This window comes from Streptomyces sp. NPDC107538 (assembly GCF_055657445.1).
In genome coordinates this window covers 1-224,318 of the sequence record NZ_JBVKAY010000013.1, presented here as the reverse complement: position 1 = coordinate 224,318, position 224,318 = coordinate 1, and the positions used below count along the sequence as shown (strand labels likewise).

The window sequence follows — 224,318 nt, the reverse complement described above, 5'->3', positions numbered from 1 at the left end:
TGCAGAACGCGTAGAAACAGCCCGCCACTGGGGGGCAGAAGAGACGGAGGGGGAGGGCTGCCAAAGGTTTCTTTATTGGATTAAGGAGACCACCGGGCGCGGCCCCCGCGGCGCGGCGGCCCAGGCCGCCGCTGGCTCCCTGTCTCCGCCACCGCCCGCAGCGGCCCCGCCCGCTCGCGCCGCAGCCCGAGGAGCAGTCAGCCGGAACCGCGAAGAACCCTGTCAGTCACCCCAAGGTGCGCACGGTCGACAGGAGCGTGGCGCTCGCCAAGTCGGCACATATCACTGCGAATGGCTGTCAGCCACTTGCGGCGGGCGGCCAGCCTCAGCGCCGCAGACAGAAGCCATCCTTCAGCCGCAACCGACGGAGCGCCGGGGCCGGTGTGATGCGGAGGCTCGTGACGTTCGAAGAAGCGTGGCTGATGCCGGTGGGTGGTTGCTGGAGACACACGTGACGGGTGCGCGTTCGGCGCACCCGTCGCCGTGGCTGACTTTCGATGGTTCAGGTCAGGACCCCTCTCCAACTCGATGACAGAAAGCCCCGGTTGAGCAGGACCCCCTGTCAGAGCACGCCAACCGCCCCGGTGCCATCCGCACCGGGGTCCTGACCGAGAACCGGGGATTCCGAGACCGGACCACCCGGATTGCTGTCCAGCCTGAGGGGTGGTCCGGCTTTCAGCTGTTGGCGCTCCCTCGGAGGAAGCCGCACCGCCCTCGGGGGCGAGGACCGTACGACGGGACTACAGGGGAAGCAGTTCGATTTCGATGGCGAGCGCTCCGAGTGCTTCCTTCTCCGCGGAATAGATCTCGCGGATGTTGGCGAGCTGCTGCTCGCGGGAGGACGCCGGGTTGACGTTCGCCGGGCCCTCCCCGTCGAGGAGTTCCTCGAACGTCTTGTACTCCGTCACCCGATTCACGTGGACGTCGCACGTCTCGTCCGTGCCCTTGATCCGGAAGCGGATGACGTCTCCGGCGGCCAGGTCTTCGAGGTGCGGGTACTTCACCCTCACCTCGATGCTCTTCTCACCTGCGGCGACGAGATCGAAGTACCGGCGGTAGAGGTTCAGTTCGCGGACGCGAGCGGCGGCGGTTTCCGTCATGGGGCGGGAACGCTCCTAGCTGTTGCGGTGGTCATCAGCCGGCCGAGTTCACCGGCCGAGTACGAGCGGAAGAAGTGGCGTGGATCAGCGAGTAACACGTCGGTCAGACCGAGCAGACGGTCGACGTACTCAGCCAACGACCCCGGCCACTCCCGGGTGTCGAGCATCCACGGGGCCGCACCGTCCGGCAAGGGCGCTTGCCCCTCCCTGATAAGGGATTTGGACAGTTTCGCGCCCGTGTCGGTGACCACCTGGGGGCAGAACAGCCGGGCGGGCAGCTGTCCGTGGGTGAGGCCGACGGCCTGTAGGGCGCCGTCGACGAGGAGACAGCCCGGCATCCAGTCGCCGCCCTTGACCATGACGTACAGCGTGCCGTCCGCTCCGGCGATGGCCAGTTCCTTGACGAGGTTCCGGTACAGGGTGGCGAGGTCGAGGTAGCCGCCGCTCGCAGGCTCGATGACGACCTCGTATGCGCCGTGGTGCAGGCACACGGCTGAGATGGTCGCACGCTCGAAGCCGTCGTCACGGACGCGGGTGCGTTCGGCGTGCTTCTCGGCCCATCCGCAGCCGGGGCGCGGGCAGGGAACGCGAACGTGTGGCCGACCGGAGGATGGAGACAGGTACCAGCGGGCTGCTGCCATACGGGGCAACACACGCAGCCAGGTACGGCGGTAGTGCTCGCCTGCTTGCTGCTGGCTGTAGGTCTCGATGGAGTACGGCACTTCCAGCCGCTCGGACAGAGCGGCGAAGAGCGGGCGGTACAGCTTGTCGACCTGTTCCGCGATGCCGTCTTCACCGAGGGCTTGCGCGTAAGCCCGTTGGTAGCGGTGACCGGTCTCCTTGTCGGTGACGATGGCGTACGGGGCGTTGTCGAGGGCGCTGAACTGGACTTCGGCCGGTACGTCGAACCTGTCCCGGATGCGGACCGCCGTGGCGAACGTGAGCGACTGAACCAGGGACGTTCCGATGTGCGGCGCTCCGTTGATCTGCGTTCCCACTACGAACACAATCCGCCCCGGAGCCGCAGTGACCATGTGCGGCCTGAGCAGGTCCTCAGCGTTTGTGAGCGCGTTGGCGAGAACGGTGTTCGGCGATACGGGATAGGTGGTCACCGCGTCTTCCCCTCGGTAGATGGGCAGGACTGCGCCGCAGAGCGGCGGGTGTGCGTTCAGCGGTTGAACTGTGATTTGCGTGGTGGACCCGACCCCGCGCCGGGGGGAACCGGAAGAGACGCGGGGGCGGGAGTCATCGGGTCGGGCGACGCCCGCGGGGTCGTCGGTGACGGCCCACCCTCGTCGAGGGATCGGGCGGACCCTCGGCGAGGGCGGGATGTTGCGGGAGGCGTGGCCGGCGGGCCGGTAACGGGTACACGCGGAGGGAGTACCGGGCGTCGTAGTCCGTCACGGTGAACATGAACGCGCGGCCTGCGGCGAGAGCGCGTAGCGCGTGCTCGTACGCCTGGTCGCTTTCGGCCCAGGCACGCAACTCCACATCGGGACGCGGGATCTCCGGCCCGGTGACGACAAGCGGCGCGTCAGCGAGACTCATGGCCCCGAGGCCCGGGGACAGCAGCCGGGCGAGGCGGTGCGCGGAGGCTCTCAGCCACCGGGCCGCGAGGCGTGGGGAACGGCCGCGGTAGGTGGCGAGCAGGACTTCGCAGGAGCCACTGAGGTCGTGGGCGGTGGATTCACAGCGGAATGCGACAGGAGGTCGCACGAGGGCACGTGCAGAGGTCGGTGGGGCGAGCATCAGCACGTTCGGGCTCACCGCTTACGATCCTGGGCCGATTCCCTCGCCTTGATCATGCGGTCGAGCTGGGTGTGGAACAGCTCGACTTGCGCGGGGGTGAGAACGAGGAGCGACTCGCATGCGCCCCCGTCCTCGTAGTGGACGGTTACCGCCAGGCCCGCCTGCTGTGCACGGGGGTCGTATGCAGCGTCTCGCCGCATGGGCGTGACGTGGGTGACAGGTACCGGTACGGGCCGGAGGGTGCTTCCGTCCGACCTCGCGCGCCAGTCCACGCCACCGCCAGGCGGACGCAGTTGGTACGACGCCGAACTGTCGCTGGGCAGGGCGACGACCACCCCGACCGTTCCTTCCTTGGCGAGGTCGACAGCGAGGTCGCCAAGGCGTGGGTGAAAGGGGCTGCCTGCGGCTAACGCAGTCCTGGGCGTGGGGAGTTGCTTCGAGGTTCGATCGGCCATGCCCCGAAGCTAGGTGTGTGCTCAGGGTCCAATATGAACCGCAGGAATACGACCCTTACCCGTCGAGGTGGAAGCGGTCCGACATGCGGCGCAGCTTCTCACGGGTGCTCGCTCGCTCGGCGTACACGATGCTGCGCAGGGTTGACCGAGCGATGGGGTGGTTGCGAACGAGCTGGGGCGCGATGCGCTCGGCCTTCTCCAGTTCCTTCAGCGCCGAGTCGCGATTCCCGTCCCACAGCCAGGCACGCGCCAGGTCCATGTGGTGATGACCACGGCGGGAGTTGGGGAGCGACTCGATCAGGTCCGGACTTGTGCGCCGGTTTATCGACAGTGCCTTGCCCTGTTCGTGCATCTCCAGTGCGACGCTGATTGCGTGGATCTGCACATTGCCGGGCGAGAAGGTTGTGCTGTGGCGGTCGTACACCGGGGGGCCGGCGTACTCCGTCATTCGATCGGCTGCGGTCCGCGCGTGGTCGACTCGCTCGCGAGCTTCCGCACGGTGACCACCCCGAGCGGCGGAGATGGCCGCACGCAGTTGCAGGGAACCCCACGCCCGCACGGCGAGCGGCTCACCCAGGTCGTATCCTTCCTGCACGCTGCGGATGGCCTTGTCCGACAGGGCAATGGCGTCGTCCCAGTCCGCGGTGGCCCACATGTCCCAGACCCGAATCCAGTCGGCGACAGCCGGCAGGACGGGATCACCGGACTGTCGCGCCGACCATGCAGCCCGCTCACAGGCCATAGCGACCAGCTCCGGGTGCCCGAGGGCATGGGCCGAAGTGTGGGCGAACTTGCAGCACACCGCGTAAATCGCGTACGCCTCTTCCCGCTCGTGCCCAGTGGCGACCTCGGCCAGGGCACGCGTCTCACGGAACAGGTCAGGCAGCACCTCCATGATCGCCACGTTGGCGGCGGCATCGCGGAGACGGTGGAGCCGAGTGGTCTCCTGCCAAAGCTGACGGGCCGACCTGGGCGTGCCGTTAAAGACGGGGGTCAGGTCGTACCGACGCAGCTCGCGCATGATGGACGCAGCAGCTACCTGCCACTGATTCTCGGCCGGAGAACTGTTGTACGGACGCCCGATGAGGTCGTTGGGGTGTACGTGCAGCTCCGAGGCGAGCAGGTTGAGCAGGCCGACGCGGTCCAGCTCGATATGCCCGCGTTCCATCTTCGAGACCCACCCCTGCGTCTTGCCGAGAGCGGCAGCGAGGTCGGCCTGAGTCATGCCGAGGCGGAGCCGTGCACGACGTGCGCGACGACCGATCTCTTCGGCTTCTTCCAGCATCAGCGCGCCCCCCTGTGGGTGAGGCGCTGGTGTTCCAGCGGGCGGCGGGACATCGGTGCTCCGTCCGTAGAGGCTTCTCCTCTCGAAGGTACCCAGAGTGCGCGCTGGGTGTGGAGTGCTACAGGTCGGGAACTGCACGAATGACGTCAGGGCGTCGCTGACTCCATGAAGAGGTATAGGAGGCCGACGAGAGATCCCAGCTCACGATCTTGCTCCGCACCTTGCTGAGGGGGATCCACCCGCCAGGTCGGATTCGGTGGGAGCCCCTACACGCCGGATCGCGTCGGCATGAGGAGTCCAGGCTGTCGTAGATCGTGCGCCGCTGCCTTCATGTCTTCGTTTCCGGCAGCCAGAGGTCGGGCCCGAGCCGTCTCAGCCGGTCGCGACGGGCATGGCAGTCGGGCATGGCCCGCTGAACCGTCCGCCAGAATTGTTCGCCGTGATCGGGCACATGCACATGGGCGAGCTCGTGGACGAGCACATAGTCGATCAGATCGGGTAGAAGCTGCATGGTCGCCCAATGGATGTTGAGATCGCCATGGAGCGAGCACGACCCCCAGCGGTAGCCCAGAGGCCGGACCCGGAGTTCGCCGCAAGCCACGTCCATCCGCTGGGCCCATGGCCGGAGCCGACCGGGCAACCAGCTCACACCACGCCGGGTGTACCAGGCGATCAGGGCCGTGGACGCATCGTGGAGCACGTCCTGTCGGATCTCCAGTCTGCCTCGCAGCAACCGCACATCGGTCGGGCCGCTCTCGACGATCAGCAGCCGGTGGCTGCGCCCCAAGTAGGGAAAGCCCTCTCCGGAGACATATTCACGGGGGGGTCTGCCCTTGCTCAGCGACTCGCGCTCGGCGAGCTTGCCGTACAGCCATTGCCGCCGGCTTCTGATCAGCTTTACCAGTTCGGCTTGCCCGGTCCCCGGTGGGACGGTGACGCTGACGGTCGAGTCACGCTCGACGGTCAGCCTGACCTGTCGCCGTCGCTCGCTGACCCGCACCTGTACGTCTAGGTCGTCGACGCGCAGGACCTCGGTGGCCGCTGAACCCTTCACGGTCACATCCTGGCACCCGTCACTGACATCCCCCGCCAGTCCCTCGCGTCAAGGGCGCGGAATCTCCGTACGCCGGTGTCCGATCACTTCCACAAGCTGGTCGGCCAGCGAGTCGACCTTGTCGATGGGCGCCGCATCCTTGGTGATCAGTAGTTGGACGGTCTGGCGTCGGAAGTCCTCCTGGTCGACAGGACTCCGCCAGAAATCACGCCGATGGGTCACTTGCTGGGCGAGGATGTAGACGTCAGTGCTGATGTCGCACAACCACTGGTCAGTCTCCGGGGCGACCACTCCGTCCTGCGCGGTTTCCTCCAACAGGACGCCGTACAGGGCCCGTTCGACCGAGCTCAGCAGATCATCGGGCGCGGTAGGATCCGTTCGCAATTCGGCCACCAAGGCGGCCAGGAGCGCGGCTTGTTGCTCCCAATTCTCGGCGTAGTCGCGCAGAATCTCTTCGAGACGCTGACTGAGCCGCTTATAGAAGTGCGGGTCCTTACCCCGGTTGATCTCGATGTGGTCCCGTACGGCGTGCTCCATCTCCGAGGCACGGGTTCGCGCGCCGGGCAGCGCCGCTACCTTTTCTTCGAAGTCGTCCGCTGTCAGCGACACCGGCGGCAACTTCTGGTCGATACCCAGCGAGAGCAGGTGATCGTCGAGCAGCTGGCGGACTTTCGCGCCGTACGCGCTGGGGTCGAAGTCGCCACCGTCGATTCGGAACCTGCGCTTCGCCCGCATCGCGATCTCCGCGTAGAGGGTGGCGTCTTCGAGGAAGGGGCGTACCGCCGGTTCGGGCAGGATGACGTCGATGGTCGTGAGGAACCGCTTCAGCTCGGCCTCAAACCTGTCGAACAGGGCGCCGTCGTTCAACAAAAGCACACAGTCCTCAAGGGTTGTCCCGGAAGGGGGCACACCGTGGTCGGTAAAGACCGCCTGGAGGCGACGACGTATCGGATCCAGCTTCGCGACTTCCTCGCGGAGGTCGAGGAAAACTCCATCGACATCGTCGGCGGAGTAGGCCTTGAGAGCTTCGGTCAGATGGTTGGCGACCCCGAAGTAGTCGACAACATAGCCGCACTTCTTGTCCTTGGCCGGCCGGTTGACCCGGGCCACCGCCTGCAGTAGCTCGGCCTGCTTGAGCGAGCGGTCGATGTAGAGCACCTGCTCGATAGGCGCGTCGAAGCCGGTCAGCAGCATCGACTTAACGATCAGGAATGCGACCGGGTGGTCGTCCGGGCCGAGTTCCGTCGGGAACGGCCTTGTGAAGTCGTCGACCCGGCGCTCCTGTGGCTTCTGCGCGGTCCACTCGGCAAAGCGCTCTTCGTGGTCGTCGGTGCCCGGTGAGATGATGGGAACGAAGTCCATGGCACGGAGTAGATCGAGATTCCGGTGTGCGATGACCTGCGCGATCTGTCGGGCGGTTAGCTGGTCCAGCGGAGCATCGAGCAACCGTGCCGGGACTGTCTCGGCCTGGTGAACCAACTCGTCTCTCGCGGCGAGCAGAGCCGTTCGATAGCGCAGTGTCGCCTCACGGCTGTTCGCCACCAGTTGGGCCTTGAACCCGCCGGGCAAAACGGTCGTGACGTAGTGCCGGAGCAAGTGCCTGGCCTTGGCCGTGATCAGCTCTTCGGATTCAAGCACGTCGCCCTTGGTGGCGTACCGGCGCTGCAGAGCCTCACGGTCCTCGTCGCTCTGCTCGGCGAACAGGTCTTCAAAGACTTCGTCGAGGTCACGTCCGTCTTTAACCGCACCTTTGACGGTATTGCCCTCGTAGAAGATCCTCACGACCGCGCCGTCGGCCTCGGCGTCGGCCAGCCGGTAGGTGTCGATGACGCTGCCGAAGATCTGGGAGGTCTTCTTCTGCTTGCCCATGATGATCGGGGTGCCCGTGAAACCGATCCGGGCGCAGTTGGGCAGCGCCTCCAAGAGATTCATGTGCAGAGTCGAGCCGTGCGACCGGTGTGCCTCGTCAATGAGGACCACAATCGCGCTGCCGTCGTTGAGCTCCCCAAGTGAGGGAACAGCATCGACCAGCTCGCCATTAGTGGACCGTGCCGCTACGTCCTGCTGCTTCTGGATCATCACGGCGACGATGCCCGGGCCGTCGGCTGCCAACAGTCGCTTGGCCTCCTTGACCCGCTTGGCCTCTTCGACTTCTTCACCGGTGAGCCGCAGAGTCTCGGACAACTGTTTCTGTAGCTGGGTCCGGTCCGTGACCAACACGACCTTGACCGCGGACAATTCCGGTATCGCCCGCATACGGCGGACGAGGAACGTCATGGTGAGGCTCTTACCGGAGCCCTGGGTGTGCCAGATGATCCCGCCCCGCCGGTCTTGGACACCGTCTTCCTCACGCGTGTGACCCGTCAATAGGCGCTCCAGGGTCTTCTCGACCGCGCGGAACTGTTGGTAGCGCGGCGCAGCCTTGATTCGGATGCCATTGTCCAACGTCATGAACGTGACGTAGTCGTGGATGATCTGCAACAGCCGCTCGGGGTGGAGTATCACCGCAGTGAGCCGGTTCTGTTCGGTAACTGACCGCTCATCGCACCCGAGCTGAGCCGCAATCACCGCGTCAGTAAGCGGGTACGAGTCGCGCCACGGCGCGTAGTGCTCGGTGTCGGCCGTGAGCGTGCCCAAGCGTGCCCGCTCCCCGCAGGTCGCTACGGTCAGCTGGACTGTGTGGAAGAGCTTCGGATTTCCGGTGGGGATCTTGGTCCGGCTCTTGCCGGCGTACCGCTTTAGCTGCGTGACGGCCTGGGCGATAGCGTCGCCTTTGCTGGGCTTCTTGCACTCCACCACGACCAGGGGGATGCCGTTTACCAGCAGCACCGCGTCGGGTGTGATGTGGTTCCGCCCACTCGTGCCCGGCACGTCGACCCGGAACTGGGACACCACCACGAATTCGTTGCGCTGCCAATGCTTCCAGTCAATGAAGTGGACACGTTGGTCTCGGCCTCCGTCCCAGCCTGGCAGACCAGGTACGGTGACGCCCTTGATCAGCACCTCGGTCGTTAGCTCGTTGGCCTCCAGCAGACCCCTGGCCGTGATCCGCGTCAGCTCGCCCAGCGCTTGACTGATTCGCGCGTTGTCCAGCCAGGGTTGCCCATCCGGCCCCGGGTTGATGTCACGCATAGCCTTTCGCAGCCGCGGCTCCATCAGCACCTCGGCGAATGATTCGCGCCCGGAGGCCGTCGGGTCCTCCGGCTTGAACGCGCCCTCCGCCTGGCCCGACAGGTGTTCCCACCCCATCAGTGTCAACTGCCGGAGCAGCGGAGCCTCAACCTGTACGTACTCGGGCCCGGACACGAGCGTCCCTCGCTTCAAGTCAGCGTCTGATTGCAGCGGTGCCATCATTCCTTCTGAGACCGCTACACGCCACGGTGGTTTCTAACCAGGCGGATAGGCCCATCGCTAGACGCGGAGTTCGCCGCGCTTCAACAGGTCCTGCAGATCGACGAACAGCTTCTGCCCGAGACCGACCCTGCCTGCGTGAAGCTTGCCAAGCTGGGGGTGCCATGTCGGGGTCCGGGACTCCAAGGATCCTGAGCAGTCGTCCATACCGCTGGTCCTGGCGCAGCCCTATCCGGTGGCTCTTGCCTGCAACGAGGTTCACAGCACTAAGCCCTCGCAGCTGGGGTTACCCCCGCGATTTCGGCAACGACTCCATGGTCGTGATCAGCGAGATCGATACCAACGCAGTCGTCGCCGCTCCCGGCCACGAACTCTAACTCCGTAGCGCCATTCACCGCGGCGCCGCGCTCCTGGGATCCTTCCCCAGCGCTCGCCCTTTGCGACAAGGTCGAATGTTGGGAGAGATCCATTGCCACCTCACTCAAACCCGCACTCGCCCAGTGAGGAGGTCCTCCATGAGCCCATGCTTGACCAACTGAATGCGCTCGACGGACGCAACGGCTGCATTCGCTTGCTCCCGAAGGGTTCGAATTTCGGCGATAATCTCTGCTTGCCGCCATCGCGGGACAACTGGGACAGGGACTTTAGCGATAGCGCTCTGAGTGATCAGTGGCTGACCCGTCTGAGCCCGAAGCTTCCGGAGTCCATACCAGTCGAGATACAGAGCCAAGAACTCTGGCAGCCAGCTAGGGTTGATCCAGTTGGCCCATAGCGCGTTATCTGTCACCCAACACGGGCTCTGTGAATAGCGAACCGAACCGACGCCACCCTCACCGACCCTGCCGACGACAATGGTTTCATTTTGCGCAAGGTGCCTTGTGCCAAAACCGGCGAGCCCGCTGCTCCCGTAAATCGGAATATCACCTTTTCCGGGGTGCGCTTGTTGATAGGGGAGCCCTCCTGTAAGCGTCAGTGCTCGCACGCTGGGAACGTACTGCCTAGGCGCGCCGTTATCGCCGTCCCCCAGGAGGTCGTTCATCACTGCCGACCTGACCTTCTCGAACTTATCGGCAAGATCATTACTTACTTGAAGATCGAGATCGACCGCATCGAGGATCTCCACGATCCGCCACTGCTCATCCGGATCGGTAGGCAGTGCGATCTCCAACCGTTCGAGCATGTCGATGGGGAGCCGACCCGTCCCATGGCCCGCCTCATCGACCATCGCGAGGATGTCACGTTCACGGGCCTTGAGTGCGAGGGCGAGGAAGGTTCCGTCAATCGATGTATGAGGCAGCAGTGCCTTGCAGTCCTGTCCAAAGGCCACACGGCGCTGCGCGATACCTACCCGGAACTCCCTTTTCAGGCTCATCCCTCGCACAATGAACAGCACAGTTCCAGGTTCAACCACCTTGGTGCCGGCCATGCCGCCAGCGCGAGTCACCCGACGATCTGAATCGTTGATCCGGAAGTTTTTAAGACTCGCGGCGCTGATCCACGGGATATCTCCGCCCCAGAAGCGGGGCTCTTCGGTCGCCGGGGTTCCGCCGGACCACCAAGTCCCGCAGTCCCTCAGCTTGACCCGCCTCCAGCCCTCAGGGACCTCACGCATAACCGAGCTCCTGCAGCATCTCGTCGACTCGGGAGGAGGCGGCGGCTCGCTGAGCCTCAAGTTCGGGGAGGGTGACCGCATACTTGGCGGCCCATGTACCGTAGCGCTCGATCAATACTCTGCGGCCTGTGGCGAGGCGGGCGTCGAGGCGTCGACCGAGGTCAGCTTTGAAGACACGCATGACCAGTTCGGGTTCGGTCTCGGCAGTGTGGATCAGGCGGACTCCCGAGCCGAGCTGGTCAATGAAGGCGGCTTCGAGTTTACGGACCTTGGACTTGGCTGCGGTGAGTTGGGCGCGCAGGCGCTTCAGCGCGACGGGGTCGACGTCCTCGACCTCGTCGGAGTCGTTCTCCGAGACCGTGCTGAGGGCTTTGACCCTGGCATCGAGTTCGGCCCGTAGGTTCTCAGCCTCCTCAAGCTCGTTGAGGTAGTCGGAGAGGACGTACGGGACCAACGGGTGTTCCCGAGCCTTGCGCTTGGCGGCCGCCTGGCGTTGGGCGTTCAGTACCATGGCGCTGTCATCCGCGAAAGCAGTCTGGATCGTCGTCAGCCAACCCTGAACAACTCCACTGAACTGGTGGAAGGCCAGCGTGCGGATGTCGTATTGGACGCTGCCCCACCAGGAGGCGACCGCGCCGGAGAGTTGGAAGCGGTCGAGAGTGCCGAGGGGTTCGAGTTCCGCGACGAAAGACTCCAACAACTCAGCTCGGGTGTCCATGACCTTGTGTGTGTCGGGCAGCTCGCTCAGCCGTTTGCTGTGCCGGCCCCACCACTCATCGAACGCGTCCCGCACACGCGCTTCTGCGGGCGCGGCCAGCTCAGGAATACGGGCAGCCGTCGATCGCCAGCCATCTGTCGGGAAGTCGTAGTAGTTAGCGTTCCGTTCGACGAACAGAGAGTGCACGTCCACGCCGTACGCCCGGAACGCGGTCTCGTGCTCATGGACCTCGGGCTTCGGGACGCCGCCGTGGAGATGAGCCCGTACGTCTTGGGGCTCCGGCGGCGGGGTGTTGTCGACGTATCGCCGGATGTTGAGGTTGAACTGGTTGTCTTCGAGTTCCTCCAGCGACACCACCCGGGCGAAGCCAGGGATGTCGTGGGCCGGGTCGGCTAGATAGGCCCGATAGGCAGCGACGATCTTCTCAGCGTGCTCGGGTTCAAGGTAGTTCTGGGCGCGGCCGGACAAATACTCACGGTCAGCGTTGATGAACAAAACCTTGCCTCGGTGTGAGGCTGGGCGGGGACCGGGGCCGCGCAGGATGAGGATGCACGCCGGGATACCAGTGCCATAGAACAGATTCGAGGCTAGGCCGATGACCGCCTCTAGCCGGTCGGCCTCGATGACCTTCCTCCGGATCGCCTGTTCCTCGCCGCCGCGGAACAGCACGCCGTGCGGCATGACCGTGGCGCCAATGCCGTCGGGCCGGAGCACGGAGAGCACATGCTGGGCGAACATCCAGTCAGCCTTCTTGCCGGTTTCCGGAGTCCAGCCATATTCGAATCGGTCGGCGTGCTTCATCCCGGCGCGCACGTAGTTCTGTGAGAACGGAGGATTCGTGAGCACCCGGTCGAAAAGTGTCAGCGTCGAACCATCCGGCTCGATATGCAACGGATTGGCGAGGGTGTCATCGTTCTCCAAGTCGGCGTTGACGATGCCGTGAAGAATCATGTTCATCTTGGAGATGGCCCAGGTGCCGCCGTTGGCCTCCTGGCCGTATAGGCGCAGGTCCTGGGCGTCCTCGCCTGCCTCCGCGACGTACTCCTTCGACATGATCAGCATGCCGCCGGAGCCGGCGCATGGGTCGTACACCCGCATCCCCGAGTGCGGCTCGACTAGGCGCGCCATCATCCGGACGACGCCGCGCGGGGTGTAAAACTCCCCGCCCTTCTTTCCCGCTGAGTCGGCGAACTCGCCGATAAGGTACTCATAAGCGGCACCCAGGAGGTCGGGGAACTCGAAGTCCTCGTTGCGGAGCCGGTAGCGGTCGAAGTGCTTGATCAGGGCTCGCAGTTTTTGGTCCGACAGCGACGTCTTGCCGACCTTACGGTTGAAGTCGATGTGCCCGACCACGCCCTGCAATGCTGTGGAGTTGGCGGTCTCCAACGCGGCCAAAGCCTTGTTCAGCAGGTCCGCAACGCCGTTCTCGGCCGACTTGCCTACAAGGTATTTCCATCGGGCCGCCGTCGATACGAAAAAGTCGCCGCCTTGGTAGAATGCCCGGTTGTTGGCGATCTCTTCAGCCTGCGCCTGTGTCCGGCCAGCCATGATCTGCTCGGCAATGACTCGGGACCGGATCGTGTCGAACTGGTCGGAGCAGCGCTTAAGGAACAACATCCCGAAGATGTACTCCTTGAACTCCGAGGCATCCATTTTGCCACGCAAGATGTCAGCCGCACCGAAGAGATGCGCTTCCAGCTGCGGCAACGTCAGCTTCGCCACAGGCGGAGCCCCCAGTCGTCAGTCAAGGCGGGTCACAGAACCCCTTACGATACTGCGTAGCACAGATCATCAACGCCCTACCATGAGGGTTGCCCACCCCGTCGGAGGAGTGTCCGTGCCCCCGTTGGCGATCGCCAAGGAGTTCCTTTCCGAGTACGCCAAGCTGGAGAAGCCTGTCCAGAAGGCCGTGCAAGCCGCGCTTGGGAAGTTCGCCCAAGCCACCCATGCGGGACTGCATCTGGAGAAGCTCAACCGGGCTGAAGACTCCCGGATCAGGACAATTCGCATTAACCAGTTCTATCGCGGGGTTGTCCTGGCGCCGACGACAGGAGACCTCTACTGCCTGCTGCGCGTCCTGCCACACGACGACGCGATCGCTTGGGCCACGACGAGGTTGTTCACCGTCAATCAGGTTCTCGGCGTCCTTGAGGTGCGCGACGAGACGCAGTTGCAGAACATGACCAGCACACTGCGTCTGGCCGCCGAAGCTACACCGGCCAGGCTCTTCGACCATGTCAAGGACTCGGACTTCCGCACTCTCGGCATCGACGATCAAGTGTTGCCGATCGTCCGATTGCTGACCCGGGAGGCGCACCTGGACGCCCTCCAGCACATGCTGCCGTCACTCCAGTATGACGTCCTCGTCGCGCTGGCCTCGGGGATGACGGTCGAGGAGACTTGGGGAGAGGTCAGTAAGCATCTCGTCAACGCTGCTAAGCCCGACAGGGTAGAGCCGGACGACCTGTCCGCAGCTATCGGGCGGACCCCCGACCAAGTCGCGCTTGTCAGCGGCCCTGAAGAACTTGAGAAGCTGCTGCGTCCCCCGTTTGCACTGTGGAGGATCTTTCTCCATCCGATGCAGCGTCGGATCGCTTACCACGATCCCTATCTCGGCTCGGTGATGATCACCGGTGGTGCGGGCACTGGCAAGACGGTGACTGCCCTGCACCGGGCTGCGTATCTCGCGGGGCTCTACGACAGGGGTACGCCGATCCTGCTGACCACCTACAGTCGCCCGCTCACCGCAGAGTTGGCTCGTCAGCTGGACCAGCTCGTCGAGAACCCCGAGGACCGCGACCATATCGAGGTGATCACCACTGATCAGCTTGCTGCCCGGGTTGTTGGCGACCGATCCGGAAGCCGCCCGGTCGTGCTCCCGTCGCGCGAACTGATCAGCCTGGCCGACAGCGTGCACCCGGACTACGCGGGGGAATTCCTAGTCGATGAATGGGAGCAGGTGCTGCTCGCCCAAGACATCACCACGCTGGAGGCGTATCTGACGGCAGCACGCACCGGTCGAGGCCAGGGCCTCCCTCGCTCGGAGCGGCCGTCCGTCTGGGCCGCCATCGAGGCGTTGCGGAGTCAGCTGAGCGCCCTCGGGAGTTGGTCGTTCCTACAGGTAGCCGATGAGGCGGCACGACTCCTGCGACAGGACGATGGGCCTGCCGTCTACCGGCACGTCATCGTCGACGAAGCCCAGGACCTACATCCCGCGCAGTGGCGGCTGCTCCGGGCAGCCGTCCGCCCGGCCGAGGACGACCTGTTCCTCGTTGCGGACCCGCATCAACGGATTTGGCAGCATCGGGTACCGCTGAAAAATACTGGGATCAACATCGTCGGTCGGACACAGCGACTGACCGTCAGCTACCGCACCACCCAGGAGATCCTTACCTGGGCCGTGCGGGTGTTGGGGCTCGTGTCCGAGGAGGACCTCGATGGCTGGCCCGACAGTCGGGAAGGCTACGAGTCGCCGATGCACGGCCGCCGGCCGATCGTCCGGCGGTTCGCCGAGTGGTCCGAGGAGCGCGCTGCCGTGGTCTCCCAAGTCCGGGGCTGGCTAGCCGATGGCGTCGAACCGGGTGCAATTGCCGTCGCGGCCCGGGTCAACGCCAAGTCCGACGACGTGGCGGGCGCGCTTCGCTCCGCGGGCATTGAGCCCGAGCCGCCGGGTCCGTCCGGCGGCCGGGTCCAGGTCGGCACGATGCACAGCATGAAGGGCCTGGAGTTTCAGTGCGTCGCGGTCATTGGCGTCCAGGACAAGGTGGTGCCGCACGACCGGGCGATCGTTCCGTTGGAAGTCGACAGGGCTGCCCACCTGGAGAGTGTGCAGAGGGAGCGGTGCGTGCTCTACGTCGCGTGCACTCGTGCCCGTGACCGGCTGTATGTGTCGTATTCCGGGGCTCCCAGCCCCTTCCTTCCCCGCTGATTTCGAGGAGCCTCCCATGCGCCCCCTACGCGTGGCCATCCGGAACGTTCGCGGCGCCCTCGACGTCGAATTGCACCTGCGTCCGTTCGGCGCGCTGATCGGCCCGAACAACGCGGGAAAGTCCACTCTGATAGATGCCGTCCTCCTGTTTTACGGTGCATTGGACTGGAACGAAACCCGAGACCTTCCCTGGCACGCGGAGCCTGGTGCAGAATCCTGGGTGGAAATCGACTACAGCGTTGACGCCGCCGAGGCCAAGCAGATCGGCGTCGACCTAGTCAACGGCGATCTCCTCCGGATCCGGCGTTGGTTCACCAAGAGCACTGACCGTCATGCCGGGGCTTACTACCTGATTCCCGAGGACGGCGGTGAACCACAGCCAACCGGTTGGACCAATGCCGCCAAGCTCGGTCAGTGCGTCTATATCCCGGCGATCAGCAAGATGGCTGATCACACGTCGCTCACCGGTCCCTCGCCCTTGCGTGATGTACTGCTCCTCGCCTTCTCTGAGCGGCACATCGAGACCATGCTCATGACCGCTAGGGCTGCTCTCGGAACGCTGAGCAGTGCCTTGCAGGAAGGGCCCATCACTGACCTCGAGAGCGATCTCGACGAGGCGCTGATGCCTTGGGGCTTGTCCGCGAAGGTCGACGTCGGAGAGCTATCCAACGAGCTGATCATGCGCCACCTTATCGAGCTGCGACTCCATCAGGAGGGCACTCACCGCCCACTGGAGACCCAAGGATCCGGCGTGCAGCGCACCATGATCGCCGCACTGATCCAAGCGGCGGCACGGCTACGGGCTCAGGCCAAGGAGGGCGCGTTCCGGTGGGTCCTCTTCGAGGAGCCTGAGGCATTCCTCCACCCTTCCCAGGTGACACGGCTCGCCCACGACCTGCACCAACTCGTTGCCGCGGGAAACACGGCAGTGACGATCACCACGCACAACGCATCCGTGATCGCGGCTGCCGAGACTTCCCCTGAAGCGATCACCCGGGTGCGTCGTTTACTCCATCGGATCGAAGTGACGTCGCCTGCTCCTTCTCTTGTGAGCAGGGTTCTCTCGGACATACACACCCGCTCGGCCTACGCCGTAGGCTCTCGCTCCTGTTTCAAGACTTCCCGCCTGACAGCAGCCGACGAGGAAAGGGACCGGGTCCTCTACGACCTGGACGCACACCGAGCCGCCGCATTCTTTGCTGACCGGGTGATCGTCGTCGAAGGCCCTAGCGATGTGTTGTTCTTCGAGTGGCTGGCCCGTCGGGGTCTCCTCGCCAAACTCGGCTCCAATGTGGGCCTCCTTAGCGCGTTCGGCAAATTCGAGCTGCATCGTGCGGCGAGCACCTTGTCCCTGTTCGGTATCCCACACGTTGTTCTCTGGGACGAGGACGCGGTCATGGCCACAACCCAGAACAATCTCAAGAAGCGACTGTGCGAGGACGCATCGGCGCTCACTGCGCTGGCGGCGTCCGCCAACGATTCGGAATCATCCTTCGTCGGCGCGGTTCGTCTCACCGGCACCATTGAGCGTTGGCTCGGCATCACCGAGGAGCATGACAACCCTTGGAAGGCAGCCAACATCGGCGCCTCCCTCAGCCAAGCCTATGCGGACCCGTCTTCACCGCTGCCGGCACGGGTTAACAATCTGCTTGCCGTGCTCGAAGATTTGTTTGTGGGCCGGGACGTTGCTTCCTACCGGCAGCTGCCGGAGTTTCAGGGCGCACTGATCTCGCCGACCTTGCCTCCACTGGCCGTCGATTTGCCGCTTGAGGTCGCGGCCTTCCCGCGTCACGCTTGTGGTTGCCCCGCACCCGCGTGGCCGCGAGTTATCTGATGGTTCAGCCCTAAGGCCGTGGAGCCGGCCGCCCCGTTCGGAGTTGACGGCAGCCCTGACGGCAACGACGGCACACAGGCGCGCATGATCGCCAACCTGGGCAATCGAGCTAGGAGGCCGTCGACCCTCCTCCCGGCGTGATGCCCGATCCTACGGATCAGAAGGTTGCAGGTTCGAATCCTGCCGAGTGCACACAGGTGAGAGGCCCCGGAGAGATCCGGGGCCTCTTGCGTTTCGAGAGCCGGCTCGCGGACGAGGACGAGCACGCGTGGTGTCGGTGCTGGTTGTGGGGTGTGCGGGGGGTTCGGGGGAGGGGTGGGAGTGGAGCGCGGAGGACTGGGGGAGGCGTGGGGGCGCATACTGGTCGCGATGACTAAGCCAGGTGCACCGAAGCGCTATTTGCCCACCAGTCCCTTCAAGGCCCCGGTCGCTCCGCCTCCCAAGCACTTCGCGGTGGGGGACCAGGTCACGCACGACATGTACGGCCTCGGCCGGGTGATCGGTATCGAGGACGGCATCGCCGCGCTCGTCGACTTCGGGTCGGTCCGGCAGCGGATCCTCAGCCCGTACACCAAGATGAGCAAGCTCTAGGACGGGGCGGTACGGGGGCGATGCGGGGGTGAGCCCCGGGCGTCGCCCCCCGCCCCGCCTCGCCCTTCTCTCCCCGCCCCCCAGTCGTGCTGGACGTCTTCGCTGGTCGGAGGCGTTGTCAGTGGTGCCCTCTACTGTCGTGAGGGTGGCACGCGTGTGGAGATGTACGGGGCTGCGGTGGGGTGCGGACGGGCCGCTGCTCGGCTGGGCGGGCGGGCGCGGGAGCCCGTTGCCGCGAGGGAAGGCCGTGGCCTTCGGGGTCGCCGACGAGGGGCGGCGGACCTGCGTCGGGGCTCGGGGGAATCCGTGTCCGCTGCGGGCGGAGGTGCCGGGGCGGAGTACCGGAGCCCGGTGTGAGGAGTGTGCGCGGCTGGACCGGGCGCATTCCGTGGCCGCCGACACGATCGCCGACGACCCGCGGCCCTATCACGTGTACCTCGCCTGGTTCGGGCCCGGCATGGTGAAGGTCGGGATCACGGCAGTCGAGCGGGGTTCGGCGCGGCTGTTGGAGCAGGGCGCGGTCTCGTTCGGGTGGCTCGGGCGGGGGCCGTTGATGGCCGCGCGGCGGGCCGAGGAGGTGCTGCGGGCCGCGCTCGGGGTGCCGGACCGGATTCCGTACGCCGAGAAGCGGGCCGTGCGGGCCGGGCTGCCGGCCGCCGAGGAGCGCGCCGGGGAGCTGGCGGTGCTGCACGGGCGGGCTCAGGGGCTCGCCGGGTGGCCCGAGTCGTTGGAGCCGCTTCCCTTCCAAGCCGTCGATCACTTCGGGACGTTCGGGCTCGACGGGCTGCCGACCATGGACGGGGTGGTGGGTGAGCTGGTCGCGGGTGGGGCCGTGGGGGGCCGGGTCCTCGCCGTCGCCGGACCCGATCTGCATCTGGCCACCGGGCGGGGGGTCGTGGTTCTCGATACGCGGCTCATGACGGGGTGGGAGTTGACCGCTCCCGTCGGTGAGGGGGCCCATGACGCTCTCACCGTGCCCGTACGGGAGTTGGGGAGGGGGAGAGGGGACGGGAGCGTGCAGGACGGGCTGTTCTGAGGGGACGCGGGAGCGGGGAGGGCGAAGCATGACGGCGCTTGCATAAAGAGGGGGTCAGGGCGAGGGCGTACGGGGGTGCTCCCTGTGGTGCGGAAGCTGTGGGTTCGCGGTGAGGCGGCCTGGGAAATGCCGTGGGGAAGATCAGAAAGGTGCTGGTCGACGGGGGTGGTGTCCGGGAAGTCGGAGATCTACCCAAGGGTTGCCTGAGAGGCGCCTGTGCGTTTCTTAGAAAAATCACAGGTTCCGGAAAGGGTGTTCTCAGGGGGCCCCGACAAGGTGTCCAGCATGACCACGACCTCGCCCCAGGGGCGCACCGAACTGCTGAGGCCGGACGGGAGCCCCGTCCGAGTGCTTGTGGTGGACGACGAGCTGTCGATCACCGAACTGCTGTCCATGGCCCTGCGCTATGAGGGCTGGCAGATCCGGAGTGCGGGGGATGGCACGGGTGCCATCCAGACCGCCCGGGACTTCCGGCCCGACGCCGTCGTCCTCGACATGATGCTGCCCGACATGGACGGGCTGACCGTCCTCGGGCGGCTGCGGCGCGAGCTGCCGGACGTGCCGGTGCTCTTCCTCACCGCGAAGGACGCGGTCGAGGACCGGATCGCCGGGCTCACCGCCGGCGGCGACGACTACGTCACCAAGCCGTTCAGCCTCGAAGAGGTCGTGGCGCGACTGCGCGGGCTGATCCGGCGCTCCGGTGCCGCCGACCGCCGCTCCGACTCCGTGCTCGTCGTCGGTGACCTCATGCTCGACGAGGACAGCCACGAGGTGTCGCGCGGCGGGGCGAACATCCACCTCACCGCCACCGAGTTCGAACTGCTGCGGTTCCTCATGCGGAACCCTCGGCGCGTGCTCAGCAAGGCGCAGATCCTCGACCGTGTGTGGTCGTACGACTTCGGTGGCCAGGCCAACGTGGTCGAGCTGTACATCTCGTATCTGCGGCGGAAGATCGACGCCGGGCGCGAGCCGATGATCCACACCCGGCGTGGGGCCGGCTATCTGATCAAGCCCGCCACGTCATGAGCGGGCGACGACGAACGCGTGCGCAGCCGCAGCTGAGGCTGCGGCGAGGGCGGGGACGACAGCCGCGCACGCTGCGTACGCGGCTCGTCGTCTCCGCGGTGGCGTTGATCGCGGTGGTGTGTGCGGTCATCGGGACGGTGACGACGATCGCGCTGAGCGAGCATCTCAACGACCAGCTGAACACCCAGGTCGAAGAGGTCGCCAAGCGCGCCGCCGGTCCGCCGGACGGAAAGCTCCCCGGAGGCGGCGGCGACGGTAACAACGTCCCGCCGGACGGTCCCTTCGGATTCGTCACCAAGGGCGGCACCGAGGAGTACACCGTCGTCGCCCAGGTGGGGACGGACGGCGGGGTCACCGACGCGGTGGTCGCCAAGGAGAAGACGTCCGACAGCGACGAGTTCGAGGGCATGACCACCGACGCTCTCAACACCGAGCAGGAGGCGGCCCTCGGCTCGGTGTCGAAGACCGGTATCTCCACCGTGGACATCCCCGGCCTCGGCGAATACCGGGTCACCTATGTCGAGGGCAGCAAGGGCAGCTTCTACGTCGCCCTCCCCACCGAATCCGTCACCAGTACCCTCAGCACCCTCATCGCCGTAGAACTCAGCGTCACCGGCGCCGGTCTCATCGCCGCCGGTATCGCCGGGTCCGTGCTTGTCGGGGTCGCCCTGCGGCCGTTGCGCAAGGTGGCTGCCACCGCGACCCGGGTCTCCGAACTGCCGTTGCACACCGGTGAAGTGACGCTCAACGAGCGGGTGCCCGCGTCCGAGACCGACACGCACACCGAGGTCGGCCAGGTCGGTGCCGCGCTCAATCGCATGCTCGACCACATCCACGGCGCCCTGCACTCGCGGCAGGAGAGCGAGACGCGCGTACGGCAGTTCGTCGCGGACGCCAGTCATGAGCTGCGGACGCCGCTCGCGTCGATTCGCGGGTACGCCGAGCTGACCAGGCGCGGCAGGGAGGAGATCGGGCCCGACACCCGGCACGCGCTGGGGCGGATCGAGTCCGAGTCCGGGCGGATGACCATGCTGGTCGAGGACCTGCTGCTGCTCGCGCGGCTCGACGCCGGACGGCCGCTGCAGTTCGAGCAGACCGACCTCATCCCCCTCGTCGTGGACACCGTCAGCGACGCGCGGGTCGCCGGGCGCAGCCACAGCTGGCGGCTCGACCTGCCCGACATGCCCGCCCTCGTGTCGGCGGACGCGGCGCGGCTGCAGCAGGTGCTCGTCAACCTGCTGGCCAACGCGCGCACGCACACCCCGCCCGGCACCACCGTCACCGCACGCGTCCAGCGGCGCGGGCCGTGGATGTGCGTCGACGTCGAAGACGACGGACAGGGCATCCCGGAGGAACTGCTGCCGCACGTGTTCGAGCGGTTCGCGCGAGGCGACTCGTCGCGGTCCAGGGCGTCCGGGTCGACCGGGCTCGGCCTCGCCATCGTGCAGGCCGTGGCCGACGCGCACGGCGGTGCCGTGACCGTCGACAGCGTGCCCGGCAGGACCGTGTTCACCGTGCATCTGCCGGCCCTCGGCCGGGATGTACCGCTGTACGACGACGCCGCCAACTGGCAGCTCGACGACGCCCAGTTCGACGGTGAGCACGACGGGGAGTTCGTCGGTGAGTTCGACGGAAACGACCTGGTGACCGGCGCAACACGCTGGCAATCGGACTCACAGGCACAGCACAGTGTGAGCACACGGGCATAACAGAGCGGCTCGCGAATGTGGTTGTCATGCGAACCGACTCTTCTCCCGGCACCCTGCCGGCGCGGGAGCACCTCCCGGCCGGAAACGCCGGTACGCCTGTCCTGGACGTAGTGATCCCCGTCTACAACGAGGAGAAGGACCTCCAGCCGTGCGTGCTCAGACTGCACGAGCACCTCGCGCGCACGTTCCCGTACGCGTTCCGCATCACGATCGCGGACAACGCGTCCACGGACACCACCCCGCAGGTGGCCGCGCGGCTGGAGGCGCGGCTCCCCGAGGTCAGGTCCTTCCGGCTGGAGCAGAAGGGGCGCGGGCGGGCGCTCAGGACCGTGTGGTCCGCGTCCGACGCGCCGGTCCTCGCCTACATGGACGTGGACCTGTCGACGGACCTCAACGCCCTCCTCCCGCTGGTCGCCCCGCTGATCTCCGGTCACTCGGACCTCGCGATCGGCTCCCGGCTCGCCCGTTCCTCGCGGGTGGTGCGCGGCACCAAGCGGGAGTTCATCAGCCGCGCGTACAACCTGATCCTGCGCGGCTCGCTGCAGGCCCGGTTCTCGGACGCGCAGTGCGGGTTCAAGGCGATACGCCGGGACGTGGCCCAGGTGCTGCTGCCGCTCGTCGAGGACACCGGCTGGTTCTTCGACACCGAGATGCTGGTGCTCGCGGAGCGCGCCGGGCTGAGGATTCATGAAGTGCCGGTGGACTGGGTCGACGACCCGAACTCGACCGTCCACATCGTGAAGACGGCGACCGACGACCTCAAGGGTGTGTGGCGGGTCGGCAAGGCGCTCGCCACCGGGTCCCTCGCACTGGACCGGCTCGCACGGCCGTTCGGGGACGACCCCCGCGACCGCGAGATCCAGGACGTACCGCGCGGCCTCGCCCGCCAGCTCCTCGGCTTCTGCGTGGTCGGCGCCCTGTCCACCCTCTTCTACCTGCTGCTCTACAGCGGCTTCCGGACCTTCTCCGGCTCGCAGATCGCCAACGCGCTCGCGCTGCTGGTCTCGGCGGTCGCCAACACGGCCGCCAACCGGCGCCTGACCTTCGGCGTCCGGGGCCGCGGCGGTGTCGTCAAGCACCAGGCGCAGGGCCTGGTGGTGTTCGGCATCGGCCTGGCCCTCACCAGCGGCTCGCTGGTCGCCCTGAACGCGGCCACCTCCGACCCCGCGCACTCCACGGAACTGGCGGTCCTCATCGCCGCCAACCTCGCGGCGACGGTGCTGCGGTTCCTGCTCTTCCGGGCGTGGGTGTTCCCGGACCGGCGGGACGGCCCGGCCGCCTCCGCCGAGGGATCGACCGTCGTCGCCTCGCACCACCCCGCCCCGCACCACCCCGCCTCGCCCGTCCACGCGACCGCGGCGACGGTACGTCCGGGGCAGCCGGGACCGTACGGCCATCAGGACCGGTTCCAGCCCACGTACGCCACGACCAGTACGACCAGCGGCACCACCACCACGACCCCGTTCCGCGCCGGTGAAGCCGCGGACCGCACCTGGGGGGACGCGACCATGCGGATGCGGCCGGTGCGCCCGCACGATCAGGATTCGAGGAACGCACGATGACCACGCAGTTCGAGACGACGACGAGCCGGCCGGGGGGTCCGGGTCCCGACCGGGAGCCACCGGTGACGGCGCACCAGGAACCGGTGGCCCCGGAGGCGCCCGCCGAGCCCACCGCCCCCGACGCGGGTGAGCCCAGGCAGCCCTTCGCCCAGCGGCTGTGGAGAGGCCGGCCGGGGGACAACCGCTGGATCCGCCCCGGTTTCCTCCTCACCCTCCTCCTCATCGGCGGCCTCTACACCTGGAACCTCACGGCCTCCGGCTACGCCAACTCCTTCTACTCGGCGGCCGTACAGGCGGGCAGCCAGTCCTGGAAGGCCCTCTTCTTCGGCTCGCTGGACTCCGCCAACGCCATCACCGTCGACAAGCCCCCGGCCTCCCTGTGGCCGATGGCACTGTCGGTGCGGCTCTTCGGCCTCAACTCCTTCGCGATCCTGTTCCCGCAGGTCCTGATGGCCGTCGCCACCGCCGGGGTGCTGTGGGCGGCCGTACGCCGTCGCTTCAACGCCACGGCCGGCTTCCTCACCATGGCGGTCTTCGCGCTCACGCCCGTCGCCGCGCTGATGTTCCGCTTCAACAACCCGGACGCGGCCCTCGCGCTGCTGATGGCCGCCGCGGTCTACTGCACCCAGCGGGCCCTGGAGAAGGCACAGACGAAGTGGCTGGTCTGGGCGGGTGTCGCCATCGGCCTCGCCTTCCTGGTCAAGACGCTCCAGGCCTTCCTGATCCTGCCGGTCCTCGCACTCGTGTACGTCGTCTTCGCGCCGGCCTCGGTGAAGAAGCGGGTCGGCCAGGTGCTGTTGGCCGGGCTGGCGATGGTCGTCGCCGGCGGCTGGTGGGTCGCGATCGTGGAGCTGTGGCCCGCGTCGTCCCGCCCGTACATCGGCGGCTCGCAGAACAACTCCTTCCTTGAACTGACCTTCGGCTACAACGGCCTCGGCCGGCTCAACGGCGAGGAGACCGGCAGCGTCGGCGGAGGCGGAGGCGGCGGCAACGGCGGCGGCAACTGGGGCGAGACCGGCTGGGACCGGATGTTCAGCTCCTCCATCGGCGGCCAGATCTCCTGGCTGATCCCGGCCGCGCTGATCCTGCTGGGCGCCGCGATCTGGGCCACGCGGAAGCTGAAGCGCACGGACACCACCCGTGCGGCCTTCCTCCTCTGGGGCGGCGCGCTGCTGATCACCATGGTGGTCTTCAGCTTCATGCAGGGCATCTTCCACGAGTACTACACCGTGGCCCTCGCCCCCTACATCGCACCGCTGATCGGCATGGGCGCGGCCCTGCTCTGGGACCAGCGGATGAAGTACTGGGCATCGATCACCATGGCGGCGGCCATGACGGCCACCGCGGTCTGGGGCTACGTCCTGCTCAACCGCTCCTCCGACTACCTGCCCTGGCTCAAGTGGGTCGTCCTCGTCGGCGGCCTGGTCGCCGCGCTCGGCCTGGTCTTCGTGGCCAAGCTGGGGCGGCAGCTGGCCCTGGCGGTCGTCGGCCTGAGCTTCGTCACGGCACTCGCCGGCCCCACGGCGTACACGCTCACCACCCTCAACGAGGGCCACACCGGCTCCATCGTCACGGCCGGTCCGTCCGTGCAGGGCGGCCGGGGCGGCGGTCCCGGCGGCGGTGGCGGCATGGGCGGCGGCCCCGGCGGCGGCGGTGGCGGCATGCCGGGCCAGAATCAGCAGGGCAACGGCCAGAACGGTCAGCAGGGCAACGGTCAGATGGGCCAGCCCCCGACCGGCGGCCAGCAGGGTCAGAACAGCCAGCAGGGCCAGAACAACCAGCAGGGCAACGGCCAGTCGCAGAACGGCCAGTCGCAGAACGGTCAGACGCAGAACGGTCCCGGCGGCGGTGGCATGGGCGACGGCGGCGGCGGTGGCGGTATGGGCGGCCTGATCAACGGCACCTCCGTCAGCGACGAGGCCAAGGAACTGCTGGAGAAGAACGCGAGTGACTACACCTGGGCCGCCGCCGCCATCGGCGCCCAGAACGCGGCGAGCTACCAGCTCTCCACCGGCGACCCGGTCATGGCGATCGGTGGCTTCAACGGCACCGACCCGTCCCCGACCCTCGCGGAGTTCAAGGAGTACGTGGCGGACGGCAAGATCCACTACTTCATCTCCAGCGGCTCCGGCGGTGGCATGGGCGGCAGCAGCGACGGCACCTCCTCGCAGATCAGCTCCTGGGTCCAGGAGAACTTCGAGTCGGTGACGGTCGACGGCACGACGTTCTACGACCTGACGCAGGCGAAGTAGCGCCGGACGCGTCGTGAGCGGGGCGGTGGCCCGGGGTGCGGACGAACCCCCGGGCCACCGCCCTTTCGTACGGCGTCGGCCATGGCTCTCGTACGAGGCCGAGCCGGTGTTGTACGCCGTATAGGGTTTGTTCTACGGTGTACAGCATGTCCACCCCCTCCACCCCCTCCCCTCAGGGGCACCCCCAGCGCTGGGTGATCCTCGGCGTCATCTGTCTCGCGCAGCTCACCGTGCTGCTGGACAACACCGTGCTGAACGTGGCCATCCCCTCCCTCACCGAGGAGTTGGGGGCGGCCACCTCGGACATCCAGTGGATGATCAACGCGTACTCGCTGGTGCAGTCGGGGCTGCTGCTCACTGCGGGCAGCGCGGCCGACCGCTACGGCCGTAAGAAGATGCTGATCGCGGGCCTGGTGCTGTTCGGCCTCGGCTCGCTGGTGGCCGGACTCGCGCAGTCCACCGGGCAGTTGATCGCCGCGCGCGCCGGAATGGGAGTCGGCGGCGCGCTGCTGCTCACCACCACCCTGGCCGTCGCCATGCAGATCTTCGCGCCCGGCGAGCAGCCGAAGGCGATCGGAATCTGGGCGGCGGTCAACGCGCTCGGCTTCGCGGCGGGCCCCCTCCTCGGCGGTTTCATGCTCGGCCACTTCTGGTGGGGCGCCATCTTCCTGGTCAACCTGCCGGTCGTGGCGCTGGGCCTCGTCGCCGTGATCGCCCTGGTCCCCGAGTCGAAGAACCCGCAGGGGGACCGGCCGGACCTGCTGGGCGCGCTGCTGTCGACGATCGGTATGACGGCCCTGGTCTACGCGATCATCTCGGGCCCCGAGCACGGCTGGACCTCCGGGCAGGTGCTCGCCACGGCCGCCGTCGCCGTGGTCGTGCTCGGGGCCTTCGCGTACTGGGAGAGCCGTATCCCGTACCCCATGCTCGACCTGCACTTCTTCCGCGACCGGCGCTTCACCGGAGCCGTCGCCGGGGCCGTGCTCATCACCTTCGGCATGGGCGGCGCGCTGTTCCTGCTGACCCAGCACCTTCAATTCGTCCTCGGCTACGACGCGTTGGAGGCGGGTCTGCGGATCGCTCCGCTGGCGCTGACCGTGGTCGTGCTCAACTTCTCCGGGCTGTCGGCGAAGTGGACGGCGAAGCTGGGGATGCCGGTGTCGATCGCGCTGGGCATGGTGCTGATGTCGGGCGGGCTGGTCTCCATCGCGACGATGGCCTCCGGCGGTTACGCCGGGACCCTGCTCGGGCTGGTGCTGATCGGTGTGGGCTGTGCGGTCGCCAACCCCGCGATGGCGCACGCGATCATGAGTTCGATCCCACCGGCCAAGGCGGGGGTGGGGGCCGGGATCAACGGCACGCTCGCGGAGTTCGGCACGGGGTTGGGGGTGGCTGTGCTGGGGGCGGTGCTCAACTCCCGGTTCGCGGCGCTGGTTTCCGTGTCGGCGGCGTCGTTGCCGGCGGCGCTGGGGGCGGCGGACACGGCCGGGGAGCGGGACGCGGTGCTGTCCGCGTTCTCCTCCGGGCTGGAGACGAGTCTGCTGGTGGGGGCGGTGGCTGTGCTGCTCGGGGGGTTGGTGGCGGCGGGGCTGCTGCGCAGGGCTGAGCGGGCTGACGTGGCGTTGGTGGGCGCCTCATAGCTCGGGGGGTTCTGTGGGTCGGCGGCCGCGGGTGCGTCGTGGTTGTTCGCGCAGTTCCCCGCGCCCCTGCGGGGCGCTGTCCGCCTAGCATCGTCATCAGTGGAGGAACGTCTCGGAAGGTGCGTCATGGTGAAGGGTGCCGGTCGGGTCGAAGGTCCCGTGCGGGCCAGCGTCTGGCTGGAGGGCAAGGCGGGGAAGGCGCGGGCCGGGCGGGGCGGGCAGCCGTCCGGGCTGGACCGGGAGCGGATCACCGGGACGGCCGTGCGGCTGCTGGACGCGGAGGGGCTGGCCCGGTTCTCGATGCGGCGGCTGGCGGCCGAGCTGAACGTGACGGCGATGTCGGTCTACTGGTACGTGGACACCAAGGACGACCTGCTGGAACTCGCCCTCGACCAGGTCTTCGACGAGCTGCGGCTGCCCCCGCCCGACGCCGACGAGGACTGGCGGGACCAACTGCGCACCCTGGCCGGGGAGTACCGCGCGGTCCTGGTCCGCCACCCCTGGGTGTCGCCCCTGGCCGGCACCTTCCTCAACATCGGCCCGCGCGCGCTGGACTTCTCGCTCGCCGTACAGCGCGTGATCCGCCGCACCGGCCTGCCCGCGCGGGGCCAGGCCGGTGCCATCGCGGCGGTCTCCCAGTTCGTGTACGGCTTCGGCACCATCGAGGGGCACTTCGCGCAGCGCTGCGCCGCGGCCGGGACGACCCAGGAGGAGTACTTCCGCGACGCCATGAGCGCGGTGTCCGACTCCCTCGCACCCCATGAGGTCATCCGGCACTCCGCGGACCTCATGGCGGCCCGCGGCGGCGAGACCGTCGAGGAGATGCGCGAACGCGACTTCGGCTACGCCCTGGACACCCTGATCGCCGGCATCGAGGTGATGGCCCGGCGGGGCTGACCCCCTGGCTGCTTTCGGAGCCCGCTCCCGGCGCCCGCTCCCGGCGCCCGCTCCCGGCGCCCGCTCCCGGCGTACGCTCCCGGCGCCCGCTCCCCGCCGACTACTCCCCGTCCACCAGCCGCGCCGGGAACCCACCTGTGGCCACCGGCCCCCACTTCACCGGCGTGACCCGAATGATCGACTTGCCCTGCTTGACCATGGCCTCCCGGTACTCGTCCCAGTCCGGGTGCTCACCGGAGATGTTCCGGAAGTACTCCACCAGGGGCTCGACCGAGTCCGGCGAGTCGATGACCTCCGCCGTGCCGTCGACCTGGACCCAGGGGCCGTTCCAGTCGTCGCTCAGCACGACGACGCTGACGCGCTCGTCCCGCTTGGCGTTGCGGGTCTTGGCGCGCTCGGGGTAGGTGGAGACCACGATCCGGCCCGCGTCGTCGACGCCGCAGGTCAGCGGGGAGGCCTGGGGGCTGCCGTCGGCCCGCCGGGTGAGCAGCAGGGCGCGGTGCCGGGGGCGTACGAAGTCGAGCAGGTCTTCGAGGGAGACCGAGGTGTTGGTTGCGATGTTCGGTGCCATGGCGCCCAGCGTAGGGGCGGGGGCGCCCAATAGCTCGGGGGGCTCTGTGGTTGGGCGGGTGCGCGGCGCGTCGTGGCTTGTCGCGCAGTTCCCCGCGCCCCTTGCGGGAGCGCTACGCGCCCCGCCCCTGCACCGCCTGTACGTCCAGCTCCACCTTCAGTGTCGTACCGATCGCCGCGATGCCCGCCTGTACCACCTGGTTGTACTTCATGGCGAAGTCATCGCGGCGGAGTTCGGTGGTGGCCCGGAAGGCCGCGCGGGTGCCGCCCCAGGGGTCCGCGCCGGTGCCCAGGTAGGCGAGGTCCAGGTCGACGGGGCGTACGACCCCGCGCATGGTCAGCTCGCCGTGGACGGTCCAGCGGTCGGGGCCCGCGGGGGTGAGGCCGGTGGAGACGTAGGTGATTTCGGGGTGCCGTTCGGCGTCCAGGAAGTCCGGGGAGCGCAGATGCTGGTCGCGCGTGGCGTTCCCGGTGTCGATCGACGCGGCCCGGATCACCGCCTCCACCCGGGACTTGGTCCCCTCGTCCGGGGCCGGGGCGATCTCGATCGAGGCCGAGAAGTCGGTGAACCGGCCGTGGACGCTGGAGATCCCGAGATGCTGGGCCAGGGCGGCGACGGTCGAGTGGGCCGGGTCGACGGTCCAGGGCCCGGGCGGCGGCAGTTCCGCACCGCCGAGCCGCGCCAGCGTGACCGTGCCGACCTCCGCCCGCCCGCTCGCCGTGACCAAGGCGCCCGCGGCGTACGGCGCGTAGCCGACCGCCGTGACGATCACCGTGTACGCGCCGGGCGCGAGCGGCGCGGGGTCGTGCACGCCCCCTTCGGCGTCCGCCTCGGCCCGCAGCACCTGCGTACCGGTCATGTCGGTCACCGTGACGACCGCGTGCGACACGGCCCATCCGTCCCGGGTGCGAACCCTCGCGGTCAGTCCCATGTCCGTCCAACTCCTCAACGTGCGACCGGCCGGTGGAGCGGGGGTGGCTCCACCGGCCGGTGGTTCAACTGTGGTTCACCCGTGGGCTGCCCGAACTACTCGCCGGGGTGCGCGAGTTCGATGTCATGGCCGTCGACGCCGGGTCCGGCGACCGTCAGGGCCGTGGCCACGGGCGGGTAGCCGGTCGCGATGACCGTGTACTCGCCGCCGTCCAGATCGGTGAAGGCGTACGCCCCGTCCGCACCGGTGGTGGCCGTGGCGACCACGTTGCCCGCCGCGTCGACGAGGGTCACGCGGGCGTCGGCCAGTGCCCCGCCCGGCGCCCGTACGACTCCCTGGAGCCGGGCCCCGGCCGCGAGGTCGATCTCGATCCGGGTGACCCCGGTGCCGCCGACCTCGACGGGCAGCGCGCGCGGGCGGAACCCGGCGGCGTTCACCGCGACGGTCACCCCGCCCGGCACCAGCTCACCGAAGCCGAACTCGCCCTGCTCACCGGTGACCCCGCTGGCCAGCACATCGCCGCGCACATCGGTCACCACGACCATGGCGTCCTTCACGGCCTGCCCGTCCCCGGCGGCCCGCACCACACCGCTCAGCCCACTCGTTCCGCTCAGCAGGATGTCGTACGCGACCGGCTCACCGTTCACGACCACGGTGGACGCCTGCGGCTGGAACCCGTCGGCGGCCGCGATCAGGACGTACGACCCGGCGGCGGGCGCGTCCACGGCGTAGGCCCCGTCGGCCCCCGCGACGGAACGGCCGAGCTGCCGCCCGCCGAGCGAGATCAGGGTGACGGCGGCCCGCGGCACGGGCGCGTTCTCGACCCCGCGGACATGACCCCGTACGGAGATCCCGCCTCCGCCGGCCGGGGCCGGGGCGGTGGCCTCGGCGGCGGCGACCGGAGCCTGGGCCTCCGCGGAGGCCGAACCGGAGGCCGACACCGGCGAAGCCACGGCGCTCGCGGGCACGGTCGCCGTCTCCGGCGCCTCCGGCGCGTCCGCCGCCTGGGCGAGCGCCCCGGTGGTCCGCAGCGGGACCTCCTTGATGAAGAAGGAGAAGACGAGCGCGAGGACGGCGAAGGGGGCGGCGTAGAGGAAGACGTCTCCGATGCCGTGCCCGTAGGCGCTCTCGATGACCGTGCGGATCGGCGTGGGCAGCGCGTCCAGGTCGGGGATCTCACCGTGGCCGGTGGAGGAGCCGGAGACACCGAGCTTGGCGAGGCCCTCCTCGGCGTAGTGCGTGATCCGGTGGCTCAGGATCGCGCCCAGCGCCGAGACGCCGATCGCGCCGCCGAGGGAGCGGAAGAAGGTGACGGTGGAGCTGGCGGCGCCGAGGTCGCCCGGGGCGACCTGGTTCTGGGTGCACAGCACCAGGTTCTGCATCATCATGCCGACGCCGAGCCCGAGCAGCGCCATGAAGATCGCCACGTGCCAGTACGGGGTGTCGTACCGGAGCGTGCCCAGCAGGCCGAGACCCGAGGTCACCAGCACACCGCCGGCCAGCAGCCAGGCCTTCCAGCGGCCGGTGCGGGTGATGACCTGTCCGGAGACGGTCGACGAGACGAACAGACCGGCGATCATCGGGATGGTCAGTACACCGGACATGGTCGGCGACTTGTCACGGGCCAGCTGGAAGTACTGGCTGAAGAAGATGGTGCCCGCGAACATCGCGACACCGACGAAGAGCGAGGCCAGCGACGCCAGCGCGATCGTCCGGTTGCGGAACAGCCGCAGCGGGATGATCGGCTCGCTCGCCTTCGACTCGACCAGCAGGAACAGCGCGAGCAGCGCGACCGTGCCACCGACCATCGCGTACGTCTGCCACGACACCCAGTCGTACTTGTCACCGGCGAAGGTCACCCACACGAGCAGCAGGCAGACGGCCGCGGTGATGAGGAAGGCGCCCGCCCAGTCGACCTTGACCTTGCGCTTGACGACCGGCAGGTGCAGGGTCCGCTGGAGCACGATCAGGGCGATGACCGCGAAGGGCACGCCGACGTAGAAGCACCAGCGCCAGCCCAGCCAGCTGGTGTCGGTGATGACACCGCCGACCAGCGGGCCGCCGACCATGGCGGTCGCGAAGGTCGCGCCGAGGTAGCCGTTGTACCGGCCGCGCTCACGCGGGGAGATCATCGCCGCGAGGATGATCTGGGCCAGCGCGGAGAGCCCGCCCATGCCGATGCCCTGGACCGCGCGGAACCCGATGAGCATCCCGGCGTTCTGGGAGAGTCCGGCGGCGGCCGAGCCGAGCACGAAGACGACGAGCGCCAGCTGGATCAGCAGCTTCTTGGAGAACAGGTCGGCGAGCTTGCCCCACAGCGGGGTGGACGCGGTCATCGCGAGCAGCGACGCGGTCACCACCCAGGTGTACGCGCTCTGCCCGCCGCCCAGGTCCTTGATGATGTCCGGCAGCGCGTTCGACACGATCGTGGACGACAGGATCGCCACGAACATGCCGAGCAGCAGCCCGGTCAGCGCTTCCATGATCTGCCGGTGCGTCATCGGGGCGTGGTCGCCACCGCTGTGGGGGGCACCCTTGGCGGTGCCTCCTCCGTGCTTGGCGTGAGCCCGCACACCGGCTGGTGTGGTCGTTGCCATGGGGCTTCCTTACTCCTGTGTGCTCTTTGCGGGTGTACGGGTTGTGGTGGCGACCGCTAGGCGGACGTTCCGGTCGGTTGTACGGGCGTCTCGGCCGGCCCCGCGGGGATGCGGAGCGGCTCCACGGGCGTCCGGGCCGGCGCGGTGGCGTCGAAGCTTTCGCGCAGCCGGCCCAGGAGCCGGGCGAGCCGGTCGACCTCGTCGTCGGACCAGTCGCTGAGCCGGTCGGCCATCAGCCGGCTGCTGCGCCGGTCCAGCTCGGCGATCACGGCCCGGCCCTCGGGGGTCAGGCGCAGGATGCGGGAGCGTTTGTCCACCGGGTCGGGGAGGCGTTCGATCCAGCCCCGCTCGGCCACGTGCGCGACATGACGGCTGGTCACCGACATGTCCACCGCGAGCAGTTCGGCGAGCCTGCTCATTCGCATCTCGCCGTGCCGGCCGAGCAGGGTGAGGACTCCCGCCGATCCGCCGGGGCACTCGTGCGGCAGCATCCGGGCGAGTTCCCGCTTCACGGCCCCGATGGCGCTGAGCTGACGGACCAGCTCCTCGTAGTGCGCTTGCCCGGCCATGGAGCCCCTCCCGGTGTTTGTTGCTTAGGGCAACCATAGGAGTGGATGGTTGCTGCAGGCAAATGAAATGGGGGTCTTAGCGGCCCAAGTCTTGGCAAAAGAGAACGTTCGCGCGGTCACGGGCGGGCAACCCCGCTTGGGCGCGTCCTCCCCGATTCGCTAAGGTCTCGGGCCATGGCCGACAACCAGAACCCCCAGGGCAACCACGACCCCGCGGGCAGCACGCAGATGTTCCGCGCCTTCGTCGACGAGACGCCGGCGGGGGGCGGCCGCCAGGCCGGGCCCGCGGCCGGGGCCTCCGGGCCGCGGGTGGGTGTGATCGTCGGTGTGATCGCGGCGGTGGCTGTGGTGGCCGCGGTGGTGTGGCTCGCGCTGGCGTAGGTGATCGCCCGGTGGGGGCGCCTACTGGTCTGCCGGGTTCGGTGAGTGGGCGGGCGCGGGTCCGGTGGGGCTTCTCGCGCAGTTCCCCGCGCCCCTTAAGGGCCTACGGCCCTTTCGGGCCGAAAAGCGAAGCGGGGCCGCAGCCCCTGCTTCGCTTTTCAGGGGCGCGGGGAACTGCGCGACCAGCCCCCACTCACCCGCACCCGACAACGCACCCCTACACGCCCGGCCCCCTACACGCACGACAACCGCCGAAGCGTCCCTGAGTGAATTGGACGCCCCGGCGGTCACGTGTCACCGCATGGCCCGACGCAGTCGGACCCGCGGACTCAGTCGGAGATGAGGCCCTCGCGAAGCTGGGCCAGGGTCCGGGTGAGCAGGCGGGAGACGTGCATCTGGGAGATGCCGACCTCTTCGCCGATCTGGGACTGCGTCATGTTCGCGAAGAACCGCAGCATGATGATCCGGCGCTCCCGGGGCGGCAGCTTGGCCAGCAGCGGCTTCAGGGACTCCCGGTACTCCACGCCCTCCAGCGCCGTGTCCTCGTAGCCGAGCCGGTCCGCGAGGGAGCCCTCGCCGCCGTCGTCCTCGGGGGCCGGGGAGTCCAGCGACGACGCCGTGTACGCGTTGCCCACCGCGAGGCCGTCGACGACGTCCTCCTCGGACACGCCCAGCACGGCGGCGAGTTCGGTGACCGTCGGGGAACGGTCGAGCTTCTGGGAGAGCTCGTCGCTGGCCTTGGTGAGGGCCAGCCGCAGCTCCTGCAGCCGGCGCGGAACCCGGACCGACCACGAGGTGTCGCGGAAGAACCGCTTGATCTCGCCCACGACCGTCGGCATCGCGAACGTCGGGAACTCCACGCCCCGTTCGCAGTCGAAGCGGTCGATCGCCTTGATCAGGCCGATCGTGCCGACCTGGACGATGTCCTCCATCGGCTCGTTGCGCGACCGGAAACGTGCGGCGGCGTAACGCACCAGCGGGAGGTTGAGCTCGATGAGGGTGTCCCGGACGTAGGCACGCTCGGGGCTGTTCTCGTCGAGTGCGGCCAGCCGCAGGAACAGGGAGCGGGACAGGGTGCGGGTGTCGATGTTCGCCGAGGCGGACAAGGCCGGGAAGTCAGACGCCGGCGGAGCCTGGGGACCGGGAAGGTCCTCAAGCGCCTGAAGGTCCTGAGGGGCCTGGATAGCGTCGGGCGCGGTCTCGCTCTTGGCGAGTGTGAGCACCTTCGAGCTGCCCTGGTCTGCGGACATGCCACCCCCTTTGGGTCGCGGACGGTCGCGGCGGACGCTCCGTCGTAAGGAACGCAGCCTCCACCTGAATACCGGCGGCGAGGCCACGGCAAACGCGCTGGGGAGAGAATGTCACACGTCGGCAACGCGATGTAGTGACATGTCGACATGGAGAGGGTGAATAAGCCCTGGAAACTAGCGTTCTGATGGGATTTCAGTCTAGTTACGCCTGAAAGAGCGTCAACGAGCGATTCGCTCTCCCCGGTGACACCTCGACAGCGCATTCGGTCACGCCCATGGCCTGCGCACGCGTACCGCTGGCCGATTCTGTGCGCCCCGCCTGCCATCGTGCGCCCCGCGTGCCCCATGGTCCATCCGGGAAGGGGCGAAGGTCATCGCTTACCGGCGGTTACTGACCGGAGGCGGGGGCTCCGCCCCCCGAGCGGAGCGCTACACCTCGATCCGGTTGGCCGACCGCAGCCGCGCGAAGCTCCGCGCCAGCAGCCGCGACACATGCATCTGGGAGACCCCCAGCTCCGCGCTGATCTGCGACTGCGTCAGATTGCTGTAGTAGCGGAGCAGCAGGATCCGCTGCTCGCGCTCGGGGAGCTGGACGAGGAGATGCCGGACGAGGTCGCGGTGTTCGACGCCGTCGAGTTCGGGGTCCTCGTAGCCGAGCCGGTCGAGCAGCCCCGGCATCCCGTCGCCCTCCTGGGCCGCCTCCAGGGAGGTCGCGTGGTACGAGCGGCCCGCCTCGATGCAGGACAGGACCTCTTCTTCGGTGATGCGCAGCCGCTCGGCGATCTCGGCGGTGGAGGGGGTGCGCCCGAAGGCGGTGGTGAGGTCCTCGGTCGCGCCGTTCACCTGGACCCACAACTCGTGCAGCCGGCGCGGGACGTGGACCGTGCGGACGTTGTCGCGGAAGTACCGCTTGATCTCGCCGACGACGGTCGGCATCGCGAAGGTCGGGAACTGCACACCCCGGTCCGGGTCGAACCGGTCGATGGCGTTGATCAGCCCGATGGTCCCGACCTGGACCACGTCCTCCATGGGCTCGTTGCGGGAGCGGAAGCGGGCGGCCGCGTAGCGCACGAGCGGGAGGTTCGCCTCGATGAGCGCCCCGCGCACGCGGTTGTGCTCCGGAGTGCCCGGCGCGAGATGCTTCAGCTCACCGAACAGCACCTGGGTGAGCGCCCGGGTGTCGGCGCCGCGACGTTTCTCCGGGGCGGGTGCGGTGGCCTGGGCTGTGACCTGGGCCGACGCGGGGTCGGGAGCCGGGACGTCTTCCTGGGGAGGCGCAGTACTGGCCGACACGGTCAACGCCACCTCTTCATCCATCAACTCAACCGTCAAAAGCGGTCATAGCATCACAAGACATGTGCACTGTGATCAAGCACCGCATATAGCCGTGTTGAGAAAAAACGCCCCGCACTCCAGGAGTGCGGGGCGAAAAGAGCAGCGCCGTGGCCCGGTGGTGCCGCGGCTCAGAACTCGTAGTCGGCGATGACCCACGTGGCGAACTCGCGCCACAGGGCGACGCCCGCCTGATGGTCCGGGTGTTCGACGTACGTACGCAGCGCGTCCGCGTCGTCGAACGCGGAGTTGATCGCGAAGTCGTAGGCGATGGGGCGGTCGCTGAGGTTCCAGCCCAGCTCCCAGAAGCGGATCTCGGCGATCGTGCCGTCGAGCGCGCGGAAGGCGTCCACGCCCTTCACGACCCGCGGGTCGTCGCGCTCGACACCCTCGTTGAGCTTGAAGAGGACCAGGTGGCGGATCATGGGCGCTCCGGAACGGTCGTACGAGGTACTGGATGTGAGGCCCGGGGGCTACTGGGCCCCGTCGGCGATCCAGGTGAAGAAATCGCCGATGGCCTGGGCGGCGTTGGAGATGCCCTCGAACCCTATCTGGACGTAGTCGGCGGCGTTTTCCGGGTCTGTGATGATCACGTAGGCCACGAAGACCACGAGCAAGTACAGCGCGATCTTCTTCCCCTGCACCGCCACCGCGGCCTCCCCCGCCTCTTGTGCCCCGTGGGCCCCATGGGTCCTCTTTGTCGGCGGCGAGTGTAACCCGATCATGCGTTCGTAGGAGAGGGCGGCGGAGCCGGGGAACGCAGGAAGGGCCCCGTCTGACGACGGGGCCCTTCTTCAGCGGTAGCGGAGGGATTTGAACCCTCGGTGACTTGCGCCACACTCGCTTTCGAGGCGAGCTCCTTCGGCCGCTCGGACACGCTACCGAGGGAGACCTTACAGCAAGGTGGGGCGTGCTTTGAAATCGGTAACGGGCGGGGCCGAGGGCCGGTGCCGGAGGGGTCTCAGCGGGTGCGGAAGAACTCGGTGAGGAGCCGGGCGCACTCCTCGGCGAGGACGCCCTCGACGACCTCGGGGCGGTGATTGAGCCGGCGGTCGCGTACGACGTCCCAGAGCGAGCCGGTGGCGCCGGCCTTCTCGTCGCGTGCGCCGTAGACGACCCGGTCGACCCGGGACTGTACGAGTGCGCCCGCGCACATCGTGCAGGGTTCGAGGGTGACGACCAGGGTGCAGCCGGTCAGCCGCCATTCGCCGAGTGCGGCGGCGGCGCGGCGGACGGCGAGCACCTCCGCGTGGGCGGTCGGGTCGCCGGTCGCCTCGCGCTCGTTGTGCCCGGTGGCCAGGACGGTCGTGCCGTCCGGGGACAGGACGACCGCGCCGACCGGGACGTCCCCGCCCTCGGCGGCCCGCCCGGCCTCGGCCAGAGCGAGCCGCATCGCGTCCCGCCACGGGTCGCGTACGGGGTCGCCCACGGAGTCCCGTACGGCATCGGGCCCGCCCGGTGCCGTCGCGTCGGCCGGGCCGCTCGCGTCGGTCACCGGGGGCACAGAGCCGGCGGACTCGGCGGTCCGAGTGAGGGGCCGGGCGTACTCGGCGGACTCAGCGGACCGTCTCCAGGACCTCCGACGCTCCGAGGGCCTCGGCGATCGAGCTGAGGGCGTCGTCGGCGTCGAGGGCGCGCAGCTCCTTCTCACCCACCCCCAGGTCGTCGAGGATCTCGGTGTCGCCGACCGGGCTGTGCGGCACGGCCTCGGCGGACGTGTCGTCGTCCTCGTCGGAGTCGGACTCACCGTCCTCGGTGCCGTCGAGGTCGAGGGCGTCCAGGTCGGCTTCGTCCTCGCCGGGCTCCCTTCCGAGCAGTTCGTCGGTGAGCAGGATCTCGCCGTAGCTGCTGCGGGCAGCGGCGGCGGCGTCCGACACGTAGATACGAGGGTCGTCCTCGCCATCGATGCGGACGACGCCGAACCAGGCGTCCTCCTGCTCGATGAGCACCAGCACCGTGTCGTCGCCGGGCGAGGCTTCACGGGCCAGGTCGGCCAGATCCGACAGGGTTTCCACATCGTCGAGCTCTGTGTCGCTCGCTTCCCACCCGTCTTCGGTGCGCGCGAGCAGTGCGGCGAAGTACACCGTGACTCTCCCACTGGTCATAGGTGTGCCGGTTGGGGGTCCCCCCGGCGGAGGCTGATGGGTGGGGAGGCTTGCGGTCCGAGCCCCACCCACTCGGAATCGTGGCAGAAACAGAGCGCCCAGGGGATGTCTTCGGCTCCCTGTGTCCGGCTCTCTTGATCGCCGGTGGGTCCGCTGTTCACCTGCGCACCTGTTGCCGCCACCAGCGGATCGTACGCGGAGTTCCTGGCCGCATCCGCACGACCACCCCGTGAACGCCCCACACATACCCCACGAACACGCCACACGGGGCCCATAGGGACACCGGGGAAGGTGCGGAGGTGGCTCGACGGCCTCGCCCTGTTCGCCCTAGGGCACTGCCCGAGGCCACCGTCCCAGGTCACCGTCCCAGGTCGCCGCGCCAGGTCACCAGCGGAAGGTGCGCATGCGCATGGCGTGGCGGAGGCGGGCGGCCTTGGCCCGGCGCGGCTGGACCCGGTCACGCAGTTCCCGGGCCTCCGTCAGCTCCCGCAGGAACTGTGCCCGCCGCCGCCGGCGCGCGGCCTCGTTCTCCCGCGCGCTCTCCCGCGTCTCGTCGCCCACGCCACATCACCTCATCGACTCCCTGCCCCGCCGCACCGCACCACCGACGCGCCCCGACCCGCCGCCGGCTCCCCGCTCGCCGCCCCCGTCCCGCCCGGTCGTTCCGTCGACGGTCCGTTCATCCCACTTTCCCTCCACCGGCGGGTTTGATGCCATCGGGCGGGGGTGCGGCGGGCGGCCGGAGGGGGCGGGGCACTCGGGGTTGTTGCCCGCGTGGCCCCGGTTACTGTTGTGGACATGCGTCTCCACGTCGTCGACCATCCCCTGGTCGCTCACAAGCTCACCACGCTGCGCGACCAGCGCACGGACTCCCCGACCTTCCGTCGCCTCGCCGACGAACTGGTCACCCTGCTCGCCTACGAGGCCACGCGGGACGTGCGCACCGAGCTGGTCGACATCACGACGCCGGTCGCCTCGACCACGGGCGTCAAGCTCTCCCACCCCCGCCCCCTCGTCGTGCCGATCCTCCGGGCCGGCCTCGGCATGCTCGACGGCATGGTCCGGCTGCTGCCGACCGCCGAGGTGGGCTTCCTGGGCATGATCCGCAACGAGGAGACGCTGGAGGCCTCCACGTACGCCACCCGCATGCCGGAGGACCTCTCCGGGCGTCAGGTGTACGTCCTCGACCCCATGCTCGCCACCGGTGGCACCCTCGTCGCCGCGATCCGTGAGCTGATCGCCCGCGGCGCCGACGACGTGACCGCCGTGGTGCTCCTCGCCGCCCCCGAGGGCGTCGAGGTCATGGAGCGGGAGCTGGCGGGCTCACCGGTGACGGTCGTGACCGCCGCCGTCGACGAGCGCCTCAACGAGCACGGCTACATCGTGCCGGGCCTGGGAGACGCGGGCGACCGGCTGTACGGCGCCGCCGAGTAGCCCTCGAGAGGGCTCGGCGGGCCCCTCGCGGGGCCCGGTTCAGCAGGTCTTCGACGCGGTGGGCGTCGGCTCGGGGCTGGTCAGGGCGGCCAGCGCCTTGTCGGCGTCCTTCCGTGTGCTGAGGGCCTTGAAGCCGGTACCGATGACGAGGTCCACCTCGGTGGCCTTCTTCCGGCTGTCGGTCTTCAGCTGCGCGCCGGTGAGCTGGGTGTTGAGGACGGCCAGGGACGTGTCCTCGGCGGCCTTCGCGCCGAGCAGCATCGCGGTGCCCTTGACCTTCTTGTCGTACTGCTCGGTCGCGTTGCCCACGTTCCCGATACGGAAGCCGCGCTTCTTCAGCTCGTCGGCGGTGTCCTTGGCGAGGCCCGCGCGGGGCGTGGCGTTGAGGACGTTGACGGTGATCTTTCCGGGTGCCGGGACGTTTTTCGCGGCCGATCCGCCCGCCTTCGGGGACGGGCTCACCCGGGTCGCGCAGTCGGCCTTGGGGCCCGCGGCGGCGGCCTGGTCCTCGTCGCCGGTGAAGACGTCGATGAGCTGCAGGGTTCCCCAACCGGCGAGGCCCAGCGCGGTCACGGACGCGACGACGGTGAGGACGAGCCTGCGACGCCTCTTGGGCCGGCGCAGCCTCGGGTACTTGTCCCCCGTGATCCGGTACTGGCCGCCCATGCCGGGAGGAGTCAGCATGCTCATGGGCGCAGCGTAGTGCCGTTGGGCGGCGATGCCTACTAGATGATCATTCACCGCGCTGCAGTCCAACCCGAAAGGGCCAACCGTCGGCTGTCCTGGCCCAACCCGTCGGACGCCGTCCGTCGGCCTTCCGGCTGTTCGGCTTCCCGAACCGTTCGGCTTCCCGGCCGTTCGGCCTTTGGTGGAGGGCTAGTCCAGTTCGAGGACGCGGGCGTGCAGCACCTGGCGTTGCTGGAGGGCCGCGCGGACCGCGCGGTGGAGGCCGTCCTCCAGGTACAGATCGCCCTGCCACTTCACCACGTGCGCGAAGAGGTCGCCGTAGAAGGTGGAGTCCTCGGCGAGGAGGGTCTCCAGGTCCAGCTGCCCCTTGGTCGTCACGAGCTGATCGAGGCGGACCGGGCGCGGCGCGACGTCCGCCCACTGCCGGGTGCTTTCCCGGCCGTGGTCGGGGTACGGCCGGCCGTTTCCGATGCGCTTGAAGATCACACGGAAAGCCTACCGGTCAAGACGTTCCGGGCGCAGCCATGGCGACGGAGTGCGGCCCTGGAAAAGGTGCCATCAAATGGGGCAAAGGGGGAATTCTGTGAGGGTCCGGGGGCGGTCGTGGGTGCCGGGCGAGGTCCTTTCGGGGGTTGCGCGGACTTCTTCGGAAGGGCGCCGGGGTGTCGCCCGGAGTCCTTCCATGGGACGCCGGTAGTTCGCTCGAAGGGGGTCGCCCAGGAACGCCCAGGAACGCCCTGGGGCCGGTGGGCTTCAGGGCGTTCCCTTGGGCGGGCTGGGAGGGGTCAGTCGCGGTGCGGGTGCTTCGGGGGGTGCTCGTCCGTGGTGGGGGTGCGGTGGTTCTCGGGGGCCGTTCCTTCGGGGGTGGGCTTGGGGGTGCTGCGCAGGGCCTCCGCGTGGAGGAGTGCGCGCAGGACTGTGTAGGGGTCTGCGGGCATGGGGGTGTCCGTCCTGTTCTGCCTGTGCGGGGTGGATGGTTTCGCGGTGCCGGGGGCTCGTTCAGCAGCGCAGGACCACGGAGCGCAGGGCGTGCAGGGCGTACGGGGTGTGCGGGGGCGCCGGCCGGGGTGCCGTGGGGAGGGCGTGGCGGGGGTGCGGGGGTGCGGGTGGGGCGTGGGGGGACGCGGCGGCGGTCGGGCGGGGTGGGGCGGTCGGGCGTGGGGTGTGGCGGGCCAGCGGGCGGGGGGCCGTCTCCAGCGGGTCGTACTCGGTGGTGGGGAGTTCGCTCGAGAGTGTGGGTTGGAGGGTCGGGGCGGTGTGGGTGGTGGTGTGGGCGACGGGGACGAGGAGAGCGATGAGCAGGGTGAGCACCCTCGGCCAGGTGGCGCGTCGGGAGGTCCGCCTCGCCCGGGCGCGGGGGGAGGCCGTGGCGGGGGTCGGGCGGGCGGTGGGGTGCACGGGGGATGGTTGCCCGTGGGGTGGGGGTGTGCACCGGGTGGGGTGGGGGATGCGCTCGCTCGGCGTAGGTGGGGGTGACTGTGGGGTCTTTCGCCCCCGCCGCCCCTACCCGTCCCATCCTCAAGGGGCTGCGCCCCTTTGACCCCCTTTCGCGCTCCGCGCGGGGTGGGTGGGTACGTGCGGGTCGGTGGGGGCTGGGCGCGCAGTTCCCCGCGCCCCTGTCGGGGGCTGGTGGGGTGTCCGGGGGTTATTTGTTGGCGGCGGCTTTTGCTGCCTTCGCCGCTGCCTTCATCTCTTGTTTGTGGGCGCGGACCTTGGCCAGGGAGTCGGGGCCCTTGATGTCGGCGACGGAGCGGAAGGCGTCGGGGTCGCCGTAGGAGCCGGCGGCTTCGCGCCAGCCGGTGGGGTGGACGCCGAGTTGTTTGCCGAGGAGGGCCAGGAAGATCTGGGCCTTCTGGTGGCCGAAGCCGGGGAGGGATTCGAGGCGGGAGAGGAGTTCCGCGCCGGTCGTCGCGTCCTGCCAGACCGCGCTCGCGTCACCGTCGTAGTGGTCGACGAGGTACTGGCACAGCTGCTGGATCCGCTTCGCCATGGAGCCCGGGTAGCGGTGGACCGCCGGTTTGTCGGAGAGCAGCGCGGCGAAGGACTCCGGGTCCGCCGCCGCGATCTCGTGGGCGTCCAGATCGTCCGCGTCGAGCCGTCGGGCGATGGTCCACGGGCCCTTGAACGCCCACTCCATCGGCACTTGCTGGTCCAGCAGCATGCCGACCAGCGCGGCGAGCGGACTGCGCCCGAGAAGCTCGTCCGCCTCGGGGTCCTGGGCGAGGTGCAGGGTGACGTTCATGCCCCGATGATCGCGCGCCGGGCGGCCCGCCGCAGCCCGGCCCCGGCCGGTGCGACGGGGGCGGGCCGCGTGCGTGGTCACGGGCGCCAGTAGCCGAGGGCGTGCAGGCGCTGCTTCGGCAGGCCCAGTTCCTTGCGGAAGTACGCCGTCAGGGAGCGGGTCGTCGCGGTGTCGCAGGCGATCCAGACGTATGGGGCGGGCGTCTGTGCGAGGAGGGCGGGGGCGTCGGCCTTCACCTGGGCGAGGAGACGGGCGCCGGCGTCCTCACGGGGCACCGGGCGGAAGTCGTGACGGGCGGGGTCGAGACGGAGGGGGAGCCCGCCTGTTCCGGGGGGTGCGCTCGGGGGTGGGGCCGGTGAAGAGGCCTGCGCTGAGGTCGGAGCTGAGGCTGACGATGAGGCTGACGATGAGGTCGGCGATGAGGCTGGGGCGTCGGTCTCGGCTTCCGCCGCCGCTCCAGCGGCCGAGGTCGGGGTGCTCGTTGCCGCCGTCGTCGCAGCCGCCGGTTCGGTCTCCGAGGGCGCCTCCGCAGCCGCCGGTTCGGTCTCCGAAGGCGCAGCCGCAGCCGTGACAGCGTCCGTACCGGTGCCCGTGCCTACGTCCGTCGACGTCTCGAACCAGATCGTCGCCGGGGACGAGGGGAGGGCGGTGAGGAGGGAGTTGATGGCGGGGAGGGAGGCCGGGTCGCCGATGGCGAGGATGTGGGAGGGGGCCGGGTCCGGGTCGGTGAAGGCGGTGCCGTGGACCGTGGCCTCGATGGTGTCGCCGGGGCGCGCGGCGCGGGCCCAGTCGCTGGCGTGGCCGTCGTGGAGGGCGAACTCCAGGCTGAACGTGCCGGCGGCCGGGTCGGGGTCGACGAGGGTGTACGCCCGCTGGTGCGGTTTGCCGGCGGCGTCGAACCAGAGGCGTACCCACATGGTCGGGTGGACGCCGGTCACGCCGAGCATGCCGCCGTCGGTGAGGTGGACCCGGCGGTAGTGCTCGGTGACCTGTTCCGCCCCGGTCACCGTGAGGACGAAGTCCTTCCCGCGGAGCAGTTTGAGGACCGCTCCCTCCCAACCGTGCCCCTGCCCCATGGCTTCTGCACCCTTCACGTACGCTTTGATCACACCTTGCTTAGGTGAGGCTAACCTAATTCACGGATGGGATACAGGGAACAGGGATGCGGGACAGCGGCGTGCGGGGGCAGAAGCGGGGGCGGGAGCGGGAGCGTGCTCAGGGCGGCGGTTCGAGCCGTGAGGCACAGGAGGGATACGGGACGTATCGCGACGCCTGGGGCATCCCGCACCTCCGTGCCGCCGACGCCCGTGCGCTCGCCCACGCCCAGGGCCGGGTCACCGCCCTCGACCGTGCCTGGCAGCTGGAGGTCGAACGGCACCGCGTCCAGGGCACCTCGGCCGCCTTCCTCGGTGCCGACTCCCTCGGCTGGGACCGGTTCGCGAGACAGGCCCGGCTCGCCGACACGGCCCGAAGATGCTTCGCCCGGCTGGAGAGAACGGACCCGGAGACCGCCGACTGGGTCCGGGCGTACGTCGAGGGCGTGAACGACGGGCTGGGTGAAGGGAGCGGGCGCGCGCCCGAGTTCGAGCGCGCCGGGCTCGCGCGCGGGCGCTGGGAGCCCTGGCATCCGCTCGGCGTCTGGCTCGCCACGCACATCCTGTTCGCCGGGTTCCCCGCCAAGCTCTGGCGGGAGGAGGCGGTACGGCATCTCGGCGCCGCCGCGGTCGGGCTGTTCGCCACCGACGGGCCCGCCACCTCCGGCAGCAACGGGTGGCTCGTCGACGGGTCCCGGACGACCACCGGGCGGGCCGTCATCGCCGGTGATCCGCACCGGTTCATCGAGGAACCCGGCGTCTACCAGCAGATCCACCTCTCCTGCCCCGAGTTCGACGTCGTCGGCCTCGCCGTCCCGGGCGTGCCCGGCATCGCCCACTTCGGCCACACCGGGGACGTGGCCTGGGCCATCACCAACGCCATGGCCGACTACCAGGACCTGTACCGGGAGCGGCTGCGCCACGGGGACAAGGGGCAGGGGGACGGGGACGGTGATCACGGCGGGGGCGGTGTCGAGGCGCTCGATCCGGACGGTGTGTGGCGGGCCGTGCACCGGCATGTGGAGGTCGTCGAGGTCGCTGGAGGGGAGCCGGTGGAGGTGGAGGTGATCGAGACCGCGCGGGGGCCGGTCGTCATCGGCGGCCTGGATCCCGACTCGCACGCGCACTCCCACTCCGGCACGGGCTCACACCCCCACTCCGGCCCCGGTTCGCCCTCGCCCTCCGGCACCGGCTCGGGCTCGGGCGCTGAGCCCGTAGGTCCTCTCAGCCTGCGCTATCCGCCGCGTGTCACCGAGGACCTCGGGTTCGGTGCGCTGCTGCCCCTGCTCCGGGCGCGGGAAGTCGCCGATGTGGACCGGGCGTTCGACCGGTGGGCCGAGCCGGTGAACGTCGTGCAGGCGGCGGACACGCGGGGTGGGCTGCTGCACCGGGTGGCCGGGCGGGTGCCGGTGCGGAGCCGGGACAACCGGACGCGGGTGGCCGCGGCCTGGGAGCCGGGGCACGCGTGGGAGGGGTGGCACGAGACGCCGTACGGCACGGTCGAGGACGGTGTCGCGGTGATGGCCAACCAGCGTGGTCCGGCGACCCCGTTGGGGGTGGAGTTCGCCCCACCGCATCGCGCCGAGCGCATTCGCGCGCTGCTGGACGAGAAGGAGGTGTGGTCCGCCCCGGACATGCCCGCCCTCCACATGGACACCCATCTGTCCTCCGCCGGGCCCCTGTTGGACCAGTTGACCGCCTTCGCCGAGGTGCCCGTGCCGCTCACCCCGGCCGCCGTCGCGCTGCGGGACCGGCTGCTGCGCTGGGACCGGCGGATGGAGGCCGACAGCGTGGAGGCGGCGGCGTACGCGGCGTTGCGTGGGGCGGTCGTACGGCGGCTCGCGGCGGATCCGGCCTTCGCGGGGCTGGCCGTGCCGCCGGCGTACCCCGAGGTCTTCCGGCCGTGGCTCTCGCTCACCGTGCGGATCGGGTTCGCGCTGGAACACCTGCTCAGGGCCGAGGAGTTGTACGGCATCGACCGGGCGGCGCTCGTACGGGAGGCGCTGGAGGAGGTCGCCGGCGCGGAGTCGGGGCGGCGCTGGGACGACAGCCACCGGCTCGTGCCGTGGCGTGCGCTCCCGGCGGACGACGCGGACGAGGCGGACGAGGCGGACGACGCGAGCGCCCCGCGCGAGCCGGGGCTCGCCGGTGACCACGACTGTGTGCTCTGCACCTCCGCCGTCCCCGGTGTCACCGACCTCAGCGCGCGCGGGCCCGCCGCCCGCTACGTCTGGGACCTGGCCCGGCGCGAGGACAGCCTCTGGGTGGTGCCGTTCGGGGCGTCCGGCGTCGGCGGCTCGGCCCACCACCGCGACCAGCTCCCCCTGTGGCTCAGGGGAGACCTGGTGCCGGTCGTCACCGACTGGGACCGGCTCACCAAGGACGACGCCCCCGTCGCAGCAGCATCCGTTCCGGTAACGAGGAGAAGCGCCATGACCGTTGAGCCCACCGCGCCGCGGGAGCCGTACGGCGATCGCGTGGCCGTGCATGAGCAGGTGGTCGACGGGTTCGGGACCGTGCGGATCCTGCCGTTGGACGCGAAGGCCGACGCCCGGGTGGTCCATGGCTGGGTGAGTGAGCCGAGGGCCGGGTTCTGGGGCATGAACGGGCTCACGGAGGAGCAGGTGCGGGAGGTGTACGAGGGGCTGGAGGCCTTCGACACGCACCACGCCTATCTCGCGGTGCACGACGGGGTGCCCGTCGGGCTGCTGCAGACGTACGAGCCGGAGGCCGACCGGGTCGGCGAGTGCTACGAGGTCCAGCCCGGTGACATCGGCGTCCATGTGCTGCTGGCGCCCGCCGGGGACGGCGGAGGACGGCCGGGGTGGTCGTCCTCGGTGCTGGCGGCCTTCACGGCGTACGTGCTGGTCGGGCTGGACCGGCCGCGGGTCGTCGTCGATCCGGACGAGCGGAACGAGCGGGCGATCGCGCGGTTCGCGCGGCAGGGGTTCGAGAGCGGGCCGGTCGTCGTGCTCCCGGAAGTCGACCTGCCGGAGGTGTATCTGCCCGAGAAGCGGGCCCGGTTGGCGTTCCTGAGACGGGAGACCGTGTTCGGTGAGGACGGGGAGAAGGGGCGAGGGGCCGGGCGGGGTCGGTGACGAAGGCGGCTTCGTTCGGTCAGTAGTTCGGGTGGGGGCGTAGCCTCTGGCGGATGACTCCCGAAGACCTCATAGCGCACTACGAGTTGGAGCCCATACCGCGTGAAGGGGGACGTTTCCGGCAGACGTGGGCGGGGCCCGCGCGAGGGGACGGGCGGCCGGAGGGGACCGCGATCGTCGCCCTGCTCACCACCGAACCCGGCGACTACTCCGCGCTGCACCGGCTGCCCGGCGACGAGATCTGGCACTTCCACCTCGGCGATCCGCTCCGGATGCTGCTCCTCGCCCCGGACGGGTCCTCCCGCATCGTCGTCCTCGGGCCGGACGTGCTCGCCGGGCAGCATGTGCAGTACGTGGTGCCCGCGGGGACGTGGATGGGGGCACGGGTCCAGAGCGGTGGCGGCGGCTGGACCTTGTTCGGGTGCACGATGGCGCCGGGGTTCACCTTCGAGGGGTACGAGCACGGGGATCCCGCGGAGCTGGCACGGCTGTATCCGGAACGGGCGGCCGAGATAGGGGAGTTGGGGCGGGCGTAGGCGGCGGGAGCGAGAAGGAGGCCGGGAGGGGGCGTGGGCCGGTGCGGAACGCGTTGAACGCGGTGTTCGTGGCGTGCGTACCTGTTCGAGGAGTCCGAGAGCCGGCGACCGTGGATCCGGAGCACTACGTGGACCGAGGCAGGTACAGCGACCACAACGACCCAGCCGTGGGCGAGGGCAGGGGCAAGGTCCCGACCCGGTCCCGGGCCGGGACCAGCGACGGAGACAGAGGCGCGAGGCGAGATGGCGGAACCGGCGGAGCCGGCGGGACGGGTCGAGCCGGAGGCGGGACCGGAGGCGGGACCGGGGGTGGAACCGGTGACGGGACTGGCGGTGCCGCTCGTGGGCCCGGAAGCCTCCGATCCGGCAGTCGCTCCGGTGTCCGATCCGGCGGTCGCCCCGGTGTCCGATCCGGCGGCCTCCGAACCGGTGGGTCGGCCCGAGGGGTTCAGCGCCTGGTGCTGCTGGGCACCGTGCTGGTCCTGTTCCTCCTCGGCGGGGCGGGTACCGCGTCCGCGCACGCCGCTCTCAAGGGAAGCGACCCCGTCGACGGCAGTGTCCTCGACGCCGCTCCCCGGGACATCACCCTCCGCTTCACCGAGTCGGTAAGCCTCCTGACGGACTCCCTCCGCGTCGTCGACCCGGAGAACCGGGCCGTGGACACCGGCAAGCCGGGACGCGCGGGCGGCCGGGCCGACACGGCCCGGGTCACCCTCCCCACCGGCCTCGCCGACGGCACGTACACGATCGCCTGGCGGGTGGTCTCGGCCGACAGCCACCCCATCTCGGGTGCCCTGCTCTTCTCCATCGGCGAGCCCTCCGCGACCACCGCGGTCCTCCCCGCCGACCTCACCGAGGACCCGCTCACCGCCTCCTTCTACGACATCACCCGCTACTTCGCGTACGGCGCCCTCGCCCTGCTCGTCGGCGTGACCTTCTTCCTCGCGGTCGTGCTCGGCGGCCCGAGCGAGGTGCTGCGCAAGCTGCTGCTGTCCAGTTGGCTGGCGCTGCTGCTGGCCTCGACCGTTCTGCTGCTGCTCCGCGGACCGTACGAGCGGGGCAGTGGCGTCGGCGCCGCGCTCGACCTCACCGTCCTCCGCGAAACGATGGTGTCCCGGCCGGGACTCGCTCTCCTGGCCCGGCTGGCGCTGCTCGCGCTGGCCGCCGTCCTGCTCGTACGCGTACGTCGGCAGAGGGAGGAACGGGGAGAGCGCGCGGAGGTGTGGAGCAAGGGCGCGCTCGTCTGCGGGGCGCTGCTCTCCGTCGGGCTCGCCGGGACCTGGGCGGCCGCCGAGCATGCCTCGGCCGGGATCCAGGTGCCGGTGGCGATGACGTCCTCCGTGCTGCATCTGCTGGCCATGGCCGTCTGGCTGGGCGGGCTGACCGCGCTGCTCACCGTGTTGTACCGGGCGCCGCACACCCTGTCGGCGGCCGTGGTCAACCGTTTCTCCCGGCTCGCCTTCGCCTCGGTGATCGTCCTCGTCGTCACCGGCGTCTACCAGTCCTGGCGCGGCCTCGGCTCCTGGTCCGCCCTGACCTCCACGGCGTACGGGGAGGTCCTCGTCGCCAAGCTGGTCGCGGTACTGCTCCTGCTGGCGGCGGCGGCGTTCTCGCGGCGCTGGACGGGGAGGCTGGGGGAGGCCGCCAAGACCGCTGAGCCGGCCTCAACCGCCGTACCGGCCGAGGTCGGTGAGCCGGCCGGCGCCGATGAGCGGGTGACCGTCGCGGTGGCGGCCCGGGTACCCGAGCGGGTGGGTGCCGTCGAGAGCAGGGTCCCGGACGGCGGCGCCGAGGTGCCCGCCGGCAGCGCGGGCGCCGTGGACGGCGTACGCCTCGGTGGTGAGCGGAGCGCGCGGGAGAGCGCGGAGGCGGACCGCGACGGTCAGGGCCTCGGCGAGACTTCGTCGGACTCGACGGCGGGGAACTCGCCGGCGGGGAACTCAACGGCGGAGGGCGCACCGGCGGAGGACGCACCGGCGGGGGGCTCGCTGTCCGGAGACTCGCAGCCCCGGGAAAGCGACTCGGCGTTGGACGACTCGGCGTCGGGTGACCCGTCCTCAGGGGGCTCGGCGGCGGCCGATGCGTCCCGGAACGGGCTTCGGCGGTCCGTGCTCGCGGAGTTCACCGTCGCGGTGATCGTGCTGGTGATCACCACCGTGCTGACGGGGACCCTGCCGGGACGGGCGGCGGCGGAGATCGCCGCCGAGAGCGCGGGCGCGGCGGCCGGTGGCGTCACGGCCTCCTCGTCGACGGTCCCCTTCGACGTCGGCACCCCGAACGGCCACGGCAAGGTCCAGATCGACCTCGGCCCGGGACGCGTGGGCAAGAACTCCGTGCAGGCCGTGGTCTTCGGCCCCGACGACGGCATCGCGACCGTCCCCGAACTGCGTCTCAGCTTCACCCTGAAGTCCCAGAAGATCGGCCCGATCGACGCGAAGCTCACCGACCGCGGCGGCTACTGGGCCACCGACACCCTCCAACTCCCCCTCCCCGGCAAGTGGACGATGAAGCTCACGGTCCGCACGACGGAGATCGACCAGGTCACGGTGGAGAAGTCGGTACGGGTGAGCTAGCCGGGGTGAGACCGGGGTTGGTGGTTCGGTGGGATCTGACAGCGCTCATCGCGTACGGGTCTCACCCTGTATCGAGCACCCGCCGCATCGTCTCCGCCGCGCGTACGGCCGCGTCGGCGCAGCAGTTGTTGAAGAGGACGTGGAGTTCCGCGACCTGGGCGGCGGCCGTGCGTAACCGGGGCGCCCATGCGGCGAGTTCGGGCTCGGAGTAGGCGTACCGGAAACGGTCCTCCTTGCTTCCGGTGCCCCAGGCGGCGCTGCGGCCGTGGAACCGTACGACGGCCAGCTCCGGCGAGGTGACCGGGGCGAGCGGCGGCAGGGAGGAGTCCAGGCCCTGGGCCATGTCGACGCCCACGGCGACGAGGCCGAGCCGGGACAGCAACGCCGCCGTCCGGCCGGCCTGTTCGCCCCGCCACCACGCGGGGTGCCGGAACTCGACCGAGACGGGCCAGCCGGCGGTACGCCGAGCGCACTCCTCCAGCACCTGCTCGGCCCTCCCCGCAGACCGCCCCGGCACGAACCAGGGTGCGAACCAGGGCGGGAACTGGAACAGCACCGCGCCCAACCGCCCCGCCGCCCGCAGCGGTTCGACGGCGTGGGCGAACCGCTCCCACACCCGGTCCAGTACGGCCGGTCCCGGCGTCCCGCGGCGCAGGTCGTCCCCGAAGGACTCCCGCAGGTCCTCGGGGAGGGCCGCCGGGCGGGTCGGATGGCCGGTGAGCAGGGAGAACGCCTTGACGTCGAAACGGAACGAGGAGGGCGTCCGCTCGACCCACAGGAGGCTGTTGCGGCGGCTGGGCAGGGCGTAATAGCCGGCGTCCACCTCGACGACCGGGAACCGCTCGGCGTAGTACCGGAGTCGGGGCTCGGGGGCCCGCCGACCACGCGGATACCAGCCGGAAGCCACCAGCGCGGGGTCCGTCCAGGAGCACGTTCCGACGAGTACGTCACCCATGGGGAGCCGACTACCCCGAACCGGCCCCCTCCCTACCCGCCTCTCCCCACCCGCCTCTCCCCACCTGCCCCTTTCGCCCGCCTCACCCGCCGGCGGCTACTCGCTCCGCTCGTGCAGCGGGCCGCCGCACAGCGACTTCGACGGGGTGCCGTCCACGCCGACGGGCGGCTCCCCGGCGACCATCACGCGGTGCATGATGCGCGGGAAGTCCAGATGGGCCGTGTCGCTGGGGGCGAGGTGAACGGTGGCGCGGTTGTCCCAGAGGGCCACCGAGCCCGGCTCCCAGCGGAAGCGGACCGTGTACTCGGGCCGGGTGATCTGCTCGACGAACAGTTCGAGGAGCAGCCGGCTCTCGGCCCGGGTGACGTCGACGATGTTCTCGACGTAGTACGGGTTGACGTACAGGATCCGCTCGCCGGTCTCGGGGTGGACGCGGACGACCGGGTGGACGGACGCGACCTGGTGGTCCTGGAGATGGCGGAGGTAGGGGTCGGGGCCGGAGCGGGCGAGGTAGCCGACGCCGAGGCGGTGCTCGGCGCGCAGCCCGTCGGCGAACCGGCGCACCGGCTCGGACAGGCCCGCGTAGGCGGCGGCGAGGTTGGCCCACGTGGTGTCGCCGCCGTACGGGGGCACGCGCTCGGCGCGGAGCAGGGTCAGCGCGGGCGGGTCGATGCGCGCGGTGTGGTCGGCGTGCCAGCCGCGCAGGGTGGAGTGGCGGCGGCGTTCCAGCCATTCGGCCTGGTCCATGCCGTGCTTGCGGCCCAGTTCCTGGCGGTCGGCGGTCGTCTCGATCTCAGGGTGCTCGACGGGCGAGACCGACCCCCGCGAACGCAGCCGGACCGGCTCCCCGAAGCGGCGCGCGAACGCGATCTGCCCCGCGTGGTCCAGCCGCTGCCCCCGGAAGAACACGACCTTCCAGCGGAGCAGCGCCGCGCGGATACCGGCGACGGTCCCGTCGTCGAGCGGGCCGGCGAGGTCGACGCCGTGGATGTCGGCGCCGATGTGGCCGGAGGCGGGCCGTACGTCGAGGCCGTTGCCGTTGCCGTCTTGCTCCGCGGACGGCTCACCCGGCTCCTCCGGGCCCGTGGCCGACGCGCCCGTGTCGATGCTCATCGCTCCCTCACTCCCTTCACTCCCTCGCTCCCTCACCTTTCGCCGTTCGCCGTTCGCCGCAGCCCTGGGGGGTTTCGTGGCCCGGTCTCCTCCCCATGGTGCCGCTTTCCGCCTGGGAGTCGGCCCATGAGCGCCCGAACCCCCGGGCTCCGGTGTCGTACGCCCGCCGACCCACCCCGAGCTGCGAAACTGCGAACCTATGGACCTGCGAACCTGTGAACGGACCAACGCACTGTACGCGGCAGGAAGTTGACGTCATGACCGACAATCTCACCGTAAGCGTCCTGGGGACCGGCATCATGGGGGCCGCGATGGCCCGCAACCTCGTCCGCGCCGGGCACGCCGTACGGGTGTGGAACCGCACCCGGGAGAAGGCCGAGCCGCTCGCCGCCGACGGCGCGCACATCGCCGACAGCCCGGCCGAGGCCGTACGGGGCGCGGATGTCGTCCTCACGATCCTGTACGACGGTGCCGCGGCCCGGGACGTGATCCGCGAGGCGGCGCCCGCGCTGAGCCCGGGCGCGGCCTGGGTCCAGTCGACCACCACCGGGCTCGAAGCCGTCGCCGAGCTGGCCGCGCTGGCCGGTGAACACGGGCTGGTCTTCTACGACGCCCCGGTCCTCGGCACCCGGCAGCCCGCGGAGGCCGGGCAGTTGACGGTGCTGGCGGCCGGTCCGGTCGCGGGGCGGGAGAGGGTGACCCCCGTCTTCGACGCGGTCGGCGCGCGTACGGTCTGGACCGGGGAGGACGGCGCGACGGGTGCCGCGACCCGGCTGAAGCTGGTCGCCAACAGCTGGGTGCTCGCCGCCACCAACGCGGCCGGGGAGGTCCTGGCCCTGTCCCAGGCCCTCGGCGTCGACCCGGCGTCCTTCTTCGAGATCATCGAGGGCGGCCCGCTCGACATGGGCTATCTGCGCGCCAAGTCCGCGCTCATCCTCGACGGCCGCCTCTCCCCGGCCTCCTTCGCCGTCGCCACCGCCGCCAAAGACGCCCGCCTCATCGTCGAGGCGGGCCGGCAGCACGGCGTACGCCTCGACATCGCCGCCGCCGGCGCCACCCGCCTCACCCGCGCCGCCGCCCAGGGCCACGCCGACGAGGACATGGCCGCGGCGTATTTCGCCAGCTTTGACGAGGGGGAGGGCGAGGCGAAGGGCGACGGCGAGGGGCAGGGCTAGGGGGAGGGCTAGGGGCAGGGCTAGGGGGAGGGGCAGGGCTAGGGCGAGGGGGAGGGCTAGAGGGAAGGGCAGGGCTAGGGGGAGGGCAGGGCTAGGGCGCGCGAGGCCCGGAGCGTCGAGGGTCCGGCACGGGTGGGCGCCGGTCCCGGGCCACGAAGCCCGCCTCGCACGTCATCACGACGTACCGCCGGGCGGGCGGTGTCGGAGCCCCGGGGGTAAACCGACCGTGCCCCTCTCCTCCCCTCCCTCGCCGTCCCCTCCCCTCAAGCCCGGTCGGCCGCGTTCCGCTCGTCCAGGGAGTCGTGGGCTCCCGCTGAAGGCGCCAGCAGCGTGCCACCGACTGCCGAGCCACCCGCTGAAGAGCCGACCGCCGCCGAGCCCCCCGCCGCCGAATCGACCGCCGCCGCCGAGCCACCCCCTCCCAACCCCGCCCGCCGCAGGCGCCCGGTGAGCCAGATCGCCACCGGCTCGGTGTACCGGGCGGTCAGCGGACCGACGATGACCAGGATGAGGACGTACGCCGTGGCCAGCGGGCCGAGGGACGGCTCGATGCCCGCGGTGACGGCCAGGCCGGCGATGACGATGGAGAACTCGCCGCGCGCGACGAGCGTGCCGCCCGCCCGCCAGCGCCCCTTCACGGAGATCCCGGCCCGCCGAGCAGCCCAGTACCCGGTGGCGATCTTCGTCAGCGCGGTGACGACGGCCAGGACCAGCGCGGGCAGCAGCACGGGCGGAATGCTGGCCGGGTCGGTGTGCAGCCCGAAGAAGACGAAGAACACCGCGGCGAACAGATCCCGCAGCGGCGCCAGCAGACTGTGCGCCCCCTCGGCGACCTCGCCCGACAGCGCGATGCCCACCAGGAACGCGCCCACCGCCGCCGACACCTGCAACTGCTGCGCGAGCCCGGCGACGACGAGCGTCACCCCCAGCACGACGAGCAGCAGTTTCTCCGGATCGTCGCTGGAGACGAACCGCGAGATGTGCCGCCCGTACCGCACGGCCACCAGCAGCACGACCCCCGCCGTACCGAGCGCGATGGCCAGGGTCGCGCTGCCCGCCGCCAGCCCGACCCCGGCCAGCAGCGCGGTGACGATCGGCAGATAGACGGCCATGGAGAGGTCTTCCAGGACCAGGATGCTCAACACGACAGGCGTCTCGCGGTTGCCCAGCCGCCCGAGATCACCGAGGACCTTCGCGATGACCCCGGAGGACGAGATCCAGGTGACGCCCGCGAGGACGACGGCGGCGACGGGGCCCCACCCCAGCAGCAACGCCATGGCCGCACCCGGCACCGCGTTGAGCGCGGCGTCCATGAGCCCGGCCGGGTACTGCGTCTTGAGGTTGGAGACCAGATCGCTCGCCGTGTATTCGAGGCCGAGCATGAGCAGCAGCAGGATCACGCCGATCTCGGCGCCGATCGCCACGAACTCCTCACTGGTGCCCAGCGGCAGCAGCCCGCCCTCCCCGAACGCCAGCCCGGCCAGCAGATACAGCGGTATGGGCGACAACTGGAACCGCCCCGCGAACCGCCCCAGCAACCCCAGCCCGAGGATGATCGCGCCGAACTCGACGAGGAACACGGCGGAGGAGTGCGAGGCGGACTCGGCGGCGGCCTGAGCGGAGCCGGAGACGGGGACGGGGAGGGAGCCGGAGACGGGGACGTACATGAACCGCTCACTCCCGCCCGAGTATCGCCGCGGCCGTCTCCACACCCTCCCGGGTGCCGATCACGATGAGCGTGTCACCGCCGGCCAGCCGGAAGTCCGGTGTCGGCGACGGAATCGCCTCGGCCCGCCGCAGTACGGCCACGATGGACGCGCCCGTCTCGGTCCGCATCCGGGTGTCGCCCAGCACCCGCCCGTTCCAGTGCGAGGTCGACGCCAGTTCGATCCGCTCCGCGACCAGCCCCAACTCCGTGGTGGACAACAGGTTCGTGCTGTGGTGATCCGGTGTCAGCGCGTCGACGAGGGCGGTCGCCTCCCCCGAGGTCAGCCGCAGCGACAGCGCGCACGCGTCCGGATCGTCCTGCCGGTACGCGCTCAACGTCCGGGCACCGTCCCGATGGGCGACCACGGAGACCCGTCGCCGCTCCCTGGTCGTGAGGTCGTAGCGGACCCCGATCCCCGGCAACGGCGTACTACTGAGGCGCGGAGCACCCACGGCTGGCCCCCTGTCTGATTCGGATATGTCGTCGGACAACCGTCGGTGCCACCCTAACGAGACCCCGAAAACCGTCCGCCGGCCGCGAGCCCGACTCCCCGATGGAACAATCCCCCTTCAACCCCCCGGCCCGGACCCGGCCCCACCCCACCCCATCCCCCGAGGGCCGACCGAAAGGAACCGCCACCATGACCCCCACGGGCGTCCCCTCGACCCGCTCGACGGACGCCCCGACGACTTGCGGAGTGGCTGCTGTCAGCAGCAGCGGAGCGGCCGTCCGCCACCCCCACACCGCGAAGGCGATACCGATACCGAGACCGATACCCACGCCCCTCAAAACGGACGGTCACTCGGCCCTCCCCACCCCCTCGACCCCCGTGGCGTACGCCCCCAAGACCCCCGGAGCGTGCCCGTGATCGAGTGGGTGTCCCTGGGGAGCGGCCCCCGCCCGGTCCCCCAGCCCGTGGCCACCCCCCTGGTGTGGGCCACGGCCTTCGGTGGCGCGATGGTGCTGGTCGCCGCCCACAACGCGCTGATCGGTACGGACCGCCCCGGCCTGGCCCTGGTCGCGCTGTCCCTGCTCTCCGCACTCCTCGGCGTGTACGCCCGCTTCACCGCGGCCCCGGGCACGGCCGCCCTGTGCTGGCTCTTCCTCAACGGTTTCGCCATCCCCCCGGCCGGCGTCCTGACCTGGACCAACCCGCGCGACACGTTCTGGCTGGTCTGCCTGCTCACCGCGGCCCTGACCGGCACCACCCTCGCCCGCCTCCTCCAGGCCCGGGCCGCCTACCGCCGCCTCACCACGGCCCAGCCCCCGCCCACCCCCGAGCCCCCGGACTGGCCACCCCTCCCCTGAGCGCAGACAGCGGGTGTCGAGCGGCCGGGCGTGAAAGCCGTCCATGACTACTGCGCGATGGCGTAGTCATGGACGGCCGGTTCGAGAAGATCGAACGCGCGTGCCCCCTCCTGCGCGACCACCCTGGCGATCTCGTCGTTGGTGTGCCCGGCCAGGGTCAGATCCTGGATGCGCTGGAACCCGACACGGTGGGACTGTCGACGATCATGCGGGAAAACTCCGGTCCGGCGAATCCGGCGACCGGGTCCCGCGCCGCGACGGCGTCCTCGAAGGCGCGGCGCAGCGCCGCGAAGGCGGACTCCCCGGGCCGGCGGGAGGCCACGGCGCGCGCCAGCGTCGCGATCAACTGTCGCGTCTCCTGCTTCTTCGCCTCCCGCAGGCCCAGCGGGGCGGTGACGCCGGCTGCGGCGCTCGTCCTGTTCCCCATGAGGCGAATATTACCGCCGTAGCAAAAATAAGTTTACGGAGTAGATAGTCTGGGACTAATATTACCACCGACATAAGATCGTCCGCATGGCCCGGAAGAGAGAACACCGCATGCGCAAGCTCGTGTACTACATCGCCACCACGCTGGACGGTTTCATCGCGGGCCCGGACGGCGCCGATCCCACGGGCCCGGACGGCTTCTGGCCCATCGCCGAGGACTACGTCCAGCGCCTGGTGACGGAGTACCCGGAGACCCTGCCCGCCCCGGCCCGGGCGGCACTGTCCGTCACCGCGCAAGGCACGCACTTCGACACCGTCCTGGAAGGACGGCGCAGCTACGAGATCGGCCTCAAGGCCGGCATCACCGACGCCTACCCCCACCTACGTCACCTGGTCTTCTCCCGCACCCTCACCGAAAGCCCGGACCCGGCCGTCGAACTGGTCGCCGGCGACCCCGTGGACAAGGTCCGACAGCTGAAGCAGGAGGACGGCAAGGACATCTGGCTCCTGGGCGGCGCGGAACTGGCCGGATCCCTGTACGGAGAGATCGACCAGCTCATCCTCAAGACGTCACCCCTGACCATCGGCACCGGCATCCCCCTCTTCTCCCACCGAGCTGCCTTCGCCCCACGCCACTGGCACCCCACCCACCACACCACCCTCCCCAGTGGCACCACCTTCACCACCTACACGCCCACCCCCACCGCCTGAATCAGCCGCACAGGAGAAACGTCGAAGGGCCCCACCGCGAACGGTGGGGCCCTTCGACATCGTGCCCGATGAGGCACTGGCGGAGGATACGAGATGCGAACGGTGGGCGGCGCTGGACGGGCTCGTCCTGCAGCCAGTTGGCCAGTTCCGGCAGTCGGTCCCGGTTGCGCATGCGGCGCAGTGCCTCGGCGACGTATGCCGACAGGCCCCGCTCTGCCGCCGCGTTGCCGGGTCATGAGCGGACTCATCGTTGTTAGCAATCGGCGACACCTGCTTCACCATCTGTGACATGCGCCTTAGTAGGACTCCTTGGTAGTTTTACATACAGTCCTGTACGATTAATTGTCGAGTCGATAGATACGGGGGCGACTATGGCAAGGCAGGTGGGACCGTTACGTTCCGGCCGTGACTCCCGGGCGGAGGGCCGGATGTGGTCCGGCCTGCTGACCGGGTCCCTGCGCCGACGCCGCTCGCTGCTCGTGCTGACCCTGCTGCTCACCGTGCTTTCGGGCGCCTACGGGGGCGGAGTCGTGGACCGGCTCTCCAACGGCGGCTATGCCGCTTCGACCGGCAACTTCCGGACCGCGGAGGACGCCCTGCGTGAGCACTTCGGGGTGACCAAGCCGCATCTGCTCTTCGTGCTGCGGGCCGATGTCCCTGTTGATTCCGCCAAGATTGCGGCGGCCGGTGCGGCGTACACCGAACGGGTCCGCGGGCTGCCCGGTGTCGAGTCGGCCGACTCCTACTGGACCACGGGTGACCCCTCCCTGCGGGCACGGGACCGGCGTTCCGCCGTGGTGGCGGTGCGGCTGTCCGGGGACGACGGCGCAGTGCAGCGCACCACCGAGCGAATCGTGCCGCAACTGCGAGGCGATCAGCCCCCGTTCGGGGTCGGCGTGACCGGCGAGGCCGAGGCGAACAGGGAGTTGCAGAAGGAGAGCGACGAGGACCTCGTCAAGGCCGAACTCATCGCGGCACCGCTCATCCTGCTTATCCTGCTGCTCGTCTTCCGTACGGTCGTCGGCGCGTTGCTGCCGTTCCTGATCGGCGTGATCGGGGTGGCGCTCACCCTGGCCATCCTGAGGCTGGTCACCGAGTTCACCGACGTGTCGATCTTCGCTCTGAACCTGACGACTGCCCTGGGCCTCGGCCTCGCGGTCGACTACAGCCTTCTGCTGCTGATGCGCTTCCGTGAGGAGACGGCGAAGGGGCTCGACGCGCACGCGGCGGTGCTCGTGACCGTCCGGACCGCAGGCCGCACCGTGCTGTTCTCCTCCCTCACTGTCGCGCTGTGCCTGAGTGCCCTGCTCATCTTCCCGCTCTACTTCCTGCGCTCGCTCGCGTACGCCGCGATCCCCGCCGTCATCACGGTGGGGATCGCCGCGATCCTCGTGCTGCCCGCCGCCCTCCTGGTCTTCGGCCGCTGGCTGGACGTCGGCGACGTCACGCCGCTGTTGCGCAGGCTCCGCCGCGAGAGCCCGGCCGAACCCGGGCCCCCCGTCTGGTCACGGATCGCGGGGCGGGTCGCACGCCACCCGCTGCGCTTCGCAGTACCCGTGGTGATCGTCCTCATCGGGCTGGGACTGCCCTTCTCCCAGGCGAAGTTCGGACTCACGGACGAACGGGTGCTTCCGATGAGCGCCGAGGCGCACGGCACGGCGCGCATGCTCGAACGCGATTTCGAGGCGGGTGCGCTGAATCCGGTCCACGTCGTTCTGAGGGACGCCCCCGAGAGCGAGCGCGAGGCCTACGTCCGCCAGGTCGCCAGGATCGATGGAGTCGACTACGTCGACACCGCGCTCGGCAAGTACGCGAGCGGGCAGCGCACGGGCGCCTCCGACCTGCCCCCGGAGGCGTATGAGCGCGGGGACCTGACCCGGCTGCTGATCGCTCCGGCCGACAGCGCCTTCTCGCCGCGCAGCGAGGAGATCGTCAAGCAGCTTCGGGCGGCCCCGGCACCAGGCGCCGTGTATGTCGCGGGCGACTCGGCGCTGTTCGCGGACACCAAGACCGTGATAGCGGACCGCTTGCCCTATGCGGCGGCCATCATCGTGCTGCTCATGTTGCTGCTGCTCTACCTGTTCACCGGCAGCCTGCTCGTTCCTGTCAAGGCGATCATCTTCAACATGCTCAGCCTCACCGCCTCCTTCGGCGCGATGGTCTACGTTTTCCAGGACGGCCATCTCAAGTGGCTTGTGGGGGAGTTCACGGTGACCGGCTATCTCGATGTCACGGTTCCGGTTCTGATGTTCTGTGCGGCCTTCGGCCTGTCCATGGACTACGAGGTCTTCCTGATGTCCAGGATCCGTGAGCAGTACCTGACACACGGGGACAACGAACGAGCCGTCATCGAGGGCGTCGGCCGTACCGGGTCCATCGTCACGGCGGCCGCCGTGCTGATCGGCTGTGTACTGCTCGCCCTCGCCAGCTCCGACATCTCGGTGCTGAAGCTTCTCGGTCTCGGGATGTTCCTCGCCGTGCTCGTGGACGCCGTACTGATCAGAGGGGTGCTCGTACCGGCGTTCATGCTGGTCATGGGCCGGGCCAACTGGTGGGCACCACGCCCTCTTCGCCGATTTCACGCCCGCTTCGGCATCACAGAGAACAACTGACTTCTCATCGGGTACTCCACCTCACATTCGAACATTTCGGAAGAATCACTGCACTTCAGAAGAAATCCTGCCGATGCGTAGTCGGCTGCCAACTTCCTGGAGAGGTTTCCGTGACTCGCCCGTCCTACAAGGAACTCATGTGCGCGCCCACCGAATCCAGGCGGGGGGACTGCTCCGTCGTCCTGGTCGGCAGATGGCTCAACCTGTCTGCGGGCATGCCGCAACACGGTGAAGCAACCTACATCCACACGTGTCAGGACCCGGACGAGCTGACCTCGATGGTGTACTCCCGCCGCGCCGATTGGATGTTGGCCGGTCCTGACCTCGACGACGGAGACATCCAGCGCCTCTTCTCCAGGGCCATCGCGGTTCGGGAGAACGTCCGACTGGCGGTGCTCGGCCACCGGTGGGACTGGCGGCGCTGCGAACGCTGGATACGCCGGGGGTGCCGTGTCTACCTCGACGAGGTCGCCGGTCCGAGCCGGGCGATCGCCGCCATCCAGGCCTCCAGCACGCTGGGCGTGAACGTGATGGACCGGGTCTTCTCCGAGGCGCTGCGCGAGCGCGTGAACGGTCCCGCTCCCCACCTCACCCGCCGTGAGCGGGATGTGCTGGACCTGCTGCGGCGCGGGATGCGCAACCGGGAGATCGCCGGCGCCCTGTTCGTCAGCGAGAACACCATCGAATATCACATGCGACATCTGCTGTCGAAGTTCAGTGCGCGAAACCGGATGGAGGTTGTCGAGCGGGCGACCACCCTCGGGCTGGCTTAGCGGAATTACCTGCACCGCTTGAATACTACGGCTATCCGGGATGTCCCGGGAGACGGCTCCTCATAATCTGTTCTCGCAAGGTCAGCAATTCCCGGATGAAAGTGGTGACATCATGGAAGACATCACGTTCGAGATCGTCGAGGAGCAGGTCTCCAGCCTTGACTCGCTCGGAGTCGACGAGGGCTGCAGCACCACCACGACCAGCTCGTCGCTCGACATCTCCGACGTCGAGTTCGAGTAATCGGGCCGACTCCCCGAGACGCACGTTCGTGGGCCGTTGAAAAACGGCTCGCGGACGTGCGTCCGCTTATTGCGGGCCAGGCAGACGTGATGAGGGGCGGGCACATGGCGGGCTCAGTGCACGATGAGCGGGAGCGGAAGAACCATCAGGAGCACCAAGACCGGCGGGAGCCGCGAGGGCAGCGGGAGTTGCAGGGCGACTACCATCACCGGATCTTCCACGCGCTGCACGACTGGGAGCGGACGTGGGCCGGAGCCCTGGACGTGGCCGGTGAGGGAACACGCGCCCGCACACTGGGATTCGACCAGCTCGGCCACTTCGGTGCACAGGGATGTCGGCTCGTGGTCGAGGAACTCGTGCGCGGGCTCGGCCCCGCGCACCACTCCTTGGCGCTTGCCGAATTCGGCTGCGGATTCGGCGGCGCGCTCCGTGACATCGTGCGTGGCCTGGGCGAAGAGGGGGTCGACGTCGGCCGGGCGCTCGGCATCGACATCGTCTGGGAGCATGTGCGGCTCTTCGAGACCATCCAGCGGTACACCGATGGCCACGCCGGCACTCCGGCGTTCGCACGGCAGGAGCGGGCGCAGGCCGTGCAGGCGGACGTCCGGGCGGTTCCGGTGCGGGCCGAGGTCCTCGACGCCGTCGTCTGCACCGGTTCCCTCTCGCACTTCGCGGAGGCCGGACGGATCTTCGAGGAGGCCGCCCGAACGCTGCGTCCCGGCGGCGTCCTCATCATGACGGAGGAAGCCAGCCTGGTCGGCCCGGGCCGGGCCGTCTCCGCCGAGTTCCGCCGCCTCCATCCGCCTGAGATCTTCTTTCTGACCGAGGTCGGCCGGCGTACGGAACAGCTGCGTGACGCCGGATTCACGGATATCGAGGTGCGTGATCTGCGTGAATGGGCGTGCAGGCTTCTCCGGGACCGCATCAAGGCCATGCGGCTCTTCTTCGGGGACGTTGCGATGATTTACGGGGAGGAAGAGGCGGAGACGCTTGTCGATACCTTGGAAGTCGCCTGCGAAGAGTATGAGAGTGGTGCCGTCGTGCCGGCCCTCGTGACCGCCCGCTCGGCGACCTGAGGGAATCCCCGAAAAATAACTACGGAATTCCGGGTCGTTGAGACTCGTACCGGTTCCCTAGTCTTCTTTCGTTCCCAGGAATCAGTTCTCCACGACCGCTGGGAAATGCGGAGACGAAAGGAGGACCGCGCAGTGAGTCAGCTGCCCCCCGCGCCGTACGCCGCCTGCCCGGCGTACGGGTTCGCGATCGATCCCCGTGAGGTGGCACGCCACCGGCTGCTGCTGGACAGCCCGGGCCGGTCCGTACCGGCGTTCTTCCTCTTCCGCGCACTTCCGCCGGCCGTACGGGCCGTACTGGAGAACCGGGTCGACCCCGGGGAGGTCCGGCACGCTGCCCAGCGCCTGTCGCTGCGCCGTCGGCCGTGTGCGGAGGAAGAACTCGCCGCACACCCTGTCGTCGAGGCCACCGGCGACCTCGGCTTCCGGCGGGCGGTCGTGCTGCGCCTCGCGCTGCGGGACACCGCCGGGTACGAAGTGGCCGAACTGCACACCACCTTGACCACCGGGCCCGCCACCGGGAACGGCCGTATCGCGCCGCCATCAGCACCAACACCAGCACCCGCATCCGCGGGGCCCCGCTTGCTGAGCTGGCACGTCCGGGTACCCCGGAGTCTGCCGGAACGCTACGCGGACGCCAGCGGTGACGACAACCCCATCCACACCGACGACTCAGCCGCCCGCCGCGCCGGACTGCCCGGCGTCGTCCTGCAGGGCATGGCCACCCTCCACCTGGCCGCCACCGGACTGACCGACCGGCTCTTCGACGGCGACGAGACCCGTTGGACGGAGGTCCGCACGCGCTTCAGCCACCCCGTGCTGCCGGGCGACGACATCGAGTTCACGGCCCACGGCCACCTCGGGGGCCGAGCCTCGGGAGACCTCGTCGGACTCGCCGCGGCCGTCGGCGGCCGACCCGTACTCAAGGACACCTGGTTCACCGGGGCGGTGGCCTGAGATGAGCGTGTGGATGTTCCCCGGTCAGGGGGCGCAGCGTCCGGGGATGGCTCTCGGCCTGGGCGAGGCTCCCCGTCTGCTGCGGGAGGCCGGCGCGATCCTGGGCACCGATCTCCGCGTGCCATGCCTGACCGACCGGAGCCCCGACGGGTGGCCCGAGCTCGTTCAGCCCGCGCTCTTCACCGTGGGCGTGGCCGCGGCCACCGCGCTGCTGCGGCACGCCCCGCCGCCGGCCGCCGTTGTCGGCCACAGTTTCGGTGAGTTCGCCGCCCTCACCGCGGCGGGGGCGCTGTCCTTCGAGGACGGTGTGCGGCTGACCGGCCTCAGGGCCCGCGCCATGCTGCGCTGCCCGGCCGAGGGGAGCGCCATGGTCGCCGTGCTGGGGCTGGACGAGACCGCGGTACGCGCGGTGTGCGCCGACGTCACCGAGGCCGGCGGACTGATGGAGATCTCCAACATCAACAGCCCCGCCCAGGTCGTCCTCGCGGGGGAGCGTGCCGCGCTCGACCGGGCCACCGCGCTCTGCCGCGCTCGCGGTGCCTTCCGGATCCGCCCGCTGAGGATCCCGTACGCCGCGCACACCCGGCTGATGGAACCCGCCGCCGAAGAACTGCGTGCCGCTCTCGAACCGGTCGAACTCCGGCCGCCAGCCGCTCCGTTGTACTCGCCCGTCACGGGGGAGGCCACCGAGGATCCGGCCCGGATCAAGGAGCTGCTCGTCCTGGGTATGACCCGTACGGTGAACTTCGTGGCCGCCGTACGCGCGGCGGACGCCGACGGCCACCGCGACTTCACCGAGCTCGGTCCGGGCTCCCCGGCCAGGCTGCTCGGCCTGGTGCGGGCGGCCCTGCCCGAACGGGCCCCCGGGCTGCAGCTGGTCTCCAGTGACGCGGAGGCTCATACGTTCGTGCCCTTCCAGGAAGGCCGTCCGGCATCCGTCCGGACCGCGCCGGAGGCACCTGTGGCGGCATCCCGAAGCTCCGCGGAAGGAGCCGGTCATGACGGCTGACCGACGTGTCGCCCTCGTCACCGGAGGAGGCGGGACCATCGGCTCCGCCGTGGCCAGGACGCTCGCCGACGCCGGGATGCGTATCGCGGTCGGCTACCACCGGGGCGGCGACGCGGCCCGCCGGCTGGCCGGAGAACTGCCGGACGCGCGGGCCGTACGACTCGACGTCACCGAATCGGCCGCCGTCCGCACCGCCTTCCGGGAGATCTCGGCGACCTCAGGACCGGTGACCGTCCTGGTGAACGCGGCCGGCGTGCTCCGGGACCGACCCCTGGTCCGGATGGCGGATCAGGACTGGGACGAGGTGCTGACCACCAACCTGACCGGGCCCTTCCACTGCGTACGCCAGGCGCTCCCGTCGATGATCGCCGCCGGATACGGCCGGATCGTCAGCATCGGCTCCGCCGCCGCCGCGTTCGGCACGCCCGGCCAGGCGAACTACTGCGCGGCGAAGGCCGGTCTGCTCGCCCTCACCCGGTCCGTCGCCCGGGAGACCGGCAGACACGGTGTCACCGTCAACGTGGTGGCTCCCGGGTTCGTGGAATCGCCGCTCGTAGCGCACACCGGCAGCGGGACGCGGACCGCGTTCACCTCACGGGCCGCGACGGGCGCCCTGGTGAGTGCAGAGGACGTCGCCCGGGCCGTTCGCTTCTGTGTGGAGACCCCAGGGCTGACCGGCCAGTCCGTCGACGTGGACGGTGGCTTCGGCTGACTCGGTACCGACAGGCCGGTGCCGATGGACCCTTACCCTCGAAAGAGAGAAGAAGGCTGTGGAGAACACGCGGGAGAAGATCGAGGCCGAGGTACGGGATCTGCTCACCGAGCGGTTCGCGGTGCCCGGCGACCGCATCACCCCTGACGCTCACCTGTTCGACGACCTCGGTCTCGACTCGGTGGACCTGATGAGCGCGGTCGCCATTCTGGAGGAGCGTCACGACCTCTCCGTGTCCGACGGGGACCTCGAGAAAATGCTCGTCATCAGCGGAGTCGTCGACCGGTTCACCGCGCTCCTGGACGCGGCATGACCCGACGTGTCGCGATCACCGGCATCGGGCCGGTCACCCCGATCGGGACCGGGATCAAGGCCTTCGAGGAGTCGCTGTGGGAGGGCCGGTCCGGCATCGGCCCGCTCACCCGCTTCCGCCTCGACGGCTTCCCGGTCCACGCGGTCGGGGCGATCGACGACTTCCGGCCCGAGGAGTACCTCGACGCGCGGCTGATCAGGCGTGCGGAACGGTTCGCCCAGTTCGGGATCGCCGCCGCTCGGCTCGCCGTCGAGGACGCCGGGGACCCGACGGGCGGAGTCGACCCCGAACGCGCCGGGGTCGTCCTCGCCACCGCCTACGCGGGGATGGAACGGATCGCGTCCGAGGAGGAGGTCCTTCGACGGCGCGGCTGGCGGGCCGTCTCACCGGCGACCAGCATGGCGATGATGCCCTCGGTGGCTGCCGGACTCGTTTCCATGGAGTACGGCTTCATGGGGCCCGTCGAGTGCCCCGCCACGGGCTGCGCCGCCTCCGGGCACGCGCTGTCCAGGGGGGCCGAACTGATCCGGCACGACATCGCGGACGTCGTGCTCGCGGGGGGCTGCGACGCGCCGCTCAATCCCGTGTCCCTGGCCACCTTCGCCACCGCCCGTGCCCTGTCCACCCGGCCCGGTGATCCGCGGACCGCCTGCCGGCCCTTCGACGCGCGGCGGGACGGCTTCGTCATGAGCGAGGGTGGAGTCGTCCTGGTCCTCGAGGACTGGGAGCGGGCCCGGGCCCGGGGCGCCCGTGTCTACGCGGAACTCGTCGGACACGGCCACACGGCCGACGCCTACAACCTCTCCCGCCCGCGCCCCGACGGACGAGGTGCCCTCGCCGCGATGCGGATGGCGCTGCGGACGGCGGGCCGAGCGCCCGCCGAGGTGGGCTATGTGAACGCCCATGCGGCGGGCACCGCGTCGGGCGACTCCACCGAGGTGCTGGCTCTGCGTGAGCTGATCGGTCCCGTCCTGCCCCCGGTCTCCTCCACCAAGTCCATGCACGGCCATCTCATGGGCGGCACCGCCGCCGCCGAGGCCGCCGCGACCGCACTGGCACTGCACCGCGGACTGCTTCCGCCCACCATCAACTACCGCGACGTCGACCCGGACTGCGCCATCGACGTCGTACCCGGCAAGGTCAGGAAGGCCGATGTGACACTCGCCCTCAGCAATTCGTTCGCGCTCGGAGGCATCAATTGCTCCCTGGCACTGGCGAAGGCCTGACCGCCATGGGCAGGGAAGGCGAACGGCGGCGGGAAACCGGACCGGAGAACGAACCGACACCCCGGACCTTCGCGGGCGAGGTCGCCCTGGTCACCGGCGGCACCAAGGGAATCGGCGGCGGCATAGCCGGCAGGCTCGCCGCCCTCGGCGCCGATGTGGCCGTCACCTATCTGCGTGACCGGGCCAGCGCGGAGAAGAAGGTCGCGGAACTACGGGAACTCGGCGTACGCGCCTGCGCCCGCCGGGCGTTCTTCGGGGACCCGCAGGGAGACGTGCCCGCCGCGGTCGTCGACTGGGCCACCGCCGAACTCGGCCCGCCCACCCTGCTGGTCTCCAACGCTGGTACAGGCGTGGAGCGTTCCCTCATGGACACCCGGCGCACGCACTGGGACTGGACCGTCGAGACCCATGCCCGCTCCCTGCTGCGACTGGTGCAGTGCGCGCCGGAGCTGCGGTCCGTACTGGCCGTCTCGAGCCCCGGCGCCCACCGGGTGATACCGCACGCCTACGGCATGCTCGCGGCCTCCAAGGCGGCCCAGGAGTCATTGGTGCGCTACCTCGCCGTCGAACTGGCGCCGCGCTGCCGCGTCAACGCGGTCACCCCCGGGCTCGTCGACACCGATGCGGCGCGCGGCTTCGTCCGGCACGCCGAGATCTTCGACACCGCACGGTCCAGGACGCCCGCCGGCAGGCTGACGCACCCGCAGGACGTCGGCGCCGTCGCCGCGTTCCTGCTCTCCGACGAAGCCCAGATGATCACAGGCCAGAACCTTGTGGTCGACGGCGGCTACTCGATCCTGATGTGAGGCCCCACGTGAGTGTTCTCTCCCCTTCCTTCCGCCCCTATCTGCTGACCGGGGCGGGGGGCGTCATCGGACAGAGCCTGGCCGCGGCGCTCGGTCCCGGGCGCGTCATCGGACTCGTACGGGCGGGCGGCAGTCGTCCCGGCCCCGGCATCGAGACCGTGTCGGGCGATGTCACCGCTCCCGGCCTCGGCCTGGAGCCCGCCGTCCGCGGTCTCCTCGACGACCGTGTCGGCGGTGTGATCCACAGCGCCGCCGTCACCTCCTTCACCCGCCCCGCCGACGAGATCCGCCGGGTCAACACCGAAGGCACAGCCCACGCGTTGCGCCTCGCGGAGGCCGCGGGCGTGCCCTTCCATCTGGTCAGCACGGTCTATGTGCGCAGGCGCCACGGCAGTGCGGAGACCGGGCGGTCCCGCGTCTACCGCGAGTCCAAGCAGGCAGCCGAGGACCTGGTACGGGCGGCGCGGGTGCCGTGGACGATCCTGCGGGTCACTGTGGTCACCGGAGACAGCCGCACCGGGGCCACACCCCGCTTCCAGGGCATCTACGCCGCGATGAAGGCCCTCGTCACCGGGGACGCCCACCTGGTGCCGGTGGCACCGGGCTCGTACTTGGACTTCCTGCCGCGCGACCATGTGGCGGCCTGCGTGAAGACGCTCCTGGACAGCGGGGCGCACGGCGAGCACTGGATCACCGCGGGCCAACGGGCCCTGACCATCGAGCAGTTCGTGGACCACTGTCTTCGCTTCGCGCAGCGGAACGGCCGGACGGTGCCCCGGCCCCGGATGGTGGACTCCGAGATGGTGCACAGGCTGATCCTGCCCGCCTTCGGTGACAGCCTCGCGGCCGACCTGCGCAAGCGCCTGGAGCTTTTCACCGACATCGTCGGGCCGCTGGCCACGGACGAGACACTGCCGGAGCCGGCCGCCCAGTTGCCCGCCCCACCCGATCTCGGGGCCGCGCTGGACGCCGCGCTGGGCTACTGGAGCAGCCGGGTACGGCTTGTACCGCAGGGGGTGAACGCGTGATCACCGAGGAGCGGCTGAGCCGTGCCGAGGTCCTGGACCTGTACGGACGGCATGTGAACTCCGGTCTGGCCCGGCTCGCCCGGCTGACAGCGTCCCCCGTCACCGTGCGCGGAGAGGGCGACTACGTCCACACCGAAGACGGCGAACGGCTTCTGAACTGCGGAGGGTTCAGCGTCTTCCTGCTCGGCCACGGCTACCGGCCGGTGGTCGACGCCGTCGCCCGGCAGCTCAACACCCTGGCGCTCACCGGCCCCATGGTCTACCACGAGGAACTGGCGCGGGCCGCCGCAACGCTCGCCGCCACCTGCCCGCCCGGACTCGAGTACGTGTACCTCACCAACTCAGGTGCGGAAGCCTGCGAGACGGCGCTGAAACTGGCCCGGATGAACGGCAGACGGCATGTGGTCTCCACCGAAGGCGGCTTCCACGGCAAGACCCTGGGCGCGCTCGCCGTCACCGGCCGTACGTCGTTCCGGGCGCCCTGCGAACCCCTTCCCGGCCCCGTCGACTTCGTTCCGTACGGCGACGCCGACGCGCTCGCTGCCCGGCTCACCCCGGACTCCTGCGTCATTGTCGAACCCGTGCAGGGCGAGGGCGGTGTCCGGATCCCGCCGCCCGGCTATCTCGCGGACGCCGAGCGGGCCTGCCGCCGGGCCGGAGCCCTCTTGATCGTCGATGAGGTGCAGACCGGTCTCGGCCGTACCGGGCGGCTGTGGGCCGTGGAGGAGGAGGGCGTCAGGCCCGACATCCTGCTCTGCGGAAAGGCGCTCGGCGGAGGCGTCGTCCCGGTCGGCGCCGTCGTCGCCACCCCCGAGGTCTTCGCCCCGCTGAACCACGACCCCGTGCTGCACACCTCGACCTACGGTGGCAATCCGCTGGCCGCCGTCGCCGTAAGGCACACGGTGGAGGCCGTGCTGCGCGAGGACGTCCCGGGCCGGGCGGCCGCGCTGGAGGGCCGGCTGCGGGCGCTGCTCCACGACGCACTGAAGCCCTGCGGCCATCTGGTCAGAGAGGTCAGGGGACGCGGGGCGCTCTTCGGAGTGGAGTTCCACCAGCGTTCGCACGCCGGGGAATTCGTGCTCGACCTGCTGGAGCACGGCGTCGTCGTGTGCCCGACCGGCAACGCGCTGGCGACCGTGCGCTTCACCCCTTCCGCCTTCTTCGGCGAACAGGAACTCCGCCTGCTGGCCGCGGCCGTCGAAGGCTCGGCCGCGGCCCTCGCGAGCAGGCACGGCGCGTGATGAGCACCCACTCTCTGGAGGCGTGAATGCGATACGTGCGAATGGCCGGAACCGTGCCGGACCGAAATGCGGCCGAACTCTACCCGGTTATCTGCGACTTCTCCCGATATCCGGAGGTGACCGACGCCGTGCGAAAGGTCGAGATTCTCGATCTCGGCGACGGCAGGACGGGATGTTCCTGGGAGGTCACCTTCCGGCGCGGCATTCTGAAATGGACGGAGGAGGACCGGTTCGACGCGGAGAACCATCGGGTCGACTTCCTGCTCGAAGAAGGAGATCTCGACCACCTCGTCGGCCACTGGTGGGTGCACGACGAGGGCGACGGCTGCCGGGTCCACTTCTCCTGCGACTTCGACATGGGCATCCCCACCCTCGCCGACGTCATCGAACCCATCGCGGAACAGACACTGCGTGACTACATCGCCGTCATTCTGCGGGCACTCGTCAGCGGCATCGTCCTCGACGAGGAGGCCCTCGCCGTCACGGACGGGGCGCGACCGTGACCGCCGGGTGGACGCGCGGCGCCGATCACGGTGCCGGTGGCGGCTTCCTCGCGGCGGACCGGGACCTGCTGGAGCGCCGCCTCCCCGGCCTGGACGCCCGGCTGGCCTCCGTCGGCCTGGACAAGCTCGAACGCCCCGGCTCGCCCGCCATCGGCTGGTTCCGCGACTCCGGCGCCGGCGCCCTGTTCGTGCCCGCCGAGCACCGCGGCATCGGAGTGGGCCTGCGCGAAGGCGTACGACTCCAGCGCGCCATCGCCGGCCGGGCGCCGTCCCTGGCCGTCGCCACGACCATGCACCACTTCTCGGTCGCCTCCCTGATCGGCTGGGAGCGCCTCGACGCGGGCCTGGAATGGCTGCTCGCCGAGGCGGTGGCCGCCCATTCCATGCTCGTGGCGTCCGGTGCGGCCGAGGGGCGCCCTGGAACAGGCATCCTCACCCCGGTGATGACGGCACGCCCGGTTCCCGGCGGCGTGCGCGTGACCGGGACGAAGAAGCCGTGCAGCCTCAGCCACTCCATGGACCTGCTCTTCGCCACCGTGCGGCTGCGGCGGCCCGAGGGCGAGCGGTGCGCCGTGGCGGTCGTCACGGCCGACTCGCCGGGGTTGAGCAGCCGACCGTTCTGGAGGAGCGACATCCTCGCCGGGGCGGAGAGCGACGAACTCGTGCTGGACGACGTGTTCGTGCCCGAACGCCTCGTCACCGACCTCGGTCCGTTGTCCACGACGAGCGAACCGCTGCGCCGCTCCCTGGTCTGGTTCGAGGTGCTGATCGCCGCGTCATACGTCGGCATGGCCGCCGCACTCGTCGAACGCGCGGCCGCGGCTCCCCGTGCCGGCACGGAGGACCTGGCACAAATGGCCGCGACGCTGGAGGGGGCGACCTTCGCGCTGGAGGGCGTGGCCGCGAGGTCCGAGACCGCGGCCGACCCGGCCGCCCTGCTCGGCCCCGCGCTGGCCGTGCGCTACGCCGCCCAGGACGCGGTCCTCCAGGTGGCGTCACACGCGGCCGAAGTCCTCGGCGGTGGCGCGTTCATCGGCGATCCGGACGTCGCCTATCTGTGCGCGGCGGTCCGCTGCCTCGCGTTCCATCCACCGTCCCGGCAGGCCGGCGCGGCGGCGCTCGCACAGTACCTGCGAGGCGAGCCCGTGGACGTGCCGTGACCATTGGCCGCAGACACGGAACTTGAGGAAAACCGTAGTTCCGTACTACGGGGAACCAGTATCGGAGTTCGCCCCGATCGTCGTTAGGTTGTGAATCGTGGATGACTTGGAAGCAGCACAGGATGCCATTGTTGTCGGCGCGACCGATGTCGAATGGAAGGCACTGGGAAATTCACGGTTCGAAATCGTCGCGGGGGCACGGAAGTTCGTTGTCGAGGCGAAAGGAGAAAAGGGGGAGAGGCTGCGGCACCTGGTGACGCGGGTGGTGCCCAGACTCAGCCGCTCCGCCACGCTGCGGGAGCAGTTACCCGCCGCCGAGGCCGAGCGACTGCTTCCCCACATGAAGAGCCTCGCCGCGATGGGCGTGCTCCTGTATCCGCGCGAACCCATCACCACCGACGCGGAGTTACGCCTCTACTCCTTCATCGCACGCCGTTCCACCGCGCCCGACGAGGTGTTCGCCTCGGTGCGCAGGGAGATCACGGTCACCGGCCCCGCCCGGGTGACCGACGCCTTCGCCGAGGGCTTCACCCGGCAGGGACTCCGCGTCCGGGACCCTCAGGACGCGCAGCGGACCCGGAGCACGGCGACCGGCCTGGCCGTGGTCGTCTCACTCCACGACGAAGCCGTGCTGCGGCGCGCCAACCGCGAACTGTGCGCGGCCCGCCGCCCCTTCCTGCCGGTTCTCGTCACCCCGGACCGGATCCGGATCGGGCCCTGGACGATGCCCGGCGAGTCCGCCTGTCTGCACTGCTCGGCACCTGGTGGGGCCACCGTCGGCGACACGTCCCTCACTGGTGTCGTCGCGCGCGACAGCTGGCCCTCCCTGCAGTCCGGCAGCCTGGGCTGGGCCGCCGGGCTCACCGCTCAACTCGCCCTGCGCGCCTTCCTGCCGATGGGCCCCGAACACCCGTGGGGAAGGATCGTGACCCTCGACCCCGTGGCCTGCGAACAGTCGACGGTGCGTGCCTGGCGCGATCCCTACTGCGCATCCTGCGCCACAGCCGCGCCGGTAGCCCAGGAATGGCTGGAGGTCTGACCCGTGACGGACACGCTCACCGCACCGGCCAACTCTGCCGGGACCGACTCCGCCTCGACCGAAGCCGCCGTGACAGGCCAGGGATACGCGATCCGTCCCCTGCCCCTGCCCCTGTACGTACGGGCCCACGCGGCCGCGCTCGTGCCCGCCGCCCACGCGGCCGAACGCCTCGACCTCACCGCCGCCGGCATCCCCGTCCTCGACACCGCCGTGGCGGCCGACCGTACCGGTGCCGCCCTCCTGCTCGCGGCGGGCGCCGCCCGACTGAGGCTCGCGCGGGCGGGGATGAAGGCCACCGCGGGGGCCGGAGCGAGCCGTGAGGAAGCCGTGGCCCAGGCGATCTACACCGAACTGGCCCACCGCGTACGTGACAGGGATCCGGTCGAGCGGATACGGATCAGCGACTGTGAGCCCGCCGAGTCCGCGCTGCGCGGAACCGGTGTCCGTGTCAGCTGTTATCTGCTCGGGGAGTCGGCCTCGGTTCCGGTCATCGGCGCACGACTGCGCCTGGACCGCCTGGGACGCACTCTGCACGCGGTGGTGTGCGACCTCGACCTGAGACGCGGCACCCGGCGGGCCGTGCACGCCGTCCTGCGTGAGTACGTCGAGGCCACGCTGAACCATCCCGAGACGGACGGAAACCGCGCGACGAACCGGAGCCGCGCGACCGACGCGGACCGAGCGACAGCCGCTGTCACGGACCCGGGCGCCGAACCCGGCCCGGCAGCGGACCTCGCCGGGTCCGCCGAGCCCCCTGAGCACCTTGAGCCCGCCGCGGTCGGCGAGATCGCTTACGCGGAGCTCGACACCGGTCCCGCCCCCGACGCCGAACCGGCCCTGCTGCGCGCGGCGCTCGAACGGAGCGGCCTACGGGCTCGTGTACGCGTCCTCAGCCCCGAGGACTCCGCCACCGTCGTCGTCGCCTGCCGCATCACCGAAGACACCGCCGACGGACCCGACGCGGCGTCGCCCGCACCGCACGAAGTACGGACTCCGCAGCGGCCCCTCGCTCCGCGTCAGCTCTCCCTCACCTACGAGCCCGACGACGTGCGGCTGAGCCGGATCTTCCACGAGAACTCGAAGATGCGCACCGCCTTCGGCACGCTGCCGACCGTGGACGTCAACGACATGGCTCCCGCCGCGCGCCGGCTCATCGGCCGCGCCTATCGCGACTTCCGGGACACCGCCCGCACCTATGACCTCACGCCCCAGGCCGCCCCGGAACTCGTACCGCTCGACCGGTGCGTGCGCCGGCGCCGCTCCTGGGCGCCCATGGGCGGGGACGCCCTCACCCGTGACCAGCTTGCCCACCTGTTGGACCTGTCCTACGGGACCACCGGCAGCGGTCTGGCCGGCCAGGACATCCGGTTGCCGCTGCGTGCCACACCCTCGGCGGGCGGACTCTACTCCTGCGACCTGTTCCTGCTCGTCAACCGGGTCACCGGCATCGAGCCCGGCCTGTACTACCTGCACCCCGGCCGACGGGTCCTGCAACTCGTCCGCTCCGACCGCTCCTGGGCAGAGGTCACCGGCCAGACCGGCTACCAGGGGAGGGCCGACCAGGCCGCCGCGATGGTCGTCTACACGGGTGCCTTCCGCCGCAACCAGTGGAAGTACCGGGAACGCGGTTACAGAACCGTCCTCCTGGACTGCGGGCACCTCGCCCAGAGCGTCGTGCTGACCGCCACCGCGCTCGGGCTCGTCGCCCACCCGATGATCGCCTTCGTCGACGACTACTTCAACGACCTGGTGGGGGTGGACGGCATCGACGACGCGGTCCTCTACCTGACCCTGCTCGGTCCGAGGGAGGCCGCCCGATGACGGACATCGACACCTCGGTGCCGCTCGCCGAGGACATGCGCGTCCACCCGCTGAACGACGAGACCGGCTTCGTGGAGACCGCCTCGGAGGTACGCCGGATCAAGGGCTCCGGCCTGCTCCGGCTGGCCGAGCGGCTCGCCGAGGCGTCCTCGACCCCGCCGCTGCCGCCACCGCCGGATCCCCCGGGTGACGGCGGGGGCGGCCTCCGTCTCCTCGGGCCCGCCGCGCTGACCCGGCAGCTCACCGCGGTCGTGGAGGCCGGCCCGGGACCGGTGGTCCGCACCCTCGCCGAGGACAGCGACCTCGAAGCGCACCTCGCCGCCACGGGCGGCCCGCCTCCCTCGCTGGTGGTCATCGCCACCGCCTCGCTCTTCGACCCGCGTACGGCCCGGGCCGCGGAACTCTGTGTACGCGCCGGCCGACCGCATCTGGTGTACGGAGCGGCCATGGCCGGCGTGACCTTCGTCGGACCTCTGTGGACACCGGGCCGGGCCGCCGCCTGCCACGAGTGCCTGCGCATCCGTGTCAGCTCGAACTCGGTGCACGGTCCCACCTGGCGCGCGTACATGCGCCACCTCGCGGCCGTCGACGGACGGCCGTACGAGCACGAGGTGCCGCCCTGGACGTCGGCGCGGCTCGCCGGGACCGTCGGCGGCCGGATCGCAGGCCTGGAGGCCGGCCCGGCACCCGCCGACGACACGCTGCTGTGGTACGACCCCGCCGTCCCCGACCGGACCGAGCACCATCTGTCCGTCGTTCCCAACTGCCCATCCTGCAGGGGAGGTTCGCGAGAGGACACCACCGTCACCGGCACACTCGCGAACGCCGAGGACGACCTTGTCGGCATCGTCCACGCGGCCAGCGTGCGCCGGGCCGAGAGCGGCCCGCCCGTCTACCTCAGCGGCAGCACCTCGGCCGACTTCTCGCTCATCAAAACGCCCATGCGGGTCACCCGCAACGGCGGCGCCGGATTCTCCAAGGGCGAGGCCCTGAGCGCGACCCTCGGGGAGTCGCTGGAACGCTACGCCGCCGGTTTCTATCGCCCGTCGGAACTGCGGCTCGCCCCTTGGAACGCTCTCGGCGAACCCGCCGTCGAACCCGGCCGGTTCGCGCTCTTCGCCGCCGAGCAGTACGCGACGCCCGGCTTTCCCTTCGTCCCCTTCGAGGCCGACACCCCGGTCCGCTGGACGCGTGCCACGGACCTGACGACCTCGGACACGGTGCTGGTGCCGGCCTCACAGGTCTTCATGCACTACCGCAGAGCGGTGGGGGAGGACTCCATCGCCCCCTCCATCTCCACCGGCCTGGCCGCCGGTCCCTCGTACCGGCAGGCGGTCCTCGGCGGCCTCTGCGAGATCCTGGAGCGGGACGCCCTGGCCATATCCTGGCTGCACCGGTTGCCCCCGCGCCCGGTGGCCGGCGAGGTCGTCGCGGCCTCCTCCCGGGTGTCGTACCTGATCGGACGGGCCACGTCGTGGCGGGTGCGCTTCTACGACCTGTCGCTCGATCTGTCCCCCACGTCCGTGGTCGCGGTGATGGAGCACGGCAGTGGAGCCGACCGCGTCATGTCCTTCGGAAGCGCCTGCCGGACATCACCCGTCAAGGCGGTGGAGAAGGCGTTCCTGGAGGCCGCGCAGGGGCTCACCTACGTCCGACGGTTGCTGCGGCAGTACAAGGACTGGGACGTGGCCGAGGATTTCTCCGACGTCGACGACTTCAACAAGCATGCCGTCCTGTACACGAAGTACCCGGCTCTGCGTGAGGAGGCCGGCTACCTCGTCCACCCCACGCTGCCGCCCGTGTGCACACGTCCGCAGCGACCCGCGTACGAGGAGCGGACCGGGCCCGACGAACAGTTGGACGCCCTGGTGGCGGAACTGCGGACGGCCGGACATCCCGTGTACGCGGTCGACCTGACGACCCCGGACACCCGCCGCCTCGGTGTCCACGTCGTACGTGTCCTGGTGCCCGGCCTCCAGCATCTCGCCGGTATCCACGGCTGCCGGATGCTCGGTGGCAGCAGGCTGCGCGAGGTCGTGGCCCGCCTGGGCTTCACCTCCGCGCCGGACAACCCCTACCCGCACCCCCTGCCGTGAGCACGGTGTCCGTGAAGGAGCCCATGATGCCCGCCTCGTTCATCGCCACCCCGTCCATGTCCGTCGTGCGCAACGCGGACTTCGCGGACAGCGCCGACATCGCCGCGGTCTTCGCCACCCGGATGTCGAGCCGGCAACTTGCGCCGGAGACAAGCCCGGTGACCTGCGAGATCACCGCCGAACCGGTGGGCGGCGGAGTCAAACTCAGCTTCACCAGCAGCGCGGTGAACCTCCTGTCGGAAACGGTGGTGACGCACAAGTTCTTCTTCGTGGACAGGGAGGAGTGCCGCATGAGGATGCACGCCCTGTCGTCCGAACACCCGGCCGCCACCTCCGAACTGCTGGTCCTCCTCCCCGAAGGCCAGGACCGGGACTACTGCCACGCGTCCGTGTACGACAGCGAGAACCGGCTGATCGCCGCGCACGCCGTCGTCTTCGACCGGCACGGCCGCCATGTGCCGTACGCCTTCACCGAGCAGTACGTCTCACCCCTGCGGCTGAGCACGGCCGCGCTGGCGACGGCACACGACGACGCCGGGCGCCGGGTGGCGCGCTGGACCATCGGCCTGGACGGGCCGGAAGGGCCCGAACGGATCAACCTGGCCTGGGAGGCGGCAGGTCTGGTGCACACCGAGGAGTTGATGTGCACATCCGAGGAGCCCCTCGTGCGGCTCGACATGCCGCTGGACGACAACCCGCGGCTGGCGCCCGGCGACTGGGTCGTCATCGCGACGGACGAGAAGGGCCGGCTGCTCGCCCAGACCCTCGTGACGCTGACCCCCGCCGAAGCCGTCGCCCTTCCCGGACAGTGACGTTCGTGAACGCCGCCCTGCCGCGGCTCCGAGGCGGTCCGGAACTTCGCGCCGTGAACCGTCCGGGCACACAGCTCGCCGGCGTACGGCTGAACGTGCGGGTGGGCAGCGCCGACGAGCGGCCCGGTGAACGCGGACTGGCGCACGTAGTGGAACACCTGGTCGTGCGCTGTCCGATGGCCGGCGGGCGGGTGGGCCACGGCGCCCTCGTCGATGCGCGGACCGGGCGCGAGCACACCGGCTACAGCGTCCTCGTCCGCCGCGTCGACGTCGCCCGGGCCGTGGACACGCTCGCCGCCGCCTTCGACGAACTGCGGGTGTCCTCCGCGGTACTCGCCGCCGAACTGGCCGCGATCCGACGGGAGACCGTCCAACGGGGCGCGGACGTCCGCCGGCGACTCCAGGAGGCACTGCTGTCCGCGCTGTGGTCCGGCACCTCCTACGCACACTCCCCGCTCGGCGACCAGGAGGTGCTGGACGCCCTCACCCCGGAGCGGGTGAGGGTGTTCCACGCCGACCGGTACCGTCCCGCGCACGCCACGGCTGTGGTCGTCGCGGACCGGGCCGCCGAGCTGCTGACCGACACGGCGGACAGGTGGCCGCACGGGTTCCTGGAGCAGGACGTGCCGCCACCGTCCGTCCGGCAGTACGCGACACCGGCGGTGGAGGGCGTCTGCCTGGAACTGCCCGCCTCGGCGGGCCCGGTCGGCCGGGCCGTCGGGCTTGCCTTCACCGTCACCGGGACCGCGTACACCGAGGCCGGCGCCTCCGCCGAGGATCCGCGTACCTGCGAGGAGCTCGCCCGCTGGGCCGTGCGAGCGGTGGGCGGGCTCGACGTCCGGTCGCTGGAACTGCGGGGGTGGACGTGCGTGTGGGTCATGGTCTCCGCCCCGGATACGGACACCGCCCTGCACGTGGTGCGCGGCGCGCTCAGGGACGCGCGGAGCCGACTGCTGGACGCGGACGGGGACAGCTGGCTGCGCGTCGAGGCGCTGATACCCGAACTGCGTGCGAGGGACGACCTGGAGACGGCGGCCGCACGGGCGGCGGGCGGCGGCACGCGGCCGTCCGTGCCGGTGACGGCCGGCGAGGTCGCGGCCCTGATCGAGCTGTGGGAGCGGAGTGTCGGACGGATCACGCGCGTGGGGCACACCTCATGACACCGCGCATCGGTCTCGTCCCCCCGGTTGCCCTCGAACGGATCCACGCGGCCGACGGGGCGGTCGTCATCGGCGGGCGTGCGGAGTCCGGCGAGCTGGCCGCGCTCACGCTCGCCCTGCCGCTGACCGCGGCCCGAGACCGTACGACCGTCCTCGCGGCGCCGCTGCTCTCCGCCTGCTGGGCCCGCGCGGTGGCCCGTGCCGCGCGGCGGTCCGGGGCGGCGGTCCGCGTGGAGCCTGTGACCACCGCGGACTACGCCGGGGTCACAGTGGAGGCTCTGCACCGTGATCGCCGGGCGCTCGACGCGGTACCGGGCTGGTTCACCGGGGCAGCCGACCCGGAGCCCGCGTTCGCCCGGGTGAGAGCGGAGTGCCTGGCACGAGACGGAACCGACGAACGATGGTCCGACGGCGTCCGCGGGGCACTGTTCGGTCCCGCACACAGGTACGGAGTCGGACATGACGAGCGCAGCGCGTTCCTGCGTTCCTGCGGGCCGGACGACGCGGCACGGCTCTCCGCCGGGCTCCTGACCGCGGCCCCGCCGGTGCTCGCGCTCTCCCAGCCGGACGCGGGGCAGCCGCGGAGACTGGCCGCACTCGTCGCGGCCGAGGGGCCGGGCCCACGAACGGGACCGTCCGCCGCGCCGCGCTCGTCCGGCACGGAGCCTTCCGGCGGGCGGTCTTCCGTCGTTCAGGAGCCGGTGACGGTCTCACTGCGGGCGGGCCCCGAGCTCGCGTACCACCTGCTCGGGACACCCGGGGTGTGCCTCGGCAGCCCCGACAAGGCCGCCCTGCATCTGGCCTGGGCGGTACTCGGCGGCAGGGAAGGACTGCTCGACCGGCGGCTGCGGAGGGAGCGGGCACTCACCTACTCCTTGGCCGCGTTCAGCCGGGAGTTCGCGAGCGGCGGCTACGGGCTGGTGGTCGCCGGCTGCGCACCGGACGCGCTGGAGGAGGTCAGGGCCGAGACCCGGGCCGTCCTCGGGACCCTGGCGCGGGGCGAGTTCGCCGCCGAACTGCTGGAGTCCGCGAGGGAACGGCTGGTCATCCAGTACCACCGGGCGGTGCAGAGCGGACGCGGCATCACCGAGCGTCTCTGCGGATACGAGATCGCGGGCCTCGACCCGAAGGAGAGCGCGCGCTACCCGGACCGGCTCATGGACGTGACACTCCGTCAACTGCGGTGGGCGGCACAGCGGTACATAGGCACCGGCGACCACTGAGAGGGATCTGCGTGATGGCGAGCGGACACATCGAGAGGGTTGCCCTGCGGGAGATCTGGCGCTACCCCGTCAAGAGCATGGCGGGCGAACGCCTCGCAAGCTGTGAACTGACCGCCGACGGACTCGTCGGCGACCGGTGCTGGGCGGTCAGAGACGAGAAACGAGCGTGCCTCACCGACGCGCGCTCACTGCCCGCTCTTCTCGACATCGCGGTGCGGTACACGCGCCCGCCCGCCCCCGGCGAGTCCGCGCCCCCTGTCGAGCTGCGGCCGCCCGGACTGCGGGCGGTCACCTCCGAGGACAGCGGCGTGCACGACGCGCTGACCGCGTACCTGAGCGCCGACGTGACGCTGTGGCCGCGGCTGCCCGAGGACCGGCGTGAGCACTACGTACGGGTCTATCCCGAGGACGTGACCGGCTATCTGACCGGGCTGTTCGGGGTGACGGAGCTGGGCGAGCTGCCTGATCTGTCGCAACTGCCGCCCGCGATCGCGGAGTTCCAGACCATCCCGGGCAGTTACTTCGACGCGTACCCCATCCATCTCGTCACCACCGGCACGCTCGACGCGCTCGCCGCCGCGCTGGGCCGGCCCGTCGACGTACGCCGGCTGCGGCCCAACCTCGTGGTGGACGGCCCCGCCGAGGCGGACGAGGACTGGACGGGGCGGGAACTGCGGCTCGGCGACGCGGTGGTGCGGATCGAGGCTCCGTGTCCGCGCTGTGTGATGGTCTCGCGCCCGCAGCAAGGCCTCCCGGTGGACCGTGAGCTGCTGCGCACGGTCCACCGCGGGTTCGGCCACAACGTGGGGTACTACGCGTCCGTGGTGAAGCCGGACCGGGTCACTTCCGAGGATCCGGCCGGCGGGGCCGCGGGCTGATCCCGCCGCAGCAGCAGAAGCAGCATGATGGCGAACGCGAGACCGGAGACGACCAGCGTCGTCGTGGGGACGCCGAACGCCTTCGCCGCGGCTCCGGCCAGGAGCGGAGCCACCGCCAGACCACCGGTGTAGGCCAGGCTGTAGACGGCGTACGCCGCGCCGTAGGAGGCCGGCTGGGTGTGCTCGGCGAGCGTTCCGATGAGCACCAGGGTGGGTGCGAGCACGAGCTGGGCACCAAAGCCCACCACGACGAGACCGGACACGGACCAGAACGTCGAGTCACGGCCGGCGAGGAAGAAACCGACAGCGGCGACGAGCGCGCCTGCGGCCGCGATCCGGGTCGCCCCGGTCCGGTCCGTGAGGAGTCCGGCGATCGGGGCGGCAAGGCTGCCGCCCAGGGCCGCGGCGGCGAAGACGAGGCCGATGCCCGTCGTGCCGAGGCCGAGCTCGTCGAGATGCAGCGGCAGTACCGGCTCCGGGAAGGCGATCGCCGCGGCGCCGAGACCCGCGAGCGCGATCAGCAGGGGAACGCGAGGGCCGCGTAGGACGACACGGTACGGAGTGCGTGTCTCGGGCGCGGATGTCTCGCCGATGAGCAGGACACGGGCCACGGCGTCACCCGCGGCGAGTGCGGCGATGACGAGAAACGGCGCGCGCGGGCCCCACGCATCGCTGAGCAGGCCGCCGACAGCGGGACCCAGCAGGACACCCACGCCGGTCGCGGACAGTGCGAGTCCCATGGCACGGCCGCGCTGGGCGGGTTCGTGGGTCGCCGCGACCAGGGCGAGTCCTGCGGTCCAGGAGACGGCGGCGGCGATGCCCTGTGCGGCACGCGCCAGGAGCAGCAGGGTGAGTCCTGAGGTGCCGTCGAGTTCGACCGCCCAGGCGAACAGGACGGTCGCGGCGGTCAGCCCCAGCAGTCCGGCGAGCATCGGGGCGCGTGGCCCGCGCCGGTCGACCCAGACACCGATGAACGGGGTGGCCGCGAGGAGTGCGGTCGCGTAGACGGCGAAGAGCGCACCGGCTGCCAGGGGGGACCCGTCAACGGCGGGTAATCCGGGCAACAGCGGGACGATGGCGCCGTACAGGAACATGTCGACGCCGAGTGCCAGAGCGGTGACCGTGACGGCGGCCCCCGGTCGGGTACCCGTGCGGAGTTCAGTCATGACAGGAGTCCTCTGAGGATAGGGGCGACGCCCGTGGCGTCGTCCGGAGGCAGAAGTGCCGGATCCGTCGCCGCCAGGAGCGCGGTACCGCACAGCCAGGCCAGCATGCTCGCGGCGGCCTGGGCCGGGGCGGTCGGTTCGCCCGCTGTGGCCCTGCCGCTGACGGCACCCCGGCGGTCCTTCGCGTCGGCCGCGTGCCCGACGAAGACGGCCTCGAGGCGGCGCTGCCAGTCGGCCAGGCCGGACGCCTTCGCGGCGCGTCCCTCGGACAGTCCGGCGGAGTCGTACGAGCCGTCGAGCGTCAGCGTCAGCAGGGCGCGGAAGTGCGCGTCATGGCGCAAGCGGCGCAGCCACATCGTGAGAAATCTGCGCAGCCGCTCGTCAAGCGGCGCTTCCGAGTCCAGAATTCCCCACACCGGTTCCGACACTGTGGCCCATGAGTGGGCCATGACCGCGGCGTGGAGAACGGACTTGTCCGCGAAGTGGTAGTACAGCGCGCCGCGTGTCAGACCCGCCCGCTGTGCCACGTCAGCCAGCCTCGCCGAGGCGAGTCCTTGCTCGGCGAAGACGAACAGGGCTGCTTCCAGGAGGGCGGCACGGGTCTGGGCGGCTTCTTCAGCGGTTTTGCGCATGGTGCCATCATACATACGTGTATGTATGATGGCACCCCTTCGGCATTGAACGCGGGTTCAGTCCGCCCAAGGGGCGCAGCGGAGTGACGTGCACCCCCGCCTGAACAGCCGGAACGCCCGGTAGGCGGAGGGCGATGGGGGCGGAGCGCCGCACTCGGAGTACTCGCGGGAACCCGATATCAGCCGCGGCTGTACTACGTAGAGGTGGCAGCCCGCGGCCGAGTACGGATCTCCGAGTCGGCCGCGCCCGGGCGGTCGGGCACGGCAGCGTGCACACCGGATCGAACATGGACGGCCACAGTGTGCGAAATGTCTTTAACACCGGAAGCAAATGAGACCAGACCTGAGACCAGACCTGAGACCAGGGCACACAGAAGACCCCGGCCGCCGAGCGGTCCGGGGTCTTCGTCTCGCCTGGTCAGGCGACTGCGGAGGATACGAGATTCGAACTCGTGAGGGGTTGCCCCCAACACGCTTTCCACGTGTTCGTCCAGGGGTTCGGCGAAAACCGCAACCATCGCCGCCTATTTACCGCTCTCCGGGCCGTACCACTGGAGAGCCTGGCCGGTCACTGCCGCGATGCGGGCGAAGTCGTGGTCGCGGTGCAGGAGGGTGAGCCCCTGCAACTCGGCCGTCGCGGCGACGACGAGATCCACCGCACCCGCACTGCGATGCTTTCCCTGTTTGGTGAGAGCTTCCTGGACCTGCCAGGCGCGGTCGTAGGCGCGGTCGTCGACGGGAACCCAACCGAAGATCAGTCGCATGTCCTCGATGCCGCGCGCCCTGTCGGCGGCCGACCGGGCGCTGTGGAAGAACTCAAGCTCGGTGATCGGGCAGGTGGCGATGAGCCCGGCGGCTGCCGCCTGGTCCCAGCCGTACTGCTCCGCGTCCTCGCCCATGAACCGAGCGAGCGCGCTGGTGTCGATCAGGAACTGGGCCGCGTTCACCGGCGGTAGTTCCCCTTGCTCTCGAACAGCTCCAGATCGAATGCGCCGTCCCCGGCCGCGGTCCGTAGCCGGGCGAGAGCCAGGGCGCGACGCCGACTCTCCAGCACCTCGCGAAGAGCGGTGTTGACGGTCTCCTTCTTGGTGCTCGTCCCGAGGGCTTTGGCCACGTCCGCGACCAGGTCGTCGTCCAGGTCGATGACGGTTCGACTCATGAGTGTCTCTCTCCCTGATATCAAATGTGGGTTCAAGTATATCTCGCAAGGTGTCCGCAGGGGCGCACCCACGGGCACCCGGCGTGGCCGTCAGCCCTACGCGGGCATCACGCCATGGATGCGGGAGAGAGTGAAGACGCGTTCCGCTTCGCGCAGGTGGCACCAGGCGTCGAGGTAGGGCGGGTCGAGTTCCAGGTCGCTGAGGGTGCGTACGGTCCGGTTGCCCGAGGTGGCGATGTACTCGACCGTGATGGCCGCACCGGTGTCGATGGCATGGGCGACCTGGCGGACGTCGCTGTACGACAGGTGCTTCGCGTATCCGGCGACGATCTCCTCGGTGTCCGTCGCGAAAGGCACCCCGCTGCCGAACGGGTCGGGTTCCGGTGCAATGGGCGGGGCCTTGAGCAGGAGGTCGGCCAGGGCGTCCATCCCGGTGTCGGTGGGCACGTCCGAGGCGCGGGTCGCGGTGGTCCGGGGGCCGCGCCGCCCGACGTTTCCTCGCGGGGGCGGGACGGCGGTGGCCCTCTGCGGCAGGTGCTTCTCGATGCGTACCGTTCCCCCGGCGGTCTCGGCGACCGGGGCGTAGCCCGCGGCACGGAGCGTGGCGAGAGTCGTCGCCGGTGGGCTGCCGCTGACCAGGACCGTGGGGGCGAGCTGCCGCAGGGAGAGCTTGGACAGCGCGCGGTGGGCGGCGAGTTCGGCCAGGAGCGCGGGTTCGTCGCCGTGGATGACACAGGCCGCGGGGGCGATGCGCACCCGTCCATGACCGCGCGCGGTGTCGGCGATGAGATAGGTCAGCGGCTGTGGCAGGGCCGTGGCGGAGCCGGCTGCCAGGTCGGCTGTGATGTCGTCCGGGGTGCGGCCGGCGTCCAGGGCCCGGCGGATACTGCCGGCACTGAAGCGCCACACCGACGCCGTACCACTGGTCTCCCGGTCGGCCATCGCATCCAGCAGTGCCGCGAGTCGCGCGGAGGGGGTGCCGGTGACGACGGCGGTGAGGTCGGCGCCGATCCGGGCGGTCGTGGTCGCGGGGGGCAGCAGCCGCCGGGCCGTGATGCCGAGCTCTTCGTCGGCGTGGGCCGCCAGGTGGGCACCGAGCGGGGACAGCGCACCCCGTGCCAGCACGCCGAGCAGTTCGCCTTCGCGGATCAAGGTGCTGAACGGTGCCGTGTCCTGGGGCGAGGCATCGTCGGCGAGCGGACGGTGCCAGGCCACGAGCGGCCCCAGCTCCGAAGCGGCCTTCACGCCCTGTCCTGTCGGGAGCCCCGCCGCCGCGGTGAGCAGCCCGTTGCGGGCCTGCAGACAGCCGCCGCAGTCAGGCGCACCGGCGAGCGCGGGAAGCGCCTTGTTGTCCTCGTCGCGCGCCCGGGTGGGGGTGAGCGGCAGGTCCCGCCATGCCCGGAGCAGAACGGCGAGTTGTTCTGCGGGCTCCTGCTCGGCCCAGGCGTCGTACGCCTCGGTGGGAGCTACGCGATCGCCGTCACGCGCCAGCAGTCCGGCGGCATAGGCGGTCTCCAGGGCGATGCGTACGACGGCGTCGTCCGCTTGGGCGGCCTTGCCGAGCCGGGCCAGTTCACGCGCGCCGATCCCGCCCGACTTCAGCCGGGCCGGTGGAGCGGTCGCGCACGCCGAAAGGACGGAGGCTGCCTGGGCCGCGAACGCGGTGGCGGCCACCGCGGCCTCCCGCTCCACCTCCGCCGAGGTGATGGGCACCAACTGTGGGACGGGCGGCAGGGGTTCAAACGGCGCGTGCCAATCGGGGCCCCGCAGAGCCAAGGCCACCTCGACCGGCATCCGGACGGGCCCGTACCGGTGACGGTCCTGGAGCAGAAGCCCGCGGTCGAGTGCCCAACGGGCGCCTGGTGGGAGATCGAGTCCAAGACCCCCGACCACGGCGAACCGTGACTGACGCGGAGTGGACCTGGCGCTCTGCTCAAGCAACTTCCGTGTGGCCGCCGGTGCCCCCGCCACCAGCGCGGCGATCCGCTCCGCGTCACTGTGATGCTCCACCAGAGCCGCGAGCCGCTGTTGCTTGGTCCCGGGTGGCTTGATACCCAGGACCGCCAGCATGCCGCGCAGTTCCTCCGAGGTGGTGCCGGCCAGCAGCTCTTCCAGCGGGGCATCAAGTCCCAGGGGCGTGCTCCACGCCTGCCGCAAGGGCGTAGGCATGCGGAGTGCCCTGCTGCCGTCGTGCCACACGAGCGCCCGATCCGAAAGCGCCTCCAGGGTCGCGTCCAGCGCGCGTACCGCCGCAGGGGAGGTCGAGCCGAGCAACTCCGCGAGGCTGTCCCGGGTCGCTCGTGCCCCCAGGGCCGCCAGCGCCTCGGCGACCTGCAAGCACGGCAGCGTTAGTCGCGGCAGGACGAGCGCCACGGACCCCGGACGCTGGAGACGGTCCGCCAGTTCCCCCACCGAGCGTGGTTCCGGAGAGGAGGCCGCGTCCTTCCGCAGGGCGAGGACGCCTGCCAGGCGGGAACGGTCGAGTTCGCTCAGCCAGGTCGCCAGCGTCGATCGGGACTTCATGAGGGTGCACCTCGACAGACAGAAAACGTCACAGACGGGCCGAAGCCGCTTCGGCGCCAACGCCAAGGATGGCGCAGTTCCATGATCCGCGGATGGCGTACGAAGACAGAGCCCGCACCACCTCCCCGCCGGGCCCAGCCCGACGAGTACAAGCCGACGATGCAACCCGAACTGCAACCACGCACGTCGAAGGGCCCCACCGCGAACGGTGGGGCCCTTCGACATCGTGCCCGGTGAGGCACTGGCGGAGGATACGAGATTCGAACTCGTGAGGGGTTGCCCCCAACACGCTTTCCAACTGTCCGCAGGGTCGTCCGGGGGCGTTCGTGGGAGTTCGCCGGGCAGGTCAGAACAGGGGCGCGTACGGCGGTGAACTGTGGCGGCCGTCGGCGCACTGGACAAAGACCAGGACAACGAACGGTGCCGAGTGAGGGTGGGAAGGCGAGACCATCGGCCGGTCGCACGGTAGTGCAACACTTGTTGCCATTGAGTGGACATCGGGCCACCGCCGAGGCCGAGGAAGGGGAGCCCACGTGCCGCAGGGCAGTCCGCGAGGTACGTACCTAGTCATTGCAGAGACGCTGCGCAACGAGATTCAGACAGAGTCCGCTAGCGGTACTTTGCCGTCAGAAGCCGACCTGATGGACTCGCACAGCGTCTCCCGGAACACGATCCGCCGCGCGCTCAAGGTTCTCGAAGCTGACGGGGTTGTCGAGTCCGCTCCCGGTGTCGGGTGGCGAGTGGTCCGAGAGGGCGACCGTCGATCGCTGGCGGAGCGCATGGCGGACGTGATCAAAGAGGATTCACTCTCAGTGGGGGACACGTACCCGTCCGAAGCGAAGCTGTGTGAGCGGTTCGGAGCGTCCCGGACCGCCGTGCGTCGGGTTCTCGCTCAGATGGAGGGAAACGGCTTGCTCGCCACTGTGCACGGCAAGGGGCGGACTGTGCGCGCCCTCCCGGCTTCCACCAGCCGGCCGTAGTCTTGGCCGCCATGGGACTGACTGAGTGGGCGTACACGCTCTCTGAATCGCTGCTTTCCGATCCGCTCCCGCGCCGGTGGGATCACTCACTCGGGGTCGCCAAGCGCGCTCGCTCCCTGCGCCCGATCCTGGGAGACGATGCGGAGCTGTTGGAAGCCGCCGCCGTGCTGCATGACATCGGATACTCGCCGGCCATTGCCGCGACGGGCTTCCACCCCTTGGACGGTGCTCGGTTCCTCAGGGGTCAGGAAGGCGCGGACGAACGGGTTGTTCGTCTTGTGGCGCATCACTCCTGTGCCTTGCTGGAAGCGGAGGAACGCGGACTTCGGCAAGAACTTGAGGGCGAGTTCGAGCTAGAGCGCTCGGACCTGGTCGACGCCTTGCTCTACTGCGACATGACCACGACGCCGGACGGGACACAGACGACCCCGGCTGAGCGGCTAGACGAGATCGTGCAGCGGTACGGCCCGGACACGATCGTCGGGCGGTTCATCCAGCGCGCGGCCCCCGAGATTCATGCCGCGTCGAAGCGCGTCGGGGACCGGATGGCAGACGTCTCCGTTGGCGGTCAGCCGATGTAGGGCTCTTGCCGCGCGGCATCGAGACCGTGCCGGATACGCAGCATCATCGAAGGGTGGATGTCCAGCCCGTCAAGGTCCGCCGGATCAATCCAGCGGACCTCTTTCGATTCGCTGCTTGTTCGCAGGCAGCCGCCGACCGGGTGGGCCCGGAAGCAGATGGAGAACTGTTGCCGGACCTCGCCGTCGTCGTACGCCAACACGTGCTCGGGGTCGGTGTAGAGACCGATGACGTTGTCGACCTCAACGTCGATACCGGTCTCTTCCCGGACCTCACGAACGACTGTGTCCGCGATGCGCTCGCCGATGTCGTGGCCACCACCGGGCAGGGCCCAAAGGTCATTGTCGGTCTTGTGGATGAGCAACAACCGCCCCGCATCGTCCCGGACAACCGCCGTCACCGACGGGACCACCGAGTTGGCCTCAGGGGCGTTCGGGTCGCGGAAGTAGTCAATCCGACTCATCAGTGTGTGCCTCCCCCATCGGTGGGTGACGAGATCGGGCGGGCTGACTGCCACACCTTTTCGACGCTCTCAGCGTAGGCGTCGAAGAGTTCACCGCCGGGGACGCGTCGCAGATGGAGCACGGGAGCCATGTAGGCGCCGACCCCGTAGAGGTGACCGTTCGCCAACATCTCATCATCGGCCCGGTAGATCGAGTTGTAGAGCGTGGTGCCGTGCAAACGGAACTCGACACCGGGGAGGCCGAAGAGCGGGCCGTAGTTGATGAGGGCGTTTCGAATCTTGCCCGCCATCGCCGCGCCGATCCCTTCGTCCTCACCGCGTGCGGTCACGGCCGGCGACGTGGGCTCGCCCAGCATGAAGCGGATGGGTACCCCGTCGGCTGCCTTCTCCTTCACGATGCGGTGAAACGTCGCGTCCTCGGTGAGCCAGAAACCGGAGTACACCAGTAGGTCAAACTGGCGGGTTGCCTTGGAGTACAGGTTCGTCCATAGGGTCTGCATCACGACGGACCGGTGCGGATACAGCCTGACCAACTCCGCATTGCCGGTAGCAGTCACTTCGGCCGATGTCCGTTCATCCGGCCAGAGGTACGAGACTTCGCACTTCAGAAGTGAGGCCGTCGCGTACTGGAAGCGGCGATATGGCTTGCGGTCAGGCTCGTTGATCCAGCGTTCGACCGTCTTGGCCGCGACACCGAGACGCTCGGCAACCTCATCGAGGGTCAGGCCCAAGTCGACTATCGCGCCGCGCAGTCGCTCGTTCGCCACGTCCAACCTCCGCTCACTCGGGACGACTTGGTACGACTTCACGCTAGCCAAGGACGACCCAGGTCGTACAGGTGCGAAGTCGAGCGTCGCCGTCGTCGGCACCACTCCGTAGGTACATCGAGCGCGAGGGGTGCGCGAACTCCAAACAGCCGAAGGGCTTGACGGGGCGAACCTCCCTCTGCAAGATGAGGAACACGTAATACATGTTCCTCTCGGTCTAGTCGCTTCGGCGACCGATCGAGCGCACGACAAGGGGCCCGGGACAGAGCGGGCCGAGGGACCCGGACCCCTGGTCAACCGGAGGGCAAGGCCGAAAGGCCAACGTCCCCCTACGCCTACAACGGAAGCTCGTGTTTCCGAAGGGGGACATCTGCACTACCCGCCCCGGCAGTCAGCCGCGAGGGCGCGAGATCGAATCTCGCCCGGGGCTCTTGGCCCGCCGCTTCCTGCGGCGTTGGCCCTCATTGCCGGTGCGGCGCACTCCCGGACAAGGACAACGCGCCGCCCGGTCGCCCTATCCCGACGTAGTCAGAGGAGAGATCCACCATGCGTATGCGCACTTTCGTCGCCGGACAGGAGGCGTTCGGCGATTCGGAGTTCGCGGAACTGGCGCTCGGTATCGACGTCGACCTGTTCCGGGGCCCGCTTGAGTTCGAGACGGACGGTGAGCGTACGGCCCGTGAGGACGCGGCCCGTGACGTCCTCGCCGACCTGGTCGCGATGGGCGAGGCCGGTGACGAGATCGCCGGTTGGGACGCCCTGTACGCCGACGCGCTGACCCGTACGGTGCCGTTCCTGCGTTCCGTTCGCGGCCACCGGTCGGGGACGGGGGAAGCGGCATGAGCAACGTGACTCAGAACCTGACGGCCGCGCACGCCGAGGTGAAGGCGGAGATCGCGCGGACGGACACGAAGACCGGTCTGCTGCTGGCGTTCATCGGTGCGGTGCTGGCCGGTGCGTGGACGGTCGCCAAGGACGCCCCGCTGAACCTGGCCGCGTACATCGTGGGCGGGGCCGGGATGGTGCTGCTGGCCGTTGCAGCGGGTGTCCTGCTGTGGTCGGTGCGGCCGAACCTTCGGGGCCGTCACGGTTTCCCGCTGTGGGCGACGCTCACCGCCGAGGAGATCACGGCCACGCTCGCCGAGGTCGATGTCAGCGCGGACATCGCGGGTCTGTCCCGGCTGGCGGTGGCCAAGTTCACCGGTCTGCGTCGCGCCATCGACCTCACCTGTGCGGGCGGCGCGCTGCTCGTCCTCGCGGTCGTGATCGCTGTGGTGGGGGGTGCGCTGTGAGCGGGAGCCGTTCGTATCAGGCGGTGCTGTCGGTGTCGTCCGTGACGGGCCGGTGGCGGGTGTTCGTGGGGGTGCTGGGCACGACGGACGCGTGGCCTGAGCACGACTTCGCTGTCACGGATGCGCCCTCGCTCGCGGCCCGGTTGTCGGCGCTCGCGCAGCTCGGGTTCGAGCCGGTTGACGGTGCGGAGTGGGAGTGGAGCGAGGACCAGGCGGGTTTCGACGCGCCGGTTGAGTTGATCGCCGGTCTGCGGGTGCGTGAGTGGACGGGGGAATTGGCATGAGCGAGACCCGCAAGCCTCTGACGAGGGTTCAGATCGGTGTGCTGTCGGCCGCGTTCGTGCCGATGCTGGCCACGGGGGTGGTCGGCGGTATCGGTACGTACAGCAACATCGGGCACGCCTACGGCACCGGGACCGCGCTCGGTGCTCTCGGTGCCGGTGAGGGCGCCACAGCCGTGCTCGCCCTGGTGTTGCTGGGGCTGACCATGCTGGGCCAGTCCTCGCCGCGCGTCGTGCGGGCGGGGCTGTGGGCGTTGCCGGCCGCCGCCGCCGTCATGGGTGCCATGGCCGCGCCGGACCCGGGCCGCACGGTCGTCTACGCGCTGACCCCGATGGGCATGTCCGTCTCTGCGGAGGGCATGGCGTTCCTCGCCCGCCGCATCGTCGTCCACATCGACGGCCGCGACGCGGAGAACGAGCGGCGCACCGCCGACGTCGTCCAGGCTCTCGCCTACCACCGGGCGCGCGCCGCCCACCACCCGGTGAGCCGGGTGCGGAAGCGGTCCGATCGGGCGTCGTGGCGACTGGCCCGCAGGGTCGGGGTCGGGGACGCGGCGCTCGGATCGAGGCTGCTGGATGTCCAGCGCGACCGGATCAGCGACGGCGCGGACGCGGCTCTCGCCTCGATGTTCGGCACCACCGCCCCGATCCCTCCGGCAGTCACGAATGCGGAGGAATCGTCCGGAAATAGTCGAGAACGGTCTACCTCTGACCTGCCTGTATCGACCCCGGCGACCGTCGTCCTGACGCGGCTTCCCGTCCCCGACCCTGCGCCCGTCGACCTGGGAAAGTCGGGCACTGGCGTGAAGCCGATGCCCGCCGTCGTCCCGGTGGTGAAGCCGGTCCCGATCGCCCCGGTGCCCGCCCGCTCGGTCCCGGCCGCGTCGACCGCGCCGCGTCGGGCGACAGGCCGTGTCCCGGTCGCCGCCAAGTCGACCCGCACCCGCCGCACTCCCGATCAACTCATGGCGGAAGCGCGGAAGACGACGGCCGGATGGACGGACGCTGAGGTGACCGGGGAGGGCATCCGCCGGGCCCTGCGCACCTCGCCGACGAACGCCCGCATGCTGCGTGACGCCCTGCTCGCCGAACGCGCCACCGGGGCGGTGACTCCGTGAGCACTCTCACCGCGCTCTTGGCGGCCGTGCCGCCTGTCATCGGGTGGGCGATACATGCCCGGTGGCTGCACAACCGGCTGACCACCGCCCGCCGTGACCCGCTCACCGGGTTGTGGACGCGGGATGCGTTCACCCGTCGGGCCTGCCGCCTGCTGCGCGACCCGCGCGCCGTGGTCGTGCTGGCGGACGTCGACCACTTCAAGCAGATCAACGACACCCACGGGCACGCGGCCGGTGACGTGCTGCTCGCCACGGTCGCCACCCGCCTCGCCCACGGCACCACCCCCGGCGGGGTGGCGGGACGACTCGGAGGGGACGAATTCGCCGCCGTCGTCGTCGACCGCGACGGCACGATGGCCGACCGGTTGCACACCCTCGCCCGCGTCCTCGCCCGGCCGGTCGACACCGCCCCCGACGTGCACACCACCGTGTCTCTGGGGTGGGTACGGGCCGCCGACCACCCGGGCGAGGACCTGTCCGCGCTGCTGCGGCGCGCCGATGAGGCCATGTACGCGGCCAAGCGCTCGGGGCGGTCCGGTCCTCGCCGGGCCCGTCTCGGGCGACTGCTCGAATCGGTGGCCGGTCGTCGACCCGGACGGCGTGGCGCGGCATGAGCACGCTGCCGGTCTTCCGGTGGCACCTCGCCCCGGACGGCTACGCCACCCGCCGCCAACTGCGGGCCCGTGACCTGCGGACCGGCGGTCAGGAAGTCGCCGCCCAGCTCGAACGCCCCCGGCGGCGGGGCCGTCCTCCGCTGGTGGCCTACCTGTACCGCGTCGACCTCGCCAAACCGGTCCGGCCGATGACGCCGGGCCGGTGGCGGGCCCACGCCGCGATGATGCGCGCCCGCCGCACCTGCCCCGAGTGCCACCGGGACGCCGGATACGTCATCCCTCCCACGCTCGGATCGTGCGTGCCCTGCGCCTATCCCGAGGAACAGCGCGCTGCGTGACCTGCGAGGGGTACAAACCGTACCCCTCCGCGAAGGGATACGGACTGTATCCCTTACCGCCCAGTAGAGCCCTCACCATCACTGCACCGGGTCCGGCCGCCCGACCTTCCACAGCAAGCCGGCCGGACCCTTCGACTCCCGAAGGAGTGCGTACATCGTGACGGAAACCACCGCCTTCCCGCCCGCCAGGGACCCGGAAGGCACCGAACAGCCGACGGCCGACATCGTGCCGTTCCCGCTGAAGAAGAAGACCGACCCCGACCCGACCATCCTGAGCGAGGGTGTGGTGAAGCCGGGGGAGTGGGAGGCCGAACTCCCCGACACCGACGACCCCGAGGCCGACGGCCTGAGCGAGGGGGCGCCGGTCGACCCGCCGCGCGAGGTCTACCCGCCCTCGGTCGCGGAGTGGATGGAGGCCAAGGACAAGGCCCGGATGCCGGTACTGCCGGACTGGATGAAGCTCCCTGACCAGCGCACGGCCGTCCGCAAGTGGGCCGTCCGGCACTACTCCGCCGTGGCCGGCTACCACGCCGTGCGGCTGCCGCTGGTCTACACACCGAAGATCTGCGCCTACTCGCCGCGCGGCGCGTGGCGGTGGTCGACCGCGATCGGCCGGTGGGTGTTCGACGCGGAGGGCAAGGCACTGCGGCTGGCGTCCGTGGCGAACGAAGACGCGGCGGAGTACCTGAAGCTGTCGCGGCAGCGCAACGACCGTGTCCGGCTGCGGGGGATCGTGGCGACGATCGCCGGTTTCGTCGGGCTGGCCGCCGCGCTGACCCTGTACGTCATGGCGCCGTCGTGGCTGCTCATGCTGGCCGTGGCGACGCTGACCACCACCCTCGGTGTGGTCGGGGCGCCGGCGGACCGGCCGCTGATCGACATGGCCAAGGTGACGTTCCGCAAGCGCAAGCTGTCCTCCGACATCGTCATCCGCGCACACGACGCATCCGGCCTGACCACCCGGGACCAGACCATCGCGTTCCCCCGGCCGATCGGCCGGGACGGCGACGGCTGGCGCGTGGTGGTGGATCTGCCATACGGCAAGACGTTCGAGGACGCGATGAAGGCCCACGCGCGTCTCGCGTCCGGTATGGACATTGCCCCCACTCAGCTCTTCCTCGACAAGGACGAGACGAGCGGGCGGCGGGTGTCGTACTGGATCGCCGACCGTGACCCGCTCGCCGTGCCGTCGGGCAAGTCCCCGCTATTGGGGGCGACGCGGGTGGACTTCTGGAAGCCGTTCCCGTGGGGTGTCGACGAGCGGGGCAACCCGGTCATGGCCACGATGTTGTGGCTGTCGCTGCTGGTCGGTGCCGTGCCGCGTCAGGGCAAGACGTTCTCAGCCCGCACGATCGCGCTCGCCGCCGCGTTGGACCCGTACGTCCGGCTGTACGTGTTCGACGGAAAGGCGTCGCCGGACTGGCGCACGTTCGCCAAGGTCGCGCACCGCATCGGGTTCGGCATCGTGCCGAAGAATGGGTTCGACCCCGTCTCGCACCTGCTGACCTCGCTGCGGGAACTCAAGGCGGACGTCGAAGACCGCTACCACCGGCTCTCCGAACTGCCGCTGCACGTCTGCCCCGAGGGCAAGCTCACCCCGGAGATCAGCCGGGACAAGAAGCTCAACATGCCGCTCACGCTGTTCGTGGTGGACGAGGTGCAGGAGTACCTGACCCACCCCGAGCACGGCAAGGAGATCCTGTCCCTGATGGTCTACCTCGCCCGGGTCGCGCCCGCAGTGGGTGTCTCGGTGATGACGGCGACGCAGAAACCGGACGACAAGGCGTGCCCGTCGGAGCTGCGTGACCAGCATCAGGCCCGGTTCGCCCTGCGGGTCGGCGCCTACCAGGTCTCGGACACCATCCTCGGTGCGGGCTCGTACTCGGAGGGGCTGGACGCGTCCAAGCTGCTCAAGTCCCACAAGGGCGTGGGTCTGCTCAAGGGCATGTCGGACGACTCCGGGATCGTGCGGACCTACCTCGCCGACGGCCGCGACGCCGACCGCATCCTGACCCGCGCCGCCGCCCTGCGCGAGGCCGAGGGCACCCTGTCCGGCGACGCGGCCGGCGAGGCCCCGGCACCGGAGACGTCCGCGACGATCCTCGACGACGTCGCGGCCGTGCTCGGCAAGGGCGAGGCCAAGGTGTGGTCCGAAACGGTCGTGGACCGGCTCGCCGACCTGCGCCCGGAGGTCTACGGGCCGTGGGCGGAGCTGGAGGCCAAGCCCAAGGCGGAAGCGCTCACCGCCGCACTCAAGCCGTTCGGGATCGGCACCGGGCAGATCAGCCGGCGCATCGACGGCGAACAGGTCAACAAGCGCGGCATCAAGCGCGACGACATTGCCGCCGCGATTATGCACCGCAACCAAAAGAGGGACGCCGGATAGGTCTCACAGCCTGCTACCGGTAGCGGCGGACGTCGCTACCGGTAGCAACCCTGCTAGCGACCCAAACCGCCCCTGATCAGGTCGCTAGCACGTAGCGGCCGACCTGCGAAAACCCCCTCAACCCCCTCTGAGAGGCCCCTGATGAGCCTTGCAGTGCTCGCTACCGCATTCCTCCTGTTCGTCACTCTTGGTTACGTGGTCAAGTGCTGGCTGAGCCCGTTCGGGGACTGTCGCAAGTGCGACGGCATGGGTCACGGCTTCAAGACCGACCGCAAGGGCAAGACCCGGCGCGGCCGGGACTGCCGCCGCTGCGACGCCACCGGCAAGCGCATACGCGTCGGCCGCTGGATCTACAACCGCGCCGCGCGCACCTACCGCGCCGGCACCCGCTGAGACCCGCCCCGGAGGCCCCGTGGACATCACCATCTCGCTCGTTCTCTTGCTCGCCGTCGGTGTCGCGCTGCTGTTGCGCTTCAAGGCCGTCGGCGCCGGCGCGGCCGTCGTCGTCGCGCTCTTCGGCTTCTACCTCGCCGGCACCGACGCGAGCGACACCGTCAACCAGCTCGTCACCGCCGTCACCGGCGCACTCGCCGACGCCGGCCGCTAGAAGGGAGACCAACACCGTGAACAAACCCACCGCGTACGGCCGGACCGCCGGACACGAGACGGCGGCCGTCGAAGTCCACACCCCCACCCCGCTCATGCCCATGCGGCCGGGCACCGTCCCGGCCGTGGCGAGTGTCGTCCTCCCCGACGGCCGGGTCGTCACCGGTTACGCCGTTGAGCCGGTCAAGCCCGAACCGGTCGCGCACAAGCCGGTTGTGTCCCGCACGGCGGTGAACATCGCGCTCGGGGGCGTCGGGTTCCTCGCTGTGTGCGGCGGACTGCTCATGCTCACCGCGTTCGTCACCGCTCTGACCGCGCTGGTGACCCAGCTCGTCATCCTCGCTGGCGTCGTCTTCGGCGGATGGATCGCCGTGCAGGTGTTCAGCGCGGGCAGTCACCGGGGCGGGACGACGGTCCACATCCGCAAGGCCGTGATCAAGCGGAACAAGTTCTACGGCTGACAGGAGCCAACGCCCGTGATGCGACTGCGTATCCAGCGCGCCGTGCTGCCCCGCAACGCGCTCATCCTCACCGACACCCCCCGCCCCGACTGCCGCGACTGTGACGGCGTGGGCGGCATCCCGCACGACTACGGCAACCACTACGACGGCGAGTACGAGGGCACCCATTGGGAGCCCTGCCCCTGCTGGACGGCATGGGGCGTGGTACTGCTGCCGCTCCCGAACCGGCCCCGATGGCTGCGCCGCCTTGACAACGGCCGCGACCCCTGGGGCCCCGGCGGCTACAGCGACGAACCGCCCTTCTAGCTACGCCCGTGGGCGGCGGCTCCCGGACAAGGACAACCCGCCGCCCACGGTCTCCTCATCCCGACGTTGCAGAACAGGAGACCTACAGCATGACCCAACCGCGCGTCTCCGGCGAGGGTGCCTTGACCTCTGCCACCCGAACGGGGCGAGTCCTGCCCGGCACGAACGCGACGCCCGAACCCCTGAGGATCGCCCTCGCCCTCGCGGCGGTGGGTGTCCCGGTCCTGCCCCTGCGGGCGGGCAAGGTCCCGTTCGGCAACTGCCGCACCTGCGCGGGCACCCCGCCCCGGTGCGGCGGTCGGCCGAACATGAAGACGCCGGGCCCCTGCCGATGCCCGGCGCCGTGCCACGCGTGGGCCGCAGCGACCACCGACCCACACACCCTCACCTCGCCCGTGTGGGCGCCGGTGTGGCGTGAGGCGGTGACCGTCGCCTACCACCCCGGCGGGGCGGGGCTGACGGTCGTCGACCTGGACGACGCGGCGGCCGTCGCATGGGCCCGCGAGACCCTGCCCGCCACCCGCACGGTGTCGACGACCCGCGGTGAGCACTGGCTCTACCGGGGCGCCATGCCGTCCGCGAACGCGGTCCGGCCCGGTGTCGACGTCAAGTCGCTCATGCAGTACGCCCGTTGGCTCGGACCCGGAACCGGCCGCATGGCCGTCCTCCCGGCGGCCGTGCGCGCGCTGCTGGTGAAGGAAGAGACCACCCCCGCCCCGAGGGAGGTGGCCTCTTCCCTTCCCAACCGCACCCCGTGGGACCGCAGCGTCGCCACCGGGTGCCGCCACACCGAGCGCTACGTCCGCACCGGTCTCGAACGCGGCCTCGCCCTCGTACGGGCCCGCACCGAATCCGGCGCCGGATCACAGGCGTTCGGCGTCGCCCGGTTCCTCGCCGCCCAACACACCGCCTGCCCGGGACCGTGCGGACTGGCCGCTCTCGGGGACGCGGTCGTGGCCGCCGCCGTCGCCGTGGGCGTCCCCGAGACCTACGCCCGCCGCGCGGTCGTCAACGGCCTTGAGACGGCTCCCGGGCGTGCGGCATGAACAAAGCATCCCGAAACCCCGCGAACGCCCCTCAGGACGCCACACAGCCCCCGTCACGGCCGACCGTGGGCGAACCGAAGGGCGTCGCCCGCAAGGGCGTCCTTTCTGCTGTTGGTTCTGACCCGCAGACGGTCACCGTCACCGGCATCACCCCGGGGTTGCAGATCAGGTGCGACGGCATCCCGGTCGCGGACTGGCTCTGTGCCTGCGGGGAGCACGAACGCGCCCGGGGCCGTGCGGCCGTCATCCGGCTGGTCGCGCGCGTCATCGTCGGCATCTGCCCCCACACCACCACCGAAGGGAGGGCGGCCTCATGACTCCACAGCCTGTGGACAGTCCCGACCTGTGGGCCGGACTGCCCACCCTCAAAGACCCGCCCGGCGAGGACGGCACGGCACCGGACGGGTGGGAGGACCCCATTCCCCTCACCGGCCGCCGCGAGCGTCCGACGTTCCCCGCCCACGTCCTCCCCGCTTGGCTGGGGGAGTTCGTGGCGGCCGTCGCGGAGGAGACGCAGACCCCGGTGGACCTCGCCGGATCGGTCGCCCTCGCCGTGCTCGCCACGGCGGCCGGCGGCCGATCGGTGGTCCATGTACGCGGGAACTGGCGTGAGCCGACCAACCTCTACACGGTGGTGGCGCTCCCGCCCGCCAACCGGAAGTCTGCCGTCTTCGCGCTGCTGACCAACCCGCTGTACGAGGCGGAGAAACAGCTCAAGACCGCGATGCAACCCGTGATCGTGGAAGCGGAGCTGACGGCGCGCTTGGCCAAGGAAGCGGCAGACAAAGCCGCTGCCAAGGCCGCGTCCGCCGACGGCGACAAGCGCGATGAGATCGTGGCCACGGCCGTGGGTCTCGCGCAGACGGCCGACACGCTCACCGTCCCCGCCGAACCGGTCCTGTTGGCGGACGACTCGACACCCGAGACGGTCACCTCGCTCATGGCCGAACAGGGCGGCCGGCTGTCGGTGATGAGTGCCGAGGGCGGCATTTTCGACATCATTGCCGGCCGCTACTCCGGCGCCCCCAACATGGAAGTCTTCCTCAAAGGGCACGCCGGGGACCGGCTGAGGGTGAACCGGCAAACCCGCCGCGAGTACATCGACGCCCCCGCCCTCACTATCGGCCTCGCCGTACAGCCGGACGTACTGCGAGACATCGGCAAGGTGAAAGGGTTCGAGGGACGCGGGTTGCTGGCCCGCTTCCTGTACTCCCTCCCGGCGTCCACGGTCGGTAACCGCGAGATCATCACCGACCCGGTCCCCGAGACGACGGCCGCCGCCTACACCGCTCGCGTCATCGACCTCACCCTGTCCCTGGCGGAGTGGACCGACCCGGCCGTCATCCAACTCAGCCCCGACGCGGACGCGGCCCTGATCACGTATCAGAAGCGCATCGAACCGCAGCTCAAGGCACGCGGCGGCAAGCTGGGCCACATCTCCAACTGGGCTGGAAAACTTGCCGGGGCCACCGCCCGCATGGCCGCGCTACTGCACCTCGCCGAGCACGGCGGCAACGGCTACGCCCACCCCGTCACCGCCGACACCATGAACGCGGCCATTGAACTGGGGGAGTACTACACCGCCCACGCCCTCGCCGTGTTCGACGTCATGGGCGCCGACCCCGTCCTGTCCCGCGCCCGCGGCGTCCTGGAAGCGCTGAGGGACAACGGATGGGAGGACGTCAGCCGACGGGACGTGTTCACCGTCCTTTCCCGCAGCGAGGTCCCCACCGTCGCGGATCTCGAACCGGCCCTCGCGTTGCTGGAAGACCACGGCTATCTGCGGTCCTACCAGCCGGAGCGCACCGGCAAGCGCGGACGCCCGCCGGCCCCCCGCCTCGCCGCCCACCCGTCCCTGCGCCACGGCGGCCGGTGACCCCTACCCGCGCAGACCCCTCCCGCACAAACCGCAAAATCCGCAATAACCCCGGACACCCCCGCTGACCTGCGGCGCGACCCCCGCCCCATCCCGGCCGGGGGTCCGTCGCACAATCCCGCGATATTCCGCAAAATACCGAGCGCCACTACACCGGCCGGGGCCGGTCACTGGCCGCCCCTGCTTTTTTGCGGAATATCGCGGGTTTCTGCGGAGCACTGTCCACCCCCGCCCGCACACCACATCACCGCAGGTCAGCCGCCATCCCCGGCTTTTCTGCGGATTTTGCGGTTTGTGCGGCGGCATCTGCCCGTGAAAGCAGTCCTCCGGAGTGAGCCTTGGACGAACACGTCACCCTCGCGACCCCCGCAGACGACGACGCCACGTTGGTTCTCCTCACCGTCGAAGAAGCCGCCCGCCGACTTCGCATCGGCCGCACCACGTGCTTCGCACTCATCCGCACCGGCGAACTGGAGTCCATCGACATCGGTCGTCTCCGTCGCGTCCCCGCAGACGCGCCCGCCGAATACCTCGCCCGCCGACGCGCGGCCAAGCGAGCCGCTTGATTACGCCCGGGGCGGCGGCACTCCCGGACAGGACAACCCGCCGCCCCGGTCTCCATCCCGACACCGAGAAACAGGAGCCTGCCTGTGGCAGAGAAAAAGAAGAAGGGCACCCGCCGCGCCAACGGGGAATCCGCGATCTACTTCGGGAAAGACGAACGTTGGCACGCTCGTGTGCCGATGGGCTACAAGGACAACGGGGACCCGTACCGCCGGCACCTGACGCGCAAGACGCGCGAGGAACTGGTTGAGGAAGTCCGCAAGCTGGAGAAGCAGCGCGACGCGGGTTCGGCGAGTCAGCCCGGCAAGCCGTGGACGGTTGAGAAGTGGCTGTTGCACTGGGTCGAGAACATCGCCAAGCCGACCGTCAGCGAGAACACCTACGACGGCTATGAAGTCGCCGTTCGCGTCCACCTGGTGCCCGGTGTCGGCAAGCACCGGCTTGACCGCTTGCAGCCCGAGCACCTGGAAAGCCTGTACCGCCGTATGCAGGCGAACGGGGCGCGCAAGGCTGGTACGGCTCACCAGGCGCACCGCACCGCCCGAACCGCCTTGGGGGAGGCCGTACGGCGCGGGTACGCGGCGAAGAATGCCGCCGCGTTGGCCAAGCCGCCCCGGATGGAAGAGGACGAATCAGAGGTTGAGCCCTACTCCGTGGAAGAGGTTCAGTGCCTCTTGCTCGAAGCCAACAAGCGACGGAACACCGCCCGTTGGATGCTGGCCCTCGCGCTCGGGCTTCGGCAGGGCGAGACGCTGGGATTGCGCTGGTCTGACGTCGACCTCGCCAATGAGTACCTGAAGCTGCGGCGGAACCGTCTGCGGCCCCGGTACGAGCACGGATGCCCGGAAGTCTCACCGTGCGGCCGGAAGGCGGGGTACTGCCCGGCCAAGGTGCAGGTGCGGCGCGAGACCAAGAACACCAAGTCCCGCGCCGGCCGCCGCGCCGTGCCCCTGCCCGGCCCTCTGGTCGCCATGCTCCGCGCCCACGCCGAGACGCAGGAGCGTGAGCGCAAGGCCGCCGGTGATCTGTGGGTGGAGTCGGACTACGTGTTCACCAAGCCGTTGGGCGGTCCGTTGAGCCCGAACACGGACTATCACGACTGGAAGCGACTGCTCGGAGACGCGGGGGTTCGGAACGCTCGGCTGCACGACGCACGGCACACGGCCGCGACCGTGCTCATGCTGCTTGGGGTCCCGGCCCGGGTCATTGATCAGATCATGGGGTGGGAGCCGGGCACCTCCGAGAGCATGCGGGCCCGGTATCTGCATGTGCCGGACGCCATGCTCAAGGACGTCGCCCGGAAGATCGCCGAAGCCATCTGGGGAACCCCGGACATACCCGCTGTGGACAAAAACCAGGACAACGGGGTCTGAGGACAACGTCGAAGGGCCCCACCTCGCGGTGGGGCCCTTCGACGTATTGCCCGGTGAGAGCAATGGCGGAGGATACGAGATTCGAACTCGTGAGGGGTTGCCCCCAACACGCTTTCCAAGCGTGCGCCCTAGGCCTCTAGGCGAATCCTCCGCCGGGAACATTACATGACGTCGGAGGGTGGTTGCGAACCCGTTCGCGGGCGGGTGATCAAGGGCGGGGGGCGGGGTGGGGAGGCGGGTCGGCGGGCGTCGGGGATCGGGTAGGCTGGGCTCAGCCCCTCACGCGGCGCTATCTGACTGAACTCCCCCAGGGCCGGAAGGCAGCAAGGGTAGGTTGGCTCTGGCGGGTGCGTGAGGGGTCTTGTGCGTCCGGCCGGTCCGTGTTGTCAGTGGGCGCCTATAACCTCGTATGCGTGTCGTCTCTCGCGCTGTACCGCCGCTATCGCCCGGAGTCGTTCGCCGAGGTCATCGGGCAGGAGCATGTCACCGACCCGCTGCAGCAGGCGCTGCGGAACAACCGGGTCAATCACGCGTACCTGTTCAGCGGGCCGCGTGGATGCGGGAAGACGACCAGCGCGCGCATCCTCGCCCGGTGTCTGAACTGCGAGCAGGGACCCACCCCGACGCCGTGCGGAGAGTGCCAGTCCTGCCAGGACCTGGCGCGCAACGGACCGGGGTCGATCGACGTCATCGAGATCGACGCGGCCTCGCACGGTGGTGTGGACGACGCCCGTGAGCTGCGCGAGAAGGCCTTCTTCGGACCCGCGAGCAGCCGCTACAAGATCTACATCATCGACGAGGCCCACATGGTCACGTCGGCCGGTTTCAACGCGCTGCTGAAGGTCGTCGAGGAGCCGCCGGAGCACCTCAAGTTCATCTTCGCGACCACCGAGCCCGAGAAGGTCATCGGGACGATTCGTTCGCGTACGCATCACTATCCGTTCCGGCTCGTCCCGCCCGGCACGCTCCGCGAGTACCTCGGCGAGGTCTGCGGCAAGGAGAAGATCCCGGTCGAGGAGGGCGTCCTCCCGCTGGTCGTGCGCGCCGGCGCCGGTTCCGTGCGTGACTCGATGTCCGTCATGGACCAGCTGCTCGCGGGCGCGACGGACGAGGGTGTGACGTACGTCATGGCCACGTCGCTGCTCGGTTATACGGACGGGTCGTTGCTCGACTCGGTCGTCGAGGCCTTCGCCGCGGGCGACGGCGCCGCGGCCTTCGAGGTCGTCGACCGCGTCATCGAGGGGGGGAACGATCCCCGGCGTTTCGTCGCCGACCTGCTGGAGCGGCTGCGGGACCTCGTGATCCTGGCCGCCGTGCCGGACGCCATCGACAAGGGCCTCATCGACGCCCCCGCCGAGGTCCTGGAGCGGATGCGGGCCCAGGCCGGCGTCTTCGGCGCCGCCGAGCTGAGCCGCGCCGCCGACCTCGTCAACGAGGGCCTCACCGAGATGCGCGGCGCCAACTCGCCCCGCCTCCAGCTCGAACTGATCTGCGCCCGCGTCCTCCTCCCCGCCACCTACGGCGACGAGCGCTCCGTCATGGCCCGCCTGGACCGTCTGGAGCGCGGGGTGAACTTCTCGCCCGGCGGCCCCGGCCCCGCCATGGGGTACGTCCCCGGCCCGGACGCACACGGGGGAGCGGCCGCCGCGACCCCGCCCCTGGGCATGCCTCCGCAAGCCCCGCACGCTCCCCAGGTTCCGCACGGCGCCCCGGCCGCGCACGTCCCGCCGGGCGGCGGACCCGCCGCGGCTCGCGCCGCGGTCCGGGGCACGGGAGGCGGAGCACCCGGAGCAGCCGGAGGCCCCGGCCCCGGCCCCATCGCAGGTCCGGGTCCGGGTCCTGACCCGTACGGTGCGGGGGGCGCCGCCGGCGGACAGCCGGGCCCCGGCCCTGCCGCACCGCCCGCCCCGCACGAGCCCGCGCCGACCGCCCCGCCCCCGGCAGCCGCCGCCTCCACCGGTGGTGCTCCGGCCGCGCCCCCCACCACCCCCACGCATTCGAACCAGGGCGCGGGTCCCACGCCCCCGCCCGGCTCCGACCCTCCCGGCGGTTCCGCCCCCGGCTCCTGGCCCACCCCGGCCACCGCGGGCAGCGGGCGCCGACCCGGCGGGTGGCCGACGGCCGCGCCCACCGGTGGCGGCGGCTCCGCGCCCGCCGCATCGGGCCCGCCCCCCGCGTACGCCCAGCCCGGCGCCCCGGCGGCGGCCCCGGCCCCGGCCGCGTACAACCCGACCCCGGGCGGCCCCGACCCCCGTACGCTCTGGCCGAACATCCTGGAGACGGTCAAGAACCGCCGCCGCTTCACCTGGATCCTGCTCAGCCAGAACGCCCACGTCGCCGGTTTCGACGGCACGACCCTGCAGATCGGCTTCGTCAACGCGGGCGCCCGGGACAACTTCGCGAGCAGCGGCAGCGAGGACGTACTGCGGGCGGCCCTGGCCGAGCAGTTCAACGTGCACTGGAAGATCGAGGCCGTCATCGACACCTCGGGCGGCTCGGCCGCACCGGGCGCCCCCGGCGGCTACGGGTCCCCGGCACCGGCCCCGGGCGGCTACGGCGGCGGTGGCTACGGAGGAGGCGGCACCGGAGGTGGCTACGGCGGCTCCCCGGCCCCGGCGTCCCGTCCCGCCGCGCCCCAGTCCCCGGCCCCGGCGGCCCCCCGCCCGGCCTCCCCGGGCCCGGCCGCACCCCACCAGTCCACCCCGACCGCCTCACCCGTCACCCCGTCACCACCACCGGCCCCCGAACCCCCGCCCGTCTCCCCCGAGGACGACACCCCCGAGGACGACGACCCCGACCTCGACGAGTCCGCCCTCTCGGGCCACGACCTGATCGTGCGCGAACTGGGCGCGACGGTCGTCGAGGAGATCGCGAACGAGTAGGGAGGACAAGGAGGACGGAGAGGAGAGGGCCGGGGAAGCCGAGGGCCGGGCAGGGCTCTGCGGACACGAGGAGCACAGCCGCGCGGCGGCTCGCGGACCCAACCCGGCTCGGCGGACGCGCCGAAGCACCGGCCGCTGTCGCACACGCGCACTCCCGCCTCCGGCAGGCCGAGGTCTACGTCAACTCCATCCCGGCGACGCCCACTCCCGGCCCCCGAACGCTGCACTCCTCCCCTCAGCCTCCCCCCTCGCCCACCCCCTCCTTCGTACGATCGAACGAACCCCACCCATCCCACTCTTCGGAAGCCCCCACAAAGCCCCCCACCCCCTCCGGCTAGGCTGACCCCGTGAAGGTCCTCGTCATTGGTACCGGTGCTCGTGAGCACGCGCTGTGCCGTTCGCTGTCCCTCGATTCCGACGTCACCGCACTGCATTGCGCGCCCGGCAACGCGGGCATCGCGGAGGTGGCCGAACTGCACGCGGTCGACGCGCTGGACGGCGCCGCCGTGGCCGCGCTGGCCACCCGGCTGGAGGCCGACCTGGTGGTCGTCGGGCCGGAGGCCCCGCTCGTCGCCGGTGTCGCCGACGCCGTACGCGAGGCGGGCATCCCGGTGTTCGGCCCGTCCGGCGAGGCCGCGCAGCTGGAAGGCTCCAAGGCCTTCGCCAAGGACGTCATGGCCGGGGCCGGCGTCCCCACCGCGCGGTCGTACGTCTGCACGACCGCCGAGGAGATCGACGAAGCCCTGGACGCGTTCGGCGCGCCGTACGTCGTGAAGGACGACGGGCTCGCGGCAGGCAAGGGCGTCGTCGTGACGGCGGACCTCGCCGAGGCCCGCGCACACGCGCTCGCCTGCGGCCGGGTCGTCATCGAGGAGTTCCTGGACGGCCCCGAGGTCTCCCTCTTCGCCATCACCGACGGCGTCACCGTCCTCCCGCTCCAGCCCGCGCAGGACTTCAAGCGCGCGCTCGACGGCGACGAGGGCCCCAACACCGGCGGCATGGGCGCGTACTCACCACTCCCGTGGGCCGACCCGAAGCTGGTCGACGAGGTCCTGGAGACCGTGCTGCAGCCGACGGTCGACGAGATGCGCCGCCGCGGCACCCCCTTCTCCGGTCTGCTCTACGCCGGCCTGGCGATCACCAGCCGAGGCGTACGGGTGATCGAGTTCAACGCCCGGTTCGGCGACCCGGAGACGCAGGTCGTCCTCGCCCGCCTCAAGACCCCGCTGGCCGGTGTCCTGATGGCCGCCGCCGACCACACCCTCGGCGACCTCGAACCCCTCCGCTGGAGCGGCGACGCGGCCGTCACCGTGGTCGTGGCCTCGCACAACTACCCCGGCACCCCGCGCACCGGCGACCCCATCACCGGCCTCGACGAGATCGCCGCCGTGGACGCCCCGCACGCGTACGTCCTGCACGCCGGCACCAAGCGCGCCGGGGACGACGTCGTCAGCGCCGGCGGCCGCGTCCTCTCCGTCACGGCCACCGGCAAGGACCTCACCCAGGCCCGCGACCGCGCGTACACCGCCGTCGCCCGCATCGGCCTCGACGGCTCCCAGCACCGTGCGGACATCGCGGCGAAGGCGGCGGCCGAGGCGTGACGGACTGACGGCCGGCCCCGCCCGCACGCCCCACCGGCCCGTTCACGCCCGTCCGTCCACGCTCGTCGGTACGCATCCCCGCACAACCGAACACATCCACTCCCTTCGCCGCATCCGCATGCGAAGCACCATCAACGGGTACGAACCCCAGGCCTCGGAATCCCTCGGAGACCCCCAGGAAACCCCTGGAGAATCCACCGGAATCCGGGGCCCGATCCTTGCCCAGCGTCATCCACCTCTCCCCAGAGCCATTCCATCGAGTGAGCGATGGCCCATCCGGCTGACGGCGGCCGGGGCCCCAACTAGGGTGCGGCGCAAGTGTTCCGGCACTTGGCCCACCGGCATTGCGATGTCGGTGGCGGGTGCCACAGTGGGGGAGTGAGCAACGTCAGGGCGTTCGGCGGCGACCACTGCGACGAGCAGTCGGCGCAGGCGTCGCGGTGTGCGCCGCACGGGACAGCAGGGGGTGACGTCGGGTCGTGACCGGTATGGCAGGTGGTGAGGAGGCGGGCGCGCAGGCCGCGCGCTCCCGGGCCCTCGCCGTGCTGCGGGTCCGCAGCAGGGCGCTGGCCGTGGCGGTGCTGCCCGCGGCCGTCGCCGTCGTCCTGCTGGTCGGCGGGTCGACCGGCCATCTGACCGGGCCGGGCTGGTCCATGGCGAGCTGGATCGCCTCGGGCCTCGCCGCCGTCGTGCTGCTCGCCGCCGCGGGCATCGCGCTCGTCGTCGCCCGCGCCCGGCCCGCCGTGAGTCCCACGGTCGCGGTCACCGAGGAGGCCGCGCCCGATCTCTACCGCCTGGTCCGGGACCTGGCCGACCGCCTCGACGTCCCGCCCCCCTCCGCGATAGCGCTCACCCCGGACTGCGACAGCTGGCTGGAGGACCGCACCCACCCCTCCCACGCCACCCCCACGCCCCGCTCCGCGACCACCGGGACCGACGCGGACGGCACGGCGACCGGCACGGTGACCGGCACCACGGGCGCCGACCGAACCGATCGAATCGACCTGACCAGCCATACCGGCCATACCAGTCATACCGGCCATGCCGCTCAAACCAACCGGACCGACGAGATGACGGACCCCCGTGGATCGTCGCCGGGCCTGCGGTCCGCCCTGCGGTCAGGTCCGCGATCCGGCCTGGAGTCCGGCCTCTCCGCTTCCCGGCGGCACCGCGCGCCCACCGCCCCGGTGCTCGTCATCGGCTCACCGTTCCTGTGGTGGATGCGGGTCGGTGAGCTACGGGCGGTGCTGGCACCGGTCGTCGCGGGTACGGGCCCTTCGGCGCACCCGGACATAGCCGCGGCCCGCCGTTTCGTGCGCGGGCTGGACGCCGCCGTGGCCGTCACCTCGGCCCCGCGCGGCCCGCTCGTCCGTACGGTCCTGGCCGGCGTCGGCTGGGTGACCCGGCTGCTCCTGCGCGGCTGCCGGGGACACGCGGCCGAGATGGAGCGCGGAGTCGCCGCCGCGGCGGCCGAGCGTGCACAGGCTGTGGACTACGGTCTGCGGATCGTCGCCCAGGAACAGGTCGGCCTGGCCTACGCGGGCTGGGACCGGCTGCTCACCCGGGTCGCGCTGCCCGCCTGGCGGATGGGCCGCTGGCCGTCCCGGCTGGACGCGGGGGTCGTCGCCGCGCTCACGGAGCTGTCCCGCCGCGACCGCCTCGCCGAGGGCTTCGCCTCCCGGCTCGGCGAGCGCCCGGCCTGCGATCTCCTCGAAGAGCCCGGCACGGTCGACGAGGCCGCGTCCCTCCTCGCCGCCCGCCTTTTCCATGGCGGCCCCGCCGAGTCCGGGCCCGACTGGTCCCCGGTCGACTGGCACGAGTACCCGGACGAGGTCGTCGACCGCAAATGGCGTACCGACGCGGCCCGCCTCCACCGTGTCCTCGACGCGCTGGGCGTCCGCCACGCGACGAGCGACCCGACCACCGACCCCACCGGCCCGGCCCCCAGCGGCCCCACCCTGTCCCGCGTACTGAACCACCTGGCGACCACGCCCCACCCTCCCGGGATCACCCCCGAAGCCACGCCTGGACACGAGCCGCACCCCACGACCACCGAGCCACACAACCTGGCCGCCGAAACCGCCGCCGAGCCCCTCCCCACCGCCCCACACCACCGCGAGCACGACCACAACCCCGCCCAGGAACCGGCCCGACACCACATATCCCCACCCGGAGACGACCACGGCGACGACCACGGCGGCGACCACGCCCCCACCCATGCCGCCGACGCCCCCCACGGGCCGGACGCCCCCCACGGGCCGGACGCCCCCCACGGGCCGGACGCCCCCCACGGGCCCGACGCCCCCCACGGGCCGCACGCCCCCCACGGGCCGCACGCCCCCCACGAGACCGACGACGCCGACGAACCCGGCCTCACCAACGCCCACTCCGCCGCCCTCGCCGCCGCGCTGACCGCCGAGCTGGCGCGGGAGGAGGCGGCGGCACCGGCCGCCGTACACACCGCGGCCGGCGGGGCCGAGGCGCAGGGACCGGACCGGGCGCTGTGGGACGACGGGCTGCTGCCGCTGTTCCCGATGCAGCCGCCCCGCACGGGCCGTGAGCTGCTGACCGAGCACGTCGCCGCGATGGTCTGCTGCGCGGCGATGGACACGGCGGGCGCGACCCCGGGCCTGGACTGGCTGGACGGCCCCTCCCTCCTCGTCGACGGCGTACGGGCCGCCGACCTCGCCCCCCGGGTCCTGACCCTCGTCGAGGACGGCGACCCCGCCCCCCTCCGCGACTGGCTCCGCCGCCTCGGAGTCCGCCCGGAGAAACCGGTCCGCCTGGTCTGACGGCTCGCTCCCAGGCCCACGACCAGCCACAACACCCCCGCCCCACCCCGCCTCACCCCCGCGCGCCCAACTCCCCATCCGGACCCCGCTGTTCCACTCTCATCCATTCGCGACGAACGGTGACGAAGCGCGTGCGTAATGTGATGTGCTGGGACCGATCGCGTGCGTATCGCGTACAGAGCAAGGGCTTGCGCAAGCTCACGGGGGACGAGGGAGGGGACCACTCATGGACTCGGATCAGCAGCACCACATCCGCCGTTGGGAGTCGGGCGCACTCGCCCACGCCGTGACGGACCCTTTCGGCCAGGGCCCCGTCCCCTGGCTCCGCGGCAATGTGACGTACTTCGACGACACCGGCCACGTGGTCCCCTGGTACGTGGAGCCGGGCCCGCCCGAGCCCGAGGCCCCGGCGCAGGGGGGCCGCGCCCACACCGGCGCACGCGCCCGCGTGCCCGCCCCGCGCACCGCACCGGGCGGCCCCCGCTCCGCCGACGACGTACGCCGTCAGATCAAGGGCTTCACGGCGACCGGCGCCGCCGCCCCCGGCGAGTCCATCGACTTCCACATCACCGTGGACCCGCCCCAGGAATTCGGCGTCGACATCTACCGCATCGGCCACTACAGCGGCGACGGCGCGGCGAAGATCACCACCAGCCCCCGCCTCTCCGGCATCGTCCAGCCCCCGCCCCTCACCGCCGACCGTACGGTCTCCTGCCACCACTGGTGGCTCTCCTGGCGGCTGCAGATCCCGAGCTACTGGAACACGGGCGCCTATGTGGCGGTCCTGACCACCGCCGACGGCTACCGCTCCCACGTGCCGTTCACCATCCGCGACGACCGCCCGGCCGACCTGCTGCTCCTGCTCCCGGACATCACCTGGCAGGCGTACAACCTGTATCCGGAGGACGGCCGCACCGGCGCCAGCCTCTACCACGCCTGGGACGAGGACGGCCGGCTGCTCGGCGAGTCCGAGGCGGCGACGACCGTCTCCTTCGACCGCCCGTACGCCGGCGCGGGCCTCCCCCTGCACGTCGGGCACGCCTACGACTTCATCCGCTGGGCCGAGCGCTACGGCTACGACCTCGCCTACGCCGACGCCCGCGATCTGCACTCCGGCCGCGTCGACCCCACCCGCTACCGGGGGCTGGTCTTCCCCGGACATGACGAGTACTGGTCGCCGCAGATGCGCCGTACCGCCGAACTCGCCCGCGACGGCGGCACCTCGCTCGTCTTCCTCTCCTCCAACACCATGTACTGGCAGGTGGAGCTGGGCCCGTCCCCGTCCGGTGTCCCCGACCGCCTCCTCACCTGCCGAAAACGCCGGGGCCCCGGCAAACCCGCACTGTGGCGCGAAATCGACCGCCCCGAGCAGCAGTTGATGGGCATCCAGTACGAGGGCCGGGTCCCCGACCCCCACCCCCTGGTCGTGCGCAACGCCGACCACTGGCTCTGGGACGCGACCGGCGCCCATGAGAACGACGAACTGCCGGGCATGGTCGCCGGCGAGGCCGACCGCTACTTCCCGCGCACCCCGCTCCCCGAGCACCGGGGCCGCATCCTCCTCGCCCACTCCCCGTACCGGGCCCCCGACGACGTGGTCCGGCACCAGGAGACCTCCCTGTACCGGGCCCCCTCCGGCGCCTGGGTCTTCGCGTCCGGGACGTTCGCCTGGTCCCCGGCCCTGGACCGTCCGGGCCACGTCGACACCCGGGTCCAGCGCGCCACCGCGAACCTCCTGGACCGCATCTGCAAACGCGACTGAGCCCCCTGCCGAGCCCAGCGTGCGCCACCCCCGTCCGTACCCCTGGCCAGGATCAGTCGTCCCCGTGCGGGAGAATCGAGCCACTTGGACATCACCACGGGGAGGAACCGTGTCCGGATTCGTAGAAAAGCCCGAGCCGATCGAGGTTCCGGGCCTGGTGCATCTGCACACCGGCAAGGTGCGCGAGCTGTACCAGAACGAGGCGGGCGACCTCGTGATGGTCGCCAGCGATCGAACGTCCGCGTTCGACTGGGTGCTGCCCACGGAGATCCCCGACAAGGGGCGCGTCCTCACCCAACTGTCCCTCTGGTGGTTCGACCAGCTCGCCGACCTGGTCCCGAACCACGTCCTGAGCACCGAACTCCCGGCGGGCGCCCCCGGCGACTGGGCGGGCCGCACGCTGATCTGCAAGTCGCTCAGGATGGTCCCGGTGGAGGCCGTGGCCCGCGGCTACCTCACCGGCTCGGGCCTGCTGGAGTACAACGACTCCCGTACGGTCTGCGGCCTCGCCCTCCCCGAGGGCCTGGTCGACGGCTCGGAGCTGCCGGCCCCGATCTTCACCCCGGCCACCAAGGCCGCCGTCGGCGAGCACGACGAGAACGTGTCGTACGAGGAGGTCGCCCGCCAGGTCGGCGCGGAGACCGCCGCCCAGCTGCGCCAGACGACCCTGGCGGTGTACGGCCGCGCCCGGGACATCGCCCGTGACCGGGGCATCATCCTGGCCGACACCAAGTTCGAGTTCGGCTACGAGAACGACACTCTCGTCCTCGCCGACGAGGTGCTCACCCCGGACTCCTCCCGCTTCTGGCCGGCCGACCTGTGGGAGCCGGGCCACGCCCAGCCCTCCTTCGACAAGCAGTTCGTCCGCGACTGGCTGACCTCGGACGCCTCCGGCTGGAACCGCAAGAGCGAGCAGCCCCCGCCGCCGCTCCCCGAGGAGATCGTCACCGCGACCCGGTCCAAGTACGTGGAGGCGTACGAGCGCCTGACGGGCTTGAGCTGGAGCTAGCGCACAGCGTGCCGGACGGACACGAAGAAGGCCCCGGTCCAGTGGACCGGGGCCTTCTTTCACGAGCGGACGACCAGGTTCGAACTGGCGACCTCAACCTTGGCAAGGTTGCGCTCTACCAACTGAGCTACGTCCGCGTTGCGCCGTGGCGCGAGGCCTACTATACCCAACCTCGCTCCCGTGCGAGACGCACCGCCGCGTGCCGGTTCTCCACCCCGAGCTTGGAGACGGCCGACGACAGATAGTTCCGGACAGTTCCCTGGGACAGCGCGGCCCGCTCGGCGATCTCCGCGACGGGCGCCCCGTCCCCGGCCAACTCCAGTACCTCGGCCTCCCGCGCGGTCAGCGGCGAGTCCCCGGAGGAGATCGCGTCGGCCGCCAACTCCGGGTCCACATAACGGTTCCCCGCGTGCACGGTCCGGATGATCTCCGCGAGCCGCTGTGCGCTGACGGTCTTGGGGACGAATCCCCGCACACCCGCCTCCAGCGCCCGTTTCAGATGCCCCGGCCGGCCATGACCGGTCACGATCAGCACCCGGCAGCCCGGCAGTTCGGCCCGCAGCGATGTGGCCACCCTCACACCGTCGGCGCCCGGCATCTGCAGGTCCAGCACGGCCACATCCGGCTCGTGCGCCCGCGCCATGGCCAGCGCCTCCGGCCCGCTGGCCGCCTCCGCGACCACCACCAGATCGTCCTCCAACGCCAGCAACGCGGCCAGCGCCCCCCGGATCAGATGCTCGTCGTCGGCGAGCAACAGCCGCACCGGCCGCCCCACCACCTCCGATACGGCGGTCACGACGCCTTCCCGGGCACGACAGCCGACCCGACCGACCCGACCGACGCGGCAGACCCGACCGACCCGGCAGACCCGACCGTGCCGACCGAGTCCCTCGAACCCCTCGCAGCCGATCCCGCCCCCGAGCCGCCCCCCGAACGGGCGGCCCCCGCCCCCAGCGGCACCCGCGCCACCACCCGGAACGCCTCCCCGTCCACCGGCCCCGCCTCCAGCGTCCCGTCCACGACCGCCAGCCGCTCCCGCAGCCCCGCGAGCCCGGACCCGCCGGCCCCCACAGAACGCCCGGCGTCCCCGGCCTCCGCACCGGCCGCCCGGATCCCGTCGTTCTCCACGGTCAGCACCACCTGTCCCTCCACCACCTTCAACATCACCAGGCACTGATCGGCGTTCCCGTGCCGCAGTACGTTCGTCGTCGCTTCCCGCACCACCCAGGCGAGCGCGGACTGCACCTCGCCGGGCAGCCCCGCGGCGTCCGCCCCGTCGACCGAGCAGTCGATCCCGGCCGCCGCCAACACGCCCTGCGCACCGGAGAGTTCGACCCCGAGGTCGGCCTCCCGGTACCCCCGTACGACCTCCCGCACCTCGCGCTGCGACTCCTGGGCGATCCGCTGGACCTCGATCATCTGCTCGACGGCCTCGGGCCGTTCCCGGCGGGCCAGCTGGACGGCCAGCTCGCTCTTCAGGGCGATGACCGCGAGGTTGCGGCCTATCACGTCGTGCAGATCGCGTCCGAAGCGCAGCCGTTCCTCGGCGACGGCGAGCCGGGCGCGGGTCTCGCGGGCGTCGGCGAGTTCGTAGACGGCGTCGAGGAGCCAGACGGAGAAGACGGCCGTGAAGGCGAGGGCCCCACCGCTGATCAGCACGACCACCGCCGTGACCAGCGCGCCGTGCCCCGGTGTGCCCAACAGGAGGGTCAGCAGCGCGGAGCCCGCCGCGAAGCCGCCGACGATCGCGAGGACCCGCTTCCGGCCGCGGACGCCGAGCGTCACGTTACCGACGCCGAAGACCACCACGATGCTGAAGATGCCGGCGTTGTCGGCGACATCCCCCTTCACACCGTGGTCGGCGATCACGAAGGTGAGGACGGCGATCACCGCGGTGACGGCGGTCAGCACCCACAGCAGCCGTACGGGCTGGGCCCGCTGCCCGCGCGTCCAGTCGAGCGCCCGGGACGCGGTCACCGCACAGGTCGCGGCGTGCGCGCCCACCAGGACCAGCAGCAGCCAGCTGCCCGGCCGCCCCGGCCCCACCTCGGCGAAGGCGGGCAGCCCGGCCGCGAGGAGCTCGATCACCGCGAACAAGTGGAACGACCACCGCGTGTACGCCTCCACCTTCGCCGGCGTGCTCTTCACCCGCCACCAGGTCCCCGGCCCCCGCATGCCACAACTCCCCTCATCGGCGCGGTTCCCAGCGGAACCACCGCCGTACAGCAAACACCGCGAGGACGGTCCAGGCCAGGGCGGTGGCGACGGCGCCCAGGGTCTCGTACGCGGACAGGTCGCCGGTCCAGCCGCCGCGCACCAGCGTGATGACGGGGGTGAGCGGCAGCAGTTCGAGGAAGGACGCCAACCGGTCGGGCAGTACTTCGAGCGGCACCGTGATGCCCGAGCCGAGCAGCGAGACGAACATCAGCGGCAGGCTGGTGACCTGCGCGCTCTCGGCGGTGCGGCTGAGGCTCGCGGTGACCGCGGCCAGCGCCACGCACAGCACGACGCCGAGCAGCACCCCCAGGACGGCCAGGTGCGGCGCGGGCGGCGCCCCGACGTCCAGCAGGACCGAGCAGCCGATCGCCATGAGCAGGCACTGGGCGAGCCCGATACCGACGGCGGGCAGCGAGGCACCGACCAGGATCTCCGGATCGCGCAGCTCACCGGTCCGCAGCCGCTTCAGGACGAGTTCCTCACGGCGTACGACATAGATGTTGGTCAGGGCGGTGTAGATCGCGAAGAGCAGCGAGAAGCCGATGCCGGCGGGGAGGATGACCGTCCCGACGCTCAGCCCCGCCTCCTTCAGGTCCATCTGGTCCGTCGCCGACCTGACGCTCAGCGGCAGCAGCAGCGGGATGAACAGCGCCGTGACCAGCGTGGCCCGGCTGCGCCCGAGGAGCGTCAGCTCGGCGCGGGCGAGCGCGGTCATCCGGCTCCTGAGGGTCGTCGTCCCGACGGCGGTGACGGGCGCGGCGCCCGCCTCCGCCGCCGTACCCGTGGCCCCTGTGGTCGTGCTCATGCCGCTACCCCGTTCTTGCGCGTTCCGGTGCCCGTGCGCGATGTCGTCCCCGTGTCCGTGTCCGTGGCCGCCCGCGCCGCCTCCGCCGACTCCCGCGCGATCCGCAGGAACGCCTCCTCCAGCGAGGCGGAACGGACTTCGAGGCGCCTCAGCTCGACCCGCGCCCGCTCGGCCCAGAGCAGCAGCCCGGTGGCCGCCCGCTGGAGCTCCTTCGTGCGCAGCACCACCACGCGGTCGTGCTCCTCGTGCCCGGTGACGCCCAGTTCACCGAGGGGCGGCAGGTCGCCCAGGAAGTACCCGGTGGGCAGTTCGAAGGAGATCCGGGACGGCTGGGAGGCGGTCACCTCGGCCGGGGTGCCGGTCGCGGCGACCCCGCCCTCGTGAAGGATGGCGAGCCGGTCGGCGAGGTCCTCCGCCTCCTCCAGGTAGTGCGTGGTGAGCAGCACGGTCGTCCCCCCGTCGCGCAACTCCCGTACCAGCTCCCAGGTGTCCTGGCGGCCCTCCGCGTCGAGGCCGGTGGTCGGCTCGTCGAGGAAGAGGACCTCGGGGCGCCCGAGGAGCGCGAGCGCCAGGTCGAGGCGCCGCTTCTCACCCCCGGACAACTGCTTGACCCGGACGCCGGACCGCCGCCCGAGCCCGACGATCTCCAGCGCCTCACCGACCGGACGCGCCCCGCTGGTGCAGCCGGCCCACATCCGTACCGTCTCGGCGACGGTCAGCTCGGAGGGGAAGCCGCCTTCCTGCAGCATCACGCCGATCCGGGGGCGTACGGCCGCGCGCTCCCCGTAGGGGTCGTGCCCGAGGACCCGTACCCGGCCGCCGGACGGCGGCGCGAGTCCCTCCAGCAGTTCGACCGTCGATGTCTTGCCCGCGCCGTTGGTGCCCAGCAGGGCGAAGAGTTCTCCCCGGCCGACGGAGAACGTGATTCCCCGTACGGCCTCGAAACCGCCCCCGTACACGCGCCGCAGGTCGGTGACCTCGATCACGTTCTCGTGATCGTGAGTGTTCACGTCCTCGTGCCCGTTCGTTTTCATGTCTTCAGCGTCCCGGCGATACAGGGCGGAGTGCAGTGCGCGGTGTCATCACTCGGCATGACAAATGTCAGACGCGCGAGATCCGAGATCCGAGATCTCGGACGCGGAGATCGGGGAAACGGCGGGGCACACGAAGAAGGCCCCGGTCCGATGGACCGGGGCCTTCTTTCACGAGCGGACGACCAGGTTCGAACTGGCGACCTCAACCTTGGCAAGGTTGCGCTCTACCAACTGAGCTACGTCCGCATTGCTTCCGACCGGCTCCCACCGATCGGCGCTAGGACTACTTTACCTGATCCACAAGAGTGGTCGGTCAAGCGATCCAGAGCGGGTGACAGGAATTGCACACTGCGCCTTCCCCCTGGAAGGGGGATGTTCTACTACTGAACTACACCCGCGTGACTCCGGTGAGCCGGGCCTTTCGGCCTTGCCCCTCGGCGTGCTCCAGACTCTAGCCGATCCGGCGGGGGGCAACGCAAGTCGGTTGTCCCCCGGCCCCAAGTCGGCCGCCCCCGGGGCCCGCTGACGGACCCTGACGAGGACGGCCGGGGGGCGTGGCCGCCGCGTGGCCACCGCGCTCCTGGCGAGCGCCCGCCGCGCCTACTGCGCCTCGGCGAACGCCTCGTAGACCTTCTTGGGGATCCGGCCGCGCGCGGGGACGTCCAGCTTGTTGGCCTGGGCCCAGGCGCGGACGGCCGCGGGGTCCGGGGCTACCTGGGTCTGCTTGTACGCCTTGCCCGACCTGGACCGCTTGCGGCCGGCGTCCACGTAGGGCGCGAGCGCCTTACGCAGTTTCTTGGCATTGGCTTCGTTCAGGTCGATCTCGTACGACTTCCCGTCGAGTCCGAAGGCGATCGTCTCCGCCGCTTCCGAGCCGTCGATGTCGTCGGAGAGAGTGACCACGACACGCTGCGCCACGAATATCGGTCCCTTCGTGCGACATCTCTCCGTCGACGTGCCCTGACGTCAGGAAGATGTCGGCTGTCCGGCTGTTAATTGGGCAAAGTATCGGCCAATGCCAATTCATTTGTACAGTGCCCGGCATTGCAATGTGCAGACAGACTTAATCCGTCCGCGTGTCCCTCGCGCAATAGGGATCCCGGATCTTTCCCAGAAGTTTTCGCGAGGGTGATCGCCTGATACCTGATCGTGACCGCCGTCACCCGGATTCCCGATGATCTCTGTACAGCCCTGTAGTTTCCTACGAATCTACTCGCGTAGAAATTTTGTACGGGTAGTCTGAAGCCACCTGTAGGAACCTGCTCAGCACCAACACCGGGAGTGCCAGTGGCACGCGTCGTAGTCGACGTCATGCTCAAGCCGGAGATCCTCGACCCCCAGGGCCAGGCGGTGCAGCGCGCGCTGCCGCGTCTCGGTTTCGAGGGCGTCTCCGACGTACGTCAGGGAAAGCGATTCGAACTGGAAGTTGACGGACCGGTGGACGACGCCGCGCTCGCCCGCATCCATGAACTGGCGGAATCCTTCCTCGCCAACACCGTGATCGAGGACTTCACCGTCAAGGTCGAGGAAGTCGCGGAGGCGGGAAAGTGACCGCTCGTATTGGCGTCGTCACCTTTCCGGGCAGCCTCGACGACCGGGACACGCAGCGTGCGATCAGGCTCGCCGGTGCCGAACCCGTCGCTCTCTGGCACAAGGACAAGGACCTCCACCAGGTCGACGCCGTGGTGCTGTGCGGCGGTTTTTCCTACGGCGACTATCTGCGCGCCGGAGCCATCGCGCGCTTCTCGCCGGTGATGGAGACGCTCATCGAGCAGGCGAAGGCCGGACTGCCGGTCCTCGGTATCTGCAACGGCTTCCAGATCCTCACCGAGGCGCACCTCCTGCCGGGCACGATGCTGCGCAACGACCACCTGCACTTCATCTGCCGCGACCAGAAGCTGCGGGTGGAGAACGCCGAAACCTCCTGGACCACCGACTACACGGCCGGCCAGGAGATCCACATCCCGCTGAAGAACAACGACGGGCAGTACGTCGCCGACGCGTACACGCTCGACCAGCTGGAGGCCGAGGGCCGTGTCGCCTTCCGGTACCTCGACTTCAACCCCAACGGTTCCCAGCGGGACATCGCCGGCGTCACCAACGAGGCCGGAAACGTCGTGGGCCTCATGCCGCACCCGGAGCACGCCGTGGAGCCGCTGATCGGCACCGGCCGCACCGACGGCCTCCCCTTCTTCACCTCGATCCTCAAGAAGCTGGTCAACGCATGAGCCGGACGCCTCTGGACACGGTCGAGCACGCGGCCGCGACCCCCGACGTCGAGCTGCCCTGGGCCGAACTGGGCCTGAAGAAGGACGAGTACGAGCGGGTCGTCGAGATCCTCGGCCGCCGCCCCACCGGCGCGGAGCTGGCCATGTACTCCGTCATGTGGTCCGAGCACTGCTCGTACAAGTCCTCGAAGGTCCACCTCCGCCAGTTCGGCGAGAAGGCCCCCCAGTCGGACGCCCTCCTCGTCGGCATCGGCGAGAACGCGGGCGTGGTCGACGTCGGCCAGGGCTACGCGGTCACCTTCAAGGTCGAGTCGCACAACCACCCCTCGTACGTCGAGCCCTACCAGGGCGCGGCCACGGGTGTCGGCGGCATCGTCCGCGACATCATCGCGATGGGCGCCCGCCCGGTAGCCGTCGTGGACCCCCTCCGTTTCGGTGCGGCGGACCACCCGGACACCAAGCGCGTCCTCCCGGGCGTCGTCGCGGGCATCGGCGGCTACGGCAACTGCCTGGGCCTGCCGAACATCGGCGGCGAGGTCGTCTTCGACGCCTGCTACCAGGGCAACCCGCTGGTCAACGCCGGTGCCATCGGCGTCATGCGGCACGAGGACATCCACCTCGCGAAGGCCTCCGGCGCCGGCAACAAGGTCATCCTCTACGGGGCCCGCACGGGCGGCGACGGCATCGGCGGCGCCTCCATCCTGGCCTCCGAGACCTTCGACGATGCCAAGCCGAGCAAGCGCCCGGCGGTCCAGGTCGGCGACCCCTTCCAGGAGAAGCTCCTCATCGAGTGCACCCTGGAGGCGTTCAAGGAGAAGCTGGTCGTCGGCATCCAGGACCTCGGCGCGGCGGGCCTGTCCTGCGCGACGAGCGAGCTGGCGTCCAACGGCTCGGGCGGCATGCGCGTCACCCTCGACGACGTACCCCTGCGCGACTCGACCCTCTCGCCCGAGGAAATCCTCATGAGCGAGTCGCAGGAACGCATGTGCGCGGTCGTCGAGCCGGAGAAGGTCGACCGCTTCCTCGCGATCTGCGACAAGTGGGACGTCATCGCCACGGTCATCGGTGAGGTCACCGACGGCGACCGCCTGGAGATCTTCTGGCACGGCGGCAAGATCGTCGACGTCGACCCGCGCACGGTCGCGCACGACGGCCCGGTCTACGAGCGCCCGTACGCCCGCCCGTCCTGGCAGGACGCGCTGCAGGCGGACGACGCGAACAAGCTGCCCCGGCCGGCGACGAGCGAGGAGCTGCGGGAGCAGGTCCTGGCGCTGGTGGCGTCCCCGAACCAGGCCTCCAAGTCCTGGATCACGTCGCAGTACGACCACTTCGTGCAGGGCAACACGGTGCTGGCCCAGCCCGAGGACTCGGGCATGATCCGCGTCGACGAGTCGACCGGCCTGGGCGTCGCCATCGCCACGGACGGCAACGGCCGCTACGCCAAGCTGGACCCGTACCACGGCGCCCAGCTGGCCCTGGCGGAGGCGTACCGCAATGTCGCCACCACCGGCGCCAAGCCCCTCGCCGTCTCCGACTGCCTGAACTTCGGCTCCCCGGAGGACCCGGCGGTCATGTGGCAGTTCGCCGAGGCCGTACGCGGTCTCGCGGACGCCTGCCAGCAGCTGGGCACCCCGGTGACCGGCGGCAACGTCTCGCTCTACAACCAGACGGGCGAGGTGGCCATCCACCCCACCCCGGTCGTCGCGGTCCTGGGCGTCATCGACGACGTCGCCCGCCGCACCCCGGTCGCCTTCCAGGAGGAGGGCCAGCTGCTCTACCTCCTCGGTGACACCCGTGAGGAGTTCGGCGGCTCGGCCTGGTCCCAGGTCGTCCACGACCACCTCGGCGGACTGCCGCCGGCCGTGGACCTGGAGCGCGAGCGCCTGCTCGCCGAGATCCTGATCTCCGCCTCCCGCGACGGCATGATCGACTCCGCGCACGACCTGTCCGACGGCGGTCTGATCCAGGCCGTGGTCGAGTCGGCCCTGCTCGGCGGCAAGGGCGCCCGCCTGATCGTCCCCGACGGTCTGGACGCCTTCACCTTCCTCCTCTCGGAGTCGGCCGGCCGCGCGGTCGTGGCCGTCCCTCGCTCGGAAGAGGTCCGCTTCAACGACATGTGCGGCGCGAGGGGCCTCCCGGCCACGCGCATCGGTGTCGTCGACGGCGACGCGGTGGAGATCCAGGGCGAGTTCACCCTCCCCCTGGACGAGCTGCGCACGGCCCACGAGAGCACGATCCCGGCGCTGCTGGCGTAGTCGCGGTCGTACGAGGAAGCCCCGCCCGGGTCGATGTCCGGGCGGGGCTCCCTTGCGTCCTGGCAGATCAGCGGAGGTAGTTCGTGAGGACGGTCCCGGCGGTCCGTACGCGCGGATGAGCGTCAGCCGACCCTTGGTGGCCGGGCCGCCGGGCCGCCCGTCAGCTCGTCAGTGATGTCCAGAGAGTCAGGGGCTTGTCGCCGACCGACTCCTGATCCGGGTGCCCTGCACCGTTCTTGATCGAGATGATGCGGAACCTGTCCTGGTGGAACACCCAGAACAGGCTGAAGCCGTTGATCTGCTGCCTGTCCGGGACGGGCAGGAACTCGTCGACCTTGTCGATGCCGGCCAGCGACTGCCAGAGAGACAGTGAACGGTCGCCGCGCTCGATCACGTCGCTGTGCGCCCGGCCGTCGGCGATCGAGATCAGTCGGTAGACCTGTCGGCCCATGAGGGTGTGGAAGACCCAGTACCAGCTCTTGCCGTTCTGCCGCTGCTGGTCCGGCACCGGGAGGAAGGCGTCCACCTGCTCGATGCCGTTGAACGAGGTCCAGGCCGTGATCGCCCGGTCCCCCCGGTCTACGGTGCCCGCCTGGTCCGGCGGCAGTCCTGACTCGGCCCGGTCGTTGATCGAGATCAGCCGGTAGACCTGGCGGCCCTCGGTGGTGTGGAACAGCCAGAACCGGCTGCGCCCGTCGATCCGCTGCTCGTCCGGCACCGGGAGCACCGCGTCCACGCGGCCGACCCCGGTGTAGAGCTGCGGCCAGGTGGAGAGCGGGCGGTCGGGCCGCTCCGGCTTGTCGCTGTGTGCGCTGCCGTCGGCGATCGAGATGGTCCGGGCGACCGGGCCCGAACTGCCCGTCCCGTACGCCCAGTACCAGCTCTTGCCGCCCTGGCGGTAGAGGTCCGGGACGGCGAGGAAGGCGTCGGTGGGCCGGACGGTGCTGGGCAGCTTGTCGGTCAGCCGCCCGTCGCCGAGCAGTCGGAGCGTGGTCAGCGAGGGCGCGAAGCCGTACACCGAGCCCTCGGTGGTCACGAACTGGTTGAACGTCAGTTTGGTGGAGGCGCCGGGCGACTCGTACGTCACGGTGCCGCTCGGGCCGACGTCCGGGTCGGGGCCGGGCTTGTTCGCCCGGCCCGGCGGGAAGTTCGGGTCGTTGATCCAGGCCTTCTGGATGAACTCGAACTGCTCCACGATGTCGGACTGGTAGCTCACGAAGAGCAGCCCTCGCGGGTCGTCGGGCCCGCCGGGCCCCTCCGAGGCGGGGTCGAAGGGCGCGCCGTACGGGGAGCCCCGGCGCATGATCCGCCGCCGGTCCATCACCGGGTTCTCCGGGAACGGATCCTCGCCGGGGTGCTCCTGCAGGCCGTCCCGGGGGTTGGTCTTGCGCAGGTGGGAGAAGAGCGGGGTGACGAAGCCCTCGGGGTCGTTCTTGAAGCCGAAGTCGTTGTCCGCCCCGGCCTCCGCGTTGCCCGGCCGGTCCGCGTGCGGACACTTGGCCACGGGGGTGCCCGAGCGCCAGCGGCCGACCACCCGGGCGGCCAGCCACCCGGGGGTGGCCTCCTGCGGCACCACCTTGGCCTGCTTCAGGACCTTGAGCTGGGTGGAGATCTGGGCCCACCAGCCGGGCACGTCCTGGGCCAGCCGGCGGACCACGTGGAAGCTGCCGTTCACCGCCCACTCCGGCATCTCGTCGTAGGGGATGCCGCCGATCCGTGGGTGCCCGATCACGAACTCGCCCGCCGGGATCAGCCGGGTGCCGGGCTTGTCCTTCTCGTACTCGGGCCGCTCCGGGTCCGGCTCGTCGAAGCCGAGCACGGCCGGCTCGCTCACGCCGTCCTTGAAGCCGAAGTGCTCCTTGCCGCGGCGGGAGCCGCTCAGGGTCGCGCCGTTCTGCTGGAAGACGATCACGATCTTGGCCTGGGCGGTCGCCTCGCGCTGCGCGGTGACGGCGGCCTGCAGGTCCTGGACAGCGTCCGAGGCGATGGTCAGTACCGCGTGCACGGTCTGGCCCTTGCCGTCGCCGAACAGCCAGTTCTCCGGCGAGCTGTCGCCGACATCGCCCAGCGCACGGTTGTTCGAGCCGTCTTTGAACGCCTCCAGGGTGCCGCCCTGCCGCGTGCTGGGCAGCGGGTCCTTGCCGATCAGTTGCCGGATGCCCTCGTAGGTGAAGCTGACGTTCATCCAGGTCGCTTTGAGCCTCTGCGGATCATCGCCGCCCGAGGCCTGCCGGGCCTTGCGGAACGCCGCGTTGAAGGCGGCGACCTGTCTGGTCGTGGAGATCTGTGGTTCGAGCTGCCGCACCCACGTCCTCGCCCTGGCCGCGTCCTCGAACTTGAGGAACAGCAGGGTCATCTGATCCTTCTTGAAGCCCGCGAGGACATCGCCCTGGATGTCCTCGCTCTCCCGCAGTTTCAGCTCAGTCGGCATGACGTCTCCCGATAGCCAAATATCACTCTGAGTGTTCATGCAACTACACGAAGCCTTCGGGGGCGGCGGGCGGCGCACCGGGCTGACCCGACCGGGCGAACCATCGGACCGGCTCACCCGGCTGCCCGCACTGGAAACGACAGCCGGTCGTGGCGAATCAACACTGGGTGACGGTGCGTCGGTTCATCAGCCGGCCCATGCCATCGATCCCAGTTCGCTAGGAGCTTCATGTCCCGCAGTAATCCCTCGACCGTCCCCCGGTGGCTGCTCGCGGCCGCACTGGCCCTCTGCACGACCTCCGCACTGACCGTCGGAGCGACCGGGCCGGCCGTCGCCCACGGCACCGACCACGACCACGACCGTGCCGCCGGTACGTCCGCCAGGGCGCCGGTGAAGGCCGATCCGGACGAGGCCGCCGCCCTCGGCGAGGAGCACGCCGAGGAGCACGCTCACACCAGGAGAATGCTGGCGGCGCTCGACGACTACCCGCAGACCACCCGCACCGCGCGCCTCAAGGCGCTGGGTGAATCCCAGGCCGCCGCCAACGCGGGGTTCGACCCGAGTGAGTTCGGGCGGTTCCGGGAGTACTTCCCCTCCCCCGACTTCGCCGCGCACATCGCCCAGCTCCCCACCGGCAAGGTGCTGCTGTTCTCGTTCGAGCGGGTCGAGAAGAACCCGCAGAAGGAACCCGCGCCGACCGACGTCATCGGCAAGGAGAACGCCGGGCGGGCCTACCTCTGGGACCCGGACAAGGGCACCGGATCGGACGCCTTCACCAAGGTCACCCCGCCGACGGTCACCATGCCGGACGGGCTCGGCCAGCCGCGCCCCGCGCCGTTCTTCTGCGCCGGGCACTCCTTCCTGCCCAACGGCATGCTCGGTGTCTTCGGCGGCAACCTCGGCGGTAACGGCGGCAGCGGGGCCAAACTCTCGCTGGTCTTCGACCCCTGGCAGGAGGTCTGGTACCAGAACCAGGACATGACGGTCGGCCGCTGGTACCCGAGCGTGGTGACCGGGATGGACGGCCGACAGCTCATCATGTCCGGCCAGTCCGAGCTGGGCTGGGGCACGCCGACCTCGATCGTCGAGCGCTTCCCCGCGCTCAACAGGTCGGTGCCGGTGGCCAGGACCGACAGGCCGCAAGGCTGGTCCGTCGGCCGGTTCCGGGCGGACGCACCGTTCAAGCGCGACTACCCGCACCTGTTCTCGCTGCGCGACGGCAAGATCTACGGGCTCGGCCGCAACCCCGACCAGCAGTGGACGTTCGACATCAACACCGAGACCAGGAGCGACCTGCCGGACCGCCCGGACGTCGCGCCCCCGCCGGGTGCCATGGTCCCCCCGCAGGGCATCGGCCGTAACTACGGCTCGGCCGTCCCGCTCCCGGCCGGCTTCCGCGGCCCGGACTCGGTGCTGGTGCTCGGCGGCGACCGCGACGACCCGAACACCTACCAGCTGGTCGGCGGCCAGTGGAGCAAGCAGAAGCCGCGCGCCTTCGGCCGCACCCAGGACAACACCCTGCTCCTCCCCGACGCCAACCTGCTCACCGTGAACGGCGCCTTCGACATCCGTGACTACGGCAACGGGCCGTACAACCCGAACGCCGACCTGAAGTACCGCCAGACCGAACTCCGGGACGAGAACGGCAACTGGAAGCTGGGGCCGGCGCAGCGGCTGCCGCGCGGCTACCACTCCAACGCCGTGGTGCTCCCCGACGGCCGGGTGCTGGTGACCGGTGACGAACTCCAGCAGCTCGCCAACGACCCGAACATCGACGACGACATGAACGGCAGTATCGAGATCTACGAGCCGGCCTACCTGCACCAGGGCGGCCGCCCCGACCTCGACGCGGTCTTCAACCCCTCGGTCGGCTACAACGAGCGGATCACCGTCGGCAGCAGCACCGCCGCCGACGTGACCCGGGCAGTGCTGCTCGCCCCGACCACCGCGACCCACTCGGTCAACACCAGCCAGCGCCACCTGGACCTGCGGATCAAGAACCGCTCGGCCGACTTCGTCGAAATCCAGGCACCGCCCTCGGCCGCCGCCGCACCGCCCGGCTACTACATGCTCTTCCTGCTGAACGAGGAGGGCGCCCCGAGCAAGGCGGGCTGGGTCCAGCTCAAGCCCACCTCGGGCGGCCAGACCCGCTGACATCACAGGCGACACATCGCTGCGGCCCGCCGTCCCACAGCGGGCCGCAGAGACGTGCCCTTCGCCGGGCACGCCCCCCTCACTACGCCTCCCGCCAGTACGCTTTCCCACCATTCCCCCGGCCAGGAAACGCCCCCGCGCCTACGAACCCGCCAAGACCCGTGCCGCCGTGCTGGCCCAGTTCGGGACCGTGCGGGAGCCGGCCGCGCACCTCACCATGGCCATGGAGAGCGTCAGCCGGGCCCTGGAGCGGCCGGAGCCCCCGGAGGCCGAGCTGAACCCGCTTCGGCGGTACGACGACGGAGGCCGCCGCCCAGGACCCCTCGGGGCCCGGGGCGGCGGCCTTTCGCCACAGGCACCAAGGTTGGGCACATAGCGTGCTGTTCCTGTGTGGACGACCGCCCCTCCGGGCTCACTGTCAGTGGCCGGTGCTAGCTTCGGCGGGACTGGGACGCGTGGGTCCCCAAGCGTGAGGCGTGGCACGGGGGAGCGGGTGCGAGTACCGGACGGTGTACGGAAGTCGGTGAACACCCTGCTGTGCCTGGTGGCCGTGGCGGCCATCGGGTGGAGCGGCAGTGAGCTGTGGACGTACTGGGACGCCAGGCGGCAGATCGACGCCGCCTGTGCGGGACTCGTCCCGGCCGGGCGAATCCTGGCGCTCTCACCGGCGGGCGGCACCATCACACACGGTCAGGGCGACGACGGCACCATCGACCTGGAGTCCGGCCAGCCCCAGAAATGCGAGCTCTTCAGCGCAGAGGCGCATGAGGCCTTCGGCGCGTCCGACGGGGTGAGCTGGTTCTTCACGGCTGCGGTCGGGGTCCTGCCGAGCGAGACCCCGCGGGTCCCCGAGGGCCCCTGGGACCTCCTCCTCGATCAGGACGGGAAACCCAACCACCCTGCCGAACCCCTGGGCGGCGGCATCTCGGGCCTGGTCACGGACTCGGATGTCGTCGTCGAACTGCCCTGCGCCAAGGGCGAGTCGAACGGTGAGGAGATCGAAGCCCTGCGGGCCAGAGCCTCGCTCGGGGATCCCAAGGACGCCTTCTCCCAGGACGACCAGCTCACCGACGGCGACCGGGACACCCTCGCCGAGATCGCCGTGCTCACCGCCAACAACCTGGCCGAACGACTGGGCTGCGCCGAGCGGTTGCCCGATCCACCGCAGGACATACCCGCCCTCGCCGAGGGTCCGACCCCGGCCTCCCGCGCGAACGGCAGCTGCGCCTGGTACCGCGAGGCCGGCTTTGCCCGCCAGAAGCGACTCGCCGACCAGGTGTTCGAGAGTCACCGCGACGGCGAGGTCTGGGACGAGCGCTGTGTCCTGATGCTCAGCGAGGGACGCGCGAAAGGCCTCTATCGCGACCGGGCGGACAAGGATGACGACGGCTACCTCGCCCTGCCGTCCTACCAGGGCCAATGGTTCGTCTCCTTCCACTCCTACTCCGGGGCGACCGCGAAGAACGTCTGGCTCAGAGACCCCGACCCCGATGAGCCCTCAGCCGCCGCGGCACCCGGCGAGGCGGGCCGTGACGCCCAGGGCAAGCCGGTCTGGTGGGCTTCCTCCGTCTGCGACGGGCAGCCCCGGATCCACACGATGACCATAGGTGGCGGCTACGACAGGCTGACCACACCCGCCTACGAGAAGGTGTTCCGCACCTACGTCTCCGACACCGCCGAGCGCCACGGCTGCACGGACACCGAGTTCCCCGCGCACGCCACTTTCACGGCCTCCTACGCCGAGAAGGCCACGTCCTGAGCCGCCTCGGGTCAGCGGACGTAGTTCTTGAGGATCTCTGTGTCGAGTTCGATACCGATCGGATCAGGGAGGGACACCCTCTCGCCGAACTTCGCGGTGTGCACGTCGCGGTAGCCGCCGACCAGCGGGTCGGGGCCGCTGTACACGGTGACTGTGCATGAGTCCCGGTCGATCAGCAGGTACAGCGGGATCCCGGACTGCCCGTAAGCGGCCGGCTTCTCGTGCCGGTCCCGCCGGTCGGTGTCCGAGTCGTACGACGTGACCTCGACGACCATGAGGGCCCCGTGCGGATCGGCCCACTCGCCGTGCCCCGCGAAGTGCGCCTCTTGGGTGACGACGGCGTCGGGCTTCGCTCTGCCCTGCCGAGATGTCTCCACCCGGAGTCCCCGGTCCTGACACAGGTCCAGATCGGGCCTCGACTGCATACAGCGCCGGGCCAGCCAGGCCACGATGGTGCTCCGGTTCCCGTCCGCCGCCCTTTTGACGCAGAGCTGTCCGTCGATGAACTCCAGCGTGACGGTCTCGGGTGCGGCAGCGGCGATGGTCTCGAACTCCGCCACAGACATCTGCGACGCGCGCTCCACCGTGGCCATCATGTCGCCCCCTTCTTCTTCGTCTGGCGAAGGCCAGTGTCACCGGCGGGCGTCGGACCGGGGCGCACTTCTTCGTCGCTCACCCTCACGGATGACCGCCCTCCCCGGTCCGCGCAGTCCCGGCACGCGTACTCCGTACGCCCCGGCCCCGAGCCTCCGTGGATGAAGGCCACGGGCACCGGCTTCTCGGCCGGGCACTGGCAGCGCGAACAGAGCCGGGTCCGACGCAGGCAGTCGGCGCACATCCGCCCCGTACGCTCCAGGGTGCCGTAGCGCAGGAAGGGGGCGCGGCCGATGCCGCAGAGCGTGCAGAGGAGATCGGGGCTTGCTCCCTCAGCAGCGGCAAGCATGATCGCCCCTTTGCTCGCTGCTCGTGGTCGGGTAGGGCCCGGACACGCCCCAGCCCAACAGCGGTGCCGGGGGCTCCGGTTGTACGACGCGCACCGGGCGCCGCCGCACCAGCCTCCGCAGCAGCGTCCTCACGACTGTCCTTCCCCGGCGACGAGTTCCGTCTCCTCGACGAGTGACTGCCGCTCGGAGCAGTCGGCCAACCGCGTCCAGAGATACGGCCGCTCGTCCCTATCGACCTGCCCATAGCCGGACCCGACCTGCACGACGACCCCCTCGAACGGTTCGGGCCGTTCACGGCGGAGGAGATCGGGCGGGACGTGGGTGACACCGCGCACGCGGTCGCCGACGCGGAAACGGGGGGTGGGCATGGGGTTTGCCGCCTTTCGGGTGGGGTGTCCTGGGACCACTGTTGGGTGGTGGGGGCAGCCTGAGCAATCGAACGTAGAAGTTCCGCTCCAAGTGGTATATGCCGGAAGGTGGGCAAACGGCTCCGTATGGATGGCATCGCGTGCCAAACTGGCGGCACTGAGCGAGATCGGCCGGGCACGGTTCGTAATCGCGCGGCGTGGGTGCTCAGTTGGTGGGCATGACCGACGAGAGGGAGGGCACGTTGGCCGCGAAGACGGGACCGACGATCCGCCGCTTGCAGCTCGGGCAGGAGCTCCGCCGTCTGCGTGAGCAGACCGAGAGGGGTGACGGAACGGGGCGTGGGCTGACAAGGGAACAGGCGGTCAAGGGGACGAGTGTCACCGAGACGCAGCTGCACCGTGTGGAGAAGGGGGTGACCAGCCTCCCCAAGGTTCAACAGCTACGGCAGTTGCTGGACCGGTATGGCGTCACGGACCTCGACGACGTGGAGTTCCTGATGGATGTCCACAAGAACTCGCTGGACCGGGGATGGTGGTCGCCGTACCGGACGTTCATGCCGTCCGGGTTCAACATCAGCGTTGGTCTGGAGGGGGACGCGAAGATCATTCGTGCCCATCAGCCGAACGTCATCTTCGGTCTTTTCCAGACGGAGGGGTACATGCGGGCGATGTTCGAGACCTCCAAGCCGGTGGAGGAGCGCACGACCGAGTTCGTCGAGCGGAACATCGAGATTCGCCTGCGGCGCAAGGAGATCATCACACGCACCAACCGACCGGTCGAGATTCACGCCATCCTGGACGAGGCCACGCTCCTACGGGTCTACGGCGGCGTGGAAGTGATGCGGGATCAACATCAACACCTGGCCGAATTGGCCGCGTTGGAGAACGTGACCGTGCAGATCCTGCCGATGAACCAGCCCGTCTACCGTTCCACCAAGAACTTCGCCCTCATGGAATTCGAACAGCCGCTGCCCTCAGTCGTCAGCATCGACACCTGGGAAGGGGTGTCCGTCACGGACAAGGACACCGAGATCTGGAACACCGCCCGCAGGTTCGATGCGATGAGAGCCGAAGCAGCCTCGCCAAGGGAGACGCAGCGCTTCCTGGAGCGGGCCGCACGAGAATGGGAACAGACATGAGCACCCACCCCGATGCCCTTGAACCGGCCGAGACGCGGGCCTGGTTCAGGTCCTCCTACAGCGAGGACAACGGCGGCAACTGCCTCGAAGTCGCCGCCGACCTCATACCCACCCACAACCTCGTCGCCCTCCGCGACTCCAAGAACCCCACCGGCCCCACCCTCACCCTCTCGCCGGAGGCCTTCACCACCTTCGTCGACTCGGTGAAGGCGTAGGTGACCATGAGCGACGACTCCACCCAGAGCGGCAGCCTGGAGCACTCGATCCGTGCGCTCGGCGGACTGTGGGACACGCCCCGGGGCGTGACCGTCTTGCGCGATGCCGGATACACCCCGGACGAGAAGCACGTGCGCAGAACGTACCGCCGTCTCGCCGAAGCCGGCCTGCTGGTCAAGGTGCAGGATCGGCCGGTGCAGTACCGAGTCGAGTCAGCGGAGGCGTAGCTGCATAGGCTCGCCACCATGCCTCCCGCCAGAAAACGCCCCCGCACCTACGACTCCGCCAAGACCCGCACCGCGGTCCTGGCCCAGTTCGGGAACGTACGGGAGGCCGTGGGCGCCCTCGCCGACGAGCAGCTCGCTCTGCCCACCCGGCTCGGGGCGTGGACCGTACGGGACCTGGCCGCGCACCTCACCATGGCCGTGGAGAGCGTCAGCCGGGCCCTGGAGCGGCCCGAGCCCCCGAAGGCCGAGCTGGACCCCCTCGACTACGCCTCCGCGACCGCCGTGCACGCCGGTGCCATCGCCGACGTCAGCCGCACCCTCGCCGAGACCACCCCGGACATCGCCGCCCTGTACGCGCAGGTCGAGGGGCGGATCACCGACGCCCTCGCCACCGCACCGCAGGGCCGGATCATCGACACCCGGGCCGGCGGCATGCTGCTCGACGACTACCTCCTCACCCGGACCATCGAGCTCGTCGTCCACACCGACGACCTGAACGCGGCCCTCCCCGGCCTGGACGTCCCGTACGACCGCCACGCGCTCGCCACCTGCACACGGCTGCTCGCCGACACCCTCGCCGCGCGGGCGCCCGGCGGCTCGACGGAGGTGCGGATCCCGCCGTACGCCGTCGTGCAGTGCGTGGAGGGGCTCCGGCACACGCGGGGCACCCCGCCGAACGTCGTCGAGACCGACCCGCTGACCTGGATCCGCCTCGCGACCGGCCGCGTGGAGTGGGCCACCGCCCTGGACGAGGCCGAGGTCAGCGCGAGCGGCGAGCGGGCGGACCTGAGCGGGCTGCTGCCGCTGATGAGCTGACCCGGCTCCCGAAGACCGGTGGAACCGCCCACGCACCCCACCCGTCCCACCGCCATGGACAAGCGACTGACCCTCACCGCCCTGGCCCTGCTCCCGCTCCCGCTGCTCGCGGCCTGCGGAACCGAGTCGTCCGGCGATTCCGGCAGCGGAAACGTCGGCTCGACCGCCTCGAAGTCCTCGGTCACCGGGGTCCGCTGGAAGGTCGACAGCCTCACCGTCGGCGACAAGACGGAACAGGCGCCCGCCGGCGCCTGGCTCAAGATCGCCGACAATGGAGAGGTCGCCGGCAACTACGGCTGCAACACCTTCGGTTCGACCGCCGCCTTCAAGGACGACGGCATCGACTTCGAGACCGCCCGGTCCACCGAGATGGCCTGCGGCGACGCCCCGATGAAGTTCGAGGAGGCCTTCGCCCGCACCCTGGACGCGGAGACGTTCACGGCCGAGACCGCCGACGGCGGGCTGACCCTCACCACGGGCGACGGCGACACCGTGAAGCTGAGCGAGGAGAAGCCCGCCGAGCTGTACGGCACGAAGTGGCGGGTCGACTCGCTTCTCGACCACGACGTGGCCACGTCCCTCCCCGAGGCCGCCCAGGGCAAGGCCTGGTTCACCCTCGACAAGAAGGCGGGCACGCTGAGCGGAAGCGTCGGCTGCAACGACATCTCCGCCAAGGCGACGGTGAGCGAGGACCGGATCACCCTCGGCAATCCGCGGACCACCCGCAAGATGTGCTCCGACTCACTCATGGCCGCCGAGCGGAGCCTCCTGGACCTCTTCAAGGGCACGGTGGAGTATCGGATCGATCACCGCAGTATCACGCTGACCAGCGAAAACAACGCGGGCATCGGTGCCGTCGCCGACAAGTGACCTGCGACCGCCCGCAGTAGGGAACCGGGGCGGGCGAGATCACCGGATTCGGACCGGTGCGCGATCTCGCCTACACTCGGTGGCGTGCCACGTGGTGACGGACGACTCAACCACGACCTTCTCCCCGGCGAGAAAGGCCCCCAGGACGCGTGTGGCGTCTTCGGTGTCTGGGCCCCGGGTGAAGAGGTCGCCAAGCTCACGTACTTCGGGCTCTACGCCCTCCAGCATCGGGGCCAGGAATCCGCGGGTATCGCGGTCAGCAACGGCTCCCAGATCCTCGTCTTCAAGGACATGGGCCTCGTTTCCCAGGTCTTCGACGAGACCTCGCTCGGTTCCCTCCAGGGTCACATCGCGGTCGGTCACGCCCGCTACTCGACCACCGGTGCCTCCGTGTGGGAGAACGCCCAGCCGACGTTCCGTGCCACCGCGCACGGCTCCATCGCGCTCGGCCACAACGGCAACCTGGTCAACACGGCCCAGCTCGCCGAGATGGTCGCCGACCTGCCCAAGCAGGAGGGCCGTACGCCCCGCGTCGCGGCCACCAACGACACCGACCTGCTCACCGCGCTCCTCGCGGCCCAGGTCGACGAGGACGACCGGCCGCTGACCGTGGAGGAGGCCGCCCCGAAGGTCCTCCCGCAGGTCCGCGGTGCCTTCTCCCTGGTCTTCATGAACGAACACACCCTGTACGCCGCCCGTGACCCGCAGGGCATCCGCCCGCTGGTCCTCGGCCGGCTGGAGCGCGGCTGGGTCGTGGCCTCCGAGGGCGCCGCCCTCGACATCTGCGGCGCGAGCTTCGTCCGCGAGATCGAGCCGGGCGAGTTCATCGCCATCGACGAGAACGGTCTGCGCAGCTCCCGCTTCGCGGAAGCGAAGCCCAAGGGCTGTGTCTTCGAGTACGTCTATCTGGCCCGCCCGGACACCGACATCGCCGGCCGGAACGTGTACCTCTCCCGGGTGGAGATGGGGCGCAAGCTGGCCAAGGAAGCCCCGGTCGACGCCGACCTGGTCATAGCGACCCCGGAGTCCGGCACCCCGGCCGCGATCGGTTACGCGGAGGCGAGCGGCATCCCCTTCGGCGCCGGTCTCGTCAAGAACGCGTATGTCGGACGTACGTTCATCCAGCCTTCCCAGACGATCCGCCAGCTCGGAATCCGGCTGAAGCTGAACCCGCTCAAGGAAGTCATCAAGGGCAAGCGCCTGGTCGTGGTCGACGACTCGATCGTCCGCGGCAACACCCAGCGCGCCCTGGTCCGGATGCTCCGCGAGGCGGGCGCCGCCGAGGTCCACATCCGGATCTCCTCGCCGCCCGTGAAGTGGCCCTGCTTCTTCGGCATCGACTTCGCGACCCGCGCCGAGCTGATCGCCAACGGCATGACGATCGACGAGATCGGCACCTCGCTGGGCGCCGACTCCCTGGCGTACATCTCCATCGACGGCATGATCGAGGCGACCACCATCGCCAAGCCGAACCTCTGCCGGGCCTGCTTCGACGGCGAGTACCCGATGGAGCTGCCGGACCCCGAGCTGCTCGGCAAGCAGCTCCTGGAGACCGAGCTGGCGGCAGGTCCCGCCGCCACAGCCGCGGCCGACGCGATCCGGCGCCCGTAAGACTGCCCGTAGACAGCCGGTAGCACCTGCTTACCTGCCGCAGTACGACACGAAAGTTCTCACCGTCATGTCTGAGACAACTGGTGCCAGCTACGCAGCCGCGGGCGTCGACATCGAGGCGGGCGACCGCGCCGTAGAGCTGATGAAGGAGTGGGTGAAGAAGACACAGCGCCCCGAGGTCCTCGGCGGCCTCGGCGGTTTCGCCGGTCTCTTCGACGCCTCCGCCCTCAAGCGCTACGAGCGCCCGCTGCTCGCCTCCGCCACGGACGGCGTCGGCACGAAGGTCGACATCGCCCGTCAGCTGGGCGTCTACGACACCATCGGCCACGACCTGGTCGCGATGGTGATGGACGACATCGTGGTCTGCGGCGCCGAACCGCTGTTCATGACCGACTACATCTGCGTCGGCAAGGTCCACCCCGAGCGGGTCGCCGCCATCGTCAAGGGCATCGCCGAGGGCTGTGTCCTCGCCGGCTGCGCCCTCGTCGGCGGCGAGACCGCCGAGCACCCCGGTCTGCTCGGCCCGGACGACTTCGACGTGGCCGGCGCCGGCACGGGCGTGGTCGAGGCGGAGCACCTGCTCGGCCCGGATCGTATCCGTACGGGTGACGCGGTGATCGCCATGGCGGCCTCCGGCCTTCACTCGAACGGGTACTCGCTCGTCCGGCACGTCCTCCTCAACCAGGCGGGCCTCTCCCTGGACGCCGAGATCGCCGAACTCGGCCGCACCCTCGGCGCGGAGCTGCTGGAGCCCACCAAGATCTACTCGCTGGACTGTCTGGCCCTCACCCGCACCACCGAGGTCCACGCCTTCAGCCACGTCACCGGCGGCGGTCTCGCGGCCAACCTGGCCCGCGTGATCCCCGACACGCTCCACGCCACGGTCGACCGCTCCACCTGGACCCCGGCCCCGATCTTCGACCTGGTGGGCACCACGGGCCAGGTCGAGCGCCTGGAGCTGGAGAAGACCCTGAACATGGGCGTGGGCATGATCGCCATCGTCCCCCAGGAGTCCGCGGACGTGGCCCTGACCACCTTGGCGGACCGCGGCGTCGAGGCCTGGGTCGCGGGCGAGATCACCGACCGCGGCGACCACACCACGGGCGCCGAACTGGTGGGCGACTACGCACGAGGCTGACCGGCGACGCGTTCAGGCAACGCGGTTCCGGGCACGGCAAAAGCGCCCCCGACGGGCCGAAGGCCCAAAAGGGGAGCGAGGAACGGCGCGACCAGCCACGACGAACCCGCAGCCGCAAACGCACAGTGCCCCCGAGCTACTAGGCGCCCGGCACTCCCAGCGGAGCGAACACGCACAAAACCCGGTCCGGTGGGGAGTGACCCGCCCGGACCGGGTGGAGCGCAAGTGGATCGTCAAGCGCCGCGACGATGAGAAGCGGGACCGGACTGATCGTCCCCGTCATCCTCATCGTCGTCGTTATAAAGATCCGCGTACTGGGCGTACGGGTCGTCGTCGTCTTCGTCGTCCTCGAACGGCTCGCCGTTCGGAGGTTGGCTCGAAGTCGATGCGCCCAGCTCGCTGGCCAGACGCGACAGGTCAGTCCCGCCGCTGTTGTACTTCAGCTGGCGGGCGACCTTCGTCTGCTTGGCCTTGGCCCGGCCGCGCCCCATGGCTCGACCCCCTCGGTGACGGGGCTCGACGGCCCCAGAGTCTTGACACGCGTTCATGATCTGGAACGGGCTCTCCGTGGAGAGACCGGTCCGTAGGGCTTCCACGGTACCTGAGCCCACGCCCATACGGTACGTCGCCCGCAGGACGTGCCCGTGCCCAGAACCTGCGAGGAGCCCTTTCCTCGCTGGTCAACGGTGATTTTAACCGTTTCTGGGCGGGCGACCCGCCGACGGAAGTGAGAGTTCTCTCTAAAGCCGCCGACGGGTACCGGCCGACACCGCGCGCGACCCGCGCGGCGCCTGCGCGAAAGGTCGCGGAAGGTCAGCGAGCGCGGCCCGCGGCCGCCTCATGCATCCGCTGCTCGGCGATCCGGTCGGCCGCGGCGGCCGGCGGAATGCCATCCAACTTCGCACGTGCGAAGATCGACAAAGTGGTGTCGAAGATCTTCGCGGCCTTCCCCTTGCACCGCTCGAAGTCGAAGCCGTGCAGCTCGTCGGCGACCTGGATGACCCCGCCGGCGTTCACCACGTAGTCCGGCGCGTAGAGGATCCCGCGATCGGCGAGGTCCTTCTCGACACCGGGGTGCGCGAGCTGGTTGTTGGCCGCGCCGCACACCACCTTGGCGGTCAGGACCGGCACGGAGTCGTCGTTCAGGGCCCCGCCGAGCGCGCAGGGGGCGTAGATGTCGAGCCCCTCGGTCCGGATGAGCGCGTCGGTGTGGGCGACGGCGGTGACCCCGTCCGGGTGCCGGTCGAGGATCCGCCGTACGGCGTCCTCGCGCACGTCCGTGATCACGACCTCGGCGCCCTCGGCCCGCAGATGCGTCACGAGGTGGTGGCCGACCTTGCCGACGCCCGCGATGCCGACCCGGCGGTCGCGCAGTGAGGGGTCGCCCCACAGATGCTGGGCGGAGGCCCGCATGCCCTGGTAGACGCCGAAGGCGGTGAGGACGGACGAGTCGCCGGCGCCGCCGTGCTCGGGGGACCGGCCGGTGGTCCAGCGGCACTCGCGGGCCACGACGTCCATGTCGGCGACATAGGTGCCGACATCGCAGGCGGTGACGTACCGGCCGCCCAGCGAGGCCACGAACCGCCCGTAGGCGAGCAGCAGCTCCTCGCTCTTGATCCGGTCGGGGTCGCCGATGATCACGGCCTTGCCGCCGCCGTGGTCGAGCCCGGCCATGGCGTTCTTGTACGACATGCCGCGGGCGAGGTTCAGGGCGTCGGCGACGGCCTCGGCCTCGGTCGCGTACGGGTAGAAGCGCGTGCCGCCGAGAGCGGGGCCGAGCGCGGTGGAGTGGAGGGCGATGACGGCCTTGAGGCCGCTGGCCCGGTCCTGGCAGAGCACGACTTGCTCGTGACCGCCCTGGTCCGAGTGGAACAGGGTGTGCAGGACGCCGTCAGATACTTCGGCCACGGTGGTGACTCCTGGGTAAGAAGCGGCGGGTGCTGACAGGTCCCCGTATGGGTGGCGGGGTCTGTGAGCATGAGATTAGAGCCTGCGTCCGCCGTACAGCGGCGCAGCCTCAGGATCACCCCACTCCTGGAGTACGGACGTGGTGCGATCCGCACAGTTTTCCGGCCCGCCCGTGTGCGGGTTCGGCAGGTTTCCCCGGTGGCGTCCGGGGGAGGGAGCAGGCGTGCCCAAGGTGTCCTCGGTGATCGTCCCGTACGCGTCCTACCTCCGCGTGTACGAGCCGCTGGCGGCGTTCCCCGAGCCCGAGCGCGGCCACTGGGCCCGCTACGCCCGGCGCCCGGACCGGCCCTCGTACCAGGACGAACTGCGCCGCTCGCTGGCCGATCTGCTGCCGACCCCGCCCGTCCCGGTGCCGGTGCACGAGAGCGGTGACGCCTTCGTGCTGGAGGTCGACGGGGTGGTCTGCGTCTGCCCCTGGCGGACCCGGCTGCGCGGCTGGCAGGCGCTCGGTGATCTCGCCGAGGAGCTGCCCGCCCCGGTGCTGGACGCGGTGCTGCCGCCCCTGGTGCGCCACCAGGCGAGCCAGGACTACGAGCGCTGGATGGCCGGCAACCCCGACGCGCGGCCGTGGATCCGCACCGCGACGTGGCAGGTGCCGCTCAGCTGGTTCGTCCTCGTCTCGGACGAGGAGCGGACGTACGAGAAGGGTTCGGGCGAGACGGGATCCGGCGAGATTTCGCCGGTGCTTCGCTATCGCACGCCCATGGTGCAGGCCCGCCGGCGGGTGGCACGGGGGCTGCGGGCCCTGCGCGACACCCTCGACGAGGGTCCGCTCATCGACGGTCTGATCGACGTGGGCCGCTGGCTGGAGGAGTTCCACCCGCGCTCGCTGGTCGAGCTGGACTACGGCGGCCTCGTGCACGTCCTGCCCGCCGCCGACCTGGACGGCGACCACTCGGCCGCCGATGTCGCCGAGGGCATCGAGGCCCTGCGCGGCGGGGACGGCCTGGCGGCCGGGGAGGCGTACGGGCGGCTGGTGGAGCGCTGGCGGGCGGTCCGGGACCGGCGCTCGGCGAACTGAACCCGGCCGAACCGGTTGAACCGGCGCAGGCTCCTGGCCGTACTTGTGACATGTGGGGCCAGTGGGAAAAGGCTTTCCACAAAAGCTGAAGCATGGTGAACTGTCCACCCTTGGCCCATGCTTGACTCACTGAAGTTCCACAGGAGTGTCATCGTGGGACGTAGGTCTCGATCCGGGCTTTTGTGTCAAGCGGGCGTCAAGCGTGACGGATTGCACTTACGCGGGCCTTGCCTCTTACGCACCTCCTCGTGTCAAAATAGGACAAGGAGCCCGGGGGAGGCTCCTTCTGCCCACGTATGGGTGGAATCTCAGCATTGCACGCTATTGGGGGGTCTTGAGACTCCTGCACGCCACTGTGACTGATCGTCACAGTGGCGTGACTGTCCGCTATGGCATGGTCCATCGGCATCCGTCGCTGATGAACACCTGGGAGGGCAATTCCATCGGTTTGGCCGACGCGGCTGGACAGATGGTGTAGTTGTAGTGCCGAGGACAAGCCGTTCGTCCTATAACCGACTCGACTCGCGTCCGCCATTTCGGGCAACGCGGGTCAAGGTGCAGAATTTAGAGGAAAGAACCGAGAAGGTTCGGTTCTCCCGAGGAGGCCGCTCATGACCGCTCGCACCCCTGATGCCGAGCCGCTGCTGACCCCGGCTGAGGTCGCCACCATGTTCCGCGTCGACCCCAAGACGGTCACGCGGTGGGCGAAGGCCGGCAAGCTCACGTCCATCCGCACGCTCGGCGGACACCGCCGTTACCGCGAGGCTGAGGTCCGCGCACTGCTCGCGGGTATTCCGCAGCAGCGCAGCGAGGCCTGAACCCTCGCATGACAGGGCATTTCGGCTGGTCCCCCAATCGGCCGGAAGCCTGAAACACCGCTCAAGCAGCTCCGAACGACGCGGGTTCTGCCCCAACAGATCCCACGCCCGAGCCACACAGAACTTTCCGGGAGGCCCAGGCCCCCCGGGCATCGTCAGGCAAGCAACAAGGGTGCGTCGTAGATCGCGCTGGACTCCGCCGGGTCCAGCGCGATCTTTTTTGTGCGCGTGACCGGTGGGTTCGGGTCCGGAAGCGAAGAGTTGTGCGCGGGCTTGTCGGACTCTGGGGAGGGCTGTCGGATCTCCTGTGCAGGCCCCCGGGGACTGGTGCAATTGCACATATTAAATTGACCAGTTGTAGGGGAGTGGTAAGAACCGGCGTTCCGGAAACTCGTACGGTGACACCCGTCACACGCGAGGATCCTTGCTGCCCGAGCGACATCTGCGGTAAGGGGGGCGGGAGTTGAGCGTGACGCGCCCTCGCCGAGTGTGTTCCCTGCCGGAGGCGTCTCACGCCTTGGAGGGCGTCTCGTCCTCCGCGGGCCCCTCCGCGCCGTCCTCGCCGCCGGCCCCGTGCTCCGTCGCCAGCCTCAGCAGCCGGTGGCAGATCGGGCAGTGGTGGGTGAGGTGGCGGTACGAGGAGGCGGCCGACAGGTGAGCACGGAGCAATGCGCGAGTCTCATGCCGAGCGGACGCCGCCATAGCCACCTCCGGGGGTCTCTGGGCCTGATTCCTGAGGTACCGGCGGAATGTGACGCCGTCAACCCCCACAGAGCCAAGGAGGGGCCGCAGGCCCCCTCCAGGGGCGCGGGGAACTGCGCGACCGGCCCCACGTGACCCGCAGACGCCCAACAACCCCAATCCCGCGAGCTCTTGGGCGCACAGGGGGGCGAAGGGGAGCGGCAAGGCGCACAGCAAGAAGGCCCGCATCCATCGGATGCGGGCCTTCGAATCGTGCGGTCCTGACGGGATTTGAACCCGCGGCCTCCACCTTGACAGGGTGGCGAGCACTCCAAACTGCTCCACAGGACCAGGTTTCGCAGTCCGCGCCGTGTTCCCGCGCTGGCCTGCGAGAAGAGACTGTACAGGAGCGGGTGCCCCCGCGCGAACTCACTTTCCGTGCAGGTGCTGTTACGGCACGGCGGCGTCGATCGCCTTCACGATCCGCTTGTCGGAGACGGGATACGCCGTGCCCAGCGCGTGCGCGAAGTAGCTGACCCGCAACTCCTCGATCATCCAGCGGATCTCCAGCACGGAGGAGGGCACGGGCCGCCCCTGCGGCAGCTGTTCCAGCAGCCAGGCGTACTCGTCCCGCATCTCGTGCACCTTCTCCATCCGGGACGTGTCCCGCTGCACCCCGGTCGGCATCTGCTGCAGCCGCCGGTCGGCCGCCACCAGGTAGCGCATCAGGTCCGGCAGCCGGCGCAGCCCCGCCTCCGTCACGAACCCGGGTTTCACGAGGGCGTCCAGCTGCCCCCGTACGTCCGCGAGGTTGGCGAGGAGGGCCGGGCTGCGGGTGGACTTCAGGCGGCGCTCACAGGCCTGCCAGGCGGCCAGCACCTGCTGGACCTGGCCGACCGTGCGGACCGTGGTGTCGACGATCTCGGCGCGCACCTTGTCGTACAGCTTGCGGTACGACGACTCGTCCCACGCCGGCCCGCCGAAGTCGGCGATCAGCTTGTCGGCGGCCGCCATGGCGCAGTCGTCGAAGAGCGCCTGGATCGAACCGTGCGGATTGGCGGACAGTGCCAGCTTCTGCGCGTTGGTGAGCTTTTCGCTCGCGAACTTCGCAGGGTTGACCGGAATGTTTCGGAGGATGAGCCTTCTGGTGCCCTTCCACATCGCCTCCGCCTGCTCCGCCTCCGTGTCGAAGAGGCGTACGGAGACGGTGTTCGCGGTCGGGCCGTCGTCCACCAGCGCGGGATAGGCCTTCACGGGCTGCCCGGCCCGGCGGGTCTCGAAGACACGGGTGAGGGAGCCGATCGTCCAGTCGGTCAGGCCCTTGCGCTCCAGGGACTCGCCGCCCTGGCGCTCGGCGGTGGCCGCGGCCGCCTGGGAGAGGGCCTGGCGCGCCTTCGGCTTCAGCCGCAGCCGCAGTGCCTCCAGGTCCTTGTCCTCGGCGACCTTCCGGCGCCGCTCGTCGACGATCCGGAAGGTGATCTTCAGGTGGTCGGGGACGCGGGACCAGTCGAAGTCCTCGGGCGTCACCGGGACACCCACCATGCGCTTCAGCTCGCGGGCCATCGTCACCGGCAGCGGCTCCTGCAAGGGGACCGCCCGGTCCAGGAAGCGCTGGGCGAAGTTCGGCGCCGGCACGTAGTTCCGGCGGATCGGCTTGGGGAGGGAACGGATCAGCTCCGTCACCACCTCCTCCCGCAGGCCCGGGATCTGCCAGTCGAAGCCCTCGTCCGTTACCTGGTTGAGGACCTGGAGGGGGATGTGGACGGTCACACCGTCCGCGTCGGCGCCCGGCTCGAACTGGTAGGTGACCCGGAACTTCAGCTGTCCCTGCCGCCAGGAGTCCGGATAGTCGGCCTTGGTGACCGCCTGGGCCGACTCCCGGATGAGCATCTCCCGCTCGAAGTCCAGGAAGTCGGGCTGCTCGTGGCGCTTGTGCTTCCACCAGGAGTCGAAGTGGGCGCCGGAGACGACATGGTCGGGCACGCGCTCGTCGTAGAAGTCGAAGAGCGTGTCGTCGTCGACCACGATGTCCCGGCGCCGGGCCCGGTGCTCCAGCTCCTCGACCTCGCTGAGGAGCTTGCGGTTGTCCGCGAAGAACTTGTGGTGGGTCCGCCAGTCGCCCTCGACCAGCGCGTTGCGGATGAACAGCTCCCGGCTGGCCTCCGCGTCGATCCGGCCGTAGTTGATCTTCCGCTGGGCGACGATCGGTACGCCGTACAGCGTGACCTTCTCGTACGCCATCACGGCCGCCTGGTCCTTCTCCCAGTGCGGCTCGCTGTACGTCCGCTTGAGGAGGTGCTCGGCGAGCGGCTCGACCCACTCGGGCTCGATGCGCGCATTGACCCGGGCCCAGAGGCGGCTGGTCTCCACCAGCTCGGCCGACATCACGAAGCGCGGGGGCTTCTTGAAGAGGGCCGAGCCCGGGAAGATCGCGAACTTGGCGTTCCGGGCGCCCAGATACTCGTTCTTCCCGGTGTTGCGGCCGCCCTCGTTCCCGGCCTCCTTCACGTCCTTCATGCCGATGTGGGAGAGCAGGCCGGCGAGGAGCGAGACATGGATGTGCTGCTCGGGAGCGTCGTCCTCGTTGAGATGGATGTCCATCTGCCGGGCGACCGTGCGCAGCTGGCTGTAGATGTCCTGCCACTCCCGGATCCGCAGGAAGTTCAGGTACTCCTGCTTGCACATCCGGCGGAACGACGACGAACCGCGCTCCTTCTGCTGCTCGCGGACGTACCGCCAGAGGTTGAGGTAGGCGAGGAAGTCGCTGGTCTCGTCCTTGAAGCGGACGTGCTGCTGGTCCGCCTGGGCCTGCTTGTCGGCGGGGCGCTCGCGTGGGTCCTGGATGGAGAGCGCGGCGGCGATGACCATGACCTCGCGGGCACAGCCGTTCTTGTCGGCCTCGACGACCATGCGGGCCAGGCGCGGGTCGACGGGCAGCTGGGAGAGCTTGCGGCCCATCGGGGTGAGCCGCTTGCGGACGTCCTTCTGCGCCGCGTCCAGCGCGCCGAGCTCCTGGAGGAGCTGGACGCCGTCGCGGATGTTGCGGTGGTCCGGCGGGTCGATGAAGGGGAACTTCTCGATGTCGCCGAGGCCGGCCGCGGTCATCTGGAGGATGACGGAGGCGAGGTTCGTCCGGAGGATCTCCGCGTCCGTGAACTCGGGGCGGGCCTCGAAGTCGTCCTCGCTGTAGAGGCGGATGCAGACACCGTCGGACGTACGACCGCAGCGGCCCTTGCGCTGGTTGGCGCTGGCCTGGGAGATCGCCTCGATGGGCAGCCGCTGGACCTTGGTGCGGTGGCTGTAGCGGGAGATACGGGCGAAGCCGGGGTCGATGACGTACTTGATGCCGGGGACCGTCAGCGAGGTCTCGGCGACGTTCGTGGCCAGAACGATCCTGCGGCCGGTGTGCGGCTGGAACACGCGGTGCTGTTCGGCGTGCGAGAGCCGGGCGTAGAGGGGGAGCACCTCCGTGAAGCGGTACTGCTTCTTGATCAGCGCGTCCGCCGTGTCCCGGATCTCGCGCTCCCCGGAGAGGAAGACGAGGATGTCGCCCTTGCCCTCGCCCTGAAGCTCCTCGACGGCGTCGCAGATCGCGGTGATCTGGTCCCGGTCGGCGTCGTCGCCGTCCTCTTCGAGGAGGGGGCGGTACCGCACCTCGACGGGGTACGTACGGCCGCTGACCTCGACGATCGGGGCGTCACCGAAGTGCCGGGAGAAGCGCTCGGGGTCGATGGTCGCGGAGGTGATGACGACCTTGAGGTCGGGGCGCTTGGGCAGCAGCTGGGCGAGGTAGCCCAGCAGGAAGTCGATGTTGAGGGACCGCTCGTGGGCCTCGTCGATGATGATCGTGTCGTAGGCGCGCAGCTCGCGGTCCGTCTGGATCTCGGCGAGCAGGATGCCGTCCGTCATCAGCTTGACGAAGGTCGCGTCCGGGTTCACCTGGTCGGTGAACCGCACCTTCCAGCCGACGGCCTCCCCGAGCGGCGTGCGCAGCTCCTCCGCGACGCGCTCGGCGACCGTACGGGCGGCGATGCGTCTCGGCTGGGTGTGACCGATCATGCCGCGTACGCCACGCCCCAGCTCCATACAGATCTTGGGGATCTGGGTCGTCTTCCCGGAGCCGGTCTCGCCCGCGACGATGACGACCTGGTGATCACGGATGGCGGCCGCGATGTCGTCCTTCTTCTGGCTGACGGGCAGCTGCTCGGGGTACGAGACGGCCGGCACGCGGGCGGCGCGCTCGGCCATGCGGGACTCGCCCTTGGCGACCTCCGCCTCGATCTCGGCGAGCACGGCGGCCCGGGCCTCGGGCTTACGGATCTTGCGCGCGCCTTCGAGCCTGCGCCCGAGCCGGTGCGCGTCGCGCAGCGACAGCTCGGCCAGACGGGGGGCGAGGGCGCCGAAGGCGGGGGCAGGTGGCGTAGACATAGCGGAACCCAGGATCTCACCTCGACGAAACGAGGGGCGAACGCTTTTGCGTGGGCCCGCTACCGCCCACTGCAAAGACCCCCTCCGGTGGACCGGAGAGGGTCTTCTTTCACTGTGGCTGGGGCCGGGGTCGAACCGGCGACCTATCGCTTTTCAGGCGATCGCTCGTACCAACTGAGCTACCCAGCCGCGATGTTTCACGTGAAACATCAGCGGTCCTGACGGGATTTGAACCCGCGGCCTCCACCTTGACAGGGTGGCGAGCACTCCAAACTGCTCCACAGGACCAAGAGGCGTACGACAGTGTCGCACACGTTCTTGCGTGCCCCCAACGGGATTCGAACCCGTGCTACCGCCTTGAAAGGGCGGCGTCCTAGGCCGCTAGACGATGAGGGCTATCGGCCCGCCTGGGCGCTTCGTCAGCGCGTCGGGGACGTGAGAAGCATATGGGATGGCGGGAGCTATCGCCAAAACGGTTTACGGGACCGCCCGAGCGGGGGTTTACGGGCCGCTGGGGGACTCCTCGTCCCCGGGTTCGGCGCCCGGCTGGTTCTCCTTCGGCAGATGGCGGCTGACCTCGGCCGTGGTGAGGCCCAGGCCGCCGAGTTTGATCTCGTCCCAGGCCTGGAGGCGGCGGGTGTCGCGGTCGAGGTAGAGGACGGAGGCCTCGATCGGGTCGGGGTCCTTGCCCTCCACGGCCCGCAGTCCGCTGCCGCCGGTGGAGCCCTCGATGCGGAGCCGGGTCCCCTGGCCCAGCATCTCCATCTCGGGGTGGTGGAGATGCCCGGCGAGCACCAGCGGGACCTGGCCGTCCGTCTCCCGGGCGGCGTCCGGGTTGTGCGCGACCGCGATGTCCACGGGTGTGCCCGCCGCCTTCTGGGCGCGCAGGGCGTCCGCCAGCCGCCGCCCGGCCGCCTCCTCCGAGGGCAGGCCCGACTTGTCGGTCGAGCGGTCCGGGGTGAACTGCGGGTCCCCCATCCCCGCGAACCGCAGCCCGCCCACGGTCACCGCCTTCCCCTCGTCGAGGACGTGGGTGTTGTCGATGCCCTCCAGATAGCGCTGGGTCAGGAGCGAGTCGTGGTTGCCGCGCACCCAGACGTACGGCGCCCCGAGGTCGGCGATGGGGTCGAGGAAGCCGTTCTCGGCGGCGCTGCCGTGGTCCATGGTGTCGCCGGAGTCGACGATGACGTTGATCTCGTACTGCTCCACCAGCGAGGCGATGATCTTCCAGCTCGCCGGGTTCAGATGGATGTCGGAGACGTGCAGCACCCGGATGGTGGTCGGGTCCGGCTGGTACGCGGGGAGCGTGGACGTGACGTCGTACAGCTTGGTCACGTTCGTCACCAGGCGGGCCAATTCCTTCTGGTAGACGTCGAATTCGGTGACGATGCTGCGCGCGTCGCCGACGAGGGAGGGCGCGGAGGAGAGCAGGCCCGAGAACTTGGGCTCCAGGACGGAGTTCGGGTTCCAGGTGGCCGCGGCCGTCCCGCCGGCGCCGGCCAGCAGGACGAAGGCGAGGCCGCCGGCGGCGAGGGCGCGGCGGGGACGGCGGTACACGGCCAGGCCGAGCGCGGTGGCCCCGGAGACGACGGCGACGCCGGAGCGTACGGCCAGGTCGACGGTGCCGTGCCGCACGTCGGAGGCGATCTCCTCCTGGAGCCCGGAGATCCGTTCGGGGTGGTCGACCAGGGCCTGGGCGCGCTCCGGGTCGAGCTGGTCGACGTTGACGTCCAGGCGTACGGGGGCGTGGTGGCTGCTCAGTTCCAGGGCGCCCAGCGGGGAGACGTTGATCTTCGTGCCGCCGGTGAGGGAGGGGCGCAGGGTCATCGTGGTGTTCATGGGGCCCACAGGGGTGCGGACGTTCCCCACGATCAGCAGGCCGAGCCAGGCGCCGAGCAGGACGACCGCGACCAGGCCGAGCGCGCGGCTCCAGGGGTGGGGGTGGTGGACCACTTCGACGGTCGGGTGCGCGCGGCGGGAGCGGTAGTGGCGGGCCAGGGCGCGGGGGGCCCTCGGCATGGTCCGGCGGAGGCGGCGCAGGGCCGTACTCAGGGCTGTACGCAGGGGGTGGGCGGCGGTGGCTGGGGCGGCGGGGACGCGGGCCATTGGTCCCGTATGCCCAAGGGTGGGGGCGGATATGCGGGAGGGGATACGCGGGGGGCGGCGGGTCACGGGGGTCGTGCCTGACAATGGCCGTGTGCTGGAGATGACGCGCGAGGAGTTCGAGGAACTGGTCGCCGAGGCGTTGGACCGGATTCCGCCGGAGCTGACACGGCTGATGGACAACGTGGCGGTGTTCGTCGAGGACGAGCCGCCCGCCGACGATCCCGAGCTGCTCGGACTGTACGAGGGCACTCCGTTGACGGACCGGGGGGAGTGGTACGCGGGGGTGCTGCCGGACCGGATCACGATCTACCGGGGGCCGACGCTGCGGATGTGTGACACGCGGGAGGACGTGGTCGCGGAGACCGAGGTGACCGTGGTGCATGAGATCGCGCATCACTTCGGGATCGATGACGCTCGGTTGCATGCGCTGGGGTACGGATAGCCGGGGGGTGGTGGGGGCGCTGCTCGGCCCGGGCTGTGAGGTTCGGCACGTGTCTTCTTGTGTGCGGCGGGAGTTGGGCAGGGGGACTCCCCTTCACGCCCCCCTCGGAGGTGGCCGCCGTGCGCGCCTTGAACGTATCCGTCCGTCTGGCCGCCACGGTCATGGCCGTAGCGGCAGCCGCCGGCTGTATGAGCGTGGGGGACGACGGGCGGAAGCCCGGGCCGTCGCCGTCGGCGGGGCAGCGGGGCGGGGAGAAGCCGGACGGGGGCTCCGCGGTGACGGGCGGGGGCGGTCCGGGCTACCAGTCGGGGCAGGGGAAGCGGCACGGTTCCGCCGCGCCCGGGCCCTCCGCGTCCAGGTCGGCCTCCGCCTCCGCGGCGGCGTCCGGGGCCGCCGAGCCGTCCGGGAAGGCGACGCCGCCGAAGGGGGGCAAGGGCGACGGGAAGGGGGAGGGGCCCGTGGAGCCCGAGCCGCCGAAGGGGGAGCCGACGCCCACGCCGAGCGTGGTGGAGCCCGAGCCGGAGCCGACGAAGCCGGTGGAGCCGCCGCCGTCGCCCGAACCGTCCGCCGAGCCGTCGTCCTCGGCGCATGAGCAGGGGGCGCAGTTGGTGGAGCGGGAGCCGGCGCCCCGGGCGGGGAACACGGCGTAGGGGACAGGGAGTTGGGGGGAGTGGGTGTGGGCCCGCTCTCACCCGTCTGACCTGCGGTCATCGCCTCGGTTTGCCTTGAGGGGTGGTGGGTGCGTATGGTGGTAGATCGTTTGATCCCATTTGCCCGGCGCCACCGCAGAGCGCGCCGTGTGGCGCGTACTCTCCCTTGCCGTGGCGGACCGCATAGAGGCGGTCGTGTGCGAATCACGGAGTTGACGGGCGCGTGCCGACGAGACTCCGGAAGGTTTCGCATACGCATGTCCATTTCCAGTACTGATCACGTCGTCGTGCCCGAGAACGGCGCGGACGCAGAGGTCGTCGAGAACATCGAGAACGCCTCCGCCGAGGCCGCTCCCGAGGTCACCTTCGCGACACTCGGTCTCCCCGAGGGCGTCGTGCGCAAGCTCGCGCAGAACGGCGTGACCACCCCCTTCCCGATCCAGGCCGCGACCATCCCGGACGCCCTGGCCGGCAAGGACATCCTCGGCCGCGGCCGTACCGGCTCCGGCAAGACCCTGTCGTTCGGCCTCCCGCTGCTCGCGCAGCTGGCCGGCGGCCACACCGAGCGCAAGAAGCCCCGCGGCGTCATCCTGACGCCCACCCGTGAGCTGGCGATGCAGGTCGCCGACGCCCTCCAGCCGTACGGCGACGTCCTCGGCCTGAAGATGAAGGTCGTCTGCGGCGGTACGTCGATGGGCAACCAGATCTACGCCCTGGAGCGCGGCGTCGACATCCTCGTCGCCACCCCGGGCCGGCTGCGCGACATCATCAACCGCGGCGCCTGCTCGCTGGAGAACACCCAGATCGCCGTCCTCGACGAGGCCGACCAGATGTCGGACCTGGGCTTCCTGCCCGAGGTCACCGAGCTGCTCGACCAGGTCCCGGCGGGCGGTCAGCGGATGCTGTTCTCCGCGACGATGGAGAACGAGATCTCCACGCTGGTCAAGCGCTACCTGAGCAACCCCGTCACGCACGAGGTCGACAGCGCCCAGGGCAACGTCACGACCATGTCGCACCACATCCTCATCGTGAAGCCCAAGGACAAGGCGCCGGTCACCGCCGCGATCGCCTCCCGCAAGGGCCGCACGATCATCTTCGTCCGCACCCAGCTGGGCGCCGACCGTATCGCCGAGCAGCTGCGCGACTCCGGTGTGAAGGCCGACGCGCTGCACGGCGGCATGACCCAGGGCGCCCGTACGCGGACGCTGGCCGACTTCAAGGACGGGTACGTCAACGCGCTGGTCGCGACCGACGTGGCCGCCCGCGGTATCCACGTCGACGGCATCGACCTGGTCCTGAACGTGGACCCGGCCGGTGACCACAAGGACTACCTGCACCGCTCCGGCCGTACGGCCCGCGCGGGCCGCTCCGGCACGGTCGTGTCGCTGTCGCTGCCGCACCAGCGCCGGCAGATCTTCCGGCTGATGGAGGACGCGGGCGTCGACGCCTCGCGCCACATCATCCAGGGCGGTACGGCCTTCGACACCGAGGTCGCCGACATCACCGGCGCCCGGTCGATGACCGAGGTCCAGGCCGAGTCGGTCGACAACGCCGCTCAGCAGGCCGAGCGCGAGGTCGCCCAGCTCACCAAGGAGCTGGAGCGGGTCACGCGCCGCGCCGCCGAGCTGCGTGACGAGGCCACCCGGCTGACCGCGCGGGCCGCGCGGGAGCGGGGCGAGGACCCGGAGGCGGCCGTCGCCGCCGTCGCGGAGGCCGCCACCGCGGCCGCCGTCGAGGCGGACGGCGCGCCGGTCGAGGCCCCGGCCGCGATCGTCGAGCAGCCGGCCGAGCGCCCGGCGTACGAGCGGCCCTCGTACGACCAGCCGCGCCAGCGCCGCGAGGAGCGGGGCAACGGCGGCTACGAGCGTCGTGACGACCGCGGGGACCGTGGTGACCGTGGCGGGTTCCGTCGGGACAACGACCGTCGTGACGACCGTCGGGACGGCGACCGTGGTGGACGTTCCTTCGAGCGTCGTGACGACCGCGGTGGCAGTGGCTTCCGTCGGGACAACGACCGTGGCGGGCGTACGTTCGAGCGTCGTGACGACCGGGGTGGCAGTGGCTTCCGCCGGGACAACGACCGTCGGGACGACCGCCGGGACGGCGACCGTGGTGGGCGTTCCTTCGACCGCAACGACCGTGGTGGCAGCGGGTTCCGCCGGGACAACGACCGTGGCGGGTTCGAGCGTCGGGACGGCGAGCGCGGTGGGCGTTCGTTCGAGCGTCGTGACGACCGCGGTGGCAGCGGTGCCGGTGGCTTCCGCCGGGACAACGACCGTGGTGGCCGCTCCTTCGAGCGTCGCGACGAGCGGGGCGGGCACCGCGGCAGCGACCGTCCGTTCAACCGCGACCGGCAGGGCGGCGACCGTCCGGGCTTCCGCTCCGGTGGTCACGAGCGTCCGTACGGCCGTCGTGACGACCACCGCGGCTCCGGCTCCGGCACCGGTTCCTCCTTCGGTCGCCGTGACGACAAGCCGCGCTGGAAGCGCAACGGCTGACAGCGGTGACGTCGGCCGACGACGGTGACGTCGGCTGACGCCGACCGAGCACTTCGCAGGGCCCGTACGACTTCGGTCGTACGGGCCCTGCGGGCTTTCCGCCGCCCGGTGCCGGCGATGCCGCCGGTTTTCGGCCATGGTGTGGCGCATGTCACGTCCCCGGAGAGGGAATTGCTGGGGGCATGACAGATGACGACATAGCCCGTGGGGCAGCCGGGGCTTCGGTCCCGGACTCTGTGTCGGTCTCGGTGTCCGACGAGGAACGGCTCGCCCAGCTGGGCTACACGCAGGTCCTCGCCCGCCGTATGTCCGCGTTCTCCAACTACGCGGTCTCCTTCACGATCATCTCGGTCCTGTCCGGCTGTATGACGCTCTATCTCTTCGGCATGAACACCGGCGGGCCCGCGGTGATCACCTGGGGCTGGGTCGCGGTCGGCCTGATGACGCTCTTCGTGGGTCTGGCCATGGCCGAGATCTGTTCGGCCTACCCGACCTCCGCCGGCCTGTACTTCTGGGCGCATCGACTGGCCCCGGCGCGCAGTGCGGCGGCCTGGGCGTGGTTCACGGGCTGGTTCAACGTGCTCGGCCAGGTCGCCGTGACCGCCGGTATCGACTTCGGCGCGGCGTCGTTCCTGGCGGCGTATCTGAACCTGGAGTTCGGCTTCGAGGTGACCCCCGGCCGGACGATCCTCCTCTTCGCCGCGATCCTGCTGCTGCACGGCCTGCTCAACACCTTCGGCGTCCGGATCGTCGGCCTGCTGAACAGCGTCAGCGTGTGGTGGCACGTGGTGGGCGTGATCGTCATCGTCGGCGCGCTCGTCATCGTCCCCGACAGCCATCAGTCGGCGTCCTTCGTGTTCACCGAGTTCGTCAACGAGACGGGCTGGAGCAGCGGGCTGTACGTGGTGCTGCTGGGGCTGCTGATGGCGCAGTACACCTTCACCGGGTACGACGCCTCCGCCCATATGACGGAGGAGACGCACGACGCGTCGACGGCCGGCCCGAAGGGCATCGTGCAGTCCATCTGGACGTCCTGGGTGGCGGGCTTCGTCCTCCTCCTCGGCTTCACGTTCGCCATCCAGTCGTACGACGGGGCCCGCGAGTCGGCGACCGGGGTGCCGCCCGCGCAGATCCTGCTGGACGCGCTCGGCGCGACCGGCGGCAAACTGCTCCTCCTCGTCATCATCGGCGCGCAGCTCTTCTGCGGGATGGCCTCCGTCACCGCCAACAGCCGCATGATCTACGCCTTCTCGCGCGACGGGGCCCTCCCGTTCTCGCACGTCTGGCACACCGTCAGCCCCCGCACACGCACCCCCGTGGCGGCGGTCTGGCTGGCGGCGGGCGGCGCGCTGGTCCTCGGCCTCCCGTACCTGATCAATGTCACGGCGTACGCCGCGGTGACGTCGATCGCGGTGATCGGCCTCTACATCGCGTACGTCATCCCGACCCTGCTGCGGCTGCGCAAGGGCGAGGCGTTCGAGCGGGGGCCCTGGCACCTGGGCCGCTGGTCGCGGGTGATCGGCGTCGTCGCGGTGATCTGGGTCTTCGTCATCACCGTCCTGTTCATGCTTCCGCAGCTGTCCCCGGTCACCTGGGAGAACTTCAACTACGCCCCTGTCGCCGTCCTGGTGGTGCTGGGCTTCGCCGCGATCTGGTGGGCCGCCTCCGCCCGCCACTGGTTCCTCAACCCCGAGCACGAGCGCAGCGTGGCGCGGGCGGCTGCGCGGAAGGAGGCACCGGAGCCGATCGATCCGTGATTCCGTAGCCGGGGCCCGGCCCTCAGCCAACTCGCCCTGCTTTCGCCGGTCTTCCGGCGATCTTCCGTCCGTTCTGTTCTGCGGCGAACCTTTTTGCGGCCCTCCGACGCGGCCGGGTCACCGATACCCGATCGGACTCCCGGCCGCGTCCGGCTATGCTCGGGGAGGCAACATCGCCTGGGCCCTTAGCTCAATTGGCAGAGCAGTGGACTTTTAATCCATTGGTTGTGGGTTCGAGTCCCACAGGGCCTACGGTTCGCGGGTGGGGGATACCCCTTATGACCTGCAGTGCAGCGTCCGAGTCGACTTCGGTCGGGTCGGGCGCTGTGGCGTTTTTGGGGTTCTGCGTGAGCGATGCGTGAGCGGATGTGTCCGTGGCCTGGGGATCGGCCGTCCGCGTCCGGCGGTTGCTGGTCGACGGCGAACGCGTGTGCATAGAGTCGGCGGCACGTTGGTGATCCGTCGAGGTGGGGGCAAGGGTGGATCGTCGTCCGGTCAGACTTGTCGCAGATGTTCTGATCATGCTCGTCGGTGCTCTGTTGGGCATCGCGACCAACTACGCCACCGACGACACGGATACCGCGCCCTGGGGACTGCGTGTGCTGCGGGAGTGGTCGGTCCCGCTGATCGTGCTCGCGCTCGTGCTTCTGGTCGCGGGGCAGGTGTGGCTTTATCTCCTGGAGCGCCCCGCCGCGATCCGGCGGCAGTGGAATGCCACGCAGCCGCCTTATCCCGGTCTGGAGGCATTCACCGAGGACGACGCCGGCGTGTTCTTCGGCCGGGACTCGGAGATCAGGGATCTCGTCGGCAGGCTGCATCCCTCCGTACCTGCTCGTGCGCACCGGTTCGTCGGCGTGATCGGCCCCTCCGGCAGCGGGAAGTCCTCGTTGGTGTCGGCCGGGCTGCTCCCGGCTCTCAGACGGCGGCGAGGGCACTGGGAGATCGTGCCTCCCTGCGCGCCGGGTACCGATCCACTGACCAGCCTGGCGTCGAGTCTGGCCGCGACGCGGATGGACATGACCGTCGAGCAGGTGCGGACGGAGTTGGCGGTGGGCGCGGCGGGTCTGAGGCGGTGTGCGGACCGGCTGCGTGCCGTGCGGGGTGGGCGGGCTGTGCCGCTGCTGCTGGTCATCGACCAGCTCGAGGAGATCTTCACGCTGAGCGGGGAGCAGGAGCGGGAGACCTTCCTCTCCCTGATCAGGGATGCGATCGCCGCGGATCCTCTGCTGTGGGTGGTGGCCACGTTGCGGTCGGACTTCCTCACGGATCTCCTGGAGAGCGGGCACGCCGAGTTGGTGCGGCAACCGACGGTGGTCGGAGCGCTCGGGCGTCCGGAGTTGCTACAGGTGATCGAGAAACCGGCCGCGTGCGCGGGTCTGGCCTTCGCTCCGGGGGTCACCGCTGTGATGGTGGACGACGCCGGAGGCGGCGACGCGCTGCCGCTGCTCGCGTACACGCTCCAGGAGCTGTATCTGCGGGTGGGCGCGGGCGGCACCGTGACGGCGGAGGACTACCGCAGTCTGGGCGGTGTCGCCGGGACGCTGTCCGAACAGGCCGACCGGATCACCGCGGAGCTGCGGGCGTCGGACGGGGACGCTCCGGTACTGACGACCCTGCTGAAGTTCGTCACCATGGAGCACGGCGAGCCGACCCGCCGCCGCGTCGAACGCGGACACCTCACGGAGCGGGAGCGCGCCGTGGCCGAGGCGTTCGTCGCCGGCCGGCTGCTCACCGGCGCCGACGGCGTGCTGGACGTAGCCCATGAGGCGCTGTTCCGTCAGTGGCCGCCGCTGCGCCAGGCTGTCGCGGCCCGCACGGAGGAGCTTCGCCACCGTACGGAACTGGAACGGTGGGCACGGGACTGGGAGCGCTCGGCCCGCCAGGAGGCGTACCTGCTGAACGGCGAGCGGCTGCGCGTCGCGCGCCAATGGGTGGACGAGGCGGACGGCGCCCTGGCCGATGTGCCGCTCGTCGCCGAGTTCCTGGAGTGCTCCACCCGTCTGGACCGAGCGTCCCTGGAGCGGCTCGCCGACGCGGTGGCCGCCCGCGCGATGGAGATCGCCACAAGTGATCCGGAGCTGGCGCTCCTGGGTGCGCTCGCCGCTCTAGAGGAGTGCGCCCCTACTTCGGCCGCCCAGCAGGCGCTGCACACCGCCCTCAACGCCTCTCGGGTACGGGCGGTCCTCCGCGGCCATGGGCAGGACATCAACGCTGTTGCCTGGTCACCCGACGGAGCCCGCCTGGCCACCGGCTCCGACGACGGGACGATCCGGGTCTGGAACACCGAGCGGTCCGCTGATCCCGTCATCCTCACGCCCGGTGGCGGCGGTCACCGCGTGCAGTCGGTGGCCTGGTCGCCCGACGGGAAGCACCTCGCGAGCGGCTCCCGGGACGGCACCGCCACTGTGTGGGATGTCGAGACCGGGACCGAGGCCCGTCTGCTCACCGGTCATGGCGAGGCGATCGAGAGCATCGCGTGGGCACCGGAAGGGGAACGGCTGGCCACGGCGAGCGGTGACCGCACCGTACGGCTCTGGGACGTGGCGAACTCGGTGGAGGCGGCCCGGTTCACCGGCCACGAGCGGACCGTGTGGGATGTGGCGTGGTCTCCCGACGGGCGGAAGGTCGCCAGTGCGTCGGACGACGGAACGGTGCGTGTCTGGTCCGTGGCCACCGGCCGCGAAGCCGCCGCTCCGGCCAGGCACAGGGCCGGGGTCTCGGCTGTGGCCTGGTCGCCCGACGGCCGGTTGCTCGCCTCGGTGTCGGAGGACCGCATGGTCCTCGTCTCGGCCGTCGCCGAGGTCGACCCCCCTCCGGGAACCCCTGGTACGGGGGCGCTGCGGAGGCAGTTGGAATGCAGGGAGAAACTGAGCTGCGTCGCGTGGTCCCCCGACAGCCGGCGTCTTGCCGTGGGTGACGAAGTTCGTACAGCCCTCATCTGGGACCTTGACACCGACGAGCAGACACTGCTGCCAGGTCACACCGACAGCGTCAACGGCATTGCCTGGCAAGGCTCTCGGATAGCCACTGTCTCCCGCGACCGGACCGTCGCCGTCTGGGACAGCACCGCGCCCGGCGAACAGAGCAGCACCCTGCTCGGCCACAAGGGATCGGTCGTGAACGTCTCCTGGGCCCCGTGCGGCACCCGTCTCGCCACCGCGTCCCAGGACGGTACGGCAGTGATCTGGGACGTCGCCCGAGGCTCGGTGGTGGCGTCTCTCAGACATGCAGGGGACGTGTCCGGCGTGGCCTGGTCGCCCGACAGCACACGGGTGGTCACGGTTTCCCAAGGAGGCACCGCAACCGTTTGGAACGTCGGCGACGGGACCGAACTGTTCCTGCTTGGCGGGCACGGTGACGAGGTGACAAGTGCCTCCTGGTCGCCTGACGGCACGCGGATCGCCACGACCTCGCGGGACCGTACCGCTCGCCTGTGGAACGCGGCGGACGGCGTCGAACTCATGGTGCTTCAGGGTCGGGACCACTGGCTCGGTGGCGCCGCGTGGTCTCCCGACAGCCGCCATCTCGCCACGTCGTTGACGGACAGGGCGCTCTGCGTCTGGGACGTCGAAGCGGGAACCCTTGCGACAACGCTCCACGGTCACACGGACTATGCGTGGAGCATCGCCTGGTCTCCCGAGGGACAGCGGCTCGCCACTGGCTCCCGGGACAACACCGTCCGGATCTGGGACCCCTTCACCGGCACCGAACTGCACACCATGACCGGCCACCGGGAACGGGTCCAGGGTGTTGCGTGGTCTCCCGACGGCGCTCGTCTCGCCACGGCGTCCTGGGACCGGACCATCCGGCTGTGGAACCCGGCCGACGGCCAGGAGCTGAAGGTGATCGGAGTCCATGACGATCAGGCCAACGGTTTGGCCTGGCACCCCGACGGCTCGCTCCTGGCCACGGTCTCCCGTGATCGCACCGTCAGGATCTGGGAGCCGTCCACAGATCTCGACACCCTGCTCGGCTCGGCTCGTGCACGTGTCTTCCGGCAACTCACCGAGGACGAACGGCAGGGCTTTCTTCTCCCGAGCCGGTGAATTCACGGTCCGGCTGCTGCCGGACACGGGAGGGGATCGTCCCTGGCCTGATACGCCGCGCGAGGGTCGGCTTCGGCCGCCTCAGCGGTTGCTCAGCTTTCGGGGCCCTGCGTGCGCGAAGCGTGAGCGGATGTGTCCGCGGCCTGCGGATCGGTTGCCGCTGAGGCCGACGGTTCGATGGCTACCGGACGAGACCGCGGGATCAGCTTCGCCGCCTTCTCCGCTATTTCACGGTCCAGCTCAGGGAGCAGACTCGTGTACGTGTCCGAGGTCAGCGTGATGGTGGAGTGGCGCAGGGTCTCCTTCACCGTGTGGATGTCGCCGCCGCCTCCGTGCGTGAGCGTCGCGGCGACATGACGGAGGTCCCGCAGGGTGATGGGCGGCAGGTCGATCGTGGCCAGGATGCGGCGGAACGCTTCCGAGACCGTCTCAGGGTGGAGCCAGGAGCCGTCCTCCTTGGTGAACACCTTGCCGGTGTTCTGCCAGGCGGTGCCCCACTCGGCGCGCTCCTTCTCCTGACGGTCCTTGTGGTCGCGTAGGGCAGCGATGTTCACGCTGTCGAGCGCGATCGTGTTCGCGCTGCCGTCCGTCTTCGGCTCGGACTCGTAGGGGTCCCAGCCGTCCACCACGATCTCCTTGGCGGGGGTGATGAGGCCGGCGTCGAGGTCGATCTCGTGCCAGTCCTGGCCGACCGCCTCGCCGCGACGGAGGCCGCGCGTGCCCATGAGGGGGAAGATCGCGTACAGGCGGTCGCCCTCGGCGGCGTCGAGGAAGGCGCCGAACTGTTGCGGGGTCCACACCATGACCGGGCCAGGCATTTCGCCCGTCTCGCGCCATCGCCGGACCCGCTCTTCCGTCCACAGGAGGGGCTTCGGGCGCCTGCCTGACTCCAACTCGACATGGGACGCCGGGTTGAAGGTGATCAGCTGCTGGGCGATCGCGGAGTTGAGGGCCGCGCGGAGAGTGCGGCGAATCGCCTGACGACTGGCCGGGCCGGTTGTCTTCCGGAACGGCTTCATCTCCGCCAGCTTGGCCCGTTCGGCCGCGAACAGCTTCCGCTCGGCTCCGACGGGGCGACCGGGCTTGCTCGGCTTGCAGCGGGTGATCTGCTCTCGCCGGGCTTCGTTCTCGGCCGCGATCACCTCGTTCTCGTCGGCGATCGCGTCGAACATCTCCACCAGGTGGCCGACGTTGAGGCGGTCGAGGCGTACGTGCCCGATGCGGGGCTTCAGATGGACGCGGATGTGGGAGGCATAGCCGTTGAGCGTGGTCTTGCGGCGCTTCTTCGCGGCGAACCACTGGTCGAGCCACTCGCCGACGGTGAGGCTGCCGCGGAGGGCCAGGCCGGCCCGCAGACGGCGGCGGGTCTCCTCGATGGCCGGCAGCGGGGCCTTCTCGACCGCGACCTCCTCCAGCATCGCGACGAGGCGCTGGAGGCTGTCCGGGTCGTCCTTGTCCGCCAGGGCGAGCAAGGAGCGGACGTGGTCGAGGTCCGCCTGGGCGGCCTTCAGGGAGTCGTAGCCGGCGCGGCTGAAGGAGCGGCGGGTGCCGTCCTCGTGGGGCGGGAGCTCCTGGCGTATGGAGTATGCGCCGTGCTTGCGGCTGGAGAGCTGGGGGCACTTCTTGCCGAGCGGTTTGCCGGTCTTGGGGTCGCGGCAGTAGCAGCGGCGGTGGGTGGAGCCTTTCAAACGCGTTCCTCCGGGGTGGTGTTGGGTTTTTCATCGGGTGGGTCGACATCGCCCAGTGCGGGTGGCAGATGGGGTGGGGTGGCGCCCTCCTCGCGGAGCTCGCGGCGGAGGTGGCGGAGGTTGTACTTGGCGGAGATGGCCTGGTCGGCGTACTTGGTCCGCTTGCGTTCGGCTTCTTCTTGCTGGGCGCGGCTGGTTGCCGTCTTGGCCGCGAACCGGGCCTGTTCTTCCTCTTCGAGGGCGGCGAGGGCGGTTTGTACGAGGCTGGCGTGGCGCTCGAAGTCGGGGACCAGGCCCGCGTCGTACATCGGCACCTCCTCTTCACCGGTGAAGTGCCGTAGCGCGTCCCAGGTGGGGATGAGGTGCTGGAAGGGGAGTTCCTGGGTCTCCTCGACGTAGCCGACCGGGAAGATCAGGCAGACCGGGTACGTCTCCAGGGCTGCGGCCAGGACCATGACGTCCACGAGCGGCAGGTTGGCCCGACGGCCAGACTCCATGTTGGCGATCACGTTGCGCGGGATGGGGTGCCCGAGTTGCTCGCACCGGTCCGCCAAGTCCTGTGCGCTCCATCCCATCTCCTTCCTTCTGCGCCGGACTTCGCCGGCCACGTTGGCCTTGATCCGATCTGCCCACTCCGGGAAGTCGTCCTCATCAGCATCCATACGGCATTGTGTCATGAAGACACAGTAGCTTGCGCATGATGGTTGGTACCCGCCTGGAGCCGGATGTGATGGGCATGTTCGCCGAGGGCTGTACCGAAAGGGGCGCACTGCATGCGCGAAGACGCGACGAACGGACGGTCGAAGGGCTCGAAGGGGATGAGTCGGGAAGAGCTGCTCGCCCTGCCTGTGGCTGTTGACCTGGATACGAGCAACCGAGCGCTGGGGCTGGGGCGGAGCAAGGGATATGAGCTGGCGAAGCGGGGCGAGTATCCGTGCAAGGTGCTGCGGCTCGGCAACGCCTACCGGGTAGTGACCGCAGACCTGCTGGAGCTGCTCGGGCTGGCGGCGTGAAAGCGGGGCAGCGTAGTAGACGGTTCTGCGCTGAGCTGACACAGAAACGCTGGACTGTCGACGGGCGTGGACGTACTGTCCGTGTTCCCTCGGGGAACAACGCGAGCGTCCCGTCTCGGGACAGAGCGAGTGTTCAGTCTCTGAACGCAGCGAGCCTCCGGCGCGGTAACGCCGGAGGCTCGGGAACCCCCGCCGCCCGCATCCAACGAACGATCCGCGCGCACCGGGCCAGTCATGCCCGGTTGCCGCAGAAGTGGAGCCGCCCTGTGCAACCTACGACACCCAAGCCGTATTCCGATCCTGGCAAAGCCGCGTGGCCGGCCGTCGCCGTGCCCGGCCAGCTGGGGCATGCCTCGGGCGAAGAGGCTCCAGCGGCCGACGGCACGTTGCTGGGCCCGGACCTGGCGGATCAGCCTGCCGAGGAGGCGGCGCCGGACCCTGAGCCGACGTACGGCTCCGAGCTGCTGGACGAACTGCGCGCGAAGATAGCCAGGTTCGTGATTCTGCCCTCGCCGGAGGCGCTGGACGCGGTCACGTTGTGGGTGGCTGCGACTCATCTGCAGCCCGCATGGCAGCATGCGCCGCGTCTGGCGGTGGTGGGGCCGGCGAAGCGGTGCGGCAAGTCGCGGCTGCTGGACGTGCTGACCGAGACGGTCCACGAGCCGATGCTCACGATCAACACCACCCCGGCGGCGGTCTTCCGGTCCATCACCGAGGAGCCGCCCACCCTGCTGGTGGATGAGGCGGACACTATCTTCGGCACGCCGAAGCAGGCGGAGAAGAACGAGGAGATGCGTGGTCTGCTCAACGCCGGACACCAGCGCAACCGCTACGTGACCCGGGTGGTCGGCAACGACCACACCCCGCACCGGTTCGCCACCTTCGCCATGGCCGCCCTGGCCGGGATCGGCGACCTGCCCGACACGATCATGGACCGGTCCGTGGTGATCCGGATGCGGCGCCGGGCCGAGGGCGAGAGCGTCAAGCCCTTCCGCTCCCGCCGGGACATCCCAGGACTCCATGATCTGCGGGACCGTATCGCCGCCTGGGCCAGGCCGCTGCTGGACGAGGCGGCGGATCTGGAGCCGGAGATGCCGGTGGAGGACCGGGCCGCCGACACCTGGGAGCCCTTGATCATCGTCGCCGACCTCGCCGCCGACTCCTGGCCCCGCCGGGCTCGCGAGGCGTGTGCGGGGATGGTGGCCGCGGAGGTCGAGGCGGAGGAGGACCAGCCCGGCGAGGCCCGGATCCTCGCCGACATCCGCCGGGTCTTCGTCGCCCAGCGCGAGGTCGACAGCCTCTCCACGGACGAGCTGCTGCATTACCTGCGGCAGGACGCCGAGAGCCCGTGGGTGGAATGGGGCCGCTTTGGGCTGACCTCCCGCGAGCTGGCGAGGATGCTGCGTCGGTACGACATCAGGCCCGGCAATGTCCGTCTCGCCGACGGCACCCAGCGCAAGGGCTACACGCGCAACAAGTTCCTCGACGCGTGGCGGCGCTACTGCCCCACCGTTCACTCAGTGAACGCCGAGCCCGCAGCCCCAGCCTCGGGCTGAGCCCCGCCTCCCCCGGTGACCGTCCCTGCCGTCCCTGCCGTGATCCCGCAGGTCACACGGCATGCGGCCGGGACGGAAACCGGGGGCAAGACGGCAACGCGATCATGAAGAGCGCGCTGCCACCAACTGGACGCTGCCCCGATCCGTCTTGTGCCGTCCCGGGCGTCCCCGCCGTATCACCGCAGGTCACCGCGCATGCGGCCGGGACGGCAAGACGGATGCGATCCGTCCGTGGCCACCGAGCCGCAGCACCCGCCGCCCATGTGTGCCCCCAGGACGCGTCGGCGCCGCCAGTACGGAACTCCAGCCCTCCTGCCGTACCGGCCCTGACCTGCGCTTGCAACGGCCAAGACGGCAAAGACGGACCACGCCACCACCCCAGGAGAACCCCGCTTGACCACCCTCTCCACACCCACCCACCGGGACCATCGCCCCGACGGAGGGCGGCCGATGACGACCAAGCAGGCGGCCGAGCGGTACGCGCTCATCGCGGCCGGAGTCGTCATCGTGGCACTCACCGCCGGCGGGTTCTGGCTGTCCTACGCGCACCTCGCCGAGGTCGCCGGACAGCACGGCCTCAAGAGCTCCCCGGTCCGCCAGTGGGCCTGGCCGGCCACCCTGGACGCCTTCATCGTCGCGGGCGAACTGCTCATGCTCCGCGCGGGCCTGCGCCGGGTGACCGACGGCTGGGCCATCGCCCTCACCGCCACCGGGTCGGTCGGCTCCATCGCGCTCAACGTGGCCGGGGTCAGCGGCACGGGCAACGCCAGCGCCGTGCCCCTGCTCGACTATGTGGTCGCTGCGGTTCCCCCGACTGCCGCGCTGCTGGCCTTCGGTGTCCTGATGCGGCAGATCCACCAGCTCGTCGATGAACCTGCCGAGCACGTGGACGCCGCGCCCGTTCAGGCGCCGATATCACCGGTCACCGCGCCCGCCGAGCCATCGACTGAGCCCGTACGGCCTACTGAGCCTCCGGCCGCCGGTTCCATCGAGCCGACGGAACCACCGCCCGAGGTTTCGGAGAGCAAGCCGCGCGGTGGCCGTCCGCCAAAGGCCACGCTCGCAGAGCTCGTGGCGATCGGCCGGATAGCCCTCGCTGAGCACGGCACACTCAGCCGGTCCCTACTCCGGAAGGCAGTTAAGGACAGGGACCTGACGATCAGCAGTCGGCGGCAGACCGAGGTGATGGAGACCCTCCGGCCCGACATCGAAGCCGCCGCCAAGACCGCTCCGAGCAGCGGCTGACCGGATACCCAGCGGGGTGACCGGAACCCCTTCCGGTCACCCCGGCCAGCCGCCCATCGACACCGCTCGCTCATCCACACCTGTGGATGGCGCGCCGACCACCACCACTCCGCCAGCCGTTCCCCGCCGACCCGCAACCGCCCTTTCCGGAGAACCGCCCGTGACGCACGACCCGCATCGCTCCGACCGCACTCCCGACGACCTGCTGCCGCTGACGAAGTCCCCTACGCTGATGGGGCGTTTGCGCCGCGCGTTCGGACGGGCTGCCCCTGGCGGAGCCAGTAGTACCCCGAGTCCGACTCAAGGCCGGACTTCGGGGATCTCCGCCCCGGGGGTGGCGGAGACGGCCCCGCGCCAGGGGGCGCCGGACCAGGAGGTCGGAGCCGAGGGCGGCTCCGACCCGGACACGCTGCACTCCGTCCAGCAAGCCGTCCTGCGCCCCGCAGACGCCGCCGACACCGCAGCCGTCGCCGCCGGCGAGCCTGCCGTGCAGAGCGTGCAGCCCACGATCCGACGCTTCACCGGCACCAAGCGCACCGACCGTGTCGGCCCGCTGCGCTTCACCGGCGACCAGCGAGCCCATCTCCAGCAGGCCGCTGCCGAGCACGGCTACAAGGGCGACTCCGGATTCGCCGCCGACATCGTCCTCGCCTTCATCACCGGCCGGTTCACCGCCAACCTGCCCCTGTCCGAAGACCGCCGCCGCACGCACCACTTTCGCGCCCAGGTCCTGCGCCAGCTCAACCGGATCGGCGTCAACGTCAACCAGATCGCCCGCGCCCTCAACAGCGACCACACCCCACCCGACATACGTCAGCGCCTGACCGAACTCCACCACCTGCTGGAGCTGATCGCGGAAGCCCTCCGCCAGCCCGCCGACCCGGAGGAGGCCGAAGCAGCATGATCGCCGCCATCAAGCCCGCGGGGACCAACACCCGTGGCCTGCTCGCTTACCTCTACGGCCGCGGAACCCACGACGAGCACTTCGACCCGCACATCGTGGCCGGGTTCGCGATGTTCGGCATGCCCGATCCCGGCCGCGACGAGAACGCCACCCTCACCCAACTTGCCCGCTACCTCGACGAACCCGTGCGGCTGCGTAACAGCGAGTTCGGCAAGCCGGTCACCGACCACGTCTGGCACTGCCCGGTCCGCGCCGCTCCCGAGGACCGCTACCTCTCCGACGCCGAGTGGGGCGAGATCGCCCAGCGCATCGTCCAGGCCGCCGGCATCGCCCCGGCCGGTGACGACCTGGCCTGCCGCTGGATCGCCGTACGCCACGCCGACGACCACATCCACATCCTCGCCACCACCGTCCGCGAAGACGGACGCCGCCCCAAACTCCACGACAGCGGCATCCGCGTCGGCGACGCCTGCCGCGAGATCGAGAAGGACTACGGGCTCAGGCAGTTGAAGAAGGGCGACCGCACCGGCACCCGCCGCCCCACCCAGGCCGAGATGCACAAGGCCGAACGCCTCGGCTGGGACCAGCCCAGCCCCGCCTGGCTCCAGAACCGCATCCGCGCCGCCATCCCCCACGTCACAGGCGCTGAGGAATTCATCGCCTACCTCGAAGCCAGCGGCGTCGAGGTCCAGGTCCGGCGCGGCCCGTCAGGCGACCTCCTCGGCTACGCAGCCGGCCGCCCCGGCGACGTCAACGAGGCCGGCGAGCAGATCTACCACCCCGGAAGCAAGATCTCCCCCGACCTCTCCCTGCCCAAAATCACCGCCCGCCTCGAATCCAGCCGGCCCGAAGAACACCCCACCGCCCGCCGCAACCACCCCAGCACCCCCTGGCACCAAGCCACCGACGCACTCGACACCCTCCACACCGACCTCGCCGACGACACCCACGCCCAGGCCCACATCACCGCCCTTGGTGAACTGCTGGAAGCCACCGCCCAGAAGGCACCCGTCCATCTGCGCGCCGAACTCCAGGCCGCCTCCAAGGCGTTCGCCCGCGCCCAGCGTTCCCAGGTACGGGCGGAGGACCGCGCCGCCCACGCCCTGCGCAGCGCGGCACGCGACATCGTGCACACCGCCACCGGCCCCGACGGCAGCGCCCTGGCCGCCCTGGTCGCAGCCCTCGTCTGGGCCACCATCGTCGCCGGGCGCTGGCACGAAGCGAAGCACCATGCCCATCAGGCCGACGCCGCCCGCCAGGCCGTCCAGCACCTCCAGACAGCCGCCGACCGCGCCCTCACCCCGACGCTCGCCGAACGCACAGCCCGGCCACCCAGGGATCCAGCCCGCCGCGTTCTGGCCGGCGACGTACGAGCCGCCGTCCCCGACCACGCCGAGCGAATCCTCACCGACCCGGCCTGGCCCGCGCTCGCCACCGTCCTCGCCGACGCAGAAGCCCGCGGCCACCAACCCCACCAGCTCCTCAAGGAAGCCGCCGCTCAGCGCGAACTGACCACCGCCCGCCAACCCGCCCGCGTGCTCATCACCCGCATCCAGCACACCGGCCGAAACGCAGCACCCAACCGCCGCGCCGAAGCCGCCCGCCTGCAGACGACCACGGCAGGCTCGATCCCCACTCAGCAGACCGGAAACGGTCGGCTCCCAGCGGTGACTCCATCGCCTACCGAACAGCAGCGCCGACAGCGCCGGTAGGCACCCAGCGCAGTGTGCCTATCCGGCATGGCCAAAGCAGGCTTGGAAGCGGACAGTGGCTCTGCCTGTTGTCTCGACACCACGGCACCAGGGCTCAGTCTGCACCGGCACCACGGTGTTCGCGAGGCGCTGGAGGATCGGGCCGAACCCCTCATTGACGTGGTGGACGTGGTACTTGGGCGGGCCGGCGGCCGGTTCTGAGCTGGGTACAAGCGCTCCGGCTGAGAGGCCATGAACGGGCCCGGTTACCGGTGGCCGATCCGTAGGCGTGACGGCGCACGGAGCAGTCCTGATCACGTCCGCCCGGACAGCCTGGGGGCGAGCAGCTCCAGTACTTCCTCCCAGCGGTAGCGGGCGGCGCCGCCGCCGGCCTTCGGGCGGTGGGGCTCGTACGAGCCGATCAAGACGCCCATCTCACGCAGCTGCTCCAGGCTCCTGCGGTAGGCGGGGTGGGCGGCCTGGGCGGAGTTCAGGTACGGCAGTACGGCGATCGGGACGTCCATGGCGGGCGCTTCGCACAGGATGCCGAGGGCGAGGTTGTCGGAGATTCCGGCGGCCCATTTGTTGACGGTGTTGAAGCTGGCCGGGGCGACGGCGATCGCGTCGGCGGGCCGGGTCGGGCGCGGTTCGCCCGCCGAGCGCCAGGCGGAGCGGATGGGGCGCCCGATCTGGCTCTCCACCGCCTCCACGTCTAGGAAGCCGAGCCCTTGTGGTGTGGCGACGACGCCGACGTCCCACTGCCGCTCGTGCGCCGCGGTGATCAGCTTGCCGACGTCACCGGCGACTCCGGCCGCGCAGACCACGATCTGCAGGAACGGCTTGTCGGACTGGTCACTCACGCGGGCACTCCCAGTTGGCGGCTGAAGTGGTGCAGCTCGGGCAAGGCCCGGCGGCGGTCGCGGGCTGCCATGTCGGCGACCAGTTCGCGTACGGCCGGGCGGCGGATGTCCTGTGCCGCGCAGCTTTCGGCGATGCGCAGGGCCTGGTAGCCGTCGGCGAGTCTGCCCTGCTGACTGTAGGCGCGGGCGGTCTCCACCCAGAGGGCGGCTCGGCGTTCGGGGACGGGAATGTGGCGGCGCATGAGGGGGCGTGCGGTCTGCAGGGCTATGCCGGCGTCGCCGAAGGAGACGGCCGCGCTGACCTCGTGCAGGGCGACGTTGGTGGGGCTGAAGTTCGCCCAGGCGTCCGGTTGGTCGAAGGCGACGTAGCGGGCCACTTCCCTGGCCTCGGTGAGGAAGCCCTGGGTGGTGTCGCGGTCGCCGTTTCTGCTGGCGGCGGTCGCCCCGCGCAGCAGGAGCAGTCCGACCGCCGCCAGGTAGCGGGGAGAGCGCTGGTCGTAGGAGCCGGTGAGCTGGTCGGCGGTGTGGCGGACCATGTTCACGGCCTGGGCGGTGTGCTTGTCCCGAACGAGGACGTGGGCGTGCACGCGGACGCTGGCAGCGAGGACGACCGGGTCTCCGGACCGTTCAGCCTCGGCCATGGCCCGACCGGCCGCGAGCCAGGCGTTGCCCTGGTCGGCTCGTTTCAGCAGCAGGCTCACCGATGTCTGGTACGCGGTCGCGAGCAGCCCGGACGCCTCCGCCGAGCCAGCTGAGCCACCGTCGGCGGCTTGGCGCAGGTCGGCGATCAGTCCCGGCAGGGCCTGCTCCAGCTCCGCGTAGTCGCACACGTAGAACATCCGGCGTACTGCCCGCACCCGGTCCCGCAGTTCGTCGATGCCCAAGGCTTGCCCGGTGGCGGCGGGGCTCGGGCCCGGCATCAGAACCTGGATCAGGTCGTGATGCGCAGTGGTCGACGATGACGAAGAGGGCGGCGGCGGAGCCGCGAGCGCGGCCACGCTCGCGGCAAGGAAGGTACGGCGGTGCATGTCCTCTGCTCCGGGCTCGGCGGCGGGGCCGGTGTCAGCAGCGGCGGCGAGGCCGAGACGGTGCGGCGGAATGTCCAGCACCTGCGCGACCTCGCGCAGCGTGCGCACGTCCTCCGTGCCCCTGCCGCTCTCCAGACGGCTCACCTTCGACTGGTGATACCCCAGTGCGGCGGCCACGTCCTTCTGCGAGCGCCGCTGTAAAACACGTGCCTGACGGATCACTTCGCCGATCCGTCTCGCCTCGCTCTGTTCTTCGGCCATCTGTGCCACGGCCCCTCCTGCCGTCGCCGATCCTGCCTGCTCAACCGAGCGTAACCGAGCGGCGATTCACCGCGATGCGGCTCCTGCATAAGTGATGCAGCCCCAGCACACGGCGTAGTCCCGCTTGCCTCCGGAGCGGTTGCGTGGAGCAGCCGCACCGATCCAGGAGGCAGCTCATGGAAGCGCACCAGATCCGATTCTCCGTTCACGGCACACCTGCCGCCGCCCGCTCCGCGCGGCAGCGGCTCGCGAACGGGATACGGCGCTGGGACGCCTCCCTCGACCAGGACCTGCTGAACACGGCAGAACTGGTCGCCGCCGAGCTGCTGACGAACGCGGTACGGCACGCGGGCCGCGGCCCGATCTCGGCCGGCGCCCGCCTCGACGGCGAGCGTCTGCTGATCGAGGTGACCGATGCCAGCCACACGGTCCCGCGAGCCGGACTGCCGGACATGGAGGCAGAGGACGGGCGCGGCCTGTTCCTCGTCGCCGCCCTGGCCGATCGCCACGGAGTCGACCCGCTGCCGTCCGGCAAACGCTGCTGGGCCGAGTTCAAGGTCGGCGCCCCAGCCCAGCCCTCACGACACGTTCCTCTGCAAAGGAGTTGACGGTTGACAGCCGTACGGATCCCTCCAGTCGCCGCCGAAGTGGTGGCCATCCGACCCGGGAGCTCTCTCACCGGCTCCGTCACGGTCGACGGGTCCAAGAATGCAGCCCTGCCGCTCCTGGCAGCCGCGGCGGCTCTGCACCGCCCGGTGCACCTGGGTAACGTCCCGACGAACGCCGACGTCGAGACGATGCTCGCCCTGCTCCAGCAGGCCGGCTGGCACACGGCCCGGCCCGTCAGCGACCCGCAGACCGCGGTGATCCTTCCGGCCCATAAGCCCGAGGCCGGGCCCGACCTCGACATCGCCGCCCGCATCCGGGCCTCGTACTACCTCGTCCCCGCCCTGCTCGGCGCGTACGGGCGGGCCCGGTTCCCCTGGCCGGGCGGCTGCCGGATCGGGGAACGCGGCATGGAGCAGCACTTCAAGGTCTACGAACACTTCGGCGACCGCACGACCGTCGACGACCACGGCTACGCCGTGGAAGCGGCTGGCACTACCCGGGCCGGAACCGTCGCGATCACACTGCCCTTCCGCTCCCGGGGCGCGACCATCGCCGCCCTCCTGCGCGCGGTCGTGGCCGGACGGCCACTGCGGCTGGGGATGCCCAACCTCTCGCCGGAAGTGCTGGCTGTCGTGGAAGCGCTGCGGGCGGCTGGCTGGCAGGGCCGAGTGAGCGAGGCGCTTCTCGCTTTCGCGCCGCCCTTGGCCGCGCCACCAGAGACCATCGTGTGGCGGGTTCCCGGCGACAAGATCGAGGCTGGGACTTTGGCGTGCGCGGTCGCCGTCACAGGCGGCGACGCCCGGATCTGCGGCGTACGCGCTGACGATGTTGTCCCCTTGGTTCGGTCCCTGCGATGGCTCGGGGTTCCCGCCGATGCGGAGGACGACGTGCTTACGGTCCGAGCGACAGACGTCCGTCCCACGAGCCGGTCACTTCGAGCTGTCGCTTCCCTCGCCCCCAGTGGCCTGGACGCCGACTTCGAACCCTCCCTGATGGCCTTGGCCCTCACCCGCCCCGGCACCCACCTCTTCTCCGACACCATCAACCCCGGCCGCCACGGCAACCTGCTGCCGCAGCTGGCCCGTCTCGGTGCCGCGATCCACGAACTGTCCCCCACCAAGTGCCGTCTCACCGGTCCGCAGCAGTTGACCGGGGCCGGAGTAGAGGCCACCGACATCCGTACCGGCTCCGCCCTGCTCATCGCCGGCCTGACAGCGCACGGCGTCACCACCCTGGGCGGCCTCGACCAGCTCCGACGCGGCCACGCCGACCTCCCCACCAAGCTGTACGCCCTCGGCGCCGACATCTGCGAGGTCACGCCATGAACCGACAGTTACGGCGGATCATCGCCACGACCGATGTCCACTCCGCCTTCGCCTCCCCCGCACCGATGCTCGCCCACCTCCACGCCGCCAGGGCCGAGAGCCTGATCGTGGACTGCGGCGACTTCTTCGAAGGCAGCGGCTTCTACCACCTCGGCCAGGGCCAGATCGAGCACGAGATCCTCACCAGCCTGTACGACCTGCTGGCTCCCGGAAACCATGGCTGGCGCCACCACTTCGAGCCAGAGCTCCGCGAGATGACCGTGTGCGCCAACACGACTGACGACGCTGGCAAGCCCCTCTTCGACCGCGTACGCATCGAGCGGATCGCCGGCCGACGCGTTGCCATCACCGCAGTGATCGGGGCCCAGGCGTTCGACGCGATTCCCGCCGACGATCGCATCGGGCACCACGTCACCGATCCTGCCCAGGCCCTGCGCGAGGTGATGCTCGAACACCACCACCGCGCCGACACCTGGATCGTGCTGTCCCACTCCGGCTTCGACGAGGACCTGAAGCTGGCCGCCGCCTGCCCCTCCGCGGACGTCATCTTCTCCGGGCACTGCCACAGCGACACGTACGGTCCCGTGCCCGTCGGCGACACCCTCGTGGTCAAGGGACGCGAACTCGGCATCGGGTACGCCACCGCAGAGCCCGTCGGAACCGGCTGGGCCGCCCGCACGACCACCTTCCCCCGCTCGCACGAGTTCCCCAAGGGCCTTGCCACGGTGCAAGACAAGATCGCACTTGTCGACCGGACACTCGCGAGCCCGCTCGGCATCGTGAACGAGCCTTACCGAAATACCCGGTTGGACCGGCACCAGCTACTGACAGAGATCGCCGGCCGACTGCACTCGGGCCTCGGCGCGGACGCGGTCGTCCTCAACGAGACCGCCCTGCGCTCCACACCTCTCGGCGAAGTGCTCACCCTCGGCGACCTGTTGACCATCGAGCCCTTCGACAACCAACTCGTCCACGCCTGCCTCTCCGACGACCAGGCCCAGGACCACGAGAAGCTGCTCGGCCACCTCACCGCACGCGTCGGCCCCCTGGTCACTGCTCCCACTCCTCTGCCCCCGGCCACGAGCAGAGTGTTGACGACTGACTACCTCGCCAACAGCTACCTCGGCGGACGAACGCATCAAGCCGGACTGCGGCTCAGCCAAGCCGTACGAAGCGTCCTGGCCACACCCCTGGCAGGCACCGCCCCCACTGTCGCAGGAGGCGAGCGATGATCCTCACCGGACCCGAGATCACCGCCGCTGCCCACGACGGCCGCCTGACCATCGCCCCCTTCGAACCGGAGCAGGTCAACCCCAACAGTTACAACATCCGCCTCGGCCCTACCTTGCTGACCTACACCGACACCGTGATCGACGCCCACCGCCCCAACCCCACCCACGAGATCACGATCGGGAAGAGCGGATACGTACTCCGGCCCGGGGAGCTGTACCTCGGACACACCGTCGAACAGGTCGGCTCCGACACCTACGTACCACTGCTCTTCGGCCGCTCCTCCGTCGGCAGGCTCGGCCTGTTCGTCGAGATCACCGCCCCGATCGGCGACCTCGGCTTCCACGGCCAGTGGACGCTGATGCTCTCCCCAATCCGCCCGCTACGGGTGTACGCGGGCATGCGCATCGGGCAGATCATGTTCTTCGTCTCCACCGGCGCCGTCACCCCCTACCAGGGCAAATACCAGGCCGCCCTCGGCCCGCAGCCCTCCGCCTACTGGCGCGACACGGCCCCGCTCAAGGCGGTCGCCTCGTGATCCTCACCGGCCCCGCGATCAGCGCCGCCATCCAGGCAGGCGAGATCACGATCGACCCGTACGACCCCGCCCGACTCTCCCCGAACGCCTACGACTGGCGACTCGGCGACACCATCCGTATGTGCGACGGAGACCTGGACTCAGCCGTCCCCACCGAGTGCGCCGAGCAGGCGATCCCCGCCGCGGGCCTGGTGCTGAAGCCGGGTGTTCTCTACCTCGGCATTACGCTGGAGAGGACTGGCTCCGAGTCGTACGCGCAGATGCTCAACGGCGATCGGACCATCGGCGCACTCGGTATCTGGGTCCATGTCTCCGCCCCGCTCGGCCACCAAGGCCATGCCATCCGCTGGACCCTGGAGATCCGTGCAGCCCGGCCGGTTCGCATCTACGCGGGCATGACCTTCGGCAAGCTCGTCTTCCTCACCGCCTTCGGCACGCCGGCCAGCTACCAGCACCAGGGCGCCAAGTACGCGACGACGGACGGCATCGACATCTCCCGCCTCTATGAAGAGAACCCCGGAGGAGTCCGGTGACCCCGCAACCGACCGCTGGGCCGCTGGCCGCCACCCTGCTGGACCTGCCCGCTGGAAGCCCGGGAGGCAGCGTCGAACTCTTCCTCGACCTCTACACGGGCGAGCAACCGCTCATCCCGGCGCGGGCGTTCATGCTCGCTCCCACCGGCCCGCGCCCTCACCTCCCGGCCGGGCTCGATCTCCTCCAAGTCCCCGGGAAGTGTCTGGAGGGCCCAGCCTTCGGCCGATACGTCGCAGCCCTGCGTTCGGCACTGGCGGCCGCGATCGACCCGACCCGGATCGACGTCCTGCACCTGCAGCACCTCACCTTCGGCGCCACCCCCGCCCTGATCCGCGCGCTCCCCGCGCACCCACGCATTGCCTTGGTCCACGGCACCGACCTGCTCTTCGCCGAGGCCCACCGCGACCAGCTCCAAGTGCTGCACGAGACCACGAAGGCCGTCGACGCCATCGTCGTCCCCACCAGCGCGATGGCCGACCAACTCCGCAAACTCGTCCCACTGGTCAACCGCCGCAAGATCACCCACATCCCCTGGGGCATCCCCGACCACCTGATCACCGACCCACCGGTCTGGCCAGTCCGCTCTCCGACGAGCCATCTGCGGCTGTTGTACGCGGGACGGCTCACGGCCGAGAAGGGCGTCGAGGCCCTGGTGAAGAGCCTGGCCTCGGTGCCGGGCGTCGAGTTGAGCGTCGCAGCACCCCAAGCCCACTTCCACACCCTGACCCCGCTCCTGCAACGAGCTGGCGTACGAGCCCGCTACCTCGGCTGGCTCCGCCGCCCACAGCTGTGGAAAACCTTCACCGAGCACGACCTCCTGGTCATGCCGTCCACAACCCTGGAGGCCATGGGCCTGGTCGCACTGGAGGCCCAAGCCTGCGGCCTCCCCGTCCTCTACCAACCCGTGCCCGGCCTCAGCGAAGCCCTCGCCGCCTCCGGCGTGGCAACCGACTTCACCAACCCTGCCGCCCTCGCCCGTGACTTGGACCGCCTACGCACGACACCTGGCCTGCTCCCGGCCCTTCGTCAGGCGGGCCACGCGAATGCCGCCCGCTACCCGCTCTCCGCCACCGCCCAGGCTCTGGCCGATCTGGGCCGCCAGCTCACCTAGAACCACCCTGACCAACTGGCGTCCGACACGCCATTGCCACACCCCACCCACGCCCGTCACTACGCTGACCGGCGGGATGCCCACGGCGAACAGGGAGACCATGACGTACCGCACCGACCGCATCGAAGCCCTGCTCGACGAAGGCGTTCGCGACAAGGTCTACCCCGGCGCCGTCTGGGCCGTCGGCGACGCCTCGGGCATCCGGGCCCAAGGCACGACAGGAGTTCTCGACCCCGACGAACCGAACGCTCCGATGCGCCCCGACACCGTCTTCGACGCGGCGAGCCTCACCAAGATCCTCGCCGTCTGGTCCTCCGTCGGAGTCCTGTGGGAGGAAGGCAAACTCGACCTCGACGCCCCGCTCGGCGAGTTCTGGATGGAGATCGAAGGCCACCCACTCGCGGCCGTCACAGCCCGCCAACTCCTCACCCACACCGCAGGCGTCCCGCTCCGGGCCCAGCTGAAGAACCTGTACGGCACCGACCTCCAGGACATCCGCGACGGCGTACTGCACGAAGCCCTGCACCGCCCGCCGGGCGAGGCTGTCGAGTACACCGACCGGGCCGCGCTCATCCTCGGCTACCTCGCCGAACACCTCTCCGGCCAGACCCTCGACCAGCTCGCCACGGAACGGACCTGGCAGCCCCTGGGCATGAACTCCACTTGCTTCGGCCCCCTACCCGCCGAAGCCGCCGCCCGATGCGCGCCCACCGAACTCGACCCTGACACCAACACCCACCTCAAGGGCACCGCCCACGACTTCTCCGCCCGTCTTCTCGGCGGCGTGTGCGGCATCGCCGGCGCCTTCACCGTCCTCGACGACCTCGCCCGCTTCCTGCGTTACATGCTGGACCAGAACAGCGTCCAGGAGAGGGCGGGATTCGGATCCGCGTGGACGGCGGAGTCACTCACCACGCAGACAGGCTCCCTGACTCCCGCGCGCGGTCTCTTCTGGCACCCCGCACACGGCGCCGATGCTTCCGACGACATCTGGGTCCACTACGGCTTCACGGGGACCGGCATGTGGATCTCCCCCCGGCTCCAACGGTGGGCGGTCCTGCTGACCAATAAGCTCTACTACACCCGCGACCGCCAACCCCTGACGGACATCCGCAATACCTTCCGCGCATCTGTCTTCAACTGAGCTCGTTTGGCTGGATGGCACCCAGCCTGTCCTGACCAGGCGGTTGCCCCGAGGTCCACCAGTGCAACAACGCCTCGTCTGCGGTGAACAACTCATCACAGGAGAAAACACCGCGGTCGTAGTGGAACTCCAGCTGCCAGAAGTCCGTCATCCGCTTCCACCACAGCCTGCGGACACCATCCGCGAGCGCGGTGTCTTCCAGCGGCACCACGGACCGGTACCCGCCGACGAACGCCGAGACGCGGGCCAGGTCGAACACCCAGTCCACCCCGAACTGCACCTGTTGCCGGGCACCCGTCGGCCGACCACGTGGGAACCAGGGTGCCGTCCACGATCAGCACGGTCTCCTTGCGGAATTGCTTGCGCTGCCGCAGGGCCAGTAGCGGCCCGAGCTGATCGACGATCCGATCCGCAGCCGACTTGTATACCCCGAACAGCGGAGCGAGTTGCCGCAGTGTCAGGTTCGTTCGCCGGTAAGCGGTGACCGACAGGACCCGATCGTGCAGTGGCAGGCTCCACGGCCGACCTTTGCGGACCGGGTCCGCACCTTCGCGCCGCAGCGCGGTGACCAGCTTGCCGAACTGCCGCGGGCTCAGCCCGGTGAACGGGGCTATCCAGGACGGCTCGGACGCCGTGATCACACCAGACACAGCAAGATCATCTCAACTGCCGGCCATTCGCGGCGGCCTCTCGCAGCTGGCGCCGTTCGCTTTCAGTAGCAGTGTTCGTCTGATTGCTTGAGTAGCGGTGGCCCGAGCCAGGAGTGTGGGCAGCGGAAACGGCTTTGCGCCCTGTGTGATCGGCATGGATGCTGGCTCGCCGGAGGTACTGAAGATGATCAATGTTGTGTTGAAGCTGTCGGCCCGCGATTTGGTGCAAGCGGACCTGGCGTCGTGCGGGTGGGCAGGGTCTGACCTCCACTTGGCTGGCGTCGCCAAGCAGTTGGAACGTGTCCGGACCGGCGAGGTCGACTACCTTGCGGTCTGCCCTGCAACGGGCATCCCTGTGGCGAAAGGCGGCGTCGACTATCAGGTCAAGAAGGGGGCTGGCACTTTGTGGCAGCTGGCAGTCCACCCCGCATTGCAGTCGTGCGGGATTGGCACCTTCCTTGTTCAAGCCGCAGAACTGCGGATCAGGAACCGCGGTCTGCGGCAGGCCGAGCTCGGTGTGGAGGAAAGCAACCCCCGGGCACGTGCGCTCTACGAAAGGCTGGGTTATGTCGCGTACGACCGTCAGCCGGACTCGTGGGACGAGCAAGCCCCTGATGGGTCGTTGCGCCGCTACGAGACGATGTGCACGTTGATGCGGAAGGAACTCACGTAGGCTCAGTCACCTTCGCGGGTCTCTCGGCGGACGCGGCGATACGGCCGGTCCAGGCCGACCGCCTTCGCGATCGACCAGCAGTTGCCCGCAATGCCTGGCATCAGTAACCCGCGCAGGTACAACACCCCGTTGGCCCGCAGGTCGCGGCGGCGGTATACCGGCGCGAGGTCTGCAGCGTGTCCGGCGAATACCGCTTCCATCTGCTCGGGATCTGCAGTGCGCCGCAGTGCAGACCCCGAGCCGTGGTCACCGTGCGCGGGTCCTGTCACCTCCTATACCGATGCGCCACTGCCGTAAAGGCGGCCTTGGGCTCCCATTCCATGTCGGGGTAGGTCTGCCCCCGGCGCCCTTCGAGGAGTTTGACGATGCCCAGGCCGGCCCGGTCCAAGTCGTCCCTGGGGTCGCCGTCCGGGCGGTGCGGGTAGCCGGGCAAGGCGAACAAGAACACGAACGCGCTATCCACGCCCTCGGTCTCGAAGATCTCCAGCAGCTCGCTCAGATATGCGGCCTGGCCGGCCTCGTCACGCTCGTATATGCCGTTCAGCCGTACAGGGGCCTTGGTCTTTGGGTCGTGCTCGACCACTTCCAGCACCCGCCCACCGCGGTCTCCCGCGCCGCGGTAGGCCGCGGTGCCGAACCCGGTGATGGCGAGCGGCTTCGGGCCTTGGGCCAGGGTGCGCACCGCGTCCCGGAACCGGTCGGCGACCTCGGCGGAGCGGATCAGCTCGAACGTCACGATGTCGAAGGGCGTCCAGTCGACCTGCTCGAACTGGATGGATGCGTAGGTGAGTTTGCCCTGGAAGCGCTCGCGGACCGTGGCCGCGGCGTCGCGGAGGAATGCGTTGATGCGCACGCCGAGTTCGCGCATGGCTTCGGCCCGTCGCTCGGGTTGGCTCATCAGCTGCTCGACCCGCTCTTCGGGGCTCTCTCCGGGCAGGAACCCGCGGTTCATCACGCTCAGCTCGACCCCTGCGACGAACACGACTTCGGCCCCCTGTTGCCGGAGTCGTTCCGCTCGCTCGGCGCAGTCGCGGAAGAGCGTGAGGATCTGCTCCAGGTCCAGCTCCAGCGGATAGGGCGAGAACCAGACCTCCAGGCCGAGTTCGGCGGCGGCACCGGCGGCCAGCTCCAGTCGGTCCGGGTCGCCGCCGATGATCTGGACCGCGTTGCAGTGCAGGTCGTCGCGGATGATGGCGAGCTCGCGCCGGACCACCGCGGGGTCGAAGTGTTCGCGGGATGTCTGGCCGTGCACGACGAATCCGGTGTCGTAGGTCATTCCTCTTGCTCGCATGGTGACGTCCTCTCTGCCGGTCTCGGTCGGGTCGAGGCTGGCAGGAAAAGTGCGTGCACGCAAGTTTACGTACGCGCAACTTTGCGCACGCGCAGCCCTGTGTGGAACGCTGACGCCGTGACGACACCACCGCCAGGGCTGCGGGAGCGGAAGAAGCAGGCAACGCGCGAGGCACTACGCGATGCGGCCCTGCGCCTGGCCGTGGAGCGCGGACCGGACCAGGTGCGGGTCGAGGACATCGCCGAAGCGGCCGGGGTCTCGCCGCGCACCTACAACAACTACTTCGCCAGCCGCGAGCAGGCGATCGTCTCCGCTGTCACCGCGGACCGGGAGGCGCGCATCGCGGCGGCGGTCGCGGCCCGGCCCGCAGGAGTGCGCCTGGCTGACGCCGTCACCGAAGCAGTGGTCGAGCAGTACACGAACACCGGAGAGCGCGAACACAAGGCGCTGCTGCTGATCACTACCCAGACCGCGCTGCGCGACGCGTTCCTCGATACCACCGCCGGCATCGAGCCGCCTCTCACGGCGGTGATCGCCGAACGCCTGGGCGACGCCGAAGCGCGCACAGCCCGCGTCCTCGCGGCAAGCGTGGCCGCGGCAGTTCGCATCGCCCTGGAAGGCTGGCTCCGGCCAGCCGGGAAGGCAGAGGCCGCCGAGAGTTTCGCCTCCGGAGGACTGGTCGTGCCCTCCGGCTCACTGCCCGACCAGCTCCGCACCGCGCTGGCCCCGCTCGCGCCCGCGTTCGACGCGGCCGAGCAACACACGCAGCCGTGAAGCCGACCCAACTGGGGCATCTGGTGAACAGTCAGTAGATCCAGAACATGCCGATGCACTCGGCCATCATCCTTGGCAGCCGATTCAATGGAGGTGACGCTATGTCAGGTCGCGATCTATGACTGGAGTACTAGGCTCCCATGCCCATGGAGATGGGGGAACCAGACCGCGGGCGGCGGCCATGGCACGACGGGCTGGTCAGACGTCGTATAGCCGCAGGTCTGCTGGCCGGGGCGGGGCTGGTCATTCTGGGCACGGTGTTCGTCGTACTGCCGGGGGTGGTGGTCGACCACGATCTCGCCGGGGCGAGCGTCGCCGTGCAGGATCGGCTTAAAGCGGTGAACGATGTCCGTACGACCCTTCTGCAGGTGGTCGGCGGCCTGGTCGTGCTCTTCGGCGCGTACGCCACCTGGCGGCAACTGCGGGTGAGTCAGGACGGTTTGCGCGCCACCCAGGAGGGCTACGTCACCGACCGGTTCAGCCGGGCCGTCGACCAGCTAGGCAGCGACAAGCTGGATGTGCGCATCGGCGGGTTGCACGCGCTGTGGCGGATCGCAGAGCAGTCCGCCCGCGACCGGGAAGCCATCATCTCCATCCAGGCCGCGTATCTGCGTACACACCTGCCCTGGCCACCCACCGGGCCCGAATCACCGGCGGCAGACGTGCCCATCAACGACATCGCACCCCTGGAGACCCGCGCCGCCGACGCCCAGGTGGCGCTGACCGCGCTCGGCGTACTGTGCCGGCACCGGGAGCAGTCCTGGGTCAATCTCAGCATCACCGACTTGCGCCGGGCCGACTGTGACGGACTGTGGTTCCCCGAGGTCAACTTCGACCGCGCTTGCATGGAGGCGGCGGGCCTATACCACGCCAATCTGACCCAGGCGTCCCTGGTCTCGGTCAACCTGCGGCACGCCGACCTCACGACTGCGATTCTCCGCCGGGCTCGCTGCATTCTGGCCGACCTACGGGCCGCGAAGCTGGTCGAAACCGACTTGCGGGACGCCGACTTCACCGAGACCGACCTGCGCGAGGCAAACCTGCGCAAGGCCGACGCCCACGGCGCGGTCTTCCACCGCGCCGACCTCCGCATGGCCGACTTGCGCGGCACCGACCTGAGCACCGCCAACCTTGTCGAAGCACGCCTGACCGGCGCCCTGGCCAGCGAGCACACCCGCTGGCCCGCCGACTTCGACCACACGGCCGCCGGAGTCGTCGACACCGATGACCCCGGCCCCGAGCCCTCGCCCCTACTCCAGCCGCCCGGGATGACGTGGCAGGCACCCCCGCTGAGGTCCACTCCCTGACCAGAACGCGCCGGTCAAGACTGCGGCGACCCGCGATCCGCCTGACCGGCGTCACTCCTCCTCAGCGGCGTCCTGATCGCGCAGAGCTCCAGGCTGCCAGGCAGATCCGGGAGCTGATATCGCTCCCAAGGTCGATAGTGCAGTCGGCGTTCACCAAGGCGCTTCGCACCCCTCAGACGATCCGCGAGCCTCGCGCCTATCTGTATGCAGTGATTCGCAACGATGTGCGGGCCGCCAGTCAGCAGAACCGGTCGAGACTGGAGCCGCCTGCGGCGTGGGCAGGGCAAGTGCCTGCGGCCGAGGAACCCCATGTCGCGGACTTCAGTGAGCTGGTCGCCAATCGCGTGGCTGTGTACAAGGCGCTGCACGACCTCCCTCCGCAACAGCGCACGGCAGTGTGGGCGACCAAGGCCATGGACTACACGCAGGCCGAGACAGCAGCGGTCATGCAGAAGAGACCCGGCACGATCGCGACTCACGTACTGCGTGCGGTGGCGGCACTCCGAGTTCATCTGGTCGCCCTGCTGGTTGCGGTCGCTACTGTGCTGTGTGCGGTGGGTAGCGATCGCATTCTGCGGGCGGTCCCAGCTGCGGGCAGACAGCCTGATGGAGCGCACCGCGCGCTCACCTCAGAGGGGTGGATCTACGGCCTGGGCCAAGTGGCGGTGTGGTTGCTGGTAGTCGGCATCGGTAGTCACTCTGTCAGGAATTGGCTGCGGCGCCGACGCGATCCTGATGAGATCGACACCTTTGCCCGAAGGCCATGGAAGCCTCAGTTCCGTAGGGCGCTTTCCGATCTGCGGTATGACGCGGCCGGGTGGCTGTCCTCCCTGGTGTCTCGTCGAGAGCCGGTTCAGGACTACCCGTCAAGCGAAGTCTGGCGCACGCGGACGTATTTGCCGGACGCCGAGCCTTACGGGCGGCGGCGCCGATAAAGAAGCTGCTCAGCCTGCCTTCTTGCGTGAGCGATGCGTGAGCGGACGGAGCCGCACGAGTCATCACGGAGAAGAGCACGTAGTCAGTCACATCTGTCCTGACCAGGTAATTCCGGATGCCGAAGGACTGTCCGGAACCACCCAGCAAGCTTTGGCCAGGACTTTTAATCCATTGGTTGTGGGTTCGAGTCCCACAGGGCCTACGGTTCGCGGGTGGGGGACATCCCCCCTGACCTGCGGTGCGGCGCTCGGGTCGGCTTCGGTCGGGTCGGGCGCCGCTTCGTTTTCGGGGCCGTGTGTGAGCGATGCCTGAGCGGATGTGCGGTCGACGCGCGCGCCGCCGACAGGCTTCCGGCCGAGTATGCGGAGGCAGGCACCTCGGCCGCGGGACTGGTCTTCGACTGCCGTCCGCCCGTGCGGGGTTGTCGTTCGTCTGGAGGCGGCCTCGGCCCCTGAAGCGCACGGGCCCGGTGCCGGGCCCGGGTGGCGGACGGGAGGGCTCCGTATCTTTCGGGTTGTGATCACGTCCGGGGTCGTCGGCCATGCCCCCTTCTGGCCAGGCGAGATGGGCGTATATGAGGGGGTTGTCCAAGAACGACCGGGTGTAGCCGCACTCGCTGGGGGCATCACGCTGTGCTCATGAATGAATACGGAGCGTTCAGATCGCGCTCGCCTCTCCTCGTGAGCCCCGATGAAAGGGCACAGCCATGTCTTCGGCCATGCGTAAGACGACCACTCCCAAGGCACGGCGGCTGGCCGCCGCGGCCGTCGCGCTGGGCAGCTGCCTGGCGCTCGCCGTCCCGGCGGGAACCGCCGACGCGGCGCCCGCCGACCCGGTGCCGACCGTCTTCTTCGGCGACTCCTACACCGCCAACTTCGGCATCGCTCCCGTGAACGACATGGACAAGCCCAGGGGCTGGTGCTTCCAGGCCACGGAGAACTATCCCGCCGTCGCCACCCGGAGCCTGGCCGACAAGGGCATCACGCTCGACGTCCAGTCGGACGTCTCCTGCGGAGGCGCACTCATCGACAACTTCTGGCAGGAGCAGCAGCTGCCCTTCGGCGCGGGGACGGTGCCGGCGCAGCGGGAGGCGCTCAAGCAGGACACCCAGCTGGTCGTGGGCGGTATGGGCGGCAACACGCTGGGCTTCACCAGCATCCTCAAGCAGTGCTCCGACAAGCTGCGGGGCGACGCCGGAGTGCTGCTGCCCGGAGAGCCGGTGGCCCCGGGCAAGCCGGCCGGCGAGTGCGCGGACTTCTTCGCCTCGGGCGACGGAAAGGACTGGCTGGACTACAAGTTCCAGCAGGTCGAAGTGAACCTGGAGGACATGCTCATGATGATGAGCTACGCCACCTCGGGCACCGAGCGCGTCCTGGTCGGCTACCCGAGGCTCGTGCCCCAGGACACGGCCAAGTGCCTGACGGCGGCCCCCGGCCAGACGGAACTGCCGTTCGTCGACATCCCCCAGGACGCGCTGCCGGTCCTGGACCAGGTCCAGAAGCGGCTGGACGACGTCATGAAGAAGGCCGCCGCGGACGACGGTGCCGACTTCGTGGACCTCTACGACAACACCGGAAACAACACGGCCTGCGACGGCGCCGACCGGGGCATCGGCGGCCTGCTGGAGAACTCCACGCTCGAACTCTTCGGCCAGCCGATCCCCTGGTACGCCCACCCCAACGAGAAGGGCCGTGACATCCAGGCCGAGCGCGTGGCCGCCAAGATCGAGGAAGTCCTCAACCGCTGACGGGAACCGCTGACGGGGCCACAAGAGGCCACGCGGCGCCCGAGTCGGCTTTGGTCGGCTCGGGCGCCGCTGTGTGGTCAGGGCAGGGGGTCAGGGTGACGGGGTGAGGAAGGTCAGGACGGAGGCGTCCTCCTCGATGAGGGGGGTGAGTGCGGTGTTGAACGGGGGGCCGTAGGGGGCCTTCAGGTGGGTCTGGAAGGCGTCCTCGTCCCGGTAGACCTCGAAGATCCAGTAGGCGCGGGGGGCGGCCTCCTTGGTGTAGACCTCGAAGGCCAGGTTGCCCTCCTCCTCGCGCACCGTCCGGGCGTACTCCCCGAGCAGGCGGGCGACCTCTTCCTGGGCTCCTTCGCGGGCGGTGAACTCGGCGAGCAGGGTTTTCTTCATGCTGAGCTGTCCTCGGGTCGTGGCTGTCGTGGCTGTCGTGGCTGTTGGGACGTGTGGTCGGGACGTGGCGCCGGGGCGTCAGTCGTGGATGGAGTCGAGGTGCCAGACGGTGGCCTTGTCCAGCTTCACGGAGCCGTTCTCGGCGAACACCTGGACTCCCCGGTCGGCGGGGTCGGGGAAGATCTGGTCGGTGATCACGGCTTCGCCGCTGCCGCCGAAGACCTCGACCGACGACGAGTCGACGAGGATCCGCAGCCTGATCTTGCCGTTCACCGGCTTCAGAGGCGCGGTCTGGACGCCGGGGAAGGTGCTGTTGAAGTCCACGGCGCCGGAACGGGTGCGGTCGACGTACAGCTCCTCGGTCGCGGTGTCGTAGCCGATGACGGTCTCCGTGCCCCCGGCGCCGGTGCGCACCTTGAGCCCGAAGCGTTCGGCGTCCTTGACGGAGAACGTGGCCTCGATGTCGAGCGCCGTGCCGTCCGCGGCGGAGCCGGCCAACGGCTGCGACGTGTTCGTCACGGTGCCCGGGATCGCGGTCACCGCGGGGGTCTGCCGCAGGGACTTCACGTCGCTCACCGGTTCGCTGGTCAGCCGGACGCGGCCGTCGACGGTGCGCAGCGCCATCTGCCGGGGGATGCTCTGCGCGCCGCGCCAGGGGGAGGTGGGGGTGGCGCCGGCGTAGTCCCAGTTGCTCATCCAGCCGATCATGTGCCGCTTGCTTCCCGGGGTGTTCTCCCAGGAGACGGCCGCGTAGTAGTCCTTGCCGTAGTCGACCCAGTGGGCGCGTTGCAGGACGGACTGTGCGGGGGAGCCGGCGGTGGTGAACCGGTCGGCGAGGATGTGGCCCCAGCCGCCGGTGTTCATGTCGACGAGCTGGATCCGCGCCTGCTTGCCGAGGTAGGGGCGCATGTCGAACGAGGCCCAGTCGAGGGTCTCGCTGTCGGCGCCGGTGGCGCTGCGGACGACCTGGCCGTCGACGACCAGATTGACGGAGGTCTCCTGGGTGCCGGGCTCGGCCCGGGTGTCGGACAGCACGATCTGGTCGACGTTGAGGTGGCCCCAGCCGCCGGTGTTGCCGTCGACCACCCTGATCCGCGCCTTCTTGCCGGCGAGGTCCTGGACGTCCCAGGAGGCGGTCTCCAGCGCCTCGGCGTCCTTTCCGGTGGCGCTGCGCACGACCTGGCCGTCCACGAGGAGTTCCAGCGCGGTGGGGTCGGCGGAGCCGGAGGGGTGGTTGCCGCCGCCGATGAGGAAGGTGACGTAGCGCTTGTCCAGGGTGAACTCGGGCGAGGTGAGGGTGCCGGTGGTGGCGTCGCCGTTCCGGAAGGTGTTGACCAGGCCGCCGCCCTGGAAGCCGGAGACCTGCTGCTGGCCGGGGAGGGTCCCGGTGGCCGGTGCCGGGCCGAAGGCGTCGCCGGTGGTCGTCCAGTCGCCGTAGGTGCCGCCGTCGAAGTCGGCGAGGACTCTGCCCGGTCGGTGCGGGTGGCGTCCGCCGCCGATCTTGAAGTTCAGATACGGGCTGTCGACGGTGAAGGAGGGCGAGGTGAGGGTGCCGGTGGTGGCGTCCCCGGAGTGGAAGCCGTTGGCCAGGCCCTGGCCGTCGAAGCCGGAGACGGTCTGCTGTCCGTCGAGTGTCCCGGCGGCGGGCCGGGCGCCGAACGCCGTGCCCGTGGCCGTCCAGGCACCGAAGTCGGTGCCCTCGAAGTCCTGGAGCACCGTCCCGGCGGGCGGTGTGTAGCTGCCGTCGTCGTCGGCGGTGAACTTCGTGCCGTCGAAGTCGCCGACGAAGTACTGGGCGGCCGAACCGCCCGCGATCCCGCCGGGGTTGAGGTTGACGACCAGGACCCACTTGACGTTGTTCTTGTCGCCGTCCACGGCTAGCGGGAACAGGTCGGGGCACTCCCACACGCCGCCCGTCGCGCCGGCCGGGCCGAACTCGCTGAGCTGCGTCCAGTCCTTGAGGTTCTTGGAGGAGTAGAACCGCACCTTGTGCTCGGCGGACAGCGACACCGTCATCAACCAGCTCTGGGTGGGCGCGTACCACTGGACCTTGGGGTCGCGGAAGTCCTTCGAGTCGATGTCGATGACGGGGTTGCCCTGGTATCTGGTCCAGGTGCGGCCGCGGTCGGTGCTGTAGGCGAGGGCCTGCGACTGTATGCCGGTGGACTTGTCGTGCCTGGTGTAGATCGCCACCATCGGCGGGTTCCGCTTGGTGCCGAAACCGGTGGTGTTGTCCTCGTCGACGACGGCGCTGCCGGAGAAGACCATCTCCTCGTCGTCGTGCGACAGGGCGAGCGGCAGCTCCTCCCAGTGGACGAGGTCCGTGCTCACCGCGTGCCCCCAGGACATGTCGCCCCAGGAGTTCCCGTTCGGGTTGTACTGGTAGAAGAGGTGGTACTCGCCCTTGTAGTACACGAGGCCGTTGGGGTCGTTCATCCAGTTCTTCTCCGGAGTGAAGTGGAACTGGGGACGGTAGGTCTCGGAGTACGGCGGGGTGTCGGCCGCGACGGCCTGCGGGGCGAGCAGGGCGGCGGACAGGGCGCAGACGGCCGCCGCCGCGAGGGCCGTTCGCACACGGGCAGGCCGGGATACGCGTCCAGAGCTCATGGTGTCTCCTGTGCTGCGGCCGTCCACGCAGCACAGCATGCGGCGGGCGGCCCGAAGAGTGACGCCCTGGCCCGCGGTGACGTCCACACCACCGACCAGAGGTGACAGCGATGACATGTGTCAACGCTGACATCGAGTGGCCCGATGATGAGCGGTTTCCGGCCGACGCGTCAACGGTTCGGACAGGATTGCCCGAGGGGGTCGCCCGATGGGGAGCCCGTCGGGGCTCGTCCGCCGGTCAGCCGTGGTCGACGGCCGCGAGCTCTGCCAACTGGTCCTGCCAGGGCGGGTTGGGGCCGGGAACCGCGCAGGTCAGGGCCGCCACCCGGGCCGCGAACCGGCAGGCCTCCGCGACATCGTCGAGACGGACGGCGGCGAGCCGGCCGCCGAGCAGCCCCTGGGCGCCGAGGTGATGCAGCAGCCCGGCGGTGAAGGAGTCCCCCGCCCCCACCGTGTCCACGACCCGGGTCGCCACCGCGGGTACCGCCACGCGTTCGCCGTCCAGCGAGGCCAGGGCGCCGTCGGCGCCGCGCGTGATCACGACCAGCCGCGCACCGGCCGTGTGCCACACCTCGCAGGCATCCTCCGGCGGGACGCCCGGCAGGAGGAGGCGCAGGTCGTCCTCGCTCAGCCGCAGCACATCCGCCGACGCGCACCAGCGGGCCATCCGGGCGCGGTAGACCTCCGGGGGCACCAGCAGCGGACGGACGTTGGGATCGATGCTGACGGTGGCCTCGGCCGAGGCCCTGGCCAAGAACTCCTCCACGACCGCCGCGCCGGGCTCCCTGACCAGGGCGAGTGACCCGGTGTGCAGACAGGAGGTGCCGGACAGGTCGACTCCCGCCAGCTCGTCGAGAGTCCACTGCCAGTCGGCCGTGTTCTGGGCGTGGAAGGAGAACGCGGCCTGTCCCTGTGCGTCCAGCTCCGCCACGGCGAGCGTGCTGGGTTCGGCGGCGGCCACGGCGTTCGACAGATCCACGCCGGACGCTTCCAGGTGGGAGCGGAACAGGCGGCCGAACACATCGCCGGACAGCCGGGCGAGGAAACGTGCCGGGGTGCCGAGACGGGCCAGGGCCACGGCGGTGTTCGCGGGCCCGCCGCCGGGCAGGACGCGCAGCGCGAGCTCGTTCGAGGCGCTTGCGGGCTCGGTGAAGGCGTCGGCGACGCACTCTCCCAGGACGGTGATCTGGCGCGGGCTCATGAGCTGCTCTTCTCTGCGAGCGGTACGGGCGAGCGGTACGGGCGGCGGTACGGGCGAACGGGTGGATCGCACCCCGGCGGCCGGCCGGTGGTGCTCGGCCGGCGATGTGGGCGTTGCCGATTTGTGACGGGCGGAAGGCATTGACGTTGCCGGGAGACGGAGTCCATCATCCTCGCCATGCAGTGTCAACGATGACATAAGTCAACGGTGACACCGGGGGTGGCCTGCCCGTACCCAGCCCTGTGCCGCCCGCTATCCCTCAGGAGTGTTCATGTCTCGCACCACTCGCCTGTCCTCCTCCGTCCTCAGAGCCGCCGCCGTGACGGGCGTCGCGGCCCTCGCCCTGACGGCCTGCGGGCCCGGTTCCGGCGCCGACACCGGCTCGGATTCGTCCAGTGCCGGTTCGGGCGACGTGAAGGTCGGTCTGATCACCAAGACCGACACCAACCCGTTCTTCGTGAAGATGAAGGAGGGCGCGGAGAAGGCCGCGAAGTCCGAGGGTGTCGAGCTGATGACCGCGGCCGGCAAGTTCGACGGGGACAACGCCGGGCAGGTCACCGCCATCGAGAACATGGTGGCCGCCGGGGTGAAGGGCATCCTGATCACCCCCAGTGACTCCAAGGCGATCGTGCCCGCGATCGAGAAGGCGAAGGCCAAGGGCGTCCTGGTCATCGCCCTGGACACCCCGACGGAACCGCAGAGCGCCGTCGACGCCCTCTTCGCCACCGACAACGTCAAGGCCGGCGAGCTGATCGGCGAGTACGCCAAGGCCGTGATGAAGGGCAAGGCCGCGAAGATAGCCACGCTCGACCTCGCGCCCGGCGTCTCCGTCGGCGTGCAGCGCCACGAGGGCTTCCTGAAGGGCTTCGGCGCCTCCGACAAGGACGTCCTGTGTGCCCAGGACACCGGCGGCGACCAGGCCAAGGGGCAGACGGCGATGGAGAACTGCCTCCAGAAGGAGCCGGACATCAACGTCGTCTACACCATCAACGAGCCCGCCGCCCTCGGCGCGTACACCGCGCTGAAGGCCAAGGGCCGGGAGAAGGACGTCCTGATCGTCTCCGTCGACGGCGGCTGCACCGGCACCCAGGCCGTCAAGGACGGCAAGATCGCGGCGACCTCGCAGCAGTACCCGCTGAAGATGGCCGCCGAGGGCGTCAAGGCCGTGGTGACCTACGCGAAGGACGGCAAGAAGGCGTCCGGTTACACCGACACCGGGGTCACGCTGATCTCCGACAAGGCGCAGGACGGCGTCACGTCGAAGGACACCGCCTACGGCCTGGAGAACTGCTGGGGCTGAGCCGCCCCCTAGGCCGTGTCCGCGAAGTCCCGCCCTCCGGGCGGACGACGGGACTTCGCGGAAACGACCTAGGACCTGTCGTTCGGATCACGCCTGGGCCGCCGGGCTCCGCCTTGCGGCCGCACGCGCCGAGTCCCGCTCACCGGCGGTCGTCAGGCGTCGTGGCCCCAGGCCGGCATGGTCCGCACGGCAGGCCCGAGGACCGTACGAGACCGTACGAGACCGCCACCTCCCTGAGCGGGGCGGCCGGCCCTTCTCCTCCCCGACCGGTGGGGACGGCCGCCCCCCTTGTCCTGGCGACAAGGATCTCTGTCTTCCGACAAGGACTTCGCATGACAGCCACGTCCACGCCCCCGAGCACATCCTCGCCGTACGCGGAGCTGAAGGCGCCGACGGCGGCCCGCAGGCTGCTCACGGCTCCGACCACCGGGCCCCTGGCCGCCCTCCTCCTGGCCTGCGCCTTCTTCTCCCTGTCGACCGACCAGTTCCTCACCGGCGGGAACTTCTCCCTGATCATTCAGCAGGTCATGGTCGTCGGCACCCTCGCCATCGGCCAGACCCTGATCATCCTCACGGCCGGCATCGACCTGTCGTGCGGCGCGGTGATGGCGTTCGGCAGCATCGTGATCGCCAGGATGGCGGCCGAGGGCAGCCTGCCGCCGCTGGCCGCCATCGCCCTGGGCCTGGTCGTCTGCGGTGGATTCGGCCTGCTCAACGGGGCGTTGGTGCAGAAGATCCCGCTGCCGCCGTTCATCGTCACCCTCGGCATGCTGAACGTGGCGTTCGCGCTGACCCACATCTACTCCGAGGAGCAGACGGTCACCAACCTGCCCGGCCCGCTGACCGCGCTGGGGGAGACCTTCCCGCTCGGCTACACCGACGTGACCTACGGCTCGCTGGTCACCATCGCCCTGTTCCTGCTCCTCGCCTACGCGCTGAGCAGCACCGGCTGGGGCCGGCACGTCTACGCGCTGGGCAACAGCCCGGAGGCGGCCCGGCTGAACGGCATCCGCACCTCCCGGCTCACCATCGGCGTCTACACCGTGGCGGGAGTGCTGTACGGCATCGCCGCCCTGCTGCTCATCTCCCGTACCGGCGTGGGCGATCCGCAGGCCGGGCAGACCGACAACCTCGACAGCATCACCGCCGTGGTCCTCGGCGGCACCAGCCTCTTCGGCGGACGCGGCTCGGTCCTGGGCACCTTCATCGGCGTCCTGATCGTCGGCGTCTTCCGCAACGGCCTCCAGCTGATGGGTGTCGCCTCGATCTACCAGACCCTGATCACCGGTGTCCTGGTGATCCTCGCGGTGACCGTCGACCAGATCTCCCGGAAGAAGGCACGATGACCGCCACCGAGACCCCCGTTCTGCAGGCCCGCGGTCTGGTCAAGCGGTACGGCCAGGTCACCGCCATCGACGGCGCCGACTTCGACCTGATGCCGGGCGAGGTCCTGGCGGTCATCGGGGACAACGGCGCCGGCAAGACCAGCCTGATCAAGGCCCTGACCGGTGCCGTGGCCCCGGACGCGGGCGAGATACGGCTCAACGGCGAGCCCATCACCTTCTCCGGTCCGCAGAGCGCACGCGCCCACGGCATCGAGACGGTGTACCAGGACCTCGCCGTCGCCGCGTCCATGGACATCGCCTCCAACATGTTCCTCGGCCGCGAACTGCGCCGGCCCGGTGTCCTCGGCACCGCCTTCCGCATGCTGGACAAGAAGCGCATGCGGCAGGAGGCCGCCGAGCACATGGCCGACCTGAAGATCGGTCTGCGCTCGCTCACCCAGTCCGTCGAGACCCTCTCCGGCGGACAGCGGCAGGCCGTCGCGGTGGCCCGCGCCGTCGCCTGGGCCCGCAGCGTCGTCGTCATGGACGAACCCACCGCCGCCCTCGGCGTCAAGGAGTCCGGTCAGGTCCTCGACCTCATCCGCCGGGTCCGTGACAAGGGCATGCCCGTCGTCCTGATCAGCCACAACATGCCGCACGTCTTCGAGATCGCCGACCGGATCCACGTCCACCGCCTCGGCAGGCGCGCCGCCGTGATCAAGCCGTCCGACTTCTCCATGGCGGAGGTCGTCGCCATCATGACCGGCGCGCTCGCCGTGGACGAGGCCGGCGCTACTGTCGTAGCGGATTCGGAGGCCGCGAAGGCCGCCGGAGTGCAGGCCGGCTGAGAGCATTCTCAGCACGGAAAGGTTCCGGCCGAGGCGGTGGCCCAGGCCGCGGGCCGAGGCCGGAACCGACGAGCAAGACGAGCAACAGGAGACCGTTTCCTCCATGGCAGCGAACCGCCGCCCCACCCTGGCCGACGTCGCGCGCGAAGTCGGCGTCAGCGCCAAGACCGTGTCCCGGGTCCTCAACGAGGACGGGCCCGTCTCGGCGCAGACCCGGGAGCAGGTACTCGCCGCAGTGGCCGAACTCGGCTTCAAGCCCAACCTGATGGCCCGCAACATGCGCGTCGGCGGCCCGGACACCACCATCGGGCTGGTCATCCCCGATGTCGCCAACCCCTTCTTCGGAGCCGTCGCCCGGGGCATCGAGGACACCGTCGCCGAGCGCGGCCTCACCCTCCTCATGGGCTCCTCCACGGACGACCCCGAGCGGGAGCGCGCCCTGACGGACAAGTTCCTCGCCCGCCGCATCAGCATCCTCATGGTCGTGCCGTCGGTCGGCGCGGACCACTCCCACCTCAAGGTCCACCGCGCCGCGGGCCTGCCCATCGTCTTCCTCGACCGCCCGGGGGTCGGGCTCGCCGCGGACCACGTCGTCAGCTCCAACCGCTCGGGCGCACACGACGGCGTCGCCCACCTGATCGCCCACGGACACCGGCGCATCGGCTTCGTCGGGGACCTGCCCACGGGGCTGTACACCCGCCGCGAGCGGCTGGCCGGATACCGCGCGGCCCTGCGGGAGGCGGGCCTGCCCCACGACCGCTCCCTGGTGACCAACGCCCATGACCAGCACGGTGCCTCGGCCGCCACCGCCCAGCTGCTGGGCCTGGCGAATCCCCCCACGGCCCTGTTCGCCGGGAACAACATCGTCGCGCTGGGCATAGTCACCGAACTCGCCCGCAGCAACCGCAAGGACGTCGCGGTCGTCGCCTTCGACGACGTGGCGCTCGCCGAGGCCCTCGAACCGGCCCTGACCGTCGTCGCCCAGAACCCCGAGGAGATCGGCAAGGCGGCCGCGGCCACCGCGCTGGCCCGCCTCGACGGCGACACCACCCGCACCCGCACGATCACCATCCCCACGCGGCTGATCAGCCGGGGCTCGGGCGAGCGTCTCTTGGGGTCGGTCACCTAGAGCGCCTGCGGTCGTCAGCGGGGCGGCGGCCAGAGTGCGCCGAGGATCAGCCGTACCTGGTCGACCAGGTGTGACGGGTCGAACCTGCCGGGATCGGTGAGCGCGACGCGGCCGAAGTGCTCCGCGCAGGCGACGAGCGCGTGGGCGAGGACCTCCGGGTCCGCGCCGCCCCGCCCGGCCGGGACGTGGGAGATCCACTCCTCGACCCGGCGGCGGAACCGCTCCCGGTCCGCCTCGATGCGGTCGCGGACGACCGCGGGCATGGTGCCCGGCGTCAGCAGGATCAGCCGCCAGGTGTCCGGGTCCTCGCGGAGCATCGCGGACATCCGCCGTACGGCCTCGGCGGCGAACCCGGCCGGGTCGCGCGGGTCGACCCCGTCGGGGAGCGTCGCGAGCAACCGGGCGAAGGCGCGGGCCTGCTGACGGTCGAGCAGCGCGGTGAGCAGGGCGCCGAGATCGTCGTAGGCGCCGTAGACCACCGACCTGGCGACACCGGCCCGCTTCGCGACGGCGTCGATGGAGACCCGGTCGTAGCCGTCGCTCACGATCACGGCGAGCGCGGCGTCGAGCAACTGCTCACGGCGCTGCGCGAGCGGGACGCGCGGGGCGTACGGGCGTCGCTTGCGCGGCGGGCGGTCTTCCGAAGAGGTGGGCGCAGACACCTTCCCAGTTTACGACAGTCATGTCTTAATTTACGACAGCAGTGTCGTAAGTAGAGAGGCGAGGGGGTGAGGGTCGATGGCGAGACTGGCGAGGCCGGCGAGGCTGAGGCGGAGTGAGGTCGAACCGCATGAGGACTACGGGTTCTTCGGGCCGGGCTCGGTGGTGTGGAAGGTCTGGAGCTATCCGACGGCACCGACGGTCGGGTTCCAGCGGGCCGTGGTCGTCGAGGAACTCGATCCGCCGCTGGTCGCCGCCGTCCACGCGACCCAGGGCATCTACCGGCGCTCCCGCACGCGCTACGACCGGACCCTGCGGTACTTCGCGATGGTGGCCTTCGCCGGTTCACGGCAGGTGTGCGAGGCCGCGGACGTCCTGGTCAGGATCCATTCCAAGGCGATCGGCGAACTGCCGTACGGCGGCGGGACCTACGACGCCAACGACCCGGCCTCGCAGCTGTGGATCCAGCTCACCGGCTGGCACTCCATCCTCTACGCCTACGAGAAGTACGGACCCGGCAGGCTGACGGAGCGGGAGGAGAAGGAGTACTGGGAGGCGTGCGCGGTCGCCGCCGCGCTGCAGACGTGCTCCCCCGACGACGTCCCCCGCAGCCGTGACGGCGTCCGGGCGTACTTCGAGGAGATGCGCCCGCGGCTGTCCGCCAGCCCGATCGCCCGCCAGGCCATGAACCATCTGCTGCGGAGCGAGCTGGTCCTGCCGCCGGTGCCGCGCTGGGCGAAGCCGGTGACCATGGCGGTCGCGAGGGCCCAGCGGATCGCGACCCTCGCCACGATGCCGCGCTGGATGCGCGAGCTGGCCGGCATCCGGCAGTCCCGCCTCCTCGACGTGCTCATCGTGCCCGTCATGAGGACGGCCTTCGCGCTCGTCCACCTCAGCCCCCGGGCCGAACTGCGCCTCATCGGGCGGCTGTCGCCCTCCACGGTCGCGGTGATCGCGCCGATGAAGCTCGGCGTCCCGCCCCGCAACGCGGAGGTGCTGACCCCCGCGGAGGCCCGCGCCCGCCACGGCTACGCCCGGCCCGCCGAGGCCCATCCCGACTTCCGAGCCCGCCAGGCGGCCCGCGTCTTCACCGACGGCAAGGCGCCGAGCGAACAGGGGCTCATCGACTCGGAGGGGATTCTGGGGCCGCTGTCGTGAGCGGGGGGTGATCGGTGCGGGGGGTGATCGGTGCCGCGGGTGATGGGTGATGGGTGAGGGGTGAGGGGGATCGGGGTCGGGCGGGGTGGGGTGCTGGGAGGGTGGGGCCGGTCGCTGTCGGGTTGCGGGGGTGGAGTCGGCTGGTGGGGGCCGGTTCCGGGGGTAGCCGCCACCGGTTCCGGGAGTAGCCCCGCCCTCCCCAGGTCCGGGACCGATGCCGGCCGGGTTCTTCCGGGGCCGCCCGCCGCCCGCCATTCGTCGCCGCGCCCGCCATTCGTCGCCGCGCCCGCCACTCGTCGCCGCGCCCGCCACGCCGGCCGCTGTGCCGGAGCCGTCACCCCGACCGTCGCCCGCCCACCGCGACGCCGTTGTGTCGAGCGGTCACCCCGGCCGCCGCGAAGGCGGCCCCGACGGCTCCGACACAGGCAACGGCGCAAGCCTCGCCGTAGCCACGTACGACACCACCACCGCGACGATCACCAGCGGCATGACCGTGACCCCCCGGTCCCCGATCAGCAGGGTGGCCAGCAGGACGGAGACCAGCGGCAGGCGCAGCATCGCGGCGCTCATCGCCCCGATCCCCATGGCGAACCCCGCGACCAGGCTCAGCCCCGGCAGATGGGAGCAGAGGATGCCGCCCGCCGCGCCCACGAACATCGCGGGAAAGATCGGGCCGCCCCGGAAGGCGCTGAGCGAGGCGCAGTAGGCGAGGCCCTTGCACAGCACCAGCAACGCCAGCGCCCCCACCGAGTACGTGGCGCTCTGCGTGAGGAACGGATCCAGTGCCGTCTGCCCCGAATACAGCACATCGGTCGCCGGTTTGCCGCTGCTCTCCGCGTAGCCGATCGCCAGCCCCGCCACGACCAAGCCGATGACCACCGTGGCCGGCACCCGCCGCCGCTCGACGTGCGTCCGGAGCCGGACAGCGAGCCACCGGATGCCCGCCCCGACGAGCGCGGCCGACAGCCCGACGACCAGGGCCCAGCCGAACTCCGCCGCCGTCGGGCGGGTGGCCTCGGGGACGTCGTGCAGGGTCAGCGAGTAGGTGCCGAGCCCGGTCCAGGACCCCAGCCCGACGAAGATGAGCGCGCCGACGCCCGCGGCCAGCAGCCCGGGCACCAGCACCATCGCCATCACCGGCCCGCCCAGCCCGGAGGCCTCCATCAGGAGGAACGCCCCCAGCAGAGGCGACCCCAGCAACGAACTGACGGCCGCGAAACTCCCCGCCGCGCCCAGCACCGCGCTCATCTGCTCCGGCGGATCGCGTCGGACGACCCGTACGGCAGCGGCGGCGAGCCCGCCGCCGAGCGCCAGCAGCGGGGCCTCGGGCCCGAGGACGGCGGCGAAGCAGAGCGTGGCCAGGGCGGCGGCGAAGATCCCGGGCAGTTCGATGAGCTTGGGTACGCCGGCGGGCTGGAACCCGGCGGTCGGCTCATGGCCGCCGTGCCCCGGCACATACCGGACCGTCAGCCCCACGAGCAGCCCCCCGACGGCGAGCAGCGGCACCGGCCACCACACCGGCGTCCCGTCGAACCCGAGCGCCTCCGGCAGATCCGCGTAGATCAACGGCTGCACCTCACCGACCAGCGCGAGAAAGCCGAACGCCAGGGCGGACACCGGTACGCCGATCAGCGCGGCCATCACCAGCAGCACCAGGTACGCGCGGCTGCGCAGAAGCGTCATCGGGTCCGGGGGCGAGGCACCCTCCGACCCGGCCGCATCGACCGGCATGCGCACCGCCTCCTCGCGCCGCCCTCGCATCGCCACAGCGCATCGCGCCTGGCGCGAGCCGCGCGGTTCCGAGCGTGGCACGCCGTCCCCGGGCGGGCATGCCGGTGCCGCCCATGCGGGTCACTCCGATGACGCCGGGGTTCCGGGAACCCCGGGGGCGCTGTGGCGCGTCCGAGGGCACAGGCCGGTGCGGATCGCGTGCGTGGCGGACATCATGGACGAGAAGGCATCCGGGGGGTGGATTGCCCTCAGAAGGGGGCAGGGGGCCCATGGCGCAGGTGTTGGAGAGCGGTGACCCACGGCAGGTGGGGCCGTACCGGATCGTGGGGCGGCTCGGTGCGGGTGGGATGGGGCGGGTCTATCTGGGGGTGTCGCCGGGTGGCCGTGCGGTCGCCGTCAAGACCATCCGGCCCGAACTGACCTACGACCCCCAGTTCCGGCAGCGGTTCGCCCGGGAGGCCGCCGCCGCGCGGGCCGTCAGCGGGGCCTTCACGGCCGCGGTCGTCGACGCGGACCCGTACGGGGACCCGCCGTGGCTCGCCACCGTCCATGTCGCGGGCGTCTCGCTCGACGACACCATCGCCCGCCACGGCCCGCTGCCCGAGTCCTCGGTGCTCGCCCTCGGCGCCGGTCTGAGCGAGGCGCTCCAGGCCATCCACACCGCGGACCTCGTCCACCGGGACCTCAAGCCCTCCAACGTGCTGCTCGCCCCCGACGGCCCCAAGGTGATCGACTTCGGGATCGCCATCGCCGCCGGGTCGAGTTCGCTGACCCGCAGCGGAGCCGTCATCGGCACCCCCGCGTTCATGTCGCCCGAGCAGTTGACGGGTGGCCGCGCCGGTACGGCCGCCGATGTGTTCGCCCTCGGTGGCGTACTCGTCTTCGCCGCCACCGGCGAGGCCGCCTTCGGGTCCGGCCCGTCGCTCGGCGTCGGCTACCGCGTGGTCCACGACGAGCCGAGCCTGTCCGCCGTACCCGCCGGGCTGCGTCCCCTCCTCAGCCGGTGTCTCGACAAGGTGCCGGAGCGCCGGCCCACCGTCGCCGAGCTGCTCGCCGAGTTCGCCGCCCGTATCCTCCCGGCCCCCGACGCGCCGTACGGCACGGACACCGTGACCCTCGCCCTCCACGGCGGCGCCTGGCTCCCCGCGTCCGTGGCCTCCTCGGTGCGCCGCGCGGGGGAGGAGGGAGGGACGGCAGCGCAGCCGTGGCAGCAGCAGCACCACGGTACGCGGACCGCGACAGCCGAGGGCGGGACGGACGCCCCCACCCCCGCCGACCGCCACACCCCCGACGACCGCCACACCCCCGGCGACTCCCACGTTCCGCCGCCGGCCTCCCCGTCCACCGGAACGCCTCCGCCCCCGCCTCCGCCTCCGCCTCCACCCCCGCCCCGCCGCCGCGTGCTGGCCGCGCTCGCCGGCGTGGGAGGCGTCGCCGCCGTGGGCGTAGGGACGTATCTGCTGGGGCGGGGCGATCAGGACCCCGACGACGGTTCGGACAAGGGCAACGGCAACGGCAACGACACGCTGAAGGACCCGGACGGCGGCGTGCCGACCCCGGGGCGGCTGCGATGGAGACGCGGCACCGGCGGCCCGGTCGCGCCCGCGCTGCTCGCCGCGAACGGGCTGGTGTACGCCGGCAGCAAGGACGGGAGCATGTACGCCCTGGACGCCGAGACCGGCAAGCCGCGCTGGCAGTTCAGCACGGGCAACGGCGTCTACACCTGCCCCGCCGTGGCCGGCGGTCTGGCCTACTTCGGCAGCGCGGACTACCACCTGTACGCCGTCGATGTGAAGACCGGCGAACAGCGCTGGCAGTTCAGCGCCCGTGGGGAGGTCAACTCCTCTCCGGTGGTCGCCGGGGGAGTGGTCTACGCCGGCAGCGACGACGGCAACCTGTACGCCGTGGACGCCCGCTCGGGCGACCGGAAGTGGACGTTCGCCGCCGAGGGCCGGATCCGCTCCTCCCCGGTCGTCGCGTGGAACAGGGTCTACGTCGGCAGCGAGGACGCCCGGCTCCACGCCGTCGACGCGGCGACCGGCGAACGCCGCTGGGCCTTCCCGACCGACGGCGACGTCAAGTCCTCACCGGCGGTGGCCGACCGCGTCATCTACGTGGGCAGTTACGACGGCAACCTGTACGCCGTCGACTGCGACACCGGCGCACTCCGCTGGGCCTTCACCACCCGGGGCGGAGTCGGCTCCTCGCCGGTCGTCTCCGGCGGCGTCGTCTACGTCGGCAGTGACGACGGCAACCTGTACGCCGTGGACGCCGTCACCGGCAAGCAGAAGTGGAAGTTCACCGTCGGCGCCGTCGTCTACTCCTCGCCGACCGTCCTCGGCGACGCCGTGTACGTCGGCAGCAAGAACGGCAACCTCTACGCCGTACGGACCGACACCGGCAAGCCCCTGTGGACGTACCGCACCGGCGGGGACATCCGCTCCTCGCCCACGGCGACCGACGCCACGGTCTACGTCGGCAACGACAGCGGCACGGTCTTCGCGGTCAACCGCTGAACTCTGCCGCGCCGCACCGCGGGTGGCGGGTGAGGAGAGGAACGGGTCGTGATCGAGGCGGAGTTGAAGGCTCGGATCCGTGCGCCGGAGGCGGTCGCGCGGGCGCTCGACGAGCGGGCCGAGGGGCGGTCCGAGACGTATCAGGACACGTACTACGACCTGCCGGACGGCGGTCTGCGCGCGCGGGACGAGGAGTTACGGCTGCGGTTCGTGGTGGACCACGGCACGGGCGACCGGCGGACCGTACTCACCTTCAAGGCCGCAGCCGTGGACGAGGCGTCCGGTTCGAAGCCCGAGTACGAGACACGGGTCGAGGACTCGCAGATCGCGCACGCCATCCTGGAGCACCTCGGCTACGTACCGGCGATCGTCTTCGAGAAGCGCTGCCGCAGCCACCGCTTCGAGGCGTACGGCCGTCAGATGCTCGCCACTCTCGTACGGGTGCCCGAGCTGGACGGGACGTTCCTGGAGATCGAGACCCTGGTGGAGGAGGAGACCGAGGTCACAGCGGCCCTCGACGACATCCGCGCGGTACTCGGCGATCTGGGCATCGCCCCGGAGGACCTCACCCGCGAGCTGTACACGGACGCGGTGGCGGCGGCCCGCCGGTAGACGGCACAAAAACACCTGGGGCCGGAATCCTCATCGGATTCCGGCCCCAGGCCTTCAGTAGCGGGGACAGGATTTGAACCTGCGACCTCTGGGTTATGAGCCCAGCGAGCTACCGAGCTGCTCCACCCCGCGTCGTTGAAACCAGTGTACGCCATCCGCGGGACCCGACGCACACGGGTTGATTTGCTCAACCCACCAGATGCTTGTTGGGCGCCTTCGCCGCCCCCTCGCACCCCGGCACCACCACGACCACCGCCCCCTCCGCCACCAGCACCGCGTTCCCCGCCGCCGCGTCCGCCACGAACGTGTCCGGCTCGCGCCAGGCCGTGACGACGCGGCGGATGCCCGCGTCGAGGACGAGCCGGGCGCAGGGGGCGGGGCGGGAGGCGCGGCGGGCGCACGGTTCCAGGCTGCTGTAGACCGTGGCGGAGGAGAGGCGCGGGTCGGTGGGGTCGATCTTGGCGAGGGCGGCCTCCTCGGCGTGGACCACGGGGTCGTCGCCCTCGCGGGAGTGGCCGCGGGCCAGTTCCGTACCGTCGGCCGCGACCACGACCGCGCCCACGCTGAACGCGGTCCGGGAGGGCGGGCACTCGGCGGCCAGTTCGCAGGCCAGGGCCAGCCAGTGCCGGTCGGCGGGGGAGGTGGCCGACCCGGTGCCGGGGACGCTGGGGGCGTACCGGATGAGGACGACGTCGCCGACGGGCCGGGTCTCCAGCAGCCGCAGCCGGCTCTTCGGCCCCCCGGGGTAGGCGCCCGCCCCGAACAGCCGTGGCGCGTCGGCCTCGCCCACGAAGATCGGGGCGACGGCCAGCTGCACCTCGTCCGCGAGCCCCTGCTGGAGGAGCTGGGTGTGGACGCGGCCGCCGCCTTCCACCATGAGGCGGCGGACACCGCGTACGTCTCCGAGGTGGTCGAGGACGGCTCGCCACTCCAGGTCGGGGCCGACGGAGACGACGTCCACGCCGTTCGGCCCGGTCGGCAGGCCCGCCTCGCGCAGCCGCTCCAGCCGTTCCGCGCCCTTGTCCGTCGTGTACACGACCTTCTCGCCGCCGGTGTGCCAGAACGCGGCCGCCGGGTCGAGTTCGCCGGACCCGCTGACGGTGACCTTCAGCGGGTACTCGGGGAGCCCGGCGGCGACCCGGGCCGCGCGCCGCTCGGGGGAGTTGACCAGCAGCCGGGGGTTGTCGGTGCGCAGGGTGCCGGCGCCGATCAGGATGGCGTCGCTCGCCGCGCGCACCTCGTCGACCCGGTCGAAGTCGGCCGGGCCGGAGAGCAGCAGCCGTTCGGGCCCGGTGTCGTCCAGGAAGCCGTCGAGGGAGACGGCGGCGGACAACAGGACGTAGGGCTGGGGCATGGACGCGCTCCCTGATGTTGGTTCAAGTTTTAAACAATAACTACACTGTACGTATGACGACCCGCTGGCTCACCCCCGAGGAACAGCGTGCCTGGCGTGCCTACGTGGCCGCGAGCTCGCTCCTCGAGGACGCGCTCGACCGGCAGCTCCAGCAGGAGGCCGGTCTGCCGCACCTCTACTACTCCGTGCTGTCCGCCCTCTCCGAGGCGCCGGACCGCCGGATGCGGATGACCGATCTCGCCGAGCATCTGAAGATCACGCGCAGTCGGCTGACGTACGCCGTGACCCGGCTGGAGAAGGACGGCGTGGTGCGGCGCGAGGACTGCCAGTGGGACAAGCGGGGCAGTGTCGCCGTGCTCACCGACGAGGGGATGGCCCTGCTGGAGCGCACGGCGCCGGGCCATGTCGAGACGGTCCGCAAGGCCGTCTTCGACCATCTCAGCCCTGAGCAGATCGGCCAGTTCGAGGAGATCTGCGCGGCCATCGCGGGGGCGATCCAGGGCGGGGACCCGCAGGCGGCCGCCGCCTCCGACGACCTCCCGTGGCGCCGCCGGGCGTGCACGTCGAGCCAGTCCGGCCAGTAGGGCGACAGGAGCCGACAGAAGTTCTCCCGTGTTGCGGGAATGTGAGGTCGCTCCAATTCGGTTGCTTGAAATTTGAAGCACGGGTTAGAGTCGCTGCGAGCGCTGTGCTTCAAAACTGAAGCACAGCGACGCCCGCACCAGGACCGGAGATCCCGCATGCCCGAATTTCCCGCTGCCACCCCGCGTGCCCGCGTCCGGGTACCGCTGCGTTTCCAGGACGGTTACGGCGTCGACGCCGAGCTGGTCACCTTCCACGGCCTCGTCGACGACCAGGAGCACCTGGCGATCGTCCTCGGCGACCCCGCCCCCGGCACGGCCCCGCTGGTCCGGCTGCACTCCGAGTGCCTGACCGGCGATGTCTTCGGCTCGGCCCGCTGCGACTGCGGCCCGCAGCTGCGCGAGGCGGTGGAGCGGATTGCCGACCAGGGTGGTGTCCTCCTCTACCTCCGCCAGGAGGGCCGGGGTATCGGCCTCTACAACAAGCTCGACGCGTACGCCCTCCAGGACCAGGGCCTCGACACCTACGAGGCGAACGCGGCGCTCGGCCTGCCGGAGGACGCCCGCGACTACACGGCGGCGGCCCAGATGCTGGGCGCCCTCGGCATCGACGAGCTGGACCTGCTCTCCAACAACCCGGACAAGGCGCAGCAGCTCCGCGACCTGGGCGTCGGCGTCCGCCACCGCGTCCCCACGGGCGTCTTCACCACCGCCCACAACGTCCGCTACCTCCGCGCGAAGGTCCTCCAGACCCAGCACACCCTGCCGCTGCCGGAGCTGACGGGCCTCACGGTGACGGCGGGCTGAGGCGCCCTCCCCACCCGGCCCTCCCCGCCGGTCCTCACCGCTCCTCCCCACCGGCTCTCCCCTCCGACTAGCCCACTCGGCCCCGTCGGCTCGCCCCGCTCGTCGCCCCCGGAAACCCTGTATCCGTGGGGCAGCGAGCGGGAGCGGACGGTGCGAGGGAGCCGGGCGGGCGGCGGTTCTCGTACGCACGCACGCTCGTCCGCGCCGTCCCCGCCCTCCTGATCGCGATCGGCCTCTTCTACGACCACTTCACCCCGAGCGAGTTCACGGCGGTCCCCTTCTTCACGGCCGCGCCCCTGGTGGCGGCCCCGCTGTTCTCGCTGCACGGGACGGTGATCACCGGCGCGGTGTCGGTGGCCGGCATCACCGCCGTACGGCTCTTCCACGACGACGCGGGCCACGAGGACGCGATCACCGAGATCGCGACGGTGGCCACCGTCGCCGTACTGGCCGTACTGATCAACCGTCTCGTCCGCCGCAGCGACGCCCGGCTGGCCACCGCCCGGGAGATCGCGGAGGCGGCGCAGCGGGCCGTACTGCCGGTGCCGCAGGAGCGGATCGGCGGGCTGGAGATCGCCGCGCGGTACGAGGCGGCGCAGGCCGGGGCGTCGATCGGGGGCGATCTGTACGCGGTGCAGGACTCGCCGCACGGGGTACGGCTGATCGTCGGCGATGTGCGCGGCAAGGGGCTGGGGGCGGTGTCGGCGGTGGCGGTGCTGATCGGCGCGTTCCGGGAGGCGGCCGAGCAGGAGTCCACGCTCGAAGCGGTCGCCCAGCGGCTGGAGCGGGCGCTGGCCCGCGAGGGCACCCGGCGGGAGGCCGCGCGCCGGGACGCGGCGGTGGAGCGCGAGGGGTTCGTGACGGCCGTACTGGCGGAGTTCCCGCACGGCGCCGGCCGCGTCCGGATCGTCAACCGGGGCCATCCGTCGCCCCTGTTGCTGCACGCCGACGGCACCCTGTGCACCCTGGACGCCCCGCGGCCCGCGCTGCCGCTGGGCATGGCGGACCTGGGCAGCTGGCCCGACCGCGCGGAGGAGACCGGCTTTCCGCCCGGCGCCACGCTGCTCTGCTACACCGACGGCCTCTCCGAGGCGCGGGACGCGCGCGGGGTCTTCTACGACCCGGCCGCGCGCCTGTCCGGGCGCACCTTCTCCGCCCCCGGCGCCCTGTTGACGACCCTCGCGGACGAAGTGCGCCGGCACACGGGCGACCGCATGACGGACGACATGGCCCTCCTGGCGATCCGCCGCCCCTGACGTCGCACACGTCTCTCTCACATCTCACGCATCTCTCACGGCCGATGTCACCGACCGTGTTCGTCCGACCGTCCTGCGTATAACAACTGACGTACCGTCAGGACAATTGTTACTCGTGGGTCAGCGCCAACTCGCCCGTTTTCCGCCCCCCATGACCCGTAAAGTCCAGCGCGAAAGCCGGAACGATCATTCGGAACAGCTTGGAATGGAGTACTCGCGTCTATTAACGTTCGATAACGCAGCGCGGTCGTCCCAGCCGTCACAAGAGACGGCTCCGTGCTCACGCGCCGAATCCCGCAAGGGAACCGGGGAACCACCACCCTGGGGTGAATCGCACGGAAACCGCCGTGGCAGTACGCACGTCCGGTTTACGCGCGTAGGAGACCTTCCTGCTCCGAACCCGTCAGCTAACCCGGTAGGCGAGGAGGAAGGAAGGAGTACGCCCACGTGGCGTCGAACCGGTCCGCGACCGAAGCCCCGTTCGTGCCGACCCAACGCGACGGCGAGAGCCAGACGTTCGGCTACGGCAGCTACAACAGCGACAACGAGGGCCCCTGGCAGGAGTGGAACCCCAGCGAGGATTCCCTTCGCCCCGTTCGCGGTCGGCACCGCGTCGCCAAGAAGACCGGCGTACTCGCCCGCAACGGTCTCGCCCGCAGTTCCACGGTCCTCGGCGTCGGTGTCATAGCCGCCGTCAGCGGCGCCGGGATGGCCAGCGCGCAGTCCGGCAAGGCCCCGGTCTCCATCTCGATGCCCGACATGCCGAACGTCGGATCGGTCTTCGAGGACGAGGACGAGGCCGACCAGCCGGAGCCCGAGGCCTCCAGGTCCCCGCTCAGCAACGCCGGCCTGACCACCGCCGAGACCGAGCAGGGCACCGCCGACGCCGGCGAGGCGCTGCGCGCCCGCATCATGGCCCAGGCCGAGTCCCAGCAGGACGCCTTCGACAAGGCGTCCGCCGAGGCCGCCCAGACCGCCGCCGCGGACAAGGCCGCCGAGCAGGCCGCCCAGGAGAAGAAGGAGGCGGAGGCCAAGGAGGCCGCCGCCAAGAAGAAGGCGGCCGAGGAGGCCGCGGCGAAGAAGGAGGCCGAGCGCCTCGCCTCCCTCGCCAAGCAGTTCACGCTTCCCACCTCCTCGTACACCCTCACCTCCACCTTCGGCCAGGCCGGCCCCTACTGGTCCTCCGGCTACCACACCGGCCTCGACTTCGCGGCCCCCACCGGCACCCTGATCAAGGCCGTCGGCAGCGGCACGATCACCCAGGCCGGCTACGAGGGCTCCTACGGCTACAAGACCGTCCTCACCCTCGATGACGGCACCGAGATCTGGTACGCCCACCAGTCCTCCATCGGCGTCAGCGTCGGCCAGAAGGTCGCCACCGGCGACGTCATCGGCCGCGTCGGCGCCACCGGCAACGTCACCGGCGCCCACCTCCACATGGAGGTCCACGCGGCGGGCTCGGCCGGCGGCATCGACCCGGCGGCGTGGCTCCGCAGCAAGGGCCTCACTCCGTAACCCCCCAGTACGACGACAACGACGCCGCGTGGCCTCCCGGAGGCCACGCGGCGTCGCTGTCGTCGTACAGCCGCTCCCGCCCGCCGGTTTCACGCACCGTTCACGCAGGACCGGAACGCAGGCATCCGATGCCCAGGTTGACGACCGACATGACTACTCCTCCTTTTCGCCGTCCTCGACGCCTACACGGCTCCGAGCGGATCATCGGCAAGTGGGCGAAGGCGCGCGGCAACCGCGCCGACGTGGTCATCGCGACCAAGGTGAGCCAGCACCCCGAGTACAAGGGCCTGACGGCGGCCAGCATCAAGGCCGCGGCCGACGCCGTCAGCCCGAAGTCAGCACGCTTCGGCCGCCACGTCCCCCGAGTCATCACCCGACTCGGTTCCTTCACCGTCGATCTCGACCGTGAGCCCGCCCGCAAGTGCAGCGTCCATGACGTTCCGGAATCGACGGGCATTCCGCCCGCGAGAGCGGCACTGGCGAAGTAGTGCCTCAGAGAGTGCGGATCGACGTGCTCGGCCCCCGCATCGGGCAGAGGCACCATCCGGGCTTCCCCGTCCTCCCGCCACTTGATCTTCCGCACCTGCATGGAACGTCCCTTGCCCTTGGTCGCGTTCTGAGCCGCAGAGGTCCATCCCTCGCCGGGGTGTTCTCTCCGTCGTTCGCAAGCTGACGGTCCACAGCGCTCATTCCGGCGCTCAAGCCGAACTGCCCAAGGGTGATGGCCGTGGTCTCACCGATTCGCAGCCCACATCCGGCCATGAGCCAAACCATGAGCTTGAGTTCCCCGGGCATCGATTCCGAGATGGTGGCCTGAGGTAGTCTCTCGATGCCCCGGTGGCCTCTGATCCAGGTGGCGAGTTCAGTGCAGGTGGCGTCGAAGACGCTCGGGCTGGTGATCAGGTGGACGCGCTCGATGGACAGCTTCCCGGTGGGGTGGTGGGCGTGGTCGCGTGTGCGGTGCCCGAGCGGGACGTCATGCCAGGGCAGCTTCCTGACCTGGGCGTACAAACCGGGATGGTTCTTCTTCACGACAGCCACGCAGTGAGCGCCGTGGCCGATCAGACAGGCCCCCTGATCATGCTGGGTGTGCAGGGCGTCGGCAGTCACCACCGAGCTCTGTAGATCCAGTCCGTCCAGCAGGGGTGCGAAGGAGGGGATCTCGTCGCTCTTGGAGGCGGCCTGTCGCTGGGCCAGGACCACGCCGCGGTGGTCCCTCGCCGCCGGCAGCTGAATCGCCGTGGCGGTCTTGTTCCGCGAACCGCGTACCACCTTGCCGTCGACCGCGATCACCCGCCGCACCGGCCCCGCCTTCGTCTCCGGCTCGGCCGGGGGCGGCGTTCCGGTCTGCAGAAACGCGCCGGTCGCCGCGTCCAGCGTGTCACCGGTCGCAGACCGGTAAGCGGATCGGCCGCGAAGCCGAGGCCACCCAGCGCGTACTGCGGGGCATCCGACGGCCGCAACCCACAGCACACGGACCAATCGGCCCCGTGAACTTCCGATGACCCTTGCCTCGGAGCCCGAGCCCCGGATCACGAATGGTCCCCGCCAACCGACTGCCGGAGACCACACGCAGGACAGGCTCAGACCGGTCGGCCTCCCGAACAACCGTCCCTAACCTGCCATCCAGCCGGGATTCGAAGATCCACTTCGGGTCGACAAGGAGGAAGCCATCCAGACCTCACGTGACCACTTCGCCGACCCGGGGTCTGTAAAGCGAGCGGCTCTGTCCCGTGATCGGTGGTAGCGAAGGCCCTGTCCCGCATTCGGTGGTGACGGAGCGTGCCATGATCCGAGGAGGATGCGGTGCCGGAGCAGGGTGAAGCCTGTGCTTGTCCGTGCATCTGGCGCGCGATCCGTTCGCTCTTGGTGTCGACACCCGCGGTGGGGCCGTTGCTGTACGGAAGTGTGAGAGCGGCGATCACTGCGTCAGCGGTCTCGGCCCGGGCCCTGGGCGAAGGCGTGCAGATGAGGCAGATCGGCTGCGCCGACCTCGACGATCCAGCGCGAGAGCCCGTCGCGTTTCCTGTCTGAGCCCGCGTACCTCCGCGGCAAGGCTGTTGTGGACACACAGCCAAAGAAGCGTGGACAGACAGCCAACGACATCTGGGCGACGGCCTGGCATCGTCCCTGTGACTTCATCATTTCTGCGGAGGGCTCTGATGACCAAGACGAGAAGGCGGATCTCCACCCTGCTGGCGGCCGCCACCGTGATGACCGGCGTATCCCTGAGCTCCGGCGCGGGCACCGCCAGCGCGGTTCCCGGGTTCAGGTACTCGGTGACCCACTACGACGGCGGCAAGTCGGCGACGATCCACCTCTACGCCAACGACAGGTACGCGGGATACGTGAACTGGAACGCGGACCCGGACAGCTTCGGCACTCCTGGAGACGCGCTGCGGGCCCATGACGACACGGCCGACGGGTACGGCATCCTGGGCCGCACCTACTGGTACGACGAACTCGACGGCACGTCGCACACGGAGCGCAGCGTGTCGACCTTCGGACACTCATCGCCTTACACGACCCCGTGGAACACCGGGAATCGCGCGGAGGGCTACAGCATGTATCTGAAAGCGTGTGTGGGTACCAGCTCCAGCTACACATGCAATGGCCAGGAAATACTGATCCGCGCGTAGGCGCGATCACCAATCCGGACAGGCAGGTCGGGGCGGCAGGGAGCAGTCGTGCCCACCGCCCGCCCGAAAGGCGGCACCGGGCAGCCTCCGCGCCGATTCCGCGCCGTTCCGAGGACGGACACCCCCCGGCGCGCCCCCGACCCACCCACCGAACCCCAGGCGCCCAAGCCCCCACGACGAACCGACGAACCCCAGGCGCCCGCGCTCCACCCACCGCACCTCAGGCGCCCGCGCCCTCGCCCCACCCACCGAACCCCAGGCGCCCAAGCCCACCCCCCACCGCCCCTAGGACCGATACGGGTTGTACCCGGGATAGCCGACCGGCTGCGCATACCCCGGCCCGTACCACCCCCCACCGCCGTACCCGTACCCATACCCGGCCCACCCCCCAGGCCCGACCTCCCGCCCCGCATACCCCATCGCCGGCCGAGCCACCCCCCGCCGCCGCCACAACTCGAACAGCAACTCCCGCTCCCGCAAAGCGAAGTCACCCCCGGCCCGCCCCCGCCGCCCCCGCCGCCGAAGAAACGCCAGCCGCGTCGCGTACACCTCATACTCCGCGACCGCCCGCGCCCCCGCCTTCCCGAAGTGATGCCCCGCATACTCCCGAGCCACCCGCCGAGCCCGCATCGACCCCAGCACAAACGGCTCACCCGGCGTCAGCCACCCCGCCCCCGCATACGCCGGCAACTCCTCCCGCACGGTCCGCAACTCCCGCTGCCGAGCCCAGATCACCAACCACGTCAGCAACCCGAACGCCGGCACCATGAACGCCGCGTACACCGCGAAGAACCCGTACTCCCCGAACGTCGCCGACCCGTTCCACACCGCGTGCATCCCCATCGCGAGCAACAGCCCCACCACCGGCAGAAGCACCCGCCGCCCCCGCTGCCACTCCGCCGAGAACGCCGCCACCCCGAACCCGATCCCGGTGAGCACGGTGAACAGGGGATGCGCGAACGGCGACATGATCACCCGCACGAAGAACGTCGCGGCGGTGACCGAAGCCAGCCCGCTCCCCCCACTGAGCTGATCCGTCCCGAACGCGGTGCCCAGATACAGAATGTTCTCGGTGAACGCGAACCCGGTCGCGGTGAACCCCGCGATCACCACCCCGTCCACGATCCCGGTGAAGTCCCGCCGCCGGAACAGAAAAACCAGCAGGACGGCCGCGGCCTTGGCACTCTCCTCCACCACGGGCGCTATGACGGTGGCGCCCAGCGTGTCGGCATGCGTGGGATCGGCCGTAGCCGTGGCTATCCACCGCGTCGCGAAACTGTTCGCCACGATGGCTATCAGCGCCGCCGCGCACGCCCCCCAGGCGAACGCGAACACCAGGTTCTTCCAGGGCCCGGGCTCCACCCGGTCCAGCCACCGGAACGCGGCCATCAGCAGCGGCACGGGCAGCACCGCGAGCCCCAGCCCGACGAGGAACCCCTCGGTGCCGGTCTGCTCCCGGACGAGCGCGAGGATGACGAGCCCCGAGACCCCGAGCAGTCCTATCAGCGCCGCGTACCGGACGCTCTTCCGCTGCCACCAGCGCGTGGGCCTGAACACATACCCACCGGCGGGGCCGCTGGGATGCATCGGGTAGGGGGGACTGGTGGCCATTACATCGACCCTAACGAGGAAGGGGCGCCGCCCGCGACGGCGCGGTGGTACGACCAGCCGGACCGCACCTGCCGGTACCTCCCGGAACCGCACCTGGCGGCACCCGGCGGCACCCGTCGGCTCGGCCGCCGCCGGTCTCGGGCCTGTCGACAGACCCTAGGGTTCAGGCTGCTGTACGCGGCGGAAGAGCAGATCGTTCACCACATGACCCTTGTCCAGTCCCTGCCCCTCGAAACGGGTCAGCGGCCGGAAGCCGGGACGTGGCGCGAACCCGCCGTCGGCCCGGGTGTTCTCGAACTCCGGGTGCGCGGTGAGCACTTCGAGCATCTGCTCGGCGTACGGCTCCCAGTCCGTGGCACAGTGCACGATCGCCCCCGCCCGGAGCCGGGACGCGACGAGCGTGAGGAACTCCTCCTGGATCAGCCGCCGCTTGTGGTGCCGCTTCTTCGGCCAGGGGTCGGGGAAGTAGACCCGCAGCCCGGCCAACGACGCGGGCGGGAGCATCTCCCGCAGCAGGATGATCGCGTCGCCGTTGGCGACCCGCACGTTGGACAGCCCGTCCCGGTCGGCGAGGTTCAGCAGGTTCCCCTGGCCCGGCGTGTGCACGTCCACGGCGAGCACATTGGTCTCCGGGTCATCGGCGGCCATCCGTGCGGTCGCCTCGCCCATCCCGAACCCGATCTCCAGCACGACGGGTTTCTCGTTTCCGAACAGCTCGACGAGGTCCAGCGCCCGCCCGTCGATGTCCAGCCCCCACTTGGGCCACAGCCGCTGCAAGGCGTCCGCCTGCCCGGCCGTCACCCGGCTCCTGCGCGGCTGAAAACTCCTGATCCGCCGCTCAAAATGCGACCCGGCAGGATCGGCCTTCGGCCCATCCGGGAACCGAGGCTCACCCTTCTCCCGGGTGTGCCGAAGGGGGGCACCGGAGGTGCGGGGCTCGTGGGTATTGGCGGAGTCAGACACAGTGCCCCCAATTTTACGTCCCGCGGGGGGCGCACCCCTCACACCCGAGCCGGGCGGCAGACAGCGCACACCTCACCCCTCACCCCGCACACCTCACCCCTCACACCCGACCCAAAACCCCCAACGCCCGCCTCCCCACCTCCCGCCCGATCGGCAGCGAAGCCGTGGCCGCGGGCGAAGGCGCGTTCAGGACATGCACGGCCCGCGCCCCCTCCCGGATCAGGAAGTCGTCCACCAGCGTCCCGTCCCGCAAGACCGCCTGCGCCCGCACCCCCGCCGCCGCCCGCACAAGATCCCCCTCCGAGACCGCCGGCAACAACCGCCGCACCGCCCCGGTGAACGCCCTCTTCGACAGGGACCGCCGAAGCTCCCCCGCCCCGTACCGCCAGTGCCGCCGCGCTATCCGCCAGGACCCGGGCCACGCCAGCGTCGCCCCCAGCTCCCGCATCCGCACGGTCCCCCACCCGTACCCCTCGCGGGCCAGCGCCGGCACCGCGTTGGGCCCGATGTGCACACCGCCGTCGATCCCCCGGGTCAGATGCACCCCGAGGAACGGAAACGCCGGATCGGGCACCGGATACACGAGTCCACGGACCAGCTCGGGCCGCGCCAGCTCGTAGTACTCCCCCCGGAACGGCACGATCCGCATCCCGGGGTCGTCCCCGGTCATCCGGGCCACCTCGTCGCAGTGCAGCCCGGCGCAGTTCACCAGCACCCGCCCCCGTACGACGTCCCCGCCCCGGATGCGGACGGCGACCCCCAGCGAGGCCCGCCGGTCGATCCGCTCGACCTGGGCGCCGTACCGGATCTCGGCACCGGAGGCGCGCGCGAGCTGCCGGGCGACGCCCACGAAGTCGCAGATCCCGGTGGTGCCGACATGTATGGCCGCGAGCCCGCGCACCTCCGGCTCGTACTCGGAGATCTGCGCGGCGCCCAGCTCCCGCACCGGAATGCCGTTCTCCCGCCCGCGCTGCACGAGTGCGTGCAGCCGGGGCAGCTCGGACCGCTCGGTGGCGACGATCAGCTTCCCGGTGACGGCGTGGTCGATGCCGTACTCGGCGCAGAACTTGACCATCTCGGCGGCGCCCTTGACCGCGTACCGCGCCTTCAGCGATCCCGGCCGGTAGTAGATCCCGCTGTGGATGACGCCGCTGTTCCGCCCGGTCTGGTGCCGGGCCGGCCCCGGCTCCTTCTCCAGCACGGTGACCCGCGTGCCCGGCGCGGCCCGCGTGATCGCATACGCCGTCGACAGCCCGACGATCCCGCCGCCGACCACGAGCACATCGCAGTCGTACGCGCCCTGCCTCCGCACGCGCCCCACCTCCCGACTCCGATAGTGCACTGCACCACTGACAATGCCCTCAAACCCGGAAGGAGTCTCCATGACCCCGGTCACGCAGGACCGCGCCCCTGAAAGGGGCGCGGGGAACTGCGCGAGGAACCCCCACGCACCCGCACTCGCCAACGAGGCACGAACCCCGCAGACGAGCAGGCGCCCAAAACCTACGCCGGCGTCATCAACAACGGCCGCGCCCGCTCCCGCAGCTCAATGACCCGCGGCTCATCCCCATACGGCTCCAGCCGATGCAACAGATCCTTCACATACTCGGTGGTGCGCGCCGAAGAGATGCGCCCCGCAACCTCCACCGCCCGCACCCCCTGCTCGCACGCCGCATCGAGATTGCCGGACTCCAGCTCCGCGACCGCCGACACGACGAGCCGCAGCCCGTGCGAGCGTACGAACTCCTCCGTCGGCCGCGACAGCGCCTGCTCCGTGAAGCGGCGCACCTGACGCGGCGCCTTGAGGTCGCGATAGCACTCGGCGGCGTCCGCGGCGAACCGGTCGTAGCCGTAGAACCCGAGCCAGGTCGGGTCGTGGTCGCCGTCCCGGGCCCGCTCCAGCCACCCCTCGGCGGCCTTGAGGGCCGCCCCCGCGGCCACCGCGTCGCCCGCGCGCGCGTGCGCCCTCGCCTCGACGAGCCGGAAGAAGCTCATCGTGCGCGCGGTGGCCAGCCCCCGGTTGCGTTCGAGCGCGGCCTGCGCGAGGTCGACGCCCTCGTCGCCGAACCCCCGGTAGGTCGCCTGCAGGGACATCGTGGCGAGCACATACCCGCCCAGCGGCACATCGGCCGCCGCGCGCGCGAGCCGCAGCGCCTGGATGTAGTACCGCTGCGCGGCCTCCTGTTGACCCGTGTCAAAGGCCATCCAGCCGGCGAGGCGGGTGAGTTCCGCGGACGCTCCGAACAGCGCGCGGCCCACTTCGTCGGAGTAGGAGCCGAGCAGCAGCGGCGCCGCCTCGACCCGCAGGCACTCCGGCACCATCGACGAACGCCAGTCGCCGCCTCCGTACTTGGAGTCCCAGCGCCTGGCGTCCTCGGCGGCCTCCCGCAACTTCTGCACATCGCTGTGGCCGACCTTCAGCGGCGACCCGGAGCCCTCCGCGGAGCCCGCCTCGCGCGCCACCGAACTGTCGGCCGGGGTTATGAGCCAGCGTGAGGCGGGTGTGGCGTAGGCGCTCACCGCGAACGATCCGGCGAGGGACTGCCAGATGCCACCGGAGCCGGCGCGGCGGCCGGCGAGGTCGAGGCGGTACAGCTCCGTGGCCGCGCGTACGGCCTGGCCGACGTCACGGGGGAAGGCGAGGCCCACTTCGGGGGCGGGATCCGCGTCCGCCAGGCCGATCTCGTGGAGCGGCACCGGGCGGCCGAGCTTCTGGCCGATCGCGGCCGCGATGAGGTGGGGCGCGGCGCCCTGCGGCACCATGCCCTTCGACACCCAGCGCGCCACCGACGTCTTGTCGTAGCGAAGTGTCAGTCCCCGCTGGGCGCCAAGGTCGTTGACGCGACGCGCGAGTCCTGCGTTGCTGATTCCCGCGAGGGCGAGAACGGCGCCGAGCTTTTCGTTCGGCCCGCGTTGCTCCCTGGACATTGCGCCACCCCTCGAACAGACGGCTGCCGCGGCGGCATAGGCACGCGGCATTCGTAAACCCAGCGTAGTTCGCCGCATCCCAAGCGTTAAGGGGCCCAAATCCGGATGGCGGGATTGTGCATCGTACGAAAGTGCGGACGCAGTACGGAGTGTTGTCACGTGCTCCCGTTGTGTGGCCGTGCGCCTGTCCGTGCGCTCTTCTCCGGCCACCGGGGGAGCGGTTCCATGGTCGTGCGTGGGTCGGCCCGCTGTACTGGATCCAGTGGGCTGGGGGACACCGCCGCCTACATCCCCGCGGGCGGCGGACCGGTCCGGGAGGCGAACTCCGCCTCCCGGACTGTGCGTTGACGCTGTGTCGTCATCGGGGGTGGTACGGAGGGCGCGCCAACTTCGCCCTTCACGGCCGATTTGGCCGAAAATCGACGGTGGTCGTCGAGGGTGAATACCGCTCCGACCACGTCTGTTGAGGGCGCGTTAGGTGTTTTGGGGGAGCGTACCGGGGGCGCATTCACGTCGTAGACCCGGGGTCCGCCTTTGTCGACCACCCCTTGTCCAGGGCGACTTGGGGGTGTGACGGGGGAGCACTGAAGGCTCCTCAGGGGCGCATTCACCGGTGTGCAAGCCATGCCGCGCGCCCTCCAGCAAGCCTCCTTCGTGGCAGCATGGGGACCGTTCGTACGGTGCAGCGGTTGTCCACAGCCTGTGGAGGCGTCGATGCGGTGGTTGGTGGGATGGAGCAGTACCGCCGCTGGCGCGCCCGTCTTCGGCTCCGCCGGCGCCACCGGACTCGACGGCGAGACCGTGCATCCGGTCGGCTCCCATCTCCTGTGGGGCGACCCCGACCCGCTGTGGGCGGTCGGCGACTGGCGCCCCGACGAGGTGCGGGTCGTCCAGGCCGACGCCCAGACCCGTATCGCCGTCCTCGGCATCTGCGGCGCCTCCGACGAGCAGCTGCGCGTGGGCCTGTTCGCCGCCCGGGGCGGCGCCCTGCGCCATCTCACCGCCTGGCCCGGCAGCTACACCGCCGTCGTCCAGGTCGGCCGCCGGGTGACGGTCTGCGGCGACCTCGCGGGCGCCCGCCCGGTCTTCCACACCCCCTGGGCGGGCGGCACGGCGTACGCGACCGCCGCTCTGCCGCTGGCCGACCTGATCGAGGCCAACCTCGACTTCGGGCATCTGGCCGCCCTGCTGGCCGCCCCCGACGTACCGGACGCCCTCCACGACTCCACGCCGTACGACGGCGTGCGCCGCATTCCTCCGGGGCACGCACTGATCCTGCGCGCCGGGGCGCGAGAGATCGCAGGTTACGAGCCGGTCGCCTCCCTCGCCGTCGCGGCCCCCTCCGCCGACCCGGCCAGCGCGGTGGACGCCGTCCGCGACGCCCTCGTGGAGTCCGTACGGGTCCGCCTCGCCGCTCCCCGGCACGTGCCCGACGTCGACCCCGGCCCGGTCCCCGGCATGGGCCCCGCCGAGCGCCGCGCCGCCCGGGGCATGCCCGTCCCCGGTATCGGCGCCGATGTCTCCGGCGGCCCTGCCTCCGGCACCCTGGCCCTGCTCGCCGCCGGCCTCCCCGGCGCCCCCGGCACCGTCCTCGGCCACGGCACGGGCGCCGGCGAGCGCCTCCTCGCCGTCACCTTCAACGACCTGGCCACCTTCGACGACCCGGCGACCTCCGGCCGCGAGACCGAACTGGAGCGCGCGGGCACCCTCGCCGCCAACCCCCGCCTGCACCACGTCGTCGTGACCGGTGGCGAGGAGGTCCTCCCGTACGCCGACCTAGACGTCCCGCTCACCGACGAGCCGGGCCCCTCCCTGGTGTCCGCCGCCCGCCACCGCGCCCGCCTGGCCTCCGGCAGCGCGGACCACTTCACCGGGTACGGCGCCCGCCAGGTCCTGGACGCCCACCCGGCCCGGCTCGCCGACCTCCTCATGGACCGCAAGCGCCGCCATCTGGTCCGCCCGGTCGCCGCCCTCGCCAAGGCCGACGGCTCGGTGCTGGTCCCCGCGCGCGTGTACGGCGCCGCGCGCAAGCTGGCCCGCACCCCGTACCACGCCGGCGTCGAGGTCCTCGCCGCCCGCCTGATGGAGCGCCGCTTCGAGGAGCCCGGCGGCGCGGTCGGCGCCTCGCTCGCCGCCCTGACCTGGGCCAGACCGGGCCCCGCCGCCCGCTGGCTGACCGGCGAGGCGCTGGCAGAAGTATCGATTCGCCTGGGCGCGACGACCGGCCGCTCCACCGTCGGCCCCGGCCAGCGCCCCGGCGACTTCCGCGCCCGCGCGGCCCTGGCCCGCCACGCAGCCGACCTCCGCGTCCTCGAACAGGCGGCGGAGATCCGCTCCCAACGCCTGCACACCCCCTTCCTCGACAACCAGGTCGTCCGCGCCTGCCGCGCCCTCCCCGAGGCCCTGCGCGTCCAGCCGGGCGCCCGCGCCGCGATCCTCCGTACGGTCCTGGAGGGCGCCGGTGTCACCGACCTCCCGCACGGCTGGGGCGCCCCCTCCCACGCCGGCTCCCACGCCGCCGCCCGCACCGGCCTGCGCGTCGCCGCCGACACCCTCATCACCCTCTTCGACACCCCCCTCCTGGCCCAGGCGGGCCTGGTCGAGGCCCGCGTCGTCCGCAAGGCCCTCCGCGCCGCCGCCGAGGGCGAACCCCTCCCCCTGGACGGCCTCGCCGACCTCGTCGCCCTCGAACTCTGGCTCCGCCGCCTCCTCTCCCGCCGAGGCACCTGCTGGACCGGCACCCCGGCCAGGCAACGCGCGGTTCCGGCGGGCATCACCCCCCAGCGCGGCGCCCTGGGCGCGGGGGCGACGGCCCGACAGGCGTAGTGGACCGGCCCGACAGGCGTAGCGGAATATCAACATCCGGATGTGTACAACCAACGGGGTCCGCCGTTGGTCTCCTTCTGGATCGGACAGACGTCCGGCTCCCCAGCACCTCATGTGCACATACGCGCCCCCCCCGACGCATGGCGCGCCCGAGGTGCCGTAGCTCTTGTGCCAGGAGAACCATGCGTACCCGTACGGCCGTCGCCGCCACCCTCGGCACCTCGGTGCTGCTCTCGCTGCTCGTCCCCGCCGCCGCTCACGCGGACACGGCGAAGGGCGACACGGTCTTCACCTCGGTGAACTTCAACAAGAAGACCTTCAACGTGGGCGTCAGCAAGGCCCAGACGGTCAGCGTCACCGCCACGGCGAAGGACGGGTCGGGCATCAACGGCATCCTCGGGGCCAAGCTCGTCAGCTCCGACGACCGGATCATCCACGCCCGCACCGCCGACTGCACCAGACCCTCCTCCACCACCATGAGGTGCGTGTTCAAGTTCACCCTGGACGCCGACCGCACCGACTACTACGACCTCAGGAACAGCTCGGCCGGCACCTGGCGCTTCACCGCCGAGGCCGCCGCCAAGGACCGCGACTTCTACGACCTGGAGACCAGCGCCAAGATCCAGGTGAAGCGCCTCGCCAAGCTCGCCACCACCCAGGCCGGCCCCGAGCCCGTCGCCAAGGGCGCCAAGCTCACCGTGACGGGCACGCTGACCCGGGCCGACTGGAACACCAACACCTACACCCCGCACGCCGGCCGTTCGGTCGCGCTCCAGTTCAAGCGGTCCGGCAGCTCGACGTACACCACGGTCAAGACGGTCAAGACCGACGCGGGCGGCAAGCTCCGCACCACCGTCACCGCCAACGCCTCGGGGACCTGGCGCTGGAAGGCCGCCTCGACCTCCACGACGAGCGGGGCGACGGCGTACGGCGACTCGGTGACGGCGAAGTAGGCGGGGAGGGGCCGTCCGGCGGCGGTGATGGGCGGGGCGGGCTGTGGTGAGGCGGTGGTGGGCGGTGGTGGGCGCGAGAAAAGCCCCGCCACCTCCACCCGGCCCGGCGACAATGATCCGGTGCGCTACGCGATCCTGGGGACGGCCCGAGCAGAGAACGACCAGGGCGCCCGTGTCCCCATCGGCGGCCCCCGGCTCCGCGCGCTCCTCACCGCCCTGGCCCTCCGCCCCGGCCGGCCCGTCCCCGTCCCCACCCTCATCGACGACATCTGGTCGGCCTCCCCGCCCGCGGACGCCCCCGCCGCGCTCCAGGCCCTCGTCGCCCGTCTGCGCCGGGTCCTCGGCGCCGAGGTCATCGCCTCGGAACCCGGCGCCTACCGTCTGATCACCGCCTCCACCGCCGTGGACCTCTTTGCCTTCGAGCAGCTGCTGAAGGACGCCAAGGCGGCTCTCGCCCACGGCGACCCGGCCACCGCCGCCACCACCGCCCGCGAGGCCCTGGCGCTCTGGCGCGGCCCGGCCCTGGCCGACCTCCCCGACCGCACCGCCGCCGCCCGCCCCGACGCCCTCCACGCCGAGGCGACCCGCACCAGGATCGAGGCGGACCTGCGACGCGGCGACGCCCCCGATCTCGTACCGGAACTCCGGGAACTCACCGGGGCCAACCCCTACGACGAGCCGCTGCACGCCCTCCTCATCCGGGCCCTGCACGCGGCGGGCCGTACGGCGGAGGCCCTGACGGCCTACGAGGCGATACGCCGATCGCTGCGGGACACCCTGGGCACGGACCCCGGCCCGACCCTGCGCACGCTCCACGCGACCCTGCTCGCCCCCGGAACCGGGCACTCCGCCCAGGAGGAGAGCCGTCCTCGTTCGAACGACGCCCCGACCCCTCACCCCCGGACCGGCAACATCCGCCCCCGCCTGACCTCCTTCGTGGGCCGTACGCGCGAACTCGAAGCCATCCGCGGCGATCTGCGCACGGCCCGGCTCCTCACCCTCACCGGCCCCGGCGGCTCCGGGAAGACCCGCCTCGCCGAGGAGGCCGCCCTCACCCACCCCCGGGCATGGCTGGCGGAACTCGCCCCGCTCGACCGGCCGGAAGCGGTGCCGGGCGCCGTGGTCAGCGCCCTCGGGCTGCGCGAGACGGCCCTGTTCACCAAGGAGACGGCGGTGTCGCAGGACGACCCCCTCGGCCTCCTCGTGGAGCACTGCGCCCGCCGGGACCTGCTCCTGATCCTGGACAACTGCGAACACGTGATCGACGCGGCCGCCGAGCTGGCGGAGACGCTCCTGACCCACTGCCCCGGCCTCACGATCCTCGCCACCAGCCGCGAACCCCTGGGCGTGCCCGGCGAGTCCGTACGCCCGGTGGAACCCCTCCTCCCGGCCCCGGCCCACCGCCTCTTCGCCGAGCGCGCCGCGTCCGTACGGCCCGACGCGGAGGCCGTGCTGCGCGCCGACCCCGGGGCGGTGGACGAGATCTGCCACCGCCTCGACGGGCTCCCCCTGGCCATCGAACTGGCCGCCGCCCGGCTGCGCCTGCTCACCCCACGCCAGATCGCCGACCGCCTCGACGACCGCTTCCGCCTCCTCACCACGGGCAGCCGCACGGCCCTGCCCCGCCAGCAGACCCTGCGAGCGGTCGTCGACTGGTCCTGGGACCTGCTGGACGAGCGGGAACGCACACTTCTCCGCGAGGTCTCGGTCTTCGCCGGCGGCTGGGACCTGGAGGCAGCGGAGACCGTCTGCACGGGATCAGCCCCAGCACCTGCCCCCGACCCGACCTCCAACCTCGGCGCCGACCCCGGCCTCGCCCCCGCTCCCGGCCCCGGTCCCGGTCCCGGTCCCGGCCCCGGCCTCGGCTCCGGCTCCGGCCTGGGCCCCGGCCTGGGCCCCGGCCTGGGCCTGGGCCATGGTTCGGGTCCTGGTACGGCTCCCGGCCTGGGTTCCGGTCCGGCCCTCGGCTCCGGCTCCGGCCTCGCCCCCGGTCCCGGCCCCGGCCCCGGCCCCGGCTCCGGCCTCGGCCCCGGCTCCGGCCTCGGCCCCGGTCCCGACCTCGGTCCCGGCCTCGGCTCCGGCTCCGGTCCCGGCCCCGTGCACGGCTCCGGCCCCGGCCTGGGTCCCGGTCCGGCCCCTGGCTCCGGCCTCGCCCCCGGCCCCGGCCCCGGCCTGGGCCATGGTTCGGGTCCCGGTCCGGCCCCCGGCCTCGGTGCCGCCCCCGCCCCCGCCCCCGCATCCACGGCCGACACCCTCGGTGCCCTCGTCGACAAGTCTCTGATCGTCGCCGAAGCCTCCCGGCACGACGGCCATGTCATGCGGTACCGCATGCTGGAGACGATCCACGAGTACGCGGCCGAGCGCGCCGCGGAGCTCCCGGCGCTCCGCGCGGCGGCCGAACTCCGCCACCGCGCCTGGATCCTGGCGCTCCTCGCCGAGGCCGACCCCCGCCTCCGCTCGGCCGAGCAACTCCCCTGGATCCACCGCCTGGAGACCGACCTGGACAACATCCGGGCGGCCCTCCACCGCGCCCTGGCCGCCGCCGACGAACCCGCCGCCACCGAACTCGCCCTCTCCATGGGCTGGTTCTGGTGGCTCCGCAACTTCCGCCACGAGGGCATCCGCTGGGTCGACCGGATCCTGACCCTCGCCACGGCCCCGGCCGGCACCACCACGGCTCAGCCCTCCTCCACCGACCACATCGCCGCCTTCCTGGCCGAGCCCGAGCCCGAGCCGGAGCCGGAGCCCGCCTCCGCTGCCACCCCCCACCCCCGCCACAGCCAACGCATCGCCCTGCGCCTCCTCCACCTCGCCCTGGCCGCCGAGTCCGGCCCCATCGGCGTACCGGACGACCCGATGGCCCGCGCGTACGTGGCCCGCCTGAAGCAGCGGTCCGGCCACACCGGCCCGGCCGCCGCCCGCTTCCCCGGCCTGGTCTGGCCGCTGACCGCGTACGTCCTGGACGGCGCCGTCTCGGTCGACCTCCGCGCGCTTATGGACGAGGCGGTCGCCAACTGCCGTGCACACGGCGGCGACTGGGAGGTCGGCTTCACCCTGATGCTCCGCACCCACATGCTCGTCGACTCCTCCGGCAACATGCGCGGCGTCGAGGACGACCTCGCCGAACTCCGTACGATCGCCGACCGCGTGGGCGACCGCTGGATGCGCGCCCAGGTCCGCAGCGCGGCCGGCGAGGCCGCGATGGCCCGGGGGAGTCAGGCGGAGGCCAGGGGCGAGTACGAGGAGGCCCTGCGCCTCGCGTACGAGGTGGGCGCGAACGCCGAGGCCCCGTTCCTGATCGCCCGCCTCGGCGAGATCGCCTACCGCCTGGGCGACCGTGAGGCCGCCCTGACCGCGCTGGACGAGGCCACGGCGGCGGCCGAACGTTTCGGCGCCCCGGACTCCCGCGCGTTCGTCTGGCTCCTGCGCGCCCATATGGAGCTGGTCGACGGCGAGATCGCCCACGCCCGCGAGCTGTGGCGGCTGTCCGCCGAGGAGACCCTCCGGGGCACACCCCCGCCCCAGCACCGGGCGTTCCTGGACCTGGTCGACGGCCTGCTCACGACCGCCGAGTCCGGCCCGGAGGCCGGTCTGCGCAGACTGACCGAGGCCTTCCGCACCGCCGTGGACAACCAGTGCGCGGAGACCGTGACGGCGGCGATGGCCGACAGCGCCGCGACCGTACTGTCCGCCCTCGGCGACCACGCCCGCGCGGTACGCCTCCTCGCCGCCGGCACCTCCTGGCGCGGCGAGCACCCCCGCCCGCTCCCGCTCCCCGCCGAACACGACGCCGAGCACGCGGAGACCGCCGCGCTCGCCGCCCTGGGCCCCACCCGTTACGAGGCCGAAGGGACCCTCGGCGCGGCCTACACCCCGTCCGACGCCGTGGCCGACCTGTCGGACGCCCTGAAGTCACCCCTCACGCGCAGCTGAACCGCGACTCCGCCCAGTCCGCCAGCACCGGCAGCGCGTGGGGCCCGTGCGGCTCGACGACCAGCCGTACCGTCTCCCGCCCGCTGAGGTCCACCCGCACCGGGAGCGCCGGATCCCCACCCCGCACCAGCCCGGACTTCCACAGCCGCACCCCGTCGCCGTAGACGGAGAAGTAGACCTCGCCGAGACCGTGCGTCAGATCGTCCACGCCGACGAGCGCGTCGTACGAGCCGCACCGGCGGTTGAGGTCGATGGTCACGGAGGAGAGGCCGTGCACGGTCACCCCGTTCGCGTACCGCTTCCCGGCGATCGCCATCCCGTACCGCTGCCAGACCCAACTGCTCTCCCCGAGCCGCATCTCGGGCTCGGTGCCGTCGCCGAGGACGCCGTACCGCAGCTCGTTCCACTGATAGACGGCCGGCGGCGCGGGCGGGGGAGGGGGCGTCGGGGCCGGCAGTGTCGGCGACGGCTTCGGCGGCGCGGGAGTCGGGGTTGGGGTCGGCGTCGGCTTGGGCTTGGGAGTCGGCGTGGGTGGCGCGGACGGCGCCGGCGGCTCGGCCCGCGAGGGTGAGGGCGAGGGGCTCGGTGTCGGCAGCGCCTCGGCCACCGGCACCACCGCGGCGGGCGCGCCGGGCGCGGGCTCCTCCGGCGGCGCCGACGGATCCGGCTCCGCCTCCGGCGGTGCCTCGACGGACCGTGAGGTGGACGGCCTGGCCAGCGGTTCCTTGGGCTCCACGTCGTCGTTGGCCAGCGCGAGCGCCACCGCCGCGGCGACCATCCCGGCCACACTCACCGCGATCCCGACCTTCGCCGGCGCCCCCAGCCCCTCCGCGGCGGCCCCACCGCCCGAGCCCGCGCTGCCGGAACTTCCGCTCGCCGCACCCGTGCCGCCGGAACCCCCGCTCGCCGCGGCGGCCGCGCCCGCGGCGCCGGCCGCCCCGGCCCCCGCGCCACTGGCGACGAGCGCGGCCACCTTCGCGTACCCGGCCGCGCCGAACCAGCCGATGACCGCGACCGGTACGACGGCCGGGATCCCGCTCGCGACCTCCTTGATCTGCCCGGCGGCCAGCCGGCACGCCGCGCACTCCTCCAGATGCGCGCGCAGCCCCCGCTCGGCCCGCGTGCGCAGGCTGCCCCGGGCGTACGCGCCGAGCCGGTCGGCGTACCGCCCGCACTCCGCCGAGTTCCCGGCGAGCGCCGCGCTCACATGGGCCTGCAGATACGCCTGTTTGAGCCCCTCCCGGGCCCGGCTGGCCAGCACGCGGGTGCCGTTGGCGTCCAGTCCGAACAGCGTGGCGACCTCGCTCGGCGACTCGTCCTCGACCTCCGTGTGCCAGAGCACGGCCTGCCACCGCTCCGGCAGGGAACGGAAGGCCCGCATCGCCATCGACTGCTCGGCCTCGTGCATCGCCCGCACATCGGCGCCGAGTTCGAGCGTGTCCGTGTCCGACGTCTCGGCCCCGCGCGCCGCCTGCGCCGCGAACACCGCGAAGTCGTCGACCAGCTGCTCCCGCTTCGCGGAGCTGGTCCAGCCGGCGGCGACCCGGCGCACGGAGGTGAGCAGATAGGCCCGTACGGTGTGCTGCGGCCCGGAGCCGCCCCGTACCGCCTGCAACATCCGGGCGAAGACCTCGGCGGTCAGGTCGTCGGCGGTGTGGGCGTCCCGGCAGCAGGTCCGCGCGTACCGGCGTACGGCCTCGGCGTGCCGCCGGTACAGCTCCTCGTACGCGGAGTCGTCCCCCGACCGCATCCACGCGATCAGATCGGCGTCGGCGGGTGCGCGCGGCGGCAGCACCCCGGAGTCGAACCGGTCCCACTGCGCCGGCACCCCCCGCCCCCCTTGGCTGGGCACCTGAGGCTCCGCCTCCGCCCCCGGCTCCGACCTCGACTCGTCCCGCCCGTCAAACCCCATCGCGGAAGCCCCCGCCGCCAGCCGACCCAGTCCCCAACACCAGGCAGAGTGCCATATTGGCTTTTGTTCAGCCCCCAGCACGATGGGCATACCACCCGTCCGAGCGCACTTCCCACACCACCCGCCACCCGTTCACCCATACGAGCAACCCACCCACGGAACCGCGCCCCATCAGAGGTGCGGGGAGCCACACATCTGTTAGACGCGCGGGAGCCACGGCTCTGTCAGGCGCGCGGGGGCCGCGCGTCTGTCAGGAGCGCGGGGAGCCGCGCATCTGTCAGGAGCGCGGGGAGCCGCGCATCTGTCAGGGCCGCGAGGAACTGCGCGTCTCTTGGCAGCGCGGGGAAGCCACCCGTTTTTCGGCCGCGAGGAACTGCGCGTCTCCTGGCAGCGCGGGGAAGCCACCCGTTTTTCGGCCGCGAGGAACCGCGCGCCTCTTGGCAGCGCGCGGAAACCACCCGTCTTTCGGCAGCGCGAGGAACCGCGCGTCTTTCAGCAGCGCGGGCAACCACCCGTCTTTTGGGGGCGCGGGGAACTGCGCGAGAACCCCCACCCACCCGCACCCGACAACGCACCCGACCACGCACCCCCTCGGGGTCGAAGGGGCAGCGCCCCTGGGGAGGGGAACGGGTAAGGGCGGCGGGGGCGAAAAACCCACCCCACACCGCCCCGAAGAGACAGCCCGTCACCCACCCACCATCAGGCAGGCCGAGACCGCAACCCCTCCAACAGAATGTCCAGCAACCGAGCCGACGCGGCAGCCTGCTGCGCCGCATCCGGCAAGGCCGGCGCCCCCGTGGCGATCACCAGCAACACATCCGCCACGGTCACATCCTCCCGCAGCTCCCCGGCCGCCCGAGCCCGCTCCACCAACTGCCCCACAACCTCAAGCAGCGCCGAAGCCCCGGCATCGTCCACCGGCCCACCGAGACCACCGGCCCCGGAGACACCAGCCACACCCGAGTCCGCCGACACCAGCCGAAGCTCGGCCCCCGGCTGCACCCGCTGCGCCGGCACCCGCGCCTCGTCCACGACGACCGCACCGATCCCGCCGGCACCGATCCCGCCGGCACCGATCCCGCCGGCCCCGGCCACGTCGTCCGCGACCCCGACCCGCAACACCTGCGGCGGCAGCAACCGCCCGGCACCCGAGGCCACCGAGGTCCGAAGGAACCGCGACAGCGCCTGCCACGGATCCTCCTCCTGCCCGAGCGCCACCCTGGCCTGTTCGGTGAGCCGAGACGTCTCCTCCTCGGCTATCCGGCGGACCAGGACGTCCTTGCTCGGGAAGCGCCGGTACACCGTGCCGACACCGACCCGCGCGCGGCGGGCCACATCCTCCATCGGCGCGCCGTACCCCAGCTCGCCGAAGACCTCGCGCGCCGCGCGCAGCACGTGCTCGAGGTTGCGCTGTGCGTCCACGCGGAGCGGAGTGGACCGCACCCCGTCACCGCGTCCGTTGCCGCCCGCCGAGCCGATCGCACCGCCGGGTGCGATCGTGGACGCGGACGACCAATGAGACTCCTGAATATGCATACGTGTTCCCCCGGTAATGACGTCTCCCCCCGGAGACTCTCCCCGTCATCGGAAGCCGGAGCGGCGGAACGAGCGTCCAAGGTCCTCGGCGGTCACCGATCACCTTCGTCGGAGACCCGATCCGGCCTCAGGCCGACCGAACCTCTTGAACGCATCCCCCCTACACCCCGTCGACACACGAACATAGTTGAGAGGGAGTCAATTCAGAAGGGGCACGTTCCGCACGGAGCACCCCCCGATCAGAGTACGGGCGGTTTACGTCCGGTTTGCGCCCCCTCCTGCCACCGGTCTCACACCATCTGACCTGCGCACCTGCCGCACACGCCGGTAAATCGGCCAACCCCGCGCCCCCACGGCGACCGGTCACACAAATTGCCGGGCCTGTGGACAAACCAACGAGCAAGGTGCGTCATGGGATGGTGAAGGAACCGATGCGCATCCTTATCGTCGGCGGCGGATACGTCGGGCTGTACACAGCGCTGCGCCTGCAGCGACAGCTGAAACCGGAACTCGGACGCGGCGACGTCGAGATCGTCGTCGTGTCCCCCGACCCTTATATGACGTATCAACCCTTCCTTCCGGAGGCCGCGGCGGGCTCCATCTCGCCCCGCCATGTCGTCGTGCCGCTGCGCCGCGTCCTGGACCGCTGCAAGGTCGTCATCGGCGAGGCCACCGCGATCAACCACGCCAAACGCATCGCGACCCTCGACACCCTCGCCACCGAGGAGGAGGGCACCGAGCCCGAGCAGCTGACGTACGACGAACTGGTGCTCGCCCCCGGCTCGGTCTCGCGGACCCTGCCCATCCCCGGGCTCGCGGAGCACGCCATCGGCTTCAAGACCGTCGAAGAGGCCATCGGCCTGCGCAACCACGTCATCGAGCAGATGGACATCGCCTCCTCCACCCGCGACCCCGCGATCCGCGACGCCGCCCTGACCTTCGTCTTCGTGGGCGGCGGCTACGCGGGCGTGGAGGCGCTCGGCGAGCTGGAGGACATGGCCCGCTACACCGCGCGGTACTACCACAACGTGAAGCCCGAGGACATGAAGTGGATCCTCGTGGAGGCCTCCGACCGCATCCTCCCCGAGGTCGGCGAGGAGATGGGCCGCTACACGGTCACCCAGCTGCGCCGCCGCAACATCGACGTACGCCTGCACACCCGCCTCGAATCGTGCGCCGACCGCGTCGCCGTCCTCAGCGACGGCGCCCGCTTCCCGACCCGTACGGTCGTCTGGACGGCCGGGGTCAAACCGCACCCGATCCTCGCCGCCACCGACCTCCCGCTGAACGAGCGGGGCCGGCTGAAGTGCACCGCCGAGCTGACCGTGGAGGGCGTCGCGCACGCCTGGGCCGCCGGTGACGCCGCCGCCGTGCCCGACGTCACCGCCGAACCCGGCAGGGAGACCGCCCCCAACGCCCAGCACGCCGTACGCCAGGCCCGCATCCTCGGCGACAACATCGCCCACTCCGTGCGCGGCGAGCAGCTGGAGACCTACTCCCACAAGTACGTCGGCTCGGTCGCCTCGCTGGGCCTGCACAAGGGCGTCGCCCATGTCTACGGGCGGAAGCTGCGGGGCTACCCCGCCTGGTTCATGCACCGCGTCTACCATCTGAGCCGGGTGCCGACCTTCAACCGCAAGGCCCGCGTCCTCGCCGAATGGACCCTCTCCGGGCTCTTCAAACGGGAGATCGTCTCGCTCGGATCACTCGAACATCCCCGTGCGGAGTTCGAACTCGCGGCCGGTGGAAAGCCTCCTGAGAACCCGAAGGGGTCGTCCTGACCGGATCCAGGAACTCAACCGTTCAGGCCGACGTCTGACGGATGTCGGTCCGGTCGGCCAGACTGGTCCGCGACGTGTTCCATGATCTCGGGCGGGGCACCCCCCCGGGCCACCGGCCGGATCCGGAGCCGGCCACAGACGACAACACGAGGCACGAGGCAAGGATTCGGTGAACTTCACGCGCTGGAGCGCCCGGCTCCCCGGTACGCAGCGCCGCGCCGCAGCGCGGACCGAACACACGGTCACCCCGGACCGGCGGGGAGACGGCTCCGTGCCCGCGGCCCGTGCCGAACGGCAGACCGACGACCCCCCGGACGACCCCCCGACCGTGCCCGCCGTCGACGACCTCCCCACCCGCGAGATCCTCGACCGCATCCCGGCCCTCGTCGCCCTCGTCCACGGCTCCGACCACCGCACGGCCTACGTCAACGACGCCTATGTCGCGGCCTTCGGCGTCCGCCCCCTCGGCGAACCCGCCCGCGAGGCCCTGCCCGAGCTGGACGCCCTCGGCCTCCTCCCGCTCCTCGACCAGGTCCTGCGCAGCTCCAGACCCCGCACGGTCAAGTCCCGCAAGGCCCCCGGCGGCCGCAGCTACACGATCACCTGCACCCCCGTCGACGTACCGAACACCCCGAACACCCCCAACGCGCCGGAGACGGCCGAGCAGAGTGGCACCGGTGCCGGCACCGGCGGTGGCGTGCTGATCTTCGCCGCCGACGTCACCGACCACGCCGAGGCCGCCGAACGCCTGCGCGCCAGCGAGCGCCGCCAGCGCGAGACCGCCGTCACCCTCCAGCGCTCCCTGCTCCCGCAGGAACTGGAACAGCCCGACGACCTGCGCATCGCCGCCGTCTACCACCCCGGCGGCACCGAGACCGCCGTCGGCGGCGACTGGTACGACGTCATCACCCTCGGCGGCGGCCGCACCGCCCTCGTCATCGGCGACGTCATGGGCCGCGGCGTCCGCGCCGCCGCCGTCATGGGCCAGCTCCGTACGGCCGTCCGCGCCTACGCCCGCCTGGACCTCCCCCCGCACGAGGTCCTCCAACTCCTCGACGGCCTGGCCACGGAGATCGACCCCAACCAGATCGCCACCTGCGCCTACGCCGTCCACGACCCCAACGAAGGCCGCCTCGTCTACTCCTCCGCCGGCCACCTCCCCATCCTCGTCCGCGACGAGAGCGGCACCGTCCTGCGCGCCGACGAACCCACCGGCCCCCCGCTCGGCACCGGCGGCTGGACCCACGCCTCCGGCTCGATCCCCCTCGGCCCCGGCTCCACCGCCGTCTTCTACACCGACGGCCTGGTGGAGCGCCGCAACGAGGACCTGGACGAGGGCATCGCCGCCCTGGAACGCGCCCTGGCCGGTGCCACGGGCACCCCGCAGGTCGTCTGCGACCGGCTCGTCCGCTCGACGGGCGTCACCGCCGACCACGACGACGACGTCGCCGTCCTCGTCCTCCAGCACCCGGCCCGCGTCGGCGCCGACAGCGAACTGTTCCGCAACGCCGCCCTGGAACTCCTCGGCGGCGTGGAAGCGGCCCCCCGCGCCCGCGCCTTCGCCTCCGGCGTCCTCAGCAGCTGGCGCTTCCCACCGGAACTGCACGACCTGGGCGTCCTGGCCGCCAGCGAACTCGTCGCCAACTCCCTCCAGCACGGCACCCCACCCATGCGGCTGCGCCTGCGCCGCACCGACCGCCGCCTGATCGTCGAGGTCACCGACGGCAACGACCACCTCCCCCGCCGCCGCCGGGCCGACCCCGCCGACGAGTCCGGCCGCGGCATCGCCATCATCGCCACCATCGCCTCCAACTGGGGCAGCCGCCGGGCCCCCGGCGGCGGCAAGGCGGTCTGGTGCGAGTTCGCCCTGCCGCGGAGGACGACGTAGGAGCGGGCGAGCGGGGTGTGTGGGTGCAGGCCTGGGGCCGTCACACCGACTCGGACACCGGCCGGCGGGGGGCGTCGACCGCCGCGTGCCAGGCGACCCGGGCCGCGTGGAGGCGGGTCTCGACGCCGAGCTTGCCGTAGATGCGCCGGAGACGGCGATCTCCCGGTTGGGCAGTCCGTCTCCGACGAGCGCGAGGATCTCCTCCTCCCGCGGGGTGAGCGAGGAGACCCGCTCCTCGGCCGACGCCCGCTCCGCGTCCGGTGAGCTGTTCGCAGAGCACGACCCCGGCGGGTCCGTCGAGCGCTCAGCACCCATACGAGGATCACGCACGGCGTCAACTCCCCTGCCGGGTGGAAGGGAATCGGGGCTCCCCCGCGAGTCGGGGTACAGCGGTGACGGACGGTGCTCCCAACGACTTCCACTCGCTGATCGGCGAGCGCGGCCACGGCTCCAACGACGAGATGGACTCCTGGGCCAACCGCTCGGCCACCCACACCGGCTGCATGGCCGAGCACTCCAACGGCTCCGGCGACAACGTCGCGCCGTGGAACAGCGACGAGATCACGTCGTGGCGTACGAGGAACGGGTGCTGAATTGACGACAGCCGCTGGCGCACCGCTCGTCCGGACGAGCGGACTGTGCAAGGCCTACCACTCCGCGGCCGAGACCGTCTGGGCCGCGAGGGACGTGGACTTCACCGCCCGCGCGGGGGAGTTCGTGCGCATCTACGGCGCCAGCGGCTCCGGCAAGTCGACCCTGCTGAACCTGCTCGCCGGCCTGGCCACCGCCGTGGGCCTGGTGTTCCTGGCCCTCGCCGCCGTACTGGCCGCCACCCGCAGCCAGACCCGCATCCTCCGCCGCTATCTCGCCCGGCTGATCGCCCTGAGCATCCCTCCGCGCTGGGCCCGCCAGGTCCTGCTGTGCCAGCACGCCGTCCTCATCGCGGTGAGCACCTTCCTCGGACTGCTGATCGCCGTGATACCCACCGTGGTCCTCGCCTTCCAGATCTCCGGCTTCGTCCTGAGCGTTCCGTGCCCGCACCGCCTGAGGGGAGGCCTCCCCACCGCCTCCCCTCCCCGGCACCTCAGGCCCGGGCCACCGCGGGATCCGCGGCGGCCCCGCCCCTGGCGACCACCCGGCTGCCGACCAGCGCGGGCTGATCCTGCACGCCCGTGAGCCGCCGCCCGAGCCGCAGCGCCAGCACGCTGATGCCCAGCGAGAACAGCAGGAACGTCACGATGTACGGGGCGTGCAGCGACGCCCCCATGGGCCCGCCCACCGCCGGCCCGACCGCCAGCGCGAGCTGCTTCACCAGCGCGAACGCGGAGTTGTACTGCCCCGCCATCCCCACCGGCGCCAGATCGGCCACCAACGGCGCGACGGTCGGCGACAGCATCGCCTCCCCGAGCCCGAACAGCGCGTACGTCGACACGAACGCCGCCGTCGCCATGGTCTCGCTCGTCTGCCCCAGCCCGGCGAACCCGGCCACCCCCCACGCGACGGCCCAGATCAGCCCCACGGCGGCGATCACCCGAGACCGCCGGCGCCGCTCCACGAACCGCAGCACGGCGAACTGTGCGACCACGATCACCGCGGTGTTCGCGGCCAGCGCCGTACCGAGCGCGGACGTCGATATCCCGGCCGCCTCCACCCCGTACGCACTGAGCCCCGACTCGAACTGCCCGTAGCAGGCGAAGAACAACACGAATCCGAGCACACACAGCTGCACCATGGCCCGATCGCCGAGCAGCCGCTTCCAGCTCCCCTTGGCCGCCGCCCCGCCCGGCACACCCTCGACCTTCGGCGCCCGCGGCATCCGCACGGTCGCCATCACGCCCACGAGCACCAGGAACATCGCCGCCTGTATGGAGAACAGCAGGACGAAGGAGCCCGCGCGGCTGGCATCCACGAGATGCCCGCCTATCAGCCCGCCGACCCCGAGCCCGAGGTTCTGCAGGAAGAACTGTGTGGCGAAGGCCCGGGACCGGTTCTCCGCACGGGAACAGTCGACGATCATCGTCGCGAGCGCCGGCTGCGTCACGGCCTGCCCCGCCCCGAGCGCCGCCGCCGACAACAGCACGGTGGTCGCGGTAGAGGCCAGCCCCAGGCTCAGCGATCCGACGGCTGCGGTGACCAGGGCGGTGAGCAGCACCGGAAGCGGTCCACGCCGGACTATGGCCCGCCCGGCGAAGGGCAGCACCACCAGTGCGGCCACGGCGAAGACCGCCAGCACGAGCCCCGCCGTCGTCGCACCGAGATCCCGCACCTGCGCCACATAGACGTACAGATACGGGACCGTGAAGCCGAGTCCGAACGCGCCGAGCGCGTTACCCACGTGAATCCGGCGCATCGCTGCGCCCATCCCCCTGGTCACGTTCACCTGCCTAGGTAGAGGAAGCCCACACCGCCGCGCCGTACCGGAACGCTCAAGCGTTAGCAGTGAAGACTTCGAAGCTAAAACTTAGAACCTAAACAGTACATGCCCAAGGACTTCGATGCCAAGCGGTCTCGTGCCATACTTCGCCCCATGGGCGACACCCCAGGCACCTCCGGCGGCGCCGAGCCGACACTCGAAGAGCAGATCGCCGCCTACCAGCGCGAGTTCCAGGACCTCGACCCCCAGGTCGAGAAGATCGTCTCGGCGCTCTCCCGCCTCAACCGCCGTATGAACGTCGCCTACGGCCGGCAGACCTCGGCACTCGGCATCAGCAACGCCGAGTGGGAGGTCCTCAAAGCCCTCGTCCTCTCCGGTGCCCCGTACCGCATGGGCCCGAGCGAACTCGCGAAGCGGCTCGGCCTCACGCCGGCCGCCATGACCCACCGCATCGACCGCATGGTCGCCGAGGGCCTGGTGACGAGAGAACGCGACGAGACCAACCGCGTACGCGTCATCGTCGAGCTGAACCCCGAGGGCCGCGAGAAGTGGCTGGAGGCCATGCGCCTCGCCTCGGTCTTCGAGGAGGACCTCCTCCAGGACCTCTCTCCTCTCGAACGCACGGTCCTGGGTGAGGTCCTGACCCGCCTCCTCCGCCGCGTCGAGCACGCCCAGCCGGACGCCGGCGGCCGCCTCACCGACCTCGACTGAGGCCGTACGGTTGAGGGGTGCCCAAGGTTTGACCGCGGGCCACCCGGGGGAGGCTTGACAGTCCACCCCGCGATCCGTAAAGTTCTTCGGGTTGCCACGGAGCCTTAACGGTTCTGCGACAGCACCTCCGCCGCTTCGAGCGGCACCCAAACCAACCAGCACGATCTCCCACTCGGGGTGAATTCGGCGTGCCCGAATTCAATTCGATTTGGGTTCGACAGACCCGATTGGGAACTGCCGAGCAGATCCGCTAAGGTTTGGGACGTCGGAACGGCCCAACAGCCGCGAAGGCAAACCCCACTGACTGGGAATCAGGCCCGAAAGGATCTGATAGAGTCGGACTCGCCGGAAAGGGAAACGCGGAAGCGGGAACCTGGAAAGCACCGAGGAAATCGGAACCGGAAACGGTCTGATAGAGTCGGAAACGCAAGACAGCAAGACCGAAGGGAAAGCCCGGAGGAAAGCCCGAGAGGGTGAGTACAAAGGAAGCGTCCGTTCCTTGAGAACTCAACAGCGTGCCAAAAATCAACGCCAGATATGTTGATACCCCGTCTCCAGCATCTGCTGGGACGAGGTTCCTTTGAAATAAAACACAGCGAGGACGCTGTGAACGGTCGGGCTTATTCCGCCTGACTGTTCCGCTCTCGTGTGTGTGCACCGGCTGTATTAATTTACTGGCCGAG

General features: G+C 70.5%; 189 protein-coding genes, 11 tRNA genes, 1 other RNA gene, 4 pseudogenes and 1 riboswitch. Of the genes and pseudogenes, 120 read left to right on the top strand and 85 right to left on the bottom strand.

Going from position 1 to position 224,318, the window contains the following annotated elements; genetic code table 11:
• Positions 1 to 740: 740 nt before the first annotated feature.
• From ACZ7MG_RS34610 to ACZ7MG_RS34575, 8 genes are all read right to left on the bottom strand, one after another.
• Positions 741 to 1,100 (bottom strand): ASCH domain-containing protein, encoded by a 360-nt coding sequence (locus ACZ7MG_RS34610; protein WP_471382661.1) that lies wholly within the window; start codon positions 1,098 to 1,100, stop codon positions 741 to 743.
• Positions 1,097 to 2,212 carry a hypothetical protein gene (locus tag ACZ7MG_RS34605; RefSeq protein ID WP_471382662.1) on the bottom strand — a complete coding sequence of 372 codons (1,116 nt, stop codon included), beginning with the start codon at positions 2,210 to 2,212 and terminating at the stop codon, positions 1,097 to 1,099. Before ACZ7MG_RS34605 ends, ACZ7MG_RS34610 begins: the two co-directional genes overlap by 4 nt.
• A gap of 651 nt (positions 2,213 to 2,863) precedes the next feature.
• Positions 2,864 to 3,049 carry a hypothetical protein gene (locus tag ACZ7MG_RS34600; RefSeq protein ID WP_040835385.1) on the bottom strand — a complete coding sequence of 62 codons (186 nt, stop codon included), beginning with the start codon at positions 3,047 to 3,049 and terminating at the stop codon, positions 2,864 to 2,866.
• A 310-nt stretch (positions 3,050 to 3,359) separates the two neighbouring features.
• The gene (locus ACZ7MG_RS34595; RefSeq protein ID WP_471382663.1) at positions 3,360 to 4,589 is read right to left on the bottom strand and encodes a helix-turn-helix domain-containing protein; all 1,230 of its coding nucleotides are present in this window, start codon (positions 4,587 to 4,589) and stop codon (positions 3,360 to 3,362) included.
• A 328-nt stretch (positions 4,590 to 4,917) separates the two neighbouring features.
• A complete protein-coding gene (locus ACZ7MG_RS34590) occupies positions 4,918 to 5,649 on the bottom strand; it encodes a M48 family metallopeptidase (RefSeq protein WP_471382665.1) in 732 nt (243 codons plus the stop codon).
• A 42-nt stretch (positions 5,650 to 5,691) separates the two neighbouring features.
• Complete coding sequence (locus ACZ7MG_RS34585; RefSeq protein WP_471382667.1) at positions 5,692 to 8,949, bottom strand: type I restriction endonuclease subunit R; 3,258 nt, start codon at positions 8,947 to 8,949, stop codon at positions 5,692 to 5,694.
• 526 nt (positions 8,950 to 9,475) lie between these two features.
• Positions 9,476 to 10,606 carry a restriction endonuclease subunit S gene (locus ACZ7MG_RS34580; RefSeq protein ID WP_471946421.1) on the bottom strand — a complete coding sequence of 377 codons (1,131 nt, stop codon included), beginning with the start codon at positions 10,604 to 10,606 and terminating at the stop codon, positions 9,476 to 9,478.
• Positions 10,599 to 13,046 (bottom strand): type I restriction-modification system subunit M, encoded by a 2,448-nt coding sequence (locus ACZ7MG_RS34575; RefSeq protein ID WP_471382670.1) that lies wholly within the window; start codon positions 13,044 to 13,046, stop codon positions 10,599 to 10,601. The genes ACZ7MG_RS34580 and ACZ7MG_RS34575 overlap by 8 nt, the downstream gene beginning before the upstream one ends.
• A 124-nt stretch (positions 13,047 to 13,170) precedes the next feature.
• Here ACZ7MG_RS34575 and ACZ7MG_RS34570 point away from each other — a divergent pair, with 124 nt between their 5' ends.
• The 10 genes from ACZ7MG_RS34570 to ACZ7MG_RS34525 all read left to right on the top strand — a co-directional run bounded on the left by ACZ7MG_RS34570 (position 13,171) and on the right by ACZ7MG_RS34525 (position 27,799).
• Positions 13,171 to 15,252, top strand: a complete 2,082-nt coding sequence (locus ACZ7MG_RS34570; RefSeq protein WP_471382671.1) for a 3'-5' exonuclease — start codon at positions 13,171 to 13,173, stop codon at positions 15,250 to 15,252.
• A 16-nt stretch (positions 15,253 to 15,268) separates the two neighbouring features.
• Positions 15,269 to 17,086 carry an ATP-dependent nuclease gene (locus ACZ7MG_RS34565; protein ID WP_471382673.1) on the top strand — a complete coding sequence of 606 codons (1,818 nt, stop codon included), beginning with the start codon at positions 15,269 to 15,271 and terminating at the stop codon, positions 17,084 to 17,086.
• A 369-nt stretch (positions 17,087 to 17,455) separates the two neighbouring features.
• Positions 17,456 to 17,677, top strand: coding sequence for a hypothetical protein (locus ACZ7MG_RS34560; protein ID WP_086757517.1), 222 nt, complete (start codon positions 17,456 to 17,458; stop codon positions 17,675 to 17,677).
• 145 nt (positions 17,678 to 17,822) lie between these two features.
• Entirely contained in the window at positions 17,823 to 18,713 is an 891-nt protein-coding gene (locus ACZ7MG_RS34555; protein ID WP_471382675.1) for a DUF2797 domain-containing protein, read from the top strand.
• Positions 18,714 to 18,998: 285 nt separating this feature from the next.
• Positions 18,999 to 19,739 (top strand): response regulator transcription factor, encoded by a 741-nt coding sequence (locus tag ACZ7MG_RS34550; RefSeq protein ID WP_471382677.1) that lies wholly within the window; start codon positions 18,999 to 19,001, stop codon positions 19,737 to 19,739.
• The gene (locus tag ACZ7MG_RS34545; protein WP_471382679.1) at positions 19,736 to 21,448 is read left to right on the top strand and encodes a sensor histidine kinase; all 1,713 of its coding nucleotides are present in this window, start codon (positions 19,736 to 19,738) and stop codon (positions 21,446 to 21,448) included. Before ACZ7MG_RS34550 ends, ACZ7MG_RS34545 begins: the two co-directional genes overlap by 4 nt.
• Positions 21,449 to 21,474: 26 nt before the next feature.
• Positions 21,475 to 23,010 carry a bifunctional glycosyltransferase family 2/GtrA family protein gene (locus ACZ7MG_RS34540; RefSeq protein ID WP_471382681.1) on the top strand — a complete coding sequence of 512 codons (1,536 nt, stop codon included), beginning with the start codon at positions 21,475 to 21,477 and terminating at the stop codon, positions 23,008 to 23,010.
• A complete protein-coding gene (locus ACZ7MG_RS34535; protein ID WP_471382683.1) occupies positions 23,007 to 25,262 on the top strand; it encodes an ArnT family glycosyltransferase in 2,256 nt (751 codons plus the stop codon). Before ACZ7MG_RS34540 ends, ACZ7MG_RS34535 begins: the two co-directional genes overlap by 4 nt.
• Before the next feature lie 146 nt (positions 25,263 to 25,408).
• Positions 25,409 to 26,902, top strand: coding sequence for an MFS transporter (locus ACZ7MG_RS34530; protein WP_471382685.1), 1,494 nt, complete (start codon positions 25,409 to 25,411; stop codon positions 26,900 to 26,902).
• Positions 26,903 to 27,028: 126 nt separating this feature from the next.
• Positions 27,029 to 27,799, top strand: a complete 771-nt coding sequence (locus ACZ7MG_RS34525) for a TetR/AcrR family transcriptional regulator (RefSeq protein WP_471382686.1) — start codon at positions 27,029 to 27,031, stop codon at positions 27,797 to 27,799.
• Between the two features lie 100 nt (positions 27,800 to 27,899).
• On the opposite strand, the gene ACZ7MG_RS34520 is transcribed toward ACZ7MG_RS34525, so the two are convergent.
• The 4 genes from ACZ7MG_RS34520 to ACZ7MG_RS34505 form a co-directional block, all read right to left on the bottom strand.
• A complete protein-coding gene (locus ACZ7MG_RS34520) occupies positions 27,900 to 28,370 on the bottom strand; it encodes a PPOX class F420-dependent oxidoreductase (protein WP_471382688.1) in 471 nt (156 codons plus the stop codon).
• A gap of 112 nt (positions 28,371 to 28,482) precedes the next feature.
• Complete coding sequence (locus ACZ7MG_RS34515) at positions 28,483 to 29,301, bottom strand: YceI family protein (protein WP_471382690.1); 819 nt, start codon at positions 29,299 to 29,301, stop codon at positions 28,483 to 28,485.
• 95 nt (positions 29,302 to 29,396) lie between these two features.
• Complete coding sequence (locus ACZ7MG_RS34510; RefSeq protein ID WP_471382979.1) at positions 29,397 to 31,802, bottom strand: MFS transporter; 2,406 nt, start codon at positions 31,800 to 31,802, stop codon at positions 29,397 to 29,399.
• 152 nt (positions 31,803 to 31,954) lie between these two features.
• Positions 31,955 to 32,467, bottom strand: coding sequence for a MarR family winged helix-turn-helix transcriptional regulator (locus tag ACZ7MG_RS34505; RefSeq protein WP_471382692.1), 513 nt, complete (start codon positions 32,465 to 32,467; stop codon positions 31,955 to 31,957).
• A gap of 174 nt (positions 32,468 to 32,641) precedes the next feature.
• On the opposite strand from ACZ7MG_RS34505, the gene ACZ7MG_RS34500 reads away from it, so the two are divergent.
• Positions 32,642 to 32,848: a hypothetical protein gene (locus ACZ7MG_RS34500; protein WP_471382693.1), complete on the top strand. Its 207-nt coding sequence runs from the start codon at positions 32,642 to 32,644 to the stop codon at positions 32,846 to 32,848.
• 329 nt (positions 32,849 to 33,177) lie between these two features.
• Here ACZ7MG_RS34500 and ACZ7MG_RS34495 read toward each other — a convergent pair whose 3' ends face one another.
• From ACZ7MG_RS34495 to ACZ7MG_RS34460, 8 genes are all read right to left on the bottom strand, one after another.
• The gene (locus tag ACZ7MG_RS34495) at positions 33,178 to 34,098 is read right to left on the bottom strand and encodes an RNA polymerase sigma factor SigF (RefSeq protein WP_471382695.1); all 921 of its coding nucleotides are present in this window, start codon (positions 34,096 to 34,098) and stop codon (positions 33,178 to 33,180) included.
• A gap of 429 nt (positions 34,099 to 34,527) precedes the next feature.
• Positions 34,528 to 35,415: an RNA polymerase sigma factor SigF gene (locus ACZ7MG_RS34490; protein ID WP_471382697.1), complete on the bottom strand. Its 888-nt coding sequence runs from the start codon at positions 35,413 to 35,415 to the stop codon at positions 34,528 to 34,530.
• A gap of 146 nt (positions 35,416 to 35,561) precedes the next feature.
• A complete protein-coding gene (locus ACZ7MG_RS34485) occupies positions 35,562 to 35,855 on the bottom strand; it encodes a Dabb family protein (RefSeq protein WP_471382698.1) in 294 nt (97 codons plus the stop codon).
• A 48-nt stretch (positions 35,856 to 35,903) separates the two neighbouring features.
• The gene (locus ACZ7MG_RS34480; RefSeq protein ID WP_471383008.1) at positions 35,904 to 36,155 is read right to left on the bottom strand and encodes a hypothetical protein; all 252 of its coding nucleotides are present in this window, start codon (positions 36,153 to 36,155) and stop codon (positions 35,904 to 35,906) included.
• A gap of 73 nt (positions 36,156 to 36,228) precedes the next feature.
• Positions 36,229 to 36,313 (bottom strand) — tRNA-Ser (locus ACZ7MG_RS34475).
• 78 nt (positions 36,314 to 36,391) lie between these two features.
• On the bottom strand, positions 36,392 to 36,823 hold the full coding sequence (tadA, locus tag ACZ7MG_RS34470) for a tRNA adenosine(34) deaminase TadA (RefSeq protein ID WP_471382981.1): 432 nt from the start codon (positions 36,821 to 36,823) through the stop codon (positions 36,392 to 36,394).
• Between the two features lie 163 nt (positions 36,824 to 36,986).
• Positions 36,987 to 37,514, bottom strand: a complete 528-nt coding sequence (locus tag ACZ7MG_RS34465) for a tRNA adenosine deaminase-associated protein (protein ID WP_471382983.1) — start codon at positions 37,512 to 37,514, stop codon at positions 36,987 to 36,989.
• Between the two features lie 405 nt (positions 37,515 to 37,919).
• Positions 37,920 to 38,096: a hypothetical protein gene (locus ACZ7MG_RS34460; RefSeq protein WP_471382699.1), complete on the bottom strand. Its 177-nt coding sequence runs from the start codon at positions 38,094 to 38,096 to the stop codon at positions 37,920 to 37,922.
• 237 nt (positions 38,097 to 38,333) lie between these two features.
• Here ACZ7MG_RS34460 and upp point away from each other — a divergent pair, with 237 nt between their 5' ends.
• Positions 38,334 to 38,969, top strand: a complete 636-nt coding sequence (upp, locus tag ACZ7MG_RS34455; protein WP_471382700.1) for a uracil phosphoribosyltransferase — start codon at positions 38,334 to 38,336, stop codon at positions 38,967 to 38,969.
• Between the two features lie 39 nt (positions 38,970 to 39,008).
• Here upp and ACZ7MG_RS34450 read toward each other — a convergent pair whose 3' ends face one another.
• From ACZ7MG_RS34450 to ACZ7MG_RS34425, 6 genes are all read right to left on the bottom strand, one after another.
• On the bottom strand, positions 39,009 to 39,635 hold the full coding sequence (locus ACZ7MG_RS34450; RefSeq protein ID WP_471382985.1) for a LytR C-terminal domain-containing protein: 627 nt from the start codon (positions 39,633 to 39,635) through the stop codon (positions 39,009 to 39,011).
• 210 nt (positions 39,636 to 39,845) lie between these two features.
• Positions 39,846 to 40,142 carry a type II toxin-antitoxin system VapB family antitoxin gene (locus ACZ7MG_RS34445; protein WP_003999914.1) on the bottom strand — a complete coding sequence of 99 codons (297 nt, stop codon included), beginning with the start codon at positions 40,140 to 40,142 and terminating at the stop codon, positions 39,846 to 39,848.
• 299 nt (positions 40,143 to 40,441) lie between these two features.
• Positions 40,442 to 40,594, bottom strand: coding sequence for a hypothetical protein (locus ACZ7MG_RS34440; protein ID WP_471382702.1), 153 nt, complete (start codon positions 40,592 to 40,594; stop codon positions 40,442 to 40,444).
• Between the two features lie 61 nt (positions 40,595 to 40,655).
• Entirely contained in the window at positions 40,656 to 41,054 is a 399-nt protein-coding gene (locus ACZ7MG_RS34435) for a hypothetical protein (protein ID WP_471382703.1), read from the bottom strand.
• 247 nt (positions 41,055 to 41,301) lie between these two features.
• Complete coding sequence (locus ACZ7MG_RS34430; protein WP_471382705.1) at positions 41,302 to 41,898, bottom strand: HhH-GPD-type base excision DNA repair protein; 597 nt, start codon at positions 41,896 to 41,898, stop codon at positions 41,302 to 41,304.
• 77 nt (positions 41,899 to 41,975) lie between these two features.
• Positions 41,976 to 42,974, bottom strand: coding sequence for a siderophore-interacting protein (locus tag ACZ7MG_RS34425; protein WP_471382706.1), 999 nt, complete (start codon positions 42,972 to 42,974; stop codon positions 41,976 to 41,978).
• A gap of 86 nt (positions 42,975 to 43,060) precedes the next feature.
• Here ACZ7MG_RS34425 and ACZ7MG_RS34420 point away from each other — a divergent pair, with 86 nt between their 5' ends.
• The 3 genes from ACZ7MG_RS34420 to ACZ7MG_RS34410 all read left to right on the top strand — a co-directional run bounded on the left by ACZ7MG_RS34420 (position 43,061) and on the right by ACZ7MG_RS34410 (position 49,199).
• Positions 43,061 to 46,090 carry a GNAT family N-acetyltransferase gene (locus tag ACZ7MG_RS34420; protein WP_471382707.1) on the top strand — a complete coding sequence of 1,010 codons (3,030 nt, stop codon included), beginning with the start codon at positions 43,061 to 43,063 and terminating at the stop codon, positions 46,088 to 46,090.
• A 53-nt stretch (positions 46,091 to 46,143) separates the two neighbouring features.
• Positions 46,144 to 46,626 (top strand): cupin domain-containing protein, encoded by a 483-nt coding sequence (locus ACZ7MG_RS34415; protein ID WP_471382709.1) that lies wholly within the window; start codon positions 46,144 to 46,146, stop codon positions 46,624 to 46,626.
• A 458-nt stretch (positions 46,627 to 47,084) separates the two neighbouring features.
• A complete protein-coding gene (locus ACZ7MG_RS34410) occupies positions 47,085 to 49,199 on the top strand; it encodes a copper resistance CopC/CopD family protein (RefSeq protein WP_471382710.1) in 2,115 nt (704 codons plus the stop codon).
• Positions 49,200 to 49,260: 61 nt separating this feature from the next.
• Here ACZ7MG_RS34410 and ACZ7MG_RS34405 read toward each other — a convergent pair whose 3' ends face one another.
• Both ACZ7MG_RS34405 and ACZ7MG_RS34400 read right to left on the bottom strand, forming a co-directional pair.
• The gene (locus ACZ7MG_RS34405; protein ID WP_471382712.1) at positions 49,261 to 50,154 is read right to left on the bottom strand and encodes a DUF72 domain-containing protein; all 894 of its coding nucleotides are present in this window, start codon (positions 50,152 to 50,154) and stop codon (positions 49,261 to 49,263) included.
• Positions 50,155 to 50,250: 96 nt separating this feature from the next.
• A complete protein-coding gene (locus tag ACZ7MG_RS34400; protein ID WP_471382713.1) occupies positions 50,251 to 51,267 on the bottom strand; it encodes a TauD/TfdA dioxygenase family protein in 1,017 nt (338 codons plus the stop codon).
• Positions 51,268 to 51,524: 257 nt separating this feature from the next.
• Here ACZ7MG_RS34400 and ACZ7MG_RS34395 point away from each other — a divergent pair, with 257 nt between their 5' ends.
• Entirely contained in the window at positions 51,525 to 52,442 is a 918-nt protein-coding gene (locus tag ACZ7MG_RS34395; protein ID WP_471382714.1) for an NAD(P)-dependent oxidoreductase, read from the top strand.
• 263 nt (positions 52,443 to 52,705) lie between these two features.
• Here ACZ7MG_RS34395 and ACZ7MG_RS34390 read toward each other — a convergent pair whose 3' ends face one another.
• Both ACZ7MG_RS34390 and ACZ7MG_RS34385 read right to left on the bottom strand, forming a co-directional pair.
• Positions 52,706 to 54,109, bottom strand: a complete 1,404-nt coding sequence (locus ACZ7MG_RS34390; protein ID WP_471382716.1) for a cation:proton antiporter — start codon at positions 54,107 to 54,109, stop codon at positions 52,706 to 52,708.
• Positions 54,110 to 54,116: 7 nt separating this feature from the next.
• Positions 54,117 to 54,602 carry a cation:proton antiporter regulatory subunit gene (locus tag ACZ7MG_RS34385; protein ID WP_471382717.1) on the bottom strand — a complete coding sequence of 162 codons (486 nt, stop codon included), beginning with the start codon at positions 54,600 to 54,602 and terminating at the stop codon, positions 54,117 to 54,119.
• Between the two features lie 412 nt (positions 54,603 to 55,014).
• Here ACZ7MG_RS34385 and ACZ7MG_RS34380 point away from each other — a divergent pair, with 412 nt between their 5' ends.
• Positions 55,015 to 55,458, top strand: coding sequence for a hypothetical protein (locus ACZ7MG_RS34380; protein WP_471382987.1), 444 nt, complete (start codon positions 55,015 to 55,017; stop codon positions 55,456 to 55,458).
• A 157-nt stretch (positions 55,459 to 55,615) separates the two neighbouring features.
• On the opposite strand, the gene ACZ7MG_RS34375 is transcribed toward ACZ7MG_RS34380, so the two are convergent.
• On the bottom strand, positions 55,616 to 55,885 hold the full coding sequence (locus ACZ7MG_RS34375) for a hypothetical protein (protein WP_471382719.1): 270 nt from the start codon (positions 55,883 to 55,885) through the stop codon (positions 55,616 to 55,618).
• A gap of 110 nt (positions 55,886 to 55,995) precedes the next feature.
• On the opposite strand from ACZ7MG_RS34375, the gene ACZ7MG_RS34370 reads away from it, so the two are divergent.
• Positions 55,996 to 56,595 (top strand): dihydrofolate reductase family protein, encoded by a 600-nt coding sequence (locus ACZ7MG_RS34370; RefSeq protein WP_471382989.1) that lies wholly within the window; start codon positions 55,996 to 55,998, stop codon positions 56,593 to 56,595.
• 121 nt (positions 56,596 to 56,716) lie between these two features.
• On the opposite strand, the pseudogene ACZ7MG_RS34365 reads toward ACZ7MG_RS34370, so the two are convergent.
• Positions 56,717 to 56,815 (bottom strand): annotated as a pseudogene (locus ACZ7MG_RS34365) (CopG family transcriptional regulator); the annotation flags it as partial.
• 163 nt (positions 56,816 to 56,978) lie between these two features.
• On the opposite strand from ACZ7MG_RS34365, the gene ACZ7MG_RS34360 reads away from it, so the two are divergent.
• The 21 genes from ACZ7MG_RS34360 (at position 56,979) to ACZ7MG_RS34260 (ending at position 79,278) form a co-directional block, all read left to right on the top strand.
• A complete protein-coding gene (locus ACZ7MG_RS34360) occupies positions 56,979 to 59,207 on the top strand; it encodes an MMPL family transporter (protein ID WP_471382720.1) in 2,229 nt (742 codons plus the stop codon).
• A 110-nt stretch (positions 59,208 to 59,317) separates the two neighbouring features.
• Positions 59,318 to 59,980, top strand: coding sequence for a helix-turn-helix transcriptional regulator (locus ACZ7MG_RS34355; RefSeq protein ID WP_471382722.1), 663 nt, complete (start codon positions 59,318 to 59,320; stop codon positions 59,978 to 59,980).
• Between the two features lie 112 nt (positions 59,981 to 60,092).
• On the top strand, positions 60,093 to 60,221 hold the full coding sequence (locus ACZ7MG_RS34350) for a hypothetical protein (protein ID WP_471382724.1): 129 nt from the start codon (positions 60,093 to 60,095) through the stop codon (positions 60,219 to 60,221).
• Between the two features lie 188 nt (positions 60,222 to 60,409).
• On the top strand, positions 60,410 to 61,297 hold the full coding sequence (locus ACZ7MG_RS34345; protein ID WP_471382725.1) for a class I SAM-dependent methyltransferase: 888 nt from the start codon (positions 60,410 to 60,412) through the stop codon (positions 61,295 to 61,297).
• Between the two features lie 132 nt (positions 61,298 to 61,429).
• Positions 61,430 to 62,251 (top strand): MaoC/PaaZ C-terminal domain-containing protein, encoded by an 822-nt coding sequence (locus ACZ7MG_RS34340; protein ID WP_471382727.1) that lies wholly within the window; start codon positions 61,430 to 61,432, stop codon positions 62,249 to 62,251.
• A gap of 1 nt (position 62,252) precedes the next feature.
• Positions 62,253 to 63,260, top strand: a complete 1,008-nt coding sequence (locus ACZ7MG_RS34335) for an ACP S-malonyltransferase (RefSeq protein WP_471946410.1) — start codon at positions 62,253 to 62,255, stop codon at positions 63,258 to 63,260.
• On the top strand, positions 63,250 to 63,972 hold the full coding sequence (locus ACZ7MG_RS34330; protein WP_471382729.1) for an SDR family oxidoreductase: 723 nt from the start codon (positions 63,250 to 63,252) through the stop codon (positions 63,970 to 63,972). The genes ACZ7MG_RS34335 and ACZ7MG_RS34330 overlap by 11 nt, the downstream gene beginning before the upstream one ends.
• A gap of 58 nt (positions 63,973 to 64,030) precedes the next feature.
• Positions 64,031 to 64,285: an acyl carrier protein gene (locus ACZ7MG_RS34325; RefSeq protein ID WP_471382730.1), complete on the top strand. Its 255-nt coding sequence runs from the start codon at positions 64,031 to 64,033 to the stop codon at positions 64,283 to 64,285.
• Complete coding sequence (locus tag ACZ7MG_RS34320; RefSeq protein WP_471382731.1) at positions 64,282 to 65,511, top strand: beta-ketoacyl-[acyl-carrier-protein] synthase family protein; 1,230 nt, start codon at positions 64,282 to 64,284, stop codon at positions 65,509 to 65,511. The genes ACZ7MG_RS34325 and ACZ7MG_RS34320 overlap by 4 nt, the downstream gene beginning before the upstream one ends.
• A gap of 5 nt (positions 65,512 to 65,516) precedes the next feature.
• The gene (locus tag ACZ7MG_RS34315; RefSeq protein WP_471382733.1) at positions 65,517 to 66,317 is read left to right on the top strand and encodes an SDR family oxidoreductase; all 801 of its coding nucleotides are present in this window, start codon (positions 65,517 to 65,519) and stop codon (positions 66,315 to 66,317) included.
• Positions 66,318 to 66,325: 8 nt separating this feature from the next.
• Positions 66,326 to 67,345 carry an SDR family oxidoreductase gene (locus tag ACZ7MG_RS34310; RefSeq protein WP_471382734.1) on the top strand — a complete coding sequence of 340 codons (1,020 nt, stop codon included), beginning with the start codon at positions 66,326 to 66,328 and terminating at the stop codon, positions 67,343 to 67,345.
• On the top strand, positions 67,342 to 68,586 hold the full coding sequence (locus ACZ7MG_RS34305; protein WP_471382735.1) for an aspartate aminotransferase family protein: 1,245 nt from the start codon (positions 67,342 to 67,344) through the stop codon (positions 68,584 to 68,586). Before ACZ7MG_RS34310 ends, ACZ7MG_RS34305 begins: the two co-directional genes overlap by 4 nt.
• Positions 68,587 to 68,612: 26 nt before the next feature.
• Entirely contained in the window at positions 68,613 to 69,089 is a 477-nt protein-coding gene (locus tag ACZ7MG_RS34300) for a type II toxin-antitoxin system RatA family toxin (RefSeq protein ID WP_471946406.1), read from the top strand.
• A complete protein-coding gene (locus tag ACZ7MG_RS34295) occupies positions 69,086 to 70,249 on the top strand; it encodes an acyl-CoA dehydrogenase (protein ID WP_471382737.1) in 1,164 nt (387 codons plus the stop codon). Before ACZ7MG_RS34300 ends, ACZ7MG_RS34295 begins: the two co-directional genes overlap by 4 nt.
• A 265-nt stretch (positions 70,250 to 70,514) precedes the next feature.
• Entirely contained in the window at positions 70,515 to 71,288 is a 774-nt protein-coding gene (locus ACZ7MG_RS34290; RefSeq protein WP_471382739.1) for a hypothetical protein, read from the top strand.
• 3 nt (positions 71,289 to 71,291) lie between these two features.
• Positions 71,292 to 73,109 (top strand): SagB family peptide dehydrogenase, encoded by a 1,818-nt coding sequence (locus tag ACZ7MG_RS34285; protein ID WP_471382740.1) that lies wholly within the window; start codon positions 71,292 to 71,294, stop codon positions 73,107 to 73,109.
• Entirely contained in the window at positions 73,106 to 75,205 is a 2,100-nt protein-coding gene (locus ACZ7MG_RS34280; protein ID WP_471382742.1) for a TOMM precursor leader peptide-binding protein, read from the top strand. Before ACZ7MG_RS34285 ends, ACZ7MG_RS34280 begins: the two co-directional genes overlap by 4 nt.
• A gap of 23 nt (positions 75,206 to 75,228) precedes the next feature.
• Positions 75,229 to 76,017 (top strand): DUF5944 family protein, encoded by a 789-nt coding sequence (locus tag ACZ7MG_RS34275; protein WP_471382744.1) that lies wholly within the window; start codon positions 75,229 to 75,231, stop codon positions 76,015 to 76,017.
• 53 nt (positions 76,018 to 76,070) lie between these two features.
• Positions 76,071 to 77,177, top strand: coding sequence for a M16 family metallopeptidase (locus ACZ7MG_RS34270; RefSeq protein ID WP_471382745.1), 1,107 nt, complete (start codon positions 76,071 to 76,073; stop codon positions 77,175 to 77,177).
• The gene (locus tag ACZ7MG_RS34265) at positions 77,174 to 78,400 is read left to right on the top strand and encodes a M16 family metallopeptidase (protein WP_471382747.1); all 1,227 of its coding nucleotides are present in this window, start codon (positions 77,174 to 77,176) and stop codon (positions 78,398 to 78,400) included. Before ACZ7MG_RS34270 ends, ACZ7MG_RS34265 begins: the two co-directional genes overlap by 4 nt.
• Before the next feature lie 14 nt (positions 78,401 to 78,414).
• Positions 78,415 to 79,278, top strand: a complete 864-nt coding sequence (locus ACZ7MG_RS34260; protein ID WP_471382748.1) for an MOSC domain-containing protein — start codon at positions 78,415 to 78,417, stop codon at positions 79,276 to 79,278.
• On the opposite strand, the gene ACZ7MG_RS34255 is transcribed toward ACZ7MG_RS34260, so the two are convergent.
• The 5 genes from ACZ7MG_RS34255 to ACZ7MG_RS34235 all read right to left on the bottom strand — a co-directional run bounded on the left by ACZ7MG_RS34255 (position 79,212) and on the right by ACZ7MG_RS34235 (position 84,758).
• Positions 79,212 to 80,444, bottom strand: a complete 1,233-nt coding sequence (locus tag ACZ7MG_RS34255) for an MFS transporter (RefSeq protein ID WP_471382749.1) — start codon at positions 80,442 to 80,444, stop codon at positions 79,212 to 79,214. The genes ACZ7MG_RS34260 and ACZ7MG_RS34255 overlap by 67 nt on opposite strands.
• Entirely contained in the window at positions 80,441 to 81,076 is a 636-nt protein-coding gene (locus ACZ7MG_RS34250; protein ID WP_471382750.1) for a TetR family transcriptional regulator, read from the bottom strand. Before ACZ7MG_RS34250 ends, ACZ7MG_RS34255 begins: the two co-directional genes overlap by 4 nt.
• 524 nt (positions 81,077 to 81,600) lie before the next feature.
• A complete protein-coding gene (locus tag ACZ7MG_RS34245) occupies positions 81,601 to 82,023 on the bottom strand; it encodes a PIN domain-containing protein (RefSeq protein WP_471382751.1) in 423 nt (140 codons plus the stop codon).
• Positions 82,020 to 82,235, bottom strand: coding sequence for a type II toxin-antitoxin system VapB family antitoxin (locus ACZ7MG_RS34240; protein ID WP_104778971.1), 216 nt, complete (start codon positions 82,233 to 82,235; stop codon positions 82,020 to 82,022). Before ACZ7MG_RS34240 ends, ACZ7MG_RS34245 begins: the two co-directional genes overlap by 4 nt.
• 96 nt (positions 82,236 to 82,331) lie before the next feature.
• Positions 82,332 to 84,758, bottom strand: a complete 2,427-nt coding sequence (locus ACZ7MG_RS34235; protein WP_471382752.1) for a helicase-associated domain-containing protein — start codon at positions 84,756 to 84,758, stop codon at positions 82,332 to 82,334.
• A gap of 533 nt (positions 84,759 to 85,291) precedes the next feature.
• Between ACZ7MG_RS34235 and ACZ7MG_RS34230 the strand changes: the two genes are divergently transcribed.
• Together ACZ7MG_RS34230 and ACZ7MG_RS34225 are read left to right on the top strand one after the other, a co-directional pair.
• Entirely contained in the window at positions 85,292 to 85,738 is a 447-nt protein-coding gene (locus ACZ7MG_RS34230) for a winged helix-turn-helix domain-containing protein (protein ID WP_471382753.1), read from the top strand.
• An 11-nt stretch (positions 85,739 to 85,749) separates the two neighbouring features.
• Complete coding sequence (locus ACZ7MG_RS34225) at positions 85,750 to 86,319, top strand: HD domain-containing protein (RefSeq protein ID WP_471382755.1); 570 nt, start codon at positions 85,750 to 85,752, stop codon at positions 86,317 to 86,319.
• Here the strand turns inward: ACZ7MG_RS34225 and ACZ7MG_RS34220 are convergent.
• Both ACZ7MG_RS34220 and ACZ7MG_RS34215 read right to left on the bottom strand, forming a co-directional pair.
• Positions 86,307 to 86,780, bottom strand: a complete 474-nt coding sequence (locus ACZ7MG_RS34220) for an NUDIX domain-containing protein (protein WP_471382756.1) — start codon at positions 86,778 to 86,780, stop codon at positions 86,307 to 86,309. The genes ACZ7MG_RS34225 and ACZ7MG_RS34220 overlap by 13 nt on opposite strands.
• Positions 86,780 to 87,547, bottom strand: coding sequence for a helix-turn-helix domain-containing protein (locus ACZ7MG_RS34215; protein ID WP_471382757.1), 768 nt, complete (start codon positions 87,545 to 87,547; stop codon positions 86,780 to 86,782). Before ACZ7MG_RS34215 ends, ACZ7MG_RS34220 begins: the two co-directional genes overlap by 1 nt.
• Positions 87,548 to 88,099: 552 nt before the next feature.
• Between ACZ7MG_RS34215 and ACZ7MG_RS34210 the strand changes: the two genes are divergently transcribed.
• The 16 genes from ACZ7MG_RS34210 (at position 88,100) to ACZ7MG_RS34135 (ending at position 99,808) form a co-directional block, all read left to right on the top strand.
• The gene (locus ACZ7MG_RS34210) at positions 88,100 to 88,390 is read left to right on the top strand and encodes a hypothetical protein (protein WP_471382992.1); all 291 of its coding nucleotides are present in this window, start codon (positions 88,100 to 88,102) and stop codon (positions 88,388 to 88,390) included.
• Complete coding sequence (locus ACZ7MG_RS34205) at positions 88,387 to 88,839, top strand: Pycsar system effector family protein (protein ID WP_471382759.1); 453 nt, start codon at positions 88,387 to 88,389, stop codon at positions 88,837 to 88,839. The genes ACZ7MG_RS34210 and ACZ7MG_RS34205 overlap by 4 nt, the downstream gene beginning before the upstream one ends.
• The gene (locus ACZ7MG_RS34200) at positions 88,836 to 89,123 is read left to right on the top strand and encodes a DUF6303 family protein (RefSeq protein ID WP_471382761.1); all 288 of its coding nucleotides are present in this window, start codon (positions 88,836 to 88,838) and stop codon (positions 89,121 to 89,123) included. The genes ACZ7MG_RS34205 and ACZ7MG_RS34200 overlap by 4 nt, the downstream gene beginning before the upstream one ends.
• Positions 89,120 to 90,238 (top strand): conjugal transfer protein, encoded by a 1,119-nt coding sequence (locus tag ACZ7MG_RS34195; RefSeq protein ID WP_471382763.1) that lies wholly within the window; start codon positions 89,120 to 89,122, stop codon positions 90,236 to 90,238. Before ACZ7MG_RS34200 ends, ACZ7MG_RS34195 begins: the two co-directional genes overlap by 4 nt.
• Complete coding sequence (locus ACZ7MG_RS34190) at positions 90,235 to 90,852, top strand: GGDEF domain-containing protein (RefSeq protein WP_471382764.1); 618 nt, start codon at positions 90,235 to 90,237, stop codon at positions 90,850 to 90,852. Before ACZ7MG_RS34195 ends, ACZ7MG_RS34190 begins: the two co-directional genes overlap by 4 nt.
• The gene (locus tag ACZ7MG_RS34185) at positions 90,849 to 91,190 is read left to right on the top strand and encodes an RRQRL motif-containing zinc-binding protein (RefSeq protein WP_471382765.1); all 342 of its coding nucleotides are present in this window, start codon (positions 90,849 to 90,851) and stop codon (positions 91,188 to 91,190) included. Before ACZ7MG_RS34190 ends, ACZ7MG_RS34185 begins: the two co-directional genes overlap by 4 nt.
• A gap of 157 nt (positions 91,191 to 91,347) precedes the next feature.
• The gene (locus tag ACZ7MG_RS34180) at positions 91,348 to 93,576 is read left to right on the top strand and encodes a cell division protein FtsK (RefSeq protein ID WP_471382766.1); all 2,229 of its coding nucleotides are present in this window, start codon (positions 91,348 to 91,350) and stop codon (positions 93,574 to 93,576) included.
• 141 nt (positions 93,577 to 93,717) lie between these two features.
• Positions 93,718 to 93,969, top strand: coding sequence for a hypothetical protein (locus ACZ7MG_RS34175; RefSeq protein ID WP_471382767.1), 252 nt, complete (start codon positions 93,718 to 93,720; stop codon positions 93,967 to 93,969).
• Between the two features lie 19 nt (positions 93,970 to 93,988).
• Positions 93,989 to 94,183 carry a hypothetical protein gene (locus tag ACZ7MG_RS34170; protein ID WP_360221557.1) on the top strand — a complete coding sequence of 65 codons (195 nt, stop codon included), beginning with the start codon at positions 93,989 to 93,991 and terminating at the stop codon, positions 94,181 to 94,183.
• Between the two features lie 16 nt (positions 94,184 to 94,199).
• Complete coding sequence (locus ACZ7MG_RS34165) at positions 94,200 to 94,643, top strand: hypothetical protein (RefSeq protein WP_471382769.1); 444 nt, start codon at positions 94,200 to 94,202, stop codon at positions 94,641 to 94,643.
• 15 nt (positions 94,644 to 94,658) lie between these two features.
• A complete protein-coding gene (locus ACZ7MG_RS34160; protein WP_471382770.1) occupies positions 94,659 to 94,949 on the top strand; it encodes a hypothetical protein in 291 nt (96 codons plus the stop codon).
• Positions 94,950 to 95,038: 89 nt separating this feature from the next.
• A complete protein-coding gene (locus ACZ7MG_RS34155) occupies positions 95,039 to 95,995 on the top strand; it encodes a bifunctional DNA primase/polymerase (RefSeq protein WP_471382771.1) in 957 nt (318 codons plus the stop codon).
• 65 nt (positions 95,996 to 96,060) lie between these two features.
• Positions 96,061 to 96,312, top strand: coding sequence for a hypothetical protein (locus tag ACZ7MG_RS34150; RefSeq protein ID WP_471382772.1), 252 nt, complete (start codon positions 96,061 to 96,063; stop codon positions 96,310 to 96,312).
• A gap of 11 nt (positions 96,313 to 96,323) precedes the next feature.
• Positions 96,324 to 97,871, top strand: coding sequence for a YfjI family protein (locus tag ACZ7MG_RS34145; RefSeq protein WP_471382993.1), 1,548 nt, complete (start codon positions 96,324 to 96,326; stop codon positions 97,869 to 97,871).
• Between the two features lie 338 nt (positions 97,872 to 98,209).
• Positions 98,210 to 98,437, top strand: coding sequence for an excisionase family DNA-binding protein (locus ACZ7MG_RS34140; protein WP_471382773.1), 228 nt, complete (start codon positions 98,210 to 98,212; stop codon positions 98,435 to 98,437).
• 84 nt (positions 98,438 to 98,521) lie between these two features.
• On the top strand, positions 98,522 to 99,808 hold the full coding sequence (locus ACZ7MG_RS34135) for a tyrosine-type recombinase/integrase (protein ID WP_471382775.1): 1,287 nt from the start codon (positions 98,522 to 98,524) through the stop codon (positions 99,806 to 99,808).
• Between the two features lie 63 nt (positions 99,809 to 99,871).
• Here ACZ7MG_RS34135 and ACZ7MG_RS34130 read toward each other — a convergent pair.
• Positions 99,872 to 99,959: transfer RNA gene (locus ACZ7MG_RS34130), tRNA-Ser, on the bottom strand.
• A 119-nt stretch (positions 99,960 to 100,078) separates the two neighbouring features.
• On the opposite strand from ACZ7MG_RS34130, the gene ffs reads away from it, so the two are divergent.
• The 6 genes from ffs to ACZ7MG_RS34100 all read left to right on the top strand — a co-directional run bounded on the left by ffs (position 100,079) and on the right by ACZ7MG_RS34100 (position 109,854).
• Positions 100,079 to 100,175, top strand: an RNA gene (ffs, locus tag ACZ7MG_RS34125) — signal recognition particle sRNA small type.
• 46 nt (positions 100,176 to 100,221) lie between these two features.
• The gene (locus ACZ7MG_RS34120; protein WP_471382777.1) at positions 100,222 to 102,690 is read left to right on the top strand and encodes a DNA polymerase III subunit gamma and tau; all 2,469 of its coding nucleotides are present in this window, start codon (positions 100,222 to 100,224) and stop codon (positions 102,688 to 102,690) included.
• Between the two features lie 347 nt (positions 102,691 to 103,037).
• A complete protein-coding gene (purD, locus tag ACZ7MG_RS34115) occupies positions 103,038 to 104,291 on the top strand; it encodes a phosphoribosylamine--glycine ligase (RefSeq protein WP_471382779.1) in 1,254 nt (417 codons plus the stop codon).
• A gap of 488 nt (positions 104,292 to 104,779) precedes the next feature.
• On the top strand, positions 104,780 to 107,083 hold the full coding sequence (locus tag ACZ7MG_RS34110; RefSeq protein ID WP_471382995.1) for a hypothetical protein: 2,304 nt from the start codon (positions 104,780 to 104,782) through the stop codon (positions 107,081 to 107,083).
• A 226-nt stretch (positions 107,084 to 107,309) separates the two neighbouring features.
• Positions 107,310 to 108,845 carry a N,N-dimethylformamidase beta subunit family domain-containing protein gene (locus ACZ7MG_RS34105; protein WP_471382781.1) on the top strand — a complete coding sequence of 512 codons (1,536 nt, stop codon included), beginning with the start codon at positions 107,310 to 107,312 and terminating at the stop codon, positions 108,843 to 108,845.
• A gap of 109 nt (positions 108,846 to 108,954) precedes the next feature.
• Positions 108,955 to 109,854, top strand: a complete 900-nt coding sequence (locus tag ACZ7MG_RS34100) for a phosphoribosylaminoimidazolesuccinocarboxamide synthase (RefSeq protein ID WP_471382783.1) — start codon at positions 108,955 to 108,957, stop codon at positions 109,852 to 109,854.
• Between the two features lie 64 nt (positions 109,855 to 109,918).
• Here the strand turns inward: ACZ7MG_RS34100 and ACZ7MG_RS34095 are convergent.
• The 8 genes from ACZ7MG_RS34095 to ACZ7MG_RS34060 all read right to left on the bottom strand — a co-directional run bounded on the left by ACZ7MG_RS34095 (position 109,919) and on the right by ACZ7MG_RS34060 (position 114,828).
• A tRNA-Gly gene (locus ACZ7MG_RS34095) sits at positions 109,919 to 109,991 on the bottom strand.
• Positions 109,992 to 110,014: 23 nt separating this feature from the next.
• Positions 110,015 to 110,629: a response regulator gene (locus ACZ7MG_RS34090; protein WP_471382997.1), complete on the bottom strand. Its 615-nt coding sequence runs from the start codon at positions 110,627 to 110,629 to the stop codon at positions 110,015 to 110,017.
• Between the two features lie 17 nt (positions 110,630 to 110,646).
• Entirely contained in the window at positions 110,647 to 112,029 is a 1,383-nt protein-coding gene (locus ACZ7MG_RS34085) for a sensor histidine kinase (protein ID WP_471382785.1), read from the bottom strand.
• A gap of 13 nt (positions 112,030 to 112,042) precedes the next feature.
• The gene (locus tag ACZ7MG_RS34080) at positions 112,043 to 112,876 is read right to left on the bottom strand and encodes an ABC transporter permease (RefSeq protein WP_471382787.1); all 834 of its coding nucleotides are present in this window, start codon (positions 112,874 to 112,876) and stop codon (positions 112,043 to 112,045) included.
• Complete coding sequence (locus ACZ7MG_RS34075) at positions 112,873 to 113,910, bottom strand: ABC transporter ATP-binding protein (protein ID WP_471382788.1); 1,038 nt, start codon at positions 113,908 to 113,910, stop codon at positions 112,873 to 112,875. The genes ACZ7MG_RS34080 and ACZ7MG_RS34075 overlap by 4 nt, the downstream gene beginning before the upstream one ends.
• Positions 113,911 to 114,083: 173 nt before the next feature.
• Positions 114,084 to 114,156: transfer RNA gene (locus ACZ7MG_RS34070), tRNA-Gly, on the bottom strand.
• Positions 114,157 to 114,236: 80 nt separating this feature from the next.
• Positions 114,237 to 114,308 (bottom strand) — tRNA-Gly (locus ACZ7MG_RS34065).
• A gap of 202 nt (positions 114,309 to 114,510) precedes the next feature.
• Positions 114,511 to 114,828 (bottom strand): histone-like nucleoid-structuring protein Lsr2, encoded by a 318-nt coding sequence (locus ACZ7MG_RS34060; protein WP_086757799.1) that lies wholly within the window; start codon positions 114,826 to 114,828, stop codon positions 114,511 to 114,513.
• Positions 114,829 to 115,197: 369 nt separating this feature from the next.
• Here ACZ7MG_RS34060 and purS point away from each other — a divergent pair, with 369 nt between their 5' ends.
• Genes purS through purL form a run of 3 tightly spaced genes read left to right on the top strand, consistent with a single transcriptional unit; the run spans position 115,198 to position 118,393 of the window.
• Positions 115,198 to 115,461 (top strand): phosphoribosylformylglycinamidine synthase subunit PurS, encoded by a 264-nt coding sequence (purS, locus tag ACZ7MG_RS34055; protein WP_005482678.1) that lies wholly within the window; start codon positions 115,198 to 115,200, stop codon positions 115,459 to 115,461.
• Positions 115,458 to 116,138: a phosphoribosylformylglycinamidine synthase subunit PurQ gene (purQ, locus tag ACZ7MG_RS34050; RefSeq protein WP_471382791.1), complete on the top strand. Its 681-nt coding sequence runs from the start codon at positions 115,458 to 115,460 to the stop codon at positions 116,136 to 116,138. The genes purS and purQ overlap by 4 nt, the downstream gene beginning before the upstream one ends.
• A complete protein-coding gene (purL, locus tag ACZ7MG_RS34045; protein ID WP_471382792.1) occupies positions 116,135 to 118,393 on the top strand; it encodes a phosphoribosylformylglycinamidine synthase subunit PurL in 2,259 nt (752 codons plus the stop codon). The genes purQ and purL overlap by 4 nt, the downstream gene beginning before the upstream one ends.
• Positions 118,394 to 118,553: 160 nt before the next feature.
• Here the strand turns inward: purL and ACZ7MG_RS34040 are convergent, their stop codons facing one another.
• Entirely contained in the window at positions 118,554 to 120,824 is a 2,271-nt protein-coding gene (locus tag ACZ7MG_RS34040) for a Dyp-type peroxidase (RefSeq protein WP_471382794.1), read from the bottom strand.
• A 228-nt stretch (positions 120,825 to 121,052) separates the two neighbouring features.
• Here ACZ7MG_RS34040 and ACZ7MG_RS34035 point away from each other — a divergent pair, with 228 nt between their 5' ends.
• Together ACZ7MG_RS34035 and ACZ7MG_RS34030 are read left to right on the top strand one after the other, a co-directional pair.
• Positions 121,053 to 122,978, top strand: a complete 1,926-nt coding sequence (locus tag ACZ7MG_RS34035; protein ID WP_471382795.1) for a galactose oxidase-like domain-containing protein — start codon at positions 121,053 to 121,055, stop codon at positions 122,976 to 122,978.
• 493 nt (positions 122,979 to 123,471) lie between these two features.
• Complete coding sequence (locus ACZ7MG_RS34030; protein ID WP_471382797.1) at positions 123,472 to 124,737, top strand: hypothetical protein; 1,266 nt, start codon at positions 123,472 to 123,474, stop codon at positions 124,735 to 124,737.
• Between the two features lie 11 nt (positions 124,738 to 124,748).
• On the opposite strand, the gene ACZ7MG_RS34025 is transcribed toward ACZ7MG_RS34030, so the two are convergent.
• Positions 124,749 to 125,333 (bottom strand): Uma2 family endonuclease, encoded by a 585-nt coding sequence (locus ACZ7MG_RS34025; protein WP_471382799.1) that lies wholly within the window; start codon positions 125,331 to 125,333, stop codon positions 124,749 to 124,751.
• Between the two features lie 476 nt (positions 125,334 to 125,809).
• Entirely contained in the window at positions 125,810 to 126,049 is a 240-nt protein-coding gene (locus ACZ7MG_RS34020; protein ID WP_471382801.1) for a hypothetical protein, read from the bottom strand.
• A 218-nt stretch (positions 126,050 to 126,267) separates the two neighbouring features.
• Between ACZ7MG_RS34020 and ACZ7MG_RS34015 the strand changes: the two genes are divergently transcribed.
• From ACZ7MG_RS34015 to purM, 7 genes are all read left to right on the top strand, one after another.
• Positions 126,268 to 127,188 (top strand): helix-turn-helix domain-containing protein, encoded by a 921-nt coding sequence (locus ACZ7MG_RS34015; protein WP_471382802.1) that lies wholly within the window; start codon positions 126,268 to 126,270, stop codon positions 127,186 to 127,188.
• Positions 127,185 to 127,403 (top strand): DUF397 domain-containing protein, encoded by a 219-nt coding sequence (locus tag ACZ7MG_RS34010; RefSeq protein WP_471382804.1) that lies wholly within the window; start codon positions 127,185 to 127,187, stop codon positions 127,401 to 127,403. Before ACZ7MG_RS34015 ends, ACZ7MG_RS34010 begins: the two co-directional genes overlap by 4 nt.
• A gap of 6 nt (positions 127,404 to 127,409) precedes the next feature.
• The gene (locus ACZ7MG_RS34005) at positions 127,410 to 127,631 is read left to right on the top strand and encodes a hypothetical protein (protein WP_471382805.1); all 222 of its coding nucleotides are present in this window, start codon (positions 127,410 to 127,412) and stop codon (positions 127,629 to 127,631) included.
• Between the two features lie 18 nt (positions 127,632 to 127,649).
• Positions 127,650 to 128,447, top strand: coding sequence for a maleylpyruvate isomerase family mycothiol-dependent enzyme (locus tag ACZ7MG_RS34000; RefSeq protein WP_471382807.1), 798 nt, complete (start codon positions 127,650 to 127,652; stop codon positions 128,445 to 128,447).
• Positions 128,448 to 128,501: 54 nt separating this feature from the next.
• Positions 128,502 to 129,317: an META domain-containing protein gene (locus tag ACZ7MG_RS33995; RefSeq protein ID WP_471382809.1), complete on the top strand. Its 816-nt coding sequence runs from the start codon at positions 128,502 to 128,504 to the stop codon at positions 129,315 to 129,317.
• An 84-nt stretch (positions 129,318 to 129,401) separates the two neighbouring features.
• Positions 129,402 to 130,928 (top strand): amidophosphoribosyltransferase, encoded by a 1,527-nt coding sequence (purF, locus tag ACZ7MG_RS33990; protein ID WP_471382811.1) that lies wholly within the window; start codon positions 129,402 to 129,404, stop codon positions 130,926 to 130,928.
• 67 nt (positions 130,929 to 130,995) lie between these two features.
• Positions 130,996 to 132,066 (top strand): phosphoribosylformylglycinamidine cyclo-ligase, encoded by a 1,071-nt coding sequence (purM, locus tag ACZ7MG_RS33985; RefSeq protein WP_471382813.1) that lies wholly within the window; start codon positions 130,996 to 130,998, stop codon positions 132,064 to 132,066.
• A 233-nt stretch (positions 132,067 to 132,299) separates the two neighbouring features.
• On the opposite strand, the gene ACZ7MG_RS33980 is transcribed toward purM, so the two are convergent.
• The gene (locus ACZ7MG_RS33980) at positions 132,300 to 132,557 is read right to left on the bottom strand and encodes a DUF3073 domain-containing protein (RefSeq protein ID WP_086757813.1); all 258 of its coding nucleotides are present in this window, start codon (positions 132,555 to 132,557) and stop codon (positions 132,300 to 132,302) included.
• Between the two features lie 322 nt (positions 132,558 to 132,879).
• On the bottom strand, positions 132,880 to 133,974 hold the full coding sequence (locus ACZ7MG_RS33975; RefSeq protein ID WP_471382814.1) for a Leu/Phe/Val dehydrogenase: 1,095 nt from the start codon (positions 133,972 to 133,974) through the stop codon (positions 132,880 to 132,882).
• A gap of 223 nt (positions 133,975 to 134,197) precedes the next feature.
• Between ACZ7MG_RS33975 and ACZ7MG_RS33970 the strand changes: the two genes are divergently transcribed.
• The gene (locus ACZ7MG_RS33970; protein WP_471382816.1) at positions 134,198 to 135,055 is read left to right on the top strand and encodes a DUF8083 family protein; all 858 of its coding nucleotides are present in this window, start codon (positions 134,198 to 134,200) and stop codon (positions 135,053 to 135,055) included.
• A 611-nt stretch (positions 135,056 to 135,666) separates the two neighbouring features.
• Complete coding sequence (gene bldC / locus ACZ7MG_RS33965) at positions 135,667 to 135,873, top strand: developmental transcriptional regulator BldC (RefSeq protein ID WP_003949541.1); 207 nt, start codon at positions 135,667 to 135,669, stop codon at positions 135,871 to 135,873.
• A gap of 510 nt (positions 135,874 to 136,383) precedes the next feature.
• Here bldC and ACZ7MG_RS33960 read toward each other — a convergent pair.
• The 7 genes from ACZ7MG_RS33960 to ACZ7MG_RS33930 all read right to left on the bottom strand — a co-directional run bounded on the left by ACZ7MG_RS33960 (position 136,384) and on the right by ACZ7MG_RS33930 (position 143,088).
• Positions 136,384 to 136,575, bottom strand: coding sequence for a DUF6274 family protein (locus ACZ7MG_RS33960; RefSeq protein ID WP_471382818.1), 192 nt, complete (start codon positions 136,573 to 136,575; stop codon positions 136,384 to 136,386).
• 255 nt (positions 136,576 to 136,830) lie between these two features.
• A tRNA-Asp gene (locus tag ACZ7MG_RS33955) sits at positions 136,831 to 136,905 on the bottom strand.
• 99 nt (positions 136,906 to 137,004) lie between these two features.
• Positions 137,005 to 140,982 (bottom strand): ATP-dependent RNA helicase HrpA, encoded by a 3,978-nt coding sequence (gene hrpA, locus ACZ7MG_RS33950; RefSeq protein WP_471382820.1) that lies wholly within the window; start codon positions 140,980 to 140,982, stop codon positions 137,005 to 137,007.
• Between the two features lie 115 nt (positions 140,983 to 141,097).
• A tRNA-Phe gene (locus ACZ7MG_RS33945) sits at positions 141,098 to 141,171 on the bottom strand.
• A gap of 24 nt (positions 141,172 to 141,195) precedes the next feature.
• Positions 141,196 to 141,270: transfer RNA gene (locus ACZ7MG_RS33940), tRNA-Asp, on the bottom strand.
• 35 nt (positions 141,271 to 141,305) lie between these two features.
• Positions 141,306 to 141,378, bottom strand: a tRNA-Glu gene (locus ACZ7MG_RS33935).
• Between the two features lie 105 nt (positions 141,379 to 141,483).
• Positions 141,484 to 143,088 carry a metallophosphoesterase family protein gene (locus tag ACZ7MG_RS33930; RefSeq protein ID WP_471382822.1) on the bottom strand — a complete coding sequence of 535 codons (1,605 nt, stop codon included), beginning with the start codon at positions 143,086 to 143,088 and terminating at the stop codon, positions 141,484 to 141,486.
• Positions 143,089 to 143,179: 91 nt separating this feature from the next.
• On the opposite strand from ACZ7MG_RS33930, the gene ACZ7MG_RS33925 reads away from it, so the two are divergent.
• Positions 143,180 to 143,530, top strand: coding sequence for a metallopeptidase family protein (locus ACZ7MG_RS33925; protein WP_099505412.1), 351 nt, complete (start codon positions 143,180 to 143,182; stop codon positions 143,528 to 143,530).
• A 298-nt stretch (positions 143,531 to 143,828) separates the two neighbouring features.
• Here the strand turns inward: ACZ7MG_RS33925 and ACZ7MG_RS33920 are convergent, their stop codons facing one another.
• Positions 143,829 to 144,173 (bottom strand): hypothetical protein, encoded by a 345-nt coding sequence (locus tag ACZ7MG_RS33920; protein WP_471382824.1) that lies wholly within the window; start codon positions 144,171 to 144,173, stop codon positions 143,829 to 143,831.
• Between the two features lie 264 nt (positions 144,174 to 144,437).
• Between ACZ7MG_RS33920 and ACZ7MG_RS33915 the strand changes: the two genes are divergently transcribed.
• From ACZ7MG_RS33915 to ACZ7MG_RS33900, 4 genes are all read left to right on the top strand, one after another.
• Entirely contained in the window at positions 144,438 to 146,678 is a 2,241-nt protein-coding gene (locus tag ACZ7MG_RS33915; protein ID WP_471382826.1) for a DEAD/DEAH box helicase, read from the top strand.
• Between the two features lie 182 nt (positions 146,679 to 146,860).
• Positions 146,861 to 148,435 carry an amino acid permease gene (locus tag ACZ7MG_RS33910; RefSeq protein ID WP_471382828.1) on the top strand — a complete coding sequence of 525 codons (1,575 nt, stop codon included), beginning with the start codon at positions 146,861 to 146,863 and terminating at the stop codon, positions 148,433 to 148,435.
• A 179-nt stretch (positions 148,436 to 148,614) separates the two neighbouring features.
• Positions 148,615 to 148,687, top strand: a tRNA-Lys gene (locus ACZ7MG_RS33905).
• A 269-nt stretch (positions 148,688 to 148,956) separates the two neighbouring features.
• Positions 148,957 to 152,481 (top strand): nSTAND1 domain-containing NTPase, encoded by a 3,525-nt coding sequence (locus ACZ7MG_RS33900; RefSeq protein ID WP_471382829.1) that lies wholly within the window; start codon positions 148,957 to 148,959, stop codon positions 152,479 to 152,481.
• Positions 152,482 to 152,573: 92 nt separating this feature from the next.
• On the opposite strand, the gene ACZ7MG_RS33895 is transcribed toward ACZ7MG_RS33900, so the two are convergent.
• Positions 152,574 to 154,169, bottom strand: a complete 1,596-nt coding sequence (locus ACZ7MG_RS33895) for a site-specific integrase (protein WP_471382830.1) — start codon at positions 154,167 to 154,169, stop codon at positions 152,574 to 152,576.
• Entirely contained in the window at positions 154,166 to 154,831 is a 666-nt protein-coding gene (locus tag ACZ7MG_RS33890) for a helix-turn-helix domain-containing protein (protein WP_471382832.1), read from the bottom strand. The genes ACZ7MG_RS33895 and ACZ7MG_RS33890 overlap by 4 nt, the downstream gene beginning before the upstream one ends.
• A 111-nt stretch (positions 154,832 to 154,942) precedes the next feature.
• On the opposite strand from ACZ7MG_RS33890, the gene ACZ7MG_RS33885 reads away from it, so the two are divergent.
• The 5 genes from ACZ7MG_RS33885 (at position 154,943) to ACZ7MG_RS33865 (ending at position 160,599) form a co-directional block, all read left to right on the top strand.
• On the top strand, positions 154,943 to 155,182 hold the full coding sequence (locus ACZ7MG_RS33885; protein WP_060884114.1) for a hypothetical protein: 240 nt from the start codon (positions 154,943 to 154,945) through the stop codon (positions 155,180 to 155,182).
• A 266-nt stretch (positions 155,183 to 155,448) separates the two neighbouring features.
• On the top strand, positions 155,449 to 156,738 hold the full coding sequence (locus ACZ7MG_RS33880) for a DUF3631 domain-containing protein (RefSeq protein ID WP_471382834.1): 1,290 nt from the start codon (positions 155,449 to 155,451) through the stop codon (positions 156,736 to 156,738).
• A 450-nt stretch (positions 156,739 to 157,188) separates the two neighbouring features.
• Positions 157,189 to 157,983 carry a DUF2637 domain-containing protein gene (locus ACZ7MG_RS33875; protein ID WP_471382835.1) on the top strand — a complete coding sequence of 265 codons (795 nt, stop codon included), beginning with the start codon at positions 157,189 to 157,191 and terminating at the stop codon, positions 157,981 to 157,983.
• Positions 157,984 to 158,317: 334 nt separating this feature from the next.
• Positions 158,318 to 158,887, top strand: a complete 570-nt coding sequence (locus ACZ7MG_RS33870; RefSeq protein WP_471382837.1) for a MobC family plasmid mobilization relaxosome protein — start codon at positions 158,318 to 158,320, stop codon at positions 158,885 to 158,887.
• Positions 158,884 to 160,599, top strand: a complete 1,716-nt coding sequence (locus ACZ7MG_RS33865) for a relaxase/mobilization nuclease domain-containing protein (protein WP_471382839.1) — start codon at positions 158,884 to 158,886, stop codon at positions 160,597 to 160,599. The genes ACZ7MG_RS33870 and ACZ7MG_RS33865 overlap by 4 nt, the downstream gene beginning before the upstream one ends.
• A gap of 293 nt (positions 160,600 to 160,892) precedes the next feature.
• Here ACZ7MG_RS33865 and ACZ7MG_RS33860 read toward each other — a convergent pair whose 3' ends face one another.
• Both ACZ7MG_RS33860 and ACZ7MG_RS33855 read right to left on the bottom strand, forming a co-directional pair.
• Complete coding sequence (locus tag ACZ7MG_RS33860) at positions 160,893 to 161,438, bottom strand: flavoprotein (RefSeq protein WP_471382841.1); 546 nt, start codon at positions 161,436 to 161,438, stop codon at positions 160,893 to 160,895.
• Positions 161,435 to 162,727 carry a helix-turn-helix domain-containing protein gene (locus ACZ7MG_RS33855; protein WP_471382999.1) on the bottom strand — a complete coding sequence of 431 codons (1,293 nt, stop codon included), beginning with the start codon at positions 162,725 to 162,727 and terminating at the stop codon, positions 161,435 to 161,437. Before ACZ7MG_RS33855 ends, ACZ7MG_RS33860 begins: the two co-directional genes overlap by 4 nt.
• A gap of 176 nt (positions 162,728 to 162,903) precedes the next feature.
• Here ACZ7MG_RS33855 and ACZ7MG_RS33850 point away from each other — a divergent pair, with 176 nt between their 5' ends.
• From ACZ7MG_RS33850 to ACZ7MG_RS33820, 7 genes are all read left to right on the top strand, one after another.
• Positions 162,904 to 163,335, top strand: coding sequence for an ATP-binding protein (locus tag ACZ7MG_RS33850; RefSeq protein WP_471382843.1), 432 nt, complete (start codon positions 162,904 to 162,906; stop codon positions 163,333 to 163,335).
• A 39-nt stretch (positions 163,336 to 163,374) separates the two neighbouring features.
• Positions 163,375 to 164,661: a UDP-N-acetylglucosamine 1-carboxyvinyltransferase gene (locus ACZ7MG_RS33845; protein WP_471383000.1), complete on the top strand. Its 1,287-nt coding sequence runs from the start codon at positions 163,375 to 163,377 to the stop codon at positions 164,659 to 164,661.
• A complete protein-coding gene (locus ACZ7MG_RS33840) occupies positions 164,658 to 165,893 on the top strand; it encodes a metallophosphoesterase (protein ID WP_471382845.1) in 1,236 nt (411 codons plus the stop codon). The genes ACZ7MG_RS33845 and ACZ7MG_RS33840 overlap by 4 nt, the downstream gene beginning before the upstream one ends.
• On the top strand, positions 165,890 to 166,429 hold the full coding sequence (gene dcd, locus ACZ7MG_RS33835) for a dCTP deaminase (protein ID WP_471382847.1): 540 nt from the start codon (positions 165,890 to 165,892) through the stop codon (positions 166,427 to 166,429). The genes ACZ7MG_RS33840 and dcd overlap by 4 nt, the downstream gene beginning before the upstream one ends.
• On the top strand, positions 166,426 to 166,962 hold the full coding sequence (locus ACZ7MG_RS33830; RefSeq protein WP_471382849.1) for a dCTP deaminase: 537 nt from the start codon (positions 166,426 to 166,428) through the stop codon (positions 166,960 to 166,962). Before dcd ends, ACZ7MG_RS33830 begins: the two co-directional genes overlap by 4 nt.
• Positions 166,959 to 168,074 (top strand): glycosyltransferase family 4 protein, encoded by a 1,116-nt coding sequence (locus ACZ7MG_RS33825; RefSeq protein WP_471382850.1) that lies wholly within the window; start codon positions 166,959 to 166,961, stop codon positions 168,072 to 168,074. The genes ACZ7MG_RS33830 and ACZ7MG_RS33825 overlap by 4 nt, the downstream gene beginning before the upstream one ends.
• 100 nt (positions 168,075 to 168,174) lie before the next feature.
• Positions 168,175 to 169,218: a serine hydrolase domain-containing protein gene (locus ACZ7MG_RS33820; RefSeq protein ID WP_471383002.1), complete on the top strand. Its 1,044-nt coding sequence runs from the start codon at positions 168,175 to 168,177 to the stop codon at positions 169,216 to 169,218.
• On the opposite strand, the gene ACZ7MG_RS33815 is transcribed toward ACZ7MG_RS33820, so the two are convergent.
• Together ACZ7MG_RS33815 and ACZ7MG_RS33810 are read right to left on the bottom strand one after the other, a co-directional pair.
• A complete protein-coding gene (locus ACZ7MG_RS33815; RefSeq protein ID WP_471383010.1) occupies positions 169,211 to 169,486 on the bottom strand; it encodes a hypothetical protein in 276 nt (91 codons plus the stop codon). The two genes, ACZ7MG_RS33820 and ACZ7MG_RS33815, sit on opposite strands and share 8 nt — an antisense overlap.
• Before the next feature lie 40 nt (positions 169,487 to 169,526).
• Positions 169,527 to 169,868: pseudogene (locus ACZ7MG_RS33810) on the bottom strand (transposase family protein); the annotation flags it as partial.
• Positions 169,869 to 170,052: 184 nt separating this feature from the next.
• Between ACZ7MG_RS33810 and ACZ7MG_RS33805 the strand changes: the two are divergent.
• A complete protein-coding gene (locus ACZ7MG_RS33805; protein ID WP_471946425.1) occupies positions 170,053 to 170,541 on the top strand; it encodes a GNAT family N-acetyltransferase in 489 nt (162 codons plus the stop codon).
• A gap of 2 nt (positions 170,542 to 170,543) precedes the next feature.
• On the opposite strand, the gene ACZ7MG_RS33800 is transcribed toward ACZ7MG_RS33805, so the two are convergent.
• Both ACZ7MG_RS33800 and ACZ7MG_RS33795 read right to left on the bottom strand, forming a co-directional pair.
• On the bottom strand, positions 170,544 to 170,741 hold the full coding sequence (locus ACZ7MG_RS33800; RefSeq protein WP_471382852.1) for a hypothetical protein: 198 nt from the start codon (positions 170,739 to 170,741) through the stop codon (positions 170,544 to 170,546).
• A gap of 65 nt (positions 170,742 to 170,806) precedes the next feature.
• Complete coding sequence (locus tag ACZ7MG_RS33795; protein WP_471382854.1) at positions 170,807 to 171,817, bottom strand: hypothetical protein; 1,011 nt, start codon at positions 171,815 to 171,817, stop codon at positions 170,807 to 170,809.
• A 132-nt stretch (positions 171,818 to 171,949) separates the two neighbouring features.
• Between ACZ7MG_RS33795 and ACZ7MG_RS33790 the strand changes: the two genes are divergently transcribed.
• The 4 genes from ACZ7MG_RS33790 (at position 171,950) to ACZ7MG_RS33775 (ending at position 176,596) form a co-directional block, all read left to right on the top strand.
• On the top strand, positions 171,950 to 172,606 hold the full coding sequence (locus ACZ7MG_RS33790; RefSeq protein WP_471382856.1) for a TetR/AcrR family transcriptional regulator: 657 nt from the start codon (positions 171,950 to 171,952) through the stop codon (positions 172,604 to 172,606).
• A gap of 152 nt (positions 172,607 to 172,758) precedes the next feature.
• A complete protein-coding gene (locus tag ACZ7MG_RS33785) occupies positions 172,759 to 173,913 on the top strand; it encodes a pentapeptide repeat-containing protein (protein ID WP_471382857.1) in 1,155 nt (384 codons plus the stop codon).
• 137 nt (positions 173,914 to 174,050) lie between these two features.
• Positions 174,051 to 174,848: an RNA polymerase sigma factor gene (locus ACZ7MG_RS33780; RefSeq protein ID WP_471382859.1), complete on the top strand. Its 798-nt coding sequence runs from the start codon at positions 174,051 to 174,053 to the stop codon at positions 174,846 to 174,848.
• Between the two features lie 707 nt (positions 174,849 to 175,555).
• Positions 175,556 to 176,596 (top strand): SGNH/GDSL hydrolase family protein, encoded by a 1,041-nt coding sequence (locus ACZ7MG_RS33775; RefSeq protein WP_471382861.1) that lies wholly within the window; start codon positions 175,556 to 175,558, stop codon positions 176,594 to 176,596.
• A gap of 90 nt (positions 176,597 to 176,686) precedes the next feature.
• Here the strand turns inward: ACZ7MG_RS33775 and ACZ7MG_RS33770 are convergent, their stop codons facing one another.
• The 3 genes from ACZ7MG_RS33770 to ACZ7MG_RS33760 all read right to left on the bottom strand — a co-directional run bounded on the left by ACZ7MG_RS33770 (position 176,687) and on the right by ACZ7MG_RS33760 (position 180,788).
• Positions 176,687 to 176,980, bottom strand: coding sequence for a putative quinol monooxygenase (locus ACZ7MG_RS33770; RefSeq protein ID WP_471382863.1), 294 nt, complete (start codon positions 176,978 to 176,980; stop codon positions 176,687 to 176,689).
• A gap of 78 nt (positions 176,981 to 177,058) precedes the next feature.
• Positions 177,059 to 179,587 (bottom strand): GH32 C-terminal domain-containing protein, encoded by a 2,529-nt coding sequence (locus ACZ7MG_RS33765; RefSeq protein WP_471382865.1) that lies wholly within the window; start codon positions 179,585 to 179,587, stop codon positions 177,059 to 177,061.
• A 238-nt stretch (positions 179,588 to 179,825) separates the two neighbouring features.
• Positions 179,826 to 180,788, bottom strand: a complete 963-nt coding sequence (locus tag ACZ7MG_RS33760) for a carbohydrate kinase family protein (RefSeq protein ID WP_471382867.1) — start codon at positions 180,786 to 180,788, stop codon at positions 179,826 to 179,828.
• 271 nt (positions 180,789 to 181,059) lie between these two features.
• On the opposite strand from ACZ7MG_RS33760, the gene ACZ7MG_RS33755 reads away from it, so the two are divergent.
• From ACZ7MG_RS33755 to ACZ7MG_RS33740, 4 genes are all read left to right on the top strand, one after another.
• Entirely contained in the window at positions 181,060 to 182,088 is a 1,029-nt protein-coding gene (locus ACZ7MG_RS33755) for a substrate-binding domain-containing protein (protein ID WP_471382868.1), read from the top strand.
• Positions 182,089 to 182,420: 332 nt separating this feature from the next.
• Positions 182,421 to 183,434, top strand: coding sequence for an ABC transporter permease (locus tag ACZ7MG_RS33750; RefSeq protein WP_471382870.1), 1,014 nt, complete (start codon positions 182,421 to 182,423; stop codon positions 183,432 to 183,434).
• Complete coding sequence (locus ACZ7MG_RS33745; protein WP_471382872.1) at positions 183,431 to 184,261, top strand: ATP-binding cassette domain-containing protein; 831 nt, start codon at positions 183,431 to 183,433, stop codon at positions 184,259 to 184,261. Before ACZ7MG_RS33750 ends, ACZ7MG_RS33745 begins: the two co-directional genes overlap by 4 nt.
• Positions 184,262 to 184,364: 103 nt before the next feature.
• Complete coding sequence (locus tag ACZ7MG_RS33740) at positions 184,365 to 185,390, top strand: LacI family DNA-binding transcriptional regulator (protein WP_471382873.1); 1,026 nt, start codon at positions 184,365 to 184,367, stop codon at positions 185,388 to 185,390.
• Between the two features lie 14 nt (positions 185,391 to 185,404).
• Here the strand turns inward: ACZ7MG_RS33740 and ACZ7MG_RS33735 are convergent, their stop codons facing one another.
• Positions 185,405 to 186,052 (bottom strand): TetR/AcrR family transcriptional regulator, encoded by a 648-nt coding sequence (locus ACZ7MG_RS33735; protein ID WP_471382875.1) that lies wholly within the window; start codon positions 186,050 to 186,052, stop codon positions 185,405 to 185,407.
• 76 nt (positions 186,053 to 186,128) lie between these two features.
• Between ACZ7MG_RS33735 and ACZ7MG_RS33730 the strand changes: the two genes are divergently transcribed.
• Positions 186,129 to 187,208 carry an oxygenase MpaB family protein gene (locus ACZ7MG_RS33730; protein WP_471382877.1) on the top strand — a complete coding sequence of 360 codons (1,080 nt, stop codon included), beginning with the start codon at positions 186,129 to 186,131 and terminating at the stop codon, positions 187,206 to 187,208.
• Between the two features lie 381 nt (positions 187,209 to 187,589).
• Here the strand turns inward: ACZ7MG_RS33730 and ACZ7MG_RS33725 are convergent, their stop codons facing one another.
• Positions 187,590 to 188,939 carry a chloride channel protein gene (locus tag ACZ7MG_RS33725; RefSeq protein WP_471382879.1) on the bottom strand — a complete coding sequence of 450 codons (1,350 nt, stop codon included), beginning with the start codon at positions 188,937 to 188,939 and terminating at the stop codon, positions 187,590 to 187,592.
• Positions 188,940 to 189,208: 269 nt separating this feature from the next.
• On the opposite strand from ACZ7MG_RS33725, the gene ACZ7MG_RS33720 reads away from it, so the two are divergent.
• Both ACZ7MG_RS33720 and cyaB read left to right on the top strand, forming a co-directional pair.
• On the top strand, positions 189,209 to 191,455 hold the full coding sequence (locus tag ACZ7MG_RS33720; protein WP_471382881.1) for an outer membrane protein assembly factor BamB family protein: 2,247 nt from the start codon (positions 189,209 to 189,211) through the stop codon (positions 191,453 to 191,455).
• 48 nt (positions 191,456 to 191,503) lie between these two features.
• On the top strand, positions 191,504 to 192,067 hold the full coding sequence (cyaB, locus tag ACZ7MG_RS33715; RefSeq protein ID WP_471382883.1) for a class IV adenylate cyclase: 564 nt from the start codon (positions 191,504 to 191,506) through the stop codon (positions 192,065 to 192,067).
• Between the two features lie 58 nt (positions 192,068 to 192,125).
• Here cyaB and ACZ7MG_RS33710 read toward each other — a convergent pair.
• Together ACZ7MG_RS33710 and ACZ7MG_RS33705 are read right to left on the bottom strand one after the other, a co-directional pair.
• Positions 192,126 to 192,199: transfer RNA gene (locus ACZ7MG_RS33710), tRNA-Met, on the bottom strand.
• Positions 192,200 to 192,254: 55 nt separating this feature from the next.
• Entirely contained in the window at positions 192,255 to 193,421 is a 1,167-nt protein-coding gene (locus tag ACZ7MG_RS33705) for a dihydrofolate reductase family protein (protein WP_471382885.1), read from the bottom strand.
• A gap of 53 nt (positions 193,422 to 193,474) precedes the next feature.
• On the opposite strand from ACZ7MG_RS33705, the gene ACZ7MG_RS33700 reads away from it, so the two are divergent.
• The 5 genes and pseudogenes from ACZ7MG_RS33700 to ACZ7MG_RS33680 all read left to right on the top strand — a co-directional run.
• Positions 193,475 to 194,005 (top strand): MarR family winged helix-turn-helix transcriptional regulator, encoded by a 531-nt coding sequence (locus ACZ7MG_RS33700; RefSeq protein WP_471382887.1) that lies wholly within the window; start codon positions 193,475 to 193,477, stop codon positions 194,003 to 194,005.
• 156 nt (positions 194,006 to 194,161) lie between these two features.
• Positions 194,162 to 194,809 (top strand): GTP cyclohydrolase II, encoded by a 648-nt coding sequence (locus ACZ7MG_RS33695; protein WP_471382889.1) that lies wholly within the window; start codon positions 194,162 to 194,164, stop codon positions 194,807 to 194,809.
• A gap of 125 nt (positions 194,810 to 194,934) precedes the next feature.
• The gene (locus ACZ7MG_RS33690; RefSeq protein WP_471382891.1) at positions 194,935 to 196,065 is read left to right on the top strand and encodes a PP2C family protein-serine/threonine phosphatase; all 1,131 of its coding nucleotides are present in this window, start codon (positions 194,935 to 194,937) and stop codon (positions 196,063 to 196,065) included.
• Between the two features lie 275 nt (positions 196,066 to 196,340).
• A riboswitch (cyclic di-AMP (ydaO/yuaA leader) is annotated at positions 196,341 to 196,502 on the top strand.
• Positions 196,503 to 196,512: 10 nt separating this feature from the next.
• Complete coding sequence (locus tag ACZ7MG_RS33685) at positions 196,513 to 197,580, top strand: M23 family metallopeptidase (RefSeq protein ID WP_471382893.1); 1,068 nt, start codon at positions 196,513 to 196,515, stop codon at positions 197,578 to 197,580.
• Positions 197,581 to 197,771: 191 nt separating this feature from the next.
• Positions 197,772 to 197,903 (top strand): annotated as a pseudogene (locus ACZ7MG_RS33680) (aldo/keto reductase); the annotation flags it as partial.
• Between the two features lie 169 nt (positions 197,904 to 198,072).
• Here ACZ7MG_RS33680 and ACZ7MG_RS33675 read toward each other — a convergent pair.
• Together ACZ7MG_RS33675 and ACZ7MG_RS33670 are read right to left on the bottom strand one after the other, a co-directional pair.
• Complete coding sequence (locus tag ACZ7MG_RS33675; protein WP_471382895.1) at positions 198,073 to 198,873, bottom strand: ISAs1 family transposase; 801 nt, start codon at positions 198,871 to 198,873, stop codon at positions 198,073 to 198,075.
• Positions 198,874 to 199,371: 498 nt separating this feature from the next.
• Positions 199,372 to 199,599: pseudogene (locus ACZ7MG_RS33670) on the bottom strand (ISL3 family transposase); the annotation flags it as partial.
• Between the two features lie 143 nt (positions 199,600 to 199,742).
• Between ACZ7MG_RS33670 and ACZ7MG_RS33665 the strand changes: the two are divergent.
• Complete coding sequence (locus tag ACZ7MG_RS33665) at positions 199,743 to 200,219, top strand: hypothetical protein (protein WP_471382897.1); 477 nt, start codon at positions 199,743 to 199,745, stop codon at positions 200,217 to 200,219.
• 285 nt (positions 200,220 to 200,504) lie between these two features.
• Here the strand turns inward: ACZ7MG_RS33665 and ACZ7MG_RS33660 are convergent, their stop codons facing one another.
• From ACZ7MG_RS33660 to ACZ7MG_RS33645, 4 genes are all read right to left on the bottom strand, one after another.
• On the bottom strand, positions 200,505 to 201,830 hold the full coding sequence (locus ACZ7MG_RS33660) for a PrsW family intramembrane metalloprotease (RefSeq protein ID WP_471382899.1): 1,326 nt from the start codon (positions 201,828 to 201,830) through the stop codon (positions 200,505 to 200,507).
• A gap of 156 nt (positions 201,831 to 201,986) precedes the next feature.
• Positions 201,987 to 202,793 carry a tRNA (guanosine(46)-N7)-methyltransferase TrmB gene (trmB, locus tag ACZ7MG_RS33655; RefSeq protein ID WP_471382901.1) on the bottom strand — a complete coding sequence of 269 codons (807 nt, stop codon included), beginning with the start codon at positions 202,791 to 202,793 and terminating at the stop codon, positions 201,987 to 201,989.
• A gap of 100 nt (positions 202,794 to 202,893) precedes the next feature.
• The gene (lhgO, locus tag ACZ7MG_RS33650) at positions 202,894 to 204,105 is read right to left on the bottom strand and encodes an L-2-hydroxyglutarate oxidase (RefSeq protein ID WP_471382903.1); all 1,212 of its coding nucleotides are present in this window, start codon (positions 204,103 to 204,105) and stop codon (positions 202,894 to 202,896) included.
• Positions 204,106 to 204,296: 191 nt separating this feature from the next.
• The gene (locus ACZ7MG_RS33645; RefSeq protein WP_471382905.1) at positions 204,297 to 205,721 is read right to left on the bottom strand and encodes an MFS transporter; all 1,425 of its coding nucleotides are present in this window, start codon (positions 205,719 to 205,721) and stop codon (positions 204,297 to 204,299) included.
• A gap of 714 nt (positions 205,722 to 206,435) precedes the next feature.
• Between ACZ7MG_RS33645 and ACZ7MG_RS33640 the strand changes: the two genes are divergently transcribed.
• The 3 genes from ACZ7MG_RS33640 (at position 206,436) to ACZ7MG_RS33630 (ending at position 213,433) form a co-directional block, all read left to right on the top strand.
• Positions 206,436 to 208,547, top strand: coding sequence for an asparagine synthase-related protein (locus tag ACZ7MG_RS33640; protein WP_471382907.1), 2,112 nt, complete (start codon positions 206,436 to 206,438; stop codon positions 208,545 to 208,547).
• Positions 208,548 to 208,729: 182 nt separating this feature from the next.
• On the top strand, positions 208,730 to 209,500 hold the full coding sequence (locus ACZ7MG_RS33635) for a calcium-binding protein (RefSeq protein ID WP_471382908.1): 771 nt from the start codon (positions 208,730 to 208,732) through the stop codon (positions 209,498 to 209,500).
• 120 nt (positions 209,501 to 209,620) lie between these two features.
• Complete coding sequence (locus ACZ7MG_RS33630) at positions 209,621 to 213,433, top strand: AfsR/SARP family transcriptional regulator (RefSeq protein ID WP_471382910.1); 3,813 nt, start codon at positions 209,621 to 209,623, stop codon at positions 213,431 to 213,433.
• Here the strand turns inward: ACZ7MG_RS33630 and ACZ7MG_RS33625 are convergent.
• Both ACZ7MG_RS33625 and ACZ7MG_RS33620 read right to left on the bottom strand, forming a co-directional pair.
• On the bottom strand, positions 213,420 to 215,345 hold the full coding sequence (locus ACZ7MG_RS33625) for a sigma-70 family RNA polymerase sigma factor (protein ID WP_471382912.1): 1,926 nt from the start codon (positions 215,343 to 215,345) through the stop codon (positions 213,420 to 213,422). The genes ACZ7MG_RS33630 and ACZ7MG_RS33625 overlap by 14 nt on opposite strands.
• A 699-nt stretch (positions 215,346 to 216,044) precedes the next feature.
• Complete coding sequence (locus ACZ7MG_RS33620) at positions 216,045 to 216,881, bottom strand: TetR/AcrR family transcriptional regulator (protein ID WP_471382914.1); 837 nt, start codon at positions 216,879 to 216,881, stop codon at positions 216,045 to 216,047.
• Between the two features lie 416 nt (positions 216,882 to 217,297).
• Between ACZ7MG_RS33620 and ACZ7MG_RS33615 the strand changes: the two genes are divergently transcribed.
• The 4 genes from ACZ7MG_RS33615 (at position 217,298) to ACZ7MG_RS33600 (ending at position 221,726) form a co-directional block, all read left to right on the top strand.
• On the top strand, positions 217,298 to 218,662 hold the full coding sequence (locus ACZ7MG_RS33615) for an NAD(P)/FAD-dependent oxidoreductase (protein ID WP_471382916.1): 1,365 nt from the start codon (positions 217,298 to 217,300) through the stop codon (positions 218,660 to 218,662).
• Positions 218,663 to 218,831: 169 nt separating this feature from the next.
• On the top strand, positions 218,832 to 220,550 hold the full coding sequence (locus tag ACZ7MG_RS33610; protein WP_471382918.1) for an ATP-binding SpoIIE family protein phosphatase: 1,719 nt from the start codon (positions 218,832 to 218,834) through the stop codon (positions 220,548 to 220,550).
• A gap of 392 nt (positions 220,551 to 220,942) precedes the next feature.
• Positions 220,943 to 221,143 carry a hypothetical protein gene (locus ACZ7MG_RS33605; protein ID WP_471382919.1) on the top strand — a complete coding sequence of 67 codons (201 nt, stop codon included), beginning with the start codon at positions 220,943 to 220,945 and terminating at the stop codon, positions 221,141 to 221,143.
• A gap of 1 nt (position 221,144) precedes the next feature.
• Positions 221,145 to 221,726 (top strand): ATP-binding cassette domain-containing protein, encoded by a 582-nt coding sequence (locus ACZ7MG_RS33600; protein WP_471382921.1) that lies wholly within the window; start codon positions 221,145 to 221,147, stop codon positions 221,724 to 221,726.
• Here the strand turns inward: ACZ7MG_RS33600 and ACZ7MG_RS33595 are convergent.
• Positions 221,635 to 222,912 (bottom strand): MFS transporter, encoded by a 1,278-nt coding sequence (locus tag ACZ7MG_RS33595; RefSeq protein WP_471382923.1) that lies wholly within the window; start codon positions 222,910 to 222,912, stop codon positions 221,635 to 221,637. The genes ACZ7MG_RS33600 and ACZ7MG_RS33595 overlap by 92 nt on opposite strands.
• 165 nt (positions 222,913 to 223,077) lie before the next feature.
• Between ACZ7MG_RS33595 and ACZ7MG_RS33590 the strand changes: the two genes are divergently transcribed.
• Complete coding sequence (locus ACZ7MG_RS33590) at positions 223,078 to 223,635, top strand: MarR family winged helix-turn-helix transcriptional regulator (protein ID WP_471382925.1); 558 nt, start codon at positions 223,078 to 223,080, stop codon at positions 223,633 to 223,635.
• Positions 223,636 to 224,318 lie beyond the last annotated feature (683 nt).

Coding starts and splice junctions, on each gene's coding strand:
- ACZ7MG_RS34330 (WP_471382729.1), top strand. CDS start 63,250: ATGACGGCTGACCGACGTGTCGCCCTCGTCACCGGAGGAGGCGGGACC.
- ACZ7MG_RS34235 (WP_471382752.1), bottom strand. CDS start 84,758: ATGAAGTCCCGATCGACGCTGGCGACCTGGCTGAGCGAACTCGACCGT.
- ACZ7MG_RS33960 (WP_471382818.1), bottom strand. CDS start 136,575: ATGGCGGCGTCCGCTCGGCATGAGACTCGCGCATTGCTCCGTGCTCAC.
- ACZ7MG_RS34105 (WP_471382781.1), top strand. CDS start 107,310: ATGGACTCGGATCAGCAGCACCACATCCGCCGTTGGGAGTCGGGCGCA.
- ACZ7MG_RS33660 (WP_471382899.1), bottom strand. CDS start 201,830: ATGGCCACCAGTCCCCCCTACCCGATGCATCCCAGCGGCCCCGCCGGT.
- ACZ7MG_RS33850 (WP_471382843.1), top strand. CDS start 162,904: ATGGAAGCGCACCAGATCCGATTCTCCGTTCACGGCACACCTGCCGCC.
- ACZ7MG_RS34085 (WP_471382785.1), bottom strand. CDS start 112,029: ATGCGGGGGCCGGGGACCTGGTGGCGGGTGAAGAGCACGCCGGCGAAG.
- ACZ7MG_RS33750 (WP_471382870.1), top strand. CDS start 182,421: ATGACAGCCACGTCCACGCCCCCGAGCACATCCTCGCCGTACGCGGAG.
- ACZ7MG_RS33760 (WP_471382867.1), bottom strand. CDS start 180,788: ATGAGCCCGCGCCAGATCACCGTCCTGGGAGAGTGCGTCGCCGACGCC.
- ACZ7MG_RS34000 (WP_471382807.1), top strand. CDS start 127,650: ATGCCTCCCGCCAGAAAACGCCCCCGCACCTACGACTCCGCCAAGACC.
- bldC (WP_003949541.1), top strand. CDS start 135,667: ATGACCGCTCGCACCCCTGATGCCGAGCCGCTGCTGACCCCGGCTGAG.
- ACZ7MG_RS34400 (WP_471382713.1), bottom strand. CDS start 51,267: ATGAGCATCGACACGGGCGCGTCGGCCACGGGCCCGGAGGAGCCGGGT.
- ACZ7MG_RS34580 (WP_471946421.1), bottom strand. CDS start 10,606: ATGCGTGAGGTCCCTGAGGGCTGGAGGCGGGTCAAGCTGAGGGACTGC.
- ACZ7MG_RS33770 (WP_471382863.1), bottom strand. CDS start 176,980: ATGAAGAAAACCCTGCTCGCCGAGTTCACCGCCCGCGAAGGAGCCCAG.
- ACZ7MG_RS34075 (WP_471382788.1), bottom strand. CDS start 113,910: ATGAAAACGAACGGGCACGAGGACGTGAACACTCACGATCACGAGAAC.
- ACZ7MG_RS34280 (WP_471382742.1), top strand. CDS start 73,106: ATGACGGACATCGACACCTCGGTGCCGCTCGCCGAGGACATGCGCGTC.
- ACZ7MG_RS34110 (WP_471382995.1), top strand. CDS start 104,780: ATGGCAGGTGGTGAGGAGGCGGGCGCGCAGGCCGCGCGCTCCCGGGCC.
- purL (WP_471382792.1), top strand. CDS start 116,135: ATGAGCCGGACGCCTCTGGACACGGTCGAGCACGCGGCCGCGACCCCC.
- ACZ7MG_RS34240 (WP_104778971.1), bottom strand. CDS start 82,235: ATGAGTCGAACCGTCATCGACCTGGACGACGACCTGGTCGCGGACGTG.
- ACZ7MG_RS34425 (WP_471382706.1), bottom strand. CDS start 42,974: ATGGGGCAGGGGCACGGTTGGGAGGGAGCGGTCCTCAAACTGCTCCGC.
- ACZ7MG_RS33615 (WP_471382916.1), top strand. CDS start 217,298: ATGGTGAAGGAACCGATGCGCATCCTTATCGTCGGCGGCGGATACGTC.
- ACZ7MG_RS33705 (WP_471382885.1), bottom strand. CDS start 193,421: ATGCCCCAGCCCTACGTCCTGTTGTCCGCCGCCGTCTCCCTCGACGGC.
- ACZ7MG_RS33765 (WP_471382865.1), bottom strand. CDS start 179,587: ATGAGCTCTGGACGCGTATCCCGGCCTGCCCGTGTGCGAACGGCCCTC.
- ACZ7MG_RS33785 (WP_471382857.1), top strand. CDS start 172,759: ATGGGGGAACCAGACCGCGGGCGGCGGCCATGGCACGACGGGCTGGTC.
- ACZ7MG_RS33885 (WP_060884114.1), top strand. CDS start 154,943: ATGCGCGAAGACGCGACGAACGGACGGTCGAAGGGCTCGAAGGGGATG.
- ACZ7MG_RS33755 (WP_471382868.1), top strand. CDS start 181,060: ATGTCTCGCACCACTCGCCTGTCCTCCTCCGTCCTCAGAGCCGCCGCC.
- ACZ7MG_RS34515 (WP_471382690.1), bottom strand. CDS start 29,301: ATGGGACTGACCGCGAGGGTTCGCACCCGGGACGGATGGGCCGTGTCG.
- ACZ7MG_RS34210 (WP_471382992.1), top strand. CDS start 88,100: ATGCGCACTTTCGTCGCCGGACAGGAGGCGTTCGGCGATTCGGAGTTC.
- ACZ7MG_RS34565 (WP_471382673.1), top strand. CDS start 15,269: ATGCGCCCCCTACGCGTGGCCATCCGGAACGTTCGCGGCGCCCTCGAC.
- ACZ7MG_RS34315 (WP_471382733.1), top strand. CDS start 65,517: ATGGGCAGGGAAGGCGAACGGCGGCGGGAAACCGGACCGGAGAACGAA.
- ACZ7MG_RS34260 (WP_471382748.1), top strand. CDS start 78,415: ATGGCGAGCGGACACATCGAGAGGGTTGCCCTGCGGGAGATCTGGCGC.
- ACZ7MG_RS34550 (WP_471382677.1), top strand. CDS start 18,999: ATGACCACGACCTCGCCCCAGGGGCGCACCGAACTGCTGAGGCCGGAC.
- ACZ7MG_RS34335 (WP_471946410.1), top strand. CDS start 62,253: ATGAGCGTGTGGATGTTCCCCGGTCAGGGGGCGCAGCGTCCGGGGATG.
- ACZ7MG_RS33620 (WP_471382914.1), bottom strand. CDS start 216,881: ATGCATATTCAGGAGTCTCATTGGTCGTCCGCGTCCACGATCGCACCC.
- ACZ7MG_RS34265 (WP_471382747.1), top strand. CDS start 77,174: ATGACACCGCGCATCGGTCTCGTCCCCCCGGTTGCCCTCGAACGGATC.
- ACZ7MG_RS33995 (WP_471382809.1), top strand. CDS start 128,502: ATGGACAAGCGACTGACCCTCACCGCCCTGGCCCTGCTCCCGCTCCCG.
- ACZ7MG_RS34560 (WP_086757517.1), top strand. CDS start 17,456: ATGACTAAGCCAGGTGCACCGAAGCGCTATTTGCCCACCAGTCCCTTC.
- ACZ7MG_RS33665 (WP_471382897.1), top strand. CDS start 199,743: ATGACCAAGACGAGAAGGCGGATCTCCACCCTGCTGGCGGCCGCCACC.
- ACZ7MG_RS34155 (WP_471382771.1), top strand. CDS start 95,039: ATGACCCAACCGCGCGTCTCCGGCGAGGGTGCCTTGACCTCTGCCACC.
- ACZ7MG_RS33865 (WP_471382839.1), top strand. CDS start 158,884: ATGATCGCCGCCATCAAGCCCGCGGGGACCAACACCCGTGGCCTGCTC.
- ACZ7MG_RS34220 (WP_471382756.1), bottom strand. CDS start 86,780: ATGAGTCGGATTGACTACTTCCGCGACCCGAACGCCCCTGAGGCCAAC.
- ACZ7MG_RS33775 (WP_471382861.1), top strand. CDS start 175,556: ATGTCTTCGGCCATGCGTAAGACGACCACTCCCAAGGCACGGCGGCTG.
- ACZ7MG_RS33720 (WP_471382881.1), top strand. CDS start 189,209: ATGGCGCAGGTGTTGGAGAGCGGTGACCCACGGCAGGTGGGGCCGTAC.
- ACZ7MG_RS33855 (WP_471382999.1), bottom strand. CDS start 162,727: ATGGCCGAAGAACAGAGCGAGGCGAGACGGATCGGCGAAGTGATCCGT.
- ACZ7MG_RS33590 (WP_471382925.1), top strand. CDS start 223,078: ATGGGCGACACCCCAGGCACCTCCGGCGGCGCCGAGCCGACACTCGAA.
- ACZ7MG_RS33640 (WP_471382907.1), top strand. CDS start 206,436: ATGCGGTGGTTGGTGGGATGGAGCAGTACCGCCGCTGGCGCGCCCGTC.
- ACZ7MG_RS34440 (WP_471382702.1), bottom strand. CDS start 40,594: ATGCCCGCAGACCCCTACACAGTCCTGCGCGCACTCCTCCACGCGGAG.
- ACZ7MG_RS34195 (WP_471382763.1), top strand. CDS start 89,120: ATGAGCGAGACCCGCAAGCCTCTGACGAGGGTTCAGATCGGTGTGCTG.
- ACZ7MG_RS33625 (WP_471382912.1), bottom strand. CDS start 215,345: ATGGGGTTTGACGGGCGGGACGAGTCGAGGTCGGAGCCGGGGGCGGAG.
- ACZ7MG_RS34530 (WP_471382685.1), top strand. CDS start 25,409: ATGTCCACCCCCTCCACCCCCTCCCCTCAGGGGCACCCCCAGCGCTGG.
- ACZ7MG_RS34450 (WP_471382985.1), bottom strand. CDS start 39,635: ATGGGCGGCCAGTACCGGATCACGGGGGACAAGTACCCGAGGCTGCGC.
- ACZ7MG_RS34225 (WP_471382755.1), top strand. CDS start 85,750: ATGGGACTGACTGAGTGGGCGTACACGCTCTCTGAATCGCTGCTTTCC.
- ACZ7MG_RS34010 (WP_471382804.1), top strand. CDS start 127,185: ATGAGCACCCACCCCGATGCCCTTGAACCGGCCGAGACGCGGGCCTGG.
- ACZ7MG_RS33745 (WP_471382872.1), top strand. CDS start 183,431: ATGACCGCCACCGAGACCCCCGTTCTGCAGGCCCGCGGTCTGGTCAAG.
- ACZ7MG_RS34370 (WP_471382989.1), top strand. CDS start 55,996: ATGCGCAAGCTCGTGTACTACATCGCCACCACGCTGGACGGTTTCATC.
- ACZ7MG_RS34420 (WP_471382707.1), top strand. CDS start 43,061: ATGCGGGACAGCGGCGTGCGGGGGCAGAAGCGGGGGCGGGAGCGGGAG.
- ACZ7MG_RS34390 (WP_471382716.1), bottom strand. CDS start 54,109: ATGTACGTCCCCGTCTCCGGCTCCCTCCCCGTCCCCGTCTCCGGCTCC.
- ACZ7MG_RS33730 (WP_471382877.1), top strand. CDS start 186,129: ATGGCGAGACTGGCGAGGCCGGCGAGGCTGAGGCGGAGTGAGGTCGAA.
- ACZ7MG_RS34205 (WP_471382759.1), top strand. CDS start 88,387: ATGAGCAACGTGACTCAGAACCTGACGGCCGCGCACGCCGAGGTGAAG.
- ACZ7MG_RS34255 (WP_471382749.1), bottom strand. CDS start 80,444: ATGACTGAACTCCGCACGGGTACCCGACCGGGGGCCGCCGTCACGGTC.
- ACZ7MG_RS33900 (WP_471382829.1), top strand. CDS start 148,957: ATGCTCGTCGGTGCTCTGTTGGGCATCGCGACCAACTACGCCACCGAC.
- ACZ7MG_RS34300 (WP_471946406.1), top strand. CDS start 68,613: ATGCGATACGTGCGAATGGCCGGAACCGTGCCGGACCGAAATGCGGCC.
- ACZ7MG_RS33725 (WP_471382879.1), bottom strand. CDS start 188,939: ATGCCGGTCGATGCGGCCGGGTCGGAGGGTGCCTCGCCCCCGGACCCG.
- ACZ7MG_RS34275 (WP_471382744.1), top strand. CDS start 75,229: ATGATGCCCGCCTCGTTCATCGCCACCCCGTCCATGTCCGTCGTGCGC.
- ACZ7MG_RS33695 (WP_471382889.1), top strand. CDS start 194,162: ATGCCCGAATTTCCCGCTGCCACCCCGCGTGCCCGCGTCCGGGTACCG.
- ACZ7MG_RS34480 (WP_471383008.1), bottom strand. CDS start 36,155: ATGATCGGGTTACACTCGCCGCCGACAAAGAGGACCCATGGGGCCCAC.
- ACZ7MG_RS34035 (WP_471382795.1), top strand. CDS start 121,053: ATGTCCCGCAGTAATCCCTCGACCGTCCCCCGGTGGCTGCTCGCGGCC.
- ACZ7MG_RS33595 (WP_471382923.1), bottom strand. CDS start 222,912: ATGGGCGCAGCGATGCGCCGGATTCACGTGGGTAACGCGCTCGGCGCG.
- ACZ7MG_RS33875 (WP_471382835.1), top strand. CDS start 157,189: ATGACGACCAAGCAGGCGGCCGAGCGGTACGCGCTCATCGCGGCCGGA.
- ACZ7MG_RS34505 (WP_471382692.1), bottom strand. CDS start 32,467: ATGGCCGGGCAAGCGCACTACGAGGAGCTGGTCCGTCAGCTCAGCGCC.
- ACZ7MG_RS34430 (WP_471382705.1), bottom strand. CDS start 41,898: ATGAACGTCACCCTGCACCTCGCCCAGGACCCCGAGGCGGACGAGCTT.
- ACZ7MG_RS34600 (WP_040835385.1), bottom strand. CDS start 3,049: ATGCGGCGAGACGCTGCATACGACCCCCGTGCACAGCAGGCGGGCCTG.
- ACZ7MG_RS34350 (WP_471382724.1), top strand. CDS start 60,093: ATGGAAGACATCACGTTCGAGATCGTCGAGGAGCAGGTCTCCAGCCTT.
- ACZ7MG_RS33635 (WP_471382908.1), top strand. CDS start 208,730: ATGCGTACCCGTACGGCCGTCGCCGCCACCCTCGGCACCTCGGTGCTG.
- ACZ7MG_RS34510 (WP_471382979.1), bottom strand. CDS start 31,802: ATGACGCACCGGCAGATCATGGAAGCGCTGACCGGGCTGCTGCTCGGC.
- ACZ7MG_RS34250 (WP_471382750.1), bottom strand. CDS start 81,076: ATGCGCAAAACCGCTGAAGAAGCCGCCCAGACCCGTGCCGCCCTCCTG.
- upp (WP_471382700.1), top strand. CDS start 38,334: ATGCGTCTCCACGTCGTCGACCATCCCCTGGTCGCTCACAAGCTCACC.
- ACZ7MG_RS33910 (WP_471382828.1), top strand. CDS start 146,861: ATGACAGATGACGACATAGCCCGTGGGGCAGCCGGGGCTTCGGTCCCG.
- purM (WP_471382813.1), top strand. CDS start 130,996: ATGTCTGAGACAACTGGTGCCAGCTACGCAGCCGCGGGCGTCGACATC.
- ACZ7MG_RS33800 (WP_471382852.1), bottom strand. CDS start 170,741: ATGGAAGCGGTATTCGCCGGACACGCTGCAGACCTCGCGCCGGTATAC.
- ACZ7MG_RS34545 (WP_471382679.1), top strand. CDS start 19,736: ATGAGCGGGCGACGACGAACGCGTGCGCAGCCGCAGCTGAGGCTGCGG.
- ACZ7MG_RS34080 (WP_471382787.1), bottom strand. CDS start 112,876: ATGAGCACGACCACAGGGGCCACGGGTACGGCGGCGGAGGCGGGCGCC.
- ACZ7MG_RS34595 (WP_471382663.1), bottom strand. CDS start 4,589: ATGCTGGAAGAAGCCGAAGAGATCGGTCGTCGCGCACGTCGTGCACGG.
- ACZ7MG_RS33820 (WP_471383002.1), top strand. CDS start 168,175: ATGACGTACCGCACCGACCGCATCGAAGCCCTGCTCGACGAAGGCGTT.
- ACZ7MG_RS33700 (WP_471382887.1), top strand. CDS start 193,475: ATGACGACCCGCTGGCTCACCCCCGAGGAACAGCGTGCCTGGCGTGCC.
- ACZ7MG_RS33740 (WP_471382873.1), top strand. CDS start 184,365: ATGGCAGCGAACCGCCGCCCCACCCTGGCCGACGTCGCGCGCGAAGTC.
- ACZ7MG_RS34395 (WP_471382714.1), top strand. CDS start 51,525: ATGACCGACAATCTCACCGTAAGCGTCCTGGGGACCGGCATCATGGGG.
- ACZ7MG_RS33915 (WP_471382826.1), top strand. CDS start 144,438: ATGTCCATTTCCAGTACTGATCACGTCGTCGTGCCCGAGAACGGCGCG.
- ACZ7MG_RS33930 (WP_471382822.1), bottom strand. CDS start 143,088: ATGGCCCGCGTCCCCGCCGCCCCAGCCACCGCCGCCCACCCCCTGCGT.
- ACZ7MG_RS33980 (WP_086757813.1), bottom strand. CDS start 132,557: ATGGGGCGCGGCCGGGCCAAGGCCAAGCAGACGAAGGTCGCCCGCCAG.
- ACZ7MG_RS33795 (WP_471382854.1), bottom strand. CDS start 171,817: ATGACCTACGACACCGGATTCGTCGTGCACGGCCAGACATCCCGCGAA.
- ACZ7MG_RS34490 (WP_471382697.1), bottom strand. CDS start 35,415: ATGGATGAAGAGGTGGCGTTGACCGTGTCGGCCAGTACTGCGCCTCCC.
- ACZ7MG_RS33645 (WP_471382905.1), bottom strand. CDS start 205,721: ATGTCCAGGGAGCAACGCGGGCCGAACGAAAAGCTCGGCGCCGTTCTC.
- ACZ7MG_RS33840 (WP_471382845.1), top strand. CDS start 164,658: ATGAACCGACAGTTACGGCGGATCATCGCCACGACCGATGTCCACTCC.
- ACZ7MG_RS34540 (WP_471382681.1), top strand. CDS start 21,475: ATGCGAACCGACTCTTCTCCCGGCACCCTGCCGGCGCGGGAGCACCTC.
- ACZ7MG_RS34525 (WP_471382686.1), top strand. CDS start 27,029: ATGGTGAAGGGTGCCGGTCGGGTCGAAGGTCCCGTGCGGGCCAGCGTC.
- ACZ7MG_RS34610 (WP_471382661.1), bottom strand. CDS start 1,100: ATGACGGAAACCGCCGCCGCTCGCGTCCGCGAACTGAACCTCTACCGC.
- ACZ7MG_RS34495 (WP_471382695.1), bottom strand. CDS start 34,098: ATGTCCGCAGACCAGGGCAGCTCGAAGGTGCTCACACTCGCCAAGAGC.
- ACZ7MG_RS34405 (WP_471382712.1), bottom strand. CDS start 50,154: ATGGGTGACGTACTCGTCGGAACGTGCTCCTGGACGGACCCCGCGCTG.
- ACZ7MG_RS34185 (WP_471382765.1), top strand. CDS start 90,849: ATGAGCACGCTGCCGGTCTTCCGGTGGCACCTCGCCCCGGACGGCTAC.
- ACZ7MG_RS34025 (WP_471382799.1), bottom strand. CDS start 125,333: ATGATGGCCACGGTGGAGCGCGCGTCGCAGATGTCTGTGGCGGAGTTC.
- ACZ7MG_RS34485 (WP_471382698.1), bottom strand. CDS start 35,855: ATGATCCGCCACCTGGTCCTCTTCAAGCTCAACGAGGGTGTCGAGCGC.
- tadA (WP_471382981.1), bottom strand. CDS start 36,823: ATGCGGCTCGCTCTGGCCGAGGCCGGGCGGGCCGCCGAGGGCGGGGAC.
- ACZ7MG_RS34015 (WP_471382802.1), top strand. CDS start 126,268: ATGACCGACGAGAGGGAGGGCACGTTGGCCGCGAAGACGGGACCGACG.
- ACZ7MG_RS34175 (WP_471382767.1), top strand. CDS start 93,718: ATGAGCCTTGCAGTGCTCGCTACCGCATTCCTCCTGTTCGTCACTCTT.
- ACZ7MG_RS34415 (WP_471382709.1), top strand. CDS start 46,144: ATGACTCCCGAAGACCTCATAGCGCACTACGAGTTGGAGCCCATACCG.
- dcd (WP_471382847.1), top strand. CDS start 165,890: ATGATCCTCACCGGACCCGAGATCACCGCCGCTGCCCACGACGGCCGC.
- ACZ7MG_RS34320 (WP_471382731.1), top strand. CDS start 64,282: ATGACCCGACGTGTCGCGATCACCGGCATCGGGCCGGTCACCCCGATC.
- ACZ7MG_RS34520 (WP_471382688.1), bottom strand. CDS start 28,370: ATGGCACCGAACATCGCAACCAACACCTCGGTCTCCCTCGAAGACCTG.
- ACZ7MG_RS34005 (WP_471382805.1), top strand. CDS start 127,410: ATGAGCGACGACTCCACCCAGAGCGGCAGCCTGGAGCACTCGATCCGT.
- ACZ7MG_RS34535 (WP_471382683.1), top strand. CDS start 23,007: ATGACCACGCAGTTCGAGACGACGACGAGCCGGCCGGGGGGTCCGGGT.
- ACZ7MG_RS33890 (WP_471382832.1), bottom strand. CDS start 154,831: ATGGATGCTGATGAGGACGACTTCCCGGAGTGGGCAGATCGGATCAAG.
- ACZ7MG_RS34500 (WP_471382693.1), top strand. CDS start 32,642: ATGGCCGACAACCAGAACCCCCAGGGCAACCACGACCCCGCGGGCAGC.
- ACZ7MG_RS34040 (WP_471382794.1), bottom strand. CDS start 120,824: ATGCCGACTGAGCTGAAACTGCGGGAGAGCGAGGACATCCAGGGCGAT.
- ACZ7MG_RS34375 (WP_471382719.1), bottom strand. CDS start 55,885: ATGGGGAACAGGACGAGCGCCGCAGCCGGCGTCACCGCCCCGCTGGGC.
- hrpA (WP_471382820.1), bottom strand. CDS start 140,982: ATGTCTACGCCACCTGCCCCCGCCTTCGGCGCCCTCGCCCCCCGTCTG.
- ACZ7MG_RS34020 (WP_471382801.1), bottom strand. CDS start 126,049: ATGCCCACCCCCCGTTTCCGCGTCGGCGACCGCGTGCGCGGTGTCACC.
- ACZ7MG_RS33805 (WP_471946425.1), top strand. CDS start 170,053: ATGATCAATGTTGTGTTGAAGCTGTCGGCCCGCGATTTGGTGCAAGCG.